This is a genomic window from Spongiibacter sp. C9W, from assembly GCF_057370015.1.
Map to the genome: position 1 here is coordinate 3,093,766 of NZ_CM170672.1, position 228,741 is coordinate 3,322,506.

General features: G+C 56.5%; 211 protein-coding genes and 2 tRNA genes (2 of these 213 cut by a window edge). 132 read left to right on the top strand and 81 right to left on the bottom strand.

The window, feature by feature from the left end; translation table 11 throughout:
• The 7 genes in view from AC2Q8J_RS14685 to AC2Q8J_RS14715 are tightly spaced (at most 45 nt apart) and all read right to left on the bottom strand, a layout consistent with a single transcriptional unit that may run on beyond the window.
• Positions 1–881, bottom strand: the 5' portion of a protein-coding gene (locus tag AC2Q8J_RS14685) for a tRNA nucleotidyltransferase/poly(A) polymerase-related protein (RefSeq protein WP_486451651.1). It extends 226 nt beyond the left edge of the window; the window shows 881 of its 1,107 coding nt (coding positions 1–881); the start codon lies at positions 879–881; the stop codon falls past the left edge of the window.
• Between the two features lie 45 nt (positions 882–926).
• Positions 927–1,742: a symmetrical bis(5'-nucleosyl)-tetraphosphatase gene (locus tag AC2Q8J_RS14690; RefSeq protein WP_424145836.1), complete on the bottom strand. Its 816-nt coding sequence runs from the start codon at positions 1,740–1,742 to the stop codon at positions 927–929.
• Between the two features lie 7 nt (positions 1,743–1,749).
• Positions 1,750–2,127, bottom strand: a complete 378-nt coding sequence (gene apaG, locus AC2Q8J_RS14695) for a Co2+/Mg2+ efflux protein ApaG (RefSeq protein ID WP_027874255.1) — start codon at positions 2,125–2,127, stop codon at positions 1,750–1,752.
• Between the two features lie 11 nt (positions 2,128–2,138).
• Positions 2,139–2,927, bottom strand: coding sequence for a 16S rRNA (adenine(1518)-N(6)/adenine(1519)-N(6))-dimethyltransferase RsmA (gene rsmA, locus AC2Q8J_RS14700; protein WP_286837928.1), 789 nt, complete (start codon positions 2,925–2,927; stop codon positions 2,139–2,141).
• Positions 2,924–3,916 (bottom strand): 4-hydroxythreonine-4-phosphate dehydrogenase PdxA, encoded by a 993-nt coding sequence (pdxA, locus tag AC2Q8J_RS14705; RefSeq protein ID WP_286837926.1) that lies wholly within the window; start codon positions 3,914–3,916, stop codon positions 2,924–2,926. Before pdxA ends, rsmA begins: the two co-directional genes overlap by 4 nt.
• Positions 3,916–5,181 (bottom strand): peptidylprolyl isomerase, encoded by a 1,266-nt coding sequence (locus AC2Q8J_RS14710; RefSeq protein ID WP_204996676.1) that lies wholly within the window; start codon positions 5,179–5,181, stop codon positions 3,916–3,918. The genes pdxA and AC2Q8J_RS14710 overlap by 1 nt, the downstream gene beginning before the upstream one ends.
• A complete protein-coding gene (locus tag AC2Q8J_RS14715) occupies positions 5,174–7,558 on the bottom strand; it encodes an LPS-assembly protein LptD (RefSeq protein WP_486451652.1) in 2,385 nt (794 codons plus the stop codon). The genes AC2Q8J_RS14710 and AC2Q8J_RS14715 overlap by 8 nt, the downstream gene beginning before the upstream one ends.
• Positions 7,559–7,680: 122 nt before the next feature.
• Here AC2Q8J_RS14715 and AC2Q8J_RS14720 point away from each other — a divergent pair, with 122 nt between their 5' ends.
• From AC2Q8J_RS14720 to AC2Q8J_RS14735, 4 genes are read left to right on the top strand one after another with little or no spacing between them, the layout of a single operon-like run.
• Positions 7,681–8,721: an aminoglycoside phosphotransferase family protein gene (locus AC2Q8J_RS14720; protein ID WP_424144561.1), complete on the top strand. Its 1,041-nt coding sequence runs from the start codon at positions 7,681–7,683 to the stop codon at positions 8,719–8,721.
• A 5-nt stretch (positions 8,722–8,726) separates the two neighbouring features.
• Entirely contained in the window at positions 8,727–9,383 is a 657-nt protein-coding gene (gene murU / locus AC2Q8J_RS14725) for an N-acetylmuramate alpha-1-phosphate uridylyltransferase MurU (RefSeq protein ID WP_486452620.1), read from the top strand.
• Between the two features lie 40 nt (positions 9,384–9,423).
• A complete protein-coding gene (gene rpe / locus AC2Q8J_RS14730) occupies positions 9,424–10,092 on the top strand; it encodes a ribulose-phosphate 3-epimerase (protein ID WP_374973783.1) in 669 nt (222 codons plus the stop codon).
• Complete coding sequence (locus tag AC2Q8J_RS14735; protein ID WP_286837916.1) at positions 10,089–10,775, top strand: phosphoglycolate phosphatase; 687 nt, start codon at positions 10,089–10,091, stop codon at positions 10,773–10,775. The genes rpe and AC2Q8J_RS14735 overlap by 4 nt, the downstream gene beginning before the upstream one ends.
• On the opposite strand, the gene AC2Q8J_RS14740 is transcribed toward AC2Q8J_RS14735, so the two are convergent.
• The 5 genes from AC2Q8J_RS14740 to AC2Q8J_RS14760 form a co-directional block, all read right to left on the bottom strand.
• The gene (locus tag AC2Q8J_RS14740; RefSeq protein ID WP_286696128.1) at positions 10,772–11,362 is read right to left on the bottom strand and encodes a DUF488 domain-containing protein; all 591 of its coding nucleotides are present in this window, start codon (positions 11,360–11,362) and stop codon (positions 10,772–10,774) included. The two genes, AC2Q8J_RS14735 and AC2Q8J_RS14740, sit on opposite strands and share 4 nt — an antisense overlap.
• Before the next feature lie 45 nt (positions 11,363–11,407).
• Positions 11,408–12,802, bottom strand: coding sequence for an alkaline phosphatase PhoX (locus tag AC2Q8J_RS14745; RefSeq protein ID WP_486451653.1), 1,395 nt, complete (start codon positions 12,800–12,802; stop codon positions 11,408–11,410).
• Positions 12,803–13,029: 227 nt separating this feature from the next.
• Positions 13,030–13,695, bottom strand: a complete 666-nt coding sequence (locus AC2Q8J_RS14750) for an anthranilate synthase component II (protein WP_486451654.1) — start codon at positions 13,693–13,695, stop codon at positions 13,030–13,032.
• Positions 13,692–15,095: an anthranilate synthase component I family protein gene (locus AC2Q8J_RS14755; protein WP_286696125.1), complete on the bottom strand. Its 1,404-nt coding sequence runs from the start codon at positions 15,093–15,095 to the stop codon at positions 13,692–13,694. The genes AC2Q8J_RS14750 and AC2Q8J_RS14755 overlap by 4 nt, the downstream gene beginning before the upstream one ends.
• 13 nt (positions 15,096–15,108) lie before the next feature.
• Entirely contained in the window at positions 15,109–15,375 is a 267-nt protein-coding gene (locus tag AC2Q8J_RS14760; RefSeq protein ID WP_204996686.1) for a Trp family transcriptional regulator, read from the bottom strand.
• 139 nt (positions 15,376–15,514) lie between these two features.
• On the opposite strand from AC2Q8J_RS14760, the gene AC2Q8J_RS14765 reads away from it, so the two are divergent.
• Genes AC2Q8J_RS14765 through trpC form a run of 3 tightly spaced genes read left to right on the top strand, consistent with a single transcriptional unit; the run spans position 15,515 to position 17,939 of the window.
• Positions 15,515–16,099, top strand: a complete 585-nt coding sequence (locus AC2Q8J_RS14765; protein ID WP_204996687.1) for an anthranilate synthase component II — start codon at positions 15,515–15,517, stop codon at positions 16,097–16,099.
• 8 nt (positions 16,100–16,107) lie between these two features.
• A complete protein-coding gene (gene trpD, locus AC2Q8J_RS14770; protein ID WP_204996814.1) occupies positions 16,108–17,145 on the top strand; it encodes an anthranilate phosphoribosyltransferase in 1,038 nt (345 codons plus the stop codon).
• The gene (trpC, locus tag AC2Q8J_RS14775; protein WP_486451655.1) at positions 17,142–17,939 is read left to right on the top strand and encodes an indole-3-glycerol phosphate synthase TrpC; all 798 of its coding nucleotides are present in this window, start codon (positions 17,142–17,144) and stop codon (positions 17,937–17,939) included. The genes trpD and trpC overlap by 4 nt, the downstream gene beginning before the upstream one ends.
• 33 nt (positions 17,940–17,972) lie before the next feature.
• On the opposite strand, the gene crp is transcribed toward trpC, so the two are convergent.
• Positions 17,973–18,611, bottom strand: a complete 639-nt coding sequence (gene crp, locus AC2Q8J_RS14780) for a cAMP-activated global transcriptional regulator CRP (RefSeq protein ID WP_027874271.1) — start codon at positions 18,609–18,611, stop codon at positions 17,973–17,975.
• A gap of 145 nt (positions 18,612–18,756) precedes the next feature.
• Here crp and AC2Q8J_RS14785 point away from each other — a divergent pair, with 145 nt between their 5' ends.
• Both AC2Q8J_RS14785 and AC2Q8J_RS14790 read left to right on the top strand, forming a co-directional pair.
• Positions 18,757–19,179 (top strand): OsmC family protein, encoded by a 423-nt coding sequence (locus tag AC2Q8J_RS14785; RefSeq protein ID WP_204996815.1) that lies wholly within the window; start codon positions 18,757–18,759, stop codon positions 19,177–19,179.
• Positions 19,180–19,184: 5 nt separating this feature from the next.
• Positions 19,185–19,586: a VOC family protein gene (locus AC2Q8J_RS14790; RefSeq protein WP_239547814.1), complete on the top strand. Its 402-nt coding sequence runs from the start codon at positions 19,185–19,187 to the stop codon at positions 19,584–19,586.
• An 18-nt stretch (positions 19,587–19,604) separates the two neighbouring features.
• Here AC2Q8J_RS14790 and coq7 read toward each other — a convergent pair whose 3' ends face one another.
• The 12 genes from coq7 to AC2Q8J_RS14850 all read right to left on the bottom strand — a co-directional run bounded on the left by coq7 (position 19,605) and on the right by AC2Q8J_RS14850 (position 33,605).
• Positions 19,605–20,240 (bottom strand): 2-polyprenyl-3-methyl-6-methoxy-1,4-benzoquinone monooxygenase, encoded by a 636-nt coding sequence (coq7, locus tag AC2Q8J_RS14795; protein WP_486451656.1) that lies wholly within the window; start codon positions 20,238–20,240, stop codon positions 19,605–19,607.
• Between the two features lie 35 nt (positions 20,241–20,275).
• Complete coding sequence (locus tag AC2Q8J_RS14800) at positions 20,276–23,050, bottom strand: hybrid sensor histidine kinase/response regulator (protein WP_286837902.1); 2,775 nt, start codon at positions 23,048–23,050, stop codon at positions 20,276–20,278.
• A gap of 22 nt (positions 23,051–23,072) precedes the next feature.
• On the bottom strand, positions 23,073–24,350 hold the full coding sequence (gene purD, locus AC2Q8J_RS14805) for a phosphoribosylamine--glycine ligase (RefSeq protein WP_424144555.1): 1,278 nt from the start codon (positions 24,348–24,350) through the stop codon (positions 23,073–23,075).
• 152 nt (positions 24,351–24,502) lie between these two features.
• Complete coding sequence (gene purH / locus AC2Q8J_RS14810; RefSeq protein ID WP_204996692.1) at positions 24,503–26,083, bottom strand: bifunctional phosphoribosylaminoimidazolecarboxamide formyltransferase/IMP cyclohydrolase; 1,581 nt, start codon at positions 26,081–26,083, stop codon at positions 24,503–24,505.
• Positions 26,084–26,116: 33 nt separating this feature from the next.
• Positions 26,117–26,416 (bottom strand): DNA-binding transcriptional regulator Fis, encoded by a 300-nt coding sequence (gene fis / locus AC2Q8J_RS14815; RefSeq protein WP_027874278.1) that lies wholly within the window; start codon positions 26,414–26,416, stop codon positions 26,117–26,119.
• Entirely contained in the window at positions 26,413–27,396 is a 984-nt protein-coding gene (dusB, locus tag AC2Q8J_RS14820; RefSeq protein WP_444804247.1) for a tRNA dihydrouridine synthase DusB, read from the bottom strand. Before dusB ends, fis begins: the two co-directional genes overlap by 4 nt.
• Before the next feature lie 111 nt (positions 27,397–27,507).
• The gene (locus tag AC2Q8J_RS14825) at positions 27,508–28,371 is read right to left on the bottom strand and encodes a zinc-ribbon and DUF3426 domain-containing protein (protein WP_486451657.1); all 864 of its coding nucleotides are present in this window, start codon (positions 28,369–28,371) and stop codon (positions 27,508–27,510) included.
• A 74-nt stretch (positions 28,372–28,445) separates the two neighbouring features.
• Positions 28,446–29,339, bottom strand: coding sequence for a 50S ribosomal protein L11 methyltransferase (gene prmA, locus AC2Q8J_RS14830; protein ID WP_372878577.1), 894 nt, complete (start codon positions 29,337–29,339; stop codon positions 28,446–28,448).
• A gap of 74 nt (positions 29,340–29,413) precedes the next feature.
• Positions 29,414–30,754 (bottom strand): acetyl-CoA carboxylase biotin carboxylase subunit, encoded by a 1,341-nt coding sequence (gene accC / locus AC2Q8J_RS14835; protein WP_027874281.1) that lies wholly within the window; start codon positions 30,752–30,754, stop codon positions 29,414–29,416.
• A gap of 44 nt (positions 30,755–30,798) precedes the next feature.
• A complete protein-coding gene (gene accB, locus AC2Q8J_RS14840; RefSeq protein ID WP_204996695.1) occupies positions 30,799–31,266 on the bottom strand; it encodes an acetyl-CoA carboxylase biotin carboxyl carrier protein in 468 nt (155 codons plus the stop codon).
• A 33-nt stretch (positions 31,267–31,299) separates the two neighbouring features.
• Positions 31,300–31,740, bottom strand: a complete 441-nt coding sequence (gene aroQ / locus AC2Q8J_RS14845; protein WP_027874283.1) for a type II 3-dehydroquinate dehydratase — start codon at positions 31,738–31,740, stop codon at positions 31,300–31,302.
• 173 nt (positions 31,741–31,913) lie between these two features.
• The gene (locus AC2Q8J_RS14850; RefSeq protein ID WP_486451658.1) at positions 31,914–33,605 is read right to left on the bottom strand and encodes a protein-disulfide reductase DsbD family protein; all 1,692 of its coding nucleotides are present in this window, start codon (positions 33,603–33,605) and stop codon (positions 31,914–31,916) included.
• Positions 33,606–33,739: 134 nt separating this feature from the next.
• Here AC2Q8J_RS14850 and AC2Q8J_RS14855 point away from each other — a divergent pair, with 134 nt between their 5' ends.
• The 3 genes from AC2Q8J_RS14855 to AC2Q8J_RS14865 are packed head-to-tail and all read left to right on the top strand — an operon-like array spanning position 33,740 to position 35,832.
• Positions 33,740–34,198, top strand: a complete 459-nt coding sequence (locus tag AC2Q8J_RS14855; RefSeq protein WP_486451659.1) for a copper chaperone PCu(A)C — start codon at positions 33,740–33,742, stop codon at positions 34,196–34,198.
• Positions 34,198–35,235 (top strand): DUF2333 family protein, encoded by a 1,038-nt coding sequence (locus tag AC2Q8J_RS14860; protein WP_204996699.1) that lies wholly within the window; start codon positions 34,198–34,200, stop codon positions 35,233–35,235. Before AC2Q8J_RS14855 ends, AC2Q8J_RS14860 begins: the two co-directional genes overlap by 1 nt.
• A 3-nt stretch (positions 35,236–35,238) precedes the next feature.
• Positions 35,239–35,832, top strand: a complete 594-nt coding sequence (locus AC2Q8J_RS14865; protein WP_204996700.1) for a YajG family lipoprotein — start codon at positions 35,239–35,241, stop codon at positions 35,830–35,832.
• A 44-nt stretch (positions 35,833–35,876) separates the two neighbouring features.
• Here AC2Q8J_RS14865 and AC2Q8J_RS14870 read toward each other — a convergent pair whose 3' ends face one another.
• Positions 35,877–36,878, bottom strand: a complete 1,002-nt coding sequence (locus AC2Q8J_RS14870; RefSeq protein WP_486451660.1) for an adenosine kinase — start codon at positions 36,876–36,878, stop codon at positions 35,877–35,879.
• A 79-nt stretch (positions 36,879–36,957) separates the two neighbouring features.
• On the opposite strand from AC2Q8J_RS14870, the gene mrcB reads away from it, so the two are divergent.
• The gene (mrcB, locus tag AC2Q8J_RS14875) at positions 36,958–39,255 is read left to right on the top strand and encodes a penicillin-binding protein 1B (RefSeq protein ID WP_486451661.1); all 2,298 of its coding nucleotides are present in this window, start codon (positions 36,958–36,960) and stop codon (positions 39,253–39,255) included.
• A 3-nt stretch (positions 39,256–39,258) separates the two neighbouring features.
• Here mrcB and AC2Q8J_RS14880 read toward each other — a convergent pair whose 3' ends face one another.
• Together AC2Q8J_RS14880 and AC2Q8J_RS14885 are read right to left on the bottom strand one after the other, a co-directional pair.
• Positions 39,259–40,713, bottom strand: coding sequence for an ATP-binding cassette domain-containing protein (locus AC2Q8J_RS14880; protein ID WP_486451662.1), 1,455 nt, complete (start codon positions 40,711–40,713; stop codon positions 39,259–39,261).
• Positions 40,714–40,776: 63 nt separating this feature from the next.
• Positions 40,777–41,652 (bottom strand): LOG family protein, encoded by an 876-nt coding sequence (locus AC2Q8J_RS14885; RefSeq protein WP_286696114.1) that lies wholly within the window; start codon positions 41,650–41,652, stop codon positions 40,777–40,779.
• Positions 41,653–41,831: 179 nt separating this feature from the next.
• Between AC2Q8J_RS14885 and AC2Q8J_RS14890 the strand changes: the two genes are divergently transcribed.
• From AC2Q8J_RS14890 to AC2Q8J_RS14900, 3 genes are read left to right on the top strand one after another with little or no spacing between them, the layout of a single operon-like run.
• On the top strand, positions 41,832–43,403 hold the full coding sequence (locus tag AC2Q8J_RS14890; RefSeq protein ID WP_486451663.1) for a cation:proton antiporter domain-containing protein: 1,572 nt from the start codon (positions 41,832–41,834) through the stop codon (positions 43,401–43,403).
• Positions 43,404–43,441: 38 nt separating this feature from the next.
• Positions 43,442–44,755: a DUF2157 domain-containing protein gene (locus AC2Q8J_RS14895; RefSeq protein ID WP_486451664.1), complete on the top strand. Its 1,314-nt coding sequence runs from the start codon at positions 43,442–43,444 to the stop codon at positions 44,753–44,755.
• Positions 44,745–45,692 (top strand): GDYXXLXY domain-containing protein, encoded by a 948-nt coding sequence (locus AC2Q8J_RS14900; RefSeq protein ID WP_486451665.1) that lies wholly within the window; start codon positions 44,745–44,747, stop codon positions 45,690–45,692. Before AC2Q8J_RS14895 ends, AC2Q8J_RS14900 begins: the two co-directional genes overlap by 11 nt.
• A gap of 46 nt (positions 45,693–45,738) precedes the next feature.
• Here AC2Q8J_RS14900 and AC2Q8J_RS14905 read toward each other — a convergent pair whose 3' ends face one another.
• Positions 45,739–46,956 (bottom strand): acyl-CoA desaturase, encoded by a 1,218-nt coding sequence (locus AC2Q8J_RS14905; protein WP_204996708.1) that lies wholly within the window; start codon positions 46,954–46,956, stop codon positions 45,739–45,741.
• 207 nt (positions 46,957–47,163) lie between these two features.
• Between AC2Q8J_RS14905 and AC2Q8J_RS14910 the strand changes: the two genes are divergently transcribed.
• A complete protein-coding gene (locus tag AC2Q8J_RS14910) occupies positions 47,164–48,171 on the top strand; it encodes a 2-dehydropantoate 2-reductase (protein ID WP_486451666.1) in 1,008 nt (335 codons plus the stop codon).
• Between the two features lie 15 nt (positions 48,172–48,186).
• Here the strand turns inward: AC2Q8J_RS14910 and AC2Q8J_RS14915 are convergent, their stop codons facing one another.
• The 5 genes from AC2Q8J_RS14915 to AC2Q8J_RS14935 form a co-directional block, all read right to left on the bottom strand.
• A complete protein-coding gene (locus AC2Q8J_RS14915) occupies positions 48,187–48,927 on the bottom strand; it encodes a hypothetical protein (RefSeq protein WP_486451667.1) in 741 nt (246 codons plus the stop codon).
• 123 nt (positions 48,928–49,050) lie between these two features.
• Positions 49,051–50,352: a cobyrinic acid a,c-diamide synthase CobB gene (locus AC2Q8J_RS14920; protein WP_286837201.1), complete on the bottom strand. Its 1,302-nt coding sequence runs from the start codon at positions 50,350–50,352 to the stop codon at positions 49,051–49,053.
• 93 nt (positions 50,353–50,445) lie between these two features.
• Positions 50,446–50,688 (bottom strand): DUF6868 family protein, encoded by a 243-nt coding sequence (locus tag AC2Q8J_RS14925; protein WP_027874297.1) that lies wholly within the window; start codon positions 50,686–50,688, stop codon positions 50,446–50,448.
• Between the two features lie 15 nt (positions 50,689–50,703).
• Positions 50,704–51,024, bottom strand: a complete 321-nt coding sequence (locus AC2Q8J_RS14930) for an Mpo1-like protein (protein WP_027874298.1) — start codon at positions 51,022–51,024, stop codon at positions 50,704–50,706.
• Between the two features lie 10 nt (positions 51,025–51,034).
• Complete coding sequence (locus AC2Q8J_RS14935) at positions 51,035–51,790, bottom strand: class II aldolase/adducin family protein (protein WP_204996712.1); 756 nt, start codon at positions 51,788–51,790, stop codon at positions 51,035–51,037.
• A gap of 122 nt (positions 51,791–51,912) precedes the next feature.
• Here AC2Q8J_RS14935 and AC2Q8J_RS14940 point away from each other — a divergent pair, with 122 nt between their 5' ends.
• The gene (locus AC2Q8J_RS14940) at positions 51,913–52,608 is read left to right on the top strand and encodes a Crp/Fnr family transcriptional regulator (RefSeq protein ID WP_051171211.1); all 696 of its coding nucleotides are present in this window, start codon (positions 51,913–51,915) and stop codon (positions 52,606–52,608) included.
• 17 nt (positions 52,609–52,625) lie between these two features.
• On the opposite strand, the gene AC2Q8J_RS14945 is transcribed toward AC2Q8J_RS14940, so the two are convergent.
• From AC2Q8J_RS14945 to AC2Q8J_RS14955, 3 genes are all read right to left on the bottom strand, one after another.
• On the bottom strand, positions 52,626–53,345 hold the full coding sequence (locus AC2Q8J_RS14945) for a DUF481 domain-containing protein (RefSeq protein WP_204996713.1): 720 nt from the start codon (positions 53,343–53,345) through the stop codon (positions 52,626–52,628).
• A gap of 120 nt (positions 53,346–53,465) precedes the next feature.
• A complete protein-coding gene (locus AC2Q8J_RS14950; RefSeq protein ID WP_424144540.1) occupies positions 53,466–54,281 on the bottom strand; it encodes a mechanosensitive ion channel family protein in 816 nt (271 codons plus the stop codon).
• A gap of 110 nt (positions 54,282–54,391) precedes the next feature.
• A complete protein-coding gene (locus AC2Q8J_RS14955; protein ID WP_486451668.1) occupies positions 54,392–55,162 on the bottom strand; it encodes a glucose 1-dehydrogenase in 771 nt (256 codons plus the stop codon).
• 187 nt (positions 55,163–55,349) lie between these two features.
• Between AC2Q8J_RS14955 and AC2Q8J_RS14960 the strand changes: the two genes are divergently transcribed.
• The 17 genes from AC2Q8J_RS14960 to AC2Q8J_RS15040 all read left to right on the top strand — a co-directional run bounded on the left by AC2Q8J_RS14960 (position 55,350) and on the right by AC2Q8J_RS15040 (position 73,770).
• Positions 55,350–55,826 (top strand): hypothetical protein, encoded by a 477-nt coding sequence (locus AC2Q8J_RS14960; RefSeq protein WP_204996716.1) that lies wholly within the window; start codon positions 55,350–55,352, stop codon positions 55,824–55,826.
• A gap of 57 nt (positions 55,827–55,883) precedes the next feature.
• Positions 55,884–56,150, top strand: coding sequence for a DUF4404 family protein (locus tag AC2Q8J_RS14965; protein WP_027874305.1), 267 nt, complete (start codon positions 55,884–55,886; stop codon positions 56,148–56,150).
• Positions 56,151–56,377: 227 nt separating this feature from the next.
• Positions 56,378–57,403 carry an NAD(P)H-dependent flavin oxidoreductase gene (locus AC2Q8J_RS14970; protein ID WP_486451669.1) on the top strand — a complete coding sequence of 342 codons (1,026 nt, stop codon included), beginning with the start codon at positions 56,378–56,380 and terminating at the stop codon, positions 57,401–57,403.
• Positions 57,393–57,806, top strand: coding sequence for a DUF1330 domain-containing protein (locus AC2Q8J_RS14975; protein WP_486451670.1), 414 nt, complete (start codon positions 57,393–57,395; stop codon positions 57,804–57,806). Before AC2Q8J_RS14970 ends, AC2Q8J_RS14975 begins: the two co-directional genes overlap by 11 nt.
• Before the next feature lie 39 nt (positions 57,807–57,845).
• Positions 57,846–59,123 carry a spinster family MFS transporter gene (locus AC2Q8J_RS14980; RefSeq protein ID WP_286696101.1) on the top strand — a complete coding sequence of 426 codons (1,278 nt, stop codon included), beginning with the start codon at positions 57,846–57,848 and terminating at the stop codon, positions 59,121–59,123.
• A 67-nt stretch (positions 59,124–59,190) separates the two neighbouring features.
• Complete coding sequence (locus tag AC2Q8J_RS14985; RefSeq protein ID WP_486451671.1) at positions 59,191–60,198, top strand: AraC family transcriptional regulator; 1,008 nt, start codon at positions 59,191–59,193, stop codon at positions 60,196–60,198.
• Positions 60,199–60,303: 105 nt separating this feature from the next.
• The gene (locus tag AC2Q8J_RS14990) at positions 60,304–61,479 is read left to right on the top strand and encodes an acyl-CoA dehydrogenase family protein (RefSeq protein WP_204996721.1); all 1,176 of its coding nucleotides are present in this window, start codon (positions 60,304–60,306) and stop codon (positions 61,477–61,479) included.
• A gap of 9 nt (positions 61,480–61,488) precedes the next feature.
• On the top strand, positions 61,489–62,163 hold the full coding sequence (locus tag AC2Q8J_RS14995; RefSeq protein WP_486451672.1) for a glutathione S-transferase family protein: 675 nt from the start codon (positions 61,489–61,491) through the stop codon (positions 62,161–62,163).
• Between the two features lie 26 nt (positions 62,164–62,189).
• A complete protein-coding gene (locus tag AC2Q8J_RS15000) occupies positions 62,190–63,347 on the top strand; it encodes an acyl-CoA dehydrogenase family protein (RefSeq protein WP_486451673.1) in 1,158 nt (385 codons plus the stop codon).
• 20 nt (positions 63,348–63,367) lie between these two features.
• Positions 63,368–64,981: an acyl-CoA carboxylase subunit beta gene (locus tag AC2Q8J_RS15005; protein WP_486451674.1), complete on the top strand. Its 1,614-nt coding sequence runs from the start codon at positions 63,368–63,370 to the stop codon at positions 64,979–64,981.
• Positions 64,982–64,989: 8 nt separating this feature from the next.
• Positions 64,990–65,817, top strand: coding sequence for an enoyl-CoA hydratase/isomerase family protein (locus tag AC2Q8J_RS15010; protein WP_286837220.1), 828 nt, complete (start codon positions 64,990–64,992; stop codon positions 65,815–65,817).
• A complete protein-coding gene (locus AC2Q8J_RS15015; protein WP_486451675.1) occupies positions 65,814–67,775 on the top strand; it encodes an acetyl/propionyl/methylcrotonyl-CoA carboxylase subunit alpha in 1,962 nt (653 codons plus the stop codon). The genes AC2Q8J_RS15010 and AC2Q8J_RS15015 overlap by 4 nt, the downstream gene beginning before the upstream one ends.
• The gene (locus AC2Q8J_RS15020) at positions 67,772–69,547 is read left to right on the top strand and encodes an acyclic terpene utilization AtuA family protein (RefSeq protein ID WP_486451676.1); all 1,776 of its coding nucleotides are present in this window, start codon (positions 67,772–67,774) and stop codon (positions 69,545–69,547) included. Before AC2Q8J_RS15015 ends, AC2Q8J_RS15020 begins: the two co-directional genes overlap by 4 nt.
• A 71-nt stretch (positions 69,548–69,618) precedes the next feature.
• Positions 69,619–70,449 carry a helix-turn-helix domain-containing protein gene (locus AC2Q8J_RS15025; protein WP_204996728.1) on the top strand — a complete coding sequence of 277 codons (831 nt, stop codon included), beginning with the start codon at positions 69,619–69,621 and terminating at the stop codon, positions 70,447–70,449.
• A 96-nt stretch (positions 70,450–70,545) separates the two neighbouring features.
• Positions 70,546–72,351, top strand: coding sequence for an acyl-CoA dehydrogenase (locus AC2Q8J_RS15030; RefSeq protein WP_486451677.1), 1,806 nt, complete (start codon positions 70,546–70,548; stop codon positions 72,349–72,351).
• Between the two features lie 24 nt (positions 72,352–72,375).
• Positions 72,376–72,837 carry a MaoC family dehydratase gene (locus AC2Q8J_RS15035; RefSeq protein ID WP_424144530.1) on the top strand — a complete coding sequence of 154 codons (462 nt, stop codon included), beginning with the start codon at positions 72,376–72,378 and terminating at the stop codon, positions 72,835–72,837.
• 18 nt (positions 72,838–72,855) lie between these two features.
• The gene (locus AC2Q8J_RS15040) at positions 72,856–73,770 is read left to right on the top strand and encodes an SDR family NAD(P)-dependent oxidoreductase (RefSeq protein WP_424144529.1); all 915 of its coding nucleotides are present in this window, start codon (positions 72,856–72,858) and stop codon (positions 73,768–73,770) included.
• Between the two features lie 107 nt (positions 73,771–73,877).
• Here the strand turns inward: AC2Q8J_RS15040 and AC2Q8J_RS15045 are convergent, their stop codons facing one another.
• The 5 genes from AC2Q8J_RS15045 to AC2Q8J_RS15065 all read right to left on the bottom strand — a co-directional run bounded on the left by AC2Q8J_RS15045 (position 73,878) and on the right by AC2Q8J_RS15065 (position 78,852).
• Positions 73,878–74,438 (bottom strand): BON domain-containing protein, encoded by a 561-nt coding sequence (locus AC2Q8J_RS15045; RefSeq protein WP_288362883.1) that lies wholly within the window; start codon positions 74,436–74,438, stop codon positions 73,878–73,880.
• 88 nt (positions 74,439–74,526) lie between these two features.
• Positions 74,527–74,727: a CsbD family protein gene (locus tag AC2Q8J_RS15050; RefSeq protein ID WP_204996734.1), complete on the bottom strand. Its 201-nt coding sequence runs from the start codon at positions 74,725–74,727 to the stop codon at positions 74,527–74,529.
• Between the two features lie 90 nt (positions 74,728–74,817).
• Positions 74,818–74,994 (bottom strand): DUF1328 domain-containing protein, encoded by a 177-nt coding sequence (locus tag AC2Q8J_RS15055; RefSeq protein ID WP_204996735.1) that lies wholly within the window; start codon positions 74,992–74,994, stop codon positions 74,818–74,820.
• Between the two features lie 332 nt (positions 74,995–75,326).
• Positions 75,327–77,315, bottom strand: a complete 1,989-nt coding sequence (locus AC2Q8J_RS15060; protein WP_204996736.1) for an SDR family oxidoreductase — start codon at positions 77,313–77,315, stop codon at positions 75,327–75,329.
• 118 nt (positions 77,316–77,433) lie between these two features.
• Positions 77,434–78,852 carry a wax ester/triacylglycerol synthase family O-acyltransferase gene (locus tag AC2Q8J_RS15065; RefSeq protein ID WP_486451678.1) on the bottom strand — a complete coding sequence of 473 codons (1,419 nt, stop codon included), beginning with the start codon at positions 78,850–78,852 and terminating at the stop codon, positions 77,434–77,436.
• A gap of 259 nt (positions 78,853–79,111) precedes the next feature.
• Between AC2Q8J_RS15065 and AC2Q8J_RS15070 the strand changes: the two genes are divergently transcribed.
• The 6 genes from AC2Q8J_RS15070 to AC2Q8J_RS15095 all read left to right on the top strand — a co-directional run bounded on the left by AC2Q8J_RS15070 (position 79,112) and on the right by AC2Q8J_RS15095 (position 82,651).
• Positions 79,112–79,951 (top strand): peroxiredoxin family protein, encoded by an 840-nt coding sequence (locus tag AC2Q8J_RS15070; protein WP_486451679.1) that lies wholly within the window; start codon positions 79,112–79,114, stop codon positions 79,949–79,951.
• Positions 79,948–80,625 carry an NUDIX hydrolase gene (locus AC2Q8J_RS15075; RefSeq protein WP_424144524.1) on the top strand — a complete coding sequence of 226 codons (678 nt, stop codon included), beginning with the start codon at positions 79,948–79,950 and terminating at the stop codon, positions 80,623–80,625. Before AC2Q8J_RS15070 ends, AC2Q8J_RS15075 begins: the two co-directional genes overlap by 4 nt.
• A gap of 115 nt (positions 80,626–80,740) precedes the next feature.
• Positions 80,741–81,166, top strand: coding sequence for an EF-hand domain-containing protein (locus AC2Q8J_RS15080; RefSeq protein ID WP_204996818.1), 426 nt, complete (start codon positions 80,741–80,743; stop codon positions 81,164–81,166).
• A gap of 27 nt (positions 81,167–81,193) precedes the next feature.
• A complete protein-coding gene (locus tag AC2Q8J_RS15085) occupies positions 81,194–81,757 on the top strand; it encodes an RNA polymerase sigma factor (protein ID WP_486451680.1) in 564 nt (187 codons plus the stop codon).
• Positions 81,750–82,178, top strand: coding sequence for a hypothetical protein (locus AC2Q8J_RS15090; protein ID WP_286837238.1), 429 nt, complete (start codon positions 81,750–81,752; stop codon positions 82,176–82,178). Before AC2Q8J_RS15085 ends, AC2Q8J_RS15090 begins: the two co-directional genes overlap by 8 nt.
• Complete coding sequence (locus tag AC2Q8J_RS15095) at positions 82,178–82,651, top strand: periplasmic heavy metal sensor (RefSeq protein WP_286696084.1); 474 nt, start codon at positions 82,178–82,180, stop codon at positions 82,649–82,651. The genes AC2Q8J_RS15090 and AC2Q8J_RS15095 overlap by 1 nt, the downstream gene beginning before the upstream one ends.
• On the opposite strand, the gene AC2Q8J_RS15100 is transcribed toward AC2Q8J_RS15095, so the two are convergent.
• Positions 82,645–83,262 carry a transglycosylase SLT domain-containing protein gene (locus tag AC2Q8J_RS15100; protein ID WP_486451681.1) on the bottom strand — a complete coding sequence of 206 codons (618 nt, stop codon included), beginning with the start codon at positions 83,260–83,262 and terminating at the stop codon, positions 82,645–82,647. The two genes, AC2Q8J_RS15095 and AC2Q8J_RS15100, sit on opposite strands and share 7 nt — an antisense overlap.
• Positions 83,231–84,958 (bottom strand): proline--tRNA ligase, encoded by a 1,728-nt coding sequence (locus tag AC2Q8J_RS15105; protein WP_486451682.1) that lies wholly within the window; start codon positions 84,956–84,958, stop codon positions 83,231–83,233. The genes AC2Q8J_RS15100 and AC2Q8J_RS15105 overlap by 32 nt, the downstream gene beginning before the upstream one ends.
• A 98-nt stretch (positions 84,959–85,056) precedes the next feature.
• Here AC2Q8J_RS15105 and AC2Q8J_RS15110 point away from each other — a divergent pair, with 98 nt between their 5' ends.
• From AC2Q8J_RS15110 to AC2Q8J_RS15240, 27 genes are all read left to right on the top strand, one after another.
• Complete coding sequence (locus AC2Q8J_RS15110) at positions 85,057–85,482, top strand: HIT domain-containing protein (protein ID WP_486451683.1); 426 nt, start codon at positions 85,057–85,059, stop codon at positions 85,480–85,482.
• A gap of 8 nt (positions 85,483–85,490) precedes the next feature.
• Positions 85,491–86,690: an L-2-hydroxyglutarate oxidase gene (lhgO, locus tag AC2Q8J_RS15115; RefSeq protein ID WP_486451684.1), complete on the top strand. Its 1,200-nt coding sequence runs from the start codon at positions 85,491–85,493 to the stop codon at positions 86,688–86,690.
• Between the two features lie 208 nt (positions 86,691–86,898).
• A complete protein-coding gene (locus tag AC2Q8J_RS15120; protein WP_027874333.1) occupies positions 86,899–87,294 on the top strand; it encodes an HU family DNA-binding protein in 396 nt (131 codons plus the stop codon).
• 224 nt (positions 87,295–87,518) lie between these two features.
• On the top strand, positions 87,519–87,758 hold the full coding sequence (locus tag AC2Q8J_RS15125; protein ID WP_204996746.1) for an FmdB family zinc ribbon protein: 240 nt from the start codon (positions 87,519–87,521) through the stop codon (positions 87,756–87,758).
• A gap of 56 nt (positions 87,759–87,814) precedes the next feature.
• On the top strand, positions 87,815–89,584 hold the full coding sequence (gene aspS, locus AC2Q8J_RS15130) for an aspartate--tRNA ligase (protein ID WP_486451685.1): 1,770 nt from the start codon (positions 87,815–87,817) through the stop codon (positions 89,582–89,584).
• A gap of 40 nt (positions 89,585–89,624) precedes the next feature.
• Complete coding sequence (locus AC2Q8J_RS15135) at positions 89,625–90,371, top strand: YebC/PmpR family DNA-binding transcriptional regulator (protein WP_486451686.1); 747 nt, start codon at positions 89,625–89,627, stop codon at positions 90,369–90,371.
• 68 nt (positions 90,372–90,439) lie between these two features.
• Complete coding sequence (gene ruvC / locus AC2Q8J_RS15140) at positions 90,440–90,982, top strand: crossover junction endodeoxyribonuclease RuvC (RefSeq protein ID WP_204996749.1); 543 nt, start codon at positions 90,440–90,442, stop codon at positions 90,980–90,982.
• Positions 90,979–91,578, top strand: a complete 600-nt coding sequence (gene ruvA / locus AC2Q8J_RS15145; RefSeq protein WP_204996750.1) for a Holliday junction branch migration protein RuvA — start codon at positions 90,979–90,981, stop codon at positions 91,576–91,578. Before ruvC ends, ruvA begins: the two co-directional genes overlap by 4 nt.
• A 17-nt stretch (positions 91,579–91,595) precedes the next feature.
• Positions 91,596–92,615, top strand: coding sequence for a Holliday junction branch migration DNA helicase RuvB (gene ruvB / locus AC2Q8J_RS15150; RefSeq protein WP_486451687.1), 1,020 nt, complete (start codon positions 91,596–91,598; stop codon positions 92,613–92,615).
• Positions 92,612–93,028, top strand: coding sequence for a tol-pal system-associated acyl-CoA thioesterase (gene ybgC, locus AC2Q8J_RS15155; protein ID WP_286696077.1), 417 nt, complete (start codon positions 92,612–92,614; stop codon positions 93,026–93,028). The genes ruvB and ybgC overlap by 4 nt, the downstream gene beginning before the upstream one ends.
• Positions 93,029–93,056: 28 nt before the next feature.
• Positions 93,057–93,731: a protein TolQ gene (gene tolQ, locus AC2Q8J_RS15160; protein WP_486451688.1), complete on the top strand. Its 675-nt coding sequence runs from the start codon at positions 93,057–93,059 to the stop codon at positions 93,729–93,731.
• Between the two features lie 11 nt (positions 93,732–93,742).
• Positions 93,743–94,183, top strand: coding sequence for a protein TolR (gene tolR / locus AC2Q8J_RS15165; protein ID WP_027874342.1), 441 nt, complete (start codon positions 93,743–93,745; stop codon positions 94,181–94,183).
• Positions 94,184–94,185: 2 nt separating this feature from the next.
• A complete protein-coding gene (locus tag AC2Q8J_RS15170; protein WP_486451689.1) occupies positions 94,186–94,947 on the top strand; it encodes an energy transducer TonB in 762 nt (253 codons plus the stop codon).
• Complete coding sequence (tolB, locus tag AC2Q8J_RS15175; RefSeq protein ID WP_286696075.1) at positions 94,947–96,242, top strand: Tol-Pal system beta propeller repeat protein TolB; 1,296 nt, start codon at positions 94,947–94,949, stop codon at positions 96,240–96,242. The genes AC2Q8J_RS15170 and tolB overlap by 1 nt, the downstream gene beginning before the upstream one ends.
• A gap of 72 nt (positions 96,243–96,314) precedes the next feature.
• Entirely contained in the window at positions 96,315–96,812 is a 498-nt protein-coding gene (pal, locus tag AC2Q8J_RS15180) for a peptidoglycan-associated lipoprotein Pal (RefSeq protein ID WP_027874345.1), read from the top strand.
• Positions 96,813–96,830: 18 nt separating this feature from the next.
• Complete coding sequence (gene ybgF / locus AC2Q8J_RS15185; RefSeq protein ID WP_204996754.1) at positions 96,831–97,625, top strand: tol-pal system protein YbgF; 795 nt, start codon at positions 96,831–96,833, stop codon at positions 97,623–97,625.
• A gap of 152 nt (positions 97,626–97,777) precedes the next feature.
• A complete protein-coding gene (gene queE / locus AC2Q8J_RS15190) occupies positions 97,778–98,425 on the top strand; it encodes a 7-carboxy-7-deazaguanine synthase QueE (RefSeq protein WP_286837254.1) in 648 nt (215 codons plus the stop codon).
• Between the two features lie 15 nt (positions 98,426–98,440).
• A complete protein-coding gene (gene queC, locus AC2Q8J_RS15195; protein ID WP_027874348.1) occupies positions 98,441–99,112 on the top strand; it encodes a 7-cyano-7-deazaguanine synthase QueC in 672 nt (223 codons plus the stop codon).
• Between the two features lie 78 nt (positions 99,113–99,190).
• Positions 99,191–99,265: transfer RNA gene (locus AC2Q8J_RS15200), tRNA-Lys, on the top strand.
• Positions 99,266–99,493: 228 nt separating this feature from the next.
• Positions 99,494–100,369, top strand: a complete 876-nt coding sequence (locus tag AC2Q8J_RS15205; protein WP_486451690.1) for a lysophospholipid acyltransferase family protein — start codon at positions 99,494–99,496, stop codon at positions 100,367–100,369.
• 321 nt (positions 100,370–100,690) lie between these two features.
• Entirely contained in the window at positions 100,691–102,580 is a 1,890-nt protein-coding gene (locus AC2Q8J_RS15210) for a CocE/NonD family hydrolase (protein WP_486451691.1), read from the top strand.
• A 112-nt stretch (positions 102,581–102,692) separates the two neighbouring features.
• Positions 102,693–105,065 carry a TonB-dependent receptor gene (locus AC2Q8J_RS15215; protein ID WP_486451692.1) on the top strand — a complete coding sequence of 791 codons (2,373 nt, stop codon included), beginning with the start codon at positions 102,693–102,695 and terminating at the stop codon, positions 105,063–105,065.
• A gap of 181 nt (positions 105,066–105,246) precedes the next feature.
• Positions 105,247–107,610, top strand: coding sequence for a TonB-dependent receptor (locus AC2Q8J_RS15220; RefSeq protein WP_486451693.1), 2,364 nt, complete (start codon positions 105,247–105,249; stop codon positions 107,608–107,610).
• A gap of 416 nt (positions 107,611–108,026) precedes the next feature.
• Positions 108,027–108,677: a Fe(II)-2OG oxygenase family protein gene (locus AC2Q8J_RS15225; protein WP_486451694.1), complete on the top strand. Its 651-nt coding sequence runs from the start codon at positions 108,027–108,029 to the stop codon at positions 108,675–108,677.
• 3 nt (positions 108,678–108,680) lie between these two features.
• Positions 108,681–109,622, top strand: coding sequence for a hypothetical protein (locus tag AC2Q8J_RS15230; protein WP_486451695.1), 942 nt, complete (start codon positions 108,681–108,683; stop codon positions 109,620–109,622).
• A gap of 100 nt (positions 109,623–109,722) precedes the next feature.
• On the top strand, positions 109,723–110,814 hold the full coding sequence (locus tag AC2Q8J_RS15235) for an SIR2 family protein (protein WP_486451696.1): 1,092 nt from the start codon (positions 109,723–109,725) through the stop codon (positions 110,812–110,814).
• Between the two features lie 78 nt (positions 110,815–110,892).
• Positions 110,893–111,213 (top strand): hypothetical protein, encoded by a 321-nt coding sequence (locus tag AC2Q8J_RS15240; protein WP_486451697.1) that lies wholly within the window; start codon positions 110,893–110,895, stop codon positions 111,211–111,213.
• A gap of 125 nt (positions 111,214–111,338) precedes the next feature.
• Here AC2Q8J_RS15240 and AC2Q8J_RS15245 read toward each other — a convergent pair whose 3' ends face one another.
• Together AC2Q8J_RS15245 and AC2Q8J_RS15250 are read right to left on the bottom strand one after the other, a co-directional pair.
• Positions 111,339–111,653: a CcdB family protein gene (locus tag AC2Q8J_RS15245; protein WP_486451698.1), complete on the bottom strand. Its 315-nt coding sequence runs from the start codon at positions 111,651–111,653 to the stop codon at positions 111,339–111,341.
• Positions 111,653–111,895 carry a type II toxin-antitoxin system CcdA family antitoxin gene (locus AC2Q8J_RS15250; RefSeq protein WP_486451699.1) on the bottom strand — a complete coding sequence of 81 codons (243 nt, stop codon included), beginning with the start codon at positions 111,893–111,895 and terminating at the stop codon, positions 111,653–111,655. Before AC2Q8J_RS15250 ends, AC2Q8J_RS15245 begins: the two co-directional genes overlap by 1 nt.
• Before the next feature lie 188 nt (positions 111,896–112,083).
• Here AC2Q8J_RS15250 and AC2Q8J_RS15255 point away from each other — a divergent pair, with 188 nt between their 5' ends.
• The gene (locus tag AC2Q8J_RS15255) at positions 112,084–112,299 is read left to right on the top strand and encodes a TIGR02450 family Trp-rich protein (RefSeq protein WP_027873463.1); all 216 of its coding nucleotides are present in this window, start codon (positions 112,084–112,086) and stop codon (positions 112,297–112,299) included.
• A gap of 55 nt (positions 112,300–112,354) precedes the next feature.
• Here the strand turns inward: AC2Q8J_RS15255 and AC2Q8J_RS15260 are convergent, their stop codons facing one another.
• Together AC2Q8J_RS15260 and AC2Q8J_RS15265 are read right to left on the bottom strand one after the other, a co-directional pair.
• Complete coding sequence (locus AC2Q8J_RS15260; protein ID WP_486451700.1) at positions 112,355–112,792, bottom strand: PaaI family thioesterase; 438 nt, start codon at positions 112,790–112,792, stop codon at positions 112,355–112,357.
• 206 nt (positions 112,793–112,998) lie between these two features.
• Positions 112,999–114,357: a cytochrome P450 gene (locus AC2Q8J_RS15265; RefSeq protein ID WP_486451701.1), complete on the bottom strand. Its 1,359-nt coding sequence runs from the start codon at positions 114,355–114,357 to the stop codon at positions 112,999–113,001.
• A 288-nt stretch (positions 114,358–114,645) separates the two neighbouring features.
• On the opposite strand from AC2Q8J_RS15265, the gene AC2Q8J_RS15270 reads away from it, so the two are divergent.
• From AC2Q8J_RS15270 to AC2Q8J_RS15295, 6 genes are all read left to right on the top strand, one after another.
• Positions 114,646–115,818 carry an acyl-CoA dehydrogenase family protein gene (locus AC2Q8J_RS15270; RefSeq protein ID WP_372878433.1) on the top strand — a complete coding sequence of 391 codons (1,173 nt, stop codon included), beginning with the start codon at positions 114,646–114,648 and terminating at the stop codon, positions 115,816–115,818.
• Positions 115,819–115,853: 35 nt separating this feature from the next.
• Positions 115,854–116,627, top strand: a complete 774-nt coding sequence (locus tag AC2Q8J_RS15275; protein WP_486451702.1) for a 3-hydroxyacyl-CoA dehydrogenase — start codon at positions 115,854–115,856, stop codon at positions 116,625–116,627.
• Between the two features lie 122 nt (positions 116,628–116,749).
• Positions 116,750–117,928, top strand: a complete 1,179-nt coding sequence (locus AC2Q8J_RS15280; protein WP_486451703.1) for an acyl-CoA dehydrogenase family protein — start codon at positions 116,750–116,752, stop codon at positions 117,926–117,928.
• Between the two features lie 9 nt (positions 117,929–117,937).
• Positions 117,938–119,068, top strand: a complete 1,131-nt coding sequence (locus AC2Q8J_RS15285) for an acyl-CoA dehydrogenase family protein (RefSeq protein ID WP_486451704.1) — start codon at positions 117,938–117,940, stop codon at positions 119,066–119,068.
• Between the two features lie 42 nt (positions 119,069–119,110).
• On the top strand, positions 119,111–120,664 hold the full coding sequence (locus AC2Q8J_RS15290) for a long-chain-fatty-acid--CoA ligase (RefSeq protein WP_486451705.1): 1,554 nt from the start codon (positions 119,111–119,113) through the stop codon (positions 120,662–120,664).
• A gap of 82 nt (positions 120,665–120,746) precedes the next feature.
• Positions 120,747–121,979, top strand: a complete 1,233-nt coding sequence (locus AC2Q8J_RS15295; protein WP_486451706.1) for an iron-containing alcohol dehydrogenase — start codon at positions 120,747–120,749, stop codon at positions 121,977–121,979.
• A gap of 98 nt (positions 121,980–122,077) precedes the next feature.
• On the opposite strand, the gene AC2Q8J_RS15300 is transcribed toward AC2Q8J_RS15295, so the two are convergent.
• Both AC2Q8J_RS15300 and AC2Q8J_RS15305 read right to left on the bottom strand, forming a co-directional pair.
• Positions 122,078–123,610: a hypothetical protein gene (locus AC2Q8J_RS15300; RefSeq protein ID WP_486451707.1), complete on the bottom strand. Its 1,533-nt coding sequence runs from the start codon at positions 123,608–123,610 to the stop codon at positions 122,078–122,080.
• Between the two features lie 108 nt (positions 123,611–123,718).
• Entirely contained in the window at positions 123,719–124,777 is a 1,059-nt protein-coding gene (locus tag AC2Q8J_RS15305; protein WP_486451708.1) for a helix-turn-helix domain-containing protein, read from the bottom strand.
• 205 nt (positions 124,778–124,982) lie between these two features.
• On the opposite strand from AC2Q8J_RS15305, the gene AC2Q8J_RS15310 reads away from it, so the two are divergent.
• Both AC2Q8J_RS15310 and AC2Q8J_RS15315 read left to right on the top strand, forming a co-directional pair.
• Positions 124,983–125,996 (top strand): AraC family transcriptional regulator, encoded by a 1,014-nt coding sequence (locus AC2Q8J_RS15310; protein ID WP_486451709.1) that lies wholly within the window; start codon positions 124,983–124,985, stop codon positions 125,994–125,996.
• A 95-nt stretch (positions 125,997–126,091) separates the two neighbouring features.
• On the top strand, positions 126,092–126,532 hold the full coding sequence (locus tag AC2Q8J_RS15315) for a nuclear transport factor 2 family protein (protein WP_486451710.1): 441 nt from the start codon (positions 126,092–126,094) through the stop codon (positions 126,530–126,532).
• Between the two features lie 29 nt (positions 126,533–126,561).
• Here the strand turns inward: AC2Q8J_RS15315 and AC2Q8J_RS15320 are convergent, their stop codons facing one another.
• The 7 genes from AC2Q8J_RS15320 to metG all read right to left on the bottom strand — a co-directional run bounded on the left by AC2Q8J_RS15320 (position 126,562) and on the right by metG (position 134,752).
• On the bottom strand, positions 126,562–127,275 hold the full coding sequence (locus AC2Q8J_RS15320; RefSeq protein ID WP_204996775.1) for an electron transport complex subunit E: 714 nt from the start codon (positions 127,273–127,275) through the stop codon (positions 126,562–126,564).
• Entirely contained in the window at positions 127,268–127,906 is a 639-nt protein-coding gene (rsxG, locus tag AC2Q8J_RS15325; protein WP_486451711.1) for an electron transport complex subunit RsxG, read from the bottom strand. Before rsxG ends, AC2Q8J_RS15320 begins: the two co-directional genes overlap by 8 nt.
• Complete coding sequence (rsxD, locus tag AC2Q8J_RS15330) at positions 127,906–128,955, bottom strand: electron transport complex subunit RsxD (protein ID WP_204996777.1); 1,050 nt, start codon at positions 128,953–128,955, stop codon at positions 127,906–127,908. Before rsxD ends, rsxG begins: the two co-directional genes overlap by 1 nt.
• 2 nt (positions 128,956–128,957) lie before the next feature.
• On the bottom strand, positions 128,958–131,339 hold the full coding sequence (gene rsxC, locus AC2Q8J_RS15335) for an electron transport complex subunit RsxC (RefSeq protein ID WP_486451712.1): 2,382 nt from the start codon (positions 131,337–131,339) through the stop codon (positions 128,958–128,960).
• A 27-nt stretch (positions 131,340–131,366) separates the two neighbouring features.
• Entirely contained in the window at positions 131,367–131,972 is a 606-nt protein-coding gene (gene rsxB, locus AC2Q8J_RS15340; protein ID WP_486451713.1) for an electron transport complex subunit RsxB, read from the bottom strand.
• A 10-nt stretch (positions 131,973–131,982) separates the two neighbouring features.
• Positions 131,983–132,561: an electron transport complex subunit RsxA gene (gene rsxA / locus AC2Q8J_RS15345; protein WP_027873481.1), complete on the bottom strand. Its 579-nt coding sequence runs from the start codon at positions 132,559–132,561 to the stop codon at positions 131,983–131,985.
• A 145-nt stretch (positions 132,562–132,706) separates the two neighbouring features.
• On the bottom strand, positions 132,707–134,752 hold the full coding sequence (gene metG / locus AC2Q8J_RS15350; protein WP_486451714.1) for a methionine--tRNA ligase: 2,046 nt from the start codon (positions 134,750–134,752) through the stop codon (positions 132,707–132,709).
• Between the two features lie 214 nt (positions 134,753–134,966).
• Here metG and apbC point away from each other — a divergent pair, with 214 nt between their 5' ends.
• Together apbC and dcd are read left to right on the top strand one after the other, a co-directional pair.
• Positions 134,967–136,037, top strand: a complete 1,071-nt coding sequence (gene apbC / locus AC2Q8J_RS15355) for an iron-sulfur cluster carrier protein ApbC (protein ID WP_286837289.1) — start codon at positions 134,967–134,969, stop codon at positions 136,035–136,037.
• 38 nt (positions 136,038–136,075) lie between these two features.
• Positions 136,076–136,642, top strand: a complete 567-nt coding sequence (gene dcd / locus AC2Q8J_RS15360; protein WP_027873484.1) for a dCTP deaminase — start codon at positions 136,076–136,078, stop codon at positions 136,640–136,642.
• A 14-nt stretch (positions 136,643–136,656) separates the two neighbouring features.
• On the opposite strand, the gene AC2Q8J_RS15365 is transcribed toward dcd, so the two are convergent.
• Genes AC2Q8J_RS15365 through purM form a run of 3 tightly spaced genes read right to left on the bottom strand, consistent with a single transcriptional unit; the run spans position 136,657 to position 139,054 of the window.
• Positions 136,657–137,397, bottom strand: coding sequence for a DUF3108 domain-containing protein (locus tag AC2Q8J_RS15365; protein ID WP_204996781.1), 741 nt, complete (start codon positions 137,395–137,397; stop codon positions 136,657–136,659).
• Entirely contained in the window at positions 137,351–138,001 is a 651-nt protein-coding gene (gene purN / locus AC2Q8J_RS15370) for a phosphoribosylglycinamide formyltransferase (protein ID WP_204996820.1), read from the bottom strand. The genes AC2Q8J_RS15365 and purN overlap by 47 nt, the downstream gene beginning before the upstream one ends.
• 3 nt (positions 138,002–138,004) lie before the next feature.
• Positions 138,005–139,054: a phosphoribosylformylglycinamidine cyclo-ligase gene (gene purM / locus AC2Q8J_RS15375; protein ID WP_486451715.1), complete on the bottom strand. Its 1,050-nt coding sequence runs from the start codon at positions 139,052–139,054 to the stop codon at positions 138,005–138,007.
• A gap of 151 nt (positions 139,055–139,205) precedes the next feature.
• Between purM and AC2Q8J_RS15380 the strand changes: the two genes are divergently transcribed.
• The 6 genes from AC2Q8J_RS15380 to AC2Q8J_RS15405 all read left to right on the top strand — a co-directional run bounded on the left by AC2Q8J_RS15380 (position 139,206) and on the right by AC2Q8J_RS15405 (position 147,798).
• Positions 139,206–140,282, top strand: coding sequence for a DUF2066 domain-containing protein (locus AC2Q8J_RS15380; RefSeq protein WP_486451716.1), 1,077 nt, complete (start codon positions 139,206–139,208; stop codon positions 140,280–140,282).
• Positions 140,279–141,376 (top strand): AI-2E family transporter, encoded by a 1,098-nt coding sequence (locus tag AC2Q8J_RS15385; RefSeq protein WP_486451717.1) that lies wholly within the window; start codon positions 140,279–140,281, stop codon positions 141,374–141,376. The genes AC2Q8J_RS15380 and AC2Q8J_RS15385 overlap by 4 nt, the downstream gene beginning before the upstream one ends.
• Positions 141,376–142,071 (top strand): DnaA regulatory inactivator Hda, encoded by a 696-nt coding sequence (gene hda / locus AC2Q8J_RS15390; protein ID WP_486451718.1) that lies wholly within the window; start codon positions 141,376–141,378, stop codon positions 142,069–142,071. The genes AC2Q8J_RS15385 and hda overlap by 1 nt, the downstream gene beginning before the upstream one ends.
• A 221-nt stretch (positions 142,072–142,292) precedes the next feature.
• Positions 142,293–143,408, top strand: a complete 1,116-nt coding sequence (locus tag AC2Q8J_RS15395; RefSeq protein WP_486451719.1) for an OmpA family protein — start codon at positions 142,293–142,295, stop codon at positions 143,406–143,408.
• A gap of 301 nt (positions 143,409–143,709) precedes the next feature.
• Positions 143,710–145,893 (top strand): molybdopterin oxidoreductase family protein, encoded by a 2,184-nt coding sequence (locus AC2Q8J_RS15400; protein ID WP_486451720.1) that lies wholly within the window; start codon positions 143,710–143,712, stop codon positions 145,891–145,893.
• A 51-nt stretch (positions 145,894–145,944) separates the two neighbouring features.
• A complete protein-coding gene (locus tag AC2Q8J_RS15405; protein WP_486451721.1) occupies positions 145,945–147,798 on the top strand; it encodes a DmsC/YnfH family molybdoenzyme membrane anchor subunit in 1,854 nt (617 codons plus the stop codon).
• Positions 147,799–147,806: 8 nt separating this feature from the next.
• On the opposite strand, the gene AC2Q8J_RS15410 is transcribed toward AC2Q8J_RS15405, so the two are convergent.
• The gene (locus AC2Q8J_RS15410; RefSeq protein WP_204996788.1) at positions 147,807–148,487 is read right to left on the bottom strand and encodes a DNA-3-methyladenine glycosylase I; all 681 of its coding nucleotides are present in this window, start codon (positions 148,485–148,487) and stop codon (positions 147,807–147,809) included.
• A 153-nt stretch (positions 148,488–148,640) separates the two neighbouring features.
• On the opposite strand from AC2Q8J_RS15410, the gene AC2Q8J_RS15415 reads away from it, so the two are divergent.
• The 5 genes from AC2Q8J_RS15415 (at position 148,641) to AC2Q8J_RS15435 (ending at position 159,153) form a co-directional block, all read left to right on the top strand.
• The gene (locus AC2Q8J_RS15415; protein WP_486451722.1) at positions 148,641–150,353 is read left to right on the top strand and encodes an FAD-binding protein; all 1,713 of its coding nucleotides are present in this window, start codon (positions 148,641–148,643) and stop codon (positions 150,351–150,353) included.
• Between the two features lie 121 nt (positions 150,354–150,474).
• Positions 150,475–153,051 (top strand): esterase-like activity of phytase family protein, encoded by a 2,577-nt coding sequence (locus AC2Q8J_RS15420; RefSeq protein WP_486451723.1) that lies wholly within the window; start codon positions 150,475–150,477, stop codon positions 153,049–153,051.
• A gap of 173 nt (positions 153,052–153,224) precedes the next feature.
• Positions 153,225–156,704: an indolepyruvate ferredoxin oxidoreductase family protein gene (locus AC2Q8J_RS15425; protein ID WP_486451724.1), complete on the top strand. Its 3,480-nt coding sequence runs from the start codon at positions 153,225–153,227 to the stop codon at positions 156,702–156,704.
• A gap of 13 nt (positions 156,705–156,717) precedes the next feature.
• Positions 156,718–157,791, top strand: a complete 1,074-nt coding sequence (locus tag AC2Q8J_RS15430) for a Glu/Leu/Phe/Val family dehydrogenase (RefSeq protein WP_486451725.1) — start codon at positions 156,718–156,720, stop codon at positions 157,789–157,791.
• Between the two features lie 12 nt (positions 157,792–157,803).
• Positions 157,804–159,153 (top strand): class II 3-deoxy-7-phosphoheptulonate synthase, encoded by a 1,350-nt coding sequence (locus tag AC2Q8J_RS15435; protein ID WP_486451726.1) that lies wholly within the window; start codon positions 157,804–157,806, stop codon positions 159,151–159,153.
• A 28-nt stretch (positions 159,154–159,181) separates the two neighbouring features.
• Here the strand turns inward: AC2Q8J_RS15435 and AC2Q8J_RS15440 are convergent, their stop codons facing one another.
• Positions 159,182–159,658, bottom strand: coding sequence for an Lrp/AsnC family transcriptional regulator (locus tag AC2Q8J_RS15440; protein WP_204996794.1), 477 nt, complete (start codon positions 159,656–159,658; stop codon positions 159,182–159,184).
• 180 nt (positions 159,659–159,838) lie between these two features.
• Here AC2Q8J_RS15440 and AC2Q8J_RS15445 point away from each other — a divergent pair, with 180 nt between their 5' ends.
• The 3 genes from AC2Q8J_RS15445 (at position 159,839) to AC2Q8J_RS15455 (ending at position 163,027) form a co-directional block, all read left to right on the top strand.
• Positions 159,839–160,477 (top strand): DUF2959 domain-containing protein, encoded by a 639-nt coding sequence (locus AC2Q8J_RS15445; RefSeq protein ID WP_204996795.1) that lies wholly within the window; start codon positions 159,839–159,841, stop codon positions 160,475–160,477.
• A gap of 121 nt (positions 160,478–160,598) precedes the next feature.
• The gene (locus AC2Q8J_RS15450; protein WP_204996796.1) at positions 160,599–162,143 is read left to right on the top strand and encodes a flavin-containing monooxygenase; all 1,545 of its coding nucleotides are present in this window, start codon (positions 160,599–160,601) and stop codon (positions 162,141–162,143) included.
• Positions 162,144–162,157: 14 nt separating this feature from the next.
• Positions 162,158–163,027, top strand: coding sequence for an alpha/beta fold hydrolase (locus AC2Q8J_RS15455; protein ID WP_486451727.1), 870 nt, complete (start codon positions 162,158–162,160; stop codon positions 163,025–163,027).
• On the opposite strand, the gene AC2Q8J_RS15460 is transcribed toward AC2Q8J_RS15455, so the two are convergent.
• Complete coding sequence (locus tag AC2Q8J_RS15460; protein WP_204996798.1) at positions 163,024–164,013, bottom strand: AraC family transcriptional regulator; 990 nt, start codon at positions 164,011–164,013, stop codon at positions 163,024–163,026. The two genes, AC2Q8J_RS15455 and AC2Q8J_RS15460, sit on opposite strands and share 4 nt — an antisense overlap.
• A 304-nt stretch (positions 164,014–164,317) precedes the next feature.
• On the opposite strand from AC2Q8J_RS15460, the gene AC2Q8J_RS15465 reads away from it, so the two are divergent.
• A complete protein-coding gene (locus tag AC2Q8J_RS15465; RefSeq protein WP_239547818.1) occupies positions 164,318–166,777 on the top strand; it encodes a TonB-dependent receptor in 2,460 nt (819 codons plus the stop codon).
• 139 nt (positions 166,778–166,916) lie between these two features.
• Here AC2Q8J_RS15465 and AC2Q8J_RS15470 read toward each other — a convergent pair whose 3' ends face one another.
• From AC2Q8J_RS15470 to AC2Q8J_RS15485, 4 genes are all read right to left on the bottom strand, one after another.
• The gene (locus tag AC2Q8J_RS15470; protein ID WP_486451728.1) at positions 166,917–167,597 is read right to left on the bottom strand and encodes a copper resistance protein B; all 681 of its coding nucleotides are present in this window, start codon (positions 167,595–167,597) and stop codon (positions 166,917–166,919) included.
• Positions 167,594–169,429, bottom strand: a complete 1,836-nt coding sequence (locus tag AC2Q8J_RS15475) for a copper resistance system multicopper oxidase (RefSeq protein ID WP_486451729.1) — start codon at positions 169,427–169,429, stop codon at positions 167,594–167,596. Before AC2Q8J_RS15475 ends, AC2Q8J_RS15470 begins: the two co-directional genes overlap by 4 nt.
• Positions 169,430–169,439: 10 nt before the next feature.
• Positions 169,440–169,916 (bottom strand): DUF411 domain-containing protein, encoded by a 477-nt coding sequence (locus tag AC2Q8J_RS15480; protein ID WP_486451730.1) that lies wholly within the window; start codon positions 169,914–169,916, stop codon positions 169,440–169,442.
• A 67-nt stretch (positions 169,917–169,983) separates the two neighbouring features.
• A complete protein-coding gene (locus AC2Q8J_RS15485; protein ID WP_486451731.1) occupies positions 169,984–170,412 on the bottom strand; it encodes a hypothetical protein in 429 nt (142 codons plus the stop codon).
• A 172-nt stretch (positions 170,413–170,584) separates the two neighbouring features.
• On the opposite strand from AC2Q8J_RS15485, the gene AC2Q8J_RS15490 reads away from it, so the two are divergent.
• Both AC2Q8J_RS15490 and AC2Q8J_RS15495 read left to right on the top strand, forming a co-directional pair.
• On the top strand, positions 170,585–171,679 hold the full coding sequence (locus AC2Q8J_RS15490) for an SMP-30/gluconolactonase/LRE family protein (protein WP_486451732.1): 1,095 nt from the start codon (positions 170,585–170,587) through the stop codon (positions 171,677–171,679).
• 105 nt (positions 171,680–171,784) lie between these two features.
• Positions 171,785–171,861 (top strand) — tRNA-Arg (locus AC2Q8J_RS15495).
• A gap of 227 nt (positions 171,862–172,088) precedes the next feature.
• On the opposite strand, the gene AC2Q8J_RS15500 is transcribed toward AC2Q8J_RS15495, so the two are convergent.
• Entirely contained in the window at positions 172,089–172,220 is a 132-nt protein-coding gene (locus AC2Q8J_RS15500) for a hypothetical protein (RefSeq protein ID WP_275587354.1), read from the bottom strand.
• A gap of 157 nt (positions 172,221–172,377) precedes the next feature.
• Here AC2Q8J_RS15500 and AC2Q8J_RS15505 point away from each other — a divergent pair, with 157 nt between their 5' ends.
• The 7 genes from AC2Q8J_RS15505 (at position 172,378) to AC2Q8J_RS15535 (ending at position 181,975) form a co-directional block, all read left to right on the top strand.
• Complete coding sequence (locus AC2Q8J_RS15505) at positions 172,378–172,839, top strand: hypothetical protein (RefSeq protein ID WP_486451733.1); 462 nt, start codon at positions 172,378–172,380, stop codon at positions 172,837–172,839.
• 77 nt (positions 172,840–172,916) lie between these two features.
• A complete protein-coding gene (locus AC2Q8J_RS15510; RefSeq protein ID WP_486451734.1) occupies positions 172,917–173,417 on the top strand; it encodes a hotdog family protein in 501 nt (166 codons plus the stop codon).
• A 363-nt stretch (positions 173,418–173,780) separates the two neighbouring features.
• Positions 173,781–174,797, top strand: coding sequence for a hypothetical protein (locus AC2Q8J_RS15515; RefSeq protein WP_486451735.1), 1,017 nt, complete (start codon positions 173,781–173,783; stop codon positions 174,795–174,797).
• Between the two features lie 337 nt (positions 174,798–175,134).
• The gene (locus AC2Q8J_RS15520; RefSeq protein WP_486451736.1) at positions 175,135–177,021 is read left to right on the top strand and encodes a DUF1302 domain-containing protein; all 1,887 of its coding nucleotides are present in this window, start codon (positions 175,135–175,137) and stop codon (positions 177,019–177,021) included.
• 12 nt (positions 177,022–177,033) lie between these two features.
• Entirely contained in the window at positions 177,034–178,422 is a 1,389-nt protein-coding gene (locus AC2Q8J_RS15525; RefSeq protein ID WP_486451737.1) for a DUF1329 domain-containing protein, read from the top strand.
• 9 nt (positions 178,423–178,431) lie between these two features.
• The gene (locus AC2Q8J_RS15530) at positions 178,432–179,604 is read left to right on the top strand and encodes a WD40/YVTN/BNR-like repeat-containing protein (protein ID WP_486451738.1); all 1,173 of its coding nucleotides are present in this window, start codon (positions 178,432–178,434) and stop codon (positions 179,602–179,604) included.
• Positions 179,597–181,975, top strand: coding sequence for an efflux RND transporter permease subunit (locus AC2Q8J_RS15535; RefSeq protein WP_486451739.1), 2,379 nt, complete (start codon positions 179,597–179,599; stop codon positions 181,973–181,975). The genes AC2Q8J_RS15530 and AC2Q8J_RS15535 overlap by 8 nt, the downstream gene beginning before the upstream one ends.
• A 44-nt stretch (positions 181,976–182,019) precedes the next feature.
• Here the strand turns inward: AC2Q8J_RS15535 and AC2Q8J_RS15540 are convergent, their stop codons facing one another.
• Together AC2Q8J_RS15540 and AC2Q8J_RS15545 are read right to left on the bottom strand one after the other, a co-directional pair.
• Positions 182,020–182,268 (bottom strand): DUF2970 domain-containing protein, encoded by a 249-nt coding sequence (locus tag AC2Q8J_RS15540; protein ID WP_204996035.1) that lies wholly within the window; start codon positions 182,266–182,268, stop codon positions 182,020–182,022.
• Between the two features lie 128 nt (positions 182,269–182,396).
• Positions 182,397–182,978, bottom strand: a complete 582-nt coding sequence (locus tag AC2Q8J_RS15545) for a TetR/AcrR family transcriptional regulator (RefSeq protein WP_204996034.1) — start codon at positions 182,976–182,978, stop codon at positions 182,397–182,399.
• Positions 182,979–183,099: 121 nt separating this feature from the next.
• On the opposite strand from AC2Q8J_RS15545, the gene AC2Q8J_RS15550 reads away from it, so the two are divergent.
• Positions 183,100–184,257, top strand: coding sequence for an alkane 1-monooxygenase (locus tag AC2Q8J_RS15550; protein WP_204996033.1), 1,158 nt, complete (start codon positions 183,100–183,102; stop codon positions 184,255–184,257).
• A gap of 50 nt (positions 184,258–184,307) precedes the next feature.
• Here the strand turns inward: AC2Q8J_RS15550 and AC2Q8J_RS15555 are convergent, their stop codons facing one another.
• Entirely contained in the window at positions 184,308–185,807 is a 1,500-nt protein-coding gene (locus AC2Q8J_RS15555) for a protein adenylyltransferase SelO (RefSeq protein ID WP_486451740.1), read from the bottom strand.
• 221 nt (positions 185,808–186,028) lie between these two features.
• Here AC2Q8J_RS15555 and plsB point away from each other — a divergent pair, with 221 nt between their 5' ends.
• From plsB to olsF, 5 genes are all read left to right on the top strand, one after another.
• Positions 186,029–188,527 carry a glycerol-3-phosphate 1-O-acyltransferase PlsB gene (gene plsB / locus AC2Q8J_RS15560; RefSeq protein ID WP_486451741.1) on the top strand — a complete coding sequence of 833 codons (2,499 nt, stop codon included), beginning with the start codon at positions 186,029–186,031 and terminating at the stop codon, positions 188,525–188,527.
• A gap of 99 nt (positions 188,528–188,626) precedes the next feature.
• Positions 188,627–190,612 (top strand): ATP-binding protein, encoded by a 1,986-nt coding sequence (locus AC2Q8J_RS15565; RefSeq protein WP_486451742.1) that lies wholly within the window; start codon positions 188,627–188,629, stop codon positions 190,610–190,612.
• On the top strand, positions 190,599–191,018 hold the full coding sequence (locus tag AC2Q8J_RS15570; RefSeq protein WP_486451743.1) for a response regulator: 420 nt from the start codon (positions 190,599–190,601) through the stop codon (positions 191,016–191,018). The genes AC2Q8J_RS15565 and AC2Q8J_RS15570 overlap by 14 nt, the downstream gene beginning before the upstream one ends.
• 99 nt (positions 191,019–191,117) lie before the next feature.
• Positions 191,118–191,927: a metallophosphoesterase gene (locus AC2Q8J_RS15575; protein WP_204996029.1), complete on the top strand. Its 810-nt coding sequence runs from the start codon at positions 191,118–191,120 to the stop codon at positions 191,925–191,927.
• Positions 191,928–191,944: 17 nt separating this feature from the next.
• Positions 191,945–193,651 carry a bifunctional ornithine lipid synthase OlsF gene (olsF, locus tag AC2Q8J_RS15580; RefSeq protein WP_486451744.1) on the top strand — a complete coding sequence of 569 codons (1,707 nt, stop codon included), beginning with the start codon at positions 191,945–191,947 and terminating at the stop codon, positions 193,649–193,651.
• A 77-nt stretch (positions 193,652–193,728) separates the two neighbouring features.
• Here olsF and AC2Q8J_RS15585 read toward each other — a convergent pair whose 3' ends face one another.
• The 5 genes from AC2Q8J_RS15585 to AC2Q8J_RS15605 all read right to left on the bottom strand — a co-directional run bounded on the left by AC2Q8J_RS15585 (position 193,729) and on the right by AC2Q8J_RS15605 (position 197,890).
• Complete coding sequence (locus AC2Q8J_RS15585; RefSeq protein ID WP_486451745.1) at positions 193,729–194,478, bottom strand: alpha/beta fold hydrolase; 750 nt, start codon at positions 194,476–194,478, stop codon at positions 193,729–193,731.
• Positions 194,471–195,586, bottom strand: a complete 1,116-nt coding sequence (locus tag AC2Q8J_RS15590; RefSeq protein WP_486451746.1) for a DUF2817 domain-containing protein — start codon at positions 195,584–195,586, stop codon at positions 194,471–194,473. Before AC2Q8J_RS15590 ends, AC2Q8J_RS15585 begins: the two co-directional genes overlap by 8 nt.
• On the bottom strand, positions 195,583–196,638 hold the full coding sequence (locus tag AC2Q8J_RS15595) for an MJ1255/VC2487 family glycosyltransferase (RefSeq protein WP_486451747.1): 1,056 nt from the start codon (positions 196,636–196,638) through the stop codon (positions 195,583–195,585). The genes AC2Q8J_RS15590 and AC2Q8J_RS15595 overlap by 4 nt, the downstream gene beginning before the upstream one ends.
• Positions 196,639–196,669: 31 nt before the next feature.
• Entirely contained in the window at positions 196,670–197,197 is a 528-nt protein-coding gene (locus AC2Q8J_RS15600) for a phosphatase PAP2 family protein (protein ID WP_424143297.1), read from the bottom strand.
• A gap of 78 nt (positions 197,198–197,275) precedes the next feature.
• On the bottom strand, positions 197,276–197,890 hold the full coding sequence (locus AC2Q8J_RS15605; protein ID WP_338061836.1) for a class I SAM-dependent methyltransferase: 615 nt from the start codon (positions 197,888–197,890) through the stop codon (positions 197,276–197,278).
• Positions 197,891–198,017: 127 nt separating this feature from the next.
• Here AC2Q8J_RS15605 and sthA point away from each other — a divergent pair, with 127 nt between their 5' ends.
• From sthA to AC2Q8J_RS15625, 4 genes are all read left to right on the top strand, one after another.
• Positions 198,018–199,409 (top strand): Si-specific NAD(P)(+) transhydrogenase, encoded by a 1,392-nt coding sequence (sthA, locus tag AC2Q8J_RS15610; RefSeq protein WP_486451748.1) that lies wholly within the window; start codon positions 198,018–198,020, stop codon positions 199,407–199,409.
• 158 nt (positions 199,410–199,567) lie between these two features.
• Positions 199,568–199,762, top strand: a complete 195-nt coding sequence (locus tag AC2Q8J_RS15615; protein WP_027873520.1) for a hypothetical protein — start codon at positions 199,568–199,570, stop codon at positions 199,760–199,762.
• Positions 199,763–199,960: 198 nt separating this feature from the next.
• Positions 199,961–200,749 carry a DUF3014 domain-containing protein gene (locus tag AC2Q8J_RS15620; protein ID WP_486451749.1) on the top strand — a complete coding sequence of 263 codons (789 nt, stop codon included), beginning with the start codon at positions 199,961–199,963 and terminating at the stop codon, positions 200,747–200,749.
• Positions 200,750–200,834: 85 nt separating this feature from the next.
• Positions 200,835–201,761 carry an NAD-dependent epimerase/dehydratase family protein gene (locus AC2Q8J_RS15625; RefSeq protein ID WP_486451750.1) on the top strand — a complete coding sequence of 309 codons (927 nt, stop codon included), beginning with the start codon at positions 200,835–200,837 and terminating at the stop codon, positions 201,759–201,761.
• Here the strand turns inward: AC2Q8J_RS15625 and AC2Q8J_RS15630 are convergent.
• On the bottom strand, positions 201,758–202,624 hold the full coding sequence (locus tag AC2Q8J_RS15630; protein ID WP_486451751.1) for a MaoC family dehydratase: 867 nt from the start codon (positions 202,622–202,624) through the stop codon (positions 201,758–201,760). The genes AC2Q8J_RS15625 and AC2Q8J_RS15630 overlap by 4 nt on opposite strands.
• 148 nt (positions 202,625–202,772) lie before the next feature.
• On the opposite strand from AC2Q8J_RS15630, the gene AC2Q8J_RS15635 reads away from it, so the two are divergent.
• Positions 202,773–203,804, top strand: a complete 1,032-nt coding sequence (locus AC2Q8J_RS15635; protein ID WP_204996019.1) for an AraC family transcriptional regulator — start codon at positions 202,773–202,775, stop codon at positions 203,802–203,804.
• A 33-nt stretch (positions 203,805–203,837) separates the two neighbouring features.
• Here AC2Q8J_RS15635 and AC2Q8J_RS15640 read toward each other — a convergent pair whose 3' ends face one another.
• Entirely contained in the window at positions 203,838–205,223 is a 1,386-nt protein-coding gene (locus tag AC2Q8J_RS15640) for a 3-oxoacyl-ACP reductase (protein ID WP_286695946.1), read from the bottom strand.
• 170 nt (positions 205,224–205,393) lie between these two features.
• Here AC2Q8J_RS15640 and AC2Q8J_RS15645 point away from each other — a divergent pair, with 170 nt between their 5' ends.
• Positions 205,394–206,692 (top strand): acetyl-CoA C-acetyltransferase, encoded by a 1,299-nt coding sequence (locus AC2Q8J_RS15645; protein WP_027873525.1) that lies wholly within the window; start codon positions 205,394–205,396, stop codon positions 206,690–206,692.
• A gap of 717 nt (positions 206,693–207,409) precedes the next feature.
• Positions 207,410–207,880, top strand: a complete 471-nt coding sequence (locus AC2Q8J_RS15650; protein WP_286840262.1) for a Dps family protein — start codon at positions 207,410–207,412, stop codon at positions 207,878–207,880.
• 27 nt (positions 207,881–207,907) lie between these two features.
• Here AC2Q8J_RS15650 and AC2Q8J_RS15655 read toward each other — a convergent pair whose 3' ends face one another.
• Positions 207,908–209,050 carry a GGDEF domain-containing protein gene (locus AC2Q8J_RS15655; protein ID WP_286840259.1) on the bottom strand — a complete coding sequence of 381 codons (1,143 nt, stop codon included), beginning with the start codon at positions 209,048–209,050 and terminating at the stop codon, positions 207,908–207,910.
• 238 nt (positions 209,051–209,288) lie between these two features.
• Between AC2Q8J_RS15655 and AC2Q8J_RS15660 the strand changes: the two genes are divergently transcribed.
• The 6 genes from AC2Q8J_RS15660 to AC2Q8J_RS15685 are packed head-to-tail and all read left to right on the top strand — an operon-like array spanning position 209,289 to position 214,946.
• A complete protein-coding gene (locus tag AC2Q8J_RS15660; protein ID WP_486451752.1) occupies positions 209,289–211,451 on the top strand; it encodes an FAD-dependent oxidoreductase in 2,163 nt (720 codons plus the stop codon).
• 4 nt (positions 211,452–211,455) lie between these two features.
• A complete protein-coding gene (locus tag AC2Q8J_RS15665) occupies positions 211,456–212,256 on the top strand; it encodes a DUF547 domain-containing protein (RefSeq protein ID WP_486451753.1) in 801 nt (266 codons plus the stop codon).
• Positions 212,249–212,959, top strand: a complete 711-nt coding sequence (locus AC2Q8J_RS15670; protein ID WP_486451754.1) for a TIGR04283 family arsenosugar biosynthesis glycosyltransferase — start codon at positions 212,249–212,251, stop codon at positions 212,957–212,959. The genes AC2Q8J_RS15665 and AC2Q8J_RS15670 overlap by 8 nt, the downstream gene beginning before the upstream one ends.
• 16 nt (positions 212,960–212,975) lie before the next feature.
• Positions 212,976–213,632: a TIGR04282 family arsenosugar biosynthesis glycosyltransferase gene (locus AC2Q8J_RS15675; protein ID WP_486451755.1), complete on the top strand. Its 657-nt coding sequence runs from the start codon at positions 212,976–212,978 to the stop codon at positions 213,630–213,632.
• Positions 213,625–214,428, top strand: a complete 804-nt coding sequence (locus tag AC2Q8J_RS15680; protein WP_486451756.1) for a sterol desaturase family protein — start codon at positions 213,625–213,627, stop codon at positions 214,426–214,428. Before AC2Q8J_RS15675 ends, AC2Q8J_RS15680 begins: the two co-directional genes overlap by 8 nt.
• Positions 214,425–214,946 (top strand): MOSC domain-containing protein, encoded by a 522-nt coding sequence (locus AC2Q8J_RS15685; protein ID WP_486451757.1) that lies wholly within the window; start codon positions 214,425–214,427, stop codon positions 214,944–214,946. Before AC2Q8J_RS15680 ends, AC2Q8J_RS15685 begins: the two co-directional genes overlap by 4 nt.
• Here AC2Q8J_RS15685 and AC2Q8J_RS15690 read toward each other — a convergent pair.
• Complete coding sequence (locus AC2Q8J_RS15690; RefSeq protein WP_486451758.1) at positions 214,935–215,723, bottom strand: crotonase/enoyl-CoA hydratase family protein; 789 nt, start codon at positions 215,721–215,723, stop codon at positions 214,935–214,937. The two genes, AC2Q8J_RS15685 and AC2Q8J_RS15690, sit on opposite strands and share 12 nt — an antisense overlap.
• Positions 215,724–215,840: 117 nt before the next feature.
• Between AC2Q8J_RS15690 and AC2Q8J_RS15695 the strand changes: the two genes are divergently transcribed.
• From AC2Q8J_RS15695 to nadA, 7 genes are all read left to right on the top strand, one after another.
• Positions 215,841–216,440, top strand: a complete 600-nt coding sequence (locus AC2Q8J_RS15695; RefSeq protein ID WP_154653851.1) for a TetR/AcrR family transcriptional regulator — start codon at positions 215,841–215,843, stop codon at positions 216,438–216,440.
• A 99-nt stretch (positions 216,441–216,539) separates the two neighbouring features.
• On the top strand, positions 216,540–217,679 hold the full coding sequence (locus AC2Q8J_RS15700; protein WP_424143022.1) for a CaiB/BaiF CoA transferase family protein: 1,140 nt from the start codon (positions 216,540–216,542) through the stop codon (positions 217,677–217,679).
• Between the two features lie 168 nt (positions 217,680–217,847).
• Complete coding sequence (edd, locus tag AC2Q8J_RS15705) at positions 217,848–219,686, top strand: phosphogluconate dehydratase (RefSeq protein ID WP_486451759.1); 1,839 nt, start codon at positions 217,848–217,850, stop codon at positions 219,684–219,686.
• Positions 219,679–220,341, top strand: a complete 663-nt coding sequence (locus tag AC2Q8J_RS15710) for a bifunctional 4-hydroxy-2-oxoglutarate aldolase/2-dehydro-3-deoxy-phosphogluconate aldolase (RefSeq protein ID WP_486451760.1) — start codon at positions 219,679–219,681, stop codon at positions 220,339–220,341. The genes edd and AC2Q8J_RS15710 overlap by 8 nt, the downstream gene beginning before the upstream one ends.
• Positions 220,331–221,782 (top strand): glucose-6-phosphate dehydrogenase, encoded by a 1,452-nt coding sequence (gene zwf / locus AC2Q8J_RS15715; protein ID WP_486451761.1) that lies wholly within the window; start codon positions 220,331–220,333, stop codon positions 221,780–221,782. Before AC2Q8J_RS15710 ends, zwf begins: the two co-directional genes overlap by 11 nt.
• Positions 221,775–222,500, top strand: coding sequence for a 6-phosphogluconolactonase (gene pgl / locus AC2Q8J_RS15720; protein ID WP_372878363.1), 726 nt, complete (start codon positions 221,775–221,777; stop codon positions 222,498–222,500). The genes zwf and pgl overlap by 8 nt, the downstream gene beginning before the upstream one ends.
• An 88-nt stretch (positions 222,501–222,588) precedes the next feature.
• Entirely contained in the window at positions 222,589–223,641 is a 1,053-nt protein-coding gene (gene nadA, locus AC2Q8J_RS15725; RefSeq protein ID WP_486451762.1) for a quinolinate synthase NadA, read from the top strand.
• A gap of 353 nt (positions 223,642–223,994) precedes the next feature.
• Here nadA and AC2Q8J_RS15730 read toward each other — a convergent pair whose 3' ends face one another.
• Positions 223,995–225,446 carry a M48 family metalloprotease gene (locus AC2Q8J_RS15730; protein WP_486451763.1) on the bottom strand — a complete coding sequence of 484 codons (1,452 nt, stop codon included), beginning with the start codon at positions 225,444–225,446 and terminating at the stop codon, positions 223,995–223,997.
• Between the two features lie 167 nt (positions 225,447–225,613).
• On the opposite strand from AC2Q8J_RS15730, the gene AC2Q8J_RS15735 reads away from it, so the two are divergent.
• The 3 genes in view from AC2Q8J_RS15735 to AC2Q8J_RS15745 are tightly spaced (at most 53 nt apart) and all read left to right on the top strand, a layout consistent with a single transcriptional unit that may run on beyond the window.
• Positions 225,614–225,844 (top strand): sulfurtransferase TusA family protein, encoded by a 231-nt coding sequence (locus tag AC2Q8J_RS15735; protein ID WP_286695931.1) that lies wholly within the window; start codon positions 225,614–225,616, stop codon positions 225,842–225,844.
• A gap of 53 nt (positions 225,845–225,897) precedes the next feature.
• Positions 225,898–226,989, top strand: coding sequence for an AI-2E family transporter (locus AC2Q8J_RS15740; RefSeq protein ID WP_286695930.1), 1,092 nt, complete (start codon positions 225,898–225,900; stop codon positions 226,987–226,989).
• A gap of 22 nt (positions 226,990–227,011) precedes the next feature.
• A protein-coding gene (locus tag AC2Q8J_RS15745) for an insulinase family protein (protein ID WP_486451764.1) crosses the window boundary here: on the top strand, positions 227,012–228,741 show its 5' portion. The gene runs 1,114 nt beyond the window's last position; 1,730 of the gene's 2,844 nt are visible here — the first part of the coding sequence; its start codon is at positions 227,012–227,014; its stop codon lies beyond the right edge, outside the window.

A 228,741-nucleotide genomic window follows, 5' to 3' on the forward strand; every position in this document is an offset into this window, starting at 1 on the left:
TTCTCCAGTATCGCCAACACACACTCTGCGCTGGGCTGACTGCCCAGTGCCGTAGAGAGTGGCAGCAAGCTCGCGCCGAGCTGTGCCAACTTGCTGGCCGCTTTGCTGGCGTGGAGCTGTTTGCACAATTGAGTACAGGCGGTGGTGTCGAGCTTGCTGCAGCTCAGCGCAAAGCGGACCTCAGGGCCCTGGAGTGAGGCGCCGGCGGATGTGTTCAGTGCATCGAGCAGGTCGCGGTCCAGGCTGGAGGCCCATTGGGGGTACAAGGTAGGTAGTGCCTGGCAGTCCAGTAGCGCGTTAAAGAAGGCGGAGGGTGTGCGTTCACTTAACGCCTTGTTGATCTCTACCAGTATGCGTTCCGGGCTTAAGGCCTGCAGCTCTTGCGGCGTCGACATTTCGCGCATTAGCGCGCGGGTTTCATCGGCTATTGTGAAGCCCAGGTGGGCGTAGCGGGCGGTAAAGCGCGCTACGCGAAAGATACGCAAGGGGTCTTCTTTGAAGGCCGGTGAAACATGGCGAAGCAGGCGACGCTCAATATCCTTGCGGCCATTGTAGGGGTCGATAATGTCGCCGGCAGCGCTTTTGGCGATGGCGTTAATGGTCAGGTCGCGGCGTAGTAAGTCGTCTTCAAGGGAGACTTCCGGGCCGAATTCACACTGAAAGCCATGATAGCCCACGGCGGTTTTGCGCTCTCGGCGCGCCAGCGCATACTCTTCTTTGGTTTCGGGGTGTAGAAACACCGGAAAGTCTTTGCCAACTTGCTCATAACCCTGTTTGAGCAAGGTCTCGGGTGTAGCACCGACCACCAGCCAGTCGCGTTCATGGAAGGGGTAACCCAGCAGTTCGTCGCGGACTGCGCCGCCGACTAAATAGATGTCCATAGAGTGGCATACTCCGCTATTTCTTGGTTGCTGGGAAGTGGGGGCTTAATGGCTGGGGCAGTCGCAGCGGTGATACTCGCCGCTCTCCATATTCAGCAGCGTCATGTGCCGTCCCCAGACGCAACCGCTGTCTAAGGCAATGATGTTAGGGTTGTGGGTGCGGCCTTCCAGCGCGGCCCAGTGGCCGAACAGTTGTATTTCGGTGCGCGCCGGTTGCGGCCATTCAAACCAGGGGCGGTAGGGCGGCGGGATGTCCTGCCTCGCGCCTTTGAATGTCAGTTCCAGCTCACCCTGCTCGCTACAAATTCGCATGCGGGTCAGGTAATTGGTAATGCAGCGCAGTCTGTCATGGCCCTGTAGGTCGTCGTGCCAGAGGGCGGGTGCGTTGCCGTACATGTGGTGGAAAAACCGGGCCGCGTCAGTGGGGTTGCGCAAAGTGCTTTCCAGCTCTGCCGACAGCGCAAGTGCCTGCTGTGTGCTCCATAGCGGCGGTATCCCGGCATGGCTCATGACATAGCGCCCGTCATCGCTGCGCAGCACCAGCGCCTGCTGTTGTAGCCAGTCCATCAGCGTGGCGAGCTCAGGAGCCTTGAGTAAGGCCTCCAGACTGGGGTGACGCCCTTTTTGAGTGAAGCCGCGGGCCAGCGCCAGGCAGTGGAGGTCGTGATTACCCAGGGTGACCTTTACGCTGTCTTGAATGCGGTACAGATAGCGCAGGGTGTCTAGCGAGTCGGGGCCGCGGTTGACCAGATCGCCAACGAGCCAAAGCTCGTCGCGGGCAGGGTTAAAGGCAACTTCATTGAGCAGGCACAGCAGTGGCTGTAGGCATCCCTGCAAGTCTCCAACTGCGTAGCGCGCCACGGGCGACTTAGTGCAGCGCCGAGCGCTGGGCGAGGGAGAAGATGCCGATGGGGGCGATAAAACGCCGGCCAGAGGCGCTGATCATCTCGTAACTGCCCTCCATCGTGCCGACAGCGGTGTCGATAACGGCGCCCGAGGTGTAGCTGAAGGACTCGCCTGGCTCGATGAGTGGTTGTTTGCCGACCACGCCCTCGCCCTGCACTTCCTGAACCTGATTGTCGCCATCGGTGATAATCCAGTGGCGGTTGAGCAGGCGCACGGCCTCGTCGCCGGTATTGTTGATGGTAATGGTATAGGCGAAGGCGTAGCGCGATTCTTCCGGTGCGGATTGGTCGGCGAGAAACTCGCTTTCAACCTGAATGTGTACGGGGTTGCTGTCTGGCATGCGGGTCCTGATTAAGCGGGGTTGCGACTAATATAATTGGCAATGGCGACGAAGTCTGCCAACTGGAGTGTCTCGGGGCGAGCGCCGGGGTTGAGACCCAGCGCTTGCAGTTGCTCGTCATTGAGGGTGTTCTTGAGGTTGTTGCGCAGCGTCTTGCGGCGCATGGTAAAGGCCTCTCTGAGCACCCGCTGCAAGACGTTAACGTCGTCTGCCGGGCAGGGCAGGGTTTTGTGTGGGGTGAGTCGAACAATGGAGGACATCACCTTGGGGCGCGGCGAAAACGACTCGGGGGGCACATCAAACAGGGCCTCTACCTCGCAGTAATACTGCGCCATGATACCGAGCCGTCCGTAGGCCTTGCTGCCCGGCTGCGCGGCCAGGCGGTCAACAACCTCTTTTTGCAGCATGAAGTGCATGTCGGTAATGCGGTGCTGGGCGCTGAGCAGGTGGAAGATCAGCGGTGTTGAAATATTGTAGGGGAGGTTGCCGACCACCCGCAGTGGTTCATCGCCAGCCAGCGCGGCAATATCAAATTTGAGTGCGTCGCCTTCGTGCAGGTGGAAGTTGTCGCGGGTTGCGAACTTCTCTTCCAGAATCGGGATCAAATCCCGGTCCAGCTCAATAACATGCAGTTGGCAGCCGCTGGCGAGCAACTCGGCGGTGATGGCGCCCTGGCCAGGGCCGATCTCCAGTAAGCGCTGATTTTCTCGCGGTGTAACCGCACGCACGATCCCTTGAATAATACCGCGGTCGTGCAGGAAGTTTTGGCCAAAGCGCTTGCGGGCGCGATGAGTGCTCATAGTGTGTTGCTCGCTGCGTGGCCGGCCATATCAATAGCATAGCGCATGGCTGTTGCCATGCTGCCTGGGTCTGCGCGGCCGCTGCCGGCAAGGTCCAGTGCCGTGCCGTGGTCGACAGAGGTACGAATAATGGGCAGGCCCAGGGTGATATTAACGGCTTGGCCGAAACTCTGATATTTCAGTACCGGCAGCCCTTGGTCGTGATACATCGCCAATACCGCATCACACTGTTCCAGGTGGCGCGGTGTGAAGGCCGTGTCGGCGGGAAGCGGGCCAATCAGTTGCCAGCCTTTGGCGCGATAGCTCGCCAATACCGGCTCTATCGTCTCTATTTCTTCTCGTCCCATGTGGCCGCCTTCGCCAGCGTGGGGGTTTAAGCCCAGCACTAATACTCTCGGTTGTTGGCAGCCGAAGCGTTCGCGCAACTCGCGATGAAGAATATCGAGGGTGCGCTCCAGTTCACGGGGGGTGATCGCCGCTGGCACGGCGCTCAGCGGCAGATGGGTTGTCACCAGCGCCACGCGCATTGCGGCGCTGGCCAGCATCATCACCACTTTTTCTACCTGGCAGCGTTCGGCGAGAAACTCTGTGTGGCCGCTGAAGGCGATGCCGGCGTCGTTAATGACCGATTTTTGCACCGGCCCCGTCATCATGGCCTGACACTCGCCGTGCAAACAGGCATCGGTTGCCGCGCGCAGACAGGTTAAAACATAGTCGGCGTTGGCAGTATTCAATACCCCCAGTTGCGCCGGTGCCGCTAACGCAACGGGGGCAATGCTGATGTGTCCCGGCTGATGGGGGCGGGGTGATGCGGCGTCGAAGGGGCTGAGCGAGATGGGCAAGCCCAGCGCCGAGGCGCGCTCAGTGAGCAGCGCTGGGTCGGCGTAGGCCACCAACTCTGCTGGCCACTCTTGCTGAGCAATTTGAATAAGTAGCTCCGGGCCAACCCCTGCAGGCTCGCCCGGCGTGATGGCAATACGCGGCAACATTAGAGCTTGATATCGACGTAAGCTTCAGCGCGGATTTTACGCAGCCAGATATCCAGTTCGTCTTGGTATTTGCGCTCGTGCAAGACATTGCGAGCCATGCGCTTGCGCAGGTCTTGACTGACGTTTTGCTGGCGTCTGTCCACCACTTTAATAATGTGCCAGCCAAAGTCACTTTTCACTGGCGCACTGATATCGCCGATGGCGGTGTCTTCCATGGCTTGCTGAAACTCGGGAACCAATTGCCCCGGTGATGTCCAGCCCAAGTCACCGCCTTCCTGGGCAGAGCCGATGTCTTCGGAGTACTCCTTGGCGAGGTCGCGGAAGGAGTCGCCATTGAGCACGCGCTGGCGCAGCTCTTTCGCCAGACTGAGGGTCTGCGCCTCGCTGCGGATCGCCGATGGTTTTAACAAGATGTGGCTGGCGCGAGTTTGTGCGACGGTCTCGTTAAGGCCACGGCTCTCCAGTAGCTGAATGACGTGGTAGCCGCTGGCACTTTGCAGGGGCTCTGACACGCCGCCGTCGCTCATATTGGGTGCCACGCTGGCAAACAGCGAGGGCAGGTCGGTCTCACGCCGCCAGCCGAGGTCACTGGCGTTGACACTGCCTTGGGCGAGGCTGGTGTAGTCCGCGCCCTTGCGCAGTTTGGCCGCTAGTTGCTGGGCCTGTTGACGTGCGCGCTCGCGATCGGCGTCGCTGGCATCAGACGCTACCGGCACCAATAAGTGTGCCAGGCGATACTCGGGTGAGGTGCGGGCGCGGCCTTCTTCTGAGTTTAAGTAGTTGGTGACTTCCTGGTCGGTAATTTGAATACGCTGGTTAACGTTGCCCATCTGCACGCGTTGCAAAAGCATTTCGCGGCGTATTTGCTCGCGCACATCGCGATACGATGCGCCGCTGTCGAGCAGGGCCTGACGGAACTGCTCAAGCGTCATATTGTTTTTGGCGGCCACGCGGCCAACGGCAGCGGTGAGTTGCTCGTCGTCAATGCGCAGACCGACGCGGTCGGCCATTTGTAACTGGATATTCTCCAGGATCAGCAGGTCGAGAATTTCACGGCGCAGCTGATCTTCCGGTGGCCCTTGCTGGCCGGAGCGGGCAATGTTTTGCTGGACGCTGGTGAGCCGCTCATCCACTTCGCTGGCGAGAATAATATCCTCGTCGACAATAGCGACGATGCGGTCCAGCCACTGGGTTTCGGCGTGGCTAGCCACGCTAAACAGCAGCATGCACAGGGAAGCGAGCAGGGGTGTTTTCAGTTTATTCATTCGATTGGTAACCAAGGATGCTTTCTTTAAGTACGCTGGTAACGGCCGTGCCCAGACCACCCAGCCCTTTGAGCTGAAATTCAACTAAGATGGCAGAATTTGTTTCAGTGTCACTGGTATTAGACCTGCTATTGTCATCGGGTTCCAGTGCCTGCTGATAGACAATCCGCGTCAGCCAGCAGCAGTTTTGATACTCCGCGCCAATCAGGTTCTCGACCGAGCGGTTATCTTCCAAATCATATTGGGTTTTTGCAAACAGCTTCCACTGGTTGTTCAGCGGCATGGCGATTGAGGCGTCTACCTGCCGTACATCATTTTCCAGGCCGCCAAACTGGTTGCCTTCGCGGCGAATGCTGTAGCCGAGGTTGATGACGCTGCCGTCGTCATTGCGTCGATGGTAGCGCAGGTTGCTTTGATTGAGTGTGCCTTGGCGGGCGTCGTAAAGCAGGTCGGCATTGACGCTATGGCGATTGCTCGGCGACCAGCGCAACTGGCTGGCAATGTCGGAGTTGCTGCTTTTGCGCTCGGGGTCGCCGGGTAGCTGAACGCGGCCTTCTTCAAAATAGTAGAGCTGGCCGAGGCTAAAACTGAGAAATTCTCTGCCGAGATTGTTATCGATAAAGCGGCTGCTCACGCCAATCGCCAATTGATCGGCATCGCCAAGGCGGTCGTGGCCGGTAAAGCGGGTATCGCGAAATAGCTGCTGGTAGGTAAAGGTTAACGCGGCGCTGTCAAAGTCCGGCTGATCGCTCTGGTCTTCGTATTCTGCATTGCGGTAGTAAATGCGTGGCTCTAGCGTTTGGGTAAGCGCCTTGTCCGCTAGTTGGAGTTCGCGCTCAAAAAATAAGCCGGCGTCGACACTCAACTGATTAGAGCTGGCGCTGGGGTTGTCGTTGACGCCGATCTTGTCGGCGTCTTCCAGTTCGTAAGCGACGTGGCGGCTTTTCAGCGCCGGCTCGATAAAGCCCCAGCGCCAGCGCATAGGGAGGCTGACCCCAGCCGCACCGTATACGCGCTGGCCGGTAATTTTATTTCCGCCGTCGCTCGCCGCATCTCGGTGATCAAAACGCGAATATTCAAATTCCAGCGAGGGCTCTAACTGGAAGTTTCGCGCCGGTGATTGATAGTTGAGGGTCAGCTGTGGAAGTTTTTGGTAGGGGTCGTCAACGGCGGCGATGGTTTGGTAGCGCTGCACTTCCAAATGCCCGCTCCAATTGTCGCCGAGATAGCCCAGTTCCGCTTTTTGGTTGAGGTGGGTGCTGCGCTTAACGGCGAGGTTAGCGAGACCGAGGTCGTCGAAATAGCTGTCGTCGCTTACCCGCGTGTAATCGACCTTGCTATACCAGCTCTCACCCATAAAGCCCTGCTCGGCAATACCGAGTAGCCAGCGATCATCTTTCTTGGTTTGGTCGTCTGGCAAATAGCTGCCATTGATGGACCACTCGGAGTATTTATTCAGGTAACGAAACTCCCCCTCTAAAGCTTCGCCGCGGGTCTCGATATAGCGCGGTGCCAGGGTGAGGTCATAATTTGGCGCGAGGTTGAGGTAGTAGGGGGTCGAAATATCCAGGCTATTGTTGGAGAAGCCCAGCGTCGGAAACAGAAAGCCGGTGCTGCGGCGGTCGTCAACGGGAAAGTTTAAATACGGGGTGTAGAACACCGGTACATCATAGATGCGCACGGTTGCGCCGCGCGCTACCCCCCGGCCGCTGTCGTAGTCCAGCTCGATGCTTTTGGCGTGCAGTGACCAGGTCTCGTTGTCGGGTGTGCACTGGGTATAGCTGGCCGCTTCCAGTTCAAAGCGGTCGAAGGCGGGACGTGCTATGCGCGCGGCGCTGCCTCGTGCGCCGGTTTGATAGCTGAGAATTTCTGCTTCGAGCAGTTCGCCCAGGCCCTGATTGGTATCTAGCTCGGCACTTTGGCCGCGCAGCATAAAGCCGGGCTGTCGCAGCACTACGCTGTCTCGCAGCATCACGCTGCTGTCGCTGCGTCGGTAGCGAGCATAGCCGGCGTCCAGGCTGAGATTGCCTTTGCGCAGTTGTACGTCGCCGGACATGGTGGCGCGGTCACCCACCGACTCGATGGTATCGGCGGAGACGACTAATGGCGCCTCAGTAGGGCTTAGCTGCGAACCGCTCCAGTCGCGAGCGGGTTCCACAAAGCGACCGGCGCAGCCCGGCGCCATATTGCAGCGCACCGATTCGGGCAGGTATTCCTGAGGTAGCCAGTTCCAGTGCTGGTAGTAGGCGGGCAGCTGGGAGATGTCAGCGTCCAGTTGTTCGCTACTGATCGGCCCACAGCGTTGTTCTGCCGCGCCTTGCGCGAGGCTGGCGGCGCCGTAGCTGCTGATCATCAGCAGTATGAGAGTGCGGAACACGGGCATGCGATACTGGCTTTAATATTTATTGCTGTAGGCCTGAATTGGCGAAGGCGAATAATAAAGCATTCTCTGCTAGGATGCCCGTTTCACAGCGATATTGACGAAAATTCTCGCCCTTGATGACAGCAGATAAGACACAGATAGCTGACGAGCTGAAACGTTGGAGCCTGCAGCAGCTAGGCCTACCCCCTGAAGAGCCCGCGACGCTGTCGGTGGTGTCGGGGGATGCGAGCTTCCGCTGTTACTACCGCCTGAGCTTGCCTGGCGACATGCATTTTATTGCCGTGCACGCGCCGCCAGAGAAAGAAGACAATCCGGCATTTATCGCGGTTCAGCAGCGTATGATGGCCGCCAACTTGCGGGTTCCTGGAATGCTGGGCTGGGATTTGGAGCGCGGTTTTCTCTTGCAGGAAGACTTTGGCGACCAGCTATTGTTGCCGTGCCTGGACTCCATAGATGCTGCCGATCGCTACTATCGCGAGGCCTTTACCTGCCTGCTAAATATGCAGTCGATGCCACTGGCCGACGGCGATCTGCCGGACTACGATCGCGCGCGCCTTCTGGAAGAGATGGCACTGTTTCCCCACTGGTTTGTCGAGCAATTGCTGGGCCACTCGCTGAGCGATGCCGAATGGCAGATGCTGGCGCGCTTGTTTGATCGCCTTGCCGCGCGCGCCGAGGCGCAGCCGCAGGGCTTTGTCCATCGCGACTTTCACAGCCGCAATATTATGCTGTTGAACGATGGCGAGTTAGGGCTGATTGATTTTCAAGATGCGGTGCGCGGTCCACTCACCTATGACGTCATGTCCTTGCTGCGCGACTGCTACGTGCACTGGCCGCCGGCTTCTGTAAAAACCTGGTTGCTGGCGTACCGCCAACAATTGGTGGCGGCGGGGATCGCGGTGCCTGACGAAGACGCCTTTTTGTGGGACGCCGACTGGATGGGCCTGCAACGCCACATCAAGGTGTTGGGCATCTTTGCTCGCCTCAAATTACGGGACGGCAAGTCGGCGTATCTCGATGATCTTCCCCTGGTGATGGCTTACACCCTTAGCGTGGCGGAGCAATACGAGGACTGCCGCGAATTTGTGGCGTGGTTTAGCGACACCCTGTTGCCTCTGGCGCGTCGGCAGTCGTGGTTCCGCGAGGTTAGCTTGTGAAGGCAATGATCCTGGCCGCGGGGCTGGGGGAGCGAATGCGGCCGTTGACGGACCACTGCCCCAAGCCCTTGCTGACCGCCGCCGACAAACCGCTGATCGACTATCACTTAGAGAAACTGGCCGCCGCCGGCTTTGCCGATGTTGTGGTGAATAGTGCCTGGCTGTCTGAACAACTATGCGACTACCTCGGGCGCGGCGAGCGCTACGGTTTGCAGATCAGCCACTCAGTGGAAAGTGAGCCACTGGAGACCGCCGGGGGTATCATTAACGCTTTACCGCTGTTGGGCTCGGAACCTTTCTTGTTGATCAATGGTGACGTGTTCTGTGATGTCGACTTTGGGGATTTTTTGTCATGCCGGCCACAGAGTGCGGAGCTGCTAATGGTAGAGAATCCGCCCCATCATCCCGACGGCGACTTTTCCCTGAGTGCCGATGGCAAACTGAGTGAATCGGGCTCGCCGCGCTATACCTTTGCGGGAATCAGTGTCTGGCAGCCTGCGTGTTTTGCCGGGCTCGCGGCGGGTCGACGGCCGCTAAAGCCGATTATGCAAAATCTTATGTCACAGGGCAGCCTGCGAGGTAGGCTGCATAGAGGGCGCTGGTGGGATATTGGAACGCCGCAACGGCTCGCTGAACTGGATGCCTACCTGCGCTCTGCGTAAACTAGGACACGTTATTTCCCCTATAGCTAATGGAATTTTTATGGCCGATTACTGGATAGCTCCTTCAATTCTCTCTGCTGATTTTGCCCGCCTGGGCGAAGAGGTCGACACGGTACTCGAGGCTGGCGCAGACGTCGTGCATTTCGATGTCATGGATAACCACTACGTCCCCAATCTGACTATCGGCCCGATGGTCTGCAAGGCCCTGCGTAATCACGGTATTAAGGCGCCGATTGATGTGCACCTGATGGTGTCTCCAGTGGATCGCTTGATCGGTGATTTTGCCGAGGCGGGCGCCAGTATTATCACCTTCCATCCGGATGCTTCCACCCATGTTGACCGATCGCTGCAAATGATTCGCGATGCGGGCTGTAAAGCCGGCTTGGTGTTGAACCCAGCGGTAGGCCCAGACGTATTGAAATACGTCATGGATAAGCTCGACATGGTGTTGCTGATGTCGGTGAACCCAGGGTTCGGCGGGCAGAAATTTATTCCCTCTACCCTGGATAAAGTCCGCGAAGTGCGGGCGCTAATCGACGCCAGTGGTCGCGACATTCGCCTTGAGGTAGACGGTGGAATTTCCGCTAAGAATATTGCCGAGATTGCCGCCGCAGGTGCCGATACATTCGTTGCGGGCTCGGCGATCTTTAATGCAGACGACTACACCGCAGTGATCGACAATATGCGCAGCGAGCTGGCCAGCGTATGAAGCTCCAGCAGTTGCTCGGCGAGGCGCCGCTGAAGGCTATTTTATTCGACCTCGATGGCACCTTGGTGGACTCGGTGCCCGATCTCGCTGCCGCAATGGATGCCGCCTTGATTCACTGTGGCTATCCCGGCGCGGGGGAGGAGCGGGTGCGAACATGGGTGGGCAACGGCGCTGCCAAACTGGTCGAACGCGCGCTCGATTGGGCGGAGAGTACTTCCCAGCGCTCGGGGCCGCCAGTGCCGCACGGTGTTTTGTTAGATGCATTTTATCTGGCCTACGCCGAGGACAGCAGCTCCCGCAGTCAGCTGTTTCCGGGCGTGATAGCGGCGCTGGAATACTGGCAGCAAGCCGGTATCAAACTGGCGTGCGTCACGAATAAGCCCGAGCGTTTTACGCACCCAATTCTTGCGGAATTTGGCCTGCAGTCGTTACTGCCGGTGGTGGTGGGGGGCGATACACTTGCCCAGCGAAAACCCGACCCCGCGCCTTTGCTGCATGCCTGTGAGCGGCTGGGCGTCGCCGCGGGCAATACTGTAATGGTGGGCGATTCCTCTAACGATATAGACGCTGCCCACGCCGCTGGCATGCCTGCTGCCTGTGTTAGCTACGGCTATAACCACGGCGCCCCGATTGCCGAGGCCGGAGCCGATCTACTGGTGGATGATTTTGGGTCGCTGCGTTAATTTTGCGGCTTGATATAGGCATAGCGCCGGCACTGAGCCTGCCACGCCAATGATCGGCATTCACACGCTGGGGTGAGCATATCAGCCTGAATGCCGTTGAGTTCTATCAGCCTGTTTTCCAACTCATCCTCGCTCTCCAGTTCGCCGTCGTGGCCAATGTGCAGGGTGTCCACAGTGTGTTGATGGAGAAGGTGGTGGCCAATTAACAGGCTGCGATGGCAGCTTGCCGGGTCTTTTTCTGCACACATCAGTGCAATGCGCATAGGCTTGTTCAGGCCGTTAAATACTCGCTCGATACCGCGCTGGAAAAGCGCCGCTGTTTGCAGGCGGCTGAATTGCACTTGACCGTGCTCGTTGTAGTGCGCGGGGTCTTTTGAGCGAGGCCCCAGCTCCTCGCCCAAATAGACATAGGCAATGCCTGCCTCTCGCAAACGCTTTGCCAGTGGTTCGCGGTGGTAGTCGTGGAAGGCGCGGCTGTAGGGAACAGAGCGAACATCGGCAATGGCATCAATGCGGTGTTGCCGCAGTTGGCGCAAAAATTCCTCTAGCGGTTTTGTTGCGTAGCCAATGGAGTAGAGGGCGTGCATAGCGTGCTCAAAGCCACCAGTTTACACGCCCACTTGGGCTTGGCTCTAGCGGAAGTTTTCGGGAATGGTTAGCTCGTAGGTTGTGCCAAACCACGGTATGCCGAAATTTACCGGGCCGCGCTGATAGCTGAAGTACAGCCGGCTGCCATCGGCGGTAAATGCCGGGCCAGTCAGCTCGCTTTTACCGCCGGGGACCTGCAGCAAGATCTTCGCATTGGCATTGGGGACCATTACCATCAAGCGCATCGCATCGCCATCTTCGGCGACGATAACGTCGCCGGCGGGGCTGACAACCAGGTTGTCGACATCGTCATAGGGGGTTTCGTCAACGGCGGTGAGCTGTTCGTTGTCGAATACGACTTCGATAAGATCGTTGTCGATATCCAAGGCATATACCCGGTTGTCGCCTTTACAGGCAAAGAACACCACCGCCCGCAAAGGGTGGCTACTGCCCGCGACGGTGCGGCCGTCGGTAAAGCTTTGTATCCATATTCCCTCTCCGCCTTTGAAGACGGTTCCCGGTGCACCGGCGCCGGTTGACGCAATGTCGGCGCGAACGTCAGCCTGGGGGCGTTTGGGCGATTGGACTTCCACCCATTTCACCTTGTGCAACCGTCGCGCCTCGCTGAGTGCGTCCTGATAACCGCCATTTTCGAAGCCCTCGATTTCCAGCACTTCCAGCAGGCCGTTATTCAAGTTGAGTCCCTGCCGCCCATTCATCGATGGGGCATCTCCCAAGGCGGTGTAGCGGTAGAGCCGACCATCGCCGGCATCCTCGGTGAGATACACGGTGCGAGTGGGCAGGTCTACGGCCACTGCCTCATGGTTGAAAATTCCCAGCGCTGGCCGAGCCACGGCGCTGTCTGCATCGCCAAAGGGATCGCATTCGTACACCAGGCCATCCCGGACTTCCTCGCAGGACAGCCAGGTTTGCCAGGGGGTCGCGCCGCCTGCGCAGTTGTTGCGGGTATCTTTAAGAATGCGGTAGTTGTCGGTAATGCTGCCGTTGGCATCAAAACGCAGAGCACCCACTCCGCCAGGTGTGGATTCACTGTTGGATACGTAAACCCAGCCGCCGTCGTCGCTTTGGAACACCGCCCCGCCATCGGGGTTGCTGTGCCAGAGCGTGAAGTTGAGTGATGGCGAGAAGCCGGCGCGGGCCACGCGGCGTATGGAGAAGCCTTCGGGAATCAATATGTCGTCAACGTCAGAGGTGAATAAGTCGCCGATATTGGCTAGCGGGCCGGGTGACAGCGGCAGCTCGGTTGCCGGGGGAACGGGCGGTTGTGGTGGCTGGGGTGTGTCGCCGTTATCTGGCGTGGTGTTGCTTGTGCTGCGACTCGAGCCGCCACCACATGCGGCGAGGCCAGCGGCGGCGGCACCGAGAAACATTGCGCGCAGCACGTCGCGGCGGCTCTTGATAAGGGGTGGCTGTGTCACCTGTCTACTCCTTTTACTGGCCCGTCTGCCTGGGGGCAGCAGGCCTTAGGCAAAGATTCACTAGGCCGCGAAAGGTAGAGCAAAACTGTGGCAGTTTAATGACACGGAGGGCGCGTTTGTGTCGCAGATAACGGCGTAGGTACTTTGCAGAAGGCGTGACAGGGTGGGGCTATCGACGGGGCGGCTGAAGGGCCAATACCACCCTGCAGCCGCCGTGCTCGCTTGGGCTAGTGGTCGCCAAACAGAAAATTGCGAATCAGCTCTTTACCGCCCTCGGTCGCAAAGGACTCGGGGTGAAACTGAATGCCATGGATTGGGTGTTCGCGGTGCTGAACCCCCATAATTTCGAACTCACCGCCGCGCCGCACCTGGCTGGGGTCGCTAAAGGCATTGGGCGGGATGTCGCCGACTAGCGCAGTGACTTGCAGGCAATCGGGTAGAGACTCTGCCTCGGCGATCAGCGAGTGGTAGCGCATGACTTCCAGCTGGTCCGGGACATTGGCAAACATGCCTTGGTCATTGTGGTTAATCGGGCTGATTTTGCCATGCATGGGCAGTGGCGCCTTGACCACGTTGCCGCCGAATACATGGACGATGCCCTGCATACCTAAGCAGACGCCGAGTAGCGGAGTGTGCTTGCCGAGCTCGGCGATCACCTGTGAGCACACGCCAAAGTAGTGTTCGTCATCCGGCGAGCCCGGGCCGGGTGAAACGATAATGCGGTCGGCGTCGAGCTGGCGGATCTCGTCCAAACTTAATTCGTCGTTGCGTTTAACGACAATACGAAAGTCGTCGAGCCGCCCGCGGCTCTTTTCGCTGCTCAATATCTCGCCAATATATTGGTAGAGGTTGTAGGTGAAGGAGTCGTAGTTATCAATAATGAGGACTTTCACGATTCGCCTCCTTCGCGGTCATCGACCATAAATTTATCCAGGACCTTTTTGGTGCCGGCGAACTTGCGCCGAATTTCCTCGTATTCATCGTCGGGGTTGGAGTCGTACACATTGCCGCCGCAGGTTTGCACATAGGCCTCTTCGCCATTGGCAAATACCGTTCGGATGGGGATGGCAAAGGTGCAGTCCCCGTTGAATGAAAAGTGCCCGACCGCGCCGCCATAGGGGCCGCGTCCGTCGCCTTCCAGTTCGTTGATGATCCGCATGGCCTCAATTTTGGGGGCGCCGGTTAGCGTTCCCGCCGGGAAGTTGCTGGGCAGGGCCGAGAACATGTCTTCGCCCTCGGCGATAATGCCGACAATTTCGCTGGAAATATGCTGCACGTGGCTGAAGCGCTTAATGTCCATCAGGCTGCGCACCTTCACCGTGCCAAACTGGGCCACACGACCAATATCATTGCGATGCAGGTCGACAATCATATTGTGCTCGGCGATTTCTTTGGGGTCGTTGAGCAGTGCACGGGCCAGTGCGGTATCTTCTTGTGGGTCGGCGCCGCGCCGGGTGGTGCCCGCCAGCGGGAAGGTTTCCATCTCGCCTTGGCGCAATCTAAACAACAACTCGGGACTGGCACCGATCAGTTTTTGCTCGCCGAATTTTACGTAGTACATCTGCGGCGAGGGGTTAATTTCACGCATTTCCTCGTAGATATTGATGGTGTCGCCTTCGAGGCGAAAGCGCTTTTTAAAACCGACTTCCGTCTGGAAAATTTTGCCGTCGATAATGTCCTGCTTCACCTTCATGACGGCGGCGCGGTGATCGTCGCGGCTCATGGTTTCGCCGCAGGAATATATTTTCAAGGGGCCGTTTGCGACATCGTCTTCGGCGAGCAGGGCTTCAACATCATCCAGGCGGCTGTCGTGGTAGTAAAAATAAATGAGTTCCCCGGTCATCTTGTCGAGGATCAAGCCATCTTTAAAGAGCCCAAATCGAAAGGCATCAAACAGCTCACTACTCTGGATGCTAAGGCTGGGCTCGAAGTAATTCATCGCGTCGTAGCCGAGATAGCCGGTGAGGCCGCCGGCGTATTTTCGAGAAATAATGTCCTGCGGGACGATTTCCCGGAGCAGGGAATAGGGATTGTCGCTGGGGTAATCGGCCTTGCTGCCGTCGCGCTCCTCAATAGTGAGCGTGTTGCCGTTGGCGTAGAGCAGCTGCTCGGGGTCGAAGCCGATAATGGAGTGGCGGGCCATATGGCTGTCCTCGCCGAGCGACTCCAGATAGAAGCAGTTGTCGTAGCGCTTCTCGATTTTCTTAAACAGTTTAAAAAAATCGCAGTCGGCGCTAATGGTAATGTAATGCGGCTTGCGGGGCAGGCGCAGTCGAGGGGGTAGTTGGCTCATAGGATGTCGGTGCTTAGCCTCGGGAGTGTCGTTTGCGGGCGCGTGAGCCACGGGTGACGGTGGCAATGCCAACACCCAGTTGCTCGGCGATTTGGCGCTGAGGTATTCCGGCATCGAGCAGCTTGAAAATTTGTAGCCGCTTGCTTACCTCGCTGAACTCCGACGGTGTGAGCAGATCGTTTAAGCGCTGATCTAACTCACTTTCGGATGTTGCGGCAAAGAGGTGTTCTAGCAGTTCCTGCCGATGACGGTCATCTTGTGTCTTGCGCGTCGTATTCATGTACTAGTACACTATCACAAAATGCTGGTGGGTCAAAGCATTCGGCCTAGGTGTTTTAGATAGCGGCCTTGCGTACAATGCCCTGCTCGGTAGGCCCTGCCTATTGCCAATCACGAACTGTTTGAGGTGCGCTGCTGTTGTGGTGTTAATGATCGACAACTACGATTCCTTCACCTACAACTTGGTGCAATATCTCAGCGAGTTGGGAGCTGAGGTGGCAGTGTATCGCAATGATGAGTTGAGCATTGAGCGCCTGGCGGAAATGTCGCCGAGTCATCTGGTGATTTCTCCCGGGCCGTGTACGCCGAATGAGGCGGGCATTTCGATGGCGGCGATCAAACACTTTTCCGGCAGGTGTCCGGTGTTGGGCGTCTGCCTTGGGCACCAGAGCATCGCCCAGGTATTTGGTGCCAAGGTGGTGCGTGCGCGACAAGTCATGCACGGCAAAACTTCTGCGGTTTACCACCGCAGTGAAGGGGTTTTCGCAGGCCTGAACATGCCGTTAGTTGCGACGCGATATCACTCTCTGGTGGTCGAAAAGCACAGCCTGCCCAGTTGTCTGGAGATGACTGCGTGGACCGAGGACGGGCAGGGGAATGTCGACGAAATTATGGGTTTGCGGCACCGCAGTATGGATGTTGAGGGGGTGCAGTTTCACCCGGAGGCCATCCTGAGTGCACAGGGGCGTGAACTTTTGAACAATTTTTTGGAGCGCAAGGCATGAGTGAGAAAATGGACATTAAGGCGGCACTGGCGAGAGTGGTTAAACAGCTTGATTTGACCACAGATGAGATGGCCGATGTGATGCGCGCCGTGATGACCGGGCAGTGCAGCGATGCGCAGATTGGCGCCTTCCTGATGGGCCTGCGAATGAAAAGCGAAAGCCTTGACGAAATAGAAGGTGCTGCGCGGGTGATGCGAGAGCTGGCGACGCCAGTCGATATCGAGGGAGTCGAGCACGCGGTCGATATTGTTGGCACCGGCGGTGACGGCGCCAACTTGTTCAACGTGTCGTCAGCCAGTAGTTTTGTGGTAGCTGCTGCCGGGGCGCATGTGGCTAAGCACGGTAACCGCTCTGTGTCGTCAAACAGTGGCAGTGCCGACCTGCTGGAGAAAGCGGGTATTGTGCTTGATCTGACACCCGAACAGGTCGCGCGCTGCATACGCGAGGTGGGTGTTGGCTTTATGTTTGCCGTAAACCACCACAGTGCGATGCGACACGCCATTGGCCCGCGCAAGGAACTGGCCCAGCGCACGATTTTTAATATTCTTGGCCCACTGACCAACCCGGCAGGGGTTAAGCGCCTGCTGCTGGGTGTGTTTAGTGCCGACTTGTGTCGCCCGCTAGCCGAGGTGATGGGGCGCTTGGGTGCTGAGCACGTAATGGTGGTGCACTCAGGCGACGGCTTGGATGAGATCAGTTTGGCAACATCAACGCAGGTGGCGGAGCTGAAAAACGGTGAGATTCGCGAATACCGTCTACAGCCGGAAGATGCGGGTATTGAAAGCCAGAGCTTGATTGGTCTTGATGTGGACGACAGTGAAGCGTCGTTGGCATTGATCCGCAATGCGCTGGGCAAGCGGGATTCTGCCGCTGCAGAAAAAGCCGCGGATATGATCGCGCTAAATGCGGGGGCGGCGCTGTATGTCGCCGGTGTTACCGGCGATTTGAAGGCGGGGGTGGCCCTCGCTGAAGATGTGATTCACGGCGGTCGTGCGCTGGAAAAAATGCAAGAGCTAGCGGCCTTCACACAGGGTATGACGCAATGACAACACCAACGGTTTTGAACCGTATCATTGATCGAAAATTTGAAGAAGTGGCCGAGCGCAGTGCGCGGCGCCCCATCGCCCAGCTGCAAGCGGAGATAGCCAGTGCATCGCAGCCACGAGGTTTTGTTGCCGCCATGGAGGCTAAGTTAGCGGCGGGTCAATCGGCGGTTATCGCAGAGATCAAAAAAGCGTCGCCCTCCAAAGGCGTGATCCGCGAAGACTTCCATCCCGCGGAGATTGCTCGAAGCTATGAACAAGGCGGCGCTGCCTGTTTGTCGGTGCTGACCGATGCCGATTTTTTTCAAGGTAGCGAGGCATATTTACAGCAGGCGCGTGAGGCTTGTTCGCTGCCGGTGATCCGTAAGGATTTTATTGTCGACCCTTATCAGGTTTACGAAGCGCGGGCGATTGCAGCTGATTGTATTTTGTTAATAGCAGCCGCATTGGACGATGCGCAGCTAGCGCAGCTCAATGCCCTGGCCCACGAGTTGGGAATGGATGTGTTGATCGAGGTACACAACGCCGAGGAGCTTCAGCGTATTTTGCCGCTCGGCAATCGCTTGGTCGGCATCAATAACCGCAACCTACACAATTTTGAGACCAGCTTGGACAACACCTTCTCGCTGCTGGCACAAATTGACGAGAACCGTATTGTGGTTACCGAGAGCGGTATTCACAGCGCTGACGACGTTGCGGCAATGCGCCAGCACAACGTCGATGCCTTTCTCGTTGGCGAGGCCTTTATGCGCGCGGCAGAGCCCGGGGGAAAATTAGCAGAGCTGTTTGCTAAATAGGGTGCTACGGGTCGGGGTGCCGGCAGCCGCTGCTCAGCGGGTGCCGTACACCACCATCGTTTTGCCTTTTACGTGGACCAGACCCTGTTCTTCCAGGGTTTTGAGTACGCGACCAACCATCTCGCGGGAGCAGCCAACAATCCTGCCGATTTCCTGACGGGTAATTTTGATCTGCATACCATCCGGGTGGGTCATAGCGTCTGGCTGTTTGCACAGGTCGAGAAGTGTTCGCGCGACGCGGCCAGTAACATCTAAAAAGGCCAGGTCGCCAACTTTGCGCGTGGTGAGGCGTAAGCGTTTTGCCATTTGCTTGCCGAGGGCCAGCAGGATATCCGGGTATTGGTCCTGGAGTTCGCGAAACTTGCTGTAGCTAATCTCGGCAATCTCACAGTCGGTTCGGCTTTTTACCCAGGCGCTACGAGTCGGCGGGATGTCTTCGTCGAATACGCCCATTTCACCAAAGAAGTCGCCCTTGTTTAAGTAGGCGACAATCATTTCACGGCCGTCGTCGTCTTCGATAATCACCGTCACCGAGCCGTCGATAATATAGTAGAGCGCGTCGCTGTCGTCTCCAGCGTAGATCAGCGTGCTCTTGCTAGGGTGTCGGCGCCGATGGCAGTGCGCGAGAAAGTCGTCGAGATTTGGGATGTCGGGTTTCGGTGCCTGGAACACGGGCCACTCTCTTTTTTAGTTTGGTTATGGGCAAAGCGCTGTTTCATTCGTGTGTATTAGTATGCCGCGCTTTGCCGGCAATGGCGAGCCTGGATGCAGGTGCTGTGATAAGCTTAGCGGATTGACAAATTCTATCGGGGTAATGATGAAAGCAACGGTAAAGTGGGTTGACGGTGCAATGTTTTTAGGTGAATCCGGAAGCGGCCACAGCGTGGTTATGGATGGTCCGGAAGACCACGGCGGCCGTAATATGGGCGTTCGGCCTATGGAAATGTTGCTGTTGGGCATGGGTGGCTGCGCCTCATTCGATGTGATGAGTATGCTGAAGAAGTCACGCCAGCAGGTGAAAGATTGCCGGTGCGAGCTGGTGGCTGAACGTGTTGATGCGGTACCCGCCGTCTTTGAAACAATACGCCTTCACTTTGTTGTTACCGGCACTGCCTTGAAGGAGAGCCACGTGAAGCGCGCGGTTGAACTGTCGGCTGAAAAATACTGTTCGGCGTCCATTATGATGGAAAAGGCCGGCGTGGTGATCGAGCATAGTCACGAGATTATTGAAGCGGAGTAGGATATATGCAGCGCCCCAATCCCCATGCGGGCATGCGCCACTTGGCGTTATTTGTAGAAAAGCTGGAAGAGACCGTACAGTTTTATACTGACCTGCTGGGTATGGCGGTCGAGTGGCAGCCCGACGAGGATAATTACTACCTTTGCTCGGGTTGCGACAACCTGGCCATTCACCGTTATCACGGTGCTGAGCGGCCGGCCGCGGGCCAGCGCTTAGACCACTTGGGTTTTATCGTTAGGGAAGCCGACGATGTCGATGCCTGGCACGAGTTCCTTGTTGCGAATGGCGTTAGCATTAAAGCTGCACCAAGAACCCACCGCGATGGTGCGCGTAGCTTCTATTGCCTCGATCCCGATGGCAATCTTGTACAGATCATTCACCACCCACCTATCGCCAGCGCTGTCTAGTCGCTGGCTGGCACGCCTCTACACGTAGTAAGTCGTTCGGGTCATGACTTTTGAGAGAAGGGTCATGGCCTTCTTAACCGGCTTTGGAAAAACGGCGCCGCCGGCTTCTATCGCTGCGGTGGAGTGGGCCGCTTCGTCCTCCAGCATTTGTTCCAAAATGGCTCGCGATTTTTCATCGTCGTTGGGCAGGGAGTCCAGGTGGCTGCGCAGGTGCTCGCATACCTGATCCTCGGTGGCAGCAACAAACCCCAGGCTGATTTTGTCGCTGATCGCCCCCGCTGTCGCGCCGATGGCAAAGGAGCCGGCATAGAACAGGGGGTTGAGCAGGCTGGTGTGGCTACCCAGCTCCTTCAGGCGTTGCTCACACCACACCAGATGATCAATTTCCTCGTCGGCGGCGTGGCTCATGGCTTGTTTAATATCGGGGCGCTTGGCCGTCAGCGCCTGCCCCTGGTACAAGGCCTGAGCGCACACTTCGCCAGTGTGGTTGATGCGCATGAGGCCCGCTGTGTGCCGGGTGTCCTGATGTTGGCTGTCGCAGCGGCCGCTGGCGGGGTTTTCGCGTTGCGGTGTGGCACTGCCGCGAATCAGGGTTTTCAGGCTGCGGTCTGCACCAATCAGCAGTCGATCCAAGGCGGAAAAGCTTCTGGTCATCGTATCCTCCAATCTCGCCTTATTGTACGGCAAACTCAGTCTTTCTGATGCTGGTAGCCCGTCCAGCGCTGTATCGACTCGGCCAGCTCCCACAGGCGGATCGGTTTCACCAAGTGAAGGTCCATGCCGGCGTTGAGGTAGCTGTCGCGCTGCTCGTCCAGGGCGTTTGCCGTCAGCCCGAAAATCGGTGTGCGCTCGCGCTCCTCTTCCTGTTCAAATTGCCGAATTTGGCGCGCCGCTTCAATGCCGTCCATCACCGGCATTTCCACATCGAGTATAACTAAGTCGTAGTGGTCGCGAATAAAAAAGTTCAGGGCTTGCTGGCCGTTTTCCGCATGTTGAACAGTGATTCCCAGGCTTTTGAGCATGCGCGACAGCACCAGCGCGTTACTGGGGTTGTCCTCGGCGATCAGGCAGCGCAGAGAATGATAATTCAAGGCGTCGCTGCTGTATTGATCTATGTCGTGACCGCGCTCGGCAACACGCGATTCGCCCAGTAGTGCGCTGCGCAGGGCAATATTGCCCAGCGGTTTACTCAGTACCCGTTGCACCCCTGCCGCTTGCAGCTCTTCCCGGCGATACGAAATATTCGCATGGGCAAGTAGCAGCACGCTGGGTTGATGGTCGGCGTTGGCGAATTCTTCTTTTACCCGGCGTGCCAGCAGCAGGCCGTTATCGCTTTGTCGGTGGTCGATCAATACAAAATCGACGGGGGCATTGATCAGGCGTTGGTTGCGCATGATGGCCAGCGCGGCCTGCTCATTGGTGGCGGAGAAGACACCCATCCCCCAGGGCGAGCATTGTTTATTGACCACCTCGCAAAAGGTGCGGTTGCTGTCCACCACCAGAAGGCGTTTATTGTTCAGCAGGTCGGTTGCTTCGGGGCTTGGCAGCTTATTGCTGATCACTCCCAGTTGCAGTGTCATACACAGGGTGTGTACGTCGCGACTGGCGCTGCTACGCAAGCTAATTTGCCCGCCCATGAGGCTGACGAGACGAGCGATAATGGCAAATCGCGTGCTCATTGCGCTGTCTTTTTTATCAACCTTGGGGCGTTGAAGCGCCTGCCGTTCATCGCCGGTGAAATTGCTGCCACGGTGGGACACTTCCACCTGAAGGTGGCCGGGGCGAGGGGAGGCCGGGCTAATTTTTAACAGGATAAAGCCGCCTTCGGCGTGTTCGAAGGCGCTGTTTAGGCTGTGAATAAGCAATTGGCGCAGTCGCGACAGGTCCCCAAGCAGCTGCATTGGCAGGGTGTTTGATAAATCGCTGATCAACTCCAGGTCGCGTTCTGCAGCCATGTTTCGGAAACTGGACAGGGCGTCGCTGACCAATTCAGGCAGTGCGATGAGCTGGCTGTTGAGGTCGATATCGCTGTCGCTAAATCGCGCGGCTTGCCCCGCTTCTTCGAGCAGCTGCAGTAACTCATGGCTGGAGCGTTGCAGGCTGCGCAAATAGTCTTCCTGGCTGGCGGTCAGTTGGGTCTCTTGAAGCAGCTCTGTCACGCCCAGCATTGCGCTGATAGGGGTGCGGATATCGTGAGTGATGCGCGCCAGCACTTCGCTTTTCGCGCGGTTTACCTCATCGACCACGGCGATGCGCTGAGCATCCTCGTGCTGCATACGCCAGCGCTTGCGGCTGCGGGTAATCAGCAGTGTGGCGTGAGCGAGAGCAACGATCACAGCGGCCAGCGAGAGTAAGGCATTCATGTCGTAGATATCGAGAACGCCAAGCAAGTAGCTGAGCTGGGCCAGCAGATAAATGACCAAGGTGAGGCTTTTACCCAGCAAGTAAAACAACAGGAGCCGACTGTAGCTGACAAAGTAGCCATTCAAGCCCGCAAACAGCGTAGACGCGGCGGTGAGTGGCACCAAAATGCTCAACAGAATGCCGCTGTAATGGGCGTCGGTGATAATACTGAAGGGCAGCGCTGCGACGAGCAGGAAAAGGATTCCGCGCAAGATGTTTGGCCAATGGCCTGGGCGCTGCTTGGGGTACACGGGGAATCCTAGCGCAAAGATCACTTCGGTCAGCAAGATGCCGATCGCTGAAATGATCATAATTGGGCTGTCCCAGGGGGGCAGCATACCGCGGGGTTGGCCAAGGTAGCCCCAGGCCATCAGCTGTGAGCCCATCACCAAGACGCCAAATATGCACAGATTGGCAAATAGCGGTTCCCGGTATATCAGGAAGGCAACCAGACAGTAGATGCTGACGGTACTGAGTACGCCAAGCAGAAAGAAATTTCCAATATCGCGTTGGCTGCTTTCTGAAATAAACGCGATATCGCTAAAGAGTTTGGCAGACACTCGGATATCGGCGTGCTTGTCGATGCGCACATAAATATTGGTAGCGCTGCCGGCGGGCAGGTTTAAGCGGTAGATTCGCTGGGGTCGCAGCATATCTTGCGGAGGGAAAACCGTGGCCCGCTCTTCGGCGGGCGTGCCGCTGCGATGGGCGTAGACGGTTACCTCGCCCAAATGCGCCGGGCGCAATTCCAGTATGCGGCGCAGGGTTTCGTTGTGGGTGTTGCGAAAGCGAAACAGCAGCCAGTAGGTTTGGGTGCTGCCATCGAGCATTAAATCGCCATTTTCAAGTGGCCGAAAGCTGCGCTGAAAGGTTGGCTGAAGCAGGTCGTCGATGGACAACTGACCGCTGCGATCTTCGTATATTTCGCCGGATTGACTGATGTCGACCCGCGCCACGGCCGGATCCAGGATGACGGCGGCGTGGCCGATGTGGCTTGTGGCAAGAAACAGTAGCAGGCTGCTGAGCAGCAGCCTCAAATCAAGGCGTATCGCGATGGGCATCCTGCACATAATCAAGTGACCGCTATTCCCGAGCGATGGCGCGATAGGCGATATCACTGCGGAAGAATACACCTTGCCAGTCGATCTGTTTGGCGACGTCGTAGGCCAGTGCCTGGGCTTCGCTTACGCTATTGCCCATGGCGGTAGCGCACAGTACTCGCCCGCCGTTGGTTGTCAGCTTGTCGCCGTCTAATTGCGTGCCGGCGTGGAAGACCTTGGTGCTGGCGGTTTCTGCGGGGATACCGGTAATTTCATCGCCCTTGTTGTAGCTGCCGGGGTAGCCGCCGGCGGCGAGTACAACACCAACCGCAGGGCGTGGGTCCCATTGCGCCTCAGCGTTGGCCAGCGTGCCAGCAAGCGCCGCCTGACACAGAGCGACGAGGTCAGACTGCAAGCGCAGCATAATGGGTTGTGTTTCCGGGTCGCCAAAGCGGCAGTTGTATTCAATAACTTTTGGTTCACCCTCGGGGCTGATCATCAAGCCGGCATACAGAAAGCCCGTGTAGCGGTTGCCTTCTTCTGCCATGCCGCGAACGGTTGGCATAATAACCTGTTCCATAATGCGCTGATGAACGTCTGGCGTTACCACTGGCGCGGGTGAGTAAGCGCCCATGCCACCGGTGTTGGGGCCAGTGTCGCCATCGCCAACACGCTTGTGATCCTGGCTGGTTGCCATCGGCAAAACGTCTTCACCGTCGACCATCACGATGAAGCTGGCTTCTTCGCCGACTAAGAACTCTTCAATCACTACGCGGCAGCCGGCGTCGCCGAATGCATTGCCGGACAGCATGTCGCGCACGGCGTCTTCAGCTTGTTCCAGTGTTTCTGCAACGATAACGCCTTTGCCCGCCGCCAGGCCGTCGGCCTTGACGACAATCGGTGCGCCTTGCTCGCGAAGGTAGGCAAGCGCTGGCTCGAGTTCGGTGAAGTTTCCATAGGCCGCAGTGGGGATGTTGTGTCGGGCAAGGAAGTCCTTGGTAAAGGCTTTGGAGCCTTCCAGTTGTGCCGCGCCCTGGCTGGGGCCAAAGCAGGGCAGGCCGCGTTTGGCGAAGAAATCCACCACGCCGTCTACCAGTGGCGCTTCAGGGCCAACGATGGTCAGCGTGATATCGTTGCTTTCGGCAAAGTTTGCCAGTGCCTCGAAATCGCCTACGCCTATCTCGACATTTTCTATGCCCGTGTCCAGCGCAGTGCCGGCGTTGCCTGGTGCGACATAAACGGTTTCAACATTGGCAGACTGGGCCGCCTTCCAAGCCAGAGCGTGCTCACGGCCACCGGAGCCAATAATCAATACGTTCATTTCAACTGCGTCCTATTTCTACGGCCATCACGGCTGCGTGATTTAGCTAAACGGCCTTGACTCATGTTTGCTTCAAGGCCGAAGAAATTATCTTTTTTCTATCGATTCGGTGCTGGCGTCGCCGGCAGATAGCTGCCGGCGAGGTATCGGCGTTAGTGGCGGAAATGGCGCATGCCAGTGAATACCATTGCCATGTTGTGCTCGTCGGCGGCGGCAATGACTTCTTCGTCACGAATTGAACCGCCCGGCTGAATGATGCAGCTAATGCCAACTTTCGCCGCATTGTCGATGCCATCGCGGAAGGGGAAGAAGGCGTCGGATGCCATCACGGCTCCCTCAACTTGCAGGCCCGCGTGCTCGGCCTTAATAGCGGCGATGCGCGCGGAGTTCACGCGGCTCATCTGCCCGGCGCCGACACCGATCGTCTGGCGATTTTTGGCGTAGACAATCGCGTTCGACTTAACGAATTTGGCGACTTTCCAGGCGAAGATCAAATCGTTGATCTCGTCTTCACTGGGCTGGCGCTTGCTCACTACTTTCAGCTCACCGGCAGTAATCATGCCGAGGTCGCGGTCTTGCACCAGCAGGCCGCCGTTGACGCGTTTATAGTCAAAGGCAGCTTGTGGGCTATCCCACTCTCCGCAGCTCAGCAGGCGCACGTTTTTCTTGGCGGCTACAACGGCGCGCGCATCTTCGCTGACGCTTGGGGCGATAATCACTTCCACAAACTGGCGGTCGCAAATGGCTTGCGCCGTTGCGGCATCGAGCTCGCGGTTGAAGGCGATAATACCGCCAAAGGCCGATTCAGGGTCGGTGGCGAAGGCCAAGTCATAGGCTTCGCCGATCCCGTTGAGCGACACTGAGACACCACAGGGGTTAGCGTGTTTAACAATCACGCAGGCGGGCTTGGTAAAGCTCTTCACACACTCAAGTGCTGCATCGGTGTCGGCAATATTGTTGTATGACAGCTCCTTGCCCTGCAGCTGCGTTGCGGTGGCAATGCAGGCTTCGCTGGGGTGGCGCTCAACATAAAACGCTGAGTCTTGATGGGGGTTTTCGCCGTAGCGCATTTCCTGGGCTTTAACGAATTGGCTGTTAAAGGTACGCGGGAATTTGTCGCTGCCGCCGGGAACGAGTCTGCCGAAGTAATTGGCGATGGCGCCGTCGTACGATGCCGTGTGCTCGTAGGCTTTGATGGCGAGGTCGAAACGGGTGCTGTGCAGGGTTGCACCGTCGTTGGCACGCATTTCCTCGATAATGGCGTCGTAGTCGCCGGCGTTTACCACAATGGCAACGTCGCGGTGGTTCTTGGCCGCTGCGCGAACCATGGTCGGGCCGCCGATATCGATATTCTCGATCGCATCTTCCAGGCTGCAATCTGGCTTGGCAACGGTGGCCTCAAAGGGGTAGAGGTTAACAACTACCATATCGATAGCGTCAATGCCGTGCTCGCTCATGACAGCATCATCGGTGCCGCGGCGGCCGAGAATACCGCCGTGAACTTTCGGGTGGAGGGTTTTCACCCGGCCATCCATCATTTCAGGAAAGCCCGTGTAGTCCGCAACTTCCGTCACGCTAATGCCGTTGTCTTGCAGTAGGCGGTAGGTGCCTCCGGTGGACAGGAGTTCTACCCCCATCTCGGTAAGCTGGCGGCCAAAATCGACGATGCCAGATTTGTCGGATACGCTGATTAGCGCGCGTTTAACGGGGCGTGAAGTCGTCTCGGTAGTCATCCGGGCGGTGTTCCTCTGGGTGCGATGGCGGGTTTATAGCAGGTCGTATTGTTTCAATTTTTTGCGCAGCGTCCCGCGGTTGAGACCGAGCATTTGCGAAGCGCGGGTTTGATTGTTGCGGGTGTACTTCATTACCTCTTCGAGCAGTGGCGCTTCTATCTCAGACAACACCATGTTGTAGACGTCGCTGACATCTTGGCCGTCGAGGTTTGAGAAGTAATTGTTCAGGGCGATAGCGACACTGTCGCGCAGAGTTTTGGCTTGCGAAATATCATCGGCCGGAGCGGTGCTGACTGGGCTGCTCTCGGCAGCGCTTAATGGGCTGAGGTTCATGCTGCTGCATCCTGTAATTTGTCGCTGTGCTGTTCAAAAAAGCTCTGTACAGCATCTAGTTGTGCACTCGCGTCTTCCAGGCGGTTGAAGTGGCGCCTGAAATCCACGTTATTAAAGTCCTGCAAATACCACGCGCAGTGTTTGCGTGCGATGCGCAGGCCCTGATGTTCACCGTAAAAGTGATGTAATGCTTTGATATGCGAGAGCATGACCTCGCGCATTTCCGCAGTTTGAACGGGGGTGTATTCGCCCCCTTCCAATGCTGCATTGATCTCCCGGAACAGCCAGGGTTTACCCTGAACGGCGCGCCCCAGCATGACACCGTCGGCGCCGGTGTGCTGCAGGACCGCGAGTGCCTTTTCAGGGCTGTCGATATCGCCATTGGCCAGTACTGGCATTGATACGGCCTGCTTGATCGCCGCTATCGTGTCGTACTCGGCATTGCCATTAAAGCGGCAGGCGCGCGTACGGCCGTGTACGGCCAGTGCAGCAATGCCGCAGTCTTCTGCCAGGCGAGCTATATCAACGCCGTTGCGTTGCTCGGGCGACCAGCCAGTGCGAATCTTCAACGTTACCGGCACCGAGACGGCGGCGGTGACTTGGCGAAGAATCGCCTCGACAAGTTCGGGTTCACGTAGCAGGGCGGACCCCGCCGCGCGTTTGCAAACTTTCTTTGCCGGGCAACCCATATTGATATCGATAATATGGGCGCCATCGTCTGCACAGCGACGTGCAGCGTCGGCCATCATGGCCGGCTCGGCGCCGGCGATTTGTACCGAGCGCAGAGCATCGTCGTCCTTCGCGAGGCGCAGGTGGCTTTTGCGTGTGTGCCACAAGTCGCTATTGCTAATCAGCATTTCCGATACGGTCAAGCCAGCGCCAAACTGCAGACACAGTTGCCGGAAGGGGAGGTCGGTAATGCCCGCCATCGGCGCCAAAACAGCGCGAGCGGGGAGCTTGTGAGGACCAATCCGGATCATCGCCATGCCCCGTTAAAGGAGAGACCGTGGGAAAACAGGGCCGCTATTCTACTCGCTAGATTTTGCTTTCGGTAGTCTTGCGCTCAGAAAATAACCAGTGTAACGACCCCGCTAAGGTCGACTGAAAAGGCGGAGTTCGTAGTTGACCGCATCGGCCGCCGGGGCGGCGATTTCCAAGGCGATATGCACGGGCTGGCCGCTATCGAGCTGGGACAGGGCGTTTAGCTCGCCGGCCAGGTACTCGCTTGGATAGAACAGGCGGCTGGCTAACTCAATACCGTGAATATTACTGAAACGCAGTTGTAGCAGGGGGAAGTCGCGCGCGCCATCCGCCTTGTTGAGCAGAATGGCATCTACCTTGAGGGCATCGGCAACGTCGGGATGGGGGCGAACAAGAAGCTTTTGGCTAACAATGTCGCGACTTGGCTGTGGCCTCGGTGTAGGTTGATTCGGCACGCAGGTCAGCGACAGCTGCGCGCACTGGGATAACGCAAACGCTTTAATCTCGGGCGGCAGGTTAGGGTGGCTGAGTATGTCGCTCCTCTGCCAGTACGCCCACTGAGCCAGCAGGGCTATCAGCGCCAGGCTATTTACTAGTAGCCAGGGCCAGCGACGTTGCGCTCGTGGCTGATGAAATTCAAAGCCGTGGTCGTTGGTGGACAAGCCTTCTAGCAGCTCGGGGCCGAGCTTTTTATCGCTGCCAGCGGCGCCGGTTTCGTCCGAATCGTTTGAGTCCGGTTCCGGTGAATCCTGTGCGGGTGTTGTGTTGGCCGTCGGCGCCACTAGCGCGTCAAAGGCCTCGCGCTGAGCGGGGGTGAGCTGCTCGGTGGCATTGAACACGTGTTGGCAGACGCCGCAGCGAAGCAGGCCATCGGCGATGGCAAGGTCGGAAAATTGACAGCGAAAGCGGGTGTCGCAGGCTGGGCAACACACGCTGTCGAGCAAGTTGTCGTTTGCGTTATGGGCGTCTGGCATGTCGGTTGTGCCGGGGCTGGGCAGTCCTCACTGCAATTCGTGGAGCAGAGTATAGGGGCTGTCTTCAGTCGATGCTACTTGGCCGACTCGCTGTTGCGCTGGCCGCTGACACGGAGCCATTCTTCCCGCTGCTCGCTAGCCAGGCCGACAAACCAACGTTGGTAGCATTGCTTAATCGTGTCGCCTTGGCTGTCCAGTATGCCCGACAGGCAAATAGGCGCGCCAGGGTCCAGGCAGGCGGCGAGGGTCGGCGCCAACTCCATCAGCGGTCCGGCTAAAATGTTGGCGAGCAACACGTCGCCGTGAAGGCCAGGTGGAACCTCCTCGGGGAGGTAGCAAGCCAGCTTGTCGCTGTCGATATTATTGCGCTTGGCATTTTCGCTGGTGGCCTGCAGCGCTTGTGGATCGGTGTCGACGGCAATCAGTTTCTCTGCACCCAGTAGCAGCGCCGCAATCCCGAGAATACCTGAGCCGCAGCCGTAGTCGATGACGGTCTTGCCGGTCAGGGGTTGGCTGTCTAGCCAGTTTAGGCACAGCCAGGTGGTCGGGTGGGTGCCGGTTCCGAATGCCAGGCCGGGGTCCAGCAGTAGGTTTACTGCCGTTGGGTCAACGGGCTCGCGCCAACTAGGGCAAATCCAAAGCCGCTTGCCGCATTGCAGAGGTTGGTAGCTGTCCATCCACTCGCGAATCCAGTCTCGGTCTTCAAGAATCTCGATGCGATGCTTGGGTAGCTCGCCTACCAGAGCGTTCAATTGTGCGAGGACCGTGACCATGTCTGTGTCGGCCTGGAACATGCCGGTGACGCGGGTGTGCTGCCAGATCGGGGTGTGGCCGATGGGGGGCTCAAAAAGCGGTTGATCGGCATTGTCTTCAAGGGTCACCGATGCGGCGCCGCAGTCCAGAAGGGCATCCTCAAGGGCAGAGGCGGAGTCGGGGTTGGCGTCGAGGCGAATCTGTAGCCAGCTCATGTCAGGTCTCGGTAGCAAAAAATAAAAAAGGGGCCTGTTGGCCCCTTGTCGGTGTCAATGAAAACCGGAGTAAATCAGATTTTCAGTTTCTTTTCGAGATAGTGGATGCTGACGCCGCCCTTGGCAAAGGCATTGTCGCGCACCAAATCGCGGTGCAGTTCGGTGTTGGTGCGAATGCCGTCTACGACCAGCTCGTCCAGCGCGGTGCGCATACGGCTTAACGCCGACTCGCGGTCGTCTCCCCAGGTGATGATCTTGGCGATCATCGAATCGTAGTGGGGAGGCACGGTATAGCCGCTGTAGAGGTGGGAGTCGACGCGCACACCAAGACCGCCGGGTGCGTGGAAGTGCTTGATGTTACCCGGGCAGGGCATAAAGGTTTTTGGATCTTCGGCGTTGATCCTGCACTCGAAAGCATGGCCGCTAACCACGATGTCTTCCTGACGAAGGCTCAGGGGCTCACCGCCGGCGATCTTGAGTTGCTCTTTGATCAGGTCGACGCCGGTGACCATTTCGCTAACCGGGTGCTCAACCTGAATACGGGTGTTCATTTCAATGAAGAAGAACTGGCCGTCTTCGTAGAGAAACTCAAAGGTGCCTGCGCCGCGATAGTTGAGAGTTTTACAAGCCTCAACACAAGACATTGCCACTTCGTTGCGCACGTCATCGGGAATACCCGGGGCGGGAGCTTCTTCCAGCACCTTCTGGTGGCGGCGCTGCAAAGAGCAGTCGCGATCCCCGAGGTGAATGGCATTGCCCTGGCCATCGGCGAGTACCTGAATCTCCACGTGCCGTGGATTCTCTAGGAATTTCTCGATGTATACGGTATCGTCACCAAAGGCCGCCTTGGCTTCAGACTGAGTAACATATACCGCGTTAAGCAGAGCGGCTTCACTGTGCACCACTCGCATGCCGCGTCCACCACCACCGGCAGCCGCTTTGATTATTACCGGATAGCCAATTTTGCGGGCGATGCTCAGGGTGCGGTCATTGTCCTGCGTAATGGGGCCGTCGGAGCCCGGCACCGTGGGCACGCCGGCTTTTTTCATGGCCTGAATGGCCGACACTTTGTCGCCCATCATGCGAATGACGTCGGCAGTCGGGCCGATAAAGGTAAACCCGCTGTTCTCAACCTGTTCGGCAAAGTCAGCATTCTCAGCAAGGAAGCCGTAGCCGGGGTGAATGGCGACGGCGTCGGTGATTTCTGCTGCGCTGATAATGGCAGGAATATTCAAGTAGCTGGCGGGTGAGGGGGCTGGTCCAATGCAAACCGACTCGTCGGCGAGGCGAACGTGCATCAGGTCGCGGTCGGCGATGGAGTGCACGGCCACGGTTTTTATTCCCAGCTCCTTGCAGGCGCGCAAAATGCGCAGCGCGATTTCGCCACGGTTGGCGATAACGACTTTTTTAAGCATGTGCTGTCCTCTGTGCAGTGATCGTGTGTGCGTGAATGGTGTGCTTACACGATGGTGATCAGAGGCTGGTCAAACTCCACGGGTTGCGCGTCGTCCAGCAAAATAGCTTCTACCACACCGGATTTGTCGGCTTCGATTTGGTTCATCATTTTCATTGCTTCGACAATGCAAACGACATCGCCGGCTTTAACGTGCTGACCGACTTCAACAAAAGCGGGAGAGCCCGGTGACGGCGAGCGGTAAAAAGTGCCGACCATGGGCGACTTAATAACGTGGCCGTTAATTTTTGGCTCGGCCTCGGCGGCCGGTGCAGGCGCTGCTGCGGGAGCGGGGGCTGGTGCGGCAGGCGCCGCTGCCGGTACCGCCTGGCTCACGTACTGCGGCGCCGCCATCTGCACGCTACCACTGTTGCGGCTGATGCGTACCGATTCTTCGCCTTCCTTGATTTCCAGCTCGTCGATGTTGGATTCTTCGAGCAGTTCAATCAGCTTTTTTACTTTCCTGATGTCCATAGTCACTCTCTTTTTTTAATGTGTTGCGAAGGGCTAGTCCTGCAGTTGTGACAGTGCGGCCTGCAGTGCCAGCAGGTAACCCTGTGGCCCCAGACCGCAAATCACCCCACGGGCAATATCTGAAAAATAGGAGTGCTGGCGAAAGGGTTCACGGGCGTGAACGTTCGACAGGTGCACTTCGATAAACGGAATGTCGACACCCAACAGTGCGTCGCGCAGGGCCACGCTGCTGTGGGTGAAGGCTGCCGGATTGAAAATAATAAAATTAATGCCTTCGGGCCGGGCCTGGTGAATTCGCTCGATCAGCTCTACTTCGGCATTGCTCTGTAAGCATTGGAGGTGATGGCCCGCGGCGCTGGCAGCGTCTTGCAGCTGCTGATTGATATCCTCGAGGCTGTGGTGGCCGTAGACCTCGGGCTCTCTGGTGCCAAGTAAATTGAGGTTAGGGCCGTGCAGCACGAGTATCGATGCCATGTTTCACCAGGGTTTGCTAGAGAAATTTCGCGTAGTTTGCCGCAATTGAAAATGCGAGTCCAACGAATTTGATGAATTTTTTAAGATGGCCGCAAGTTTCCCGCAAGATTGCGGACAATGGCAGGTTTTTCCCCGAAGTAAGTGTTTTCAGTGCTAACACTGAAAACACGCCTTTAAGGATGCAAAATGGCCATTACTGTGTCTTTGCTGAGAATCTGTGGCAAGACCTTCGGCGGCTGGCTGAGATCGGCGGGGTAGTAGATGTACAGCGGGATGCCATTGCGCTGGAAATCGGCCAACAGCTCGGTAATCACAGGGTCGTAGCGGGTCCAGTCGGCAACCACATAGCTCACGTTGGCGCGCTCGAATGCGTCGCGGATGTCATCGGTATTGAGAACCAACGCCTCATTGGCTGCGCAAGTGATACACCAGTCGGCGGTAACATCGAGGAAAACATTGCGGCCTGATTCACGCAGACTTTGGATTTGGCTGCGGTCAAAACCGGTTTGGCTGCTTGCGGGCGCTGGGCGTTGCAGGCCGCTGTGAAGCAGCAGTGGGATGGCCAGCGCGGTGATGGCTGCCAGCGCTTTCCCGCGTTTACCCAGGGGCCACAGCCAGATGCCAAAGCCCAGCAGTAGCCAGGTAATCAGCGTGGCTGCCATGGCATCGGCGCCGTTCTGACGGCCTACTACCCACGCCAGCCAAATGGCCGTGGCCAGCAAGGGAAAGGCCATGAACTGGCGCAGATGTAACATCCAGTCGCCGGGCTTGGGTAGCAGCTTTAGCCATTGCGGAAAGAGGGTTAATAGCAATACTGGCGCTGCCATACCGGCCCCCAGGCTCGCGAACACCAGCAGCGCGACGCCGGGTGGTTGGCTGGCGGCGTAGCCAATAGCGCTGCCCATAAAGGGCGCGGTACAGGGGCTGGCAACCAGTGTGGCGAGCACGCCGGTGAAGAAGCTGCCGCGATAGCCGGGTTCGCGGCTGATGTCGGCGCCGACATTCATCCATTTGCCGCCCAATTCAAAGAGTCCGAGCAGGTTGAGTGACAGCACAAAAAAGAGGCTGGCGAGCAGCGAAACAAATAGCGGGGACTGCAGTTGAAAGCCCCAGCCAATTGCTTGTCCGGCGTTTTGAAGTGTGATTAATAGTGCGGCGACCAGTAAAAAACTCAGCACCACACCGGCGCTGTAGATGAGGCCGTGACTGGCCGGGCTGCCCTGGTGAGCATTGCTGAAGCTCAGTACCTTTAATCCGAGTACCGGAAATACGCAGGGCATCAGGTTGAGGATCGCGCCGCCAATAGCGGCAAGGATCAGGGTGATCAGCAGGCCGCGGTTCTCGGTAGGTGCAGTGAGGGCGGCGGGCGTAGACGCCGCTGTATCAACTTCAGTGAACACGCCCTGGGCATCGCTGCTGAAGGTTTGACTGCGAGGCGGGTAGCACAGGCCTGCGTCAGCGCAGCCCTGAGAGACCACCGTGAGTTGGAGGTTGGCGGTGTCGGCGACGTCCAGCTGCAGTGTTGTGCCGTAATAGTAGACTTCGGTTTTACCAAAATACGGATCGTCTTTGACCTTGCCTGGTGAAAACTCTACCGTGGCATCGACGGGCTGGCCCTGGCGACTGAGGCTTACGGAAAAACGCTCGCGGTAAAGATAGTAGCCCTCGGCGATTTGCCAATCGATGCGAAGCCCGCCGTCACTGCTAACACTGGCTTTGTAGGCTTGTTCTACCGGTAAAAACTGCGCGCCTTGGGCAAAGCCGTTCGCACTAAAGTCGGTATTGCTGGCGGGGCTGAAGGGGTCGCTGGCGTAGCTAAAGAAGCTGGCACTGACTATACAAAACAGTAATAAAAACCGGTTCATAAATACTATCGCTGCAAAGTGGCGTTATCATAGGGCGCAATACGCGGCGTTGCCTCTCGGCGTAAGCCTCCGACGGCGCCCATGGTAAGTCAGATCGAGGGTGCTGTCTTGCACCGCGAAACCTGGAGAACGTTATGACCCGCAAATGGCTGCTTTTACTCACCGCAATTTTGCCCCTTAGTGCAGCGGCTGTTGAGCTGCGCGATCCGGTGGTGCGCGGCCTGCCACCGGGGCAAAAAAACACCGCGGCGTTTTTTTCGGTTACCAATCCGTCGTCGCAAACGGTGACGCTACGGGCCGGAACCAGTGACGTTGCCGGCCGCGTGGAAATTCACAGCAACTCGCAGCGCAACGGTATGATGGCGATGCGCAAAGAAGACAGTGTGGCGATTGCGCCGGGGCAAACACTGGACTTTGTGCCCGGTGGTTACCATTTAATGTTGATTAATTTGAAGCAGCCGCTGCGCCATGGCGAGCGGGTACATTTCAGTTTACTGATTGATGGCGATGTCGTGCAGGTGGAAGCGCCGGTGCGCAGCGTACTGAACGAGCCTGCATCGGGGCATCACCATCATCATGGAGGAGCGCACTAATGTTAAAACAGCGTTTAAGCGACGGTTATTTTGCTGCCAAGGAGGCGCTGCAGGACTGGCTTGGCAATCGCAATGTCGCGCGTTTGGCCGGTATTGTCGGCCTCGTTTATGTTCTTTTGGTAACCGGTTTCGGTATGTATTGGAGCCTGACGCCGGATCATCCGCCCCTGCAATACGACCGCGACAATGGCAGTCGCGCGGTGGTTGGCACCGCGACCACCTCTGCGTTGATTGACGTTGCTGAAATATTGCTCGACAAGCCCGGCGGTTTCCTCAGCAACGACATTACTCCCCCGGGCGTGCTGATGGACAATATGCCCGCATGGGAATACGGCGTGTTGATGCAAGTGCGCGATCTGAGTCGAGCCATGCGAGAAAGTTACAGCCGTTCGCAGTCCCAGTCTCAGGAAGACCCCGATCTTGCGAAGGCGGAGCCGCGTTTTAATTTTTCCTCGAACAGTTGGGCGGTACCGGCTTCCGAATCGGAGTACCGCCAGGGCATTCGCTACCTTAAGGCCTACCGCAGCCGCCTCAGTGATGTCGATCAGCCCCAGGCACAATTCTATGCGCGCGCCGATAACCTGCGTTACTGGCTTGCCGTGGTTGAGTCGCGCTTGGGCAGCCTCTCACAGCGACTCAGCGCCAGCGTCGGGCGTCCGCGGGTTAACACCGACCTGGCAAATGATCCCAGCGCGCGCCAGTCTACGCCGTCGGCCTCTGAGCAGCGGGTGAAAACGCCGTGGCTGCAGATCGACAATGTGTTCTTTGAATCGCGGGGCAGTGCATGGGCGCTGATTCATTTTTTGAAAGCGGCCGAACAAGACTTTGCCGATGTGCTGGAAAATAAAAATGCGACCGTCAGCTTGCGACAAATTATTCGTGAGCTGGAGGGAACTCAACAATTGTTGTTCAGCCCAATGGTGTTGAATGGCAGTGGTTTCGGCCTATTGGCGAATCACTCTTTGGTAATGGCGTCGTACATTTCTCGCGCCAACGCCGCCATTATTGATTTACGCGATCTGTTAGCTCAAGGATAAGTCATGGTTCTTTCTCGTGCAGTAGTAAACGCATCGACGGTGCTCGCCGTTTTGGTATTGGCCGCGTGTGCGCAAAGTCCGCAAAAAATTACCGTTGCGCCCAGCTTTGAGCAGGCGCCGGAGCAGCAGCTTGCCCAGGGCCAGCCAGTACATGTACGCGTGAGCGATGGACGCAGCAATAAGGTTCTTGGCAGCCGCGGCGGTGCCTACCGGGAGACGGCGTTGATCACCCTGGAAAACAGCCTGTCGCTGGCTGTGCAGCCGGTGTTAAAGGCGCGAATGAAGGCGCTGGGTTTTGAAGTCGATAGCCTGAGTGCCGACACCGTCGACCTGCATATTGTGTTTGAGTCGCTGGTTTACAACCACCCAGAGCAGGAAGGGGTTGGGCACGACATGGATATGTTGGCGGTGGTAAAGGCCGAGGCAACGCGCAGTGACAGCCGTTACGAGGGGCGTTACCGGGTAAAACGCAAGGAGAAGTTTTTCAATGCTCCCAGCGAGCCACACAATGAAGAACTGGTGAACAGCCTGGTGGTTGATGTGCTGGAAAGCATGCTTGCCGACCCGCAGTTGCAGAGTTTTCTGCTTGGCAAATGATTGCCGGGAAACAATAAAAAAGGCGCCGCGAGGCGCCTTTTTTGTTACTGGCCAAGTACTTCTTGGCGCAGCTCAACATGCTTGGGGCCAGGCAGGCGAGGGCCGTAGTCAGACACCACCTCCGCTGCGGCGCGACTGGCAAGTTTACCGGCCGCTTCAGCGCTGTGGCCGTGGCTGATAGCGTAGAGGAAGGCGCCTGCGAACATATCACCGGCGCCGTTGGTATCTACCGCGTTGACCTTGCAGGGCGCGATGGAGTGCAGCTGCTCGCCATCAAAAACCAATGCACCCTTGGCACCCAGGGTGATGGCAAATTGTTTGGCAACCTGCTTGATTGCGCTGACCGCGTCATCCAGTGATTCGCTACCGGCCCACTGCAAGGCCTCGGCTTCGTTGCAGAAAAGCAGGTCGACGCCGTCGCCGAGCATGTCGCTGAGGCCGTCGCGGAAAAACTCCACCATGCCCGGGTCAGAGAAACTCAGCGCGGTTTTAACGCCGTTTTGTTCTGCAATCTGACGGCCGCGAATTGCCGCCGCGCGCCCTGAGTCAGAGGTAACCAGATAGCCTTCCATGTAGTAGTAGGCAGAGTCGGCAAGGGCGGCTTCGTTGAGCTCTTTGACCGAGAGCTCAGCGCTAATGCCCAAGTGGGTATTCATGCTGCGCTCGGCATCCGGGCTGATCAATACCAGGCATTTTCCGGTAATACCGCCATCGCGCTCAGCGTCGAAACCTGAATCAACGCCGGCGTCGCGTATATCGTTTAGGAAGAAGTCGCCGTGACTGTCGGCGGCGACCTTGCAGGAATAGTAGCCCTTGGCACCAAAGTAGGCAGCGGCAACAACCGAGTTGCAGCCCGAGCCACCGCTGGCCTGGCGAGAGTGAACCAGGTGGCCTTCAAGCTTGTCCAACAATTCCTGTTGGCGGGCCTCATCGACCAGTGTCATCAAGCCTTTTTCAACGCCCATTTCAGTGAGTTCACTGTCTTGGACTTGAATTTCCGTGTCGACCAATGCCGCGCCGATGCCGTAAACGTGATATTTTTTCATCTTATTTGCCAATAACTTGCAGTAAAGTGCGCGCTATTATCCGCGCCCACGTGGGATTTGCAATTCAACGAGAGTTTTCATGCCCAAGAAAAATAACCATCGGCGCCGCTTTCGGCTACCTCGCCCCACCAGCTGGCGAGGGCTGTTTGTCAAACTGGCAATCGCCGGACTGGTTCCGCTGCTTGTCTTCTTTGCCTATTGCGACGCCAAGGTGCGCGGCGCCTTCGACCCTCAGCGCTATGACCAGCCGGCAAAGGTATATGCGCGGCCCTTGGTGTTGGCATCCGGCGCGGTGCTTACCAGTTACGAGCTGGAAGAAGAGCTGCGAAATTTAGGTTACCGCCAGCTGCGCCTGGTGAATGAGCCCGGCAGCTATTTGCGTCAAGGCGACATGTTTACGATTTACCTGCGGCCTTTCGATTTTGCCGATGGTCATCGCAAAGCGAAAAAAATCACCGTGGAAATGGCGGCGACCACGGTACGCGTCGTGCGCAACGCGCTGGGCGAGCGTATTGCTGAAGAACAGCTGGACCCAACGGTTATCGGTGGCGTCTATCCCGGGCGTCACGAAGACCGCCTGATGCTGTCTCTGGACGAGGTGCCGGAGATGTTGGTGGAAACCCTGTTACAGGTGGAAGACCGGCATTTCTATTCCCACTTTGGCTTGTCGCCGCGCAGTATTGCCCGCGCCCTGATTGTGAATATTAAAGCCGGGCGCACAGTGCAGGGCGGCAGCACCCTGACGCAGCAGCTGGTGAAAAACACCCTGCTCACCAATGAGCGAAGCCTGTGGCGTAAATTCAAAGAAGCGGCGATGTCATTGCTCACCGAGCTGCACTACAGCAAGGACCGCATCCTTGAAGCCTACATCAATGAGGTCTATCTCGGGCAAGAGGGCAATCGCGCGATTCATGGTTTTGGCCTCGCGGCCAGGCATTATTTTAACCGCCCTCTGCAAGAGCTGGATCTCGCCCAGGTCTCGATGCTGGTAGGGCTGGTGAAAGGCCCTTCCTATTACGACCCCTGGCGTCATCCGCAGCGCGCCACGTCGCGCCGTAACACCGTATTGGCCGAGCTGGCCGAAGAGGGTTGGCTGAACGCCGAGCAACTCGAGGCGTGGAAAAAAGAACCGCTGAGTCTTTCCAAAAGTTCAGCGCTGGCCGGTGTGTATCCCGCCTATGTCGACTTGGTTCGGCGTCAGCTGAGCCGTGACTATGCGCGTCAGGATTTACAGAAAAATGGCCTGCGGATCTTTACGCCCTTCGACCCGCTGTTGCAGCGCCGCGCTGAAGCGGCGACCGCCAAGGCGCTCTCGCAATTGGCTGAACGCAAGAAAGATCTGCAAGTCGCGATGGTGGTGACCGCTGTTGATAGTGGTGATGTGGTGGCAGTGATCGGCGGCCGACAACCTCGCTATGCCGGGTTTAATCGCGCCCTTGATGCACTGCGACCGATAGGCTCGCTAGCGAAGCCGGCGGTCTACTTAACCGCGTTAAACCAACCTGATAAATACACCTTGTTAACCAAGTTACGCGACGAGCCACTGAGTGTTCCCAATGCCGATGGCACGCTGTGGCGACCGTCGAATTACGGTCGCAAAGCGCACGGTATGGTGCCCTTACACAAGGCCTTGTCGCACTCTTACAATCTGGCAACAGCAAACTTGGGCCTGGACCTTGGCTTGAGTGATGTTATGGATATGTTTCAGCGCCTGGGTGTACACCGGCCACTGCTGGAGGTGCCGTCCATGCTGCTGGGCGCGGCTGAGTTGGCTCCGATTGAGGTGGCCGCGATGTATCAAACCATTGCCGCCGATGGACGCTATACACCGTTGCGTACGATCTACGCCGTATCCGACGCCAAGGGCAAACCGCTGGCGCGCTATCCTCAGCAACCCAAGCAGGTGATCGACGCCGCGCCGGTGCACTTGCTGCAATACGCCATGCTGGAAACGGTGCGAGAGGGAACTGGTAAGTCGGTTTACCGGGTTCTTCCCAAAGACTACCGCGTGGCCGGCAAAACCGGCACGAGTAACGACACGCGCGACAGCTGGTTTGCCGGATTTGCCGGTGACTATCTGGCGGTTGTGTGGATGGGGCTGGATAACAATGCGTCAACCGGCCTGACCGGCGCCAGTGGCGCCCTGCGTGTGTGGCGGCAATTTATGGCCGAGGCCAGCACGGAGCAAATGCCCTTCGCTCAGCGTAGCAATATGGAGTACCTATGGGTGGATGCCGAGTCGGGCCTGCGCACGCAATCGTGGTGCGAGAACGCCCGCTATGTGCCGTTCATCAAAGGCAGTGAGCCACGGAAAAGTGGCGGCTGCGCACCCGACGGCGAGAAGATGTGGAATTGGTTTAAGGGTATCTTTGATTGATATTCAGCGTTCGCGAATAACCGCGGTGTAGCCACCCACCTCGGCGGCTTGCAACATCAAGTGTTGATTGATGCAGGCCGGAATCTCCTCTTCCCGGTGGCTGACAAACAAGATGCGAGTCTGGCTGTGCTCGGCGATGTAATCGACGGCGCCAAGCAGGCGGGCTTTTTGTTCTTCGTCTAAGCCGATGCAGGGTTCGTCCAAAATCAAGATGCGGGGCGATTTAACCATTGCCCGGGCCAAAAGAATCATGCGTTGCTGGCCAAAGGAAAGGCGTTCAAAGCGCTGCTCTGCAAAGTCGCTGAGCTCTAGTGCGGCGAGCCACTCGCGCAAGCATTGCTGCTGCGAGGGGCTGGGCTGGTCGTAAAGACCGACAGAGTCGAAGAAGCCGGAAGCGATAACATCGCTGGCCGTTACCCGTTTGAGGGAGTTCAATTGCATGCTGGTATTGAGCAGGCCAAATTGCGCCTTAATATCCCACAGGCTTTCGCCGCTGCCGCGGGTCTTGCCAAACAGGCGAATGTTCTGGCCATAGGCCTTGTCGTTTTCACCGCAGAGCAACCCGAGCAGGGTCGACTTTCCCGCGCCGTTGGGGCCGCTTATCCAGCAGTGGTGGTGGGGCATAAAGCGCCAGTTGATGTCGCTTAGCACCGGCGTACCGCGAAAATTCACATCGACATGTTGCAGCTCGAAAAGCGCTTCATCTTCGGGCCAGGGCGCAACCTCTGCCAGTGGCAGCGCGCGGCTGAAATGTTGGCGCGGTGCAAACCTGCGTCTCGCCTCAGCGGGTGAGCAGTGGCCGGTAATGCTGCCCTGAGACATGATCTGCACCTCGTCGATGCCGTCGGGAATGTCTGTGGCACTTTTGGTGAGCAGCAGTACCGGGGTCGGTGAGGCGACCAGCTCGTCAAGTAACTGGCGAATATCCGCCTGCGCCTGAGCGTCCAGCCCTTCTAGCGGGTTGTCGATAATCAGCGCGGCGGGCTTTGCCAGCAAGGCGCGGGCAAGTAAGGTTTTTCTGCTCTCGCCGGTGGAAATAAAACGTATTCCCCGGTCGAGGATGTGCTCGATGCGCAGGCGTTGGCACAGCTGATCAAAGTTCTCGTCGGCAACCCCGCCCTGCAAAATGGCGTCGCGCACGCGGGTGCCAACATCAAAGGCATCTGCGCGGGTTTCACTATCGTCAAAGCGGCGGTCGTGCTCCATCAGCTGGCGGTGTTGGTCGAAGGAGATATGTGCAATATCCCCTGGCCCTATATGCTCGCCGTAGCTGCATTGGCCGCGGTTGGGGCGCAGCGTATCGGTAATAAGCTGCGCGAGGGTGGTTTTGCCACAGCCATTGCTGCCGAGAATGGCGAGGTGTTTTCCCTTGGGCCAGCACCAGTTGAAGTCATCCAGAATGGGCTCGAGTTGGTGAGCAAAGCGGACGTTGTTGAGGGAAACGAGGTTGTCAGACATGAGCAGCAAGCGACTTTCAGACTACAGACAGCGACTATACCATAGTCGCTGTCCGGCAAGGCGCTAGCAGCTCGGGCATTTTCCGGGGCTGAGGTCGTAAAAATCAATAATGGTTTGCCAGGCTTGGTCGGCGTTGTCGACAACGCTGATCATATTGACGTCGTCGGGGCTGATCACCCCCTCGTCGCGGAGAAACTCCAGGTTAATCGCATGCTGCCAAAACTCGTGTCCCACCAGAATAATGGGTACATCTCTGGACTTGCCGGTTTGTATTAACGTCAGCGCTTCGAACAGCTCGTCGAGGGTGCCGAAGCCGCCGGGGAATACTACCACGGCTTTGGCGCGCATCATAAAGTGCATTTTGCGTATGCCGAAGTAGTGGAAGCGGAAACAAAACTCGGGGCTGATGTAGGCGTTGGGATGCTGTTCGTGGGGAAGGACGATATTCAGCCCTAGCGATCGACCGCCAGCGTCACTGGCGCCGCGATTACTGGCTTCCATAATGCCGGGGCCGCCACCGGTGACGATATGCAGCTGTTCCGCGCTCGGGCAATTCAGCGAATGTTCGGTCACCAGTTTGGCAAAGCGCTGCGCCTGTTCGTAATAGCGGCTGTTGCGTTGGTTGCGCTTGGCGGCGCGAATGGCTGCGGGGTCGCCACTGGCTTCGGCGGCGGCAAGGTTTTGCTTGGCGTCTTCGGGTGAAGGGAAGCGCGCACTGCCAAATACCGCAATGGTGGATTCGATGCCGTGTTGGCGCAGAATCATTTCCGGTTTTTGCAGTTCGAGATGAAAGCGCACGCCGCGCAGCTCTTCACTGAGTAGAAAATCCTGGTCGGTGAACGCGAGCTTATAGGCCGGCGGGTGGTCCGTTTCGCTGTGATCAAGCTCTTCCCGTGCTGAAGGAAAATTGGCATCGTGCAGGCGGTGTTTGTCGGACATATTGCGCTTCCTGTCGTCCTCGTGAGGCGAAATTGCCACACTTTCATATTGAGTATACGTCAGCCGACATAGAATGGACGGTAGGAGCGGAGTGATTTACCACGGTATGATAGTGTCTTGCGACGTATCGCTGCCGCGCACGGGTCGCACCACCGAGTTGTAAACAATGGAACGATGGAATGATTGAGCCCCTACTACTGGCGCTGGCATTTTTGGCTGGTTTGGTTTTTCGCCGGATGGATATGCCGCCGTTGCTGGGCTTTCTGGTTGCGGGCTTTCTCGCCGGGGCATTGGAGCTGGGAGACCCGGATGTCGTAAAGCTGATGGCCGATATCGGGGTGGTGCTGCTGCTGTTCACCATTGGCCTGAAACTGAAATTACGCGAACTATTGGCCCCGCAAATATGGGCGAGCGCCAGTTTGCACGCTCTGCTAGTGGTTCCGTTAACCACCGTGGTGCTGCTCAGCCTGCATTACTTGCTGCCCCATTATTCAGCACTGCCGAGTCAAACGGCATGGATTCTTGCTTTCGCGCTGTCGTTTTCGAGCACGGTCTTTGCAGTAAAGATTTTTGAACAGCGCGGTGAGGGCGCGGCCCTGCATGCGCAGATCGCAGTGGGCATCCTGATCGTTCAGGATCTGATGGCCGTGGCGTTCCTGTTATTTTCTGCCGACCATCCGCCCAGTATTTGGGCGCTTGCGCTGCTGGCATTGCCGCTGTTGCGCCGGCCTCTGCTGAGTTTGTTGAACTGGGCGGGGCACGGTGAGCTGCTGGTGCTCTACGGTTTGTCGATGGCACTGGCAGGGGCGTGGTTGTTTGAGACGCTGCATTTAAAGGCCGGTTTGGGCGCGCTGCTGTTTGGCATACTGCTGGCGAATAGCGACAAGAGTGTTGAGCTGTATAAGAGCCTGGTAAGTCTTAAAGACATTTTCCTCACGGCGTTTTTCCTCAGCATCGGCTATTACGGGCTACCGTCTTGGGACATGGCACTGATCGCGATGCTGCTGGCGGCGCTGGTGATGATCCGCCCATTTCTTTATTTCGGCTTGCTGTTGTTGTTTCGGCTTAGAGCCCGCACGGGCTTGTTGGCCGGCCTGTCGCTGAGTAGCTATAGCGAGTTTGGCCTGATTGTTGCTGCATTAGCGGTACAGGAGAATATGCTGGAGCCGCAGTGGTTGACGATTTTGGCAATGGCGATGGCGCTGTCTCTCTTTATTGCCTCGTCGTTAAACCGTCGCGCCGGTGACCTATACAGCCGCTTTGGCGAATTGTTGCAACGTTATGAGCGCCGCTGCTTGTTGCCGTCTGAGCGTCCGGCTGACTTGGGCGACGCCGATATATTGATTCTAGGCATGGGACGCATCGGCAGCGGCGCCTACGATTATCTGGGACGCCACTATCCGGGGCGGATCGTGGGTGTGGAAGAAAGTGCCGACAAAGCCCAGCAAATGCGTGGTGAGGGCCTGCGCTGTGTCGCGGGAGATGCCAGCGATCGCGACTTTCTGGAGCGATCAGCATTGGCGCGCCGCCAGGTAATTTTAGTGTGTTTGAGCAACCACAGTGAAAATGTTCAGGTTGTGAAAATGCTGCAAAGCCTTGGCTATACCGGGAAAATTGCGGCGATTTCTCGCTTCCCGGATCAGCAGCGGGAGCTGCAAGCGATGGGCTGCATTAGCTTCAATTTGTATGCCGAGGCGGGTTATGGCTTTGCCGAGCGGGTATTGGAAGAGTTAGAGATTGCCACGCGCTAACACGCGGCGGTGAGTGAGCAGGGAGCGAATTTCAACGGATGGACAGTCACAAACCTTGGTTGCGTGCTGAAATTGCGCAGTGGTTGCGCGATGGCCTCATCGACGACCAACAGGCAGCGCAGCTATACGCTCGCTATCCGCTGGCGCCTCAGCAGGCGCCGCGGGCGTGGGGTAAGCTGATCTTTGCAGCAATTGGCGCGGTGGTGTTTGGCTTGGGCGTTATTTTGCTGTTCGCCTATAACTGGGAGGCCATGCATCGCTATACCAAACTGTCTGCGGTTGCCGGCGGCTTTGCCATCAGTCATCTGCTGGCATGGTGGTGGCGCCAAGACCCTCGTTTGGCAGAGGTGTTTCACTTGTTGGGCACCATGCTGTTTGGCGGCGCATTGTGGCTGATCGCTCAGATTTACCACGTCGACGTAAACTACCCTGAGGGCTTTATGCTGTGGTCTGCTGCCGCGGTGGCAATGGCTTGGGTATTGCCCTCTACGGCGCACGGAATACTTGCTTGCCTATTGATTTGTGGCTGGACAGCGATGCAAGTGTTTGCCTTTGAGCGGCCACACCTGCCGGGCACGGCAGCTCTGTTGCTGGGGCTGTTGCCGCTGGCTTGGCGGCAGCGCTCTACACTGTTGTTGCGTGCGGTGTTGGTTTTGCTACCCGTTAGTCTGTTGTTCAATAGTTGGATTTTCGACAGCGATATCGTCCTGTTACACGCGGTATTCATTGCCGCGATCTACTTATGGGCAGAGCGTTTGGCGCCGGTACTTCAATGGCGAGAGAGCGTTCCCGCGCTGCATCAGGCAGGCCTGTTGTTGTGGTGGGCTTGCCTGTTACTGCTGAGCATTCAAGACGTCAGCTGGGCCTTTTCTGTCGGCCATCGCAGCGGCGATGCGCTGTTGGGGCTCGCCCCGGCGCAGTTGATCAGCGCCAGCATGCTACTGGTGATTGTGGTCTTTGCGGGGCTTTGCTTTGGCCGTTCGTCGCTGCGCCCGCGCAGCGGGCCACAATGGCTTGAGTTGGCGTGCCTGGCGTTGCCGCTGCTGGTGCTGTGCGCGAGCTATAGTGTTTACCCAATGCCGGTGGCGGTGCAGTTCTCGGCCAATATCGCCTTGCTGGCATATGCCCTATTGTTTATCTATCGCGGCAGCGAATACCTGATGAAAGGCAGTCTGTCGGCAGGTGGCGCGTTGTTAACGCTATTACTGCTGCTGCGTTTCAACGACCTGTTTCACAGCTTGCTCGCCAGGGCTTCGCTCTTCTTACTGCTCGGCACCCTGCTTATTTTGGCTGGGCTACGATTCTCCCGCCAGCAAGAGCGTCAGAAGTTGGGGGTGAGCCATGCGCGCTAGTTGGTTAGGCATTGCGATTCTCGCGCAATTCGCGCTGTTGGCGTGGCAGACCTATGGCTGGGAAAACCTTTTGCAAAACGGCAAGGGTGTCTTTCTTCGCAGCATGCCGGTCGACCCGCGCGACCCGATGCGCGGCGATTATCTGCGCTTGAATTACGCCGCGAATAATGTACCCAGTCATCTGTATCGCGGGCCTGCGCCCTTGTCTAGCCTGAAGCGCGGCGACAGTGTTTACACGGCCTTGGAATCGGTGGGCGGCGTGGTGGCGGTAACATCGGTAAATAGCGCGCCGCCGTCGTCAGGCCTGTTCATCAAGGGACATCTGACGTGGTCGCCGCAGGGTGAAAGACTCGGTATAGCCTATGGCCTGGGGCAGCTTTATCGTCAGCAAGGCCGCGCTCTGGAAATGGAGCTAATGCAAGGCGGCGAGGAGGGTGTGCCTCGCAGTCTTGATATTGAGCTAGCCGTCGACGACCGCGGCCGAGCACTGATTCGCGGGTATCGCTGGGCCGACTTGGGCATGGCCGTTACGGTGGTTAATGGCGATACGCCAGTGCTAGAGGTACGTATTCGCAACTACGCAGACGACACCGCGTATATCTCAAGTGACGCTCAGCACTGTGCTTTTGATATTGTGTTTAGCGACCCCCAGCCGCAGTCATTAGCGTTTGCCCCCTCACCTTGCGACGCCTTGGAAGCGTCGCCGCGACAGGCAATTGCGGCTGGACAAGAGGCTCTGCTTCGCATTGATTTGTCGGCTGAGCGCTGGACCGTGTTGGGGAATGACGGAGTGGCACGGCCGCTCTGGCACCAGAGGCCGCTGCCGAGTCTGCGCCTGGTATACCAAGCGCGGCATAGCGATGCTGACGTCGGGCAGGCGCAGCTTTGGTCGCAGCCGTTTAACTTGCCGCGCTCATCTGGCTCCGGGCAGGAATAAAAAAAGCGCCCTAAGGCGCTTTTTTACATCAACAGTACTGAGGCGATTATGCCATCTGTGTGTTGAGCATTTGCAGGCGCTTGCGCTGCATTTTCAATGTGTATTCCAACTCTTTAAATCGGCTGCGCAATGTTGCGTGCTCCCAGGCCTCCGCCAGATTGTGCTGAAGCTGTTCCTTGTGCTCAGTGAGGTTTTGCTGCAGCGCTGATTTTTGCGCGGCAAGTGAGGCGCGCTTGGCATCCATCCACTGCTGGCTAACGGTATTCCAATCGGCCAGTGTCTTGCGGAATTGCTGATACTCCTGCTCGAGAAATTCGCGCAGGTGGGGGGCATCGGCAGTGCGGTTAAGCAGGGCCTGCTCGGTGCGCTTGAACTGCATAGTCAGCACGGCGCGCTGAATTTTAAAGTCGGGTACTTTTCTCAGGTCCCAGGTCAGGCCCACCCACGACGCCGACTTGATCAGCCACTTTGTGGGGTCGTACTGCCACCAGCGAATGCCATTGCGGTAATCGTTTTGAAAAATGTGGTGGTAGTTGTGGTAGCCCTCGCCGTAGGTAAAGAGCGCCAGCAGGTCATTGTCGCGGGCGGTGTTTTCATCGGTGTAGGGGCGTCGGCCCCAGTAGTGGGCCAGGGAGTTGATGAAGAAGGTAGTGTGATGGCTAACCACCAAACGCAGTACGCCGGCCAGCAGGATGTGCTCGAGCATATTGCCTGTGATAACGCCCAGCGCCAGTGCTGGCAGGAAGTTCATAATGATCACCAGCGCCAGATAGTTACGATGCTGCCACATGACAATTTTGTCGCGCTGCAAATCGCGGGCATTGGAAAAATCTTCTGCGCTGGCGGGGTAGTCGCGCAGCATCCAGCCGATATGCGAGAACCACAGGCCGCGCTTGGCCGAGTAGGGGTCGTGCTCTACATCGTCAACATGGCGGTGGTGGCGGCGGTGGCCGCTCGCCCAAATAAGAATGCTGTTTTGTGTGGCGGCAGCGCCAAATAGTGCGAAGAACAGCTTCAGGCTCCAGTGGGCTTTGTAAGCGTTGTGCGCCCACAGACGGTGATAGCCAGCGGTAATAGACATGCCGTTCGCGCCCAATACCAATACAAAGCCGATCCAGCCCGCTGCCGTGAAGCCGTGAGTCAGGCCGTACCAGGGCACGCCGATCGCAGCGATCAGGAATGTCACGCTGAATAAAATGGTTTGCAGCCAGAGCAGGGGCGGTTTGCTATCGTTCTGCTGTGTCTGGGAGATTTCTTCAGGCATGCGGTCACCGTTAAACGAAAGTAAAGACAAAATGGCACGGGCGTTTTTTTCAGCGGATCAGTGTACCCAATGCCAGGAAGCAATGACAGTTACAAACAGATGACATTGGGTCATTCTAGGCTATAGTCTGGCGAGAGCCTGGTTGAGTGCCAATACGGGCTTTACTCAATGAATACTGTGGATAATGCAGGCGCGAAGGGAGAGGTTGTGACAGTTACAGTCGGGATTGTTGGAGCGGGCAGTATCGGTTGTTACGTCGGTGGTGCGCTGCAGATGGGCGGCGCAGAGGTTCACCTGTTAGCGCGCCCGCGCATGGTGGATGAGCTGAAGGAGCACGGATTAACGATTAGCGACTTCAGAGGCCAGCATCATCACTGCCCCCCACAGAGCTTGCATGTGCATACCGATGTGGCGGCGATGGCGGGATTGGACTGTTTGATTGTGACGGTGAAGTCGGCGGATACCGATACCGTGGCCGCGCAGCTGGCACCCCACGTGGGCGCCGATACGGTGGTGATTAGCCTGCAAAATGGCATCGATAATGCGCCGCGCTTGTCAGCTGCTCTGCCCCAGTGCTGCGTATTGCCCGGCATGATCGCGTTTAATGTGCTGCAGCGCGGGCAGGGAGTCTTTCACGCGGGAACCGATGGCGCAATTATGGTTGAGCGCAGCGCGCGTATTGGCCATATCGATACGCTGTTTGCCGCCAGTGCCACCCCCTTTGAGTGGCATAGCGATATGCGCTCGGTGCAGTGGTCAAAGCTGTTGCTGAACCTCAATAACCCGATTAATGCGCTGTCGGGCTTGCCACTAAAAGAAGAGTTGTCTCAGCGGCATTACCGGCGCTGTTTGGCGCGCTTGCAGCGCGAGGCGCTGGCCGCAATTCGCCAGGCAGATATTCCTCTGCAACGCCTGACGGCGGTGCCGCCGCGCTGGCTGCCACGCGTTTTGGATACCCCCGATTGGATGTTTACCAAAATTGCCCAGCCGATGCTGGCGATGGACCCGCTGGCTCGCTCGTCGATGTGGGAAGATTTGGAGCGCGGGCGGCGCACAGAAATTGATTGGCTCAACGGTGAGGTTGTGAGGCTGGCGGCGCAGCAGGGCACGCAGGCGTCGGCCAATAGCCGGGTACTCGACTTGGTAAGAAAAGCAGAGCAGGGGGGGCGCCGAGACTACAGTGGTGAGGAATTGTGGGCTTTACTCAGCGATTAAGTTGTCGGCCCACCACTACTGCGCGCTGATTCGAGTTGGTTCGACCGGTGACGTTACGCGGCGTTGACCGCCAGGGTAGCTCACTACCATGCGTCCACTCATAATGCGGTAGGTAAACTGCTCTCGCCATTCGCCGCGGTCATCGGCAAATAGAATCTTGCCATTTTCCGCCTTCCAGCGGTGACTGTCGGCATGGCTGCAAGGGTCTTGGTAGCTGGAGGCGCGTCGGCTATCTATCATTCTCGTCGCCTCACAGGCGGTGCCGTCGGCGCGAAAGTGAATGCTCCACTGCTCCCCCATATAGGGGTTGTCGATGCTGCCGCCGAGCTTCGTGTCACTGCTCCAGGTACCAATAAGCGCGTCGTCCACGGCGGCCAGCTGGTCATTGGCCGACAGGGTATAGCGCTCGCCGTCCAGTGTGAGTGCCACACTGTCCTGGCCGATGCGGGTTAGGCTGAAGGGTTTTTCTTCTGCCATCGCGCTGGCGCGCAGCGGTTTATAGCTGCCGGTAATGACCGTGCCGTTTACGCTGCCCAGCAGGATATAGCGGTTTAGCGCATCGCCCATCTGCAGCTTGGCGCTGATCATCGACGGGAAACTACGCCCCGAATCGATGTGGAGCATCCAGGTTTGTCCGTCGACGTCTGAACTATAGCGCTCCCGAAAGCCCTCCGTGCTCGCCGACGCACACAGCGGCAAGAGCAACAGGCTCAGCAGTCCAAGGTGAGTTAGCACCGTGGGAATTGTCCGTTTCATTTGTCCCCCTAATAATTATTAAACGTCGGGGCAATTCGCATGGCACACTTTATAGCATTTGCGCCACAAAGCCGAGCCCCATTTTGGGGCGGCCATGTGTTGTGCGACCAGAGTGGTGTGCGGTCAGAGCTCGGGCTTACCGGATAACCAGTCACAAATTTTTTGTGGCTCGGAGGAAAAATACCAGTGTACAAAACTGGCGATAGTGCGTTTTTCACGCAAGATCAATTCGCCTTTGCGACCGTCTGAGTAGGCGCTGCGCGGCAGCTCGTCGGCATTGCTGGGCTCGTCGACAATACTGGCGTAATGAAAGCTGTGGCCGCGCAAACGGGTGCCGGGCAGAGACTGATAGCCTAAACCAGCCAACCGTTCATTCACCTTGGCGCGCAGTGGAAATATCCCGCACAGTGGCGCGCAGCGCTCGTCGTGGCTGAGACTCTCGAGCAAATAGAGCATGCCGCCGCACTCGGCCATACAGGGTTTGTCAGCCTCAATGTGCTGGCGAATGGCACTGATCATTGCGTGGTTGTTGGCTAGGGTCTCCAAGTGTAGCTCGGGGTAGCCGCCGGGCAGGTAGAGGGCGTCGCAGTCGGGTAACTGGGTATCTGAGAGGGGCGAAAAATAGTGAACCGTGGCGCCCTCGCGCTGCAAAAAATCCATGTTGGCGTGGTAGATAAAGCTAAATACCGCGTCTTTGGCCACCGCGATGCGCATACCTTGCAGTCGCGGGCCCTCGTGCTGAACCTCCGGTTGAGTCAGGCTGTCTTCTTCAATGCGCAGTTTTCCCCAGGGCAGCGATTGTGCGATCTCCGTCAACTGCTCCGCCATTGCTGCGGCGGCATGTTGAGCAGCGCTGCGATCTTCCGCGCCGATGCCCAGATGGCGCTCGTGGACGGCCAGCGCTTTGTCGCGTTTGATACTGCCGAGCATCGTCAGCGGCGGGCGTACGCTTTCTGCCAGAAGTGAGGCGTGGCGGTCGCTGCCTACTTTGTTGGCGATTACCGCCGCAACGTTTACATCAGGATCGTAATTTGCCAGACCATACATCAGGGCGCCAAAGGTCTGCGCCATGGCGCTGGCATCGGCGACGATACACACCGGAATTCGGTAATCCCGCGCCAAGCGTGCGACGCTGTGTTCACCATCAAACAGCCCCATTACGCCTTCGATAATTATGTCGTCCACTTCATTTTGAGCGCGGCAAAGTTCTGCGGCAATCTCTCTTTCGCCGAGCATCCAGTAGTCCAGCTGGCGCACTTCAAGTCCGGTGGCGGCCTCGATAAATTGCGGGTCCAGGTAGTCTGGCCCCATTTTATAGACGCGGATACGCCGGTTACCGCCGCCAAGTGCTTTGGCTAGCCCTGCGGTGACAAGGGTTTTCCCGTGGCCGCTGCCCGGGGATGCAAGGATAATAATTCTGCTCATTGCGTGTTACTCAACGTTCAGCGCACCAGGCGCTGGAAAATTTAACGCCGCACTGTAGCAGAAATGTGTGAAGGAATGTCGAGTGTGGAAGCGCTAACGCATTAGCATAAGGGCGAGCCAGGGGCTTAGATTAAAAAAGATATAGAACACTTTAAATAGCATTAACCCCTGTGCGTACAGCAGTTGCAAGCGCGCAGCAGGGATGTTCAATACGCGACTTTGCAGGCGCAAAATCGCGGTGGGACATTGCAGTGCCACGGCACTGCTAATCAGTAGTAGGCCGCCATTTATCAAGCAACAGTAGTAGAGGATGGCTTCTAACTGAAGTAGCGTCATGGCGGCCTCCCTTGCTTAAAGCGCCAGCTTGCCGGTTAACAGGTCTTTTGCCATGACCCAGTCGCCAATAAAGCTATACAGCGGGTGCTGAAAGGTGGCCGGTTTGTTTTTTTCAAAGAAGAAATGCCCCACCCAGGCAAAGCCGTAGCCGACAACAGGCAGCAGCCACAGCAAGGCATATTGCGCGGTGCTCACGCTAAATGCCAGCAGTGCCAGTACTAACAGGCTGCCGATCAAGTGCAGGCGTCGGCAAGTGCGATTCTCATGCTCCGCCAAGTAGTAGGGATAGAACTCTGCAAAGCTGCTGAAATGGCGTTTTTCACTGGTGTTTTCCATGCGGTCCTCCTCAGGCGTCATAGCCGGGGTTTTGGCGATTCAAGCGGCGCAGCAATCCCGGCCAAGCCAGGTCGCCGAACAGGCCTTTGGTAACGATGCGCGCGGCTTCTTTAACGCCATCGACAATCTCTGGCTGCACCGGCGTTAGCTCGCGGCTGCCAGCCAGGGCGCGTACCTGGATCATACAAGTTGCTTCGAAGATGTACATGGCTAAAAACGCATCGGCGGGTGTCATGCCCACGGTGAGTAGCCCGTGATTGCGCAGCATTAAAAAGGTGTTGTCGGAGAGGTCCGCGACAAGGCGCGGCTTTTCTTCTTCGTTTAAGGCGATACCCTCGTAGTCGTGGTAGCCCAATGATGCCAGTACCAGGGTTGCTTGCTGGGAAATGGGCAGCACACCTTCAGCTTGGGCAGAGACGGCGACGCCGTTGATGGAGTGGGTATGCATCACGCAGTGGGCGTCGTCGCGGGCGGCGTGAACGGCGCTGTGAATGGTGAAGCCAGCGGGATTGACGGGATAGGGCGACTCCATGACTTTCTCGCCATTCTGGTCGACTTTCACCAACGAGGACGCGGTGACCTCCTCGAACATCATGCCGTAGGGGTTGATCAAAAAGTGGTTGTCGGCACCCGGCACGCGGGCGGAAATATGGGTGAAAACCAGATCGTCCCAACCGAATAATGCGACCAGACGGTAGGCGGCGGCAAGGTCGACACGCAATTGCCACTCTTCGGCGGACACCTGTGATTTAATCTCTGCTGTCATGGTTGAGCTCCTGTTTACTATTATGATTCAGTCTCAGTTTGCCCGACGAGGTGGCATGGCAACTGTCACGAAATTGACAATTGGCCAATTATTCTCATTAGCTTGAGTGTAGTGGAGGAAGGGTGGTCGACAAGCGCGATATTCTGCGGGGTAACCCGATAATGGTCGGCTTGCCTGCGGAGTTGGTGGAAATCCTGCTGTCGCAGTGCAAGATCCGGCGGCTGAAGGATGGCGAGTTTCTGTACGAGCAGGGCGAAGCCGGCGAGGCGATGTACGGCGTTCTGGAAGGGCGAATCCGCCTGAGTAATAGCAGCCCCGATGGCCGAGAATTGCTGGTGATGTTGGCGGAGCGCGGCGATTGGATTGGCGAAGTATCGTTATTTGATGGCGAGCCGCGCAGCCAGGATGCCTATGCCCTGGGCGATACGCAGGTGCTGGTGGTAGCCAGGCATCAGCTCGATACGCTGCTGGACGCCCAGCCGAGGTTGTACCGTTATTTTCTTCTAATGTTGTGCCGAAAATTGCGCCTTGCTCTGTCCTATGTCGAGTCTGCGGCGCTGTACTCTCTGTCGTCCCGGTTGGCGCAGCGACTGTTGGACCTGCAGCAGTACTACGGCAGCGAGGAGGGGGACGATATCAATATGCACCTGCCTCAGGAAGACTTAGCGAAAATGCTGGCGGTGTCTCGTCAGGCGGTGAGCCGAGAATTGAAGCGCCTGGAAAAAGCCGGATTGATTGCCCTGTCTTACGGTAAGCTGCGAGTGCTTGATCGCGAGGGCCTGCGCGCTGAGGCGCAGGCGGAGAGCGCGGGGCAATAATTGCCCCGCAGAGGTTTTTAGAAGCTGTAGACCAGGGTCACTGCCGTTTGCTTGTCCATGTGCACGTTGCTGTTGGGCACGACTTCGTTGTATTCCATGGTGTAGCTGATTTTTAAACCGAAGCCGCCGATAATCTTGGTCTTCAACGCGGTAACGGATTTGCTCACCGTGTTTTTGTCGCCGCTTTCTACTGACAGGCTTTGCTCGAATGTCGCGGTTTCGGACACTTTGGCTTTCAGGTCGGTAGACAGGCGCAAGATGGCTTCTTCCGTTTTACCGTCGCCCTCGGCACTGCCGGTGTCGAATTCGCTAATACGGAAACCCGGGCCGACTTCAGCGTCCCAGACCACGCGGTCATTTTTCAACAGACGGCGACCGTAGCCACCGGCGACAGTGGCTTGATACACGTAGCCGCTAAAGCGATCTTTGTCGACCGACACGTAACCAAAGCTGTAATTGAAGTCACTGATATCGTAAGACAGGCGGTCGGAGATAAAGTACTGCTCTTCCGAACGTACACCTTCTACTTCGCTGTTTTGGGCGTTGGCTTTTACCACATTGGTCCACAGGCCGCTTTTGCGGCTGGCTGTGCCTTTGGCCAGCAGGCTGGTTTCGTTGCTGTTGCCATCGGTTTGATAGTAACCAAACTCAACATCCCCCTCCCATGTTGGCGTTTCATCTGCCTGGGCAGCATTTGCGCAGAGAAGGCTCAATACTATGCTTACGGGAACTCTCATCGATTTTCCTTGTGTCTACCGTGCGGGAATTTAGCGTGTGCATGGTAATCAGACCTGCGTTCAGGTCAACTAAAAAGGGCAGCTAATGCTGCCCTTTCTCTGGTATTCCTACCGTTTGCCTCAGTCTTCCTTGTGAAAGTGAACATCCATTTGCGGGTAGGGAATACCGATACCGGCTTCGTCGAAAGCGAGTTTAATTTTTTCGGTGAGGTCCCAGTATGTTGGCCAGTAGTCCTCGGTTTTTACCCAAGGGCGACAGATCAGGTCAACGGAAGACGCCCCAAGGGCAGCAACCGCGATGCGCGGAGCGGGGTCTTTCAGTATGCGCTCATCGGCGTTGACCAGTCGTTCGAGCGTTTCCTTAGCGAGCTTAATGTCGGCGTCATAGGAAATACCTACCAGCAGATCGACACGGCGACGGGGCTTCACACTGTAGTTGGTGATTGCACCGGACATGACCTGAGAGTTGGGGATTACGATGCGCTTAAAATCACCGGTCACCAAAATCGTCGAAAACAAGCTTATGTCTTCCACAGTGCCAGAGCAGCCACCGGCGTCTACCCAGTCGCCCACCCGGCAGGGGCGGAAAGCGATTAATAACACCCCCGCGGCAAAGTTTGCCAGCGAGCCCTGCAGGGCTAAGCCAACGGCCAAGCCGGCGGCACCCAGAGCGGCGATCACCGATGCGGTTTGTATGCCAGCGTGCGCCAGAGCGGGAATCAGGGCGACAGCAAAGATGATAAAAAATACTAATTTGCTGATGAAGGCATTCAAGGTTGGGTCGAAATTGCGCTTCTCTAATCCGGATCGTGTGAAGCCAGAGAACAGTTTCGCCATCCAGTAGCCGACCAATACAATCGCCAGCGCGCCCGCCGCGCGAATGCCCATATCGATTGCCTCGGGGCCGTACTGTTCCAATAATGCTTGTGGATCCATGAAAACCTCGTTGTGAATAGAATTAAACGCTGATTATAGACACGATGTGCTCCCCGCCATCAAGTGGGGGAAGCCCCTACGTATTCTAGTGAATATTGGATCAGTGGCTGCTAAAAAGGCCAGGTGGTCGATTCCGCGCCACCGTCAACTTCAATGATCTTTCCTGTTACCCAGCGTGCCGCTGGCGACGCCAGGTAAACGGCAGCGGCAGCAATATCCCGAGGCTCGCCCAGGCACTGCATTGGCGTCAGCGCCGACATTTTTTCGCGGGTATTCTCGTCGAGAAATTGTTTCAGCGCGTCGGTCATTATGGTGCCGGGGGAAATGCCGTTTACCCTGATTTTCGGCGCGAAATCGGCAGCCAATAAGCGCGTGAGTTGCGTCAATGCCGCTTTTGCTGTGCCGTAGCTGCTAAAGCCCTTTTGGGCGTAGCGTGCCGAAGCCGACGTGATATTGATGATATTGCCGCGGCTTGTTTCAAGCGCGGGCTGGGCGAGCCGGCAGAGGTTAAATGCACTGGTGACGTTGAAGTCGAAATCACGATTAAAGGTTTTGGCGTCGGTTTTCAGCGGGTCGTTCGGCCAGGCGCCGCCGGCATTGTTCACAACGATATCCAGGCGGCCAAATTCATTAACGGCGGTGTTTACAAGCGCTTGTAATTGCTCTTCCTGCGCAACATCGCATACCTCAGCAAGGGCGTTGCCGCCAGCGGCTTTGCAGCTTGCCACGGTCTTTTCCAAATCCTCCAGTGTGCGCGCAGCGCAAATAACGGTCGCCCCGGCCTGTGCAAAGTGTTCGGCAATGCCGCGGCCAATACCCCGGCCTGCGCCAGTCACAATGGCCACTTGTCCTGAAAGAGAAAATAGTGCGTCGAGAGACATCTGAAGTTCCTATTATTGTTGGCCTTAGCGGCGAAATTTATGCACAGCATTACTGTTCTTCGGTTGATGGGCAATGCGCTGGAAAAACGCGGCAGGCCGCGGTTTGTATTTTTGGACTTGAATTTACAAATGATAATCATTATCGTTTGTGGGTATTGCCAGATTTGCTTTAGTCCAGGAGATAATGATGAGCATACGATTTCTATGTGAGAGCCACCGCCAGCAGTTGCAGCGCAGCGAGGCGGTGGCCAGCCAGCGTTGGGAAGAGTGGATGGAAGCCGGCAGAGAGGCCTACGCGCAGCGAGACTGGGTACCGGCGCTGCGGTATTTGGGGTGCTGTTTTGAGCTGAGTGAATTGATGTTGTCGGGCGAGCGCGAGTTGGCGCTTGAGGACGTCGATCGGCATATGCTGTCGGGCCATTACCTGTCGGAGTGTTTTGCTCGCTGTGGCGATCCCTCGCTGCAGCAACACTGTTTACTTGCGGTCCATCATCGTCTGCTGCAAGCCTTGCGCAACGGTTTAGGGCGGCGTCTACCGCTGTACAAAAATGTTGAGATCTCTCTACAAATGCTTGAACGCTTTTACCGTGAAGGGGGGCGTATGGATGAGCTGGCTCACTGTCAGCGGGAGAGTCGTCGGCTACTGCGCAGCTGTTACCACTAGCTAGGCGTGACGTTCGGCTCTTGCTATGCTGTAAGCCTGAAATACAGGAGTACGGTCATGGACCCAAAACATGTTCACGAGCAGCTTAACCGCCTGCAAAGTGAGATTGATGATTTACCGGTAGAGAGCGGCGAACGGGCTAAATTGCACGCGCTGGTTGAAGATATCGACCGCGAGCTGGGCAGCGGCCCTGAGTTAGTGCTGGAAGACACTGGCTTGCAAGAGCGCCTTGATGAAATGGTGTCGAGCTTTGAGGTTGACCACCCAACGATCTCAGGCTTACTAAAAGATATTATGGTTAAGCTCGCCAGCATTGGCGTGTAAGCGTTTTGCTTAAATTCGGGGTGTGCCAGCTCGCCTGGCAATGCCCCGCTGTTACTTCTTTATTGTGATTAATTAAACGTTATTTGCCCCTGTCACTAGCTCTTCGTCACTATCTCGTCGTCATTGCCTTGCTCCTTGAATTTTCCGGCTTCGTTCCCGCTGGTATTCCTGCGCCCGCTGCGCTAGCTTGATCGATTCTGCTAAAAGCAATAACAAACGAGGTTGATATGTCCCTGCCTGATTCTTTGGCATCCCGCCTGCGCTTGCCCGTTGTGGCGGCGCCGATGTTTCTCGCTTCGGGCCCCGAGCTGGTGATCGAAACCTGTAAGGCCGGGGTTGTGGGCTCATTCCCGGCGCTGAACCAACGCAGCAGCGAAGGCTTCGAGGCTTGGCTTAAAGAAATTCAGTCAGCTCTTGCCGATTTCGAGCGCAGCTCGGGGCGCGAGGCGGCGCCCTTTGCAGTGAATCTAATTGTGCACGGCAGTAATCCGCGGCTGGAGGCTGATTTGGCGCTTTGCGTGAAGTACCAGGTGCCGATTGTCATTACGTCACTGGGGGCCGCCGCGCAAGTGATTGACGCGGTTCACAGCTATGGTGGTCTAGTGTTTCACGATGTGATTAACGCTCGTCATGCTCGAAAAGCGGCGGCAGCTGGTGTCGACGGCTTGATCGCCGTTGCGGCAGGAGCCGGCGGCCACGCGGGCAGTACGAGTCCGTTTGCGCTGGTGGCTGAAATCCGCCAGTTCTTCGATAAAACGCTATTGCTTGCGGGCGCTATGTCGTCGGGCTCGGATATCGCGGCGGCTCAGATGATGGGCGCGGATCTCGCTTATATGGGCACCCGTTTTATTTGCACACAGGAGTGTCAGGTCGACAGTGATTACAAGCAAATGGTGATGGACTGCCGTGCAGAAGATATTGTGTATACGCCGAATATTTCCGGTGTGAACGCGAACTTTATGCGCCCCAGTATCGTCGCAGCCGGGCTGGACCCCGATAACCTGGCCTTCAAAAAAGACATCGACTTCGGGGCTGAGTTGACGGTGGATGGCGACCAGCAGCGTGCAGAAAAAGCCAGCGGAGCGTGGAAGGCCATTTGGTCCGCCGGGCAAGGGGCGGGCAGCATTGATAATTGCCCCGGTGTTGCCCAGCTTGTAGATCGCTTAGCCGAGGAATACCTGCAGGCGCAGCAGCGCGGCAACCAAGCTTTCCAGATATTTGAGACGCAGTGGGGACAGGCCAATGTCAGATAATCGTTACAGTATTGATCCTCGGGCGGCTGAATTAGGTGAGCTGCTGGCGCGAATCCCCAGTGACGAGCCGATTGTTATGCTTAATTTACTGCGTTTTCACGATCGCGCGCAGTATGCCGATGGCAACCGAGGACTTACCGGCCGAGAGGCTTATCAACGCTACAGCGAATTAGTGGTGCCATTTCTCAGCGCCGTTGACGGACAAGCCCAGTGGTTGGCGGCGGCCCATGCGCCGCTCATTGCGCCACCCGGTGAGGACTGGCACAAGGTAATGCTAGTGCGTTATCCCAGCATTGAGCACTTTGTAACGATGCTGCGCAATCCGGACTATCAGGCAATCACCGAGCACCGCACAGCCGCGCTTATGGATTCGCGTCTTATTGCCTGTACAGAAGACAAATAAATACTCATACCAGCCTCAAAAAATAATAAGGATGGCGGCATGAACTCTCAGCACTATCGCAGCGATGGGCGCGCCTATTACGCCCTATTTATTTTAACCATTGTTTATAGCTTCAACTTTATTGATCGCCAGCTGCTGGCGATTTTGCAGGAGTCGATCAAGGCTGAATTACTGCTGAGTGATACCCAGCTGGGGCTGTTAACGGGCTTTGCCTTTGCGCTGTTCTATGTCACCGCAGGCATTCCTATTGCCCGCTGGGCCGATGCGGGAAACCGCAGAAACATTGTCGCCCTGGCGGTGTTTATCTGGAGCTTTATGACGGCCATCAGTGGCTTAGTCCAGAATTACCTGCAGTTGTTACTGGCGCGAATTGGTGTTGGCGTCGGCGAAGCCGGTGGCAGTCCGCCATCGCATTCGATGATTTCGGATATGTTCCCGGCCGAGCGCCGCGCTTCGGCGCTGGGTTTCTATTCCACGGGCGTCAGCATTGGCATCCTGTTCGGTTTTTTAATGGGCGGCTGGCTGAATGAATTTTTTGGCTGGCGGGTAGCATTTTTCGTCGTGGGCGTGCCGGGTGTTCTGCTGGCACTGGTGGTGCGCTACACCCTGCGCGAACCGCGTCGCGGTTTGTCTGAGAATCGCGATGACAACCCCGAACCCGTTGCCGTTAAAGAAGTGGTGGCGCTGCTGTGGTCGCGGCGCAGTTTTCGGCATATGGCCTGGGCGGGTGCCTTGAGCGCCTTTGCCGGTTATTCGGTCGCCAATTGGTCGGCATCTTTCATTATTCGCAGTTACGGCATGAGCACCGGGGAGCTGGGTACGTGGCTGGCGCTCATTATTGGTATTGGTGGTGCGGTCGGGGTTTTCGGTGGCGGTTTGCTGGCCGATAAACTCGCCGCTAAAGACACGCGTTGGTACGTGTTGTTGCCGGCGTTGGCCGGTGTGATTTCACTGCCTTTTGCCGCCGGGGTTTACTTGGTCGACAATGTCTATGCCTCGCTGTTGTTAATGATTATTCCCGCCATACAGTCCAATGTGTTTTTAGGAAATACGCTCGCGGTTAGCCATTCACTTGTAGGCTTGCGTATGCGGGCGATGGCCTCGGCCATCCTGTTTTTTATCTTCAATTTGGTGGGCTTGGGTGCAGGGCCCTGGTCTGTCGGGCTGCTCAGTGACCTATTGGCACCGCAATTTGGCGATGAGTCGCTGCGCTATGCCATGCTGGCACTGGTGCCATTAATGGTGAGTTTATCGGCGCTGCACTTTTATCTGAGCAGCCGCCACCTGAAGCGCGACCTCGCAGCTGCCCCGCCGTGAGTCTGGCTGGTACCGTCATCGTCGGCATTCACGTACACTTTGCGAGCATGTATTTGAAGACGTGGCGATGAATACGATCGACCCCAATTGGACCGTTAACAGCACCAGTATTCGCAGTATTGCCCAGGCGATTGCCGCACTGGGTGGCGAAAGTGAAGCGCTGCTGAGATCGGTCGGTATCCTGCCGGAAGCCCTCAGTGACGCCGAGGCTCGACACCCTGTGTCGGCGATGCATCGCTTGTATGAGCTTGCCGCTCAGCACTGCGGCGAAGATATTGGCCTCTACACCGGCCGTGTGGACTATATCAGCCGTCTGAATATGCAGCTCTACACCTGTGGCGTGTGCGAAACCTTCCGCGACTACTTGAACCTGATGCCCAGCGTGCTGCATTTTGCCGGTGATATCGGCGAGGTTCGCATTCGCCGCGAAGATGAACGCCTGCGTTTGGATTGGTTGCCCCTGTGGGAGGCATCGGCTCGCTGGCGGTATCAAAGTGACTGTTTGCTGACCACCTCTGCAGCTATTGTGCGCTCGCTGTGTGTGCGGCCAATTCCTGTGTTGCGCGCCCACTTTAGTTACCCAAAGCCCGCTAATACCGACTTGCTGGAAAGCATTTTTGGCTGCGACCTGCATTTTTCCCAGCCGCGTAGTTCTCTGTATTTCGATGCGGCGAGCCTCGACTATCGCCTTGTTCAGTTGGACTCGGAATGGAGTATGTCGATCCGGCAATCTACCCAGCATTTATTCGGCGAAGGTGAGCCTGATCCGGTATTGCGCTCGCTGCGCAACACCTTGATAAAAATGCTGCCAGCGGGTGGGGTGACTATCGATAAAACAGCCGCCGCGCAGAATATATCCCGGCGCACTTTGCAGCGGCGACTGGCCGACAGCGGGACCCAGTTTGGTCAAGTGCTGCAAGAGCTGCGCAGTGAATTGGCGTTGCAGTATCTCAGTGATGAGCGCTTGAGTATTACCGACATCGCGCTGCTGCTGGGCTATGCCGACCACGGCAGTTTTTCCAGCGCCTTCAAAGCGTGGTTCGGCAAGTCGCCGCGAGAACATCGCCGTAAATAACGCCTTCTGGCACCAAATATCTCCTAGTCTGGCACCAAATCCTAAGCGCGCCCCAACAGAGCTTATAGACTGAGTAGGCTAATAATGACTAACTCAGGAGTTCGCATGTCACTGGATTTTGACGGCGCCCGTCTACACAACCCCTACCTCAATGCCGAGCACGAAGCATGGCGAGTGCAACTGCGTAAATTTGTCGACGCTGAAATCAGCCCGTTTCTCGACGACTGGGAAGAGGCGGGAAAGATTCCCGATGAATTGTGGGCCAAAGCGGCGGATATCGGTTTGCTCCAGCTCGGCTACCCCGAGGCCTATGGCGGCATTTCCGAGGGTATTGACCAATGGCATATCAATATTGCCAACGAAGAGATCACCCGAGCGGGCAGCGCCGGGGGCTTGATCAGTAATTTGCTGGTGCACGGCATTGGCTTACCACCCGTGACGAACTGCGGCAGTGATGCGCTGAAAGAAATGGTTGCACCGCGCGTGTTAGCCGGTGAAAAGCGAATTTCACTGGGAATTACCGAGCCTTCCGGTGGCTCGGATGTTGCCAACATCCAAACGACGGCCAAGCGCGATGGCGACCACTATATTGTGAATGGCAGTAAAACCTTTATCTCCGGAGTCATGGGAGCGGATTGGGTGAGTACCGCTGTACGTACGGGTGGCGAAGGCGCTGGCGGTGTTTCGATGCTGCTGATTCCCACCGACCTGCCCGGGGTTTCGCGCACCCCCCTGGACCGCAAGCAGGGGTGGTGGTGTGCCGATACCGGCACCATTTATTTTGACGATGTTCGCGTGCCCGCCGAGTATTTGATCGGAGAAGAAGGGCACGGCTTTCTCGTCATCATGAGTAACTTCAATCCAGAGCGACTAAGCCTGATTGTCACCATGGAAGCGGCCGCTCGCGCCTGCCTGGAAGATGCCGTGGAGTGGGCGCGCAATCGCAAGACCTTCGGCAAACGCCTGGCCGACCACCAAGTGATTCGCCACAAGATTGCTGCGATGAAGCAGCGCATCAATGCGACCCAGTGCTACCTCAATTATTTAACCCAAGCCTATATAGAAGGGCGCTGCGACCCGGGTGACCTGGCAATGGCCAAGGTCCAAGCCAGCGAGACCATGGAGTTTTGCGCCCGTGAAGCCAGCCAAATTTTAGGCGGTGCCTGCTACTTGCGCGGCAACCGCGTTGAACGCTTTTACCGTGAAGTGAGAGTGAACGCGATCGGCGGCGGTTCCGAAGAAATCATGCGTGAGCTGGCGTCGCGCCAATACCGTTTGTAAGGAGTTGTTATGAGCAGTGAAAAACCCACGCTGTGGCACTGTTACCCGTCCCGTTCATTGCGGCCATTGTGGGCGATGGAAGAAATGGGTATCGACTACGAGCTGGTAAACCTGGCCTTTCCGCCGCGCATGTTCCAGCGCGAGTACCTTGAGACTAACCCCCTGGGGACGGTGCCTTTTTTCCGAGACGGCGACGTGGAGATGACCGAGTCCTCCGGTATTTGTCTCTATCTCGTTGAACAATACCAGCGCTTTGATTTCGGTCTGCGCGTTAGCGACCCCGGCTATGGCGATTACCTGAACTGGCTGTTTCACAGTGATGCGACCCTGACCTTCCCGCAGACCATTGTCCTGCGGTATTCGCAGCTGGAACCGCCGGAGCGCCGCCTGCCCCAGGCGGTTGAAGACTACAGTAAGTGGTATCTGGCGCGACTAAAGCGCGTGAATAGCCATTTGCTCGACCGTGAATACCTGTGCGACGACCGCTTCACCATTGCCGATATCGCGGTTGGCTACGCGCTGTATTTGGGCAAGGGGCTGGGGCTGGATACGTTCTACGAGCCCCAGGTTAAGGCTTACCTAGAGCGCCTGATGGCGCGCCCGGCGTTTCAACGCGCCGAGCCGATGGGCTCTGGGCCAAACAGTTTCGTCCCCACGCCCTATCCCTTTGAAGGTTGTTTTTAAATAATTTTGCGTAGTTGGAGCGTTTTATGATTTTGACAGAAGAGCATCAAAAGTTGCGCGATACCGTGGCGCAGTTTGTCGACAAAGAGATAAACCCCCATGCCGATGCCTGGGAAGCGGAGGGGATTTTCCCCGCCCATGAATTGTTTAAAAAAATGGGCGACCTGGGCCTGCTGGGCATTTCGAAGCCGGTGGAATACGGCGGCCTCGGTCTGGATTACAGCTACCAAACGGTATTTTCAGAGGAGCTGGGCAGGATTACGACCGGCGGTGTATCGATGGGCATCGGCGTACAAACTGATATGGCAACGCCGGCGCTGGCAAAGTTCGGCAGCGATGAATTGCGTCGCGAATTTCTCACGCCTGCGATAAGCGGGGACGCGGTGTTCTCCATTGCGGTGAGTGAACCCCATGCCGGTTCCGATGTGGCGGCGATTAAAACCACCGCCCGCAAAGACGGCGACGACTACATTATCAATGGCAGCAAAATGTGGATCACCAATTCCACTCAGGCGGATTTCCTCTGTCTGCTGGCCAATACCAGCGAGGGTAAGGCGCACAGCAATAAATCGCTGATAGTCGTGCCGACTAACACGCCGGGCGTGTCCTTTTCGGAGCGCTTGAACAAGCTGGGCATGCGCTCATCCGATACCGCGCAGGTGTTCTTTGACGATGTTCGCGTACCCCAGCGCAATCGCATAGGTGAAGAGGGGCAGGGCTTTATCTACCAGATGTTGCAATTCCAGGAAGAACGCCTGTATGCCGCCGCGGGGCAACTCAAGGCCATGGAAGCCTGCATCAACCAAACCATTGACTATGCCCGCGAGCGCGAAATATTTGGTGAGCCACTGCTGAATAATCAAGTGGTTCACTTTCGCATGGCAGAGTTGCAGTCCGAAGTTGAAGCGCTGCGCGCGCTGACCTATAGCGCGGTAGAGGAATATATCCACGGAAGTGACGTGACCATGAAGGCGTCAATGGCCAAGCTCAAAGCGGGCCGCCTCGCCAGAGAAGTGACCGATGCCTGCTTACAGTATTGGGGCGGCATGGGCTTTATGTGGGACAACCCCATCTCTCGCGCCTACCGCGATACGCGGCTCACCTCCATTGGTGGCGGCGCAGACGAGGTGATGCTGGGCATTATCTGTAAATTGATGGGTACCCATCCGGGCCGCAGAAAGTAGGGGGCTAAAAGGACGAGTTTATGGCGATATTAGAGTCTTACATCGATCGACAGGCCGATGCTTTTCAGCGCAATGCCAGGGTGATGGGTGCGGCCGTTGATGAGTTTCGAGACATCGAACAGCGAGTGATTGCCGCGGCCGAGAAAAAAGTACCGCGTTATCGCGAGCGCGGCCTTATGCCGCCGCGCGAGCGTTTAAGTGCCCTGCTTGATGTGGGTACCCCCTTTCTCGAACTGTCGACCCTCTGCGGCTATATGCAGGAAGAGGATCGCGATGGCAGTGCCGCCGGCGGAAGCTGCATTACCGGTATCGGTTATGTGGCGGGCGTTCGCTGCATGATTATGGTCGATGATTATCTCACTAAGGGCGGCAGCATTACGCCACTGGGCAGTGCCAAGCGTCAGCGGATGATGCGTATCGCGATCGAAAACAAGCTTCCGGTGCTCACCCTGGCGCAAAGTGGCGGCGGTAACCTAAAGCTGCTCGGTGACTTTTTCGGGCCGTCCGGTGCTGGCTTTGCCGTGCAGGCAAAACTGTCGGCGATGGGCATTCCGCAAATTACCGTGGTGCACGGCAGTGCAACCGCTGGAGGTGCCTATCAACCCGGCTTGTCCGACTACGTCATTATGATACGTCGTCAGTCCACCGTATATCTCGCCGGCCCAGCACTGCTTAAAGCGGCAACCGGCGAAGAGGCCAGCGACGAAGAGATTGGCGGCGCGGAGATGCACGCGGAAGTCGCCGGTACCGCGGACTATCTCGCCGAAAACGACGCCGATGGTATTCGCATTGCCCGGGAAGTTGCGGGCAAGCTCGACTGGGACAAGCGTTTGCAGGCCAGTGCGGAAGCGGCCTATGCCGAGCCGCATTTTGATGCCGAGGAACTGCTCGGTATTGTGCCCGAAGACCCCAAAACGCCCTACGACGTGCGGGAAATTATTGCGCGCATTGCCGACGATTCAGACTTCCTGGAATTCAAAAGTGCTTTCGATGTTGGCACGGTCTGCGGTCATATGGCGATTCAAGGTATTGCCTGTGCAGTGATTGGCAATAACGGCCCGATTACTGCCAAGGGGGCGGCGAAGGCCGGGCAATTTATTCAGCTTTGCGAGCAGTCCCAAACACCGATTGTTTTTCTCCATAACACCACCGGCTTTATTGTCGGCACCGAAGCGGAACAGGGCGGGATCATCAAGCATGGCTCGAAATTGATTCAGGCGGTCACCAATGCGTCTGTGCCCAAAATCAGTATTGTTGTCGGCGGCTCCTACGGCGCGGGTAACTACGCGATGTGCGGCCGCGGTATGGAGCCGCGCTTTATGTTCGCATGGCCACGCAGCGTGGTTTCGGTAATGGGGCCGGCCCAGGCGGGCAGCGTGATGCGTCAGGTTGCGGAGGCGAAAATGCGCCGCGCCGGGCAGGTGAGTGAAGAGATGCTCGATGCGCTGGAGAAAGACACCGTGGATACCATGGCGGCGAAGTCGCACGCCCTGGCCAATACCGCACGCATGTGGGATGACGGAATTATCGACCCTCGCGATACACGCAGTGTGCTGGGTTTTGTACTCGATATCTGCCGCGACGCCGATGCCCGTCAGATCACGGCCAACACCTTCGGCATTGGCCGTTTGTAGGAGGCAGCATGTTACCCGAATGTAAAGAATTGCTGCTGTCGCTCGACGGCGGCGTATTGTCAATCACCCTCAACCGGCCCCATAAGCGCAACGCCATGAACAAAAGGCTTGTCGACGAAATGCGCGCAGTATTCGCCGCCATCGCCGACCACCGTAGCGTGCGCGCCGTGGTGTTGCGCGGCGCAGAGGGGAATTTTTGTGCGGGCGGCGATATTGCCGGCATGCACGACGGCGCGGTAGACGAAGCGGGCAAACCCTTGTCCCCGGATAAGGCAGCCTGGCAGTTTAACCGTAGCTTCGGTCACCTTATCACCGAGGTAAATAAGGCTCCCCAGGTCGTTATCACGATCTTGGAGGGCGCGGTGTTAGGCGGCGGCTTTGGTCTGGCCTGTGTCTCGGATATTGCGATTGCCAAAGCCGATGCCAAATTTGCCATGCCGGAAACTGGCCTGGGCATTGTGCCCGCGCAGATTGCGCCTTTTGTGGTGATGCGGGTGGGGCTGACGCAGGCCAGGCGCTTGGCATTAACCGGGCAGCGCATCGACGGCGCTGAAGCGCAGCGCCTCGGCCTGGTGCATTTCTGTGCGGACAGCAACGACGACGTTGACGCGCAGTTAAACAACCAACTCTCTGCGTTGCGGCGCTGTGCACCGGCAGCAACTGCGCTTACCAAGTCGCTACTTCTTGATGTCGGCACTACCGCACTTGAACCGCTTTTAGACCACGCCTCAGATCTTTTTGCCCAATGCCTGAATGGGCCAGAGGGCAAAGAGGGGACGCAGGCATTTATCGAAAAGCGCAAACCCAGCTGGTATTCGGAACGGGGAACAGCATGACCGCATTGCACAAAATACTGATCGCCAACCGCGGCGAAATTGCCGTGAGGGTAATACGCAGCGCTAAACAAATGGGCTATCGCACCGTCGCCGTATTTAGCGATGCCGACGACAATGCCCCCCATGTTCAGCTTGCTGATGAGGCCGTGAATATCGGTCCGGCGGCTGTGTCGGAGTCGTATTTGCGCGTGGACGCCATTATTGACGCCGCGACAAAAACGGCAGCAGATGCGATTCACCCAGGCTACGGTTTTCTCTCAGAAAATGCTGACTTTGCCCGCGCGTGTCAGGCGGCGGGTATCACTTTTATCGGTCCGTCCAGCGACGCGATTGAATTGATGGGCAGCAAACGCTTGTCGAAGTTGGCAATGATAGCCGCTGGCGTGCCCTGTGTGCCTGGGTATGAAGGCGACGATCAGAGCGATGAGCGCTTGGTGGCCGAAGCAGAGCGCATTGGTTTTCCAATTATGGTCAAGGCCTCGGCGGGCGGCGGCGGACGCGGTATGCGGCTGGTTGATCATGCGGCTGATTTGCCGGAGCAACTGCGCAGCGCCCGATCGGAGGCTTTGTCAGCCTTCGGCAGTGACGAGCTGATTCTGGAGAAGGCGGTACAGCAGCCGCGCCATGTCGAGATACAGGTTTTCGCTGACAGCCAGGGCAATGCCATTCATTTAGCCGAGCGCGACTGCTCGGTTCAGCGCCGCCATCAAAAGGTGGTTGAGGAAGCGCCATCGCCCTTTGTCGATGACGCTTTGCGCCAGCGCATGGGCGATGCCGCCGTTGCGGCGGCCAAGGCCTGCAATTACCGCGGTGCGGGTACGGTCGAGTTTTTGGTCGATGCTCAGGGCAGTTTCTATTTTTTAGAAATGAACACGCGCCTGCAGGTTGAGCACCCGGTGACGGAAATGGTTACCGGTGTTGACTTGGTGGAATGGCAGCTGCGTATTGCCAGTGGCGAGCCACTGCCGATGGCGCAATCCCAGCTCCGCCTCAATGGTCACGCGGTTGAAGTGCGCCTGTATGCCGAGGAGCCGCGTCAGCAGTTTATGCCGCAAACCGGCCGCATTGCCCGCTGGCAAGTGCCGCAGGGGCCGGGGCTGCGACTGGATAGTGGGATTAGCGAAGGGCAGCTTATCGGCGCCCGTTATGACCCCATGCTGGCCAAGCTGATTTGCTGGGCGCCGAGCCGTGAAGAGGCACTGCGGCGTTTGGCGTCGATGTTGCAAGATACGGTATTGCTGGGCATCAATAACAACCTGCAGTTTTTGCAGGCGGTGCTGCGCCATCCGAGTTTTATTGCCGGTGATGCCACCACAGCCTTTATCGCCGAGCATGGTGAGCAGTGCACACCTCCGCCTGAGCCTGGCACTGCCAGCCTGGCAAGGGCGGCGGCGGTGCTATATGAATGTAATGCCGCAGCGGCCAAAACAGCGCCTGCCTGGCGGCGCAGCGCCCCGGCAAGCTGCGTTTTCACACTTGCTTGGGAAGGGCAGGAATACCGCATCGAACTGGTTGCGATGGGTAGGCAACGCGAATTCAGTATTGCCGGTCAGCGCCATACCCTGCAGGTGGCAGCTAGCGATGCCCAATCCTGCGTTATTGAAGAGGATGGCGTGCGGCGGCGCATCCACTTTGCGCGCCATGGCAAGCAGCTGTTCCTGGATGACGGCAGCGGCCACTTCATTTTCGACGATACCAGCCACGCTGCCGCCAAAGCGGATGCGGCTGCTGGCAGCGGCTTGCTGAAAGCGTCTATGGACGGCGCCATTGTGGACGTTGTTGTTGCAGAGGGTGAGCGCGTCAGCCGCGGGCAAACCCTGGTCGTGTTGGAGGCGATGAAAATGGAGCACCCGCTAAAGGCAGACATGGACGGCACGGTAGCGGCAATTCACTGCCAAGCGGGCGATCAAGTGAAGTCGCGGCAATTGCTTGTCGAGCTGAATGAGGAGGCGCTATGAGTCGTTCGTCAGTACGTATTGGCTGTGCCTCGGCGTTTTACGGCGACAGCCAGCTTGCGGCGCGGCAGTTGGTAGACAAAGGCGAGCTGGACTACCTGGTTTTCGACTACCTGGCCGAAGTGACCATGGGGATACTTGCCAAAGCCCGAGCCCGGGATGAACGGCTGGGTTTTGCCGTGGACTTTGTCACCGTTGCCATGCGCGATGTGATGGCAGACTGCGCTGCCAAAGGGATTAAGATTATTGCCAATGCCGGCGGCGTAAATGTGCCCGGCTGCATTGCCGCCCTACAGTCCTTAGCCCAGGAGCAGGGCCTACAGCTCAATATTGCCGGTGTGTATGGCGATGACTTACTGTCACGCAGGGAAGAATTTGCCCGCGAGGGCCTGAGCGACATGCAGAGCGGCGCACCGCTGCCCGACAAGCTTGCCAGTATGAATGCTTACCTCGGGGCTCAGCCCATTGCCGAGGCGCTGGCCGCCGGCGCCGATATCGTAGTGACCGGGCGCGTGGTCGACAGTGCGGTAGTAATTGCGCCACTGATGCACGAATTCGGCTGGAGCTGGCAGGACTACGACCGCTTGGCGCAGGCGGCCTTGGCCGGGCACGTACTGGAGTGCGGCGCCCAGTGTACCGGCGGTAACTTTACCGACTGGCATCAAGTGCCGGACTTTTCCACGATGAGCTATCCCATTGCTGAGGTTGCGGCAGAGGGTGATTTCATTGTGACCATTCCACCGGCGACTGGCGGTTTGGTCAACCGCGCCACTGTCGCTGAGCAGATCCTCTATGAAATTGGTGATCCGGCAAACTACCTGTTGCCGGATGTTGCCTGTGATTTTAGTGATGTGCGCTTGGACGAGGTCGGCGAAAACCGGCTTAGGGTGAGCAATGCCAAGGGCCGTGCGCCCGGCGATAGCTACAAGGTCTGCGCAACCTGGGTAGACGGTTATCGCTTGATGGGCAGTGCCTTTATCGGCGGGCTGCGCGCTGCCGAAAAAGCGCGCTGTAGCCTTAACGCTTGGTTGCAACGCTGCCGTGGTGTTTTTAAAGAGCGCGCTTGGGAAGACTTTCGCGATGTTAGCATCGAAGTCATCGGTGCCGAGGACACATATGGTCGTCACGCACGCGATACGGCTAGCAGGGAGGTCATGGCCAAATACGGTTTGCACCACAACAGCCGCGAGGCGCTTACCTTCGCCGCCAACGAGTTCGCCTATCTCGCGACCTCGGCGGCACCGGGCATGAGTGGCTTTGGTGCTGGCCGAGCCAAGCCCGGTCCATTGATTCGCATTCACTCGTCGCTACTCGCCAAAGACCGTGTTCCCGTCACCGTACAAATGGGCGATCAGCGCTTGAGTGAGCGCAGCTACCCAACGCCAGGTTCCAGCCCCGCGGTCGGTAGCCGTTACTCATCACTGGCTGTCAGCGAGGGTGTCGACTGCCGCGTGCCGCTCGAGCAACTGGCCTATGCGCGCAGCGGCGACAAGGGTAATAACGCGAATATCGGTGTGATTGCGCGCCGCGAGTGTTATTTGCCGTACATCGCCCAAGCCCTGTCGGAGAGCGCCGTGGCGGAGTACTTCGAGCATCTGCTAGATGGCGATGTACACCGCTTTGATGTGCCGGGTTTCCACGCCTTTAACTTTTTGTTGCGCGACGCGTTGGGCGGAGGCGGCAGTGCCTCGCTGCGGGTGGATTCGCAGGGCAAAGCGCTGGCGCAAATGCTGCTGTCGATGGACGTGGCAATCCCGCGACACCTGCTTGATTAATGCCCTAAGGGTTTGAGCGCACCCGCTATCGCGCGTAGTATCCTTGAGCATCATTTCTTCAGGGTTGGCGTGTGGTAGAGAGTGCATCGAGCTTTGGGCGGTTTTTAAAATTTTGGCGCGGTGTGCACCGCCTCAGTCAGGAGCAGCTGGCATTTGAGTTGGGCAGTTCACCGCGCCATATCAGCCGCCTTGAAAATGGCAGCAGTCGCCCCAGCGAAACGATGGTTTTGGAGATCGCCAAAGCGCTGAAATTGGGGCGGCGCGACCAAAGTCATTTGCTTATTGCGGCGGGCTTTGCGCCGCGCGACGAGCGTGTCGATTTTAATTCCGCAGAGCTCAAATGGCTGCGCAGCGCCATGACCATGACGCTGCAGGCGCTGGACCCCTATCCCGCTTGTCTGGTGGATAATTCCACTAATATTCTTATGGTGAACCGTAGCTGGCTGGGGTTTTACTCCCGTCTTATGCCCGCTGATGAGTTGCACAATATCAGCAATTTTTACGACTTTATGTTCAGCTCCCAGTCCGCGGAAAATGCCGTGAGCAACTGGGAGGACACACTGTCGGCCATTCTTATGTCGATCCAGCAGTCGGCGCTATTCAGCAATGACCCGACGGTGAAGGCAACCCTGGATCGGCTGCGCAGTTATCCCTCCGTACCGAGTGACTGGCAGCAGCGCGCCGCGTCGGTAGAGCCGATGGCGAGCTTTCGCGTGCAGTTGGCGATAGACGGTGTGATGCAGCGATTTTTTAGTGTGAGCACCACCGTGGGGGCACTGGGGCCAACGGCCTTTGTTTCCGAGCCTCAGTTAACCGTTACCGCGCTTTACCCGGAAGATCGTCAGCTGAATGTGGATGCCTTCGCTGACACCGACCTCAGTCACCCGCTGCTGTTTTACTAGGTGGCGATGGCGCTGCCTGACATCAGATGTCGTGGCTGGCTCTGGGGGTGCTGGGCATACTGCTGTCACAATTCTTTTTCGATATGAGGTACTACCATGCCTGCTCCGCTACTCAACGAACGCGATCTCGATTTTATGCTGTACGAATTTCTGGACAGCGAGAGCATGTGTGCGCGCGAGCGTTATCGAGACCACAATCGCGAAAGTTTTGATGCCGCTATTGCCACTGCCAAGCAGGTTGCGGAAAAGTACTTCCTGCCGATTCGCGGCAAGGTCGACCGCAATGAACCGCGTTTTGAAAATGGTCGTGTGGAAATGCTGCCCGAGATCAAACAGGCGGTCGATGCTGCTACCAAGGCAGGGTTTGTCTCGTCAACGGCTGATTACGAAGTGGGCGGGATGCAACTGCCCCTGCCCGTGGCCACGGTCGCCAATGCGTATCTTACTGCCGCAGGCAGCACGACCTTGGGGTACTTGAGCTTAACCACCGCTAACGCCAGTTTGATTGAAGCACACGGCACCCCGGAGCAGATTGCCAAGTGGGCCGTGCCCCAGCGCAGTGGCCGCTTTGCCGGCACCATGGCGATGACGGAGCCGGGAGCGGGCTCCGGCCTGGCTGACCTGATCACCAGTGCTGAGCGCGCAGAGGACGGCAGTTACCGCATTACCGGAAATAAGATCTATATCTCTGGCGGCGATCACGAGCTTAATGAAAATATTGTGCACTTGGTGTTGGCCAGGGTGAAGGGGGCACCAAAGGGGACCAAAGGCATCTCACTGTTCATTGTGCCTAAGTTTCTGGTTAACGACGATGGCAGCCTGGGTGAGCAGAACGATGTAGCCTTGGCGGGGCTGTTCCATAAAATGGGCGGTCGTGGGCAAACCTCCACATCGCTTAACTTTGGTGAGCGCGGTGGGGCGGTAGGCTATTTGGTTGGTGAGGAAAACCGCGGCCTGAGCTATATGTTCCACATGATGAACGAAGCGCGCATTATGGTCGGCACGGGTGCGGCAACCATCGCGCTAACCGGCTTTCAATACTCACTAAACTATGCCCGCGAGCGCCCGCAGGGGCGCTTGCCATCATGCAAAGACCCGCTGTCGCCGCCGGTTAATATTATTGAACACGCCGACGTACGCCGCATGTTATTGGCCCAGAAGGCCTATGCCGAGGGCGCGTTTGCTCTCTGTTTGTTTGGTGCACAGCTGGCCGACGACCAGCACACCGCGCCAACCGAAGAGCAGCGCAGTCAGGCTAAATTATTGCTCGATTTCTTGATCCCCATGATCAAAACCTGGCCGTCTGAGTACGGCCCTCAGGCCAATAGTTTGGCCATTCAGGTACTCGGTGGCGCGGGCTATATCAATGAACATCCCGTTGAAATGTTTTACCGAGACAATCGCCTGAACCCCATTCACGAGGGAACAACCGGCATTCAGTCCCTCGACTTGCTGGCGCGGAAGGTGCCCATGCAGGGCATGGCTGGCTATCACTACTGTCTGGCGTTAATGCGCGAAACGGTCGCGCAGGCCGGCGCTGTCGCCGGTTTGGAAAAGCAGGCGGAACAGCTGGAAAGTGCGATTAAACGGCTGACTGATACCACCGAAACCCTGTTGGCAGCCATGGCTGACACCAACATAGACAAGGTATTGGCGAACTCGGTTATGTACCTGGAGCTGTTTGGCCATGTGGTTGTGGCCTGGCTGTGGCTGAAGCAGGGGCTTGTTGCTCATCAAGCACTTGCGCAAAGTCAGCACGGTGACGAGCAGAATTTTTATCGTGGCAAGTTACAGGCGATGCGCTACTTCTTTTCGGTGGAGTTGCCGCACACTGAGCGCTGGTCTGCCTTGCTTATGCAAGGTGAAGGCAGTGCCTATGCTATGCGTGATGATTGGTTTTAACAGGCCTAAATAAGGATAAAGAAAATGGCGACAACAGTAGATAGAACGAAGGTGATCGAATACGTCGGCCGGGAGACACCGCCGACCCAGTGGCACACAGTGGATCAAGCGGCCATCAATGAATTTGCCGACTGTACGCTGGACCACCAGTTTATTCATGTTGATCCCGAGCGCGCGAAACAAACGCCCTTCGGTGGTACGGTTGCCCATGGCTTTTTAAGCCTGTCGATGCTGTCGCATTTTGCAGAAGAGTTTATGGTGATGATCGAGGGCGCCCATATGGGCTTGAATTACGGTTTTGATAAGGTTCGTTTTATCGCGCCTGTCGCCGTCGATAGCCGCATTCGCGCCCGCGCCAAGTTTATCGACATCACCGAAACCAAGCCGGGGCAGTTTCGCTTCACCACCCAGGTGACAATAGAGATCGAGGGTCAGGATAAACCCGCTCTCATCGCAGAGTGGTTGACCATGCAATTAGTGGCGTAAACATAAAAGGAAATAAAAATGGATGTGAGATTTGATGGCCAGGTAGCCATTGTAACGGGCGCGGGAAATGGCTTGGGGCGTAGTCACGCTCTGGCATTGGCGGCACGCGGAGCCAAGGTTGTGGTGAATGACCTGGGCGGCGCCCGCGATGGCAGCGGCGCGTCCTCCGAGGCGGCGCGGGAAGTGGTTGCGATCATAGAGGCCAATGGCGGCGAGGCGATGGCCCACGGCGCTAATGTTGCGGTAATGGCAGAAGTTGAGGATATGGTCCGCCAGGCAATGGCCAAGTGGGGGCGCGTCGATATTCTGGTAAATAACGCCGGTATTTTGCGCGACAAAACCTTTGCCAAAATGTCGCTGGACGACTTTCGTCTGGTGATGGATGTGCACCTGATGGGCTCGGTGAATTGCACCAAGGCCGTGTGGGACATTATGCGCGAGCAGGAATATGGCCGCATCGTGATGACCACGTCGTCGTCGGGCATGTACGGTAACTTCGGCCAGAGTAATTACGGCGCCGCCAAGATGGCGGTGCTCGGTTTTATGAATACCCTGGGCCTTGAGGGTGCCAAGAAGAACGTGCGGGTCAATGCGCTGTCACCGACGGCGGCAACGCGCATGACCGAAGACTTGCTACCGAAAGAAGTACTGGATCTACTTACGCCTGAATCGGTAACGGCGGGTGCGCTAGTGCTGTGCCATGAATCTGCACCGAATCGCCATATTCTTTGCGCCGGCGCGGGTGGTTATGCGAGCTCGCGAATCTTTGAGACCGATGGCGTATTCTTGGGTGTTGAACAACAAACGCCTGAGGCGATCCTGGAAAACTGGGATGCCATTACCAGCGAAGCCGCGCAGCGGCCGCTAGAGGCGGGAAGTAAGCAGACTGAGAAATTCCTCGCCAAAGCCATGGCGGCGATGTCGGCGGAATAACCGCTCCTGGCTTTGTGGCATAAGTCTCAGCGAGAGGGGCGGTGCGACACAAACGGGCCGGCGGAGTATCCACCGGCCCGTTGCTATCAGGGGTTTCGATGCCGGACTTAGCTATTGGTCACGTCGAGCTTATCTTCCACTTCGGAAACGTGGTCGAAGCTCTTGGCTATTTCAATGGCTAAGTCGTGTGCGGCCTCGTTTTTCACAGTGCCGCGCAGGGTCACTACACCGCGATGAGTGTCGACATTAATTTTGGTTGCCGCAATATCATCGTTGGCGGCAAACTTCATATTGATGGCCGCGGTGGTGCTCAAGTCATTCCACTTGCGGGCAAAGTCATTGCTGGTTTTCTCCAGCTTGCTGCGATAGCTCCCTTCAACATGTAAGTTGTTTTCAACCGATGTAACGCCGTCTACATTGCTCGCGAGCTGGCCGGCCAGGTCCTTTTCGATATCACTGCTCACAGTGCCTTCGAGAGTAACCTTGCCCTGGTCTACATCCGTGTCGATATCAAAGTTATTGAGCTCGCCATTGAGCATAATTGCGGTTTCGACTTTCCCGTCGAGCCAGGCATCTTTGGTTTTGCCTTGCCAGCTGTCAGCCAGTACGGGAGTGCTTGCCAAAGCGCCCAAGGTGAGGCTGGTGATTAGCGTCTTCTTGATAGTCATAGTTGACCTCCATTTCGGTTCTAATCAAATACGATGCATGCATCGTCACTGGGTGCGAGTCACGTGTAATGGACTCGGTTGTGCCGATTTACGACACTTTTTTCTTTAATTCTTCAAATTGCTGTTTGGCTTCATCGCGGGCCAAACCGTAGCGTTCTTGCAACGCGCCGATAAGGCGTTCACTGCTGCCATCCACGCTCTCTAGTTCGTCGTCGCTTAATTCAGCCCACTTCTCTTTGATGCGACCTTTCAGTTGTTTCCATTTGCCTTCAGCGATATCTCGGTTCATAGCGTTCTCCTTATGTGGTCAAGGTGATGCAGTGAAGAGTTTTGGGCGAATTGCCCGGGGGATTTCTCCCGCTATGTAAGCGTCGCGGCGCTACATCTGGGGAGGTTTGCCGCGCAAGGCGCGTGCAAGAAGGGAGAGAAGCAATAATGCGATAAAGATAAAAAACAGAATTTTAGCGATTCCAGTCGCTGCACCCGCTACACCGCTAAAGCCCAAGGCGCCGGCGATCAGTGCGATAACGAGAAACATCAATGTCCAACCTAGCATACTGCCTCCATGTTGCTTCGTTACTGGATATGACAGCGCTAAGAAAAACAGTTCAATATTTTTTCTTGGTATGCCTTGTTGGGGCTGAGCTTGCCGATGAAAAACTGAAACAGTGGCTTTTTTTGCGATGTGAACATCGTTGTATTAAGTGCGCGAGGACAGCCGCTATTCGCCGCCGCAGGCGCGCTATTTCGCGGCAGGGCATCGCTCTTCATTCCGCGTACATTTGCACCATTTGCAAGGCGTAAAAAAACCGCATGGCCCATGTATTGAGCAATGCGGTTTGGTGGTTTTACGACGCAGAGTTTACGTGCTGCGAATCGCTACCTATTTTAGACGTGGATACCTTTGAGTACCGCTGCCAAGGCGACCTGTTCTGACGAGGCTTCGGTTTTGCCTTCTTCCCCTTCGCCTTTTGCAGCGGCGGAGTCCGGGAAGGTGCGGAAGACGGTATTCATAATAATTTCCGTTGCCTTCGGCATCACCGCGTTGAGTACTTGCATGCTGATGCCCAAGCCGGTCGCTATGCGCTTAGGACGCTTCACGATCGCTTCACAGATCATGTCCGCGGCTTCTTCTGGCGACAGTGTCGGCACAGCATTGTAGATCGAGGTGGGCCCGATCATTGGGGTGCGTACCAGCGGCATATTGATCGTAGTGAAGGCGATATTGCGGTCGGAGAATTCCGCCGCCGCGCTGCGAGACCATGCATCAAGGGCCGATTTTGACGCCGCATAGGCGGAGAAGCGGGGTGAGGTACCAACAATAACGGCAATCGACGAGATGTTAATCACATGCCCCGACTTGCGCTCTAGCATTGAAGGCGCGAGCCCCATCACCAGCCTAATCGCACCAAAATAGTTGAGCTGCATCGTGCGCTCAAAATCGTGGAAGCGATCAAAGGTCAGCTCGAGCGAGCGACGAATTGACCGGCCGGCATTGTTCACCAGCACATCAACATGGCCGTGGTTTTTCAGCAGCGTAGCGACCAGTTCATCGCAGGACTCAAGGTCAGAAACATCGCATGTGTAGGCGTAGCTGGTGCCACCAAGCTCTTCAATTTCCTGCTGGGTTTCCTTGAGTTTTTCAACCGTTCGGGCGACCAATACAACCTCTGCACCGGCTTCAGCCAGTTTGAGCGCGCTGGCTTTACCAATACCTGAGGATGCACCGGTAATCACGATGACCTTGCCCTCAACATTGCCGCGCAGGCTGCGGTCTTTAAATAGGTCAGGGTCGAGGTTACGTTCCCAGTAGTCCCAAATCTTGTAGGCGTAATCTTCCAGCGCGGGTAATTCAATACCGCTGCCACGCAGTGCTTTGACCGTTTCACGGTTATCAAAGCGCGTTGGCATATTCATGAACTGCAAGCCGTCTTCAGGAATTTGATAGTCTGCCAGTATCGCGCTGGTGAGGCGCTTAACCGGCGGCATGTTTTTCACCAAACCGGTTATGGAAGAGGGGATAAAGGCGAACATCCGCGAGTCGATGCGCAGCGCCATTTTCGGTGCATGGGCAGCTTTCGAGAAGATGTTGAGCACTTCGCCCACTTTATGCGCGTCGGGGTTAACGAGGTGGAAGCAGCGTCCGTCGAGCTTGGGTTTGTGGGAAATATGGTCAATAGCATCGGCGACATAGTCCACCGGCACGATGTTCATCTGGCCGCCCTCAATGCCAATAATCGGGCACCATTGGGGGACGCGATAACGCAGCTTCTGAATGAGTTTGAAGAAATAATAGGGGCCGTCGACCTTATCCATCTCGCCAGTCTTGGAGTCGCCCACAACCATTGCCGGGCGGTAGATGCGATAGGGGATTTTGCATTCCTTGCGTACTAAGCCTTCAGAGACATGCTTGGTGCGGAAGTAGGCATGCTTAAGGCCTTCAGCCTCTTCGAACATGTCTTCGCGAAACACGCCGCGATATAGTCCAGCAGCTGCAATAGAGCTGGCGAGATGGAAGCAGCCGGCTTGCATTGCTTCTGCCGCGTCGATAGCGCTTTGGGTGCCTTGGATGTTAGTCACTTCCTGGCTTTCGGCATCGGCTTTTAAATCGTAGATGGCTGCCAGGTGGTAGAAGTGTTTGATTTCACCTTTTAGCTTGGCCATTTCTTTGGCACTGATGCCGAGTTTGTTTTTGGCGAGGTCGCCCCAAACCGGAACCAGACGATCTTTACTGAGGCCGGTTTTTTCCAGCAGGTCGAGATATTTTTGTTTAGAACTGCGGCGAACCAGAACATAAATAGTGCCCTTTCTGCGCGCAAGGCGTTCGATAAGGAATCGACCGATAAAGCCGGTGCCGCCAGTAACGAAGTAACTCATAGTGCCTCTCCAGATGTTTTAAAAATTCTCCACAGCGTTGGGCCTTAAAACGGCCCGCCGCTGTTTTGCTTCCGTCAGTGAAAGCAGGGGGTTTTTCTGGTTGTTTTATTCGGCCGGTTTAGCCAGCCGCCTTGTTATTGTGTTCGAGTAACTGCGGTGATACTGCGTTTTCGAGATCTGCAAATGCCTCGTGTATATAGTCACTCAATACCTCGAGTTTGGGTAGGGCGGAGCTCGCTACCAAACCAAACTGCAAACGTCCATCATAACTATATAGTGTGATATTTAAGTGGCAACCCGGAGGCAGCGCACTGATTGGATACATCTCCTCCAGCCGCGCACCCTTCAGGTAGAGGGGTTTCACTGGCCCGGGCACATTGGACACCAGGGTATTACCCAGTGGTGGCAGCTTATCGTCGATACCTAGCAGTTCAACAAGCTGCGCCAAACTGCCTAGTAATACGGTGTAGGCCATTACCGACGCCGGGGGAACGCCGTCGACCTGATAGCGAACATTGCGCAGGGTAAAGCCAATTTCCCGCAAGCGCTCATAGGGGTCGGTGGTTTTGTTGGCCAGCTCAACCAATACAATGCCGATTTTATTACCCATGCTGTTATCGCCTTGGCGACGCAGATTTACCGGCATTTGAATGGTGATGGGTTCATCGATATCCGACTCGCAATCTTGCAGGTAGCGGTGCAAGGCGCCGTCGATACAGGTTAAGGCAATGTGGTTCAGGGTGGAGCGGGTCAGGCTGCGCAGGTGGTTCACGCGCTCCATGGGCACTGCTGCGGTAGCCACCTGGCGGCCGGGAACAACCTGACCATTAAGGGGGGTGTTGGGGTTGGCCTGGTAGGGCACTGCCACGGCATTTTTAGTCAGCTTCATGGCTTCCAGGGCGAGCTGGACGCTTAGCTTTGACAGGCCCAGCGCGGAGCGCAGGTAGTCGGTTGAGCGGCCGCCCAGCTTGCTCAACACCTTCATGATCGACACGCTGTCGGCGGCATTCTCTAAGCGCTTCTCTGGGATTACCGACCACATCGGCGTGGCTTTGCGCGCGCGTGAAGATTGACTCAGGCTCTTTGCGAGAATGGATGACATGGTCACGCCGTCTGCATAGGCGTGGTGTAGTTTGGTGTAGATGGCAAAGCGTTTATCGTCGATCCCCTGGATAACATGGATTTCCCACATCGGTTGATCGCGTTCCATCTTCGGGCTGTGAAGTTCACCGACCAGCTCGTAGAGTGCGTCGCGAAAATCGTCGCCCTCAAGTTGGTGGTAAAAAATATGGTCGTCGATATTGAAGTCGGGAGCGTCCACCCAACTGGGCGTAGCGAATCGGCTGAATTTGACGACCTGATTAAATGGAGGGCGAATGTCGGCATTGGTGCCAACGTATTCACGCACTGCGGTTTCCACGAAGTCCTTGCCTGCTTTCGCGGGCTTGCGGAACATCATCATGCCACCGACGTGTTTGGGGCTGGCTTCGGTTTCGGTTAAGAAGAAAGCCAAGTCCATTAGAGAGAGTTTTGCCATAGCCGCCAATACTTCCTATTGTTGTCGTAAAACATTTGTACAGGCGAGTTAATACAACTTTATTTAAATCGCTCTGGTGTGGGCTCCAAGATTGAATACCAAAATAGTCTATGCCCTAATGGGCGATCTCGCTATTGCCGTGACTGCTCGAACCTCGTAAAAAAGGGTCAATGCTTACGCCTTACGCTAGCGCAGAATGTCGGCGCTGAACAGGGCGGCTAGTAGGATAATTATTCAATAATGGCCACAAAGACTATTTATGACATCACTTAAAGCGTTGGCCAAGCGCTTCTTTGTACTTCCTTATATTCTGCTCTGTGGGGCTGCATCGCTGCACAGTGCGTGGCAGTTGAGCGGCGGTTTTAGTCTGTCGTGGTTTGGTGCTTGGTTGGCCGTCACCCCGGTTCCGTTGTTCGTGGCACTGTTATACAGCGTAGCCTTTGTTCATGTCGGGCGCTTTATTGTTATCCAGCTAATTGCCGCGTTGCTGGGGGCAATGTTGGTGGTGGTCGAGATGGATATCGTGCCGACTATCTACGGTTTAAGTTTGGGGCTTGGCGGCGTTTTCCTCTACGTTTTCTGGTATTCCTATCTGGATCGGGATGACAATCCCGAGCTGATTGTCGGCCACGCGCTACCCCATTTTGAGCTGCAAAATGAGCGCGGGGAGTGCGTCGGTTCTGAGCAGTTTCAAGGGAGGAAAACCGCCTTTTTATTTTTTCGGGGTAGTTGGTGTCCGCTGTGCCGGAGCCAATTACACGAGTTTATGGGCTATTGCCGCGAGTTCCTGGGGCACGGTATTAGCCTGGTGTTGGTGAGCCCTCAACCCGTTGCCGAGAGTCGCAAACTGGCTGGCGACCTGCCTGCTGGTGTCGAGATGTATAGCGACCCCTCATTGAATGCGGCGAAGGCGCTGCATATTGTCCATGCTGCAGGCATGCCATTTGGCGTGCCCTTGGGTAGTCGCGATACCGTGCTGCCTACCCTGCTGGTGGTTGATGAAAGCGGTGTTATCCGCTACGCCGACCTGCCAGAGAATTTTCGTATCGGCCCGCAGCCAAAGCGTCTGCTGTCGGCCCTGGAGGAACATTGGTTGTGAGCGACAAGGAAGCGATTCGTCTGGCGGCAACAGCGGTGGTGTTGCGGGACACACCCTCTGGTCTTGAAGTGTTATTGCTGCGGCGGCACGAGCAGTTGAAAGTGGGAGGCGGGCACTGGGTGTTTCCCGGTGGCACCGTGGACCCTGATGATGTTGCCGACGCCCAGGGCGATCGCATGCAGGCATTTCGCTTGGCGGCGGTAAGGGAAACCGAAGAAGAAGCGGCGATCAATCTGGCGCCGGAAGCACTGCAACATATCTCTTACTGGACAACGCCCGCACATATGGGGCGGCGCTTCGAGACGGCGTTTTTCCTCGCTGACGGCCAGGGGATGGAGGTAGAAGAGGACGGCGAGGAAATGGATGCCCATCAGTGGGGCGCCGCGGAAGATTTTGTGCAGGCGCATTGCTCCGGTGAGTTGGCCCTGTTACCGCCGACTTTGGTGACCCTGTCGGAATTGTCACAGTGCTCAACCGTCGCGCAGGCAAAGGCGTTTTATGCCGCGCGTGAGGTTCCCGATATTCACCCCAAAGTGACCGACCATCAGGGCGTGGTATGCATGCTCTACGGCGGCGACGCGGGGTATTGCCAGATGGACCCGGACGCGGCAGGTTCTCGCAACCGCTGCTATTTAGACAAGGGAGTTTGGCGCTACGAGTTTTTGGCTTCCTAGGCGAGCTGCACTGCACGACGCAAAAGAATTATTGCCATAGCGAGGGGTTTTGACGCAGCCGGTGTTTAATCAATAACGGCCGTTAAAACCCTTTTTCGTTTATGGAGTCACGACAATGAAAACGTCTAGCAAAATTTTGGCAGTATTGGCGATGGGTGCCGCAATGAGTGCTCAGGCAAAGCCGCCCGGCGGCTGCGAGCGCGGTGGAGAAGGCGGTCATAGCGTTGCTGATATGGTCGCAAAACGCAGTGCCCACTTTATGGCGATGGACCTGAACGGCAACGGCGAAGTTACCCGTGAAGAGATTGCGGAGTACCGCGCGAAAATGCGCGAGCAACGCACAGGGTCTCGGGCCGACCGCTTTGAACGGGCCGATACCGACAAAAACGGTAGCGTGTCTGCGGCAGAGGCGCGTGCAGCGGCTGAGGCCCAGTTAAGCAAGCTCGATAGCAATGGCGACGGTGAGTTGTCCCGCAAGGAAATGCGCAAAGGCTTTAAACACGGAAAACGCCAAGCCGGGCCGTGGGCGGATGATCAGTAATTGAGAGGTGATACCGGCGGTGGTTGATTGGCAACCAAGGCATGGAAGGTGGTGATGGTGTCTCGCGATGCCACGCTGCTTGCGCGAACGGCCGAGGGTGACGCCCAGGCCTTTCAGCAGCTTGTCGACCGCCACAGCAGCGCGGTACTCAATGTGATCTATCGCATTGTGTTGTCGCGCGCAGATGCTGAAGATCTTTGCCAGGAGGTATTTGTGCGCCTGTGGAAGCAGGCGCCAAGCTGGCAGGATGAGGCAAAACTGAGCACCTGGTTGTACCGGGTAGCGAGTAACTTGGCGATTAATCATAGTCAGCGTGTGCAGCAGCGTTTTGTTGTGGACGGCGAGCTTGCCGAACAGCTGGCCGACGAGTCAACGCCGCTGAACGACGAGCCGGGCGATTCGCCGGCATTGGCGGCGGCCTTGTCAGCGTTGCCTGAAGAGCAACGAGCGGCCATTGCCTTTCGCTACTATCGGGGAATGCCAGTGCGGGATATTGCCGACGTGCTCGGCAATAGTCCCAAGGCAGTGGAATCGTTACTGGGGCGTGCGCGAAGGCGACTGCGGCAACTTTTAGGAGAGAACAATGACTAGCTATTTTCGGGCTTTGCAATGTTACGGCGCAAACCTCCGGGAGTGGCCGGCACATTTATGGCCAATTGCCTTGCTGGGTATGTTGAGTCGGCGTGGCCGAGCAGCAAGGCGGAGCGCCCTCGCCGACGACGCAGCGTGGCGGCGACAGTTGCAGAGCGATGGGCTGTCATTAGCGCCCAGCGCTGCTATGCAGCAGCGCTTATCTGCCATTCCCGGTGCACACCGCCAAGTGGCACCTCCCCAGCGCCCCGTATTTTTGCCAGTAAGTATGGCGACGGCGGCGGCCATGGTGTTGGGTATTGCGATAGGGGCGACGGATTTAACATCGTCATCCAGTGTATTTAGCGACGACTACCAAGCCTTTGCGAGCTTGGATATTGCGGGTAGCAACGACGTTGCAGACTGGTTGGAGGGAGAGTGATGACAACGCGTAAAGGCCTGCTAATTGCGCTGGTGAGTTCGCTGGTGATCAACGCTTTGCTGATTGGTTCGTGGGTGGGCCACAGGTTACACGGCGACCCGATCATGCATTCGATGAGCCGACATATTTTGAAGCGCCCACCGGAGACACTGAGCGAACAGGCACGAGAGGTGCTCAAGGCGGAGCGAGGCGCTATGCGCAAGGCCTATCGCAATCTGCGTGAAAAACGCCGTGGCGTGGCGGCGCTGCTGTCTGAGCAGCCGCTGGATACGGTGGCGCTGGCCGCCGCCTTGGCTGAGGTGCGTGAGGCCGATGTTGCCCTGAAGCGACTCAGCCACGAGGTGCTGTTGCAGGTATTGCCGCCAATGCCGCCAGAGGAACGTTTGGCGATGTTGCGCCCTCACAAGCGCAAAGGCGATCGGGCATGCCCGCCGAAGGAGCATAGGACGCCGCCGCAGCCACCGGTTCAGTAAATGCCGCTGTAGTGCAGTTGGCCGTTGTACCAGCGTTTTTTCCAGGCGCGAAACACCCGATCGGGATACCAGTTTTTGCCAAGGCTGCCGTTGTAGCGGGCCAGTGCGCGGCGCATATTGCCTTTTTCCCGCTTCAGATAAAACTGCAGAATTTGGCAGCCGTAGCGCAGGTTGGTGTCCATGTCGGTGAGGTTGTCGCTGGGGCGGCCAATTTCGTTTTTCCAGAAGGGCATCACCTGCATTAAGCCCTGCGCGCCGACACTGGAAATAGCAAAGCGGTTGAAGTGGCTTTCCACTTGAATGAGTGCAAGTACCAGCTCGGGAGGCAGGTCGGCGGCCTTGGCCTCGCGGTGCACGCTGCGCAATAACGCCAAGCGTTGCTCCGGTTCACGGATAATGCTCGCCAGACGGGCCGACATATCAGTCAGCCAGACTTCGGCATCAAAGCGGTCTTGGAAGCTGTCGTCGCGGTGCAGCGCTTCTTTCAAATAAGCGGTTAGCGCCGCGCGCTCTGCCGGATCCTGCGGCTGAGTCCAACCGGTGCCCGCTATCAGTAGCAGGCACCCGGCAAGGGCGAGCTTAGGCCAGGGCAACACGTTGCTGAATAACACGCATCAAGTCGTCGATAGCGATGTCTTCGTTGTCGCTAGCGCGGCGGTGTTTGTATTCCAGCAGGCCTTTGTCCAGCCCGCGGTCGCCAATCACAATGCGGTGAGGAACCCCCATCAACTCCATATCGGCGAACTTCACGCCTGGGCGTTCATTGCGGTCATCGAGTAACACATCATAGCCGGCGGCTTTCAATTGGCTGTAAAGCTGTTCTGCGGTATCGCGCACACGCTCAGACTTCTGCATATTGAGTGGCACCAGGGCAATTTGGTAGGGCGCGATTGCGTCCGGCCAGATAATGCCTTTGTCGTCATTGTTCTGCTCAATAGCTGAGGCGACCACACGGGTTACCCCAATACCGTAGCAGCCCATAATCATTACCTGTTCCTTGCCTTGCTCGTTGAGCACGGTGGCGTTCAGGGCTTCGGAATACTTGGTGCCGAGCTGGAAGATATGGCCGACTTCGATGCCGCGCTTGATCTGCAGCTGACCCTTGCCGTCCGGGCTGGGGTCGCCGCTGACAACGTCGCGCAGATCGGCAATTTCGCCCAGCTCGACATCGCGCTGCCAGTTGACGCCGCGCAGGTGCATACCGTCTTCGTTGGCGCCGCAGATAAAGTCGCTGCAATGCGCCGCGCTGCGATCCACAATGCAGCGCAGGTTCAGGCCCACGGGGCCGATAGAGCCGGGTGCACAATTGAGCGCCGCTTTGATGTCTTTGTCTTCAGCGAGGGTTAGCGGGCTGGCAATGCCGGGTAGTTTCTCTGCTTTGATTTCGTTGAGCTGGTGATCGCCGCGCACTACCAGGGCGATCAAGGCTTGCTTGCCATCTTCATCGGCCTCGCCGTATACCAGCAGCGTTTTTACTGTGCGCTCGGGCGCGCAATCGAAAAAGCGGCAAACGTCCTCGATGCTGCTCACCTCGGGGGTGGCCACTTTTTCCATGGCTTCGCTGGCAGCGGGGCGCTCGCCGGCGGGAGCCACGGCTTCTGCCATTTCGACATTGGCGGCGTAGTCAGAGCTGTCTGAAAAGGCAATGTCATCTTCGCCGGACTCTGCCAGCACGTGGAATTCATGGGAGGCGCTGCCGCCGATTGAGCCGGTATCGGCAATTACCGGACGGAAGTCCAAGCCCAGGCGCGTAAATATCTGCGTGTAGGCGGCGTGCATTGTCTCGTAGGTCGCCTGCAGTGACTCCTGGTCATTATGAAAGGAGTAGGCATCCTTCATAATAAATTCGCGTGAGCGCATAACGCCGAAGCGGGGCCGAATCTCATCGCGGAATTTGGTTTGTATCTGATAGAAATTGGCGGGCAGTTGTTTGTAGCTGCGAATTTCGTTGCGTATCAGGTCAGTAATTACTTCCTCATGGGTGGGGCCGAGGCAAAATTCGCGCTGGTGACGGTCATTAATACGCAGTAGTTCCGCGCCGTACTGTTCCCAGCGACCAGACTCCTCCCAGAGTTCGGCGGGCTGCACCACGGGCATTAGCACCTCTTGCGCGCCTGCATTGTCCATTTCTTCGCGAATAATACGCTCGACCTTGCGCAATACACGCAGGCCCAACGGCAGCCAGGTATAGAGGCCGGTCGCAAGCTTGCGTATCATGCCGGCCCGCAGCATTAGCTGGTGGCTAATAACCTCGGCATCGGCAGGGGTTTCCTTTACAGTGGCAATAAGTGTTTGGCTAGCGCGCATGGTGGGTATCTGGCCTTAAAGCTGCGAATGAAGTCGCCGCATTTTACGATTGATAGCCAGCCCGGTACAGGGTGGGCCGCGTTTAATGGAGAAAGTAGATGTTTGAATTGCACCCACAACTGGCTGCCGACTGCGCTGTCGTCGGCGATTTACCGCTCTGTCGTGTGCTGTTATTGAATGATAGCCAGTATCCGTGGCTGATTCTTGTGCCACGTCAGGCGGGCTTGAGAGAGCTTTTTGAGCTGTCTGCCGAGCAGCGCACTCAGTACTGCCGTGAGTCTGACCTGGCTGCCGCCATTCTCACGTGTCAATTTAATGCCGAGAAATTGAACATTGCCGCCCTCGGCAATATGGTGCCGCAGCTGCACATTCATCATATCGCCCGCTTTACAGACGACCCTTGTTGGCCCAAACCGGTATGGGGGCAGCTGCCGCCGCAGGCGTACAGCGAGGCCGCGCTTGCCCAGCGTCTGGGTGAGCTGCGTCAGGCTTTTGCCGCAGACCCTGAGTTTTCAGCGGCCTAATCGTTGCCATGGCAGCACGCTACGACGTCATAGTGGTCGGCGCAGGCATTGTCGGCGCGGCGAGTGCCTGGCAGATTCTTCGTCAGTGGCCAGCGTGTCGCTTGTTGATCATAGAAAAAGAATCTGCGCCGGCTCAGCATCAGTCCAGTCATAACAGTGGTGTGGTGCACGCCGGCGTCTATTACCCGGCGGGAAGCCTCAAGGCGCGCATGTGCCGAGAGGGATTGCAGCAAACGCGGGATTTTTGTCAGCGTCACGCGCTGCCGTTTCGCCAGTGTGGCAAGTGGATTGTCGCCGCGACGCCCCAGCAAGTGCCGGGCCTTAGAGCGCTCGAAGCGCGGGCCAGGCAAAATGGTCTTGCGCCCACGTGGTTGAGTGAGGGCGAGCTGCGCGAGCGCCAGCCAATGCTCGCCGGCGTGGCGGCGCTGTCGGTGAAGGAGTCGGCCATTGTTGATTACGCCGCTATCTGTCGCCAGTTACTACACGACGTGCAGCGCGCAGGGGCAGAGCTGCGCTGCGCCTTGCCGGTGGATCGTATTGATGAGCGCACATCGGAGATCGTCGTGGGCAGCGGCGAGCAGACGTTTCACGCGCGACAGCTGCTTTGCTGTGCGGGATTAATGTCGGACCGCTTGGCGCGACTGCAGGGCATCGATTGTGATTTTCGCATTATTCCCTTTCGTGGCGAATTCTATCGTTTGGCACCGCGCTGCGACGATTGGGTGCCCCACTTGGTTTATCCGGTGCCCGACCCCACGCTGCCTTTTTTGGGTGTGCACCTAACACCCAGGGTAGGCGGTGGCGTGTTGGCGGGCCCCAATGCGATGCTCGCACTGTCGAGAGAGGGCTATCGCCGCCGGGATATCGATGCTGCCTCACTGCGAGAAATGGCATCGTTTCCGGGGTTTTGGCGCCTGTTGGCTAGTCACCCACGCGCCGGTCTGCGCGAGCTGCATAATGCGTATTCGGCGCGCCATTACCTCAAAGGGCTGCAGCAATACTGTCCGGCGATTGAGTTACATGACCTGCTGCCTGCCCCTGCCGGGGTCAGGGCTCAAGCGGTTAGTCGACGCGGTGAGCTGCTTAATGACTTCCACTTTTTGCAGAGTGCTCGCAGTATTCATGTGGGCAATGCGCCGTCGCCGGCAGCGACGTCGGCCCTGCCAATCGGGGAGCATATCGCCGCCCAGGTGTTGGCTCGTCGATAAATTCCACGCAAAAAATAGGGGTTTTTGTGCGGATGTCGTATTTAAGCCTTGTTTTGCCGAGGCCAATCGACTATTAGTAGTGCGAGGCACGGCCTCGTTGTTGCGTGCAGGCTTCTTTGCGAAGTCCCGGGCAGCGGCGAAGCGGTATCGGCTCAGTGCCAACTTTTACCGAGCAATAATAAACTTTCCCTGAACAGGACTGATCCCTATGGCGACACGTAAAACTGCTCCGAAAAAGGCCGCTGCCAAAGCAAAACCGGCGGCGAAGGCTGCCCCCAAGCGCAAAATGACGGCACTCAGTGAGAAGATGACCAAAACCCAGATTCTCAATGAGATTGCCACCAACACCGAACTTAGCCGCAAGCAAGTGGCCAGCGTGCTGGAAGAGCTCGAAGTGCTGATCGAACGCAGCATTAAAAAGCGCTCGTTGGGCGAATTTACCATTCCAGGCCTGATGAAAATTACCACCGTGAAAAAGCCTGCTACCAAGGCGCGCAAGGGTATCAACCCCTTTACCGGTGAAGAGACCACGTTTAAAGCCAAGCCCGCTAGTGTGGCGGTAAAAGTACGCCCACTGAAAAAGCTCAAGGACTTCGCCTCCTAAGCTCAGGCGTCAAAAGCCGCGCCGATACGTGCGATTCCGTCGTATCGGCGCGGCTTTTTTGTAGGTTTTTAACCCTTCTGCACTGATCGACATATTCCCGCTGTACTGCGTTTATCGCCGGCACTGCTTTGCGTTATAATCCCGCTCCTTTTTCTACCTGTGGTTGTGCCCGACGGTTTTTCCAGAAGGTCACGTTTTCATGATTTGTATTGGAGGGGATTCCAGTGCCCATTTATGAATATCAGTGTCAGGCCTGTCAGCACGAGCTGGAAGCCTTGCAAAAAATGAGTGATCCGGCGCTAGTTGAGTGTCCGCAGTGCCATGCCGACAAGCTGGTCAAGAAAATATCAGCGGCCGGTTTTCGCCTAAAAGGCAGTGGTTGGTATGAAACCGATTTTAAATCCGGTGGAAAGAAGAAAAATCTAGCTGGCGACGGCGGAGCCTCGTCGGGATCAGATAGCTAATTCAGGGGCCGCCAATTGCGGCCCATTTATGACTTTACAGAAGCAGGAAAGAATCAATGCGCAGCCATTTTTGCGGGAGCCTCGGAAGCGAGCACATCGATCAGGACGTCACGATCTGCGGTTGGGTGGATCGTCGCCGCGACCACGGTGGGGTTATCTTTCTGGATATGCGCGACCGTGAGGGCATAGTCCAGGTCGTGTTTGACCCCGATACCGAAGAGCATTTTGCTACCGCAGACCGGGTGCGCAGTGAGTACGTGCTAAAAATTCGCGGCCGTGTACGTGCTCGCGATGCAGCCACCGTTAACCCCAATATGAAAACCGGTGAGATCGAAGTGCTGGGCAAAGAGATCGAGATTCTCAATGAATCCGAGACGCCGCCATTTCAGCTCGACGATCACACCGAAGTTGGCGAAGATGTGCGCCTGCGCTACCGCTACCTTGACCTGCGTCGCCCGCAGATCGCCGATAAATTGCGTTTGCGCGCCAAGGTGACCTCGGTATTGCGTCGTTACATGGACGAGCAGGGCTTCTTGGATATTGAAACGCCCATTCTGACCCGTGCGACTCCCGAGGGTGCGCGCGACTACCTGGTACCCAGCCGTACCCACGGTGGTAAATTCTTCGCGCTGCCTCAATCACCTCAGCTGTTTAAGCAGCTGCTGATGGTGTCCGGCTTCGACCGCTACTACCAGATTGCCAAGTGCTTCCGCGACGAAGACCTGCGCGCCGATCGCCAGCCTGAATTTACCCAGATCGATATCGAAACCTCCTTTATGGACGACAAGCAGATTATGGCTGTCGCCGAAGGCATGATCCGCGATCTGTTTAAGGAAGTGCTGGACCTGGATCTGGGCGACCTCCCGCACATGCCTTACGCCGAGGCAATGAACCGCTACGGCAGCGACAAGCCAGACCTGCGTATCCCACTGGAGCTGGTTGACGTTGGCGATTTGATGGCCGAAGTCGAGTTCAAGGTATTCTCTGGCCCGGCAACCAACCCCAAAGGCCGCGTTGCTGCCCTGAAAGTGCCCGGCGGCAACGATAAGCTGAGCCGTAAGCAAATCGATGAATACACCAAGTTTGTTGGTATCTACGGCGCGAAGGGCTTGGCGTATATCAAGGTCAACGACAAGTCCGACCTGGAAGGCGGCTTGCAGTCACCTATTGTTAAATTCCTCCCCGAGCCAGTGCGCGCGGCAATTTTGGAGCGTGTCGCTGCAGAAAATGGCGACTTGATCTTCTTCGGCGCCGACAGCGCCAAAGTCGTTAACGAAGCCCTGGGCGCATTGCGTTGCAAGTTGGGTGAAGACCTCGATCTCTACACCGCCGAGTGGGCGCCGCTGTGGGTGGTTGACTTCCCCATGTTCGAAGAAGATGACAAGGGCGGTTGGACCAGTCTCCACCACCCGTTCACCGCGCCTTCGTGCAGCCCGCAAGAGCTGGAAAATGCGCCCGGCGACGCCCTGTCTATTGCCTATGACATGGTCCTCAACGGCACCGAACTGGGCGGCGGCTCGGTCCGTATTCACCGCTCAGACATGCAGGAAGCGGTATTCCGCGTACTGGGGATCAGCGACGAAGAAGCCAGCGAAAAATTTGGCTTCCTGCTCGACGCACTGAAATACGGTGCGCCCCCGCACGGTGGTTTGGCCTTCGGTCTGGACCGCTTGGTAATGCTGATGAGCGACGCGAAGTCGATTCGCGACGTGATCGCCTTCCCTAAAACGCAAACAGCGGCCTGTGTGATGACCGACGCGCCCGGCGTGGTAGAAACCCGTCAACTCAGCGAGTTGAGCATTCGTCTGCGTAAAAACGAAGAGTAAGTAACACGGCGGCAGGGTAGGGCCGCCGAGTGAGGGAGCTATGGCGGGTCACAGCAAATGGGCCAATATCAAACACCGCAAAGCGGCGCAGGACGCCAAACGCGGCAAGGTATTTACCAAGCTGATTCGCGAGTTAGTGGTTGCCGCCCGCGCGGGCGGCCCGCAGCCTGAAGACAATCCTCGACTGCGCGCAGCGGTCGACAAGGCGCTTGGCGCCAACATGAAGCGCGACACCATCGACAAAGCCATCGCGCGCGGCGCCGGCAATGCCGAGGGTGATAACTACGAAGAAGTCACCTACGAAGGTTACGGCGTTGGTGGTGTTGCCGTGCTGGTGGAGTGCATGACCGATAACCGCAATCGCACGGTCGCGGATGTGCGCCATGCGTTTAGCAAGCGCGGTGGCAACCTCGGCACCGGCGGCTCGGTCGCCTATTTGTTTAATCGCCTGGGGCAGATTCTCTACCCGCCCGGCGTTAATGAAGAACGGGTGATGGAGGTGGCGCTGGAGGCCGGTGCCGACGACGTGATTGATCATAACGATGGCAGCGTCGAAGTGCTTACCCCTTGGGAAGAGTTTCTGGCGGTAAAAGACGCGATGCAGGCGGCGGGTTTAGAGCATGAGTCGGCCGATGTCATCATGCAGCCTTCCACCTCCGTGACCTTGGACAGAGCCGGCGCTGAGAAGGTAATGGGCTTGGTGGACATGCTCGAAGACCTCGACGATGTGCAAAATGTCTATACCAATGCCGACATCCCCGATGCCGTGCTTGCCGAGCTGGAGTAGGCAAGTGTGATTGTCATTTCGCTGTGTGATCTGTGCATAATAGGCGCAGTTTCGAACAGTGATACGCTATGACAATTATTCTTGGCATCGACCCCGGTTCGCAGAAAACGGGCTTTGGTCTGATCTCGATTGAAGGCCGTCGTCACCGCTATGTCAGCAGTGGTGTCATTCGCTTGCCACAGGGCGCACTGCCCGAGCGTCTTAAAATTATCTACCGCAGCCTGTCGACCATTATCGACGAGTACCGTCCCGATGAAGCCGCGGTGGAAGAGGTGTTTATGTCCAAAAGTGCGGGCTCGGCACTTAAACTGGGACAGGCGCGCGGCGCCGCGGTGGTGGCCTGCGTGTCTGAAGATATCCCAGTTGCCGAATACACCGCGCGACAGATAAAAAAAGCGGTGGTGGGCACTGGCGCTGCGAATAAAGATCAGATCCAGCATATGGTGCAAGTCTTGCTCAAACTGCCGGCAGCGCCTCAGGAAGATGCCGCTGACGCCTTGGCCGCAGCCATTTGCCACGCCCATGCCCGCGAAGGCCTACACAGTATGTCAGAACCCCTTGCCGCGGCGCGCCTGCGTCGCGGTCGACTTAGCGCTAAGGTAAATTCATGATTGCTCGTTTGCGCGGTGTCCTGCTGGAAAAGCAGGCTCCGGAAATTGTGGTGGATATCAACGGCCTCGGTTACGAAGTGCTGGTGCCGATGACCACCCTTTATAACCTGCCGCCGCTGGGCGAAGAGGTGTCGCTCTACACTCAGTTTATTGTCCGCGAGGACGCCCAGTTACTCTTCGGTTTTAGTGACACCCGCTCGCGGCAGTTGTTTCGCGACCTGATAAAAGTGAACGGCGTCGGCCCCAAGCTTGCCTTGACGGTGATGTCGGGCATCGACAGCGACGATTTTGTACGCTGTGTGCAAGAGGGCGACACCGCATCGCTGGTCCGACTGCCCGGCGTGGGCAAGAAGACCGCGGAGCGGCTGATTATGGAAATGAAAGACCGCCTGGAAAGCTGGGCACCGGCTGCGGCGGCCTCGCCCGCGGTGGCTGCACAGCCCTCGGCGTCGGCGGTGTTGGCCGAGGCTGAAGCCGCTCTGGTAGCCTTGGGATACAAACCTCAGGAGGCCAGCAAGGCGATAAGCGCGCTGGATACTGAAGGGCAAACTAGCGAAGCGCTGATTCGCGCCGCATTGAAGAATATGGTCAGCTAATCACGCTGGAAAACACTATGATAGAAGTCGATCGCCTGATTGCCCCCGAGCCCGCCGAAAGTGCCGAGGAGCGCTTTGACCGCGCCATTCGCCCGAAAAGTCTCGAGGACTATATCGGCCAGCAAGCGGTTCGCGAGCAGATGGATATCTTCGTTAATGCCGCGCGCGGCCGCAGCGAGCCTCTTGATCACACTCTTATCTTTGGCCCGCCCGGGCTGGGTAAAACCACCTTGGCCAATATTCTGGCCAATGAAATGGGCGTGTCGCTGCGTACTACCTCAGGCCCGGTGCTGGAAAAGGCCGGCGACCTCGCGGCGTTGATGACCAATCTCGATGAAGGCGATGTGTTGTTCATCGACGAGATCCACCGCCTGAGCCCCCATATAGAAGAAATTCTCTATCCGGCGATGGAGGACTACCAGCTCGATATTATGATCGGTGAAGGCCCCGCGGCGCGATCGATCAAGCTCGATCTGCCGCCCTTTACCCTGGTGGGCGCAACGACTCGTGCGGGACTGCTGACATCACCGCTGCGCGATCGCTTTGGCATTGTTCAGCGCCTGGAGTTTTATGGCGTCAACGACTTGTCGACCATTGTTAGCCGCTCGGCAGCGATTCTCGGCATGACCATCGACGACGACGGCGCCAAAGAGATCGCCATGCGCTCGCGCGGCACACCGCGTATTGCCAATCGCCTGCTGCGGCGTGTTCGTGACTACGCGGAGGTCAAAGCCGATGGCAATGTCAGTGCCGAGGTGGCCGATGCAGCGCTGAATATGCTCAATGTCGACAATCGCGGTTTCGATCATCTGGACCGCCGCTTGCTGCTGGCCATGATCGAAAAATTTGACGGCGGCCCCGTGGGCATTGAAAGCCTGGCTGCGGCGATCAGTGAGGAGCGCGGCACCATCGAGGATGTGCTCGAGCCCTACTTGATACAGCAGGGCTACATCATGCGCACACCGCGTGGTCGCGTGGTCACTAACCATGCTTATCAGCATTTTGGATTGAGCCGGCCAGACGAGGCCGACCAATGAGCGCGGAATTCTCGCTGCCGCTGAGGGTCTACATCGAAGACACCGACGCCGGTGGCATTGTCTACTATGTCAACTATCTGAAGTACATGGAGCGGGCGCGAACCGAATATATGCGCGAGCGCGGCTTTGCGAAAGCCGCCATGGCCGACGATGGTTTGCTCATGGTGGTTCGCGATGTGCAGGCGCGTTACCACGCCTCGGCGAAGCTGGATGATGTGCTGCGCGTCACGGCAGAGATAAAATCTCTGCGCCCGACGGCACTAATGTTTGAACAGCATGTCTATCGCGACCAAGAGTTACTGTGCGAGGCAAGCATACAGATTGCTTGTGTCGACCCGCTAGTCGGGCGGGCAAGGCGATTGCCAAAGACGATTTATCAGGTATTGGCTGCCGAGGCCGAAACCGCTCAGTAACAAAAATTCGATTCAGAGGGGAGCTGCTGTGGAGCAAGACCTGTCCATTATTACGCTGATTAGTCAGGCCAGCCTGTTTGTGCAGGCGATCATGGCTATTTTGGTGCTGGCATCGCTGCTGTCGTGGTATGCAATTGCCCAGCGGGTGATGTATTTCTCCATGGCCGAGCGGGAAATGAAGCGCTTTGAGGCGCAGTTTTGGTCGGGGGGCGATTTGAACACCCTCTATCAAGAAGGCAGCAACAAGCAGGGCTTGGCAGTGGGCATGGAAAGCATCTTCCGCGCCGGCTTCAAAGAGTTCAGCCGCATGGCCCAGCGCAATATCGACTCCGACGCCGTGATGGAAGGCTGTCAGCGGGCGATGCGCGTTGCCATTTCGCGCGAAGAAGAACACATGGAAAAGAGCTTGCCCTTCCTGGCTACGGTCGGCTCCACCAGCCCATACATCGGCCTGCTTGGTACGGTGTGGGGCATTATGGGGTCTTTTCACGGTCTGGCGCAGGTGCAGCAAGCCACACTGGCGACGGTAGCGCCGGGTATTTCTGAGGCGCTAGTGGCAACGGCAATGGGATTGATCGCCGCGATTCCAGCGGTGATGTCCTACAACCGTTTCTCTGCCAAGCTGGATTCGTATATGGGCAAATATGAAACCTTTGCCGAGGAATTCTCCAGCCTGCTGCACCGCCAGGTTCACGTGCGCTAAGGGGCACAGACATGAGTCGTCGCAATAAACGCAAAGCCATGTCGGACATTAACGTCGTCCCCTATATCGACGTAATGCTGGTGCTGTTGATCGTCTTTATGGTGACCGCGCCGATGTTGGTTCAAGGGGTGCAGGTTGACTTACCCGAGGCCTCGACCGAGCCGGTACCACCCACCGATGATGACCCGATCATTGTCTCGGTGGATAAGAACGGCCGCTACTATGTGAGCCTTGGCGACCCGGACAAACAGGGCGAGCCGGTGCCGCTGGCCGAGATCGGTGAAAAGCTCAGTAAAATCCTGCGCAACAAACCCAAAACGCCGGTGATGGTACGCGGCGACAACGCTGTGGAGTATGGCGCGGTGGTGGCGGCTATGGCCGTATTGCAGGGCGCTGGCGCGCCATCGGTAGGTTTGATTACCGAAGAACCGCCGGCGGCGGGGCGCAAGTAAACATGCAGGGCTTCCGTTTAATTCCGGCAATGGTCACACTTTTGCTGCACGGCCTGGTGGCTGCCGTGTTGCTTATTGGCCTGCCCGGTATTAGCGACAGCCAGGAGCTTAAGCCAAAGCCGGTGGTGATTCAGGCGAAGCTGGTTATCGACAAAGTCCCGCCCAGTCGCGCTAAACCCGCGCCGCCAGCCAAGCCCAAGCCCGCGCCTAAACCAAAGCCGGTGGTGAAGCCTAAACCGGAAGTAAAGCCCAAGCCTGCGCCAAAGCCTAAACCCAAGCCGAAGCCTGCTCCCAAGCCCAAGGGGCCAACAGCGGAAGAAATTCGCCAGAAAAAAGCAGCTGAGAAAGCGGCGGAAGAAGCCAAGCAGCGCGCGCTGCAGGAGCAGATTCGCAAACAGCAACAAGAGGAATTGGCGGCGGCGCTGGCGTCTGAGGATGCCGCGTTTGAGGAAGCCGAGCTGGTTAGCAGTTACGAGCAGCTTATCGCCCAGCTGGTGACAAACAACTGGTCGCGCCCGCCCAGCGCCCGCAACGGTATGTCAGTGACGGTTGCCATTCGCACATTGCCAACAGGGGAAATTATTAGCGCCTCAGTAGTCAAAGGCAGCGGCAACGAGGCTTTTGATCAATCTGCCTTACGCGCTGTCAAAGGTCTGGGAGAAATCGCTGAGCTGGGTGAGCTCGCCCAGCAAAATCGCGCTGCCTACGAGCGGAAATTCCGTCATTTCCAATTTAAATTTGAGCCAACTGATTTGAGACGATAATGCGAAAACCGCTAATAATAACGCTGTTCCTACTGCTGTGGACGCTGCCGAGCGTCGCTGACCTCACCATTGAAATTAATGAGGGCAAAGACGACCCCGTGCCCATTGCCGTTGTGCCATTTGGCTGGAAGGCCGGCGTGACCCTGCGCGAGGATGTGGCATCCATTGTTGAACGCGACCTGCACCGCAGCGGTCTGTTCGAGCCATTGAGTCGCGCCGACATGCTCAGTCGCCCCGCCAATGCCAACGAAGTCTACTACCGCGACTGGAAAAGCCTCGGTGTTGACTATGTGGTGGTCGGTGAACTGAGTTTTGGCCGCGACAACAACCTGGTCGCCCGCTACGAGCTGCTTGATGTGAATACCCAGCGCAGCATCCTGCAGGGGGAAGAGTCGCAGAGTTTTGACAAAGTGCGCTTTCTCGCCCACACCATTAGCGACCGCATATACGAAAAGTTAACCAATGTTCGCGGGGCTTTCCGCACTCAGCTGTTATATGTGTCGGCGGTGCGTGAAGGGGACAATCGCTTTCGCTACCGTTTGCTGAAAAGCGATATCGACGGCGTGGGTGAGGAGGTGTTGGCCGACAGCATGGAGCCAATTTTGGCGCCGACATGGTCACCCGATGGCAAGAATATTGCCTATGTTTCATTCAGAACGACGCGTCCTGCGATATATTTACATAATTTGCAGACCGGCCAACGGAAACAATTAACGAATTTCCGCGGTCTCAATGGTGCTCCGGCATTTTCGCCGGACGGAAAACAATTGGCCATGGTGCTATCTAAAGATGGTAGCCCCGATATATACGTGATGGATCTGGCAAGCCAGAGCCTGAAAAAGGTGACCAATCACTTTGCCATCGACACTGAGCCCGCTTGGGCACCGGATGGAAAGTCGATCTATTTTACGTCGGACCGAGGCGGCAAACCGCAAATTTACCGAGTAGAATTGGCATCAGGAAGTGTCGAACGTGTCACCTTTGAAGGTGACTACAATGCCCGCGCCAGAATATTGGGCGACGGCTTGGGACTGGTTATGGTACACAGGGTGCAGGGCAGGTTTCATATTGCCGTGCAGGACTTCAAGCGCAACCGAGTGGAAATACTAACCTCCACCGACTTGGATGAATCGCCCAGTGTCGCTCCCAATGGCAGTATGTTGTTGTATTCTACAACGTACAACGGCAAAGGGGTGTTGGCAGCAGTATCTGTGGATGGCGGTGTGCGTTACCGCTTGCCATCCCGGTTTGGAGATGTGCGTGAGCCGGCGTGGTCGCCTTTTCTGTATGAGTAGTGGCCGGATAAAATCCTGCAGATAAATGGTTTATCTGCAACTGAAAGTAAACTTTGCAAGTGGGGAAATACAATGAAATACCAATCTAAGTTGTTCCTGGGTGTTGCCTTAGCCGGTGCTTTGCTCACAGGTTGTGCGTCAAACGATACTGACAGCAGCGGCCAAACCAGCGATATGAACACCTACTCTGAGCCAACGCAGAGCATGGAATCTGATGTGTCGGCATACGAAGCGCAAGAGCCAGAAGTGGTTCTGGAAAACATCTTCTACTTCGAGTTCGACCAAGCCACGCTGACTGCTGAAGCGCGCCGCAACCTGGATGCACAGATTGCCCGTCTGCAAAAAACCACTGGCCCTATTCGCCTGGAAGGTCACGCTGACGAGCGCGGTACTCGCGAGTACAATATGGCCCTGGGTGAGCGTCGTGCCAACTCCGTTGCCGACTACATGGCAATCAACGGCATTGCTCGCTACCGTATTGAAACCGTAAGCTACGGTGAAGAGCGTCCTATCGCTTTCGGTCAGTCTGAGTCTGCGTACTCTAAAAACCGTCGCGTAGAACTTAAGTAATAGAAATAAGGCAAGCTGATGCAACTGAAAAAAACCGTGATGATCGCCCTGCTGGCGTCTGGCCCTTCGGTATGGGCTCAGGCTCCGGTGGAGGATATCAATGACCCAAACCGGCGCAACAATGCCGGGGCGGGCCTGGAAGCGGGCATCTACCAGCAGCTTCAGCAGCTCCAGCAAGAGATTATGGCGCTGCGTGGAACGGTAGAAGAGCAGGGGCATCAGCTTCGTCAATTGAAGCAACAAAGTCTGGACCGTTATATCGATATGGATCGACGGCTCAGTAGTGTGGCGGGTGGCGCGGCGGCAGCTGCCCCTTCTGCTACTGACGCGCTTCCTCCCGCTGCGGCGCCTGCGACAAGCACTGCACCGGCAGATCAACAAAGCACTGAGGCACCTGCTCCGGCAAGCACCGATAATGGCCTTACCGGCAAACCCTCGGTCGACTATGCACAGGCATACAGCCTGGTGAAGGCGCGCCAATACACCGACGCCATTACCGCCTTCGAAGCCTACGTAAAAGCCTATCCCTCCGAGCGCTACACGCCCAATGCCTGGTATTGGCTGGGAGAGCTCTATGTGGCGATTTCACCACAAAACCTGGAGGCCTCGTCTGCCGCTTTCCAAAAGCTGTTAGCCGACTACCCCGAAAACGGCAAAGTACCCGCCGCTATGTACAAGCTGGCAACGGTCTACTTCCTGCAGGATGACAAAGACAAAGCGCGTGAAATGCTCACCCATGTTATCGACCGCTATGGCAACACCGGTAATTCGGCGGTGATAAAAGCCCGCGAATTCCTGCGCAAGAATTACTAACAGCCAAGAGTTGCTAATAGCCAATAGTGACTCATAAAGAGCCACCGCATTCGCTGCGCGTTGCCCTCGGGCGGCTCAGCTCTTAAAATAGCGCCCTTTGGGTTTACCAGCCCGTCTAACGGCCAGGCCGTTTCACCCGGAGCGGCACAAGCATGAGCGCCAGTCTGCGAATTACCGAAATTTTCTACTCTTTACAGGGCGAGTCCAGAACCATTGGTCTGCCCACCGTCTTTGTGCGCCTAACCGGTTGCCCGCTGCGCTGCACCTACTGCGATACCGAATACGCCTTTCACGGCGGTGAACGTCGCAGCATCGACGACATTCTTGCGCAGGTTGCCAGTTATTCGCCGCGGTATATCTGCGTAACAGGGGGCGAGCCGCTTGCCCAGCCGGAGTGCTTAACCTTATTGCGGGCACTGTGCGATGCCGGTTACGAGGTGTCCCTGGAGACCAGCGGCGCCATGCCCGTTGCCGATGTCGACCCCCGCGTATCGAAAGTCGTGGATCTGAAAACCCCTGCCTCGGGCGAACAACACCGCAATTTGATGGAAAATCTGGACCACCTCGGCGCGAACGATCAGGTGAAGTTCGTTATCTGTGATCGCGACGACTACGACTGGGCGCGTTTCCAGGTCGATCAGCACCGGTTGCCGGAGCGCGTCGGCGAGGTGCTGTTTTCGCCGAGTTTTGAACAGTTGCCCGCGCGTGACCTCGCCGATTGGATCATCGACGACAACTTGCCGGTGCGTTTCCAGCTTCAGCTACACAAACTTCTATGGCAGGACGCCCCCGGACATTAAGTAATAGGCAGAGTAGTGACAAAGAAAGCAATTGTATTGGTATCAGGCGGTCTCGACAGTGCCACCGTGCTCGCTCAGGCCCGCGCCGATGGTTATGAATGCTATGCCCTGGCCTTTGACTACGGCCAGCGCCACCGCGCCGAACTGATTGCCGCCCGCCGCGTTGCCGATGCGCACGGCGCGAAAGAATTTAAGATTATCAAACTGGATCTGAGCAGCATTGGCGGCTCGGCGCTGACCGACGCCAGCATCGATGTGCCCGATGCCGGTGGCGAAGGCATACCTATCACCTACGTGCCTGCGCGCAACACCGTGTTCTTATCCATCGCGTTGGGCTGGGCCGAGGTGATCGGCGCCAACAGCATCCACATTGGTGTGAATGCGGTGGATTATTCCGGCTACCCCGATTGCCGCCCTGCCTTTATTGATGCCTTCGAGCACTTGGCGAATGTCGCCACAAAAGTGGGGGTAGAGGGGCAGGCCATGCATATCGCCACGCCGCTTATCGACCTCAGCAAGGCACAGATCATTGGTTTGGGCACTGACCTGGGCGTGGATTACAGCCTCACCGTATCCTGTTATCAGGCCGATGATGAAGGCTATGCCTGCGGCCGTTGCGACAGTTGTCACCTGCGTCGACAAGGCTTTATCGAGGCCGGTGTCAGCGATCCGACGCGCTATCGTTAATCGGGTAAAAAAAACAATTTTTTTATGCTTATGCTGTTGTTTTTGATCTCAAAATCCGTATTATAAGCGCCTCTTTCGGGGCCGTTAGCTCAGTGGTAGAGCAGTTGGCTTTTAACCAATTGGTCGATGGTTCGAATCCATCACGGCCCACCATCAAATTCCGAAGAAAGCACTGCATTTGCAGTGCTTTTTTTTTGCCGCTTACTTTTCCGACACGAATTTCGCCAAGTGCGTATTTATTGACGAATAAAACGTCGATGTTGCTGCGCTGTCTCGGTATTCTTGGCGCGTTGCGCAACGATACATGGAGTTATTGCGTAAGCGTACGACCCGCCACGAGGGCGGGGCGAACTACAACCGAAAAAGGCATGACATAGCGTTATGAGTATCAACGACAAGGATTATGTGCCCTACGAGGGCGAAGATATGCAGCGCTACATCGAGCGCGTAATGGCGGTTGAACCGCCCACCCACCCCGCGCGGGACTGGGCATATAAACTGCTCAAATACCTGTTTTCCCCGACGTTTCTCGATGCCGACAAACTGCCGGACAAGCCTTGTTTGTTTGTCGCTAACCATTCTATTTACGCGGTCGATGGCCCGATTCTCGGCCTGCCGATGCTGGCAGAGCATGGCCGCTTTTTGCGCGCCTTAAGCGATAAATGGATGTGGAACAGCGTCAATGAGCAGTTCTTGCTGAATCAGGGCGCGGTCATCGGCCACCCAGAGGTGTGCAGTGCGCTGATGGAAGGCGGCCAGGATATTTTGGTATTTCCCGGCGGTGCCCACGAGGCCACCAAACCCGCCGACCAAAAATACACCCTGCAGTGGAAAGAGCGCACCGGCTTTGTGCGCATGGCCGCTAAGCATGGCTATACCATTATTCCCACGGCGGTAGTGGGCCCGGAGGAGTTTTATCGCCACTTAATGGAAGGCCGCGACCTGCCAAACTCGCTGTTGGGTAAATTGCTCACCCGATTTGGCTTGTTAAACGAAAACTCCCGCACCGATCTGATGGGGCCGATTCCGGTTGGCTTGTTCGGTACGCTGTTGCCCAAACCCCAGCGCTGTTTTATTCAGTTTGGTGACCCCGTTGACCTCAGCGAATACAAAGGCAAAGTGCCCAGCAAAGCGCAGCAAATGGCGATTCGCAGCGATGTTGCTGAAACGATTGAAGGCATGATCTCATCGCTGTTTCTCAAGCGCGCGCAGGAGCGCTTCAAAGATAAATTCTGGCGACGAGTGCTCAGCGCTTAATACAAAATATGCCGGCTAAGCCCGGCATTTTTTTTGTCTGCCGATTTCTACGTAACAAATATGCCGTATAGTGTATTTGGCGGTGTGGGACACTGCGTGGCATTGGCAGACAATCCACAGCCAGGGTTTTGGGTCAGTATTGATCAACATAATCATAATAATGCTGGCGAGGCGCCAGGCTTGTCTCGCTGTGTAGCGGCTCGCTTTAGCATGGATACTCAGGCACAGCTCCCGCTCGCAACGAATCAATAACAATAATAAACACGATAAGAATCCGCTCGGCAATTATCGGCCGGTGCGCTCTCAACGCGGAGAATCATCATGATGGGCTTGCGTGACCAAGTAGTGGCCGGGCTATTGATTTGTCTCGGTGCAATGTTAACGGCTTGCGGCGGCTCTTCAAGCAGCGGTCAAACTACCACGGCCAATGACACCGGTTCGGCAGAAACACGAGGGTGGCAGCCCTACGAGCGTCCGCAGGAATTCAGCGCGATGGTGACCCTGCCCCGCGAATTTATCGAAATGCGCGACGGCGTTCGCCTGTCGGCCCATATCACCTTACCGGCCGATGAGGCGGGGAATCCCGTCGAGACACCGCTGCCGGTGATTCTCACGCAGACCGGATACAACAGCAGTACCGGTGGTGTAACGGCTGCCAACCCGTATTTTGTTCAACGCGGCTACGCGCAGGTTTATGTTGACGTGCGCGGCACCGGAAACTCTGAAGGCGTGTGGGAAGCCTGGGGGCCGGTCGAGCAGGCCGACTACCTGGAAGTAATGGACTGGGTGGCCAATCAACCCTGGTCAGATGGCAACGTGGGTACCTGGGGGCCATCGTTTATGGCCATCACGCAATTGCTTACCGCGCAGCACAATCACCCGGCACACAAAGCCCTGTTTGCAATCGTGCCGCCGGGGGATGTCTATCGCGATATCACCTTTGCCGGTGGTCAGATCAACGGTGCCTTTGTGCCCGCATGGCTGGGTCTGGTAACCGGTTTGTCGTTAATTCCCGCGCAGGAAAGTTTCCAGGACCCCGAGCAACTGCTCAGTGTGTTTGCCGAACACACCGCCAACGCGGTGACGGAATTTCAGGCAACAACCTTGATCGGCGGCCTTACCGGCAGTGATGAAACCGCTTACGACAGCGAATTTTGGCGCGTGCGTTCGCCCCTGACTCATATCGACAAAGTGAAAGTGCCCACCTTCGTGGTCGGCGGCTTGCGTGATATTTTTCAGCGCAGCGAACCAATGGCCTACGAAGGGTTAAAGGACAACACCAATGCCAAACTGCTTATTGGTCCCTGGGATCATTTGCAGGGCTCACAGTTAGAGGGGCTGCCGGTCGATGGCATTCCCCACGGCGACGATATTGCGCTGGCCTGGTTCGACCACTACCTGAAGGGCATGAACAACGGGGCAGAAGACATGCCCGCCGTCACCCAATATCTCTATGGCGAAGAGCGCTATGTAACGCTGCCAGACTGGCCACACCCACAGTTGCAAAGTGAGCGCTGGTATTTGCGTGGCGATGGCAGCCTAAGCCAGCAGGGCGCTGCCGCTGATGAGGGGAGCAAGATTGTCTTGCAGCAACCCTTTGCCGGTATCTGCTCAGATAGCACGGCCCAGTGGTCGGCGGGCATTCTCGGTTTGCTTCCCTCTCCCTGCTACGACGACAACCGAATCAATGAGGCCCTGGAAGTCACCTACACCAGTGCGCCGATGGAGGAGGACTATTTTATTAACGGCCCCATTCAGGCCGATTTGTGGATATCCACCACCGCTCTGGATGCCGGCGTAGTGGTGAGGGTGAGCGATGTCTCCCCCGACGGCGTATCGCGGCAACTGACCAGTGGTTTGCTTACGGCGTCGGCGCGGGCGGTGGACCCTAACCAGTCGCGCTATGTTGCCGGCAATATGATTCAGCCCTGGCACCTATATACCGCCGAGAGCCGTCAGCCCCTGGCAATGAACGAGGTGGTGGCCATCAATGTGGAGATATTTTCAACCAGCGCGGTGATTAAACGCGGGCACGCGCTGCGCATCTCCGTCGGTGCCAGTGACTTCCCGCGCGGCATCCCGCCAGTGCTAGACCTTGTCGACCAGCTGGCGGGGGTGATGACCGTATACAGCGATGCCGACCGGCCCTCCAGTGTGGTGCTGCCGGTGATACCTATCGAGGCCTTGCCTATCGTCTCCAGTGGTGAATAGGCGGTGGCTGGCAAATAAATAACTGATAACTAAAAGTCGTAACGCAATTTACGGCCTTACTCATTAAGGCCACTGATCCTCCATACCAAAATAATACAAATAAGGAGTGACTATGGGAGTTCGCAAATGCTGTATCGGTGCGCTGGCGCTGGCCGTATTACCCGCTGCGGCGCTGGCCGAGGACAGCAAATCGCGGCCGCAGTTGGAAGAGGTGATGGTCACCGCTCAGAAGCAGCAGCAAAGCTTGCAGGATGTGCCAATAGCCGTGGCCGCCGTCGATGGCGCTAAAATTCGCGATGCCGGTATTCAGCGTATTGAAGAGCTCACCGCCTATGTGCCCAATTTTAAAATGGCGGTCACCGGGCAGGGCAATGCGGTGTACATTCGCGGTGTGGGCTCGGGTGACAACCGCGGCTTTGAGCAATCGGTGGGCATGTTTATCGACGGCATCTACGCCGGGCGCGGTCAGCAGTTCCAGTCGCCGTTCCTCGATATTGCCTTAGTGGAAGTACTAAAAGGACCGCAGGGCACCTTGTTCGGTAAAAACACTATCGCCGGCGCCGTCAACATCAGTACCGCCAAACCCAGTGATGCCTTCTCCGGCGAATTCAGCGCCCAGCACAACCCGGAAATTGGCGCAGAAGAGGTCACCGCCACCGTTAATGTGCCGCTGGGCGATGCCTTTGCAGTGCGGGCAGCGTATAAGCGTTTAACCGAAGACGGCTACGTGAATAATTTTATTCTCGACCAGGATGAAACCGAGCGCGCCGAAGATGTGCTGCGCCTGGGCCTGCGCTGGCGCGCCAGCGATGATCTCGATATCAACCTCAAACTGGAGCAGTCGGATTTTGGCCAAGTGGGCACCACCCACCAGCTGGTGGATAACACCGGCACCTTTTCACTGTACCAGTCGAATTTCGGCTTGCCCGTCACGCCGCCAGTGTCACTGCCCGTGCCGCTGTACTCGGTAAACCTTGAAGACGAAATTGATCCCCGCGAAGACGGCCGCCTGGACCGCCGCAAGTCAGACCGTCAGTTCGACTGGCAACCCGCAGTTACCCAAAATAACAGTGAATCCGCCGTATTCACGGTGGAATACGCCCTGAGTGAAACCCTCACGCTCACCAGCGTCAGCGGCTATTCCCAGTTTGATTTTCGATTTAACCTCGACGCCGACTTCACCGACCTGCAGTTCATCGGCACCGAAAACACTGAAGACTTCAGCCAGCTCAGCCAGGAGTTTCGTCTGGCGGGGAATATCGGCGACAACATCGACTTTATCGGCGGCGTGTACGCCCACAAGCAGCAGCTTACCAGCACGCTTTGGCTAAACCTGGACTTCCAGGCACTGGGGGTACCCAGTTCCATTTCGCTGCCGGGCACCACCATTTCCCTACCCAGCCAACTCGCCACGTTTAGCGAATACCAGCAAGACACAGACAGCGTGGCGGTATTTGGTCAGGCCACCTGGGCCATTACCGAGTCGCTGAGTGCCACCTTGGGTTTGCGCTGGGGGCAGGATGAGAAGCAGGCCCACAAGTATTTGGATATTGCCGAGTTCCGCAGCAAGGAGCGCACCCCCAATCCCGTTTATGCGGTGCTGGCTGGTGCGCTCAATAACTCGGAAAATCACGACATTAAAAACGCCCGCAAAGTCGACAATATTTCACCGGCCTTCAATCTGCAGTGGTATGCCAATGAAGATGTCATGAGCTATTTCCGCTACGCCAAAGGCTTTAAAGATGGCGGCTTTAACGCCAACGACACCACCGCCAGTCAGGACGCCTTTGCCTACGAGGACGAAGAGGCCGACACCTACGAGCTGGGTATCAAAACCACCTTGCTCGACGGCGCCATGACTGTGAATGCGGCGCTGTTTTATACCGAGTTTATGGAACGCCAGGTCAGTAACTTTACGCTGACCGGCTACGTGGTGGGCAATGCCGCCGAGTCCATTACCCAGGGCTTTGAAGCGGATATGCGCTGGGCGCTTACCGAGCGGCTGCTTGTTGGCGCCTCTGTGGCATGGCTGGACTCGTATTTCACCGCCTTTCCCGACGGCCCCTGTACCGCCGAGCAAACCCGCACGGCGTCGGAGCAGGGCAATAAGGATTGCCGCCAGGACCTCAGCGGCCAGGGCACCGATTACGCGCCGGAATACAGCGGCAGCCTCACCAGTCAGTATCTGCAACCGATTGGCGACAGCATGGAGCTGCGCCTGCAGGTGGATGTGAATTTCAGCGATGAATTCTTCTACACCCAGGACCGCGACGCTGCCGATATGCAGGAGGCCTACTACAAAATAAACAGCCGTTTGTCCTTGGCGCACTTCAATCAGGGCTGGGAGCTGGCCTTGGTCGGCAAAAACCTCACCAACGAAATGACGCGCCCCGCGGGCAACGATGTTCCCCTGTTTGTTGGCGCCCACTTTGCCGCCACCGATCCCCCGCGCAGCCTGGCCCTAGAAGGCCTTGTGCGCTTCTAGCGGGGTAGGCATCGCCTCAGCGCACCTGCAATGGGGCGCTGCGCAATTCCGATGGGGTTTTCTTGATACCGCCAGCGGATAACGGATGTGTCGCGCCGCGACACATCCGGCACCGTTGAACAATCTTCCTTGTGCCTGTTTGCGTCACTATGCTGGCGAATAACACTAATAAGGAATTGCTATGGTAAACCCCAGACGATGGTGCACTACCGCGTTGGCCTTGGCCGTGCTGCCAGCCGCCGGGTTCGCGGCTGAAGGTAAACCTCGCGCCCAGCTCGAAGAAGTGATTGTCACCGCCCAGAAACAACAGCAGAGCCTGCAAGATGTTCCCATTGCCGTTGCCGCGGTAGATGGCGCCAAAATTCGCGATGCCGGCTTGCAGCGTATCGAAGAGCTCACCGCCTACGTACCCAACTTTAAAATGGCAGTTACCGGTCAGGGTAACGCCATCTATATTCGCGGGGTTGGCTCGGGTGACAACCGCGGCTTTGAACAGTCGGTAGGGATGTTTATCGACGGCATCTACGCCGGTCGCGGCCAGCAGTTCCAAGCGCCTTTCCTTGATATTGCACTGGTTGAGGTGCTCAAAGGCCCGCAGGGCACCCTGTTCGGTAAGAACACCATCGCCGGTGCGGTGAACATCAGCACCAGCCGCCCCAACGACGAGTTGGGCGGCGAAATTGCCTACCAATACAACCCCGAGATCGGCGCGCGGGAAGTGACTGCTATTCTGAATACGCCGCTAGGGGGTAACTTCTCAGCCCGCGCTGCCTACAAACGCCTGGAAGAAGACGGCTATGTCGACAACTTTATTCTCGACCGCGACGAAGCCCAGCGCGCCGAAGACTCGCTGCGCCTGGCACTGCGCTGGGACGCCACCGACAAGCTGGATGTAAACCTCAAGCTGGAAAAATCCGACTTCGGCATTCAAGGCACCACCTTCCAGCTCACCGACAACACCGGTACCTTTAATCTGTACCAGTCGAATATTTCACTGCCCATCAACTTGCCGATAAACATTCCACTGCCGCTACTGTCCTTCAACCTCGAAGACGAAATCGACCCGCGCGAAGATGGCAAGTTTGACCGCCGCAAGTCCGACAAGCAGTTCGACTGGCAACCGGCCTTTACCCAGAACAACAGCGAAGCCGCTGTGTTTACGCTGGAGTATGCACTCACTGACACCGTGACCCTAACCAGCATCACCGGTTACTCCCACTTCGACTTCTTCTTTAACCTGGATGCCGACTTTACCGACCTGGAATTTATCGGCACCGAAAACACCGAAGACTTCACCCAAATCAGTCAGGAGTTTCGCATCGCGGGTACTGTGGGTGAGCGCATCGACTACATCGGCGGTATTTACGCCCACACCCAAGACCTGACCAGCACCCTGTGGCTGAACCTGGACTTCGACGCCGTGGGGATTCCCAGCTCGCTATTGGGCCTATCGCTGCCCACCCAGTTAGCGACCTTTACCGAGTTTGAACAAACCACCGACAGCCTCGCGGTATTTGGTCAGGCCACCTGGAATATCACCGACACGCTAAGTGCCACATTGGGCCTGCGCTGGGGTGAAGACCAAAAAGAAGCCACTAAGTACCTGGATGTTGCGCGCTTCCGCTCCAAAGAGCGGGCCATCAACCCGCTCTATGCCGTCATCGCTGGTGCGCTGAATAACTCAGAAAACCACGATATCGAAAACGAGCGCAGTGTGGAAAACGTCTCACCGGCCTTCAACCTGCAGTGGTACGCCACTGAAGATGTGATGAGCTACTTCCGCTACGCCAAAGGCTTTAAAGACGGCGGCTTTAACGCCAGCGACACCACCTCCAGTCAGGACGCCTTCACCTATGAAGACGAAGAAGCCGACACCTTCGAGCTAGGGGTAAAAACCACCTTGTTTGACGGTGCCGCCACCTTCAACGCCGCGGCGTTCTACACCGAGTTTGCCAACCGCCAGGTGAGTAACTTCACCCTCACCGGCTACGTGGTGGGCAACGCTGCGGAGTCGATCACCCAAGGGGTAGAGGCGGACTTCCGCATGGCCCTGAGTGAACGGCTGACCATTGGTGCGTCGGCAGCGTGGCTGGACTCCTACTTCACCTCCTTCGAAGACGGCCCCTGTACCGCCGTGCAAACCGATGCCGCCTTCCGCGCTGGGAACCCCGACTGCCGCCAGGACCTCTCTGGCGAGGGCACCGACTACGCGCCGGAAGTCACCGCAAGCCTTACCGGGCAATATGTTCGGCCTATTGGCGACAGCATGGAAATGCGCTTCCAGTTGGATCTGAACTACACCGAGGAGTACTACACCACCCAGGACCGCGACGAAGCCGACAAGCAAGACGCCTTCTATAAAATCAACAGCCGCCTGTCACTGATGAGTTTCGCCCAGGGCTGGGAGCTGGCCCTGCTGGGTAAAAACCTCACCAACGAAATTACCACCTCACACGGTAACGACGTTCCGCTGTTTGTAGGCGCCCACTTTGCCTCTACTGACGCGCCCCGCAGCGTCGCCGTGGAAGGGGTGCTGCGCTTCTAAACCTCCCGCTTGTAAACCACCTAACAGGCCCTCATTCGAGGGCCTTTTTGTTTCTAGCACTGGCAATAAAGCCCAGCGTTCAAGCCGTTATCTGCTGGCAAAGCACCTATTCACACCGCCTATAGTTTTTTGCCCGCCAAGCCTTTATGCTCGTATTTCCAGCAAGGAATGCGCGTTAATCCTGAGCGATTTACAAAAAAGCGCGGCAAAACAGCCACATAAGGAAATACGGGCAAGAGCTATGACACCCCGCCTTCAAGATAAACGCGCATGCGCGTTATTCCAGTCCCCGATTTTGTGTGAATACGTCGGCTTACTCGTAAATTCAATCGCTTATGTTATTGGGTCGCGGCGTTGTGCTCAGGCAAAACGAGCGTGCGCGATATACGAATGTTAGATTTGTAAGGTATCGACGTATGAGCACACTCTTCAAGAAGCTAGCAGAAAATGGGTATGTCACGTTTGATGGTCAGTCTTTTGGTGATAGTTCGAAGGAGATTGCTACCAACATCGGGACAGTAATCAATGTTCCTGGCGCGAAAACAGTTCAAGAATTGAGGCCAGCCGATAAAGCCTCATTGGAAGCAAGTAGTTATAGCGGAAACTATGGAGTAGAAGAATTTCCTTTTCACAGTGATATGGCACATTGGTTTCGCCCCCCAAGATATCTACTGCTTTGCTGCAGAGTGCCTGCACTGTCCGTAGAAACCCGAGTCGTAAAATCAGAACGGATTTTTGAAGGGGAAAATATTCATGATTTGCGCCGCGCATTATTCCGGCCGAGGCGCAGGCTTATCGGTCGTTTAAGTCCTCTTCGTTTATTTGAAGGTGATTTTTACAGGTGGGATTCCCTTCTTATTCAGCCAATAAATAAATTAGCGTTATCCTTGCGCTCCAGGGTTATAGGTCGTCTCGCTAAGGTTGGCTATGAAGCAGTAGTTTTGGGTAATCGCAGCCAATGCCTTCTAATTGACAATTGGCAAACCTTCCATTCGCGTTCCGCCGTTACCGCTGAAGGAATGAATAGAAGGATTGAAAGGGTCTACTTAGCTGAGGTTAAAGGATAGTCAATGGAGCAAACAAGCCACGAATGGTCAAAAGAATCATTGTTCGCAAAGGCACAACTTTACGCTGAGATAATGTTTGAGCATCAAGACAACAATTGGCAATTTGGGTTGTGGTCGGCCTTTGTTGTTGAAATGCTAGTCCGAGCCGCCGTTGCAAATGTCTCTCCAGTCCTATTGGCCGATAGCAAAGATTGGAATAATTTGCTCCACGCTTTAGATAAGCCGACCAAAAAGCAAAGATTCGTCGCAAAATCAGCATCTATAACTGAGTTGATACAAAGGGTCGAAGACTTGATTGACGGCTTTACAAGGGAACATTCAAACTTCTGCGCAAGCCAAGTAGCGCGTAGAAATAGTGAAGTTCACTCTGGAAATATGCCTTTTGAAAACATAGGCACTTCGTCATGGCTTCCTAGTTTCTTTACGGTTTCTCAGATTTTGACTAACGAAATTGGCGAGTCACTGGAATCGCTTTTCGGAAACGAGGTGGCAGAACAGGCCAAAGAAGAGATATCAGCACTTAAAGACGATACCGCAAACACAGTGAAGGGCACGATTACAGCGCATAAAACTGTGTGGGGAGATAAAACTCCCGAAGAGCAAGAGCAGGCTCGTAAGCAAGCGGATACGGTCTCCCTTCGACATTACGGTCATCGTGTGAATTGCCCAGCGTGTGGTAGTACGGCTTTATTGCAAGGGAAAGCGGCAGGCGAAGCCAAGAAGGAAGTTAGTGATGATGGAATTATCGAAAGACAAGTAATGCGACCAGAAACATTTCAATGTGTCGCGTGCGGCCTAAAGATAAATGGGTACTCAAAATTGAGGGCTGCTGATTTGGGGGATACCTATATCGCCACTTCTCACTACGATGCGATTGAGTATTTTGATGTCGATTTAGATGAACACATTCGAGATATGATGGCCGATGATAACAACGAGTATTAATACTCTAACAATGCCATACACAAGGACATCAAACTCTCCGCTGCGCTCCAAGCTTGCCTCCTGTGATGGCTGGCGTTATACATAAGGAGACTCCCACAACATGGGTGATATAGTTTTTATTCTAGGCGCAGGGGCTTCCAAGGATTGTGGAGCGCCTTTAATGAATGATTTCTTGGATACGGCTTCCAGACTTCTAAGCACTAATGATGTGGCAGGGAAAAATGAAGACTTCGAAAGAGTATTCAAAGCTATATCTTCACTTCAATCGGTTCACTCAAAATCACAAATTGACCTAAACAATATTGAGTCAATATTTACTGCACTAGAAATCGCAAATGTACTTAAAAAGTTGCCTGGGTTTGAGCCTGAAGAGATACCACTGGCGATAGCGTCTTTGAAAGAATTAATCGTCGTAACTCTAGAAAGGACGATAGATTTTCCAACTAGAGGGCGATACATACATGCACCAAGTAGCTACGAGAAATTTGCTGAGTTACTTGGCTATTTGAAACAAGAAGCTCACCCGGTAAAAAAACCAGCAGTAATATCATTTAACTACGATATTGCTCTAGATGTTGCTATGCATAGATGTGGTTTGGGCCCTGTTTATGGCTTTGGGCCGTCCGTTAACGCAAGTCATCCTGTTTCTTTATTAAAGTTACACGGCTCTCTTAATTGGGCAGTGCGAGAAGACAGTGGTGCCGTTCAACCACTTACATTGCAGGAGTACTTTTCTGTGTATAGTTATCAAGGATTCGGTGAAGAAAGAGGAAACTGCAAAATTCCAATTGGTAGCCAACTTCAGGATTACTATACGAAATACACTGATGTAAGAGTGAAGCCAGAGCCAGTCATAGTTCCTCCTGCGTGGAATAAAGCAGACTACCATCAATTACTCTCAACTATTTGGAGTGCTACCGCTAAGGAGCTTGAAGAGGCAGAGTATATATTTATCATCGGGTACTCGCTTCCAGAAACGGATGCTTTTTTCAGGCTTCTATATGGTTTAGGCACTGTCGGTGATACCGTTCTTAAAAAGATTATTGTCTACAATCCTGATGTTTCTGGTGTCACGGAAGCACGGTTCAAACACCTGATGGGGCCAGGTGCGTTAGCAAGGTTTGAGTACAAGCCACTAAAATTTGATCAATCGATTTCTGAAATTAAGGATTTTTTTCCTAAGCGTAAATAATGCATAACAAATCAATCAACTACGCGCCTTCGGCGCCGGACGGTTTTTACGCGCCTGCTTACGGCGTTAGTGATTAAGATGTCGCAAATGTATTACAGGCTATATCAGGCTTTCAGGGCAATATTGACTTTGATGATCTGTTTGTTCCTGCTGCGTTCAGCGGGTGTTGCAAATTGGTCACAGTGGTCAAATCAACTGTTAGAGATTGGTGTGATGCTTTTATTCTTTGGTGCATCAATCATGTTTGGGTTTCTTTCTGGTAAGGCTTTTAGCTACCACGTCGCGTTTGTGCCAGAGGGAGAGCCTGAATCGTTTCAGCGTTCGTTTGCCGCAGCAACTGGTGCTTTAGTTGTAATAGTTGCCATTGGGATTGTTGTGTATGCGTTGTTCAATCACTAACAAGGGCGCGCAGTTAGCCGCTGAAAAGCGCGGCGGGACAGCCAAAACCCCGCACTTTTTGTGCAATCGCTCCGCTCATTGTTGCACAAAAGCGCGCTCCATTTTGTCTGCCCCTGACGCCGGCGTTAAATGCCCGTCAGGAGAAAATCGAGCGCTGAAATAATGTCTGCTCTATTAAGTAGCAACGAGCCCTCTTTTCGAGTGAGAAATGAGGCAGACACCGTCGTAATTTGATGGGTAAGAAGGGCGTATTGTTCGTTCCCAATCTCTACAATTGGGCACAGGTTTTTGGGAAATGTTTTTGCATCCTGTACCGGGGAAATCGGTATAACGACGCGGCTATTGAGATCATCGAGTAGGCCGGTTTGTACATCCACGAAGAAAGGGTAGGTTGCGTGGCTATCAGAATCTGGATTCTCGTACAGGTCAAATTGCTTCATTAGAAGCCCCGATGTTTGTCAGCAAAGAGCCCGCTTTCCGCAAGGCGATTGCAGTTCTCGATGGCCTGTTTGTTGTCTTCGCGCCATTTTCTGCGCTTGCTTGCTCTGACTTCCTCTTCCAGAGCTCGCTCAAGGGTAGCAGAAAGGTTTACCTTTAAGCTCCTTGCTTCGGCAAGTAAGCTACTGTTTATACTAAGGTTTGTCGCCTTTTTAGGGGCCTTCTTATCAAATATCTCGCGCATTACAGAACCTCCTGCATGCATTATGCGTATATATTATGCGCATGGTAGCAGTGAGGTATTTAACAAAGCAAGGCAGGCCGACGCCGGAGAGTGCCGGGAACCTCCGGGGTGCGTATATCTGCTAAGTACCTACAGTCGTACAATCTCGTGGCCTTCGTACTATGAGCCGCAAAGGAGCAAACTTGACCATGAACCCCATCAATCCCAAAAAACTCCTCCACAGCAAGTGGACGGCGGTTCAGCCAGTCAATAAAGAAAAGCACTTTATGGTGACGGAGGTGGAGTTTGATGAAGAGGGCGTGGTGGTGGACTGTGTGATTGAGGCCGTAATGTCCAAGCGCACCGAGTCGATTGACTGGACGGTGTTGAAGAATACGGATAACTGGCGGCAGGGGTGGAAGTAGCGTTTGCTGCTTTTACACCATTTCGTTTCACCGCAGCTTTTTTACCGATTAACCCTTAAGCAGGCAGCTTTCGTAGTGTGGCACTAAAGCTGCACAGTATCTTTCCTGTCTGACTGAGCGTGCCGCGCGTAAAGCCCATGCGGCCGGTTTCCTGAAGTAGCTCAACATCGGCGATGATGTCTTGCCCGAGCTTGCCGCCCTGTAAAAACTGCATACCGAAATCGATGGTGACGACACGCCCCAATGCTACGCAGCGCTCAGTGTAGAGTGGCAGGTAAAACACTTGTTCGGCGCGGGCGGCGAGGTAGCCGCCGTGTATGCCGTGCTGAATATTTTTACTGTTTTCGTCGCAGCCAAAGCGCGCCTGGGCGGTGTTATTGCCGAGTTTACGAAATTCAAATGCGCCGAGGTGGCTGTCGAAGGAGGTGCCCTCTACCATCGGCATGGTTTGCCAGTCTGAGCTTTCGCATTCGGGGAAGTAAGGAGCGGGCATGGTGCTTTTCTCGTGCAGTTATGTTGTGTGGTGGCCTGCTTACTTATCGGCGTACCGTTTAAGCGGGCGCGGCCGTGCTTGGCGCGAAGGCACGCAGGACGTTCGCGCATCGCGATAGCGGTAAATGTTCAGGCATAAGTATTCACTGAAAGTAAAAACGACGGCCCGTGTACGCGAGCCGCCGTTAGATGGTTTTACTAGTCGTTTCAGATGGGCTCGAAGCTCACGGGCAGGCCGTCGGCAGGGAAGATCAACGGTACCCAGCTGCGGGGCATTTCATAGCCGTCTTTCACCTTAATGTTATAGCGGCGCAGCAGGTGGAACAGGAACAGCTTGGTTTGCACTTCGGCAAAGTTCAGCCCCAGGCATTTGTGTGCGCCGCCGCCAAAGGGCACCCATTGGAAGAAGTGCTTTTTGTCTTCGGCGCGTTCTTTGGAAAAGCGCTCGGGGTCGAAGTCGTTGGGGTTGCTCCAATACTCTTCCATGTAATGGGTGAGTAGCGGTGAGATGGCCACTGCGGTGTTTTTGGGCACGTGGTAGCCAAAAATGTCCATGTCTTTCAGGGTGCGGCGCGGAATGGCGGGCACGGGGGGATACATGCGCAGGGCTTCTTTAAACACCAGCTTACTGTCGTCGAGTTTATTCAGGTCGTCGTAGTCGAGCTGGTCTTTGCCGATAGCTGCGTATTCCTCGCGCAGTCGCTGCTGCCACTCGGGGTTCTTGGCCAGTGCATAAACAATGGAGCACAGTGTGCTGGTTGTGGTGTCGTGGGCAGCGAACAGCAGGAAAATAATATGGTCGCGCACCGCTTCGTCGGAGAAATAGTTGCCGTCTTCATCGGTGGCGTGGCAGATCTGCGAGAAAATATCCCGGCCTTCGTGTTTGCGCTTGTCGTCGATATGCGCCATCACAAAGTCTTCTAAATGCTTGCGGCCGGTCAGACCGCGATGCCAAAGCGTGCCGGGGATGGGGAGCTTTAATACCGCCATTGAGGCAAGCATGGTGTCCACGAAGGCGGTATTCACGCCGCTGGCTTCTTCGCCCATTTCCACACCTAGAAACACCTCGGCGGCCACTTCCAGCAGCAGTTGTTTTACGGCGTGTTGAAAGTGGAACTCTTTGCCCTTGGGCCATTCTTCCAGACCGCGCTCCAGGTGCGGGCTCATGGTGTGCAAATAGCCTTCGATAGAAGCCTTTTTAAACGCGCCTTGCAGAATTTTACGGTCGTAGCGGTGGGCCTCGGCGTCTTTCAGCATCAGCCCGTTGGGGAAGAGTCTGTCCAATAACGGGTTCCAGGCCAGCATGCTGGAGAACTGGCCGTCGCTGTTTTTCAGTACCAGTTCGTTCGCTTCCGGGCCGAGCAGGGTCAGGCTGTGTTGGAACAGGGTGTTGCCGCGCGAAATTTTGCCGTATTTGCGGTAGCGCATTTCGGTGAGCGCTTTGTAGTTCTTCAAAAAACTGAAGGTCTGGCCGAACAGGGGCAGGCCGCTGTCACCGGGAATATGCGTCAGCTTGCGATTGGGTTGGCGCGGGTAGTCTTGGTAGTCAACGCTGGTGCTGTTCATGGTGTTCCTCGTTGTGGCTAGCCGCAGTGCGGCACATCTTGGCAGACACAGTAGGGCAGGCGTTTTTTAGGGTCTAGTCGGCAGGCGACGGCGGTGGTCGATGCGCGCCAGTGGGCGGGGGATTCCCGTTTTTTGTAAGAAAATGTCAAGTGGTTGTCACGGTCAATCATTGCCGCTTTGGGGGCGGCGAGGCGATGCTGTGCGTCGACACGCAGTGCCGAGCCTCGGCTCTGGCAGGAAAAACAAACCTCGGCGCCAGCGCGCCGATTGAATAACGAGAGAAGAACCATGCTTCCCAGAGATTTTACAGAAGAGCAGCAAATGTTTCGTTCGGCCTACCGCAAATTCCTGGAACAGGAAGTGGCCCCGAATGTGGATGCTTGGCGCGAGCAGGGCATTGTTGACCGGGAGGTATTTAAAAAGGCCGGTGAGCAGGGCTTTTTAATGGTTTGGCCCGACGAGCAGTACGGCGGCATGGGCGACCGCGACTTCCGTTTTGAGCAGATCATTATTGAAGAAACCGCCAACGTTTACGCCGGTGACTGGGCGAATACCCTACACAGCCGTTTGGTTGGCCCCTATATCGACCGCTTTGGCAGTGAAGAACAAAAGGCGCGCTTTTTGCCGCGCTGCGTCAGTGGTGAATTGATTCTGGCAGTGGCGATGACCGAGCCCGACGCCGGTTCCGACCTTGCTGGTATGCGCGCCGTGGCTAAAGACATGGGCGACCACTGGCTGCTGAGTGGTAACAAAACGTATATCACCAACGGCATTAATTCCGACGTGGTGATCGTAGCGGCCAAGACCGATCCGGAAAACAACCCCCACGCGATGGGCCTGTTTTTGGTGGAGCGTGGCATGGAAGGCTTCGAGCGCGGTCGCAATTTGAAGAAGATGGGTATGAAGGCGCAGGACACTGCCGAACTGTTCTTCAATGAAGTGCGTATTCCCAAAGAGAACGTGCTGGGCGACCCAACCATGGGCTTTATTTACCTGATGGAAGGCCTGGCTGAAGAGCGCTTGATTGGCGCCTGCGGCTTTTTGTCTTCAGCGCAGAAGGCGTTTGAAGTGACGCGTGAATTCTGTGAGCAGCGCAAGGTGTTTGGTAAGCCGCTGTCAAAAATGCAGAACACCCAGTTCAAAATGGCCGAACTGCGCACCGAATTGGATGTGGCTCAGGCCTATGTCGACCAGTGTGTTGCCGTGCATAACCGTGGCCAGTTAACCGCAGAAGATGCCGCCAAAGCCAAGCTATATACCAGTGAGTTGCTGTGCCGCATGGTTGATGAGGGTGTGCAGCTGCACGGTGGTGCGGGTTACATGGACGAGTATCCGATTTCCCGTATGTACTGCGATGCGCGTATTACCCGCATTTTTGCCGGTACCTCAGAAATTATGAAGCTGATTATTGCCCGCGATGTATTCGCCGACAGCTTCGTTCCCTTTGTTGATCGCGCCTAAGCGCGGTTTCACTCATAACGTTTAGGAGTAGAAAGATGGATGTAAACGGAAAAGTTGCCCTGGTCACCGGCGGTGCATCGGGTTTGGGTAAAGCGACGGTAGAGTCGATTGTGGCAGCGGGCGGCAAGGTCGCCATTCTGGACATGAACGAAGCCCTCGGTCAGACCCTGGCTGAACAGCTGGGCAGCGACAAAGCGCTGTTTGTTGCCACCAATGTGGCGGACGAAGCCTCTGTGGAAGCGGCGGTGAAGGCCTGTTTGGAGGCCTTCGACGCGATTCACATCTGCTGCAATTTCGCCGGTATTGGCAACGCCATTAAAACAGTGGGCAAGCAGGGCGCCTTCCCGCTGGACCAGTTTAAGCGTGTGATCGACATTAACCTGGTGGGCTCGTTTAATGTGCTGCGTTTGGCGGCCGAAGCCATGGCCAAGCAAGACCCCATCGACGAATTTGGTGGCCGCGGGGTGATTATCAACACCGCATCGGTTGCTGCCTTCGACGGCCAAATTGGCCAGGCCGCTTACAGCGCCAGTAAGGGCGGTGTTGTTGGCATGACGCTGCCAATTGCCCGCGACCTGGCGAGCTATGGCATTCGTGTAAACACCATTGCACCGGGCTTGATCGACACGCCGCTGTTGGCGTCTTTGCCTGAAGAAGCGCGCCAGTCGTTGGCGCAGTCGGTACTTAACCCCAAGCGCCTCGGCCAGCCCGAGGAAATTGCCAGCTTAGCGATGCACATTATCGAAAACGACTACCTCAATGCTGAAGTGATCCGTATGGATGGCGGCATTCGCATGCAGCCGCGGTAAGTCTGCTTGCCCCGGGTCGGCCGCTGCCAACAAACGGCGCCCGGGGACTAACCCCTTTCTGTACGCTGCTGATAGCCTAGATTCAGGATGCAGCGTGGCCTGCCAATAATAGAGAGAAAGCTATGCACGCGACATTTTCTGCAGAAGAGCTCGCCTTCCAAGAGGAAGTTCGGGCGTTTTTGCGCGACAACTTTAACGACGATATGGCAGCGCGAATTCGCGACCCCAAGACCTTCAAAGCCGCGACCATCGAGTGGCAGAAAAAGCGTTTCGACAAGGGTTGGGTGGCGCCGGGCTGGCCGGTTGAGCACGGCGGCTGTGGTTGGAGCGACACCCAAAAATACATTTTCGATAGCGCCCTGGCTGAAGCTGGCGCGCCGGATGTGCCGCCCTTTGGTTTGAAGATGGTCGGGCCGGTGATTTACACCTTTGGCACCGAGGAACAAAAGCAGCAATTCTTGCCCGGCATTCTCAACGGTGACACCTGGTGGTGTCAGGGCTACTCCGAGCCGGGCGCGGGCAGTGACCTGGCCGGTTTGCAAACTCGCGCCGAACGTGATGGCGACGACTATGTGATTAACGGCACTAAAATCTGGACCACTTACGCCCAGTATGCCGATTGGATGTTTGCGCTGGTACGCACCGACAACAGCGGCAAGCCGCAGCAGGGCATCAGCTTCTTGCTGATTGATATGCGCACGCCAGGCATCACCGTGTCGCCGATTATTGCCATTGACGGTGAGCATCACTTAAACGAAGTCAGCTTTGAAAACGTGCGGGTGCCAGTGGTAAACCGCATCGGTGAAGAGAATCAGGGCTGGACCTATGCCAAGGCGCTGCTCAGCCACGAGCGCACTGCGCTGTCTGGTATCGCTTACTGCAAGCAAGTGCTGAATAACGTGCGCAAGCTGGCGGCCGATGAGAACGACGACGGCCAGTCGCTGCTGAATAACCCCACGTTTCAGGCGCGCATGGCCGATATTGAAATGGAGTTGATGGCGTTGGAATACACCGAGCTGCGCGTGCTGGCCACCGTGGCCAATGGCGGCGCACCGGGCATGGAGTCGTCCTTGCTCAAGCTCAAAGGTACGGAGCTGCAACAGGCTGTGCAGAATTTGTTTTTCGATGTGGCGGGACTGTACGGCAGCGTGCTGCCGGCCGATGCCGATTTGTCATCGCTGGGCCATGACTACGGCGACCAAGCGCGACGGGAGTATATGTACGGTCGGGCCTGCACCATTTACGGCGGCAGTAACGAAGTACAAAAAAATATCATCGCGAAATTTGGGCTGGGGCTGTAGGAGGGCGTTATGGATTTTTCACTCAATGCTGAGCAGCAACTGCTCAAAGACAGTATCGATAAATATATGGCCGAGCGTTACGACGCCGACCAACGCAGGCAGTACCTGGCTGAAGAGACAGGCTTTTCCGGCAAGGTGTGGCAGGACTACGCCGAGCTGGGTTGGCTGACCGTGCCCCTGCCCGAAGCGGAAGGTGGCTTTGGCGGTTCGGTGGTGGATACCTCTGTGCTAATGGAAGCCATGGGTCGCAGCGTTGCCGTTGAGCCTTATCTGGGTTCGATTCTGCTGGGCGCTCAGTTGATTGCGCGCGGCAATAACGTGGCAGTAAAAGGCCGCTACCTGGAAGAAATTATGGCGGGCAGCTGCCACGCCGCGTTTGCCTATCAGGAACGCCGTAGCCGCCACCAGCTCGACGCCATGGACTGCCGCGCTGAGCGCAGTGCTGACGGGTATCGCCTGACCGGCAGTAAAACGCTGGTGCTCAACGGCGCGGCCGCCGATGTGCTGGTTGTGGCCGCGTGGCTGGATGACGCCTACACACTGTTTGCGGTGCCCGCGACAAGCAATGGCGTACAGCGCGATGCCTTCAAATTGATGGACGGCCAGCGCGTCGCAAATATTCAATTCGATGCGGTGGAGCTCACCGGCGACAGCGTGATCTGCGATGGCGATGCCGCCCTGGCAATGGTCGAAACGGTGATTGCCGAAGCGACCATTGCGGTGTCGGCTCAAGCGGTTGGCGCGATGGAAAAGCTGCTGAAAGAAACGGTGGAGTACAGCAATACCCGCAAACAGTTTGGTCAGCCCATCGGCAAATTCCAGGCCCTACAACACCGCATGGTGGATATGTACACGGCCACTGAGCAATGCCGTTCGCTACTGGTGCGTGCGCTGTGTTCGCACAGTGGTGGCGAAGCGCAGGCAGCCAGTGATACGGCGGCGCTGAAAGCCATGGTAGGCAAACACGGCCGCGCAGTCGCCGAGGAAGCGGTGCAGCTTCACGGCGGTATGGGCGTGACCGAAGAGCTGAGCATTGGCGACTACTTAAAGCGACTAATGGTTATCGACACCCTGTTCGGTGACAGTGATTGGCAACGTCGGCGGTTTGCGGCGCTGCGCTACGGGCCGCAGGCTGCGTAGCGGGGCGCGCGCCCTCTGATAAAAACGATAAGGAAGACATCCATGTTTGATAGTTTTGTTGAGTACCTGGCCTTTCAGGCAAAAATGCGCCCCGAAGCGCCCTTCGGCAATGATGCGGACAGCCATTTAAGCTACGCCGACGCCTGGCAGAAAATGGGTCACGTCGCGGCGCGCTTGCAGGCACGCGGCATCACCAAGGGTGACCGAGTGGCCATTCTCAGCAAAAACTCCCTGGACAACTTCCTGGTTTTTCTCGGTTGTGCGCGCGCCGGTGTGGTACCGGTAGGCATTAACTACCGCCTTACCGCCGATGAGGTTGGCTTTATTGCTGAAGACGCCGACGTACGCATGCTGTTTGTCGACGGCGAATTTGCGCCATTGATCGGCTCCTACCTGGCCGGTGTGGAGCAGGTTTCTATTGTGGGTGACGTCGATGGCGCAGTGCCCTTAAACGAGTGGCTGGGCGAACCACTGACGCCGGACGCAGTGACCCTGAACGGCGACGATGTGCTGTTTCAAATGTACACCAGCGGCACCACCGGTTTACCTAAGGGCACTTTGCTGACCCACCGCAATTTGATCTGTAACAGCATTCAAGCGCCGCTGACCACTGGCCGCGCGCCGCGCGCCGGTGACCGCGCCTTAATTATCGCGCCTACCTTCCATGCCCTGGGCTTGGTGGGTGCCTTGATGGCGGTGTATTACGGCTGCGAGTTGGTGTTGCACCGCGACTACGACCCTATTGGCATGATCGAGACCATGGCCAATGAGAACATCACTTATGTTTCTGTGGTGCCGGTGATGCTGCAGTTCTCTTTGGCCTGCATTCCCGATATCGAGAAATACGAATTCCCGAATCTGCGCTGGATTAACTACGGCGCGTCGCCGATTTCGGTGGATCTGTTAAAGCGCTGTTTGGAAGTCTTCGACTGCGAGTTTTATCAGGGCTATGGCCAGACGGAGTCGACCACCGCACTGACCTTCCTCACCAACGACGATCACATGCGTGCTCTGCAGGGCAAGCCTGAATTGCTGCGCTCCTGCGGTCGCGCGGTGTTTGGCACCGAGTTGCGTATTGTCGACGACAAGGGCAATACGCTGCCTACCGGTGAGGTGGGCGAAATTCTCGGCCGTGGCCCACAGGTGATGAAGGGCTATTGGAAGCGCGAAGAGGCCACCGCAAAAACCGTGGTGGACGGCTGGCTGCATACCGGTGACGCCGGGTATCTGGACGAAGACGGTTATCTGTTTATTAAAGACCGTGTGAAAGATTTGATTATTTCCGGGGGCGAAAACATTTATCCCGCCGAAGTTGAAAATGTATTGATGTCTCACCCGAAAATTGCCGATGCAGCGGTGATTGGTGTGCCGGACGAAAAATGGGGCGAGGTTCCCCTGGCCGTGCTGGTGGCAGGCGAAGACGGTGAGATCACCGTCGATGAGATGGTTGAACACTGTCGCAGTTCACTGGCCGGGTTTAAAACGCCGAAGCTGATCGAATATGTGGCGGCGCTGCCACGTAACCCCAGCGGCAAAATACTGAAAAAAGAACTGCGCGCGAGTATCGTGCCTAAGTATCAGGGCGAAACTGCCTGATAAGGCATGATCCACTGGTCGGTAGCCACTACGTATACCGAACTGGCTATTACAGAATCACTGTCCTGCTATGGAGTTAAGGATGAGTAAATTTTTTAGAACCCTGCTGCAGCGCACGTATCTGGCGTTGATCGCCATTCCCTTCAAGTTGATGCCGTCGCTCGCTTACATGGCCTTCAATGGTCAGGGAAGCACGGCGCAGCTGTGTCGACATATCGCCCGCCAAGGCGCGCAGCGCGTGTTAATTGTCAGCGATAAAATTTTGGTGGAGCTGGGCATTGTCGGTAAGGCCGTTGAGGTGTTGAAGGAAGAGGGTGTCGAGTGCGTAATTTATGATGGCATTCTTCCCGACCCCACTTTTGCAATGGTTGATGAAGGCCTGGCACTGCAACAGCAGCACAAATGCGATGCGGTGCTGGCGATTGGTGGCGGCTCGTCAATTGATTGTGCCAAGACCATTGCTTCGGCGGCGACCAATGGCCGCGACGGTCGCAAGTTGGAAGGGTACTTCAAAGTGAAGGCCATGCCGCTGCCCCTGTTTGCATTGCCCACCACCTCGGGCACCGGTTCAGAGGCGACGATTGCTGCGGTGGTTTCCGACCCGGCGAGTCATGAAAAGTGCTTTTTGGCCGACCCGAAAATGCTGCCCAAAGCGGTGGCGTTGGACGCGGATCTGCTGCTGGGCATGCCAGCACCGATTACCGCCGCCACGGGAATGGATGCACTGACTCACGCGGTGGAAACCTACATCAGCCTGTGGGGCACCGAGAGCAGCAATGGCTACGGCTATGCGGCGGTAAAAATGATTTTTGACTACCTGCCACGCGCCTACCGCGACGGCAACGACGCCGAGGCGCGCGAGCAAATGGCGTTAGCGGCCTACTACGCTGGCATGGCAATTAACGATGCTGGGGTGGGTAATGTTCACGCGATCGCCCACCAGTTGGGGCGTCATTACGGCACACCACACGGCCTGGCAAACGCATTGGTGATGCCTGAGGTATTGCGCTTTATGGCCAAGGCATCCGAACAACCGCTAGCTGAGTTGGGGCGCTTGATTGGTGTGGCCGATGCCAGCACTGGCGATGCCCAAGCGGCAGAGAAGTTTATCGATGCGGTGGCGGATTTGAATACGCGCCTGGGTGTGCCCGATGTACTGGATACGCTGCGTGAAGAGGATATTGCTGCCATTGCCGCGGATGCGGTCAAGGAAGGTGCGGGCTATCCGGTGCCGGTACTGATGAGCCGCAAAGAGTGTCAGGCGATTTTGCGTACCCTGTTAAAGCAAACCGGTGATGCGCGCGCGATGGCGTAAGTAGCGCGTGCCACACACTGGTGATAAGCCATAAAAAAACCGGCATTTGCCGGTTTTTTTATGGGCGGGGTTTTCAGCCGCCGCGCGTACGGATTGACTTAGTCGAACTTAAACAGATTGTGTTCCTCGCCGGTGGACACCACGCCGCGCCGTCCGATCATATCCTCATGCATCATTTGTGCGAGCAGGGCGTCGTCTTTCTCGGTGTGGGCGATGAAGCGTCGGCCATTGTCCAGGCTGCCAACGATAATGCCCTGCTGCGGGCCATCGCCGTCGCAGACCACGGTAAAGCTGTCCACAACACCGGGGCCTTCCGGGGCGTCGTCGATGCGGGGGTGGTCTTCACTGTCGATCTGCTGTTGCAGGGGGGCATCGTCGCCGCGCTGCCAGTCTTGGTGAGCAGGGCGCGTGCTGTAAATCCCAATGGCCTGCTTGGTCATATACCAGCCGTTGGCGGTAATCATGCCATTGGCGCCGGGTTGCTGGCGCAGTTGCTCGGCCATGGTGACGACAGCGTGCAGGCTGTAACCGTGGCCGGGGCCGCCGAAGTAGGGCAGGCCGCCGGTGAGGCTCAGTGCCCGCTCACCGAAGGGGTCGATACCCAGCGCATCGCAGGCCAGTTCCACCGCACAGGGGAAGCAGCTGTAAATATCCATCAGGGCGATGTCGTCAATCTCGCAATTGGCGCGCGCCAGTGCCGTTTTACCAGCCAGGGCGACGGCGTTGGAGCGGGAAAGGTCAGCGCGCTCGCCAACAAACCACACATCATTCACTTCGGCGCAACCATTGAGGTAGACCCAGCGGTCTTCGTCAATGCCGAGTTCGCGTGCGGTGCCGACGGTGGTCATAATCACCGCGGCTGCCATGTCGATATTCATCTGGGCGCACAGGTATTTGTTATAGGGCAGCGCGAGGCAGGGGCTGCGCTCGTTAAAGCCGGTGAGTTGCTCGGCGCTGCGTGGCCGTTGGTAGGACCAGGCGTCGGGGTTAGCGGCAGCGGTGTCGCTCAAACCCTGCATGATCTTGCCGATATGCTGCTGGTGTTGTTCAAGGCTGTGGCCGTAGCGGTGGCGCAGCGCATTTTCAAACAGCGCGTACATATGGGTGGGCAACCACAAATTGTGTTTGTGTTCCTGGGCGTGGGCGCCGTCGCGTTCTGCCCAGGGCTGTTCGGTGTCGCCACTGGCGCCTTGCTGCCAGTGGCCGATATCGCCGCCACCGCCGAGCAGGGTGCGAAAGCTCGCGGTCAGTTCGCCGCCGCAGATCGCCACGGCGCGACGCTTGCCACGGTTGAGCTCATCGGCGAAGTGGTTGATCAACATTTGCGGGCCGTTGCCGCCGTCGGGGGCTTTCAGGCACTGGGCATTATCAAAGCCCAAACGCTTGGCTAATTCCGGCCCGGGGAAGCGGTTAAGTAATGCGGCCAGTTCTTCCGAGACTTCCAACAGGCTGGGCTCGGTACACAGGGCGTCAATGGCGCCGCGCAGTGCATCGCCTTTGCCGGTGTTGTCGAGGGCGCCTTGCAGGGCTTCCTGCAGCGCATCGGTAGGAGTGCGCTCGGGGTTGCCGGTGTCGCGGTAGGTCTGCTGGCTGACTCCGACCAGAATCGGGGTGTTGTCGGCTGCAATCATAGGTAAACCTTTTTTCTTCTTAGCGAGTTAAAGTATGGCGGTTGCCAGCTAGCCCGCTATTGTGGGGCCTGTGGGTCTACATCAGTAGGGTTTTCGACGCCAGAGTTGTCAGCCTGCGCCAGGCGGCTCTTCGCGCTGAAAGGCCTGGTGGTGCTGCCGTCGCATCGTCTGCGGGGACTGACCATAGTAATCGCTGAAGGCGCGGTTGAAATTACTCGGGTGTTTATAACCGAGCTGGTAGGCCACCTCCTTCAAACTCATGTGCGTATTAAACAGGTACTCCCGCGCTAATTCCATGCGCACGCTCAGACAAATTTGGCGAAAACTGTGACCGCTCTGTTCCAAATGTCGGCGCAGGCTGCGCGGGCTTAAGCGCAGTAGCTTTGCCGTTTTTGCCAAATTGAATTCGCAGTCTTGGGGGCGCGACATCAACAGGCGTTTAACCTGCGGGGCAATGCCGGCTGTGCGATAGCTCTCGCTGACGATTTGCTGCACGTGGTGAGAGCAGGCGATCAGCGCCTGTTCATTGCCGCTGGGGATAGGTCGGCTCAGCCAGTGCAGGGGCAGGGCGATGGTGTTGCGCGGGGCGTCGAACACCACCTCGCAACCCAGCAATTCGCGGTAGCGCTCGGCGTGGTCAGGTGGACTGCTGGTCAGTTCTACATAGTCGGGCACGGCGGCGCGGCCCTCGGGCAGTATCCCTTGCACATAGCGCCAGGCAGCGACGCTGCACAGCTCCATTAACAGCTGCTCGATGGGCAGGGCGTTGTCGGTAAGTTCAAAGCGAATGAGCGCGTGTTGCTCGCCGCGCTCAAGGTGTACCCGCACTAAAAAGCTCGCTTCGCTGAAGGCGTGACAACTGATATTCGTGGCCTGCTCACAGTTGGCGGCGGTAAGCATGGCATAGCCGAGCAGGCCGAGGTCGCTCAATTGCGCAAGGTCGCCCAGTTCAAGTGCAATGGCAGGCGCGCCATCGTCGCGCAGGGCGTTTAACAACACCATTACATTTACAAGCGTATCGTTGCCGGTGGCCTGCCACCAGGTCTCGCCCAGCTCGCAGCGCCGACCGAGCGCCGCGCAGTCTATGTCGGGATAGTGTTGTTGCAGTAGGCGCCAAAGTACCCGCAGCAAACGGGCACCCAGCTGCTCCATTTCTATTAATTGCACAATGAATAATCGACTATGGCCATAAATGATACAAATTGACGGTCACTAATGATAATACTTTTAGTGGCGGAGGGGGACAAGTCTCGCTGCGAAATTGCTAGTCTGTTACGCAGTTTAGGTCATACCGGCGGCGTGCCGCCCACAACAATAACAGTGACAGATTCGCCCGCAGTGCATTGTCTGGGCGTTTTGTAGGGAGGGTGAAATGCGAACACCAACAGTCTGCAAAGAATATCTCGACAACCTACTAGAGTACCTTGAGGGCCAGGGGCTCAGCAGCCGACAGTTGCAATCGGTACTGCGCTTGAATCCTCTTTCTCACATTAGTGAGCAAGGGCGCGTTCCCCTGCGCTTGTTTGAAATGACCTTGGACGCCGGTGCGAACTTGCTGGGTGACCCCTGCCTTGGCGCGAAAGCGGGCACGCATTGTTCGCGTACGCCCTGGGGAATGGTGAATTATCTGGGGATGAGCGCCTCCAATACCCGCGAGGCGGTGGATGCGATGCAGCGCTTTTCACGCCTGTTGATCGACCACGGCGATATGGTGCTAAGCGAGGTAAATAGCAGCACGGCTTGCCTGAGCTGGCAACAACCGCCCCGGCAGCAGGCGTCACTGCACGTTGTCGAATTTTTCTTTGCCAATTGGTATCGCGTCAACAAGCCGATGCTTGACCGCGGTGCCACGCGCCGAGAAGTTCATTTCGCTCATGGTGCGCAGGGGCGTGAGGCGGAAATGGAAGCCTTGTTTGAAGCGCCGGTGTCCTTCGGTAAAAAATTAAATGCGGTGCACTTCGGTCGTGAACTGCTCGACCAGCCAACGCTTTACCCTCATCCCGGTATTCACAAATCGCTGGAGCAGGCGGCGCTGATTGAGTTGTCGAACCTGCAATTTGAAGACCGTTTGATCAAAGATGTGCGCGACTGCATCGTGAGTCAGCTGGCCGACGGTGTGCCCCGGCTGGAGGATATTTCCGCGCAGCTTGGCATTGCGCCGCGCACCTTACAGCGGCGGTTAAACAACACCGAAACCAGCTATAAAAGCTTGGTGGACGATGCCCGCAAGGAGCGCTCACTGGGGCTGATATCGCGCCGTGAACTCGGCTTATTGGAGATTTCCGCAGAGCTTGGCTTTAGCGACCAAAGTGCTTTCCAAAAAGCGTTTAAGCGCTGGTATGGGCAGGCGCCCGGTCGCTATCGGATGATGCTGCAATCTGCGTAGTACCTGGCGCGAATCGCTGCGCCGTGGTGGGCGGCTTGACCGGCGCAGCGAAATTGCGTGTAGTACTCCCTCGCTAATGCTTGAGTGAGGTCGCCGTGGACGACGCGCGTCAGATTGAAAACTTACTGTATCTCTACGCTGAAAAAATTGATGCCGGCGACTTTGCCGGCGTCGCGGCCTTGTTTCGCGACGCCGATATTGTCGCGCCAGCGCACAACAGCGTGGTGAGTGGCGAGGAGGCCGTGCTGGCGATGTACCAGCAGTCGACGCGCCTCTATGCCGATACCAACACGCCGAAAACCCGCCACCTGATTAGTAATGTGATTATCGAACATTCGCCGGACGCAGTCAGCGCGACGGCGCGTTCCTGCTATACCGTGCTGCAGGCCACCGATGCACTGGCCTTACAGCCTATTATCAGCGGTCGATACCGGGATGAACTGTGCAAGTGGGACGGCGTGTGGGGCTTTGCCCGCCGTGAAATGCATGTGGATTTGGTCGGCGATCTCAGCCAGCACCTGTTATTTGAGCTGTAAGGCGGAGCTAAGCCCGCCTTAGCGTTGGCTTAGCTAATATTGCCGGTGACCCGGACGCGGCGACTGGTCGGCGCGGTGTTTTCCGCTTTGGCGGCCTCGCGCTTTTGAATCTCGCCGTCGATCACGTTTTTCAGGGCGATGATCAGGCCAGTGAAGATGAAAGCGCCGGGGGGCAATATCGCCACCAAGAAGGCCTTGTAGTCGTCAACCAAAACAATCTTCCAGGCCTTTGCGGACTCGCCGAACAACAGCTCCATGTTGGCGAAGATATGGCCCGTGCCAACCACTTCGCGGATAGCGCCGAGCAGAATTAGCACCGCTGAAAAGCCCAGCCCCATAATGAAACCGTCGTACATAGACGGCAGCAGGCGGTTCTTGCTGGCGAAGGCGTCGGCGCGGCCAAGAATCACGCAATTGGTGGTAATCAGCGGCAGGAAGATGCCGAGAATCTGAAACAGCTCATAGGCGAAGGCCTGCATCAACAGTTCTATGCAGGTCACAGCCGCGGCAATAATCATTACAAAGGCCGGCAGTCGCACGGCATCGGAGGTGATGTTGCGAATCAGCGACACACAGGTATTTGACACCGTGAGTACGAAGATGGTGGCGAGCCCCATGCCGATGGCGTTGATCACCGAGCCGGTAACGGCCAGCAGTGGGCACAGGCCCAGCAGCTGCACGATGGCCGGGTTGTTTTTCCATAAGCCATTCAGGGAGATCTCGCGGTAGTTCACATCACTCATCGCCTTTCTCCTGCTTCACTTCGTCTAACAACATGGGTCGCTGCTGCGCATAGAATTCCAGGCTGCGTTTCACGGCAGCGGTAACGGCGCGCGGCGTGATAGTGGCGCCGGTGAACTGGTCGAAGACGCCGCCATCTTTCTTTACTGTCCACTTTTCTGCTTCGGGGTTGAGCAGGCTGCGGCCGATAAAGCCGTCTACCCACTGGCTTTTCTTGTAGTCGATCTGGTCACCCAGCCCCGGTGTTTCGCGGTGGCTTAGTACCCGCACACCGGCTACGCTGCCGTCGCGATTGACGCCGATGATCAGGTCGATATCGCCGGTGTAGCCATCGCGGGCGGTCGCCGGAAGAATCACCGCCACTACCTCACCGTTTTGTTTGGCGCGGTAGGCATTGCGCGGCTCTCGAAGGCCGAGGAGGGCATCGTCGCCAAGCGCAACGGCGTCGTCGAGCATACTATTGTCGTGGCGATCGCGGGGGATAATTTCCAGCAGGGCGCGTTCCTCGGCGGCGCGAATATTGTCCTGCACCAAGCCGCGGGTAGAGAGATAGGTGCCGGCGATTACGCCGGTGGTCACCACGGCGAACAGTCCCAGCAGCAAACCGTTTTTCGTAATGGATTGGCCGAGCATTACGCTTTCTCCTGTGCATTGGGCTTTTTATGCCCGTAAGTGCGCGGCTGAGTGTAGTGGTCGATGAAGGGCGCGGCAAAGTTCATTAACAGCACCGCAAAGGCGACGGCATCAGGGTAATTACCCCATGCGCGAATAATGTAGACCAGCACGCCGATCAACGCGCCGTAGATCACCCGCCCGCGATTGGACACTGCCGAGCTTACCGGGTCGGTGATAATGAAGAACGCACCGAACATGGTGGCGCCGCTGAACAGATTGAACAGTGCGCCGCCGCCGGAGGCAGAGCTGCCGCCGTCATTGAACAACAGAGCCATAATGGCAATCGCCAGCAGCATGCTCAGGGGCGCGTGCCAAGTGAAGACGCGGCGATAGAGCAGATACAGCCCGCCGAGCAAAAAGGCCAGGTTGACCCATTCCCAACCGATGCCCGCTACGGTGCCGAATTGTGGGGTTTGTGCCCAAAGGTCGTCGACCAGTAGCGCGTCGTTTTGTTTGAGGATATCCAGCGGTGTGGCCATGCTCACACCGTCTATGGGGGCACTGCCAATGCCGAGGCTGCGCAACAGTGCGTCGATGGGGCCGAGAAGCTCGGATGCTGGCACGGCGCCGCGCGGTGCCAGCCAGTTAGTCATTTCAACCGGGAAGGAGATCAGCAGCAATACATAAGCTGCCATTGCCGGATTAAACGGGTTGTAGCCCATGCCGCCGTACATGTGCTTGCACAGTAAGATGGCGAAACCGGTGCCCACCAGAATCAGCCATAGGGGCGAGCCGGGTGGCAGAGCGATACCGAGTAAGAACGCGGTGACCAGCGCACTGCAATCGTTTAAATAAAACGCGATGGGGCGTTTGCGCAGCTTCAGGGCCAATGCTTCAAAAGCGAGGGCGCTCAGGCTGGCCCACAACACATTGGTGAGGGTGCCAAAACCAAAAAACCAGGTGAGTGCCACCAAGCCTGGAATGGTCGCCATTAACACCAGACGCATAACGCGGCCGGTGCTCATCGGGCCGTGGGCGTGGGGGGAACTTACTTTCAAAAACGCCATGATCAGTTCTCTTCCTGGCTAAGGGCGTCCAAGGCCTGACGAGCCTCGTCCAGCTTGCCCTGCAATTTGGCCAGGGTGTCGGACAGAATCGCGGCGTTGTCGTCGCCATCAGCCTGGGCTTGGTCGAGTTTTTGCTGGGTTTTGGCAATGCGTTTTTCCAGCGAGCTGACCGCGTTGCGCGCCTTGTCCGCCTCGCTCAACTCGGCATTGGCGTTGCGTGCGGCCAGTGCCCGGGCAATGGCCTGAGCGGCGGGGTCGTCGGCATTGCTTGCCTCGGCGGCCGGTTCAGGTTCGGCGGCGGGAAGCGCGGCTAGTTCAGCGCGCAGCTTGTCCAGCTTCGCCTGAGTTTTTTCTACGGCAGTGGCAAAGGCGGCAGCATTGGCATCGCCCTGGGCCTGCGCATCAGCGTATTTTTGCTGGGCAGCGTCGAGGCGTTTTTCGGTGCTGGCAATTTGCGTCGTCAGGCGCTCGCGGGCGGCATCCGGGCTTTCCGCTTCAGCCCCGCCTGCGCGCTTGGCCTGGGCGCGGGCGATCGCCGCGGCTGCCGGGTCGTCGCTAACACTTTCGGCGGGCGCGGGTGCCTGGCTGGCGCGGTGGGCGTCGAGCTCCTTGCGCAGTGCTTGCAACTTGCCTTCGGTTTTTTCTACGCCGCTGCGGAAGGCCTCAACATTGTCATCATTATTGTCGATGGCCAGCTGTAATTTTTGCTGGGCCGCTGCCAGGCGTTTTTCAGTGCTGGCCAGCTGTTTTTCCAGGCGGGCGGTTTTTTCTTCGGCAGTTTCGCTGACGGCGTCGCCACTTCGCGCGGCTTGGGCGCGGGCAATGGCCGCCTGGGCGGGGTCTTGCGGCGGGTTGTCGGCGCCACCGGACTTTTTCGCCTTACTGCGGGCGATCGCAGCCTGGATAATGTCGTCTTTACTGCCGTCTTTGGTGGCAGATTGTTGCTTGGCCTTAGCGGCCTCCAGGCGCGCCTTGCGCTTGGCTTCTTTCTCGGCGGCCTCGCGTTCGATACGTGCCTGCCGTGCCTCGAAGCGCTCTTTTGAACGCTCGGCCTTTATCTTGTCTTGCTGGGCCTGGCGAATTTCTGCCTTGGAGGCGCGGTAGTACTGCACCAGCGGGATATTGCTGGGGCAGACGTAGGAGCAGGCGCCGCATTCAATGCAGTCGGCGAGGTTGTGTTCCTCGAGTTTGTCGTGCTCTTGCGCGCGTGAGAACCAGTACATTTGCTGAGGCAGCAGCGATACCGGACAGGCTTCGGCGCACATGCCGCAGCGAATACAGGCTTGTGCAGGTGGCGGTGGCGGCAGTTCCTCAACGGTGGGTGCCAGCACGCAGTTGCTGGTTTTGACGATGGGCACCGCGGTATCTTGCAGGGTGTAGCCCATCATCGGTCCACCCATAATCAGGCGAATGCAGCGACTGGCGTCGAAGTGGCTGAGGTCGAGTAGATATTGCACCGGGGTGCCGATCAATACATCGTAGTTACGCGGTGTGCTGCAGGCCTCACCGGTGACAGTGGTTACGCGGGAGATCAGCGGTTCACCGTGGCAAACGGCGCGATAGATGGCGCGAGCGCTGCCGATATTCTGACAGACAATACCGATATCGGCGGGCAGGCCGCCGGAGGGGACTTCCTTGCCGGTGAGAATTTGAATCAGCTGCTTTTCGCCGCCTGACGGGTACTTGGTGGGGAAGCTAACCACTTCAATGCCGGTGCCTTCGGCGGCAGCGCGCATGGCTGCCAGTGCTTCTGGCTTGTTGTCTTCAACGCCGATCAGGGTTTCGTTTGGCTCGACAATATGCCGCAGGATTTCGGCGCCAGCGATAATTTCGGCGGCGCGCTCCTGCATTAAAATATCGTCGGCGGTGATATAGGGCTCACACTCGGTGCCGTTGAGGATCAGTGTTTCGATGGGTTTGTCTTTGCCGCCACTGAGTTTTACCGAGCTTGGAAAACCGGCACCGCCCATCCCGGCAATACCGGCGTTGCGGATGGTGTCGACCAGGGTGTTTTTGTCGAGGCTGCGGTAGTCGCTAATGCCCTGGTGGCTGATCCATTCGTCTTTGCCGTCGCAGTTAATTACCACGCATGGCGCACTCATGCCCGACGGGTGGGGGATAACGCGCGGCTCAATGGCGGCAACTGTGCCAGAGCTGGGCGCGTGCACGGGCGCACTGACAAAGCCCTTGGCCTCGCCGATCATCTGACCTTTTAGTACGCGGTCGCCGACATTAACAATGGGCGCGGCGGGTGCGCCGATGTGCTGAGACAGCGGCACAATCAATTGGGCCGGAATACCGGCGGCGCGGATATTGTCTTGCAGTGATTGTGTTTTATTCTCGGGCGGGTGAATGCCGCCGTGAATGTCCCAAATCTTTCTCATGCTTCGTGACTATCCTCGGGCGTGCGTTCAGGCCGCTTCAATCGGCGAGTTGCCGCGGCGGTCGCTGGCGATTATGTCTTCTGTCGGCAGCGGTTTGTCCCAGTGCCAGGTCTGCAATGTGGTCTCGATGGGCCGCATCTCTATGCAATCCACCGGGCAGGGCTCAACACAAAGGTCGCAGCCGGTGCACTCGCTGGCGATAACGGTGTGCATATGCTTGGCGGCGCCGAGTATGGCGTCGACGGGGCAGGCTTGAATGCACTTGGTACAGCCGATGCATTCGTCCTCGCGAATATAGGCCACCGAGGGTACGGCTTCTTCGGCAGCGTCGAGAGGTTTGGCCTCCACACCCAGCAGGTCGGCAAGCGCGGCGATGGTCGCCTCGCCGCCGGGCGGGCACTTGTTAATGTCGTCGCCGTTGGCAATGGCTTCGGCATAGGGGCGGCAGCCAGGGTAGCCGCATTGGCCACACTGGGTTTGCGGCAGCAACGCTTCTACCTGATCGGCGATGGGGTCGCCTTCGGTCTTAAATTTTACCGAAGCAAAACCCAGTAGTGCGCCGAATACCAGGCCCAGACTGACCAGTGCCAGTAGCGCTGCAGCGAAGGGGTGTTGAGTAACTAGCTCGATCATAAAGGCTCCGCTATACCAGTCCGGCAAAGCCCATAAAGGCGAGAGACATCAGCCCGGCGGTTACCATGCCAACCGCGGCACCTTTGAAGGGCACCGGTACATCGGCAACGGCGATGCGCTCGCGCATGGCGGCAAACAGCACTAACACCATGGAAAAGCCCGCCGCGGCACCGAAGCCGTAGAGTGCGGATTCGACGAAGTTGTGCTCTTTATTAATGTTCAGCAGGGCGACGCCGAGCACCGCGCAGTTGGTGGTGATGAGCGGCAGAAAAACGCCCAGTACTTTGTAGAGCAGGGGGCTGGTTTTGCGCACGACCATTTCGGTGAATTGCACAACCACGGCGATCACCAGGATAAAGGTAATGGTGCGCAGGTATTCCAAACCGAGCGGCTGCAGCAGCCATTCGTAGGTCATCCAGCTGCAGATAGAGGCGAGTGTCAGCACGAAGGTGGTGGCACTCGACATGCCAATAGCGGTTTCCAGCTTGCTGGACACGCCCATAAAGGGGCACAGGCCAAGGAACTGAACCAACACGAAGTTGTTCACTAAAATGGCGCCGAGCAAAAGTATTGTGTAATCCGCTAGCAAAGCGCTTGCCTCTATTGCCGTGGAGCACGGCGGCTACAAATGACCGCCCGCTATTTATTGTGACCGAGATGCTATTTTATTTCGATCAAGTGTTCAATTTAAAATCTTTTAATCCACAATGCATTATCGGCAAAATCGATAATGCTTACTGGACTCTCATTCCGGGTTTGGCGCCCTCGTGGGGTTCCAGCAGCCACAGTTCGTCGCCACCGGGGCCTGCGGCCAGCACCATGCCCTCAGACACACCGAAGCGCATCTTGCGCGGTGCCAGATTGGCCACCATCACCGTGAGTTTGCCGATCAGTTGCTCAGGGCTATAGGCGGCTTTGATCCCCGAGAACACGTGTTTTTGACCGTGTTCGCCGAGATCCAGCGTCAGTTGCAGCAGTTTGTCGGCCCCTTCAACGGCCTGGGCATCGACAATCTTGGCCAGGCGCAGATCTATTTTGGCAAAGTCTGGAAACTCTATCGTGTCCGCAATGGCATCGACATTGATCTGGGCCGCCTTTTTCTCTGGCTTTTTGCTGGCTTTTTGTACGGTCTTCGCTGCCTCGATGGATTGCCGACTGTCGTCGACCATGGCTTGCACCTTGTCGCTGTCGACGCGGGCCATCATGGCTTTGAAGTTTTCAATTTTGTGGTCGAGTAGTGGGGTGAATTCCTCTGACCAGCTCAGTCGAATATTCAGGAATTGCTCAACCTGCTCGGCAAGCTTTGGCAGCACCGGCGCGAGGTAGGTAACCAGTACGCGGAACACGTTGATGCACTGCGAGGCGACCGCCGCCGCTTCTTGCTTGCCGTCTTCCTGTTTTGCCAGCTTCCAGGGCTCACAGGCGTCGAAGTATTCATTGGTCGCGTCGGCCAGTGCCATAATTTCGCGCACGGCTTTGCCGTAATCGCGGCGCTCGAGGTGCGTGGCGATGTCGTCGGCGGCGCCGGTTACCTGTTGCCACAGTTCCGGCTTGTGAAGTTCGCTGCTCAGGCGGCCTTCATTGCCTTTGTGAACGAATTTGGCGCTGCGGCTGGCAATGTTGACCAGCTTGCCGATCAAATCGGCATTCACCCGTTTGGTGAAATCTTCCAGATTCAGGTCGATGTCGTCGACCGCGCCGGAGAGCTTGGCGGCAAAGTAGTAGCGCAGGTACTCGGCGGGCAGGTGTTTGAGATAGGTTTCTGCCTTAATAAAGGTGCCGCGACTTTTGGACATCTTCTTGCCGTTGACGGTAAGGAAGCCGTGGGCATAGATGGCTGTGGGCTGGCGGAAGCCCGCAGAGTCGAGCATGGCTGGCCAGAACAAGCCGTGGAAATTGATGATGTCTTTGCCGATGAAGTGGTACAGCTCGGCCGTTGAGCCTTTTGCCCAGTAGTCATCGAAACTGCGGCCCTCGCGCTCGCACCAGTTGGCGCAGCTGGCCATGTAGCCGATGGGCGCGTCCAGCCACACGTAGAAGTACTTGCCGGGTGCGCCGGGAATTTCAAAACCAAAGTACGGCGCATCGCGGGAAATATCCCAGCTTTGCAAGCCGGCATCGAGCCATTCGCGAAGCTTGTTGGCGATCTGTGGTTGCAGGGCCTCGCTGCTGGTCCAGTCGCGGAGCAGTTGCTCGAAGTCGCCCAGTTTGAAGAAGTAATGGGTGGAGGCTTTCTCGACGGGAGTGGCACCGGAGATGGCCGAACGCGGATTGATCAGCTCGGCGGGGGTATAGGTGGCACCGCAGGCTTCGCAATTGTCGCCGTATTGGTCCTCGGTTTTACACTTCGGGCAGCTGCCTTTGATATAGCGGTCAGCCAAGAAGAGCTGCTTTTCGGGGTCGAATAGTTGGGTGATTTCGCGTTTTTCGATATGCCCATTGGCCTCGAGGCGGCGGTATATTTCTTCCGAATAATGTTGGCACTCGGGGGAGTGGGTACTGTAGTAGTTGTCGAACTCGATCAGGAAGCCGCCGAGGTCGCGCTCGTGCTCAGCCTTGACGCGAGCGATTTGCTCCTCCGGGGTGATGCCGAGTTTTTCCGCCGTCAGCATAATCGCGGTGCCGTGGGCATCATCAGCGCAGAGGTAGGCGCAGTCGTTGCCGCGCAATTTTTGAAAGCGCACCCAGATATCGGTTTGTATCGATTCGAGGAGGTGCCCAAGGTGCAGTGGGCCATTGGCGTAGGGCAGGGCACTGGTAACCAGAATCTTGCGCGACATGCTAATCCTTCATAAAACAATGAGTCAGAGACGTAGCGGCGTATACCGCGGTGTAGACTGTCCGGCGGCGTTGCCGTCGGGGGGCGATACTATAGCGTTTTTACGTTGCCGACGCATCTATGCGGCCGTTGTGAGGGCGCCTGCTGCGGCGTATACTCGCCCGCTTAGCCGCTGTAGTGACGCCTCGCCGAGGCCGCCCATATAGGAGCCTGTTTTGCCATCTGAACACGCCATTCAAGAGTGCTTGTCAGCCGTAACCCTGCCGGGGCTCAGTCAGCCGCTGGCAAGTATTGCCAACATTCGCATGCCTGCCGAGGGTGTTTGCGAGGTGGTGCTGGGCTTTCCGGCGCGCAGCCACCAACAGCAGTACGAGGCATTTTTGCGCGACAGTTTGGCGGCGCAGGGGCTGTCTTGTGAGGTGAGTGTGAGTTGGGAAATCGCCGCTCACCAGGCGTCACAGGGCATTAAAAACATGGAAAATGTCCGCAATATTATTGCGGTGGCATCGGGTAAGGGAGGCGTGGGTAAGTCGACCACGTCGGTGAATCTTGCCCTGGCACTGGCCGCAGAAGGCGCGAGAGTTGGCCTGTTGGATGCCGATATATATGGCCCAAGCGTACAGATGATGCTGGGCGTTGAATCGGGTGTGCGCCCCAAGCAATACGGTACGCAGTATCTGTTGCCCATTGAGGCGCAGGGTATCCAGTCAATGTCGATGGCGTATTTGGTGACCGAGAAAACACCGATGGTATGGCGCGGCCCCATGGCAACCGGTGCGCTGCAGCAGTTGTTATACCAAACCTATTGGCAGGATCTGGATTACCTGATTATCGATATGCCGCCGGGAACCGGTGATATTCAGTTGACGCTGTCACAGAAGGTACCTGTTGCGGGTGCTGTTGTGGTCACGACGCCACAGGACATCGCCTTGCTCGATGCCAAGAAGGGCATTGAGATGTTCGCCAAAGTGTCAGTGCCGGTGCTGGGCGTGGTCGAGAATATGGCGGTGCATGTGTGCAGTCAGTGCGGTCATGCCGAGCATATATTTGGTGAGGGCGGTGGCGAGCATATCGCTCGCGACTACGCTGTGCCGATGCTCGGCGCCTTGCCGTTGTCGATGCAGATTCGCGAACAAGCGGATCGCGGCGCCCCGGTGGTGACGCAGGCGCCTGACAGTGAAGCGGCGCAATTGTATCGCGATATGGCCACGGCCACTGCGGTCGAGTTGGCCCGACGCCAGCGCAGCAGTGCGGCGGCACCACAGATTTCTATTAGCGACGATTAATACTATTTGCTGCCAATGCGGCGGCTCAGGGGAAAGCAATGGCGATTAAATCAGACAAGTGGATTCGTCGAATGGCCGAGTCAGAAGGGATGATCGAGCCCTTCGAGCCGGGGCAGGTGCGCGAGCAGGATGGCAATCGAATCATCAGCTACGGTACTTCCAGCTACGGCTACGATGTGCGCTGTGCCAATGAGTTTAAGGTGTTTACCAATACTTACTCGGCAACGGTTGACCCCAAAGCCTTTGACGACCGCAGTTTCGTAAACATTACGGGCGATTCCTGCATTATTCCGCCCAACTCGTTCGCGCTGGCGCGCACCGTTGAGTATTTTCGGATTCCGCGCAGTGTATTGACGGTGTGTTTGGGTAAGTCCACCTACGCGCGCTGTGGCATCATCGTGAATGTCACGCCACTGGAACCCGAGTGGGAAGGTCACGTGACTTTGGAATTTTCCAACACTACCACGCTGCCGGCGAAGATATACGCCAATGAAGGTGTCGCGCAGATGCTGTTTTTTGAATCTGATGAGGTGTGCGAGGTGAGTTACCGCGACCGGGGCGGCAAGTATCAGGGACAGCGCGGCGTGACGCTGCCAAAAACTTGATAGTGCGTGATTGCTCAGCGCGAGGGCGTGTCGAACTCGGCGCTGAGCAGGTTCATCGAATAAAGCTCGTCGTCTTCGCGCTGTTCTAGTTTCACTATCAAGTAGTTCAATTCTGGCGCCAGCCAGATAAACGTTTCGCTGCTGCTGCCGTCGCGATGCTTGCGCAGCTTCACGGTTTGCAATGTGCCCATTGCCGTCTCAATACGCTCTTCACCGATGCGGCTGATGCCATAGGTTTTGAGCTTGCCCTTTCTTTTTACCACCGTCTGATTCTGCTGTGAATCCAGCTGGCCTTTGATCAACATTTCACGCAACTGCAGTTGGGCGCTCAGTTGGTCGCTGAAGTGAGGCTTGAGGGCTTTCTGCCAGGGCTTTTTGGCCTGCTTGTCGGAAACGGTTTGCTTGGCCCAGTCGAAGGTCAGTTCGAGGTTTTTCTTGCTGCTGACATTGTTTTCGTAGCGGTAAGACAGGGGGCGCAACGTGCCCTTGTGCACTTCCAGTTTGCTTTCTTCGTCGACTTTAAAGAAAAACAATTTCGCGTGCTGGCTGAGCCGCCAGTGGTCGCCGTCGCGCTCCAGAATACGTTCAGCCTTGGTGCTGAGACCGTCGTGGCTGATTTGGTAGTGCGCGCGATAGGGGGTTAGGGCATCGGCGTCGGCGTGGACAAGGCCGGCACCGCAGGCAAGCAGCAGAGCGCTCGCCAGGGCCTTAATGCTCGTTAAAGATAACGCCGTGCTGAGGAAGTTCCTGTTCATCGAGTACCGCCTTTGAAGCCACGAGAGACAATCGCCCTTCGGCAAACCAGCGAGCCGCCAAAGGATAAATTTGATGCTCTTTGGACAAGACCTTGTCGGCAAGAGTTGCAGCATCATCGCCAGCGTTTATCGGTATTTTTGCCTGAATTATTGCCGGGCCGCCATCCAGCTCTTCGGTAACAAAGTGCACCGTGGCGCCGGCTTCGCGGTCACCGGCATCCAGCGCGCGCTGGTGGGTGTTGAGGCCGGGGTACTTCGGCAGCAGTGAGGGGTGAATATTCAGCAGGCGCCCCAGATAGTGGCGCACGAAGCCGCCTGTGAGAATGCGCATAAAACCAGCGAGGATCACGAGGTCGGGCCGGTGTTGGTCGATGGTTTCCTGCAGAGCGGCATCAAACGCCTCGCGGCTGCTGAAGTCGGTGTGTGGCAAGCAGTTAGTGGCTATTCCGGCGCGTTCGGCGCGCTGCAGGCCGCCAGCGTCAGCCTTGTTGCTGATAACGGCGACGACGTCGCCACCGCCCAGCTGCTGCGCTTGGGCGGCATCGATAATGGACTGCAGGTTCGAGCCGCCACCGGAGATCAGAACTACTATACGACAGCCCATCATTTACAGGTCGCTGATAACCACTCGGTCTGCGTTGTCATCGCCGGCCTCAATGCGGCCAATGACCATGGCTGTCTCACCGTGCTGGTGAAGCATGTCGACAATGCTATCGGCTTGCTCTGCTGATACGGCCATGACCATGCCGATACCACAGTTGAAGGTGCGGTACATTTCGCGTGCTTCGACATTGCCTTGCTCTTGCAGCCAGTCGAAGATGGCGGGGCGCTGCCAGCTGTCGCTGTCGATAACTGCGCGGGTGTTGCGCGGCAGTACGCGAGGGATATTTTCCAGTAAGCCACCGCCAGTGATGTGGGCGAGTGCATTAACCTGGAACTGTTTGATGATATTCAGTACCGGCTTCACGTAGATGCGCGTGGGCGCGAGCAGGGTTTCACCCAGTGTGCTGTCGCCAAACTCGCTGTCGAGCGCCTGACCACTGTGGTCGATGATTTTGCGAATCAGCGAGTAGCCGTTGGAGTGAGGGCCAGAGGAACCGATGCCAACCAGTGCATCGCCGATGCGAACAGAGCTGCCGTCAATAATGCCGGACTTCTCCACAACGCCAACACAGAAGCCAGCCAGGTCGTAGTCTTCACCTTCATACATGCCGGGCATTTCTGCGGTTTCACCGCCGACCAGTGCGCAGCCCGATTGTTCGCAACCGGCGCCGATGCCGGTAACGACACTGCTGGCAATATCGACGTTGAGCTTGCCTGTAGCGTAATAATCGAGGAAGAACAGCGGTTCAGCGCCTGTCACTAGCAGGTCGTTGACACACATTGCGACGAGGTCGATACCAATGCTGTCGTGAATGCCTGTGTCCATCGCCAGTTTTAGCTTGGTGCCGACACCGTCTGTGCCCGACACCAGGACGGGTTCTTTATAGCCGGTCGGCAGTTGGCACAGGGCGCCAAAACCACCGAGGCCGCTCATGACTTCTGGGCGACGCGTGCGTTTGGCAACATCTTTGATGCGCTCGACGAGTGCATCTCCGGCGTCAATGTCTACACCGGCATCTTTGTAACTCAGGCTGGGCTTGTTGGTATCAGTCATAGTGCTTGGCTGTCCTCTTTGAGGGCGCTATTCTAGCTTGGTTGGTCGCGCAATTCAGCAGCTAAATCGGGAATTTTGCGCTGCTTCAGGACTTGGTAGGCGCGCCTTGCTAAACTGTGGCGCCAGTTTCAGGTAGAGGGATTTTAATACTGTGATTAATGCGCTAAAGCGGCCGCTGCTATTGTTGTTAGCTGCCTGCCTGTGCTCGGCCGCTGTCGCGGGCCGTGTCGATGACCTCTACAAGGGGCGCGAGGCCGTTGCCGAACAGTCCCCTGCGACTCTCCGCCGCGGTGCGGCCAGTGCGTTGGAGCAAGTCTTTGTGCGTGTGTCCGGCCAGGGCCAGCTGCCACAGTCCTCCGCACTCTCTGAAGCACTGGCTTCCCCCGAACCATTTTTAACTCGCTACAGCTATCGCCGTGAAAGCATCGATGGCGAAGAGCGTCTTTGGCTGGACATGAAGTTCTCTCCTCGGCAGGTCAATGCGGTGCTTCAATCAGCCGGTTTGCCAGTGTGGTCGGCAAATCGTCCCACGGTATTACTGTGGCTGGTGGTCGATACGCCAGAGGGGCGAAGCTTCCTCGGCAGCGGTAGCCACCCGGACCTAGAAGAGGCGCTCCAGGATGCTGTGGCACGCCGTGGCCTGGCATTGCAGTTGCCGCTATTCGACTTGATTGATGCGGGTAATCTGAGTGCGCAGGCTTTGTGGCAAATGCCCGAGGCCCGAGTTCGCGAAGCCTCGCAACGCTATGCGCCGCCTTTCATTCTTATGGGGCGGGCCTCCCAATTGTCCACTGGCCAGTGGTTGGCGAGCTGGGCCTTGCTCGATGAGCAGAGCGGCGAACGCTTTGATACCCAGAGTCAGCAAGACAGTGGCTTTCTGGCGGCAGCGGTCGATCGGGTCGCCGATGTTCAAGCGCGTCGCTACGCGGTCAACAGTGTTGCCGGTGCTGGTGGGCGCACGCTGATCCATGTGAGTGGCCTCACGCGCTTTGACGACTACGCGCAGATGGTGAGTTACCTGGAATCTCTTGCGGTCATAGAGCACGCGAATGCGGCGTGGGCGTTTGGCGAGGAGTTGGTGCTGGAATTGGTGTTGAAAGACGATATGGATAAAGTCGAGCGCTATCTGCAGCTGGATGGCCGCCTGCGCCGCGCCGCTGAGGGCGTAGGCCGCAGCCGGTCGCCACTGGCGACGCAAGGCAACTATATCTGGCAGGGACAGCCATGACAGTGAATGTTCGCTGGTTATGGTGGCTGGGGGGACTTTTACTGCTGGCGTGGTTGCTCAATGCCCTCAGCCCAATATTAATGCCTTTCGCCATTGCCTCAGTGCTGGCGTATATGGGGGATCCGCTCGCCGACCGCTTAGAGGCCAGAGGCGTGGGCAGAACCATGTCGGTGGTGTTGGTCTTCAGCGGCTTGTCGCTGTTTTCGCTGCTGATGTTTTTAATCACCTTGCCGTTGTTGCTGGATCAAATGCAGCTGCTGGTGCAGCGTTTATACGCGCTGGTTGGATGGTTGCAAGAGACGGCACTGCCCGGGTTGCGTGGATTTTTGGATTTGCCTGAGCAGGCCCAGCCAATCGATACGGCTAAAGAAGCGATCAGCAAACACTGGGATGCGGCAGGTGGCATTTTTGTCTATGTGTGGCAAAAAATAAGTGGCTCCAGTGTCGCGGTGATGACGTGGGTGGCGAACATCACGCTCATCCCTGTTGTTACGTTCTATCTGTTGCGCGATTGGGATGTGATGATGACGGCAATTCGCAAGCTGCTGCCGCGTTCCCACGAAGCGCTGTATGTTGATATCGCGCGCCAATGCGACGAGATATTAGGTGCCTTTGCGCGCGGGCAATTTTTGGTGATGTTATCGCTCGGTGCGATATACACCGCCGGTTTGTTTATCCTCGGGCTCGATCTGGCATTGGTGTTGGGCCTGGCGGCAGGCCTGGCCAGTATTGTCCCCTACCTGGGGTTTATCGTGGGCATCGCTGCGTCGGGGTTGGCGGCGTATTTCCAGTTTGACCTGTCCTGGCAATTGCTGGGCGTTGCAGTGGTGTTTGGTATTGGCCAACTGTTAGAAAGTTTGTATTTAACGCCGTCGCTGGTGGGCGACAAGATTGGCCTGCACCCGGTAATGGTGATATTTGCCATATTGGCAGGGGGCCAGTTGTTCGGCTTCCTTGGCATTTTGTTAGCGCTGCCGGTTGCCTCGGTAATGAAGGTGATGGCCGGCTATCTTCACGACGCGTATTTGCGCAGCGAGTGGTATCAAGAAGGTGGAGAAATCCCCCTGGTGCTTGAAGACGAGGACGAGGACTGATGGCGTCAACGCAGTTGCCCCTCGCGCTTAGCCTCGATACGGAAGCGACCTTTGATAATTACTATGTCGCCCCGTCGCAGCAGCTTCCGGTAGCAGTCTTAAAGGGGGTGGCAACGGGACAGGGCGAGAAGCTGGTTTACCTCGCTGGGCGCAGTGGTCGGCGGCACCTGTTGCAGGCCTGTTGCCAGTTGGCCGACGCGCAGGGGCGTTCGGTGCGCTATATCCCCGCCGCAGAATTGCTGGACTATCCCGCTGAAATGGTACTGGAAGATGCCGATTTGGCAGACCTCGTGTGCATTGACGGTTTGTCAGCCATTGCCGGCCGCAGCGACTGGGAAGTGGCGCTGTTTAGTCTTTACAATCGCGCGCTTGGCGGGGGTTGCTCGCTGCTTTTTGCGTCTACCGACGTCCCTGATCAGTTGGCGATTGAGCTGCCTGACCTGGCGTCTCGCCTGCAGAGCTTTAGTGTTTATCGACTCTCTGAACTTAGCGAGGAGGAGCGAATCGCCGCGCTTTGTCACCGTGCTCAAATTATGGGCCTGGATATTAATGAGGCCCTCGCAGAGTTTATCTATCGCCGTTGCCAGCGTGATCTAAAAGCGCTATTTGGCGTACTAAACGACTTAGACCGTCACAGCCTGGCGCGGCAACGGCGACTGACGATCCCGTTTGTAAAAGAAATAATGTCTTGGTGAGTGAACTTTTCACTCAATCCAGACTCTCGATGCGGGCGTGGCGTTGCGAATAGTGGTTGCTTCTTTCTTGCGGAGCTTCTATAACTCTTTGCAACGCCGTCGCGGTAAAATTACTGAAAAGCAGGCGTGCAAGGGCAAACTTGCGTGTTATTCTTGAGCCAAGACCCACCATTAAGGTAGGGCGACGGAAGACCTAAGTGATAATCAGGGGAGCTACAAAAATGCGTAAACAATTAATGGGTGCTGCGATTGCTGCGGTAATTGCCGCACCAGCGATGGCAGATGACCACAGCAACAAGTGGTACTTAAATGCCGGCGTAGGTTATCAAGTTTTCGATTCTGCTTGGGACCTGGATGAGACCGCTGCCGGACTTCTAAGTATTGAAAAACAAATTAGCAAGAATTGGGGTGTCGAGGTCGGCGCGGTATATTCTGAGTCAGATAACAGCTATGACGTAGCAGCTCGCGATGCAGAATATCTCTCTCTCTCAGTAAGTGCCCTGCGCTACTACAATATCGAAAATAACGACCGTCTGACCCCCTACGCGGCTATAGGTTTGGGCGACGCTTACTATAATTTCGAAGCCCAGAATGACCAAGGCATCACTACCGGTAATGTTGGCGGTGGTTTACGCTATGCGCTTTCCGGCCCGTTGTCATTGCGCGCTGATGCCCGTTATTACTATGGCTTTGATACTGAAACAGACGACGGTATCGTCTCTCTGGGCCTAAGCTACGCGTTCGGCGGCGAGTCTAAGCCGGCTCCTGCTCCAGCGCCTGTTCAAAGCAATGACAGCGATGCTGACGGTGTTGAAGATGGTGCTGACCAGTGCCCAGGCACACCAGCAGGTGTTGCTGTTGACGCCAAAGGCTGTGCCTTGGACAAAGACGGTGACGGTGTACCTAACTACCGCGACAAGTGCCCTAACACACCAGCGGGCCGCCAGGTTGATAAATTCGGTTGTAAGTTTGTACTCAAGCACACCGAGTCGATCAAAATGGACGTGAAATTCCCACTGAACTCCGATGCGATTCCTGCTTCGCAAATCAGCGAGCTGAAGAAAGTCGCTGAGTTCATGAAGCGCTTCGGTGGTGTTAAAGCCGTTGTTGAAGGTCACTCTGACAGCACTGGTGCTGCGGCCTACAACAAGCAGCTGTCTCAGCGTCGCGCCGACGCCGTTCGCAGTGCTCTGATTAAAGAGTTCGGCATTGATGCCAGCCGCCTGAGTGCGATTGGTTACGGTGAAGAGCGTCCTATCGCTGACAACAGCACCAAGGCAGGCCGTCAGGCTAACCGCCGCGTTGTTGCAGTAATGGAAGCAGAAGTCGCTAAATAAATCGCGACTGGTGCATACCGGAAGGGGCCCTGAGGGCCCCTTTTTTTTGCCTGAATTTCGACCCCCTCCTGTTAAATACTCCCCAACTTGCCATGCCCCAATTGAGGGCGAAGTTGTTCTGTGTTGCCGAATAGCCCGCCGTATTTACTGGCTTTCAGCCTGATTTAGTTAGTTGGCATAGTTCTTGTTAAGTCCAGAGTAGATGCGGTGATTTGCTTGGCAATTCACCAAGTTGGTGCGCTTTTTTAGCCCCCGCGGGCTCGGTTTAGCACACAAACAGTGCGCAACAATGAGGGATTTCATGATATTCGGTCGCAGAAAACGCAAGCCCATTACGATTGCTGACAAGCAGGTAGTGGACTGGAAGTACGCCGTCTGTGGTTATTGCTCCACGGGGTGCTCAATTGAGGTCGGTTTGAATGCCGACGGGAAGCCGGTGGCGAGTCGCGGCAAGGGCAATGCGCCGGTTAATCAGGGCAAGCTGTGCATAAAGGGTATCTTTGAGCATGAACTGAGTGGCACCGCTGGTCGTGGTACGCAGCCGCTGATGCGCGACCGGATATACGACGCGTTTTCTCCAGTCAGTTGGGATAGCGCGCTCGATCGCACGGCTGAGGAGTTTATGCGAATCCAGCAGAAGTACGGTCGCGATAGCGTGGCGATTGTGTCCACCGGCCAACTGCTGACAGAAGAGTTTTACACCCTGGGAAAATTGGTTCGCGGGGTAATTGGTAGCAACAACTACGATGGCAACACCACACTGTGTATGGCATCGGCAGTGTCCGGTTATAAACGCTCCTTCGGCGCTGATGGGCCGCCCGGCTGCTACGAGGATTTCGAAAATACTCACTGCCTGATGGCCTTTGGTTCAAACCTCCCTGAGCAACACCCCATTATTTATTGGCGATTAAAAGAGGCGTTGGAGAAGCGCAAGTTTCCACTGATTGTTGTCGACCCGCGCGTGACCATGCTGGCGCAATTTGCCGATATCCACTTACCGATAACACCGGGTACTGACCTGGTGCTGCTAAACGCCTTAGCTCACGTCATTTTGAAGGAGGGCTTGCAGGATCAGGCTTATATAGACGCCCACTGCAACGGCTTTGATGAGCTTGCTGCGACAGTAGAAAAATATGACCCCATCACCGCCTCGCGGATATGTGGTATCGACCCAGACACCATCAAGCATGTGGCCCGCATTTACGCAAAGGCACCGTCGGCAATGAGTATCTGGACGATGGGTATTAATCAGAGTACCCACGGCACCGACGGCGTGTGCGGCATTAATAACCTCAACCTGATTACCGGCAATATCGGCGTGCCCGGCGGGACCAGTCTGTCTATTACCGGGCAGTGCAACGCCATGGGCACCCGGGAGTGGTCATCCTGCTCGGGCCTGCCGGGCTATCGTATGCTTGAGAAGCCGGAGCACCGCAAGGAGGTGGCCCAGTTTTGGGGGGTTGATGAATCCTTCTTCCCGGCAAAGCGCGGTTTGCAACAGACCGATATTTTTCCGGCGATAGAGTCGGGCGATATTAAGGCCTTGTGGATCGTTGCCACCAACCCGTTGACCTCCATGCCGAACCAACCGCGAATTAAAAAGGCCTTGGAGAAGCTCGAATTTATGGTGGTGCAGGACGGCTACCGCGACTGCGAAACGGTCGACTATGCCCATGTTTATCTTCCCGCTGCCGTGTGGGGGGAAAAAGAAGGGGTACAAACGAATACTGAGCGGCGGGTAAATTTGGTACGCAAGTTTACCTCGCCGCCGGGGGACGCCAAGCCCGATCATTGGATTTTCTCGCAGCTGGCCAAACGTTTTGAGCGGGGCAGGGAGATCGCCTTTCCCGAGACGACCTCTGAAATCTTTGATGAAATGAAGCAGTTGTCAAAAGGTCGTGGCCGGAATTTGGATATCTCCGGCATGAGCCATGATCTGATTGAGGCGCAGCGCGGCATCCAATGGCCGATGCGCGAGGGTGATGAAACGGGTAGCCCACGGTTGTACAGCGACGGCGTGTTCCCCACTGCAAACGGGCGCGCCAACCTGCTGGCCATGGACTACATCGAGGACAATGAGGTACCGGATGAGCACTATCCTTTCTGGATGAACAGCGGCCGTGTCGTGGAGCATTTCCACACCCGCACTAAAACCGGAAAAATTGGAAACCTCAATAAGTTCAGTCCAACGCCTTACATGGAAATGAATCCAGACTCCGCGCGCGCGGCTGGGGTGAGCCACCAGAGCTATGTGCGTTTGGTGTCGCGCCGCGGCGACGCTGTCGTTATGGTGCAGCTCACGCAGCGGGTTCCCCGCAATATGCTGTTTATCCCTATGCATTATCACGACTGCGTTAACCGGCTGTCGCTGGGATTGCTTGACCCCTATTCCCGCCAGCCAGCCTTCAAGCAGTGTGCCGTGCGCATTGAACATATTGATCAAAAGGAGGCGGCGCGACTCAACGTTGAACGCCGGGCTTTCTAGTTGGCCGTGTTAGCCGTGACATCCCCCATTACACCAAGAAGGGCTTAGTTTATGTGGAAGGTTCGAGACGATGAGCCGCAGTACGCTTTCCTGAAAGAGTCTGGCGCGCCTGAGGTGAATTACTATGAGGCGCCCATTGATCTGATCGCCCGCAGCGGCGGCGCTGTGCCCGCCGGGCGCGAAATGTTTATCAATGAAGAGCCGGGCGTGGGCAGCAACCCGAATCGCAACAAGCAACACGCCTTTCACTTTACCGCCGACAACTGCATTGGCTGCCACGCCTGTGAGGCTGCGTGCAGTGAAAAAAATGATAACCCAGCGCATATCAGCTTTCGGTCAGTGGGCTATGTCGAGGGAGGCAGTTACCCCGATTTCAAGCGCATGAATATCTCAATGGCCTGTAATCACTGCGACGATCCGGTGTGTCTGAAGGGGTGCCCAACGCGCGCCTATACCAAACATGTTGAGTATGGCGCGGTATTGCAAGACCCGGAAACCTGTTTTGGCTGCGGTTATTGCACGTGGGTGTGCCCCTACAATGCGCCGCAGTTAGACCCAATAAAAGGCCAGGTGAGCAAATGCAATATGTGCGTTGATCGCCTGGAAGTAAATTTAAAGCCGGCCTGTGTTTCTGCCTGCCTGGGTAACGCGCTTAATTTTGGTGTCGTGGAAGATCTGCCGGAGAATCGCGAGCAGGCGAAGCTCAGTATTCCCGGTTTTCCCAGCCCGGAAATTACGCATCCGAATATTCGCTTCCAGCAAACTAAACGCATGCCGGATGAGGTCACGCGCACCGATGGTATGGCGGTGAAATATCACAAAGATGAGCAGGGTGAGTACCGCCCGGTCGTGGACCAGAAAAAAGGCGTTGAAAAGCGTTGGGGGCTGGACAAGCTGAGCTCTCGCGAAAACCCCTTGGTGATTTTTACACTGGTTAGTCAGGCGTCCTTGGGGGCCTTTGCTATCAGTACGCTGGGTTCGGCATTCGCCCTTGAGCCGATACTCGCGCTGCGCTCATCGGCGCTGTATGTGCCGTTTGTTGCGCTGATTGTCGCCCTGGCAGGTGTCGGTATGCTGATGTCGGCAACCCACTTGGGCAAGCCGCTGCGCTTTTACCGCGGTTTCAATAATCTTCGCCATTCCCCGGTATGCCGCGAGGGCTTGGGCATGCTGCTATACATGGTGTTTGCCGGCCTGCATTTACTGAGCGTGCTGCCCGATAATGCGGTATTTCAGCGTTGGTTTGGCGATTGGGGGCACTACCCGGTAGCTGCCGCTGTGTTGAGTACACTCGCACTGGTGTCTGGCGCCGTTGGCCTGTATTACATGTATCGCTGCTATCGAATTCCTGCGCGGCCCTTTTGGAATCACTGGCAAACAGGCAGCAGCTTTGTTGGCTCTGCCCTGGCTCTCGGCGGTATTGTTTGTTTGTGGTTTATGTTGCTTAGTGCGCCGGCCAGCGGCGCAGCTGAAAACACCGTCGCTATGCTTGCCCTGGGGGCCGGGCTGATTGTGGTCGCTGCGCTAATCGAGGGGCTGGGTCTGTGGCAACACGCCCGAGCAATGAACGTTGCCAACAACGAGGGCAGCGTTTCCCATTACATTCAAACAACGGTGTTTGCCAAAAGCTATCTGCTGCGCAATACGCTGTTGTTGCTTAGCGCAGTGATTGCCCTGAGTCTTACCCTGACGCAGGGTGGCATCGCCACAGGTTTGATCGCGGCGGCGTTGAGCTTGTGTGTGTTGGCCTATGCGGTAATTGGGCGGGCGCTGTTTTATGTATTGGTTGTACCGACCACGATGCCCGGCGCATTTTTCTGGAAGAACAAAGACTTCGAGGAGCACGCCCGGGACATCGGCTTAGCCAACCTGCCGCAAGTCGGTGTGGTCGCCGACCTGCACTGAGCGAAGGTTCAGCGCGGGCCCAGAGAAAGTGCGAGAATCATACTGATCTCGCACAGTGGTCGGCCGCTCTGGGCCTGCAGCGTATTGAAGGCATCCTGCACCTTGATCAGGTCGCGTTTGGCAGTGATCTGGGTGCGGTCAACAATTCCCTCGGCCATCAAGGCGGTGGCCACGTCGCGGCTCAATACGAACGTATCCTTTCCGACAAAGCGCAGGAAGTATTGGCCGCTATTGCCGCCGAGTCGGCAGCCATGTTTTTTCAGATATGCCCAAAGACCGATGGTGTCATCACTGGGCCAATCGGCGAGGAATTGGCCCACGCCACCATGCTTCTCCTGCAGCTCTAAAACGAAATGGGCGTTTTCCTGTACCGCGCGCACCTTGCTCAGGTTGCGAATAATTCGCGTATCGCTGGCCATCTCCTCTATCTGCTCGGGAGAGCGCATCGCCACCCAGATGGGCAGAAAGCGATTGAAAACCTCCTCAAAGCCAGGCCACTTTTGGCCGACAACGCGCCACACGAAGCCCGCACGAAAAATACAGGCCGCCATTTCAGCGAGGTAGCGGTCGTCCGGTGTGCCGATCAGTTCAGCGGGGCTCTTATGGCTGGGCAATTGCGCTTCTATGGCAGCGATGCTGCCGTGTTGATCAATAGCGCGCGATAAATAACGGTCATAGAGCGTCGACATGTGATTTCTCCGAGTGCGGGCCAGCCTCATGCAGACGGATGATTGGGTGCTGCGGGGCGTGGGGCTACCATGATGGCCGATCATACACTTTAAATACGCCCGATGGACGCAGTTCGACCGCGATAACTGGGCCAGCACGCCGGAATAAGAACTATGACAGAACAAAACTGGGATCACAGCGTCGACGTCTTGGTGGTCGGCAGTGGTAATGGCGCCATGACCGCCGCTCTCAGCTGCTACGAAATGGGTGTTACCGACGTCCTATTGCTTGAAAAATCCGAGCTTGTTGGTGGTACCAGCGCAACGTCGGGTGGCGGTGTTTGGATTCCCAATAATCGCTATGCAAAGGCGGCGGGCGCGCAGGACAGCATTGCGGATGCAAAACAATACTTGCTGAATACCACGCCCGAGGGCGCGGTGCCTGAAGAAATGGTCGATGCCTATCTGGAGAACGGCCCGAAGATGGTCGAGTTTCTGCATCAGCGCAGCGATGTGCGCTACGAAACTCTGGAACACTATCCTGATTACTACACCAATGTCGAAGGCTCGCGCACGGGCCACCGCTCGATGGAGCCGGAGCGTTTTGATTCTTCGCTATTGGGCGACGATGTCAAACGCCTGCGCCCCTCGCATCACATGATGCGCCTGTTTGATCGTATTTATTTCACTCAGGTTGAGGCGGCGTTGCTAACCGTTCAGGGGCCGGGTTGGGTAAAGCTGACGCTCAAACTGATGGCCAGCTATTTCCTGGATTTCGCCTGGCTGCTGCGCGGCCGTAAAACAAGCCGCAAGGTGTGTACCGGGGCTGCGGGAGTGGCGCGCTTGTGGTATTCGCTGAAGAAGCGCGACATTCCGTTGTGGACCGAAAGCCCCATGCTATCGCTGATCGAAGAGAATGGTCGCGTGGTGGGTGCCGAAGTTAGCAAGCAAGGCAAGCGTATGCGCATTCAGGCTCGCAAGGGCGTGGTGCTGGCGGCCGGCGGCTTTGAGAAGAATCAGGCCATGCGCGAAAAATATTTGCCCGCGCCCACCAGTACTCAGTGGAGCGGTGGGGTGGACGGCAACACTGGCGACGCGATCAGCGAGGGTATGCGCCTGGGAGCGGCTACCCGCCTGATGGATGGCGCCTGGTGGTGTACCACGATCTCCGTGCCAGGAGAGCCGGCACCGCGGTTGAGCATTATGGAGAAATCCTTCCCTGGCTCCTGTGTGGTGAATATGAATGGCGAGCGTTTTGCCAATGAGTCGCAAAACTATATGGCCTTCCAGAAAGACCTCTACCAAGTGCACAGCGAAGAGAACCCCTGCTCACCGATGTACCAGGTGTTCGACGCGCGTTTTCGCCGCGACTACATTGTTGGCCCATTAATGACGGCCCAACTCAAACCGGACTGGACGATTCCCAAAAATTGGTTTGACACCAAGTTGGTCGGCAAGGCTGACAGTATTCGCGAGCTGGCCGGGCAGCTGGGCATTAACGCCGACAACCTCGAAAAGACCGTTGAGAAAATGAACGGCTATGCGAAAACCGGCAAAGATCCTGAGTTCCAGCGCGGCGACTCGGCCTATGACCGCTACTATGGCGATCAGCGCTTTGAGCCGAACCCCTGTTTGGGCGCCATTGACGAAGCGCCGTTTTATGCGATTCGTGTCGACGCCGGTGATTTTGGCACACAGGGCGGACTGGCCACGAACCCCAACGCACAAGTGATGAAAGAGGATGGCCAGGCAATCGATGGCCTTTACGCGGTGGGCAACTGCAGCGCAGCGGTGCTGCCAACTTACCCGGGCCCGGGCTCAACATTGGGGCCTGCAATGACCTTCGCCTACCAGGCCGCCAAGCACATCAGCGGTTACCAAGACTAAAATACCCGCGGCGAGGGCAATCCTCGCCGCTGTCTCTTTCCTGCAACAAAACCGTCGTCAAAATGTAGTTCTGCTCTATTAGCCTGCTCCCCAACCTTATTCCGAGTTGGAGAGAACAATAATGCGTTTTACAAAGAATGCGATCGCCAGTGGGGTGCTGATTGCGTCATCGCTGATGTTGGTGGCCTGCGGTGGTGACGACGGCCGAAACGGTGCTCAGGGTCCGCAGGGCGTTGCCGGTAGTGACGGTCAAAATGGTAGCAATGGCAGCGACGGTCAGAATGGCAGCGACGGCATAAACAGCCTAATTAGCCAACACCGGCTGCCCGTGGGCGACCTCCAGTGTTTCGACGGCGGTTTGCGCATTGATTCAGGTTTGGACGATAACGGCGACGGCGTATTAGATACCGCAGAGGTTGATCAGTCGACCACCCTGTGCGATCCAACTCAGCTCAATGACGACAAAAATTTCAATCGCATTGCCACCTACGCCGTTTGTCAGCAGCTGGATGCCAGCTGTGATACCGACACCGAAACGGCGGCAGAGATTGTTGCCGCCAGTGAAGATGGCAATGTGCTGATTTACACCGACAGCCCCAGCGACAGTATTGGTTTTGTCGATATCACCACCCCAGACCAACCCACCGGCCTGGGTTCACTGCCGCTTGGCGGCGAGCCAACCTCGGTGGCGGTGAAGGACGGTTATGCGCTAGTGGGTGTGAATACCTCCGCGGATTTTGTCAACGTATCCGGCAAACTGGCGGTGGTGGATATCGCTAGCCGCAGCATCGTTCAACAGCTTGATCTCGCTGGGCAGCCCGATTCAGTCGCAGTAAGCCCCGACGGTCGCTACGCCGCCGTGGCCATTGAGAATGAGCGCGACGAGGACCTTGGAAATGGCGAGCCTCCTCAATTACCGGCGGGCAGTGTCGATATTGTCGATATTGCCGCCGCTGATCCGGCGTCGTGGGCGGTGCGCAATGTCGCCCTGACCGGTCTTGCCACGCTGTTCCCCGAAGACCCCGAGCCAGAGTATGTGGACATCAACGCTGACAACATCGCGGTGGTTACCCTGCAGGAAAACAACCACTTGGTATTAATCGATCTGACAGATGGCAGCATCGTTAATCATTTTAGTGCTGGCACCGTCGATCTAAACGGCGTTGACACCCAGGAAGAAGAGCCGGCGTTAATCAGTCAGGCCGACTCACTCAGCGCGGTTCCCCGTGAGCCCGATGGGGTGACGTGGTTGTCGAGCCAGTATTTCGCTACGGCCAACGAGGGTGACCTTAATGGCGGTAGCCGCGGGTTCAGCGTTTTCGATAAAGAGGGCGAAGTGCATTTCGACAGTGCTGAGCAGCTCGATCACTGGGTGGCGCGACTGGGGCATTACCCCGACGGGCGTTCCGGCAATAAAGGTAATGAACCAGAGAATGCGGAATTTGCTGTGTTTGGCAGTGAGCGCTATTTGTTCGTGAACTCGGAGCGTTCAAGTGTTGCCTTCGTTTACGATGTGGCGGATCTGCGCAAGCCGGTATTAAAGCAGGTATTGCCCACGGCACTGGGGCCCGAGGGAGCGCTTGCGATCCCCTCGAGAAATTTGCTGGTGGTGGCCAGTGAAGAAGATGCCCGCGATGACAAATTCCGCGCGGCGCTCAATATCTATCGCTACGACTCCGCTGCTGCGCAGTACCCCACTGTGCTGTCCACTGACCGTGAAGATGGCAGCCCGATTCCCTTCTCGGCGATGTCGGCGCTCGCCGCTGACCGCCTCCACGCCACCACGGTATATGCCGTTGAAGACAGCTTCTATCAGCGCAGCCGCATCTTTATCATCGACACCGCCGAGCAACCAGCGCGTTTGAATAAAGAAATGCGCATTCTCGACAGCAACGATGTTCTCGCGTCATTGCCTGCCATCGCGCTCGCGGATAGCGGTGTTGATGACGACCACCCCAGTCGCGTTGGCGTCTTTGATGTCGCAGACCGCGCGGCGCTGGTGAACGATGATAAAACGGTCAACCTCGACCCGGAAGGTTTGGCTCAAGCCAGCGACGGGGGCTTTTGGTTGGTCTCAGAGGGCAGCGGAACCATCGGCGATGACAGCCGGCCGATCAACAGTTTGAATATGCTTATCAAGCTATCGGCTGAGGCGGTGATCGAGCAGGTAATCACCCTGCCTGGCAGCGTTAACGCCACGCAGCAGCGCTTCGGTTTTGAAGGCGTGGCGGAGCAGGGCGGTAAAGTCTACGTGGCTTTCCAGCGCGCCTGGCAAGGTGACACTGAACCGCGCATTGGTGTTTACGATCCGGCCACCAGTACCTGGAACTTCTTCTTCTACCCCCTGGATGCTGCGCTTTCCCAAAACGGTGGTTGGGTTGGTTTGTCTGAGATTACCGCACTGGGTGGCGAGCGCTTTATGGTCATCGAGCGCGATAACCAAGGCGGCCCTGATGCGGCAATTAAGCGCCTTTATGAGTTCGACCTTAGTGGCTTGGTAACCGGCGATACCGTGACCAAAACATTGGTGCGTGACCTGATGGATGACTTGCAGATGCCAGGCGGACTGGTGCCCGAAAAAATTGAGGGGGCCGCCCTGATGGCCAATGGCGACGTGCTGATCATCAATGACAACGACGGCGTCGATGACAACAGTGGCGAAACCCAGCTATTGAACTTGGGCAATATTGTGAAGTAAACAATAACAGGCCCTAATCACTCAGCCCGCGTAAGCGGGCTTTTTTTGCGTCGCTTATTTTTGGGTCTAAATTAGACCGTAATCTGCGTTTAACCTGTCTGAATAACATAAAAAATTCGCGATCCGCTGCCTATTATTAGTCCATGTCAAAACAATAACAGGCAGGTAGCAGCATGGCACTGCGCAAGGTATCGCTGGCAGACAAATACGCATTGGACACGACCCGGGCCTATCTCACCGGGATAGAGGCCTTGGTGCGCTTACCCATTCTTCAGCATCAGCGCGACCAGGAGCGAGGCCTGAATACCGCGGGCTTCATTTCGGGCTATCGTGGTTCGCCACTGGGCACACTGGATCAGACGCTGTGGCAGGCTCAGGATTACCTGGACCGCCACCATATCAAGTTTGTACCGGGCATCAACGAGGACTTAGCGGCAACCGCCGTTTGGGGTAGCCAGCAGCTCGGGTTAAACGGCCATGCGAAGTACGATGGCGTGTTCGGTATGTGGTATGGCAAGGGGCCGGGTGTCGACCGCAGCATGGATGTCATCAAACATGCCAATGCTGCCGGCACCAGCCAATACGGTGGCGTACTCGCGGTGGCGGGGGATGATCACGCAGCCAAGTCGTCTACGCTGCCCCATCAGTCGGAGCATATGTTTATCGGTGCCTCGATTCCGGTACTGGCCCCGGCAAATGTGCAGGAAGTGTTAGATCTCGGCGTCTTTGGTTGGGAGTTGTCGCGTTACTGCGGTAGCTGGGTGGCCTTAAAAGCGATCACCGAGAATATGGATTCGGCGATCTCAGCCGAGATAGATCCCCATCGCATCAATATCGTGTTGCCCGAGGACTTTGTTTTGCCCGCTGATGGTGTCCACCTGCGTTGGCCCGACACTCCCCTGGATCAGGAACGCCGGCTGAATAAATACAAAATTTATGCGGCCCGCGCCTTTGCCCTGGCAAACCATATCAACCGCATTGTAATTGATAGTCCCAAGCCGCGTTTGGGCATTATCACCAGCGGCAAAGCCTACCTCGATGTTATGCAGGCGCTGGAAGACTTGGGTATCGATCACGACAGCGCCGCCGCAATCGGTTTGCGTGTATACAAAGTGGGGATGCCGTGGCCACTGGAGCCAGTGCTTACTCACGAGTTCGCCAGCGGCCTGGAAGAGATTCTGGTCGTCGAGGAGAAGCGCTCAATCATCGAAGACCAACTCACTGGTCAGCTCTACAACTGGGCCGTCGACAAGCGGCCGCGGGTGATCGGTGAATTTGACGAGCACGGCGCAGACCTGCTGCCCAATGTGTCCGAACTCACCCCGGCAATGGTGGCCCGGGCCATTGCGGCGAGAATCCGCCGTTTTTATCAGAGTGAAGACATTGAAAAACGCCTGAGTTTTTACCAGCAGAAGGAGCAGTCGCTGGCGAGCAAGCGCAACAAGATTGATCGCAAACCCCATTACTGCTCAGGCTGCCCTCACAATACCTCTACACAAGTGCCGGAGGGCAGCATTGCCATGGGGGGTATTGGCTGCCACTACATGAGCACGTTTATGGATAGCCGCCCCGCGCAAACGTTTACGCAAATGGGCGGCGAGGGTGTGACATGGATCGGGCAGGCCGCCTTCACCGACACTGAGCATGTTTTCCAGAACCTCGGTGATGGCACGTATTTCCACTCGGGAATTTTAGCGATCCGGCAGGCCATCGCTGCCGGCGTGAATATCACTTATAAACTGCTCTATAACGATGCCGTGGCAATGACCGGCGGCCAGCCGGTAGACGGTCAGCTCAGTGTGGAACAAATTATTTTGCAGCTGCGCGGGGAGGGCGTTGAGCGCATCGCGCTCGTTTCTGATCAACCTGAAAAGCACACCCTTGCCGAGACCGAAGGGCTGAGTATTCACCATCGCGATGAAGTGCTCCCGGTGCAAGAAATGCTGCGCCGGGTAAAAGGTTGCAGCGTATTGATCTACGAGCAAACCTGCGCGGCGGAAAAGCGCCGACGGCGCAAACGTGGGTTGATGGATGACCCCAATCGCCGCGTGGTCATCAACCAGGCGGTATGCGAAGGCTGTGGTGACTGCGCGAAAAAATCCAACTGCCTATCGGTGGTGCCGGTAGAAACGGAGCTGGGTCGTAAGCGCGAGATTGATCAAAGCGCCTGCAACAAAGACTACTCCTGCGTGAAGGGGTTTTGCCCCAGTTTTGTCTCGGTGATCGGCGGCCGTTTAAGGCAGAGCACGGCAACAGCAGAGGATGACTTTGCTGCGCTACCGGAGCCAACAGCGCACAGTCTTGAGCAACCTTGGAATATCGTCGTTACAGGCATTGGCGGTACGGGTGTGCTTACCGTTACCGCGGTATTGGCGATGGCGGCGCATATTGAAGGCAAGGGCTGCGCGACGATGAACCAGACCGGGCTAGCGCAAAAGTTTGGTCCGGTAGTAAGCCATTTGCGCATTGCCCGTCGTCAGGAAGATATCAATGCCGTGCGTATTCCCGCCGGTGACGCCGATCTTTTGTTGGGCTGCGATTTGGTAGTGAGTGCCAGCGACGAGGCGATGGCGAAGGTGAATATAGAGCGCTCGCATGCGGTGATTAATGACAGCGAGGCGCCAACATCGGCCTCGATATTCGACCCCGATGCGGCCTTTCCTGCCCGTGAAATGAAGCAAATTATTGAAGAGGAGGTCGGCGCCGGAAAGGTTCACTTTATTGAATCAACGGTCATGGCCACTCACCTGATGGGCGACGCCGTCGCCAGTAATTTCTTTATGCTCGGCTACGCCTTTCAACGCGGTTTAATACCCGTTTCCAGCGAGGCGGTAGACGCGGCGATAGAGTTGAACGATGTTGCTGTGGAATTTAACCAGCGGGCATTCCGCTGGGGGCGCAGAGCGGCAATCGACGAGTTGGCTGTGCGACGGGCCAGTGGCCTTGCAGCAGAGCACTGGCAACCACTGTCCGGCCTGGACGAGATTGTCGAGCACCGTTACGGCCAGCTGTGTGATTATCAAAACGTGCGCTATGCCCAGCGTTACCGCGACGCAATAACGCAGCTTGCCGATAGTGAGCGCGCGGTGGTGGGTGACCAGGCATTGTCGCTGAGTATCGCGGCGGCCCGCACGCTCTACCATGTCATGGCATATAAAGATGAATACGAGGTTGCCCGCTTATTTACTAACGGGGAATTTATGCGGCAACTGCGCGAGCAGTTCGAAGGGGATTTCACTTTGCAGTTTCATATGGCGCCGCCCCTGCTAAGTCGTGTAGACCCGAATACTGGCGAGCACAAAAAGCGCCGCTTGCCCGGCTGGTGTCTGCCGGCGTTTAAACTACTCGCCGCGGCCAAGGGCCTGCGAGGAAGTCGCTGGGATATTTTTTCCTACACGGCGGAGCGGCGCATGGAGCGAGAATTATGCGAGCAATTTCTCGCAGATCTCGCCGACATCGCCGCGCAGTTAACGTTCGAAAACAGAGGCTACGCGCTAGAGCTGGTAAGCAGCCTGGATAAGGTGCGGGGCTTTGGTCATGTGAAGCAGGCGAACGCTCAACGCTATGCAGCCGCTCGCCGCAGCCTGTTGGCAAAATTTCATGGCGATGCGTTGCCCTTTGTCGAACTGGCTAGCGCCACGAGCCAAACATAAAAAGGTGTCGTTTATGGCAGTGTTTAGCGCCCCCTCTTTTGATCAACACGAGCTTGTCGCGTTCTGCGAAGACCGCTCCACGGGCTTGCGGGCAATTATTGCTGTGCACAGCAGCCAGCTTGGGCCGGCGGTGGGCGGTTTGCGAATGTACCCCTACGCGGACGATGCGGCAGCGCTTGACGATGTGCTGCGGCTGTCGCGTGGCATGACCTATAAGTCTGCGCTTGCCGGACTGCCAGTGGGTGGTGGCAAAGCCGTGATTATTGGTGACCCCTCGTGCGACAAGAATGGGGCGCTACTTAAGGCAATGGCCGGATTTATCGACAGCTTGGGCGGCCGCTATGTTACGGCTGAAGACTCCGGCACCACGGTGGCCGACATGGCGCAAATTGCCAAACACACCTGCTATGTTTCCGGGCTCGACAGCCACGGCGGCGGTGACCCGTCGCCATACACCGCTTACGGTGTTTACTGCGGTTTGCGCGCGGCCCTGCGCCAGCAACGCGGCAGCGATAATCTCGATGGTGTGAGGGTGGCAATTCAGGGAGCGGGGGCCGTTGGCAGCCACCTCGCGAGGCGGTTAATCGAAGACGGTGCAACCGTACTGGTTGCCGATGTGAACCCGACATTACTGACACCCCTGCAGGCACTTGGGGCTGAGGTGGTCGAGCCAGCGAGCATATTGAGTCAGCCAGTGGATGTTTTGGCGCCCTGCGCAATGGGGGCCGTGCTAAATGCGGAAACAGTGCAACAGGTGAGGGCGTCGATCATTGCCGGTGCCGCCAATAACCAGCTGGCAACACCGGCTCAGGCGCAGCAGCTTGCCGATCGCGGTGTCTTATACGTGCCGGACTTTGTTATTAATGCCGGGGGTATTATTGCGGTCTATCATCAGCGCCAGCACGGCGGGGCGCTGTCAGCTGATGCCGAGTCGACACTGTTGCAGCATGTCGAGGGCATTGGCGACAAGCTGGGGCTGATCTTTAAGCGCGCAGCCCAGCAATTGTGCCCGCCCCATGTGGTGGCCGAAGCGATGGCTGAAGAGGTATTGTTGGCACAGGGTAGGCAAGCCGCAACAGAAAACTGAAGGAGGGAATACGTGACAACGTGGAGCCGAGATAGCTGGAGAAATAAAACCGCCTTGCAACAGCCGAGGTATGGCGACGCTGCGGCGCTAAGCGCAGTGGAGCAAAGTCTGGCCGCAATGCCGCCATTGGTTTTTGCCGCTGAGGCCCGCGCCTTACACAGCCAGTTGGCCGAGGTTGCCGAGGGGCGAGCGTTTTTACTTCAGGGCGGCGACTGCGCCGAAAGTTTTGGCGACTTTTCGGCGAACAATATACGCGATACCTTCAAAGTGTTGATGCAGATGGCCATCGTGCTTACCTATGCGGGGCGTTTACCCGTGGTAAAAGTGGGCCGCATGGCGGGGCAGTTTGCCAAACCGCGCTCGGCAGAAACAGAAGAGCGCGATGCCGTGGTGCTTCCCAGTTATCGCGGTGACATCATCAACTCCCCCGAGTTTGATGCAGCGGCCCGTGCGCCGGACCCGCAGCGCATGTTGCAAGCCTATCACCAGTCCACCTCCACGTTGAATTTGCTGCGGGCTTTTGCCACCGGCGGCTTGGCTGATTTGCACCAGGTTAACCAGTGGAACCTCAGTTTCTTGGATGGCAACCCTCTGCGCGAACGCTATCAGGCCTTGGCGCACAGCATTCAAGATGCACTGGCGTTCATGGAGGTGTGTGGCATCAATAGCGACAACACCCCCACGCTACGTGAAACGCAGCTGTATACCTCTCATGAAGCGTTGCTCCTCAACTATGAGGAGGCCCTGACTCGCCAGGACCATTTAACCGGCGATTTCTACGATTGCTCGGCACATATGTTGTGGATCGGTGAGCGCACTCGTCAGCTCGATGGTGCTCATATCGAGTTCTTTCGCGGCCTTAAAAACCCGGTTGGCGTAAAGGTTGGCCCGTCGATGACAGGCAACGAGTTGATCGCCTTAATTGACGCCTTGAACCCAGACAATATTCCCGGTCGTCTAACCCTGATTACCCGCATGGGCGCCGACGTGCTGGCTGAGCGCCTACCGGCGCTGGCGCGACGAGTGCAGCAGGAGGGACGCAGCGTGGTGTGGTCCTGTGACCCCATGCACGGCAATACCGTGAAGGCGGGTAATGGCTACAAAACACGCTCTTTTGATCGCATTCTGGAGGAAATTCGCCACTTCTTTGCCGTGTTGCGCAGCGAACAGCAGCACCCCGGCGGCATTCATTTGGAGATGACTGGCCAGCATGTGACCGAGTGCACTGGCGGGGCGTACCGGCTGTCCGAGTCGGACCTGGACAAGTGTTACCAAACGCAGTGTGATCCGCGTTTAAACGCCGACCAAGTGCTCGAGCTTGCCTTTTGCGTGGCGGATTTCCTGCGCGACGACGGCCGTTAACGCCGAGGGCCAACACACGGCCAGGGGCTCACAGCTGGGTTTCCAGCGGGAGCTCAGTCGTGTTTTTGATTTCGGTTACCGCGATGTGTGAGTGCGTTTCGCCGATCATTGGCAGGCTCAGCAGGCGCTCGCGTACAAAACTTTCGTAGTGGCGAATATCGCGGGTGATAATCTTCAACATATAATCCCACACGCCCGTCATCGTGTAGCATTCGACGACTTCGGGAAAGTCGCTCACCGACGACTCAAATTCTTCAAGTTGCTGCCGCCCGGTAATGCTCAGGTTTACGGTGGTAAAAACCACTAGTTCCATACCCAGTTTTTCGCGGTCGAGGATGGCGACTTTTTTGCGCACGATACCGGCTTGCTCAATCCGGTTGATCCGCCGCCAGCAGGGCGACTGAGACATATTGAGGGTTTCGGCAATCTCGCTGGATGTCTTGCTGGCGTCGCGCTGAAGAATACGCAGGATGGTGATATCTTGTTTGGCGAGTTCTGTTGGCATTCGCGCCCTCCAATGCATAAATAAGACAAGGCTTTATCGCTTTGCGTCTAACTATAGTCGCCGTTGCGGAGTTGTGCGCAATGCGATTTGTGCGCAGCGCGGCGGGGCGCTATGCTTTTGCACAGAACACTACTCTACACAACACAAGGTCTGTTCTCCGCCCACTAACTGGAATGCCCTATGGTCGCTAAGCGCTTATTTCTTGTCATTGCTGCACTGGTTCTTGTTGCCTGTGAATCCACCTACTACAACGCCATGGAAAAGGTGGGGATCCACAAGCGAGACATTTTGGTTGATCGCGTGGAAGAGGCAACGGAATCGCAGCGCGAGGCGCAGGAACAATTCCGCGATGCCTTGGGTGAGTTTCGCTCGGTGGTGAGTTTTGACGGCGGCGACTTAGAAAAACTTTACGATCGTCTCAATGCTAGCTTTGAAGACAGTCGCGCGGCAGCAGACGACATCCGCGACCGTATCGACGCAGTGGAAAGCGTGGCTGAGGCCCTGTTTGAGGAGTGGGAGGACGAGCTCTCGCTTTACAGTAATGCGCGCCTGCGAGATGACAGTGCGGCCAAACTCCGCGACACAAAAAATCGCTACAACCGCCTGCGCAAAAGTCTGCGGCGCTCAGAGAAAAGCTTGGCGCCCGTATTGGATAACCTGCAAGACAATGTGCTGTATTTGAAGCACAACCTCAATGCTTCGGCGATCTCAGCCATCAAGGGTGAATTGGCCACCATCGACCGCGATGTCACCGCATTAATTGCAACCATGGAGGCTGCTATCGCCGAGTCGGAAGGGTTTATCGCGCAATTGCGGTAGTGGCAGCCCGGTCTGTGCCTGTCCGAATAACTAAATGATGTGTCCTTCGCAGACATTGGGTGAAGGACTAGCGGCCCCTAAGCTTGGCGGTAGTTCATAAAAGAAATAACAGGTAACGCCTATGCCATCTGCTGCACCGTCGCTCGCGCCATCGAGCGGTTCCTCTGCAACACGTCACAGTTATGCCATCGTCGGCACCGGATTTGCCGGCCTGGGTATGGCGATAGAGTTGAAAAAAAAGGGACGGGAAGACTTCATCATCCTTGAGCGTGCCGAGGATGTCGGTGGTACCTGGCGAGATAATCACTACCCCGGCGCCGCCTGCGATGTGCCTTCTCATCTGTACTCTTTTTCATTCGAACCCAACTGTGACTGGTCGCGGGTATATCCCACCCAGCCAGAGTTAAAGCGCTACCTGCGCGAGGTGGCGGAAAAGTGGGATTTGCTGCCTCATATTCGGTTTGGCCACCAACTCAACGCTGCCCATTACTGTGAGCACAGCCAGCGCTGGCAGCTGGAGACCACAGGCGGGAATTACAATGTCGGCATGCTGATCAGCGGCAACGGTGGATTGGCCGAGCCGCGCCTGCCGGATATTCCGGGGGTGGAGCGCTTTGCCGGAAAGTGCTTTCACTCAGCCAACTGGGATCACAGCTACGACCTGCGCGGTAAACGCGTGGCGGTGATTGGCACCGGCGCGTCGGCCATCCAATTTGTACCTGAAATTGCCGACCAGCCCGCGCAACTCGATGTTTACCAACGTACACCGAACTGGATTATTCCCCGCAAAGACCGGCCATACAGTGAGTTGGAAAAGGCAGCCTTTCGCTACTTGCCTGGCGTACGCCTGGCGCTGCGCAGCAAGATTTACTGCCACAATGAAACCCGCATCCTGGGAATGGTGCTGCACCCCTCGCTAATGAAACTGTATGAGCGCATGGCACTGCAGCACATACGTAGTCAGGTAAAAAGCCCGGCGCTGCGCGAGCGAGTCACGCCAAGCTACCCGGTGGGTTGTAAGCGTGTGCTGATTTCCAATGACTGGTACCCCGCCCTGCAGCGGCCGAATGTCAGCTTGTTGAGCGATGGCATACAAGAGATTCGCGAGCACAGTATCGTCGATGCCAACGGCACCGAGCGCGAGGTGGACTGTATTATTTTTGGCACGGGCTTCTATGCCACCGAAAACCCCATTGCTCAGATCATTCACGGTCGCGGGGGCCAGTCTCTGGCAGAGGCATGGCGCGATGGTGAAGAAGCGTATTTGGGCACAACGGTTAACGGCTTTCCCAACCTGATGCTAATCGTTGGCCCGAACGTAACCCTGGGGCATAGCTCCATGGTGTACATGATCGAAACGCAAATACAGGCGATCAGCCGGCTGTTGGACGAATGCGAGCAGCGCCATTGTGTGGAAGTTGAAGTGCGTGAGGCGGTGCAGAAGCAGTTTAACCGCGCGCTGCACAAACGGCTTGATACCTCAATATGGGCCACGGGCTGCGACAGCTGGTACAAGCACCGCAGCGGCAAAATCACTCAGCTATGGCCGGATTTCACCTTTCGTTTTCGGGCGATGCACCGGCGTTTTACGCCTGATGACTACCAGTTCAGCCCCGCCAGCGCAGCGCATATGGCAGAAAGCCATGCGTCGCCATCGATCAATTAGCCGGGGAGCATGCGATGTTAAGTGATCACTTGGCGCGTGCAGCGCTGGCTGCTGACCGCTGGCGCTGTGGCCTGCGAGCAAAGTTTTGCATGGTGGGCGAACAGCCTTGGCACTATCTTGAAGGTGGCGTGGGGAAGCGCGAGACGATTGTATTGCTGCATGGCTTTGGCGCCGACAAAGACAACTGGACGCGTTTCGCCGGTCGGCTGCGCGCAAATTACCACGTAATTGCCGTGGACCTGCCGGGCTTTGGTGAAAACCCCTGCCGACAGGGCTTGGACTACAGTATGGCTGCCCAGGCCGAGCGGTTGAGAGGGCTCTTGTCAGCGCTCGGCGTCGGTCGCTGCCACATGGCAGGCAGCTCAATGGGTGGGCACTTAACGGCAGTATATGCCCAGCGCTATCCACAGCAGTTGCGCAGTATTTGCTTGTTTAATAATGGCGGTATTCAAGCGCCTGAACGCTGCGATATGGAGCGTGACCTGGAGAAAGGGGTAAACCCCCTGCTGGTGTCGTCGGAGTCAGACTTTGATCGACTCTTAGCCCTCGTGTGTGAGAAGCAGCCCTTTCTCCCCAGGTTGGTTCGCAACTATATGGCCAGAGCGGCGATGGCGCGCCGAGAATGTATCGCCGCTATTTTCCGTCAGTACCAACAGGAAATATACGGTGGGCTCGATGCTGTACTGCCTGCCTTGTCTTTGCCCGCACTGGTTATCTGGGGGCGTCAGGACAGAGTGCTCGACGTCAGTAGCGTGGAGGTGATGCGACCCATGTTGGCCCACGCGAGCGTTACCATTATGGAACAGACGGGTCACTTGCCGATGCTGGAGCGCCCCGCCGCCAGTGCCAAGTGCTACCAACAGTTTCTCTCCTCACTGGCCTAGCGGCGTTGGTGAGTCTTGCGAAAGGCGCCGGGGGTATTGCCGGTCATACGTTTGAAAGCCTGCGAGAAGCTAGAGGCATCAGCGTAGGATAATCGCTCGGCGATCTGTTCAATACTCAAGGGCGTGCTGCGCAGTAGCTCTTCCGCCAGTGTGAGGCGGATCTCGTCGCTGAGTTGGCGAAATGAACTGCCTTCGGCATCGAGTTTGCGGCGCAGGGTGCGGGAGGTCATGTGCAGGCTGCTTGCCACCGCCTCCATGTCCATCTCCATGGGGCGCTGACGCAACAGCAATTCCCTCACTTTTCCCGAAAGGCCGCGGCGTGCACTGCGGCTGGCGAGCAGCTCGCCACATTGTTTTGCCAGTAGATTCGCGGTGTTTTCATTGCCGACGGTGCGCGGGATATCCAATAAGGAATTGGGAAATTCCAGGGCATTATATTCGGCATTAAATTCAACCGGCCCACCGAAGCTGTCGTGGTAGCGCTCGGCATACGACGGGCGCGGGTGACGGAAGCACACCCTGTCGGGTTGAAAATCACTGCCCAGCAGCTCGCGCATAATTACCGCGGCGGCGGCCATTTCGCGCTCCAGGCAGAACAGGCGAACATCTTCTGGCACATCGCTGTCGTCAAAGATAATGCACGTTTTATCGCCGCGCGTTGCAATGGTAAAGCCTGCAAAAACGAAGGTAAGCTCCTGATAGTTCCGCGCCAGTTCAATGGCTTTTCTCGGAGTGGGGCTGCTGGCGATGGCAAAGCCCCATATGCCGTAGGCAGACAGTTGGTAGCGCTGCCCAGCGGTCAGGCCCAAGCCTTCGATGGGCGGCAGTGCTCCAAGCAGGTTGCGGATAACGGCAAGTTCACTCTGGGCTTCAACCACTGTTTCAGGATTGTTGAGGTGGGTTTGGCTCAGACCGCTATTGTGAAGCAGGGCGTGTATGGGGGCGCCTAGCTCTTCTCCCAACGACACCAGAATTTGCGCGCTCATTACACTGCGGCAGAAGTCCCAGTTTTGCATCACTTAACCCATCTGTTGTTATGTCCGAAATTATAAATTGAGTATCGCTAATCGTTCTCGTTTGTGCAACGGCGTTGCCCCGCAGAGGTGCAGAACCTGGCGCTCAATTTGATAAATATGTCCGAGGATTGGGATAAATGTCCGAAAATATCAATTATTTGTGCTGTAGACTTTCGTCACTGCCGTTGGGCGATGTCCTTAACAAGCATCGCCAATGACGGCATCTGATAATAAGCAATAACCGGCGCACAGCCGGATGAGTAAGGAGTGGTTCATGTCCCGCGATCAGAAGAAAAGGCTCGCCCACCGTGGTTCGGCAGTGGCGATGCGCAGCGCAGTGACCGCCGCGCTGGCGGTATCGTTAACGGCCCACAGCGCACCGGCACTTGAAGAAGTGTTGGTCACGGCGCAAAAACGTTCTCAGAGTGCACAAGATATTCCCGTGGCAGTCACCGGTCTGGGTGGGGATCAGTTGGATAAACTGGGCTTTGAAAACGCCAACGACGTCTCGGCCCAGGTGCCGAATATGCAGGTCAGCGGCCCCTATGGTGACGTTCAGCCGATCTTCTCCATTCGCGGGGTCAGTATGTCTGATTACAGCTCCAATCAGGCGAGCCCGATAGGCGTCTATGTTGATGAGGCCTATCTCGGCCCGGTATACAGCCACGGGGCCAACTTTTTTGATGTTGAGCGCCTGGAGGTTTTGCGCGGCCCGCAGGGCACGCTTTACGGGAAGAACACCACTGGTGGTGCCATCAATATTATTACCCGCACACCTGGCTTTGATGAGCCAGCGAGTGGCTTCCTGAAACTTGGCGCGGGCAGTTATAACGCCACCACCGTTGAGGCCGCTGCCGAGTCTGAGCTGATTCCCGGTGTGTTGGCTGGCCGCTTGGCCGGCAGCATTAAGAAAAATGACGGCTACGTTAACGTGCGTGGCAAAGATGAGAATGCCGCACAAACCGACTTTAAAGGCGCGCGCTTGGCCTTAAACTGGCGCATTAGTGATGCCTGGGACGCGGTACTGAAATACACCACCTCGAATAATGATGCGATCAGCACACCGCCGCGCAATGAACCACGCACCGACCTGCGAGGTACGGGTCTAGAAGGCGACTCCAACGGCTTTATTGACTACACCGGTTATTCACGCCCCAGCCGTGGCCTGGACTTCCATGAGAGTGAGGTGAACAACGCCGGCGCGCTGGTCACTAACACGGACCTGGCCGTGCTTACGGTTAACTACAACGCCGAAAACTACAGCCTGACGTCGGTCAGCTCCTACTTGGATGCCGATTATTATCAAAAGGCCGACACCGACGGCAGCCCCAATGGCCTGCTGGAAATAACCTGGGCCTCTGACTCCATTAGCTACAGCCAGGATTTGCGTTTTACCTCGAATTTTGACGGCATGTTTAACATCATTGCCGGGGTCTTCTATGGTCAGGAAGACCTGTACATGAACAATATCTACGATATTTTCAATCAGATCCCCGATCTGCGGGTGGGCTTGGCGAAGCCAGATACCATTCCCATTTTTCCCTACTTGATCGACTTCGGTAAGCTGGACCAACGTTTGGCGACCGAAAAGAGCAGCGCCGCGGTATACAGCCAAATGCGTTTCGACTTTAGTGCGAACTTTGGCATGGATGTCGGTCTGCGTTACACCCAGGACAAAAACACGCTGAGTTATTTGAATATCTCGCGCCTGGCCAACGACGGCACGCCGCGCGGTAGCTATGTACCCGGCAACACCACCGGTGTTGATAATGCGTGGATCACTCTGCCGCTCACCGTGAGTGATATTCAGAGTCTGTTACAAAACCCATTGGAATTGCTGCAGATCACGCAGACCGGCTATACCCACGGCCCTTACACCCTGGATTCGGCACCCGAGCTGGATACCACTGAGAAAGAGTGGACAGGCAAAGTGGGGCTGGATTACCGACTCAGCGACGAGTTGATGGTCTATGCCAGTGCGAGCCGAGGCTATCGCAGCGGCAGCTTTAACGGCGGTGCTTATTACATCGAGCGACCGCTGGAAACTGCCTATGCGTCGCCAGAATATATCGACGCCTTCGAAGTGGGCTTTAAGGCCGATTTATTTGATAACAGCATGCGCTTGAATGCCGCGGCCTTCCATTATGACTACACCAATCAGCAGTTCATTAACGTGGTGGGCATCTCCAACTTCTTGGAGAATGCCGGTGGTTCCACTATTCAGGGTTTGGAAGCCGAGCTGTGGGCGCGGGTGACGGAGCGTCTTACCCTGCAACTGGGAGCCGGTTATCTAGATACGGAGTACACCGAGCTGACCTTGGCGAATACTGAGACCATCGCCAATCAGGACGATACGGTTGACCTGTCGGGCAATGAGTTGATCTCGGCGCCCAAGTTCAACTTTAGTATTTCGGCCGACTACGATGTGCTCGTCACTCAGCACGGCTACCTTAGCGTCAATGTGAATGCCAACTTCCAGGATGATCAGTGGTACAGCGCCTACAACGACGATTATGGCTACGGTGAAATTCGCCAGGATGCCTACTGGTTATACAACGGTCGCATCAGTTGGTATGCCAATGACGACAGCTACAGTATTTCTGTGTGGGGCAAAAACCTGGCCGATGAGGAATACGATAGCTATGCGATCAACCTGCAGGCTGGCTTTGGTTTCGACCAGTATCTCGCGGGTGAGCCGCGCAGCTACGGTGCAGAGTTAATGGTGCGCTTCTAGGAAGTGATCACAGCGTTTTAAGCCAAGCGCCAGCACGGCTGCGTGCTTCGGCAACCGAATAACCTCTCCAGGTTATGTTGGCCCGCGTAATGCGGGCCTTTTTTATGGGCTATAGGTTTACGGGATAGTCGCTCGCCACTTAGAACCAGGCGCGCACTCCCACCACAAACTGTTCCTGCTGGCGGGGGTTGCCACGGCGTTGCGCAATGTCGGCGGTGTCGCCATACAGCTGCTGCCACACTGCGCCGATATAGGGTGCCCATTCCCGCTCTGGATAGTAGTAGAGCCGCAAGGCGTGCTCCTCCCGGCGCAGGCCGGCCCCATTTTCCGAGTCGCCCTGAGCGGCTGCTTCAAGTGTGATTTCCGGTTCCAGAATCCAACGCTGGGTCAGCCTCAGCTCGTAGCTAAGCTCCAGCTCGGCCGAGAGCTCGGCTTGGTCGTTGATAAACACCGCGGCATCGACTTCAAAGTGGTAGGGGGCAAGGCCCTGTATGCCGATAACCACGCTGTCGTCGCTACCATCCTCACTGAAGCTTCGTTGCAGTCCCCCTTGAAGATCCCAATAGGGCGCGATGGCGCGACTGTACAGAAGCTGAAGTTCCGCGTCCTCTGTGGAGCCGTCGTGCGCTTCGCGTTCAGCCTTTAGCCACAGTTTGTTGAGGTCAGTCCCTAGCCACCCCTGGAGGCTAAACGCCTGCTGACGGTCGCTGCGTTGCTCAACTTCGTCGACCATAAACTTTGCCAGCACGGGGTCGGCTTTGCCCCCGGCCAACGCGGGGCCCGCCAGTAGCGCGGCGCACAGTACATAGTGTTTCTTCATACCTTGCCTCCCACTACGCGAACCTCGCGAAACATACCGGGCATGTGAAACATCAGGTGGCAGTGATAGGCCCAGCGGCCAATGGCATCGGCGCTAACGAGGTAGCTGATACGCGACCCTGGCTGCACAATGACGGTGTGTTTGCGCGGGATGTGGCCACTGTCGCCGGTCTCCAGCTCACTCCACAGGCCGTGCAGGTGAATGGGGTGGGTCATCATGGTGTCGTTGACGACGACAAAGCGCAGGCGCTCGTTGTGGCGCAGAATGATCGGCTCGGCGTCGTCGAACATGACGCCGTTCATCGACCACATGTACCGAGACATATTGCCGGTAAGGTGGATTGCCAGCTCTCGCTCCGGGTCGCGTGGGTCGCGGGTGGGGTAAAGGCCGAACAGGTCACTGTAGCGCAGAACCTTTCTGCCATAGCGCTGGGCGTGCTCGCGCAGGCCAATGCCTGGGTCGGAAAGGCCGTTGGCAGGCATACCTGCGCGCATGTCCACACCTACACCAAATTCAGTGGCGGCATGCTGGATTGTTTGCTTGCTGCCCCGGCCAGCAGGTGCTGGGGTATCTGGCAGCGGCTCAGACATCATCGCGTGATGGCCGTGGTGAGCATGCGCCTCGTGGGAAGGCCGTTTGTGCTGCATCGCTGGCATGGTGTCGCCCGCCATCGAGGTGTGCGCGCTGTTGTCGTGAGCCATCCCCATATCTCGGTGGTCGAGCCTCACAATGTGGTCCATCGCAGGTATTTCGGCCTGCCACTGCTTATTGGGGCTGAGCGTTGCCCGCGCATAGCCGCTGCGATCAATGCTCTGCGCAAACAGTGTGTAAGCACGGTCGGCGCTGGGCTGAATGATCACATCGTAGGTCTCTGCCGGTGCGATGCGAAATTCATCAACACTGACCGGCTGGATATTTTGCCCATCGGCGGCAACCACTGTCATCGTCAAGCCGGGAATACGAACGTCGAACAGGGTCATGGCCGCGGCATTAATCACCCGTAAGCGCAGGCGTTCGCCGGCGGAGAATTGGCCAAGCCAGTTTGCATCTGGGCTGAGCCCATTCACTAAAAATGTGTAGGCGATGCCGTTGATATCCGCAATGTCGCTGTCGCTCATGCGCATACGGTTCCACATGGCGCGGTCGCGCCAAGTGGCGGCAATGCCTTGTCTGCGAATGTCTTGCCACAAATCGACGGCCGTTCGTTCGCGTCGATTATAGTAATGGCTCTGCTTTTTCAGGCGGGCATAGAGCGCCTCGGGGGCTTCGTCACTCCAGTCGGAAAGTACAATGACGTGCTCGCGATCATAGGCGACCGGGTCGTCGTCTGCAGGGTCGATAATAATGGCGCCATAGAGCCCCGTCTGTTCCTGAAACCCAGAGTGGCTGTGGTACCAGTAGGTGCCGCTCTGCTTTACCTGGAATCGGTAATCGTAGTAACCGCCGGGCGGAATACCGGCAAAACTCAGCCCGGGAACGCCGTCCATATCCGTTGGCAAAATCAAGCCATGCCAGTGTATTGAGCTGGTATGGGGCAGGTGATTGTGCACGCGGATATGCACTTCTTCGCCTTCCTTCCAGCGCAGGGTCGGGGCGGGCACGCTGCCATTGACCGCCGTTGCCAGACTGTCGAGTCCCGTGATGTTTACCGGTAGATAGTCGATGTGCAGGTCAAAGCGATTGCCGCGTAATTCTGCGCTAGGGCGTTGTTCCGCCTGCTGATGGGGTGCCTGACTCGCGCAGCCTGCGAGGCCTGTCAGGGCAATAACGCTAGCTGCACCCGTGACAAAGCGCCGGCGCGGGATGTTGGCCGGTGGATATTCACGTTTCATTGTTGTTCTCCTACGGCGCGTTGTGCTGACTAACGCGGGTATACACCTCGTGCTCGCCGCTGCGTTTTAGCAAAATGACATCGTAGTCTTGGTGGCGCGTGCCCATTTCCATGCCGGGGCTGCCGATTGGCATACCGGGCACGGCGAGGCCGTAGGCATCCTCTGGGGGATTTTCAAGAAAGCGTTTTACTACGTCGGCGGGTATATGCCCCTCGAACACATAGTCCTTCACTTGGCCGGTATGGCAGGACTGGAGCCCGCTCGGAACGCCGAGGCTGGCCTTTAGTGTGGCCATGTCGTGACGATTTATCGCGGTGCTGTCAAAGCCGTTTTCATCCATGTGGTCAGCCCACTTTGTGCAGCAGCCGCACTGAGGGGATTTATAAACCGTGAGCTCAGCCTTTGTTGATTGCGCGTGTAAGGGGCTGCCTAAAATGCTTAGGCTAGCTGCTGCAAAGCCCGCCAAAATAGTAGTGCGAAGTGTCATTGGAAACGTCCTATAAAGTCGATAATCACTTGCGGCAAAGTACATTCTGCCGCGCTACAGGGGGTGATTACGCAGAAATAGGCGGACGTAACAGGCGCTCGTTGTAACGTTTTGCTGAAGCAGCGGCGGCGCTGTTGATCATACTGTCGCGTGATGTTGCAACCGCTAATACCAGTTGGCTGAGCAGACTTGGCCCGCAGCTACTATTGGCGCAGTCGCAGTGTTGTTCGCAGCAACGGCTGTGATCGAGTCCAGTATGATCGCCAGAGTGGTGGGCCGACGCTTCTTCGGTGGATTGGCAATGTTGGTGACCTTCGCAATCCATTTGCTGATTGGGGTGAGTGCAGCAGCTGGCATTTGCCAAGTGCTGCATCGCTACTGCCGTAGGGCTTGTCTGGGGTTCACTGGCCAAACTGGAAGCACTACTCTCCAGCGCCAGCAGTGGTTGGCTTAGCACCAATAAAATCCATACGGCAATGTGCAATCGTTGTGTCATGGCCACAGTGTAACAAGCTCTGGTTAGGCAGGGTATTACGCTGCCAGGTGCCGGGGTCGAGAGTGTTCAATATTGTCCACGCTAAAGCCTATTCATTGCTACAGGGTCAAGAAAAAACACTGACCGCGACACAACTGGTTTTTTTACACCGCTTGCGGCAGGGTGGTCTGCGGTGAATAACGATAAGGACAACACGGTGAAAAAAACGTTATTGATAACAGCATTCTTGCTGGCTGGCTGCGTTGAGCGCCCTCAGGTAATTAGTGACTGCCAGGGCGTGGCGGAGCGAGAGGTATTGTGTGGTTGGCAGAAGCCCGAAGATATGGAGCTCATGCCCGACGGCCGCCATTTGGTCGTCAGTCAAATGGCGGCGGGTCACGGCAGCATTGCGGGGTCTTTGGCCCTGCTGGATACCCGGGATGGCAGCAAGCAGGTATGGCCGATGGCTGAGGTGGCGGTTTCTGATGGTTGGGGGGATGCCGATTGTGCCGCGCCTAACCCAAGCGTCTTCGCGCCACACGGCATTCACCTCTCGCGCCACGAGAGCGGCACACTGCAATTGCTGGTGGTTAACCACGGTGGCCGTGAGTCGGTGGAGTTTTTCGAGTTGCGTGACCAAGACGGCGCGATTGAACCCTTTTGGCGCGGCTGCGTTATTCCCCCTGAAGGCAGCTTCTTGAATGATATTGTGGCCTTGCCTGAGGGCGGCTTTATGGCCACTCACATGTATACCCGCGGCGACGCGCCGGTCGGTACACTGGGTTGGCAGGAGATTACCGCTCTGGCGGGCTTTAACCCTGGCCACATCTGGGTGTGGGACGGTGAACAATTTAGCAAACTGCCAGGGTTTAGCGGTGACTACCCCAATGGCATTCAAATCTCGGCAGATGGCGAAACCCTGTTTGTAAACCTTTGGGCGGGTTCAACGCTGCAAAAACTGGATCGCCACACAGGCAAGCTGCTTGCGGAAGTGGACATTAGCCATCCGGACAACAGCCAGTGGGATGGTCGCGGCAAGCTGCTAATCGCCAGCCACAACTTCACGCTGGGGGATTTCATTGTGTGCCCCAGTATTGAAGAGGGCGCCTGTCCCGCGGCATTTGATATTGTGGAGCTCGACCCAGACACTCTGCAAAGCCGAGTTGTGGTCAGTGTGTCCGGGCCGCCTATGGGCGCAGGCACCGTTGCCCAGCGGGTGGACGATGCTGTGTACGTGGGCTCCTTTATTGGCGACCGGATCCTGCGCCTGCCGTATTCCGCGCAATAGCGCGGTTGAGTTGGTTAAAAGTCGTTCAACGCGAGGATTTTTAAGCTTTTTTTCAAAATCCCGTTGACAGCTAAAACCACCTTGAATATAGTACGCCACCTCGACGCGCTCGTAGCTCAGCTGGATAGAGTACCTGGCTACGAACCAGGCGGTCGGAGGTTCGAATCCTCCCGAGCGCGCCACTATTTAAGAACCCGGTATTGCGAAAGCAGCACCGGGTTTTTTATGCTTCCATAAAGGTGTTGTGGCACGACCGTGATAGGTTCTGTGCCACATTTTGAAGACCTCTCGCTCAAGCTCACCTCTCAGTTACTGCGTAGCTCTCAAGTTTTAATGTGAGCCCGTTTCTCGGTCGTTGGGGCTAAGGTCGGCAAATTTAGACGTCTGCAAGACGGTTTCAAAAAGATCCTTAATTCTTGTCCTTGTCAGAACGGTCGAACCAGTGAGCGATTTTGTCGCCGTACCGCCACATCACCACAGGAATTGCGATAGCTGACGCGACTAAAGCGATCGCTGCAATCAGCCCCGTAAACTCTCCCATGTCTACCTCCACATTCAGTGTTCATTTCATTTGACGCTATAGCGGTAGTTGAAAGCAAATCGCTATTTAAGTATCTGAATTAGATAAATAAATACTCCCGTTGTCTTTGTTTTTCTGATTCTCCAGTTCGGAACGAGACGTGATACGAAGTGCTGCGTTGGCGAAAGTGAACGCTTCACCGGTACAGCAAAAAGGCAGGGTCATGGCTAGCCAAAAAGGTGCTTCCGCGCTTTACTATGTCGTAATGACATTAGCCAAGGAAGGTGTTGTTATGAATCTATTACGCTTCATTTTCTCCTTTACCGCCCTGCTTATACTCCATGCCTGTGGTGACCACGGCTATGAAGGGCAATACAGACTTGCTGCAGACCGCGCTGATGGCCTGTTTGGATCCATGGCTTCGGCAATGGGAGTGGAGGAAATTACCATTGGGCATGACTTTGTCGAAGCGAACGGCAGCCGCCAAGAATACGATGATATATTTGTTCGTGACTCGGGCGATCGCGCCTACTTAGTCTTCAAACGGGGAGAGAGTGAAGAGGCTTGGAGAATTAAGGGGAAAGATACCTTGGTTCAGGGAAACCAGCTGATGCGCCTTGAATATACCCGAGTTCATTGAACCCCACTCATGAGGAGTAGATACTCCGCTGGACAGCGGGTATCAAGTCCATCCTAAAACAGTATTGGAGATCACGGATGATTCATACCACCCTGCAGGCCAAGACCGCTACGGCGCCAGATGTTGGCGCTGAGCCTAACTTGATGATACGTGCGTTTTTTTTACTCATTCTTGGAGTGTGTATAGGGGGTGTTGGGAGTGCCTGCGCCGAATCAGAGAGGGGCTGGACGGTAAACTACACCGGTGACCTTAGTGGTACCGTTGGAGGCCGTATTGTCGTTCCTGGCGGGACATCTATGGTTGCCATGGTAGGCGGCGCGAGTATGAGCGAGGATATGAAGTCGATGGGTGCCGCCGCGATCTCCGCCAAGGTGATGACACTTCCGGGCCAGCCTTCATCGCTCAAGCAATTGGACATTACCTTAGCAGACGGTACAAGTTGCCGTTTACAGCCAGATGGCAGCGAGCGGGCGAAGGTGATTAACAGCTCGCGAAAACACTATGAAGCGGAGTTTAGTGGCAATTTGCGGTGTGACGGCGGGAAGAAAATTGCTGTGCAAGCGCGCGTGATGAAGTAGTGCTAACGAACAATTACGGTGTTGCCCCCAGTAGCCTGGCCATAATTAGTCGGCTGACGGCGAACTCTCTGAATGAAGAGTTACCAAGTATGGCGGTGAGACTCCGCCACAGCAGTATAGGTTTTCGTCCTTCGGTTCGAGCAGGTATTTATTTCGCGCATCAAGATCAACAACCACTTCCTCCGGGGTTGGAAAAGTTATTACTAAATGCACCGTCATAAATTTCTCGTCACCGTCGTCGCCGTAGCTTACGCCCTTGATTTAGCTTTTTATCACACACTTTGCATACCCCCCTGAACAAGGGGGTGCAAGCGTTATGCGCTTCTCCTATCGTTGGAAAATAATTTTGACAAGGAGATAGGCATGAAAGAAAGGCTAATTGTCGTCGTCGGTATAGCCGCGTTGATAGTGGGGTGTGCTTCAGTAGGAGGAGGTGGCGGTGGTGATCGCCTCGAAAGTAAGAATGTTGCTACGCTCGGGGCGCGTAAAGATGTCTATGTTGCGCAGTTTGCGGTTTCTTTCGTAACTAAGGACTCAAGCTCGTCGAAGTCTGTAAGCCCCATGATTCGTCAAAGCAGTGGCTCGCAATACGCAAAGAGTACCCTGAAGGCCAATTTAACCGGCGTGCCAGATACCACCTTCCAAAAAATTACCGACGAGGCATATGCTGACTTTGTCGCTGATTTAACTGCAAAGGGTTTCAATGTTAGGCCGGTCAGCGATTTGCAAAAGCTAAAACCTTGGAAAAAATTAAAGCCTCTAGCGGCTCCCTATACGCCTTCGGGGCTGTCTTCTTTTTTGAAGAAATCGTCTCCTGAGCAGGTGACCTTCTCCGCGAATTCACTGAATATATACTCGGTGCCCGATCAAATTAGCCAAGTTAAGCCGATGCCTTATGCCTTTGCTGAATTGGCTGAAGCTGCGGGCGCACCAGTATTTGCCATCAACTACAATGTTCATTTCGCGTACTTTGATAGTGATACTGACTATGAAGTGAATTACTTTAAGGATGTGCCTCTTGGTGGCGGCACAAGCACCACGCTGAGCGCCTCGGTGACCGTAGGGCAAGGTATTCAGGTGACGACGGGTTCTGCCGCGCAGTTCCTTGTTGACTTAGGTGGGACCTTTTCAGATAACGGCTATGTCAGTCTCAAGGACCCCATTGTAGTTGGAGGGGCCTACGGGCGGAACGAAGACACCACTTCTGGCAGTCAAAAAGCCGCCAATGCCTTTAGTTCTGCTGTGGGCCTGTTCACCGGCGGTTCTGCTAAAACAACGGAAATCTCTGTTGTCGCTACCCCTGAGTATTACCGATATGGTGTTCTTAAGGCGATAGATATGGCCAATGACCGCATTGTGAATGGGCTGCTTGCCCAGTAAATAGGTCATACTTTTCCTTTGCGCACAATATCTGCGTTGAGTGTGTCGGTGGTCTGTTCACACTAAAGCGACGATGTCGTTGGTGTGAACAGGTCATAGACCAGCCCTTCTATGTATAAATCCCCCTTCTTCATGCACTTGTCTTTGATAGTAATCTCGCGCTAAGCCGACATTGTTTAGGCATTTGGCGATCCTGTGTCTTAGTGCGCCTGTGTATTCACTTCTGCGGGCGCGATGCCGCATTCCTTGATCTAGGACAAGTGCTGACCTCGTCTTGGGCGTTAGTCTGACTGCAATAAGCAGAGACTTTGCTCTCCAAAAAGCGAGGAGAATAAGCATGGCGAACACTTCAGCAGTTGGTTCCCGTCGTTATCTAGCAGTGTGTATAAGTGCGTTGACCTTGGGTGTTCCCATCCAGAGTCAGGCGTTGACGTTTAACTGGGGGGAGGTTGAAGGCAGTTTCAATTCGACCCTTTCTCTCGGTGCCAGTTGGCGTGCCGAGGACCCGGATGAGGACTATCTTAGTCCGGGTAACACCGACGGTAAGGGGCGCGCGTCGGTGAGTACCACCGATGATGGGAATTTAAATTACGACAAAGGTGATATGTATTCCCTTTTATTCAAGGGGGTGCACGACCTTGAGTTGAGCCTGGACAACATCGGTTTGTTCACGCGTTTCAAATATTGGTATGACTATGCCTTGGCTGAGGGCGAAGTCGCTCACGGCCATGTGCCAAACAATTACCGTGTTGACGGCACTCTGGAAACGGAGGGCTTTGATGACCTGGCCCAAAGCCAGGGTGCTGAGTTTTTGGATTACTACCTATACGGCAACTTTGAGCTTGGCTCCGCCCCCGTAGAACTGCGGGCCGGCAATATGGTGTTGAGCTGGGGGGAAAGCACGTTTATTCAAAACGGCGTGAATATTATTAGTCCCTTCGATGTGACCGCGCTGCACCGCCCTGGCTCTGAGATCAAAGAGGCACTGCTGCCGGTGGGGTTGCTGTACGCCAATATTGGCGTTACCGCGGAATTAAGCATAGAGGCTTTTTATCAATACGAATGGAAGCGAACGGTTCTTGAAGGCTGCGGCACCTACTGGAGTAGTGCGGATGTCTATGGCGGGGGTTGCGACAAGCTGACGTTGTCGACGGCGGCGCCCGACGCTGATCAGGTCGCTGCCGGGGGCTTTATGCCACGCGCTGCCGATGACGAGGCGGGTGATTCCGGGCAGTGGGGTATTGCGGGTCGGTATTTCTTTGACTGGTTGGGCGGTACGGAAATTGGCGCCTATTACGTCAACTATCACAGCCGCACGCCGATATTGAGCGGTATTAATGCGACCAGCTTCAGCCCGCTGACCGGCCAGCCTGAAAATCCGCATTACTTTTTCGAGTTTCCTGAAGATATCGAAGTTTACGCGCTGACCTTCGCAACCAACCTCGGCCTGTGGGCGGTGTCGGGTGAGGTCAGTTACCGGCCTGAGCTTCCCTTGCAGATTAATACCGTAGAAATCAGCCAGACACTGGCGCTGGGTTCGCTTAACGAGTGGTCGCGGATTGCTGATCGTGGTGCTGCCGCTGGTCCCGGCGGCGTGGTGCATGGTTTCGATAATGTTGAATACACCCAGGCGCAGATGACCTTTATCCGCTTCTTTGAGCAGGTAATGGGCGCAGACCGCTTGGCGATCGCCGCCGAAGTAGGTGGGGTGTGGATAGGGGGGATGAACGAGGCGATTAACTATGGTCGTTCGGCAACCTTTGGCATCGGTGACTTTGAGCCAATAAACAGTGGGCTGCCGCTACCGCCGGCCATCCTGAACCTATTACCTCCGCTACCGGGGATTATTCCGGTGAGTTGTGACTCGCACCCTGTGTTGAGCCTGTTAGCGGGTGTCCAGCCGAATTCACAGCCGCAAAACTGCACCGACGATGGATTTGTCGAGGACTTCTCCTGGGGCTACCGAGTGCGAGCGCGTCTGACCTATTCCGATGTTTTCAAGGGTGTGAACCTAACACCAAATATGGCGTGGTCTCACGATGTGAGCGGTTATTCACCACCACCGAACTTTATTGAAGGCCGTCAGGCATTGAGTATTGGCCTAAGTGCCGATTACTTGAGCACCTATCAGGCTGATATCTCATACACCAATTACTTTGGTGCCGATTATAACGATCAGCAGGATAGGGATTTTATCTCGCTGAGTTTTTCCGTTGCATTTTAAGAGGGGGCTACTATGCATAGCTTCAAGCACAGCATTCGCTCGATCACGACCGGCTTGTTCTACACCACCGTCGTTGCGGCCTTGGGGGCGAGCGTCGCCTCTGCCAAGGTTTCTCCTGAGAAAGCCGCGCAGTTAGGCGGTGCCCAGCTGACGCCGATGGGCGCAGAGCTAGCGGCAAATGCCGATGGCAGTATTCCGGCTTGGACGGGCGGCTTAAAAAAATTGCCGGCCGCGTACAAGCCCGGTGAACGTTTGGTTGACCCCTATGCCGGGGAAGCGCCACTGTTTGCGATCACCGCAGCAAATGCCAATCAACACAAGGACAAGCTGTCGCCGGGGCAACTGGCATTGCTCAATCGATATCCCGATAGCTTTAAGATGAATGTCTATCCCAGCCACCGTAGCGCTCGCCTGCCCGATACCGAGTACCAGCGGATTAAAACCGGGGCTACCCAAACCGATATGGTAGAGGGCGGGAATGGCTTGGTGAATTTCTCGGCCAGTGTACCGTTCCCTATTCCGCAAAGTGGCCAGGAGGTTATCTGGAATCATATCACTCGCTACCGCACCCCACTGGGTGTGTCGCGGCGCTATACCCAGATCCCGGTGCAGGCCAGTGGCGGCTTTACGCCAGTGTTATTCGAGGAGTCGGTATTGTTTGCCAACCGCTTCGCGGATAACCCCAATCCCAATCGCCTGTTTGTGTTCTTGCAGCGTATTTTGGCGCCAGCGCGCTTAGAGGGCGATGTATTGCTGGTGCATGAAAATATTGACCAAATTAAGGAGCCGCGTTCCGCCTGGCTCTACAATGCCGGGCAGCGTCGCGTGCGCTTGGCACCGACCATTGCCTATGATGGCCCGGGCACTGCCTCGGACGGTTTGCGCACCTCGGACGACCTCGATATGTTCAATGGCGCCCTGGATCGCTACAACTGGGAATTAAAGGGCAAGCGCGAGTTATATATCCCCTACAACAGCTATCGCCTGAGAGACGGCAAGCTGGCATACAAAGATATTCTCAACAAGGGGCATATGAATCCCGAGCATTTGCGCTATGAGTTGCACCGGGTGTGGGTGGTTGAGGCCACATTGAAAGAGGGCTCCCGACATATTTATGCTCGTCGCACCTTCTTTGTTGACGAGGACACCTGGCAGATCGCCATCGCAGATCATTACGACGGTCGCGGCGAGTTGTGGAAGGTAAAAGAAGGCCATGAAGTGATGCATTATCAAGTGGCCGTGCCCTGGTTGGCGTGCGAGTCGCTGTATGACCTGAACTCCGGTCGCTATTTGGTTACTGGCCTCGATAATGAGGAAGAGGGCTACCAGTACGACTTTAATTACCAAGGTAAATTTAGAGACTTCACACCGGCGGCTTTGCGCCGGGCTGGACGACGTTAAGTCCGGCTTATGACAAACAATAATAAACAAGTTACTGCGCGGCATTGGCCGCGCATCGTCCGCCAGGTTTGTGCTGCCATAGCCTTGATTTCGTCTTGTGTAGTCACTGGCAGCAGCGCTTACGCCAACGACTTTGAGGCACTTCCCGCGTTGACCGTGGCCGAGGCGGGGAAGCGTGTTCTGCTTGATATCACCCGTGCGGGTGGCCGACTGGTCGCGGTGGGTGAGCGCGGCGTTGTTCTGTACTCAGACACCGGCGGCGATACATGGCAGCAAGCCGTTGTGCCGCACAGCAATACGCTGACTTCGGTCACGTTTATCGATGCCCAAAACGGTTGGGCGGCGGGCCATGGTGGCATCATCCTGCACAGCGGTGACGGCGGCCAAACGTGGCACAAGCAGTTCGATGGTAACCAGGCCAACCGGCAGTGGTTGAACTTTATTCAGCAACGTCGCGACTCGCTGGCCGAGACAATCGAGGAGCTGGACGACTCGCAGCAGGCTGAGCGGGACGACCTTGAATATCGTCTGGACGACGCTGAATACGCGCTGGAGGATGCCACGCTCGCGTTGCAGACCGGCCCGGTAGACCCGTTTCTTGATATTTGGTTTGGTGATGCCAAAAACGGCGTTGCCGTTGGCGCATACGGCATGATTTATCGCACCGAAGACGGCGGCGAAAACTGGGTGATCGCTGCGGCGGGAATTGAGAATCCTGACCGCTATCACTATTACGATGTCGATGCCGATCGCAGTGGCCGCCTTTACCTTAGCGGCGAGGCGGGACTGATGTATCGCTCGCTGGATGGTGGTCGCCAATGGCAGCGCCTGGGGCCGTTTTATGATGGCAGTCTATTCGGCGTTGTTACGCGGGGCGATGAGGTAATGGCCTACGGCTTGCGCGGCCATATTTTTAAAAGTACAGATGGCGGCACGCGTTGGCAGTCTCTGCCTGCTGCGCCTTTCAGTTTGTATGGCGGTACGCGTTTGGCCGATGGTACGGTGATTTTGGTCGGCGCTGGAGGCGGTTATCTGCTTGGCCCAGAGGGCGCCCCCTTCGCGTCAAAGCTACACCCCAGTCGCAGCAGCTTCTCGTCGGTAAGCGGCGACGGCAGTGGCCGAGTCGTTGCAGTGGGTATGAATGGCGCCGCGGCGCTTCCCGAAGGAGAGGCCAGTGAGTAGCGAAGAAAGCTTGACCCTAACGGAAGAGGATGGCCGTTTACGCCCGTTTTTGGGGGCGCTGTTACTGCGCGCCAGAGCGCCGCTAATACTGCTATTTGTGATCCTGACGGCATTTTTTGGCTGGCAGTTGCGGGGGTTGCGACCGGATGCCAGCTTCGAAAAAATGATCCCGGTATCTCATCCCTATATTGTTAATTTTCTGGAAAACCGCGAAGACCTGTCCGGGCTCGGTAATGCGGTGCGCATCATCGTTGAGAATAAAAACGGCGATATATTTAGCCGGGAATTTCAACAAACCCTTCAAGAGATCACCGACGAGGTTTTTTATATAAACGGCGTCGATCGCGCCGGCCTTCAGTCTTTGTGGACGCCTAACGTGCGCTGGCTGGAGGTGACCGAAGAGGGCTTTGTCGGCGGCGCAGTTATTCCAGACGATTACGACGGTTCGCCTCAGGCTTTGGAAAAGCTTCGCGCTAACACACTTAAGTCGGGCCAGATCGGTCGCTTGGTGGCCAACAATTTCCGCTCCACTATTATTGTTGCGCCGCTGGTTGAGCGCGACCCGAAGACGGGCGAGCGCCTTGACTACCAGCAACTATCGGCTGACCTTGAAGCGTTGGTGCGCGACAAATATCAGACAGAAGACCTGCGTATCCACATTACCGGTTTTGCCAAACTGGTGGGGGACCTGATCGACGGGGCGTCACTGGTAGGGACCTTCTTCGCGGTTGCCTTTGTGATCACCGCAGTGATGCTGTTTTTGTACAGTCGCTGCCATTGGAGCACGTTTGCCGCGTTGCTGTGTTCAACGGTTGCGGTGGTCTGGCAGCTGGGGCTGTTGCCCATTATGGGCCTCGGCTTAGACCCCTATTCGATGCTGGTGCCGTTTTTGGTCTTTGCGGTGGGCATCAGTCACTCGGTGCAGATCATCAACCGCTTTGCACACCTAAGCCACAGCGCCGTCGACACGCGGGAAGCCGCCAAGCTGACCTTCGTTCGGTTGAGCAAGCCGGGCTTTATTGCCCTGCTTAGCGATGGTGTGGGCTTTCTTACTCTTCGCGTAATTGATATTCCGGTTATTCAAGAGCTGGCACTGATCGCCAGTACCGGCATCGCGGTGCTGGTGTTAACCAACCTGATCTTACTCCCGTTGGTGCTGTCCTACACCGGAATCAGTCAGCGCTGTCACCGCTACCGCGACGACAAACTTAACAGCGAATATCGTCATTGGCACCAGCTGTCGGCGGCGAGTCTACCGCGCAATGCCAAATTGATTGTTGCGGCCTGCACGGTACTTTTCGCTGGTGGCTGGTGGCTGGCACAGCATCAAAAAATCGGCGATCTCGATCCCGGCGCGCCCGAGCTGCGTCCGCACTCTCGTTACAATCTCGATACGGCTTTTCTTACCGATAATTACTCGACCAGTACCGATGTCTTTGTTGTGATGGCGCATACCCCGCCTCAGCAATGTGGCAACTACCAGTCGCTGGCGGCAATAGACCATTTTCAAGCGGTGATGGAAAATGTGCCGGGGGTGCAATCGGCGTTGTCGCTGGTCGATATTTCCAAGCTGGTGATCATGGGCATGAACGAGGGTAACCCTCAGTGGCATGCGTTGAGTCGCAATCAATATATTTTGAATAACTCCCTGAGCCGCGTGCCCAGCAACTTGTTAAATACCGATTGTTCGATGGTGCCGGTGATTCTATTCCTTGAGGATCACAAGGCGGACACCCTTGATCAAGTGATTGCTGCCGCAGAGGGCTTTACCGAGCAGTACAATAGCGAACACATAAGCTTCCGCTTGGCGGCTGGCAATGCCGGTGTTGAGGCGGCAACGAATATTGTGATTCGCACCGCGCAGAACCGTATGCTGATCTGGGTATATGGCGTGGTGATTGTACTGTGCCTGCTCAATTTCCGCTCGCTAAAAATCACTGCCTGCATCATTCTGCCGCTGATGCTGACCTCTTTACTCGGTCAGGCATTGATGGCGATGCTGGGCATCGGCGTCAAGGTGGCAACACTGCCTGTGATCGCGCTTGGGGTGGGAATTGGGGTCGACTACGGCATCTATATTTATACCGCTCTAGCGCATTTCTTGCGCGAGGGCCAGGACCTTCGCAGCGCGTATTTTTCAGCACTGAAAACCAGTGGTACCGCGGTGGCCTTTACGGGCTTAACCCTGGCCGTCGGGGTAGGGACGTGGATCTACTCGCCCATTAAATTCCAGGCCGATATGGGGCTAATGCTAACCTTTATGTTCTTCTGGAATATGGTGGGTGCCTTACTGGTTCTTCCCGCGTTAGCGTGGCTGTTTGGCGCCAAGCCCCATCAGCAAGTCACGAGCGCGGCAGATGGCAAAGCATAGCCGACAGGGCTGGTCTGCACTGGCAGCGCAGACCTGTGTGGCGATTACGAGGTCAGCAGGCTGATCACAATTTGCGAGCTGATAAAGCAGAACAAGAAGAAAATCGCCATCGCCGTCACGCCGGCGAAGATCAGCGGCATGGGATTGGTTTCTGCCAAGTCCATTAAGCGCTTTTGCCCGGAGCGATTTTGCAGGGCGAACATTAGCGAAATGGCCTGCTTGAAAACCTCGAAGAAGCTCAAAGGTTTTTGGTTGTTCTCTGCGGGTTCCGTTTTCTCTTGTGCATTGTCCATGATACGACCTCGGGGATTCTCAGTAGGTGTCGGTCTTCCTTTGAGTTTGCGGCAAACTCATCTTGTCAGAGAGTTTACCTGATTGCCGCGCAAGACTATAGCGACAGTGACGCCCAACGAGCCCGCTATTATGGAAGGAAATAGCTGCGAAACAACTGGTCGACGCCGTCGCCTTCTCCCCAAATAGCATCGGCGCTGCTAGCCAGCGCCACGCGGGTCAACTCGCCCATCACCAGGTGGGCGATAGCGGCGCGCAGTTCGACCTTGGGCTTGCCCGAGGGGTTTCCCGCCATTAATACGGTGGCAAAAATAATATCGATAAACTCGGTCATTTTGCCCGACACCGGGTTGTCGGTGTCACTGCTCATCAGTGCGTGCAGCAGCACACCGGCTACCCCCTGTTCTTCGGCCTCCAGGTCTCTCAGCACACGGATAATGGCCTGCATGGTCTGTGCATAGTCGCCGCCTTTGGCGCCAACTGCCTGAATCAGTCGCTCTCGCGCCTTTCCCAAAATATCGTCGGTAACCGCGGCAATCAGTGCTTGCTTGGAGGGGAAGTGGTGTAGCAGGGAGGGGCGCCGGATGCCGCAGCGCTTGGCGATAGCGTCCAGCGGCGCGGCGATACCCTGGGTGGAGAATTCAATGCGCGCGGCATTGAGAATTTTGCTGCGGGTACTGGGAGCGTTGGGTTGTGTGCGAGGCCGCGCCATGGTGAGTCCATAATCTTCAAAATAGTAGGATTAAGTCTACCAGATGTTGACACGGCATTGTTTCGCCAATAATCTACAAATTAGTAGGTAAATAAATCCAATAAGTAGATTAGGTGGTGAAATGGCTAGTGAGCTTGAGATCAACACGCCGTCGTCCGCAGCAAAGTGGGTCGATGGCAAACGGTATTTGTGGCTATTTGGCATGATCGTGCCGTTATTTCCGCTGATGAGTGGGGGCATGGCAGCACTGACGGGGTCGGAATGGGGGTGGTGGTTTGCGCCCCTGTTTCTGTATACCGTGATCCCCGCGTTGGACTACCTAATTGGTAACGATCCGCACAATCCCCCCGAGGAGGTGGTTGCGGCGTTGTCGCAAGACCGCTACTACCGCTACTGTGTGTACGCGTTCCTCCCCCTGCAATTTGCCACCTTATTTTGGGCAATGTCGGTGTTGGCCGGCGGCGAGCTGGGCTGGGTGGGAATCAGCGGGCTGTTGGTATCGGTCGGCATTGTCAGCGGGGTAGCGTTCAATACTGCCCACGAGCTCGGTCACCAAAATAGCAAGGTTGAAAAGTACCTGGGCATGTTGTCGTTGGCGCCGACCTTTTATGGCCACTTTTGCGTTGAGCACAACCGCGGTCACCACGTGCGGGTGGCAACGCCAGAAGATCCAGCCAGTGCCCGGTATGGGGAAAGCTTTTGGCAGTTTTTGCCGCGCACGATGACAGGCAGTCTCCGCAGTGCCTGGGCGTTGGAGAAGAAGCGACTTGAGCGTCAGGGCAAGCCAGTATGGCATTGGCAGAACCACAATCTTCAGGCCTGGTCGATGAGTGTGGTGCTGTACGCCATTATTGCTGCGGTCTTTGGCTGGGCGGTACTGCCATTTATGGCGGCCCAATCCCTCTATTCCATGACCCTGTTCGAAGTGATCAATTATCTGGAGCACTACGGCTTGTGCCGCAAAAAGCTGTCCTCTGGGCGCTACGAGCGCTGTCAGCCCGAGCATTCGTGGAATAGCAATCACTTGGTGACGAACATTCTGCTGTATCAATTGCAGCGTCATTCTGATCACCACGCCAACCCCACGCGCAGTTATCAGGCCCTGCGTCACTACGAGGATGTTCCCCAGTTACCCAGTGGTTATGCGGGGATGGTGCCGCTGGCGTACTTCCCGCCGCTGTGGCGCTGGGTGATGGACCGCCGTGTGAAGGCGCACTACAACGGCGACTTATCTCAGGCAAACGTAGCGCCGAAGGTTCGGGCAAAACTCGGCCTTTGATTGCCGTTCCGCACGGGCCCGCCTTCGCGGGCCCAATTACTCGGGCAGCACTAGGTTCCGCAAAAGGTTGCCGTTACCCGGTTGCCGTCGGTAGCGGGTGCGGCGAACTCGGCCGCATCGCACTGGTATTCAAAAGGGTCTTGTAATCGCGTTTGCAGGGCAAAGAACACGCTCATATCACCCTCATAGGCCTTCTCTATGGCGCTTTCCACCAAGTGGTTGCGCGGAATAAATACCGGGTTGGCCTTTTGCATGGTGAGGTAGCGCTGCTCGGCTGGTGTGGCGTCGGCATTGAAGCGCTGTTGCCAGCGTTCTAACCAAGGCGCGAAGGCATTCGGCAATTGGAAAAGCCCAGCGATGCTGTCACCACCCCTTTCGCAGTTGGCCATTACCGCTGCGCGGTCGTTCAGGCTGCGGAAACTCAGGGTGAAGTCGCAGTCATGCTCTTCCAGTAGTGCTAGGAAATCGCGGTACAGGGCTTCGTCGTCATCGTTGATATGGGAGAAGCCGAGTTTTTCGGCCATGCGCTGTCGATACGCCTGGAGGAAGGTGTCCGGGAAGGTGTTGAGGGCGTCCTGCGCGCGCTGCACGGCCGGCTTTAGGTCCGACTCGCCCGGCTGCTGCATCAACGTCAGCATGGCTTGGGCAAGTTGCACGAGGTTCCATTGGGCGATGGCTGGCTGATTGCCGTAGGCATATCGCCCCTGTTGGTCGATCGAACTGAACACCGTGCCGGGGTGATACGCCTCCATAAATGCGCACGGGCCGTAGTCAATGGTTTCCGCGCACAGCAACATATTGTCGGTGTTCATCACGCCGTGGATAAACCCCAGGGCCTGCCAGCGCGAGATAAGCGTTGCCTGGGCATTGAGGATCGCGTTAAACAGCGCCTCATAGGGCGATTCGCTCTGCTTGCACTCAGGGTAGTGGCGGTCAATAACGTAATCCATTAGTTGCTGCAGTAGTTCGGGGTCCTGCTGCGCTGCGACAAACTGAACCGTACCCACGCGCAAGTGGCTGCTGGCAACGCGGCATAGAATACCGCCGGGCAGAGGGCCGTGCTCGCGAAAAACCGAGTCGCCGGTAGCCAGCGCGGCCAAGGCCCGCGTGCTCGGTACGCCCAAGCAGTGCATGGCCTCACTGAGCAAGTATTCGCGAATAACCGGCCCCAGTGGTGAGCGGCCGTCGCCACCGCGAGAGTAGGGCGTGCGCCCGGATCCCTTCAATTGAATATCTTTGCGTTGGCCCTGGCGGTCAATGACTTCACCGAGCAGCAATGCGCGGCCGTCGCCAAGTTGCGGATTGTAGTTGCCAAACTGATGACCGGCGTACACGCAGGCAATGGGCTGGCTACCCGCGGCCAGCGCATTGCCGGACAGAACATCAATACCTGCCGGCGAGGCCAGCCACTTACTGTCGATATTCAGCGCTTCGGCCAACCCGGTGTTAATCAGCAGGGCTTGGGGCGCGGACACCGGCTCTGCCTGCTGGCGATGAAACAGGCTGTCCGCCAGAGTTTGGTAGCTGTTGTCGAAGGGGATCGGGCGCATGGTGTTTGGGCTCTCGTCTGACGTTTGGCGGGCAACCATTGTACGTGGCCGCGACGTTCGCTGCCCGCTCGGGTCGCCAATGCATGGATTTCTTTTAGCGAGGCGCGACCTCGGCGCATTAACGCGGTAAAATTACCATTTTTCAAACTCGATTTGATAACCATAGTGACCGAGCACAGTTGCACTGATGCTTGGCGATGCTTTCAGGAAGCCATAGACCCATGCCCTGGTTTACCAAACTGTTTTTTTTGCTGTGCCGATTCGTCTCGGCCCCCGTGTTCGCACTTGTTCGACCGAACATTGTGCAGGTAGACGAGGGGCTGCGCGAGGCCATTGACGGTCGACCGGTGTGCTATGTGCTGCGCCAGCACAGCTGGACTGACCGGTTTTTACTCGAGCGGATTCTTAAAGCTGAGGGGCTGCCACTGCTGCGCGCTACACCGGGTAAACTGCCCGATAGCAGCCGCGCCGCGTGTCTGTATCTGCCGGTGTTACGTGGCGAGCGCGGCAATGACCGCGGTAAGGCGACCATGTCGGCGCTTATCGCGCGCCTCGGTGATGACACCGCCAGTGCCCTGGCCAAGGAAATGCAGATTGTTCCGGTGTCGATGTTTTGGGGGCGCGACCCCGGCAGTGAAACATCATTTCTGAAACTGCTACTCGGCGATGGTGAACGCGGCGGGGCCTTTCGCAAGCTAATGGTGATCATTGCGCAGCGCAAGAATGTGATTTTGCACTTCGCCATGCCCATTAACTTTCAGACACTGGTTGCCCGTACCAAAGAGCCGGCGTCGGCGGCGGAGCTGCTGGCTCGCACCCTGAGTTTCTACTATAGCCGCCGAAAAACGGCTGCACTTGGCCCAAGCCTGCTATCGCGCCCGGCGATTATTCGCCTGGTATTGCGCCGCCCTGAAGTTAAAGCGGCGATGGCCCAGCACCAGCAGGAAAAGCAGCTAACTGATGCGCAGGTGATAAAACAAGCGCGAAAAATGGCAGACGAGGTCGCTGCGAATTTCGACTCTCGAATGCTGCGGGTGCTGGACCTGATTCTGAGCTGGGTATTTCGCAAGATCTTCAGTGGCATCCGCCTGCACCATATTGACCGCCTAAATCGCGCCGCCAACGACCGCCAGCTAATTTACATGCCCAGTCATCGCAGCCATTTGGATTACCTGCTTATTTCTTACGGCCTGTATACCCAGGGTCTGGTGCCGCCCCATATTGCGGCGGGGGTAAACCTTAATTTTTGGCCAGTGGGTGGTTTGCTGCGTCGCGGTGGTGCCTTTTATATCCGCCGCAGTTTTGCCGGCCAGCAGCTATACACAGCGGTTTTTCGCAACTATCTCGATGTTATTCTCGGGCGCGGCTACCCGGTGGAATTCTTCCCCGAAGGCGGCCGCTCGCGAACCGGGCGATTATTGCCGCCGAAGAAAGGCATGTTGCGCATGACGGTGGAGAGCTTTTTGGCGCAACCTGCGCGCAAGGCTGCCCTGGTTCCGGTGTATGTCGGCTATGACAAACTGGTGGAGGGCGCGTCCTATGTGAAGGAATTGCGCGGCGCAGCCAAGCAGAGTGAATCTGCCGGTGGCTTGTTGAAGGCCACGCGAATTTTCAAGTCATCGTATGGCAGCCCTCATGTCTCCTTCGGTGAGCCGATTAGCCTGGATGAGTGTTTGAGCCGGGTTGAGCCGGAGTGGCGCAGTAAGCTGCAGGCCGGTGATAAGAGCTTTATACCCGGTGTTGTCGACCACATCGCCCAGGAGAATATGGAGCGTATCAATGCCGCGGCCGTGATTAATCCGATAGGCTTGGTGGCCATGATCCTGCTGTCCAGTCCGCAGCGTGCGATGGCTGAGGATGAGCTGTTGGCGCAGATCGACCATTTTATCGCGCTGTTGCAGCGTCTGCCCTACAGCGATGATGTGATCCTGCCGGAGGGGAGCGCCCGAGAAATCCTCGATGCGGCGGCGCGCACGGCGGGACTGTCGCGCATAGATCACAGTTGGGGGCCAATTATCACCGCTACCGGCAAAGAGGCGGTGATGCTGACCTACTACCGCAACTCGGTCATGCACGTTTTGGCCACACCGAGTTTGATCGCGCGCTTTTTCCGACACAGTGAGCGCGTGAATGAGGCCGAATTGAAAGAGTCTTGCGCGCAACTTCTGCCCTTCCTCAAGCGCGAGTTATTTTTGCGCGTTGACGAGCAGGAGGGCGAGGCGCTCGTTGAGTCTCATATCGATAATCTCGTTGCGCTTGGCTTGTTAGAGCGCTGTGATGAGGGTGTGTTATCGCGGCCTGAAGTGGGTACAGAAGCCTATGCCGTGCTGACCGGGCTGGGGCGGATTCTGCGGGAAACCTTTGAGCGCTATACCATGACCAGCTTGCTCCTGGTGCACGCCCCAGGTGAGACGCCGTCGCCGCGTAGCGATATTGAGAAGACCATTATCGACATGGCGCAACGCTTGGCAATTGTCAGTGGCCGGGAGGCGCCGGAGTACTTCGATAAAAACCTGTTCAGGGTCTACCTGGATACCCTGATTTCGCAAGAGTTACTGGCGCAGGATGAAGAGGGTGGAGAACCGCGTATTTGGTGCAATCCGCGGCTGGCGGTATTTAGTCAGCGTTGGGTGAGTCTCCTTGGGCCGGATGTACAGCAGAGTATGTTGCAGCTTATTCGGCGCCCCACTATGCCCAGTGCTGCCGAGGGTGGTGAGTAAGGGTTAATACGAAAGTCGCGGCCACGGTGACTAGACTAAGATATACAATCGGCTTCCAGGGAGAGGGGACGTTTCTGCATGCCGGCTTGTAGAGGCTTGATGAAAAAGCAGCGATTCCTAAATCTCGTCAAAGGTAGCTCTATTGCTCGGCGAGTCCTGCTGGTATTGCTTGTCGCGGTTGTGCTCAGCAATGCGGTGGTGATTTTCAGTACCGTTTCCACTCTTGAACAACAGCTGCTAGAGAGGCGACAGCAGCAGTTGGGTGCAGAGGCGGAGCGGTTGAGCTTGCAATTTGACGCCTATATCGGCGAATTGCTTCGCGATGTCGCTTTTCTGCGCCATGCTCCCGCTGTTGCAGGCTTGCTGGAAAGCAGGGCTGTCGACGCAAAATCGGCGGCCTCGGCGCACTGGCGCGATCATCTTCAACAAGCATTTTTGCAAATGTTGGCCGCCAAACCCATGAGCGTGCAGATTCGGCTTATCGACGCCAGCGGCCAAGAAGTGGTGCGCGTGGATCGCTATGGCAGCGATGGGCAGGTCAGAATTGTCGCAGACGCCGACTTGCAGAATAAGGCTCACCGGGATTATGTCCAGGCAGGCCTGGCCTTGCCAGAGGATGTCGTCTGGTTGTCTGACATCGGCTTAAACCGTGAAAACCACCAAATAATGCAACCTCCCCATGCCGTTATTCGTGCGGTGACGCCGGTCTACGATAGCCAGGGGCAGCGCCGTGGCGTGATTGTTGTGAATCACCGCCTGGAAGAAATGTTCTCGCGTATCGGCGAGGCGGCCCAGGACGAGTTAGCCCACTATATTGTTCGGAGCGGCGGCGACTATTTACTTCACCCAGATCGCAGCAAAACCTTCCGCTTTGAATACGGCGAGCGCAGCACCCTTGTCGATGATTTACCTGAGGCGGACCAGTTTCTCGCCGACGCAAATCGTCAAGTTTGGCAAACGCAAACAAATGTAGGCGACCAGCGCCGCCTTTTTGCACTCAAAAAACTGGGTTATCAACTGGGTAGTACGGGGCAGCAGCTAGCCGTTGTTGTGAGCTTGCCCTACCGGGATGCCATGGTCGTTAGTCGCGAGCTGCTAAAGAAACAAAGTGTGTTTGTGGTTACCACCTTGCTGGTGTTTCTTGCATTGGCCACGATCCTCGCGCAGAAAATTGTTGCGCCACTTCAGCATATGCGCACGGTAATTCAGCAAAAAGGCAGGGCGACGCGCGCTGAAGATTTGCCGGTGGATGCCTATGCAGAGGTCGGGGCCCTGGCCCGCGAGTTCAGCGCACTGCTCGACGAACTCACCACCCAGCAGCGCGCTCTTGAAAACGAAGTTGTCCAGCGTAGAGCGGTGCAAACGGAGCTTGAACAGAACCTAGGACGAGTGGCCAGAGCAAATAAAGAGCTGGAACAGTTTGCCTACATTGCGTCTCATGACTTGCAGGAGCCACTGCGTACGATTAAGAGTTTTGTCAGCTTGTTTGAGCAAAAAAATGCAGAAAATTTTGATGAGCAATCACAGCAATTTTTAGCCTTTATCAATCAGTCGGCCTCGCGGATGGAGTTGTTGATTAACGGCCTGCTTGAATACAGCCGATTGGGTCAAGATGCTCCCTGGGAGCCAGTGAATTGCCAGTCGCTGGTCGCTGAAGTCTGTGACGACTTAGCCGCAAAGATTCGCGAGCGCGGTGCTAGCGTCCGCTTCCGGGGCTTGCCGACGATTGTTGGCCATACCGCCAGCTTGCGTATGCTATTTCAGAACCTGATTGGCAACGGCTTGAAGTACGTTAAAGACGATGTGGTTCCTTGTGTTGAGATAAGCGCCCAGGCATGCGAAAACGGCTGGCAATTTTGTGTGAAAGATAACGGCATTGGTATTGACGAGGCCCATCGAGAGCGTGTGTTTCTGATTTTCCAGCGTTTGCACGGGCGGGAAGACTACCCTGGAACGGGGATCGGCTTGGCGCAGTGCAAGAAAATTGTCGAACAGCATGGCGGCAATATCTGGATAGACAGCGCAAGGGATGGTGGTAGTTGCTTCTGTTTTACCCTCTTAGGAGAGCAGCATGGCAAAACTTAAAACGATCTTATTGGTGGATGACTGTCAGGCAACCAATTTCATCCACCGCCTTGTGATCGATAATTACGGCTGCGCTGAGACTGTTGTGGAGTGCCGCGACGGTGCGCAGGCGCTGGATTATCTGCGCAGCGGCGTGGATAAACACCCTCAGCCAGAACTTATTTTGCTCGATATCAATATGCCGGTGATGAACGGTTGGGAATTCCTGGAGGCTTATGGAAACCTCCCTTCTAAGCAGAAGGCCGGCGTGGTCGTTGTGATGCTGACGACGTCGCAGAACCCTGACGATCGCTCGAAAGCTGAAGAGAGAGGCCTGGTATCCGAGTTTACTCTGAAGCCGCTCGATGACGAGAAGCTCGAAGCTGTGCTAAAAAAATACTACCCATCTGCCGTTCGCTCCCACTAGATTGCCTCCCCGTTTGTCATAATTTTGTCGTTAAATTGTCCGAACGCTGTCATTTACGCGCCGTAGCATTGCCACAAATGCATAGCGGGAGCGCGACGCGTGACAGCGCAGACACATTACAAAACCATATGGCTATCTGATATTCACCTGGGCTTCAAAGACTGTCGCGCAGATTACCTGCTCGATTTCTTAAACCGAGTGGACTGTGAAACGATTTACTTGGTTGGTGATGTTGTCGATTTATGGGCCATGAAACGTAGCCTGTACTGGCCTCCCAGCCACTACGAAGTGCTCCGCACGCTGTTCCATAAAGCGAATGCTGGCACACGTGTTGTCTATATACCGGGCAACCACGACGAACCGTTCCGGGACTATGTTGGGAATATTTTCGGTCCCATCGAAATTCGCAAAGAAGCCGTTTACACCACTGTGAAGGGTAAGCGTCTGTTGATGTTTCACGGTGATATTCTCGATGAGCATATGCAACTGCGAAAGTGGGAGAGCCTTATCGGCGACGCCGCCTACGATTTGCTGTTGTTCCTCAACCGCTGGGCCAACTTTTTCCGCCGTCGCTTTGGGCGCCACTATTGGTCGCTTGCCACGTATATCAAACAACGAATCCCCAATGCTCGCCAAGTGATCGATGTCTTCGAGCGTGCCGCTGTTAAGGAAGCGGAGAGGCGCGGTCTGGACGGCGTTATCTGCGGCCACATTCATCAGCCCGCGCTGAAGGAAATTGATGGCCTGCTGTACTGCAATGACGGCGACTGGATTGAGAACTGCACCTTGCTGTCGGAAAGCCATGACGGCGAGATTGAGCTGCTTCAGTGGACCGAAACCCAGCAATCACTCGACAAGATCGGCGAACCGAAAAGCGCAGATGTGCTGCCAATGCGACGCGCCAGTTAAGCCAGAGGTACTGAATAATGATCTCCGTTGATGCCGTTATCAATGAGCGATTTCCGCGTATTGCCAGTGGCAATCCCCATATAAAACGCACGCTCACCACTTTGTTGCGCTACCTGTTTCACGAGGCGGAGTTTAAGCAGTTTGAAAAGGACTACCCGCATCTACAGGGCATGGACTTTGTTGAGCAAGTGCTGCATTACTTCGACTTCGGCTATGCCGTTAGTGCGCTGGATAAGGAGCGTATCCCTGTGTCAGGCAGGGTGGTCATCATATCCAATCACCCCATTGGCAGCCTCGACGGCCTCGCGCTGTTGAAACTGGTATCGGAAGTGCGCGGCGATGTTAAGGTTGTTGCCAATGAATTGCTGTATGCCCTGAAACCGCTGCGCTCAATGTTACTGCCCGTGGATAATATGAGCGGCAAACGCAATCGCAAGGAAAATCTCAAAGCGATTCATGAGCATATTGAAGGCGAGGGAGCTGTGATCATTTTCCCCGCTGGAGAGGTCTCGCGTTTTAGCCCCGCCGGCATTCGCGATGGCCGCTGGCGCAACGGTTTTTTAAAGTTCGCCGAGCGTGCCGAAGCGCCGATTCTGCCGGTGCATATTAGCGCTCGCAACTCGGTATTTTTCTACGCCCTGTCTCTGCTTGCCAAACCGCTTTCTACACTGTGGTTGATCCGTGAAATGTTCAAGCAGAATAACCGCACAGTGAGAGTGAGCATTGGGGCGGCAGTTGAGCCCTCGGTATACCAGCAACTGCCGCTTACTACCCCGGCAAAAGTCCATTTATTTAAAAAGCATTTATACAAACTGGGAAAGCGCAAACGCCGGGGCGAGCCGTGTTTTATGCCTCACGCGCAACCGGTGGCACACCCCGAGGACCGTCAGGAACTGCGCAAGGCGATACGAAGCTGTGAGCGCCTGGGGAGCAGCCGAGACGGCATGGAGATATACCGCTATCAGTACAGTGGTGATTGCACCATCATGCGCGAGATTGGCCGCCTGCGAGAAGTGAGTTTTCGCGCGGTTGGCGAAGGTACTGGGCACCGACGCGATGTCGATAGTTACGATGCTTACTACGATCACATTGTATTGTGGGATGAAGAGCAGCTGGAGTTGGTCGGCGCGTATCGGCTGAAACAGGTTGCCACTTTAACCGACGAGCAAACCCTCTACAGCCAAACCCTGTTTGACTACAACGCGGACGCCGCCAGTGAGATTTTTGCCCGGGGTGTCGAGCTAGGACGCTCCTTCGTTCAGCCGAAGTATTGGGGCCGCAATGCGCTGGATTATCTCTGGCAGGGCGTGGGGCAGTATTTGGCGAAGTACCCCGAGCTGCGCTACCTGTTTGGCCCGGTCAGTTTGAGTGACGAGTTGCCGAAGGCCGCAAAAGATGAACTATTGCATTTTTATCGCAGCCACTTTGCCGATGAGCGGCGGTGGGCGAGCGCCAAGATGCCGTATCGCAGTGAGCTAAACACACCGGTGAGTTACGGCAAGGACTACAAGGAAGAATTTGTGCAGCTCAAGGCATCACTGGCCCAGCAGGGGTGTTCGGTGCCCACCCTCTACAAGCAATATACAGAGCTATGTGAGCCGGGTGGCGTAAGCTTTGCTGATTTTAATGTGGACCCGGATTTTGCCGACTGTATTGATGGCCTGGTACTCGTCGACATAGAGAAAATGAAACCCGCACGCCGCAAGCGCTACTTGGGCTACTGAGCGCGTTAAAAACAGCAAGGTAATGGCGAAGACCGCGCAGGCCAAACAGGCTTGCGCGGTTTTTTTAACTCTGTGGATTATTGCTGCGCGGCAAACTGCTGAATTACCCAGTCCGGGGCATCCAGGGGAAGGTCGTGTCCGGCGTTGGGGTGAACATCCAGCGAACAGTTAAAACGCTCAGCCAGTGCGTTGCTGCAGCGCCACGACACCATGCGATCGCCGTGGCTGGCAAGCAGGTGCAGGCGTTGATGTGGGGCCAGTTTTGCGGGTGCGCGAAAGCGCGAGGCGGCCCAGAGCTGTCGCAGTACATTACTTTTTTGGGCGGGGTGCTGCGCGCGCAATTGTTTGTGCCGATTCAATACCGACGCATCCTCGCTGTGTTGGTTGCTCACCATGCGCAGCGCCCAGCGCTCCTGACTGTCGATCGACGGCGCAAAAACACCGCGTACAAGCAGTGGCAGGGCGCGTGGCTGAATGCGCCACCAGAGCGGGCAATTTGCGCTACTGGAATTGATGAGTATGGCGCGGTGCACACGCTGTGGGTCGTGGGCTAACCAGTCCAGGGCAACCATGCCGCCAAGTGACAGCGCAACAATGCCGATGGCTTCGCCTTCGGGCAGAGTGAGCCGGGATTGCAGGTTCTGGCGGATTTGTCGGATCGACAGCGGCGATACGTCGTTGTGCTCCGTGCCAAAGCCGGGCAGATCCAGGCTATGGCACTGCCAGGCCAGGGTGTTCTGACACTGTTCGATAAACAGTTGCCAGTGGCCGGTCTCTCTGGCCAGGCCTCGCAAAAAGAGCCAGTGCTTTGGCGATGATTCAGTCATTGAGGTGCTGATACCAAAGGGTTTGCGCGATTTGCTGCATCTGCCGGTCTTGTTCGCCGTGGGTCAGCCACTCTGCGCTATTTCGGCAGGCGGCCAGCAGGAAGTCGATCAACAATAAGTGCCCCCGTAAAACGCGTGCATGGCGGTGTGGCACGGTCGGGTTAAATAGACCGGCGAAGCTAAACAGCTGGCGGGGATGTTTTTTCACCCACAGCCAACTGCCCATTTCCAGGGTGAGTGGCAGCAGGCGGCAGCCGCGCTCGCGGCAACGCAGATAAAAGTAGTCCCACATGTCGCCATGGCTGAGGTAGTGCATCGCCTGCGGGCCGAATACGTAGTTGTGGTGGGGAAAGTTGCGCTCCCACAGCAGCTTCAGCGACATATAGCTGCCGATATCATCGATGGGCTGTTTGCGGTAGGCGTGAGGAATCCAAATGTGGTCGCGAAAGCCGAAGCCTGAGTGAAAGTCTATCGCCATCATCATCCGGTCGCCGCCCCGGCTATGCCGGTCGATGATATCGCTCAGTGCCTGAAACTCCGGCTCTACCTGTTTCTCCCAGCGCCCGCGGTACCAAGGCAAATGGCGGGACAGCCTTTGCCCGCCAACAAGAAAAGGAACCCGGTCCTCGGCGTCTATAGGTGCATGGCGGTTGAGATCAACGGCGTTGGCGTTGCAGCGGGCGTCGCGCAGCATACCCGCGGGGTTGACGATAGGTACGGCGATGATGGCGATGTCTTCATCAAATTGCTGCCGCCAGTGAGTGTCCCAGCGGCAGCGTTCCAGTGCTGACTCCAACCAAGCAATCAATACCTGGCTGCCGATACGCTCTACGCCGTGCACACCTCCGGTCAGCAGCAAGCAACTCCTGGCGCGTTGTGGATCCCCCAAGGTTAGCGAGACGATGGGCAGCCGAAAATTATCAACATTAATTACCGCTTCGCAGCGGCTTTTTAGCAGCGGCCCGGCTTGGCGGCAGAGCTGCTCAACCGCCAACAGCTCAGACAGGCGCCGGTGCAGGGGGCCTCGGCAGTCGTCCATCAATTCATGAAAATTGAGCGGGGGCGGCCCGACAAAATGTCTGTCGGATGGCTGGCTGTCGTTACTCAAAGGGACAGGTCGGCGGTCACGGCGTGGTTTTGCTCGTTCTGCCAAAGGGCATCCACGAGAGCCTGGCGATTGTGCCATTGCCCGGAAAGCAACCACTCGCAAATTGCGCCGGCGACGTCGGGGTAGTTTTGCGCGGCACTGGACTGAGGCTGTCGCAGCCAGTTCGCGATGTGCTCACGATCAATATCGGCCATGGTGTCGGCAAGTTTGAGTTGACGCAGTGACGCCGCGTTACCCAGTTGCTCTGACTGGCCGGCAACGGGCTTGGCCAATACCGGAATGCCCATGTGCAAGCATTCGCTAACCAGCTCAAAGCCGGCGTTGCAGATCACGCCTCGGGCACTACACAGGTCCTGCTTAAACCCGTGCAGGTTGGTTTTTCGGTGTGAAACGTTGCCGTGGTCGGCGTCAGAGAGCGTCGGTGCATATTGGATGAAATGTTGATCTTTGAAACTTTGTAGCAACGCGGTGACGCGCTGCTGATCCTCGAAGGGAAGATAAACGAGGGTGTGCGACGCCGGTGCTAAACGTTTCTCGTCGGGGTTAATAATTGGCGGCACAATTGGGCCGCCAAAGTGATGCCAGTGCAGGCCGAGCCCCACTTTAACGGGAGCGAACAGTTTCATGATCAAGCGATTGCGAAAATCTACGCCGTCCTCGGGTACACCGGGGTGGCCAAATGCATATTGGTGGCCGACGCCGATGACGGTTTTACCTTGCAGTCGGCCGGCCCAGGCGGTAACGGGTTCGAAGTCGGTAATCACAAGGTCGTAGTCACTGAGATCGAGCGAGCGTACATCTTTTATAAATTGCAGCGGCCGCGATTCTCGCAGGGTTTGCAGGGTGCTTATCCGGCCATCCCGCGTTGCAAAAGTGAGGCCGTGGCGCAGCTGAAAGTCGCCGAATACGTCCATGTCGAAGTACTGTTCTGGCGAGCGGCCGCTAAATAGATATTGCACATCGACGTTGCGAGCGGCGAAGTGCTTCGCCATCATGCGAGCGCGGGAGATGTGTCCGTTGCCAGTGCCCTGGACCCCATAGAGTAGTTTCATGGTAAAGCGCGTGTCTCTTTGATTGCTAAGATCAACCGATCACCAGACTATGGGCAACGTGCGCGAGGGCAATGCCAAGGCCAGCGCCGGCAAAGGTATCAGTTGGGAAGTGCACGCCCAGTACCACTCGCGAAGCGCCCACGGCCACCGCCCAAAGGAAGAGTACTGATGCGGCGGCGCCAAAGCACAGTACGGCTAAGGTCGCGAGTAGGAAGGCGGCCGCGGTATGCCCAGAGGGAAAGCTAAACTCGTCCGAGGCAATGATGGCGGCATTGAATTGCGGGATTGCCGCGGGAGGCCGCTTGCGGCGACAGGTATTTTTCAACACCCAGTAGAGCGGTAGCCACACCGCGAATCCGGTTGCTACGCTAGCAACAAATATCTCGCTGCTGTGCACGCCCAGTGCATAGAGCGCGAGTGGCAGAAAGAGCTGCGTATAGCCATCGCCACTCTTTGATATGGCAAAGGCGAGCCGGCAGAGTTGCTGTTGGTGGCGAGTGTTAACGCAAGCGAGAAACATCCGCACATCGAACTGATTTATTGTCTGTATCAAGCGCATAGTTTAATCCTCTCGAATCAAACACTACCCCTGACAGCTTTCAGTTACGTGACAGCAATATTGCAGTATTGAGACAGTTCAGGCGTTCTCGATACGCAGCACATAGCCGCGGTGTGGGCGTGACGTATGGGCTTTGACGGGCACGAGCTCGGCATAGAAGTCCTCAATACAGGCCTCCGCTACCGCTAAAAAGGGTGGCCGACCGGGGTCGGCAATGAGAATTCTGCCGCAACCGGCTTCAACAGCGCGGGCGATAAGCTGGTAAACCTCTTCAGCCATATCGTCCCAAAAGCAAATATCGCTGGCGATCAGGGTATCGGCCGCGGCAAGCGCGTCGTCTGGAACGTCGGCAAAGCGCCAGACCTCGGTGTCGATAGTGAGGTCGTTAATGTCGGCCTGCGCCTGAAGATAGGGGAATACCGCTGGGTCAGCATCGCTGGCAGTCACCGCTGAATGAAAGCGTTTGCGGCAATACAGTCCTGCCAGCCCCCAGCCACAGCCGACATCGAGTACGGAGCGATTGGGCGGGAGAGGGTGCTGGCTCAGGTATTCCATCAGTAAGAATGCCGCGCCCCAATTTTTGCTGCCGTGCAAGCGGCTGTTGTTGCCGCGCTTGAGGCGGCGCATTGCTGGCGCGCTCGCCATCATATAGCGCAGGCCATAGTGTTCTCGTTGGTGGGAGCTTGTGGGCACGGCTCGGTCTCTTGGGCTTGGGGACAGACCAAGGTCGAATCCCCTTTCTCTTACGATGGCGGTAGTATACTGCCTGAATAGCTCAAAGTGGTTAACGCCCCGCGCAGCGGCGATAAGGAAGGGTAAATTGGCCAACTATGATTTTGATGTACTGGTAATTGGCAGCGGGCCTGCCGGCGAAAGCGCGGCATTGAACGCGGTCAAACATGGTCAAAGTGCTGCTGTTATCGAGGAGCAGTCACAGGTTGGGGGGGCTTGCACCCACCAGGGAACCATTCCTTCCAAGGCCCTGCGTCATATGGTGCGACAGGCGATACGCTTTAATCGCATGCCCATTTTCCGGGAAATTGGCGACCCGCGAACGCTCACGTATCCGCGTTTACTCAGCCACGCTAACGAGGTGATCGCCCGCCAAGTGGCCATGCGCAGCCGCTTTTACTATCGCAATAATATTCGTGTGATTCCCGGCAGGGCGAGCTTTGTCGATGCGCATACATTGGCTGTGGAAGGTGAAGACGGCAAACAAGAGCACTACAGCGCCGAGAACATTGTGATTGCAACGGGCTCGCGCCCCTACCGGCCCGCGAATATCGACTTCAGTCACCCGCGTGTTTACGACAGTGACAGTATCCTGGCGATGACCAATACGCCCCGTAAAATTATTGTTTACGGCGCTGGTGTGATTGGTTGTGAGTACGCCTCAATCTTCTCTGGTATCGGGATCAAGGTGGAACTGGTCAATACCCGTGACCGCTTGTTGGAATTCCTCGACGACGAAATCTCCGATGCACTGAGTTATCACTTGCGCCACCTCGGCGTGATGATTCGCCACCGAGAGGTCTATAGCGAGGTAGAGGCCAGTGATAAGGAAGTCGTCCTAAAAATGGAAAGTGGCAAGCGCCTTCACGCCGACGCCCTGCTGTGGTGTAACGGACGCAGCGGTAATACCGACCGCCTGGGGCTAGAGACCGTGGGCATCACGCCGGATCATCGCGGCCAGTTAAACGTGGACAAGCACTACCAGACGAATGTCGAGAATATCTACGCCGCCGGCGATGTGATTGGCTGGCCGAGCTTGGCCAGCGCTGCCTACGACCAGGGGCGGGCGGCATCGGCGTCGGCGCGCGGTAAGGAGCAGTGCCGGTTTGTCGACGACGTACCCACAGGGATATACACCCTGCCGGAAATTAGTTCAGTGGGCCTGAATGAGCGCGAGCTCACCGAGCAACGCGTACCCTACGAAGTGGGCCGGGCATTTTTTAAAGACACCGCCCGGGGGCAGATCAGCGGGGAAACCGTTGGCATGCTGAAGCTGCTGTTTAATGTAGAAACCCTGGAGATTCTCGGGATTCACTGTTTCGGTGCCGAAGCGGCGGAAATTATTCATATCGGCCAGGCAATTATGAAACAGAAGAACGGTGGAAACAGCCTGCGTTACTTCCTGGGAACCACCTTTAACTACCCCACTATGGCCGAGGCTTATCGCACCGCGGCGCTGAATGGCCTTAATCGCCTGTAGGCTATGCCTGCTCTGCGCTTGGCTGATATAAACCGAGACCAAAGTAGGGGTAAATTTTCATTGACAGACTGCCGATCTCAGCATAAATAGTCAGCTGAACAACCGTGCTAATTGCCGATGGTTGCTTCCGTATTTAATCGTGCTGGAGTGAGCTTGATATGGCTAGAGAAATGGCAGTGTCAGAGAGTGTTGACGACTTCGATGACAACTTCTTTGACGATGGTGGTGCAAACTACGACGACGGCCCTGATATGGGGGGGCGAGACAACAGTATTCGCCGACGTATTGAAGAGCGGCTCGAACGTAAAAGGCTAATGGAGGAGCTGGAACTGCTAGACGACCTCGACCTGTAGGCCTTCCATTCTTAACTGGCACCCGTCGGCGGTTACGATGGGTGCTGGCGCATTATTTTCCCTCGAATATTCTTCCCCACAGTTGCCGCGCATAGTCCGCGGGGATACCATGGGCAAATGTCACGTTGCAGCGTCATTGGGCTGTCGCTGCGACAACGTTATTTCTTGCACAATCAAAAAACATAACAGGAAGCGTAAATGAACTGGAAATCCCTGTCTGCGATCGTGATCATTGCTGCTGTTGGCGCCTTCGTCTGGTTTGTGGTCGAGCGCTCGGCAAACAGTGAATTCAACGAGCCTGAGACCAGCTCGGAGGATTTCCAGGCCTCTATGCCGCCGAAAACATCTGCGATAAAAGAAACGCTGGCGGTCGAGCAGGAGCAAGACTATCAAGAGCAAGCGGCCAAGGCGCCGGCGCCTCCGCGAGAAATAGATGGCAGTGATGACCAGGTGCGAGACGCGGCAACGGAACTGTCTCCGTCATTGGGGCAGTGGCTGCAACCACAGCATCAAATTCGTAAGTGGGTCGCTTTGGTCGATCAAATGGCGCGTTTTCGCCTGCCAAACAAACACCTGCCGATCAGTTACGACAAAGAGGCCTTTTTGGTCATTAAGACTGAAAAGGGCATGGCAAACGACCCCGGTAACTTCCGCCGCTGGGAACCGCTGGTAAATGCGGTTACCGCCTTAGATCCGAAAAAAGTCGCGATCTACTATAAAAAATGGTCGCCCTTCCTGGAGTCGAGCTACAACGAATTAGGTAATCCGCAGTCCTTTGATAATCAGCTACGTACCACGATTGAGCACTTGCTGATCGTTGAGCCGATTCCCGCCGATGCGGAATTGCGCCGCCCAAAAGTGTTCTATGAATACGCTGACCCGGTTCTGGAAAATGCCGACCCGCTCAGTAAGTGGCTGTGGCGTTTGGGCCCGGATAACATGAAGTCATTGCAAGACTGGTTGCGTCAGCTACAAAGCTACTTGTAAGGCCTGCTTTCAGCCACCCGTTTGGAGGGTGGCTGAAGATCCCTCCCACGCTACACTCGCCTCAAAGATGAATAATGAGGCAGCTATGACCCTTTCTCCTGTTGATATTTCCGGTAGTCGAATCCTTCTTGCTGGCCCCGGTGGCCAAGTGGCCGCGCCCATTGTCGAAGCGCTTGCTGCGCAGTGTGAGCTGACCGCGGTGGCGCGTTTTTCTGACGAGAAGCAGCGTCAGCAGCTCGAGGCAATGGGCGTCAACACTGTCAAAGGAGACCTTGCGGATCACCGCAGTTTGGAGGCCTGCCCCAGTGATGTGGACTACGTGATCAACCTGGCGGTGGTCAAAAGTGGTGACTTTGACTACGACCTGAGAGCAAACGCCGAAGGCATCGGGAATTTGATGGCGCATTGCCGCAGTGCCAAAGCTGTGCTGCATTTCTCATCAACGGCCGTCTATGAATACGCCGGTCAGGAGCCGCGCGAAGAGAGTGCGCCGCTTGGCGATAATCACCGGGCAATGTTCCCGACCTACAGTTTGTCGAAGATTGCTGCTGAGTCGGTCTGTCGCTTCGCCGCTCGCCAATACGGTATTCCAACGACGATTGCCCGCTTGAGTGTCCCCTATGGCAACAATGGTGGTTGGCCGTTTTTCCACCTGCTGATGATGAAAGAGGGGATGGATATTGACGTCCACCCTGAGGCGCCGAACTTCTATAACTTGTTGCACAGCAGTGACTATATTGAGAAATTGCCCTACCTGCTGGCGGCGGCCAGCACAGAGGTGTGCACGGTAAATTTCGGCGGCTCTGAAGCGGTGAGTATTGAGCAGTGGTGTGAATACTTGGGCGAACTCTGTGGCTTGCAGCCGCGCTTCCGAGACAACCCACAAGCCTTTGGTAGCTTGCAAATCGACACCGAAAAAATGCACGCATTAATCGGGCCGACTAAAAAAGACTGGCGCCAGGGGCTGCGAGAAATGGTAGAGCAGCTGGCGCCAGAGTTACTGCTTGCCTAAGCGCTGATCGGTGACAATTCCCCGATCAGGTGTGGCTTGCCGCTAGCGGCGTCACGCAGTTCAAAGACTGTGTTGTCGGGGCCTTTTTCGTAGTGAAGTTCGGCCTTCGATGGAAGAAACACGGGGGTCTTAAATTCCACGCGACAGCGCAGGGCGTCGCCGCCATCGATGAGCTTCGCCATGCACGCGGCCTTACTCCACATGCCGTGTACCACCATTTTCTTAAAGCCCAGCACCTTGGCGCTGAGGTCGTGTAAGTGAATGGGGTTGAAGTCGCCCGAGGCAAGGGCGTAATGACGAGCCGTGCTGTTAGGGATGTGCATGGCCTCTTGGTTAGCATAGCGCCGGGCTTCGCGCGGCTTGCTCTTGGCGGGTTTGGCAATCCCGGTCTTGCGTCGCGACAGGTACTGGCTGCGGTCTTCCCAGACACACTCATCGCCAGCGTAAACGAGACATTCAAATGTAAACTCAACCCCTCTGGCGGTGAGTTCATGGTCACTCAGGCGGCACACCATGCGCAGTGTTTCGCTGCTGTTAATAGCGCGGTGCTGAATGATTTCATTGTTCAGGTGCACACAGCCCATTGCCGCAACGGGAAAGTCGCGCTGTATCATTAGCTGCATTTGCAGCCGGAAGACCATAATATGCAGGAAACTCGCGGGCAGGGTGTTGCCGTTCAGGCTAAAGCCGCAGGATTTGGCATAGCGTTTGAGCTGTCGTTGGCTGTAACGCACTGGCGCCAGCTCAATGCTGCGTTCAGGGAAGTTAAGCGCTTTGCTTTGGCGCTTGGGCAATGCCGCTCTGGCGAGGAGGGGGGCGAGGGCCGGTAGACGTTTGATTTTTAGTTCCTGAGCGACGCTCATGCTACTCTTACTCCTTATTCGGTGCAGCTTCACAGTATAATCAATGCTGAGCAGTAAATTATTTGCTGATGAGGCAGAATTGATTCTGCGCTCCGGCCAATCCCAGCCATGAAGTCAGCGTCTAGAACAGCCATAGATAGCGAGTGTAATGAGCGATTCCACGGAAAAAGGTTTTTCAGAACTGAGTGATTCCAGCTTCCTGATCCAGCTGGCTTACCCGGCCATTCAAGAGCTGGGATTGGATGTTGAGCGGATCGTCAGCGAGTGCAAAATTTCTCCCAAGTTGTTGAAAGATCGCAGCGCGCGTTTCCCCCACGCTGCGCAGGTGCAATTTTGGCGCGTGTTAGAAGAAGTCAGCGGCGACAAAAGCATTGGCTTGCACCTGGCCAACCATGTACCGGTATACCGTGGCCAGGTACTGGAATACCTATTTCTGAGTAGCCCCAGCTTTGGCGATGGTTTGCGCCGGGCGGAAAATTATCAGCGCTTAGTGACCGATGCCATGCAGTTTAAGCTGCATGTGGAAGGCGATGAAGCGCGTGTGGTACTGGATTTTATTGGCGACAGTGAGGCAGAGCTGCGCCACCGCGATGAGTGCTTCGTGCGTTTTATGCAGCGCTACTTTGAAGCGTTGACCGACGGCGCGTTTCAAACCCGGGAGATTAACCTTGGCCACCCGCTGCAGGGGGATGTTGCCGAGTATGAAAAGCACTTCAATTGCCCGGTACATTTCGATGCCAAAGAGCAGAGCTTGGTATTTGCCGCTGATATTCTGGCAACACCATCTAGCCATGCCGAGCCGGATTTGCTGAAACTCCATGAAAAAGTCGCCAGCAAACAGCTTGAACGGCTCTCACGTCAGGACGTTGTGGGCGATGTTAAGCAAGTGATTGCGGAAATGCTTGAGCTGGGTCAGCCCAGCTTGGAAAGTGTGGCAGAACGCCTGGGGATGAATGAGCGAGTGCTACGCTCGCGTTTGACGGAGGCGGGCACCAGTTTTAACCAGGTGTTGGCAGATTATCGCTGCATACTCGCCAAGCGCTTGTTGTCGCGCACCGATGAAAGCATTGCTGACGTGGTGTATCTGACGGGGTTTTCCGAGCCCAGTACCTTTTATCGGGCATTTAAACGCTGGACCGGCCTAACGCCGATAGAGTATCGCCAACAGAAACAACAGTAGGCGGCGCGCAATGCCCCGCCCACTGAAGCCGTCTTAGGCGCCGAACCAGGACTGGCCGCATACACGCAGTGTATTGCCACTCACCCCGCGAGAGAGGGGGTTGGCGAAGAAGGCAATCGCCTCGGCAACGTCTACTGGCAGCCCGCCCTGGGACAGCGAGTTCAGGCGTCGGCCGAACATACGTGTGAATAGCGGAATCGCCGCGGTCATTGCGGTTTCAATAAAGCCGGGGGCAACGGCGTTGACCGTAATATTGTGAGCGCGTAGCTGCTCGTCATTCTTCATGAAGTCAACGTAACCAATGACACCCGCTTTGGATGCGGCGTAGTTGGTTTGCCCGCGCTGACCGCCAATACCGTTCATTGACGACACGCCAACGATGCTGCCGCCATTGCGGATAAGGCCCTGGTCCAGCAGTTCACGCGTAATGCGCTGTGCGGCGGCCAAGTTGATATCCAGCGTCATTTGCCATTGCTGCTCGGTCATATTGGCAATGGTTTTGTCGCGAGTAACACCGGCGTTGTGGACGATAAGATCGATACCACCTGCCTGTTTAGCGGCGCTGGCAATCTTGGCGGGGGCATCTTCAGCGGTGATGTCTGCGATCAGGGGCTGACCACCCAGGCGGGTCATCACTTTCACAAGGTCGTCTTCCATTGGCGCAACATCGACACCGATAACGGTGGCGCCATCGCGCGCCAGCGTGTCGGCAATCGCTTCACCAATGCCGCGAGAAGCGCCGGTCACCAGGGCGGTTTTGCCTGCCAGAGGTTTGTGCCAATCGACATTACCCGACTGCTCGACGGCGTTAACGGCAATGACCTGGCCAGTGACATAGGCCGATTTCGGCGACAAGACAAAGCGCAGGCTGCTGCCGAAGTCTCCCTCGGCGCCGTTGGCAACGGTAATCAGTTGTGCAGTGCTGCCGCGCGCACCCACTTCTTTTGCCAGTGAGCGGCTCAAGCCTTCCAGTGCACGCTGGGTGGCTGCCTGTTCGGCGTTATCGGCGCCCATGTGCGGACGGCCCAGAATAACGATGCGGCCGCCGGGAGCCAGCTTGCGAATGTTGGCATTGAAGAAGCGGTAGGCTGCAACCAGCTCCAGTGAGTCGCGCATGCCGGTCGCATCGAATACCAGTGCGGCGAAGGGGGCATCGCTACCGTTGTCTTGTGTCAGGGCAGTACATTGCAGACGGGCATTGTCGTCGCCAAATACCTCTGCGTCGCTCTCGGCGAGAATTTTTGATACCTGTGCCAGTAAGGCAGCGTTGTCGCCAGCGCCGAGCAGTAGGCGCCCTTTAAAAAAGCTGCGCTGGGAGGGGGTGTAGCGGGCGAGTTCACGAGGAGCGTTGACGCCCAGTGCGCCAAGTACCTTTTTACCTGCGTTGGAATTAATAAAGTTCTCGATACGATCAGACATAAAATGACTCCTGAATGAGGGTGTGCCCTGTGTTATGGGCGGCAATTCTACGCGCAGACCGCCGGTGGTGAATTGACATCGCCGCCGCTGCTGCCGTGTCGCCTCAGCCAATGTGGCCTTGCTGCGGCTTGTTACACTGCGCCACCTGACAAAACACCTGAGGATCTGTCATGGCTCAAACCATCAAGCGCGTCGCTATTATCGGCGGCAACCGCATCCCTTTTTGCCGCTCTAATACCGCTTATTTCGGTGCTAGCAACCAAGACATGCTAACCGCAGCGATTGAGGGCTTGGTTCAGCGCTACCAGCTCCAAGGCCAGCGCCTTGGCGAAGTTGCCGCTGGTGCGGTAATGAAGCACAGCCGTGACTTCAACCTTACTCGCGAATCGGTACTGAGTACTTCTCTCGACCCCGCAACGCCTTGCTTCGATGTACAGCAGGCCTGTGGCACTGGCTTACAAGCGCTGAACTTGGTGGCCAACAAGATTGCCCTCGGGCAGATCGATGCTGCGATCGCCGGTGGTGTGGATACCACCTCTGATGCTCCTATTGGCGTGAGCGAGGGTCTGCGCAAAATTCTGTTGCAAGTGAACAAGGCGCGCAGCCTGGGTGAGCGCGTTAAGCCCTTCCTGCAACTGCGAGGCAAAGATCTGGGTGTACAGATCCCTGTCAACTCAGAGCCGCGTACTGGCATGTCGATGGGTGAGCACACCGAAGTGACTGCGAAAGAGTGGGGCATCCCTCGCCAGGAGCAGGACGAATTGGCATACAACAGCCATAAAAATCTCGCTGCTGCCTATGAGCGCGGCTTGTTTGAGGACTTAATTACGCCTTTCAATGGGGTGGGTCGCGACAATATTTTGCGCGCAGATACTACCATCGAGAAACTGTCGACCCTGAAGCCTGCCTTTGACAAAGAGAGCGGCCAGGGTACGTTGACCGCAGGCAACTCTTCAACACTCACCGATGGCGCATCGGCGGTATTGTTGGCAAGTGAAGAGTGGGCCAAAGAGCAGGGGCTGCCGATCAAGGCCTACCTGAGCTTTGTGGAAACGGCAGCGGTCGACTTCTTTGGCAAAGATGTGGGTAGCGAAAAAGAAGGCCTGTTGCTGGCACCAGCTTATGCTGTTCCGCGTATGCTCGCTCGCGCTGGTTTAACGCTGCAAGACTTCGATTTTTATGAAATTCACGAGGCTTTTGCCGCCCAGGTACTGGCTACACTGAAGGCCTGGGAAGACGAAGAATTCTGCAAACAGCGCTTGGGTCTGGATCGGGCGTTGGGCAGCATTGATCGCAGCAAGCTCAATGTGAATGGTAGCTCTTTGGCTGCTGGCCACCCCTTCGCGGCGACGGGTGGTCGTATTGTCGCGACGCTGGCGAAAATGCTGGAAGAGAAAGGCAGCGGTCGAGGCCTTATTTCGATCTGTGCCGCCGGTGGCCAGGGTGTAACGGCGATTGTCGAACGCTAAGGCATAGCCATTGCGTTACACCAAACGGGGCTTCGGCCCCGTTTTTTTTTGCTCCTGCGGTGCCGCCTTGCTTATGGCCTGGTCCTTGCCCTTGTTTAGGGGAGGGGCGGGCCAACAGTGCTTTGATATGTCTTCGCTGGCGTCCTTACTGGCGTCCTTACAGGCGTCCCTTTCCAAACGACTCACAACTGCCAAACTCATAGCCCACGACAGCCTCGTCGGCGCAGGCGCTGCAGGCATTGCCATAGGTTTTGTGGGTGGGCGCCGCACAGGGCTGAGTAACGCACTGAATTTGGCTGTCGAGGTGGCCGCACACCGGTCGATACTCGCGAGTACATATTTCTGATCGCGGTGACTCGCAGTGGATGAAACCTTCGCGTGATGCGTCGCTTTGTGCGGGTGGGGTGGAACACGCGCCCAGCAGTGTGAGCGATAAAAAAAGTCCGGAGAGTCCAAGGTTCGGGCGCAGCATAAATAAGCTCAGTAAAAAGATAGTGTTGTCATCATAAAGCGGCGGGTGCGTTTTCGGTAGTCGCGATTGTTTTTGGCAATGACCTCCATTGATATAAACGAATATTCCTATCAGGTGTGAATGCGTAAGCTGAGAACTGTCGATACTGACAGCGAAACAATCGGCTGAGGCCGATCTCGCGTAGGAAAAAGACGTCGCCTTGCAGGCGGCGTGATATGGAGTCAAAAACGACAATAGGAGTCATTATGCAAAAGATAGATATCGGTATTAACGAAGCAAATCGACAGCAGATCGCCGACGGCCTGAGTCGCCTGTTGGCAGATTCCTACACCCTTTACCTGCAAACGCACAATTTCCATTGGAACGTTACCGGGCCGCGTTTTCGCGACCTGCATTTGATGTTTGAAGAGCATTACACCGAGCTCGCCACCGCCGTGGACGATATTGCAGAGCGCATTCGCACCCTGGATGTTGCCGCGCCAGGCACCTACAAAGCCTTTGCGTCATTGAGCAAAGTGCAAGAAGTGGATGGCGTGCCGAGCGCCGAGGACATGGTCGACATTCTGACTCGCGGCCATGAGCAAGTGGTAAAAACCTGCCGAGAGGTGCTCAACACGGCCGCTGAGGCCGACGACGAATCGACCGTTGCCTTAGTTGGAGACCGCATGCGCATTCACGAGAAAACCGCGTGGATGTTGCGGGCCTTAAACCGCTAACAGTCCTTGCGCCAGCGACGCGATGCGCTACACCGATTGGGGCGCGGCAACATTGTCGCGCTCGCCGCGCTTCACCCGGTACATGTTTTGGTCTGCGACCTTCAGCAGTTCCTCGTCATTGCTGCCGTGTTGAGGGTAAATGGCGTAGCCGACACTGGCACTTACCTGATAGTCGACGCCGCCGAGTTGTAGCGGCGTGGACAGGTTGTGGATCAGGGCATCTAAACGCTGCTCCACAACTTCTGCGCGCCCTAGCGAGCGCAGCAGCAAGGCAAACTCATCACCACCCAGTCGAGCAACAAAGTCGTCTTCGCGGATTTCCTGACGTAGCCGGTTAGCAAAGGCGATCAAAATCTCATCGCCGAAGTGGTGGCCGTGTTTGTCGTTGGCCTCTTTGAATTTATTCAAGTCGAAGTAGAGAACGCTGAATTGATCGCCCTTGCGCTTGGCTCGGGAAATTTCCCGATTGATGGCATCGATAAAGTGGCGGCGGTTGGCGATTCCGGTCAGGCTGTCATGGTGGGCAAGGTGGAAGTACTTGCTTTGCTCGAAACGGAGTTGCTTGCTCAGTTTTCTGCTGTTCAGCTCGTAGTAAACGGCGATGAAAATGATAAAAGCATGGGTGGTCACCAGGCAGGAAAATTCGGCCAGGCTTTGGTTGGCGTCGATGATGATGTTGCGATAGTTGTGCCCCTGTTGTTCAGCGATGAACATTCCCGAGCCAATTAAACCAACACAAAGGCTCCAGCCAATGCCCGCCTTCGCACCGATGCTAAGGGTCGCGAGGGCGGGAATAATCACCGAGCAGATCACCGCGGGTGAGCCCAAGCCACCGGTAATGCTCGCAACATAGACCAGGCCGCCAGTGAGGGTGGTGATAAATATATGCAATGCCAGGTGGCGTTTTGCGGCAATACGTAGCGTCAGCAGTGCTATGGTGATACCAAACGTAAGACCCAGAGAAAAATAATTGATGAGGCGTTTACCGTCTTGCGTTAGCGGCAGCAGTGTCTGATTTACCGTTAACAAGACAATGAGATAGGCGAAAGTGCCAACCAGAATACTGGCCAGGAAACGGTACAGCGATCGCTCGGTGCTGCCGACTGGCACTCTGGGGGGTATCCAGGGGTCGATCACCCTGAACAAGAGGTTTTGAATATGTGGAATCATGGCTAGCGTCTATTCAACATTATTATTAATTGAGGGTTCCATCTCTCGTTTGCCGCCAGCTGGTACCACATACTCCGTTGAAGGCAGCGGGGGATAATACGCACTTTTTCGATTGTGTGCCATGCGTGCATAGCTCGTTCGATGAGTGTAACGGTAGCGCATTCGGTGCGTCATAACGGTGAGCGCCGAGCGAATGCTTGACGAACGCCAATGAGTGTAAACAGGCCCTAGATGAGTCATGAAAAAGAAAATACTGCTAATACTGTTGTTGCTTGGAGCCGGTGTGCTGTTGCTAAGCAGCGGGCTCGGGGATTATTTGAGCCTGGATGGCCTCAAGCAGGCAAGGTCTCAGGTAGCGGCATTTCAAACGGCTCATCCGGCAGGTTTCTTTGCACTTTTTTTCATCTGTTATGTACTGGTGACGACATTATCTCTGCCTGGCGCGGCGGTGATGACGCTGGCAGGCGGGGCGTTTTTCGGCCTTTTCCAGGGGCTGCTGTTAGTGTCTTTCGCCTCGACGATTGGCGCGACGCTGGCGTTTCTCGTCGCGCGCTACCTGCTTCGCGACAGCCTGAAGCGGCGATTTCCTCAGCGCCTTCAGCGTATTGATGAAGGGGTGAGTAAAGAGGGCGGTTTCTACCTGTTTACCTTGCGTCTGGTGCCGATTTTTCCGTTTTTCCTAATCAACCTGTTGATGGGCTTAACGGCTATGTCGGCGCGGCGCTTTTACTGGGTGAGCCAGTTGGGAATGCTGCCCGGCACCGCGGTCTATGTGAATGCGGGTGTTCAGTTGGGTAGCCTGGAAAGCCTGTCCGGTATTTTATCTCCGGCGCTGTTGCTGTCCTTCACCTTGCTGGGAGTTTTTCCGCTTATTGCCAAGCGTATTATCGCCTTCGTCAAGGCGCGGCGTGTTTACCGCGGGTGGTCGCGACCAACATCCTTTGACCGAAACCTGGTGGTGATTGGTGCCGGTGCAGCCGGGCTGGTGACTTCCTATATCGCGTCGGCGGTCAAGGCGAAGGTCAGCCTGATCGAAGCAAACGAGATGGGCGGGGACTGTCTGAACACCGGTTGTGTGCCGAGTAAGGCGCTTATAAAGTCGGCCAAGGTGGCGGCTACTGCCCGCCGCGCTGAGGAATATGGTTTTGAGGAACACAAACCCGCGTTAAATCTCCCGCGTTTGATCGCCCGCGTACGAGACGTGATTGCAGCCATTGCCCCCCACGACAGTGTGGAGCGCTACACCGAGCTGGGCGTTGATGTGATTCAGGGCTACGCCACGATTGTCGATCCCTGGACGGTGGAAATTCGTGATCGTGACGGCGGCAGCCGGCGGTTAACAACGCGGTCAATTGTCATCGCGGCGGGAGCGTCGCCGACTGTGCCGCCGCTGCCGGGCATGGCCGAGCTCGGTTTTGTTACCAGCGATACGCTGTGGGATCACTTGGAGCGCTGTGAGCGGCTACCCCAGCGAGTGGTCGTGCTTGGCGGCGGGCCTATTGGCTGCGAGCTAAGCCAGTGTTTTGCTCGATTGGGCAGCGCCGTAAGCCAGGTCGAGATGCTGCCGCGGCTGCTGCTGAAAGAGGACGAGGATGTTGCCGATTTTGTTACCGAGCAGCTGCGCCGCGACGGGGTTGATGTGCGGTGTCATACCCGCGCCGTGCGTTGTGAAATGCGCGATGGCGAAAAGTGTTTGATTGTCCAGCACGGCGATGCGGAGGGCGAGTCGGCAGTCGCCTACGACCTGTTGATCTGTGCGGTTGGCCGCAGTGCCAGATTGACCGGGTTTGGTTTGGAAGAATTGGGAATCACCACTGACAGGACGGTGGATACCAATGAGTACTTGCAGACCTTGATGCCCAATATCTATGCCGCGGGTGATGTTGCCGGGCCGTATCAGTTTACCCATGTCGCAGCGCATCAAGCGTGGTATGCCAGCGTTAATGCCCTGTTTGGGCAATTTAAAAAATTCGCCGTAGATTATTCAGTGATACCTTGGGTGACCTATGTCGACCCGGAGGTGGCGCGCGTGGGTTTGAATGAGCAGGAAGCCAAAGCGCAGGGTATCGACTACGAGGTCACGCGCTACGGGTTGGACGATTTAGATCGGGCGATTTGCGACGGCAACGCGCAGGGCTTTATCAAAGTCCTTACCCCAGTGAACAGTGACCGTATTCTGGGCGTGTGCATTGTCGGGAGTCAGGGCGGTGATTTGCTGGCAGAATTTGTGCTGGCGATGAAACACAAGCTTGGCTTGGGGAAAATACTGGCGACGATTCACCCTTACCCCACCTGGGCAGAGGGTAACAAATACCTTGCCGGAGAGTGGCGCAAGGCCCATCAGCCGGAGCGAATACTGCGGCTCTTGGCGCGTTTCTTCCGCTGGCAGAGAGGGGGGTGATCGCGTGGCGAAGTCAGTTTGGTGGCGGACGCTTGGTTTTGTGGTATTGACGATTGTTGCGCAGTTTTCTCGGGCTGACGATCAGCACGCGCTCTGGCAAAGCCTATTATCCAAGCATGTCTATGTGGCTGAGGGGGGCTACGCGACAACGGTCGATTACAGCAGCTTTGCCAAAGACCGTGCCGTGCTTGCGCGTTACATCGAAACGTTATCTGCGGTGTCGCCGGCGGAATTTGATCGCTGGTCAGAAACGCGGCAGTTGGCTTTTTTGATCAATGCCTACAACGCCTGGACAGTGGAGCTGATTTTGCGCCATTACCCTGGCATCGATTCCATTCGAGAGATCGGTGGCTGGTTTCGCTCGCCCTGGAAGCTGTCGTTCTTTGACTTACTTGGCAAGCGTCGCAGTCTCGATGAGCTGGAGCATGAAATGATTCGAGAAAATTATGCCGAGCCTCGCATTCATTTCGCGGTAAATTGCGCCAGCATCGGCTGTCCTGCGCTGGCCAGGGAGCCTTATCGAGGCGATGAACTGGAGCAGCAGCTGGAAGCCGCGACCCAGCGATTTTTATCAGATCGTCAGCGCAATGGCCTAAGCAAGGGGGCGTTGCGGGTGTCGCCAATATTTGATTGGTACGAAGAGGATTTCGCCAAAGGCTGGCGCGACCTACACTCGCTGCCGGATTTTCTTGCCCATTATGGTAACGCGCTCGGATTAAGCAGCGCGCAGCAACGTCAGTTGCGCAGCGGCGCCTTGCGCATTCGCCATACCGATTATAACTGGGCGCTGAATAAGCGTGACTGAGTCCAGCTGCCAAGGTCCGCCGTTGCTGTCGATCATCGTTCCTCTGCTCAATGAGCGGGCGCTATTGCCTGCTGTGCTGCCCACCATTTTGCATTTGAAGCAAAGCCACGGCGCCGTAGAGTGGCTGTTTGTCGATGGCGGCAGTGGCGATGGCTCTGTCGAGTACTTGCAAGCGCAGGGCTTGCGCGTCATTGCCAGTGATGCGGGCCGCGCTCGGCAGATGAATGCCGGGGCCGCGCAGGCGAGTGGAGCATGGTTGTTATTTTTGCATATCGATACGCTACTTAGCACAGAGGCGCTAATGGCGTTGCGCCGTCACTGCGAGCAGCAGCCGCCCGGCTGGGGACGATTTGATGTGCGAATACACGGGCGCTCGTCAATGCTAAAGGTGGTTGCAAGCATGATGAACTGGCGGTCACGCATTACCGGTATCGCCACCGGTGATATGGGCATTTTTGTCCACCGAGAGGTATTTGCGGCGGTGTCGGGTTTTCCGGAACAACCGCTGATGGAGGATATCGAAATCAGTCGACGACTGAAGCGAACAGGCCGACCGCACTGTCTATCCCAGCCGGTAATTACCTCTGGGCGGCGCTGGGATGAAAAGGGCGTGTGGGCGACAATTCTGCTGATGTGGCGACTGCGAATTGCCTACTTTATGGGTCGTTCGGCCGACGATATTGCGCGCCGCTACTACGGTTAGGGCTAAGGAGGGAGGGATGACAGTCACAGCAGTCAAAGTTTTCGCCAAAGCGCCCTTACCCGGTCGTGCCAAAACACGCCTGGCCCCCGCCCTGGGGGAGAAGGCAGCGGCGGAAGTGGCGGAGTCGCTGTTGGCCTGGAATGCGCAGCTATGCTCACAGCTGCCACCGACAATGGCGGTGGAGTACCAATTGAGCCCAGGGCCTGACGCGGCATGCTGGCAAGCGTTTCGCGGTCTGACGGCTTTTTCCAGTGTCGAGCAAGGGGAAGGGGATCTGGGGCAGCGGATGGCGCGGGCGGCGTCGCGTGGCGTTCGCGAGGCAAGCGGGGTGATTTTGATTGGAACAGATTGCCCGTCGCTGACCGCTGCACATTTGCGCTGGGCCGAGTGTGCGCTGCAAAACGTTGACGCTGCGGTGATTCCCGCTACCGATGGCGGCTATGTACTATTGGCCTTGGCCAGAGAATGTGCAGCCGTCTTTGACGGCGTGGCGTGGAGTACGGACAGGGTTCTTGCGCAAACACGTCGTCGTTTGGCTGATGCCGGCTTGCGCTGGCAGGAGCACACGCCGCTGCCCGACCTGGATGACGCGTCGGACATTTCAGCGCAGCCCGCGGCGTTTATTGAATGCTGCCCGCCGCTGCGCAGCTATAGGGAGCGTGTCAGTGGCTGAATGGGAGGGCGCGCTGCGCTTAGGGGTGTTTTCTAGCCTGTTTATCGTGCTGGCGCTGCTGGAAGTGTGGCAGCCCTTTCGCAAGGCCTCTCGCCGCCGCTGGTTGGCGAACCTGGGCTTGTTGGCCATAGGTAGTGTCGCCCTGCGCGTTGTCTTTCCCTTGGCGGCCACCGGGGTTGCCCTCTGGGCGCAACAGCAATCCTGGGGGTTGTTGAATCAGATTGAGTGGCCAGCGCTGCTTGAACTTATCATTGCCGTTGCGGTGCTGGACTGCGCAATATACTGGCAGCATCGCGTGTTTCACCGGCTACCCTGGCTGTGGCGGCTGCACAGCGTTCACCACGCCGACACGGCCTTGGATGTAACAACCGGGCTGCGGTTTCACCCCATCGAGCTGCTGCTTTCCATGGTGATAAAAAGCGTTTTCATTGTGGCGCTTGGCGCACCGGCCTTGGCTGTGCTGATCTTTGAGGTGGTGCTAAATGCCTGCTCTATGTTCAACCACAGTAATATCGCCCTACCCAACACGTTGGAACACAGCCTGCGCCGGGTATTGATAACGCCCACTCTGCACCGCATTCACCATTCTCAGCGCGTTGAGGAAACCAACAGTAATTTCGGTTTTAGCGTGCCCTGGTGGGACTGGTTGTTTGGGAGTTTTCGGGCGCACGCCCGAGAGGGGGATGCGGCGGTGCGCTTGGGCCTGCCCGGCGCGCAGCAGCGGGCGGGGCAGTTGCTCGCGCTGCTTATTCTGCCGTTTCGTCGGGAAAGTAATGGGCCGAGGAGTAACACATGAACGCGCAGGGACGGTTGTTATCTCGATACTTGGCCGACCTTCCGCAGGGGCGCTTGGAGTGGATTGGCGTGCGCCCGGAGCGCAAGGCACCGATGGTCGTGGTGGAACAGTGCCAGGCGCTTGAGGGCATGGGCTTACAGGGCGACCGCCGTTTGCGCGGCCGCGCCGGTTCCGGTCGCCAGGTGTCACTAATCAGCCGAGAATTTATGAGTAGTATCGCAGCGCATTTGGGGAGAGACAGTGTCGACCCGGCCCTGCTGCGCCGCAACTTGGTTGTCTCAGGTATCAATCTCAATGCTCTGCGGTATCAGTATTTTCAAATTGGCGAGGCAATTTTCCAAGCCAATGCCCTTTGCCAGCCCTGCTCGCGGATGGAACAGGCCTTAGGAGACGGCGCCGTAGTGGCCATGCTCGGCTACGGAGGCCTTTGCCTGCGGGTGGTGCGTGGCGGTCGCGTTGCTGTGGGCGATGCACTAGTGCCGCTGCCTGAGTCCGCCTTGCCGAGCTCACTCTCGTGACTGACCGTGGCGACCCGCACCCTGACTAAAAGCCTTTGCGCCGCTCAGTGCTTCACCGGCCGCTAAGCTGGCTTTCCCCAGTGCAAATTCATTTTTCAGCGCGTCAGTTTCGGCCATGCTCCACTGCTCTAAAGCGCTGCGACGGTCGTTACGCATGCATTGCTGGGGAGTTTGAGCGATTTGTTGCGCCAGTGCCTTGGCACTGTCTAACAGCTGATTTTTTGGGACAACCCGATTGGCCAAGCCGAAGGCCAGTGCCTCATTAGCATCGACAGGCCTTCCGGTTAAAATCATGTCCATTGCGCGGCTGTGGCCAATCAGTCGTGGCAGTCTAACGGTGCCCCCGTCAATGAGCGGCACGCCGAACCGTCGGCAGAACACCCCGAATATCGCGTCCTCGGTGGCGACTCTCAGGTCACACCACAGGGCCAGCTCCAGGCCACCCGCCACGCAATAGCCATCAATGGCGGCGATTACGGATTTTTGTAGCTGCATGCGACTGGGGCCCATGGGGCCGTCGCTGTCCTCGTCTAATGGGTTGTACCGCTCAGGGTCCTCACTGGAGAAGGCTTTCAGGTCCGCTCCGGCACAAAAGTGGCTGCCTTCGCCGCTGAGAATTGCCACTTTGCTCTCGGGGTCATTGTCGAAATTGCGCATTGCCAGGGCCAGGGCTCTGGCAGTAGGGCCATCTACCGCATTGCGGTGGGCGGGTCGCCGTATACGGATGTGGCAAATATCTCCATCAGTGTGAGATGAAACGGGCGCGGTAATACTCATATTGGCGGTTTCCTGCATTTTTATTGAAATTTCAGCCAGATATTAGCGCAGCGACTTGTACATTGCGCGATGGCTCGGGTGTAATAACGCCAGCCTATATCAATGGAGTGATTAAAGGTGGCTAGACCTAGAGTAAGAGAAAGGCTGCTGGATGCGGCCTATATGCTGCTGCGCGATGAGGGGGCGGGAGCGCTGACCACGCGCGGGGTTGCTGCAAAAGCGGGTACCACAGAAGCCAGCGTATTCAATAATTTTGGTGATAAAGCCGGGATGTTGCGGGCGCTGATCAACGAACGTCTACCGGAGCTGGTGGAAGCAAAAGACTGTGTTGAGCATGGATCCACCGAAGACCTGCGCCAGTGGCTGGAGTTGGTTTATCACCATGCTGAGCGATTTTATATTACCGGCGCGCCGCTGACGGCCTCGTTTTGGACGGGTAGTCATCGCGATAACAACGGCGGTGCACCCACCGACAATCTTTTCCTTGTCCACTATGCGCTGTGTCGGCGCCTGCAGCGTCTGCAGGAGGATGGACGTATTGCCCGACAGGTTAATGCTCGCGCCATCGCCTACTTGTTGCTTGGCGCGGCGCTGCACAATGCATTAGACACCATTTCTCAGCGCTTTGGCTGTTCGTCCTCTCCCGAGAGAGACGGTGGCGAGGCCGCTACGGCTAAGGCAACTATCGACAGTGTGCACCGTATGCTCGTCGCATGATGTGTTGGCAGGGCAGTGGAAATGGGGCAATAATGGGCGGCTTTAGCCGCCTTTTTATTGGCGGCTCGTCACGTGTTTCACATACTAAGAGGGATAACAATGGGACCGCTTCACGGGCTGCGTATTATCGAGATAGAAGGTTTAGGGCCTGCCCCCTTCGCGGGGATGATGTTTGCCGACATGGGGGCTGAAGTTATCTCGGTTACGCGACGTTCATTGGCTGACGGCGCCCAGCCTCAAAACAGCATTAGCGAGCGGGGCAAAAAATCGATCGCCTTGAATCTGAAAGATCCGCGGGCGGTTGAGGCCTTGCTGAATTTATGTGAAACGGCCGATGCCTTAATTGAAGGCTTCCGCCCCGGTGTCGCCGAGCGCTTGGGTATCGGCCCCGAGGAGTGTATGGCTCGCAACCCCAAGCTGGTCTACGGCCGCATGACGGGCTGGGGACAGACCGGGCCTCTCTCTCAGGCAGCTGGCCACGATATCAATTACATTTCTTTATCCGGCGCCCTGCACGGCATTGGTCGCGCGGGTGACAAACCGGTCCCCCCCTTAAACCTTGTAGGTGACTTTGGTGGCGGCGGCATGTTTTTGGCGTTTGGCGTGGTGTCGGCCATGCTCGAAGCACAGCGCAGCGGTGCTGGCCAAGTGGTGGATGTGTCGATGGTTGAGGGCTCCGCGGCGCTGATGCATATGATGTACAGCTATTTGAATACCGAGGCCTTCAATTGGCAGGACGAGCGCGGCGTGAATGTGCTGGACACCGGGGCGCATTTCTATGAGGTGTATGAAACCCAAGATGGTAAATATCTGTCGGTGGGGCCCATCGAGCCACAGTTCTATCAACTGTTCAAAGAAAAGATCGGCCTGGACGAGGATACCTTTGGCGGTCAGTTTGATGTGGCCCGCTGGCCGGAACTGAAGAAAAAACTGGCGGCGGTGTTCAAGACGCGTACGCGCGATGCCTGGTGTGAACTATTGGAGGGCACAGATGCCTGTGTCGCGCCGGTATTATCGATGCGCGAGGCCCCGCTGCACCCTCACAATAAAGCCAGGGAAAGTTTTGTCGAGGTCGGCGGCCATGTTCAGCCCGGTCCTGCACCGAAGTTTAGCCGCTCCCGCCCTGAGGTCCCCCAGCCAGCGCCGCGCCAAGGGCAGCACACCGACGAAGTACTGGCCGAGGCCGGTTATGATCAGGCGCAATTGGCAGCGTTGCGAGCGGAAGGCGTATTGACCTAAGCACGCCGTAGTCATAGGTATTGCTGCTCTCCTGCAGGCCCGAATATTGGGGCTGGTATGCTTCTCGCATGGCATCTATAGTGAATAGACAGCTGGCTGTTCGGCCCGTATCAACGGGCTTTTGATACGCTGTGCCGGGCGCTTGCCAGCGCCACAGGAGAGGCCGCAATGGTTTCCATACACCCGGAATTGCTGCGCATTACGAATGCGATTGCACACCGCAGTCGCGACTGCCGTGCAGCGTACCTGAGTCGTCAGCGTCGGGCAGGGGGGCAACAGCCCGATCGCCAGCAGCTCAGTTGTGGCAACCTTGCCCACGGTTTTGCCGCCTGCGACAGTACTGACAAAGCGCGCATTCGGCTGATGGAGTCGGCCAATGTCGGTATTGTCACGGCCTACAACGATATGTTGTCGGCTCACCAACCCTTTCGCGATTACCCAGAGCGCATAAAAAACTACGTCCGAGAGCTCGGTTGCACCGCCCAGGTGGCCGGCGGTGTGCCGGCGATGTGTGACGGTGTGACCCAGGGGCAGGCGGGCATGGAACTGAGCTTGTTCAGTCGTGATGTGATTGCCCAGGCAACGGCGGTGGCGCTTTCCCATCAGATGTTCGACGCCGTATTGTGCCTGGGCATTTGCGACAAAATTGTCCCCGGTATGCTTATCGGTGCCTTGCATTTTGGCCATTTGCCGACCCTGTTTATTCCGGCTGGCCCGATGCCCAGCGGTATTCCAAATAGCGAGAAGCAGCGCGTTCGCCAGTTATTTGCCGAGGGCAAAATAGATCGCGAGGCCCTGCTCGACGCTGAGGCTGCGTCTTATCACAGCGCCGGCACCTGCACCTTTTACGGTACTGCCAATAGTAACCAGCTGATACTTGAGGCCCTTGGCTTGCAATTGCCGGGCGGGTCTTTCGTCAACCCGGGGTCGGCGCTTCGCGAAGCGCTTACCGGCGAGGCCGCCCAGCATATCTGCAAAATAAGCCGCGCTGGCCCGCGATGCCGCCCGCTGGCCGAGGTGATTGATGAGCGCTCGATCGTTAATGCCATGGTGGTTTTACTCGCCTCTGGTGGATCGACCAATCACGGCATACATATACCGGCGATAGCGCGAGCTGCCGGCGTGTTAGTGAATTGGGATGACTTGGATGCGCTGTCGCGGCTTGTCCCGCTGTTGGTGCGCGCCTACCCAAACGGTGAGGCGGATATCAATCATTTTCACGCCGCGGGGGGCAGCGGGCTGCTGTTCTCTGAGCTGTTAAACGCCGGTTTATTGCATGGCGATGCCAGAACGATGTGGGCGGAGACGCTGAGCGATTATGTATGTGAGCCCTACCTGGAACAGGGCGAGCTGCGCTGGCGGCAGGCTGCCGAGAAAAGCTTGGACACCGACGTTATTGCGTCGATGAGTTCGCCATTCGATGCCGAGGGCGGGCTCAGGCTGGTAACAGGGAATCTCGGGCGCGCGTTAATCAAAGTGTCAGCGGTACCCTCTTCACGGCGCAAGATTCGCGCGCCCGCGCTGGTTATTCAAAGCCAGGATGACTTGCAAAGCCGCTTTCGTGCCGGGGAATTAGACAAAGACTGTGTGGTCGTGCTGCCTTATCAAGGGCCACGTTCCAATGGTATGCCTGAATTGCACAAACTCACGCCGCTGCTTGGCGTTTTGCAGGACCGCGGTCACCGCGTGGCGTTGCTTACCGACGGCAGGATGTCTGGCGCCTCGGGCAAGGTGCCAGCTGCAATTCACCTTTCGCCCGAAGCGGCAGCCGGTGGAGCGATTGCGAGGCTGCGCGATGGCGATGAGATCGTCATCGATGCCGACGCAGGCGAATTGAATTGCTTGGTCGACGAGCACGAATGGGCCTCGCGTACGCCGCTGGCATCTACGGTGGCGACGGACGGGGTCGGCCGAGAAATGTTTGCCGGGGTACGCCAGCAGGTGACCAGCGCGGAAATGGGAGCCTCGGTGCTATTTACAAGCGAAGAGGGGCGTAGCCATGAGTAACACAATGATGCAGATTGTCAGCCGCGCGCCGATTATTCCGGTATTGAGCGTGGCCCGCCCGGAATACGCAGAGGCGTTGGCTATCGCCTTGCGTGATGGTGGCCTGCCGGTACTGGAAGTGACGCTGCGAACATCGGCGGCGCTGGAAGCGATAGATGTGATTCGACAGCGGGTCGACGGCGTGTGCGTTGGTGCCGGAACGCTGTTGAACGCGCACGATGTAAAGCGGGCGCGCGCGGCGGGGAGTGAGTTTCTTGTTACGCCCGGCGCGACCGAGGCGTTGATGGCTTGCTGTGCCGACAGCGACCTGCCCTATATGCCTGGGGTCGCCACCGCGACGGAGGCGATACGCTGTCTGGAGCAGGGCATAGATCTTGTGAAGTTTTTCCCCGCCGAGGCGATGGGCGGAGCGAAGGTTTTGCAGGCGCTTGCCGGGCCGCTGCCAATGATGCGTTTTTGTCCGACGGGCGGTGTCAGTCTGGACAATATGGCGGACTACCTGGCCCTGCCATCAGTGGCCTGTATGGGAGGGTCGTGGATCGCGCCGCCAGCGCTTCAGGCAGAGGAAAACTGGCCGGCCATTCGCGAGCGAGCGACTGTGGCAGCCAAGCGTGCACAGACCTTGCGGGCGTCGATGGGGGTGAATGGTGAGTAATGATTGCGACTTGCTGATATTCGGTGCCGCTGGCGACCTCTCGGGGCGTAAGCTCTATCCAGCACTTTTTCAGCTGCACTGCGCGGATCTGTTGCCTGTTGATATGCGCATTATCGGTTTAGCTAGGCGCCACCAGGATCGGCAGCAATTTCTGGAGGCAATCAAACATCGTGTGGCCCAGGCCAGTGAGGGCGATCCTGCCACCGAGCAGTGGGCGCGCTTTTGTCAGCGCTTGGACTACTGTTGTATCGACTTCGGCAAGAGCGGGGAATACCAGCAGTTGGCGGCGCTCCTGTCGCCGGGGCGGCGCGCCATATTTTATCTGGCAACGCCACCCAGTTTGTTTGGCCCGATATGCGAGAAGCTCGGCGCCAATGCGCTTATCGACCCGCAAAGCCGTCTGGTACTTGAAAAGCCCGTTGGCCAGGACCTTGCCAGTTGCCAGGCCGTCAATGAGACGGTTGCGCAGTTTTTCAGTGAAGAGAATATCTATCGCATTGATCATTACCTCGGTAAAGAAACGGTGCAGAACCTGTTGGTGCTGCGCTTTGCTAACCGTTTTATCAATGCCCAGTGGGATCAAAGCTGTATCGACCATATCCAGATCACGGTGGCGGAAACCGTCGGCATAGAGGGGCGTTGGTCCTACTACGACGGTGTCGGGCAGCTGCGCGATATGGTGCAAAACCATTTGATGCAATTGCTCTGTCTAGTGGCGATGGAGCCGCCAAATGCCATGACGGCGGAGAGCATCCGCGACGAAAAGGTCAAAATTATGCGCGCATTGCGCCGCATCGATGCCGCCAGCGTCGACGCGCACGCGGTGCGTGGCCAGTATGCTCAGGGCTGGTACCGTGGAGAGGCGGTGCCCGCCTACATGGAGGAAGCCGATAGTGACGGGGCGGAAAGCGATACCGAAACTTTCGTAGCAATTAAAGCGCATATCGATAATTGGCGATGGGCCGGGGTGCCATTTTATCTGCGCACGGGTAAACGGATGCCGGAAAAATTGACGGAGATCGTGATTACCTACAAAAGCCTGCCGCACAATATCTTTTCCACTGGCGAAAATATCCCCAATCGACTGGTGATCCGCCTTCAGCCGAATGAAGGGATTGAAATGCAGATGGTATCCAAGATGCATAGCCTCAAGAATAAAATGGCCCTGGCTCGCCAAAATTTAAACTTGGATTTCCTCGGGTCGTCGGGCATGAACCGTATCCCCGATGCCTACGAGCGGCTGTTTTTGGATGTCATTAATGGCGACCCTTCGCTTTTTGTCGGCCGCGAAGAGGTTGAGGAGGCTTGGCAGTGGTGTGATGCACTGATCCAGGCGTGGCAGAGCCAGGCCATGCCAGTATCGCACTACCATGCTGGGTCGTGGGGGCCGGCTAAGGCCGAGCTGCTGATCGAGAGAGATGGACGGAGCTGGCATGAATGAGCACCTGTTAGAGCGGCGCCTCAATCAAGTAGGGGCACGGCTGTTGAGCTTCAGCTGCCGTGAGTCTCAGGCCGCGGCATTGTGTGACGACCTCAGTCTGGCGCTGGCGGCGGGTATTCGCGTGAGCGGGGCGGCAAGCCTCGTCCTGCCCGGCGGCACCACGCCCGAGCGTCTGCTGGAACTGCTGGCCGATGAGGCTGTGGAGTGGTCGAAAGTGACCGTGACGCTCTCCGATGAGCGCTGGGTCGATAGTGATAACCGCGATAGTAATGAACGGCTATTGCGGGAGCGACTGTTTCGCGGGCCAGCGGCTGCGGCGCACTTCGTACCACTTAAGTCGCCGCACACTGAGTCAGCCGAACAAGACGCTGCCCTTGCGAGCCTAACTTTAGGCGCCATGCCCAGCTTTGATCGCGTCGTATTGGGCATGGGCAGTGACGGACACTGCGCCTCATTGTTTCCCGACAGCCCGCAGCTCGACGCGGCTTTGGATATGGCTTCTGCACTGCCGTGTATGGCGCTGGAAACCGCCGCGAGCCCCTACCCGCGCTTGAGTTTGACACTGCCGCGTTTACTCAATTGCAGCGAGTTGGTGCTGCAAATCTGCGGTGAGGAGAAGCGGCACGTACTGGAGCGGGCACTGTATGCTGATCACGCTGCCCCGGTTGCCGCCCTGTTCGGGCAGAATGTACCGATCAGCGTGTACTGGGCACCTTGATGGTCGGTTAGGCTAAATAGCTTGATCTCTGGCTTAGCCGTTTGTTTTTTTGTTAAAATCTGGCGCTTTTCGTCCTCAGCATGGGGAAATGACATTGGCGGAACAGGCAATAGCACAAGAGTTGGTGCGCGAACATCTGGCCCGGCTCAACGAGCCCTCGACGCGTCCCGCAGCGGAGCGCGATGCTCTGCGGACGCGTATTAAAGCGCTGCTCAAAGCGAGAGACGCGGTGTTGGTCGCTCACTATTACACCGACCCCGAACTGCAGTCGCTGGCAGAAGAAACCGGTGGCTGCGTGTCGGACTCGCTGGAGATGGCGCGTTTCGGTCGCGACCATCCGGCGTCGATGTTGATCGTCGCTGGCGTGAAGTTCATGGGGGAAACGGCGAAAATTCTGTCACCCGAGAAAACGGTATTGATGCCGACTCTGGAGGCGACCTGCTCGCTGGACATTGGCTGCCCGGCAGATGAGTTTTCCGCTTTTTGCGACGCCCACCCCGATCGCACTGTCGTGGTCTACGCCAATACCTCTGCGGCGGTGAAAGCCCGAGCAGACTGGGTCGTCACCTCTAGTATTGCGCTGGACGTTGTGGACTACCTGGACAGCCAGGGAGAGAAAATTCTCTGGGCACCGGATAAACACCTCGGTGACTATGTGCAGCGTGAGACCGGCGCAGATGTGCTGCTCTGGGATGGCGCATGTATTGTCCATGAAGAGTTTAAAGCGCAGGGTATTCTCGACCTGAAACAGGTGTATCCCGATGCGGCGGTATTGGTGCATCCGGAGTCTCCGGCGAGCGTTGTTGCGCTGGCTGACGTGGTCGGTTCAACGACGCAGATCATCAATGCGGCGCGTGACTTGCCCAACCCGCAAATGATCGTGGCGACGGATCAAGGTATTTTCTACAAGCTCCAACAGTTGGTGCCGGACAAGGAGTTTGTGATCGCACCAACGGCTGGCAGCGGCGCTACCTGTCGCAGTTGTGCAAATTGCCCTTGGATGGCGATGAACGCACTGGAAAATCTGGCTGAGGTGCTGGAGAACGGCGGTAATGAAGTATTTGTCGAGCCTTCGCTCGGTGAGAAAGCCATGAAACCGCTGACCCGTATGTTGGACTTTGCCGCTGCAAACAAGCCCTGAGCTCACTGGTCGAAGCTAAGGTTACCCCGTCAAGGGATAAGGCCATCCACACTGTTGCTAACAGGCCGCAATTTGCTGCGGGCTTTTAGGGCCTGTTCACACTAATCCGATTATTACTGTTGTGGCTAAAAAAGCACCAATCTAGGCGCGAAGAGCGTAGTTTGGTTATTCCAAATAAGCGATGAGCAACGACGAGTGGTGCTTTTTTAGCCGCAACCCATAGGGCTGGGGCCATTTTTGCCCCCGGCGTTGTTGCCAGCCACTTGTATAGAGTGACTAAACGGCGCGTCTGGCGCCTAGCTGGAGGCAAAAATGACCTCCAGCAGTGACTATTGGATTAGTGTGAACAGGCCCTAGCGTCCCTGAAATTCTTTGAGCTGTTTCTTCAGCTCGTCAATATCGCGCAGTCGCTCGGTGATTTTCCCCTGAAGTATTTGATTGCTTCCGCTCTGCTTGTGCGCGTAATGTAATTGGCTGGCAGCGCGCTCGAGCTGGGCGGTGAGGATAAAATACTCTGCCCTTGCCAGATGCACGCCGAGAATATTCCCCGCCAGGCCTCTGACTTCCGCCAATCGGTACCAGATTTTTGGATCGTTCTGCCGCCTTGAGCTCAACGCGGTAAGCACGTCGTCGGCTTGGCGAAAGCGCTGTGCTTGCTCCAAGGCATCAGCCAGATGAAAGCTCAGTGGGTAGTTGTCCGGATTGAGCGCCAGTGCGCTGCGCAATAAATCGATGGCGGGGTCGTAGGCTTTCTGCCCAAGCAAGATGTCTGCACGGGCAAGGATATAGGCAATGCGTTGGGGGTCGTCGTCAATCAAGTCGTCGAGCTGGTCGCTGGCTTCCTGCCAGCGCTCCATCTCAGTAAGCGCGAGCACGATGCCGTAGCGGCGCGCTTCGCCATTGGCGCCTTGTTCATCGTTCCATCGCTGCAGCAGGCTCTCCATTTTTTCAGTGTGATGGACGGTTGCCCGCATTTTCATAAGCTGGAAATTTAAGTTGTCGGTGTAGACCTGCCGAGGGTAGTTGCGAGCACGGTTTTTGCTATCGCTAATTCGGTTCTCTGTCAGTGGGTGAGTCAGCAGAAATTCGGGCGGCTTGGCCCGCGCAAAGCGCAAGTTGGCATTCATGTTCTCAAACATTGAGGGAATGCCATTGGGGTCCATATTGGCTCGGGCGAGGGTTTCCATGCCGACGCGGTCGGCCTCTTGCTCGTGCTGGCGGCTAAAACGCAGCTGGTTTTCAAGCGCCGCTGCCTGACTCGCCGCAATGGCGGCAATGCCCGCATCGGAGCCGGTTGTCGCCGCCAGAATGATCCCCGCTAACATGCCTGCCATGCTGGGAATACTCGCTTCGCGGGCCTTGTCGATGGAGCGGCTGAAATGGCGTTGGCTCAAGTGGGCAATCTCGTGGGCGAGTACGCCGGCAAATTGGGCCTCGTTATCACTGAACAGGAAAAGACCGGTATGCACGCCGATAACGCCGCCAGGCACGGCAAAAGCGTTGATGGTGCTATTGTCGACAACAACGGTTTCTAAGTCGCGTTGTTTCAGTTCGCTATTGGCGGCCAGCGTGTAAAGCAAGGACTCAACATAGCTTTGCAGTTGTGGGTCGCCGAGGGTTTTCACTTGTGTGCGGAACATTCTCAACCACATTCTGCCCAGCTGGTATTCCTGCTTAGCCGAATACGGTGAGGCATCGACTTCGCCTAGCTCTGGAAGCTGGCTACTGGTGTCCCTCATCGGCTGGGCCACTGCCGCGCTGCACAGTAGGGTGGCGATAAGGGCGTGTAATAATGTTCGTACCACAATGGTGTCCTTGTTTGGTGCCACCGTACAGGTGGCCGGGTTCGCCGATATAGATCATACAAGTGATAAAGGCTCAGACCTATTAAAGCGCAAAAAGTGCGTCAGTGGCATTCTGTCGCCCCCGGCTGGGGCGCTATACTGCCGGCATTTTCAGAAAGAGGTATGCTATGAGCGAGATACACTGTCGAGTGGATGCGCGTCAGTTGGACTGCCCGCTGCCGCTGCTAAAAGCCAAACAAGCATTGAACCGGATGGCGAGCGGTGAGGTCGTAGAGGTGCTGGCAACTGACGTCGGTTCACAGCGGGATTTTGCCGTGTTCGCTGCCCAGAGCGGCAATACGCTGTTGCTCGATGAAGAGCATCATGGGGAGTTTAGGTACCTACTCCAGAAGAAATAGCCGCTGAGCGCACCGGGCGGATGATCTAGGTTTACGAGAAAAAGGACAACCACATGCTTGGAATGGTTCGCAATTGGTTTAATCGCATCTTTGCCGAAGAAGAAACGGTAGTGTTGCTGATTATTCTTGCCGCGATTCTGTTGTTGATCCTCAGCATCGGCAATGTCCTGATCCCCATTATTGCCAGTGTCGTGCTGGCCTTTATGATGCAGGGCGTGATCGCCCGAATGTCGGCGCTGGGCGCCCGGCGGTGGCTCGCGATTGCCGTCGCGTACGGTATTTTCCTAACGGTGTTTTTTGGTGTGCTTATGCTGCTGTTGCCGTTGGTATGGCAGCAGCTGGTTACGCTGATACAAGAGCTGCCGTCGATGCTGCGAAAGCTGCAGCAGGCGCTGATGGTATTGCCTGAGCGCTCGGAGGTGTTTACCGAGGCGCAAATTCGGGAGTGGATGACGCTGGCAACCACGGAGATTGGTTCGCTGGGGCAGTACTTGGTGTCTTTTTCTCTTGCGCAGCTGCCCAATGTTGTTGGTTTGATGATCAATATAGTGCTGATTCCCATTCTGGTGTTTTTCTTCCTCAAGGATAAACAGCTGATCCTTGAGTGGTTGTCGGGTTTTCTGCCGCGTCGCCGACCTTTACTTCGCGCCGTTTGGTTGGAAATGAACGATCAAGTCGCCAATTACGTACGTGGTAAGGCAATTGAGATCGTGATCGTCGGTGTGGCTTCTTACATTTCGTTCTCGCTGATGTCGCTAAACTATGCCGCGCTGCTGGCGTTGGCAGTGGGCTTGTCGGTAGTAATTCCCTATATCGGTGCGGCCGTGGTGACATTGCCCGTCGTATTAGTGGGGTATTTGCAGTGGGGATGGGGCGGGGAGTTTTTTACCCTGTGTATTGTCTATGGAATCATTCAAGCGCTCGATGGCAACGTGCTGGTGCCGCTGCTGTTTTCCGAAGCGGTGAATATGCACCCCGTGGCGATTATTGTTGCCGTGCTGGTATTCGGCGGAATTTGGGGAATGTGGGGAGTGTTTTTTGCGATCCCACTGGCGACTTTAGTGAAGGCGATTCTGTATTCCTGGCCGCGACCTCACGCCGTGAGTAACGAAGCGGAAGCCCCCAGCGAGCAAGCATCGTTGTAATTGACTCTGTAAGGAAATATTTGTGCGCGTTCTGCAACATGTCACCGTCGCTATTCTACTTATTGTTATTTCTGCCTGCGCGGCACTTACCCGCGACGCCTCGCTGTCTGTTCAGGGCGAAAGCATCATCAAGCCGGATACCGAGCAGCGCAGTTTTCGCTATCTGCGGTTGGATAACGGTCTCAAAGTATTATTGGTGTCTGACCCGGGCGCAGATAAAGCGGGTGCATCGCTGGATGTGAATGTCGGCAGCCGCCAAGACCCTCGTGATTACCAGGGCCTGGCGCATTTCTTGGAGCATATGCTGTTTCTGGGCACGCGTGCCTACCCAAAGGCGGGCGACTACCAGGCTTACATTACGGCAAACGGAGGCAATCACAACGCCTTCACCAGTTTTGAGCACACCAACTATTTCTTCGACGTTAAGGCGGATGCGCTTGAAGGCGCCCTGGACCAGTTTTCCCAGTTCTTTGTCGCACCGCTGTTCAACGCCAATTACGTGCAGCGTGAAGTCAATGCGGTGGACTCTGAATATCGCGCCAGACTGCGCAACGATCGCCGCCGGGAGTTGGCGGTATTTAAAGAGCAGTTAGCGTCGCAGCATCCATTTAGCAAATTTTCAGTAGGCAATTTGCAAACCTTGCAGGCGGATCGCGAGGCGGCGCTGCGAGAGCAATTGCTGGCGTTTTACCAGCGTTATTACTCCGCGAATATCATGAGCCTGACGGTGGTGGGGCGAGAGTCTCTGGCAGAGCTGGAGTCGATGGTGCGCGCGCGGTTTAGTGCGATTGAGAATCGCGAGGTGAATATCGAGCCGATTACTCAGCCACTGTTCGAACCGCAGGCGCTGCCACGCTGGGTGACGATACAGCCAGTGCAAACGGAGCGGCGGCTGTCTATTCAGTTTCCGGTGATTGATGCCAGCCCCCACTGGCGGGATAAGCCGCTGTCGTATATTGCGAACCTGCTCGGTCACGAGGGCAAGGGCAGTCTGTTATCGGCGCTTAAGCGCGCAGGCTGGGCCGATGGCTTGAGCGCCGGTCAGAGCCTGGATATGCAGGGTCAGGCAATGTTTGGTGTCAATATTGCGTTGACCGAAGCCGGCATGGAGCACCTCGATAGTATTGTCCAACAGGTTTTTGCCTATGTGCGGTTGATTGATGAACAGGGTATTCAGGCCTGGCGGTACCGAGAGCAAAGCCAGCTCGCAGCGCAACAATTTCGTTTTCGCAACCGTCGAAATTTGACAGAGGAATTGGTGCAATTTTCCTCGGCGCTTCAGCAGTACCCGCCCGCGGAGGTATTGCGGGAGGCCTATGTAATGACGTCCTTCCGGCCGGAATTGATACGGCAATACCTGCGCAGTATGACCCCGGACAAGGCGTTTATTACGCTTGTTGCGCCGGGTGTCGATACCGACCGCCGCGAGCAGCGTTATGACGTGCCCTGGAGTGCGCGCGACATTGATGCGCAGCAACAACAGCGCTGGCGTGAGGCCGAGCCAGCGGGGCTGCATTTGCCAGCCAGTAACCCCTACATTGCTGATACCTTTACTCTGAAGGACGATGCTGCTGCAAACGACCAGCCAAGGTTGGTGGACAATGCGCCTATCGACGGTGTGTGGTTGTACAACGACGATCAGTTTGATGTGCCCAAAGGCCGCAGTTATCTCTTGCTGGAGACGCCTGCAACGCGAGACTCGTCCTCGGCAGCTGCCGCCACCGAACTGTGGTTGCGCATGGTCAGTGATCA

Excerpts from the sequence above, each read along its gene's own strand:
- apaG (WP_027874255.1), bottom strand. The coding sequence starts at position 2,127 with ATGCCAGACAGCAACCCCGTACACATTCAGGTTGAAAGCGAGTTTCTC.
- rsmA (WP_286837928.1), bottom strand. The coding sequence starts at position 2,927 with ATGAGCACTCATCGCGCCCGCAAGCGCTTTGGCCAAAACTTCCTGCAC.
- pdxA (WP_286837926.1), bottom strand. The coding sequence starts at position 3,916 with ATGTTGCCGCGTATTGCCATCACGCCGGGCGAGCCTGCAGGGGTTGGC.
- AC2Q8J_RS14710 (WP_204996676.1), bottom strand. The coding sequence starts at position 5,181 with ATGAATAAACTGAAAACACCCCTGCTCGCTTCCCTGTGCATGCTGCTG.
- AC2Q8J_RS14720 (WP_424144561.1), top strand. The coding sequence starts at position 7,681 with ATGACAGCAGATAAGACACAGATAGCTGACGAGCTGAAACGTTGGAGC.
- murU (WP_486452620.1), top strand. The coding sequence starts at position 8,727 with ATGATCCTGGCCGCGGGGCTGGGGGAGCGAATGCGGCCGTTGACGGAC.
- rpe (WP_374973783.1), top strand. The coding sequence starts at position 9,424 with ATGGCCGATTACTGGATAGCTCCTTCAATTCTCTCTGCTGATTTTGCC.
- AC2Q8J_RS14735 (WP_286837916.1), top strand. The coding sequence starts at position 10,089 with ATGAAGCTCCAGCAGTTGCTCGGCGAGGCGCCGCTGAAGGCTATTTTA.
- AC2Q8J_RS14740 (WP_286696128.1), bottom strand. The coding sequence starts at position 11,362 with ATGCACGCCCTCTACTCCATTGGCTACGCAACAAAACCGCTAGAGGAA.
- AC2Q8J_RS14755 (WP_286696125.1), bottom strand. The coding sequence starts at position 15,095 with ATGAGCCAACTACCCCCTCGACTGCGCCTGCCCCGCAAGCCGCATTAC.
- AC2Q8J_RS14760 (WP_204996686.1), bottom strand. The coding sequence starts at position 15,375 with ATGAATACGACGCGCAAGACACAAGATGACCGTCATCGGCAGGAACTG.
- trpD (WP_204996814.1), top strand. The coding sequence starts at position 16,108 with ATGGACATTAAGGCGGCACTGGCGAGAGTGGTTAAACAGCTTGATTTG.
- trpC (WP_486451655.1), top strand. The coding sequence starts at position 17,142 with ATGACAACACCAACGGTTTTGAACCGTATCATTGATCGAAAATTTGAA.
- AC2Q8J_RS14785 (WP_204996815.1), top strand. The coding sequence starts at position 18,757 with ATGAAAGCAACGGTAAAGTGGGTTGACGGTGCAATGTTTTTAGGTGAA.
- AC2Q8J_RS14790 (WP_239547814.1), top strand. The coding sequence starts at position 19,185 with ATGCAGCGCCCCAATCCCCATGCGGGCATGCGCCACTTGGCGTTATTT.
- coq7 (WP_486451656.1), bottom strand. The coding sequence starts at position 20,240 with ATGACCAGAAGCTTTTCCGCCTTGGATCGACTGCTGATTGGTGCAGAC.
- AC2Q8J_RS14800 (WP_286837902.1), bottom strand. The coding sequence starts at position 23,050 with ATGCCCATCGCGATACGCCTTGATTTGAGGCTGCTGCTCAGCAGCCTG.
- purD (WP_424144555.1), bottom strand. The coding sequence starts at position 24,350 with ATGAACGTATTGATTATTGGCTCCGGTGGCCGTGAGCACGCTCTGGCT.
- purH (WP_204996692.1), bottom strand. The coding sequence starts at position 26,083 with ATGACTACCGAGACGACTTCACGCCCCGTTAAACGCGCGCTAATCAGC.
- fis (WP_027874278.1), bottom strand. The coding sequence starts at position 26,416 with ATGAACCTCAGCCCATTAAGCGCTGCCGAGAGCAGCCCAGTCAGCACC.
- dusB (WP_444804247.1), bottom strand. The coding sequence starts at position 27,396 with ATGATCCGGATTGGTCCTCACAAGCTCCCCGCTCGCGCTGTTTTGGCG.
- AC2Q8J_RS14825 (WP_486451657.1), bottom strand. The coding sequence starts at position 28,371 with ATGCCAGACGCCCATAACGCAAACGACAACTTGCTCGACAGCGTGTGT.
- prmA (WP_372878577.1), bottom strand. The coding sequence starts at position 29,339 with ATGAGCTGGCTACAGATTCGCCTCGACGCCAACCCCGACTCCGCCTCT.
- accC (WP_027874281.1), bottom strand. The coding sequence starts at position 30,754 with ATGCTTAAAAAAGTCGTTATCGCCAACCGTGGCGAAATCGCGCTGCGC.
- accB (WP_204996695.1), bottom strand. The coding sequence starts at position 31,266 with ATGGACATCAGGAAAGTAAAAAAGCTGATTGAACTGCTCGAAGAATCC.
- aroQ (WP_027874283.1), bottom strand. The coding sequence starts at position 31,740 with ATGGCATCGATACTCGTGCTGCACGGCCCTAACCTCAATTTACTTGGC.
- AC2Q8J_RS14850 (WP_486451658.1), bottom strand. The coding sequence starts at position 33,605 with ATGAACCGGTTTTTATTACTGTTTTGTATAGTCAGTGCCAGCTTCTTT.
- AC2Q8J_RS14855 (WP_486451659.1), top strand. The coding sequence starts at position 33,740 with ATGACCCGCAAATGGCTGCTTTTACTCACCGCAATTTTGCCCCTTAGT.
- AC2Q8J_RS14860 (WP_204996699.1), top strand. The coding sequence starts at position 34,198 with ATGTTAAAACAGCGTTTAAGCGACGGTTATTTTGCTGCCAAGGAGGCG.
- AC2Q8J_RS14865 (WP_204996700.1), top strand. The coding sequence starts at position 35,239 with ATGGTTCTTTCTCGTGCAGTAGTAAACGCATCGACGGTGCTCGCCGTT.
- AC2Q8J_RS14870 (WP_486451660.1), bottom strand. The coding sequence starts at position 36,878 with ATGAAAAAATATCACGTTTACGGCATCGGCGCGGCATTGGTCGACACG.
- mrcB (WP_486451661.1), top strand. The coding sequence starts at position 36,958 with ATGCCCAAGAAAAATAACCATCGGCGCCGCTTTCGGCTACCTCGCCCC.
- AC2Q8J_RS14880 (WP_486451662.1), bottom strand. The coding sequence starts at position 40,713 with ATGTCTGACAACCTCGTTTCCCTCAACAACGTCCGCTTTGCTCACCAA.
- AC2Q8J_RS14885 (WP_286696114.1), bottom strand. The coding sequence starts at position 41,652 with ATGTCCGACAAACACCGCCTGCACGATGCCAATTTTCCTTCAGCACGG.
- AC2Q8J_RS14890 (WP_486451663.1), top strand. The coding sequence starts at position 41,832 with ATGATTGAGCCCCTACTACTGGCGCTGGCATTTTTGGCTGGTTTGGTT.
- AC2Q8J_RS14895 (WP_486451664.1), top strand. The coding sequence starts at position 43,442 with ATGGACAGTCACAAACCTTGGTTGCGTGCTGAAATTGCGCAGTGGTTG.
- AC2Q8J_RS14900 (WP_486451665.1), top strand. The coding sequence starts at position 44,745 with ATGCGCGCTAGTTGGTTAGGCATTGCGATTCTCGCGCAATTCGCGCTG.
- AC2Q8J_RS14905 (WP_204996708.1), bottom strand. The coding sequence starts at position 46,956 with ATGCCTGAAGAAATCTCCCAGACACAGCAGAACGATAGCAAACCGCCC.
- AC2Q8J_RS14915 (WP_486451667.1), bottom strand. The coding sequence starts at position 48,927 with ATGAAACGGACAATTCCCACGGTGCTAACTCACCTTGGACTGCTGAGC.
- AC2Q8J_RS14920 (WP_286837201.1), bottom strand. The coding sequence starts at position 50,352 with ATGAGCAGAATTATTATCCTTGCATCCCCGGGCAGCGGCCACGGGAAA.
- AC2Q8J_RS14925 (WP_027874297.1), bottom strand. The coding sequence starts at position 50,688 with ATGACGCTACTTCAGTTAGAAGCCATCCTCTACTACTGTTGCTTGATA.
- AC2Q8J_RS14930 (WP_027874298.1), bottom strand. The coding sequence starts at position 51,024 with ATGGAAAACACCAGTGAAAAACGCCATTTCAGCAGCTTTGCAGAGTTC.
- AC2Q8J_RS14935 (WP_204996712.1), bottom strand. The coding sequence starts at position 51,790 with ATGACAGCAGAGATTAAATCACAGGTGTCCGCCGAAGAGTGGCAATTG.
- AC2Q8J_RS14945 (WP_204996713.1), bottom strand. The coding sequence starts at position 53,345 with ATGAGAGTTCCCGTAAGCATAGTATTGAGCCTTCTCTGCGCAAATGCT.
- AC2Q8J_RS14950 (WP_424144540.1), bottom strand. The coding sequence starts at position 54,281 with ATGGATCCACAAGCATTATTGGAACAGTACGGCCCCGAGGCAATCGAT.
- AC2Q8J_RS14955 (WP_486451668.1), bottom strand. The coding sequence starts at position 55,162 with ATGTCTCTCGACGCACTATTTTCTCTTTCAGGACAAGTGGCCATTGTG.
- AC2Q8J_RS14960 (WP_204996716.1), top strand. The coding sequence starts at position 55,350 with ATGAGCATACGATTTCTATGTGAGAGCCACCGCCAGCAGTTGCAGCGC.
- AC2Q8J_RS14965 (WP_027874305.1), top strand. The coding sequence starts at position 55,884 with ATGGACCCAAAACATGTTCACGAGCAGCTTAACCGCCTGCAAAGTGAG.
- AC2Q8J_RS14970 (WP_486451669.1), top strand. The coding sequence starts at position 56,378 with ATGTCCCTGCCTGATTCTTTGGCATCCCGCCTGCGCTTGCCCGTTGTG.
- AC2Q8J_RS14975 (WP_486451670.1), top strand. The coding sequence starts at position 57,393 with ATGTCAGATAATCGTTACAGTATTGATCCTCGGGCGGCTGAATTAGGT.
- AC2Q8J_RS14980 (WP_286696101.1), top strand. The coding sequence starts at position 57,846 with ATGAACTCTCAGCACTATCGCAGCGATGGGCGCGCCTATTACGCCCTA.
- AC2Q8J_RS14985 (WP_486451671.1), top strand. The coding sequence starts at position 59,191 with ATGAATACGATCGACCCCAATTGGACCGTTAACAGCACCAGTATTCGC.
- AC2Q8J_RS14990 (WP_204996721.1), top strand. The coding sequence starts at position 60,304 with ATGTCACTGGATTTTGACGGCGCCCGTCTACACAACCCCTACCTCAAT.
- AC2Q8J_RS14995 (WP_486451672.1), top strand. The coding sequence starts at position 61,489 with ATGAGCAGTGAAAAACCCACGCTGTGGCACTGTTACCCGTCCCGTTCA.
- AC2Q8J_RS15000 (WP_486451673.1), top strand. The coding sequence starts at position 62,190 with ATGATTTTGACAGAAGAGCATCAAAAGTTGCGCGATACCGTGGCGCAG.
- AC2Q8J_RS15005 (WP_486451674.1), top strand. The coding sequence starts at position 63,368 with ATGGCGATATTAGAGTCTTACATCGATCGACAGGCCGATGCTTTTCAG.
- AC2Q8J_RS15010 (WP_286837220.1), top strand. The coding sequence starts at position 64,990 with ATGTTACCCGAATGTAAAGAATTGCTGCTGTCGCTCGACGGCGGCGTA.
- AC2Q8J_RS15015 (WP_486451675.1), top strand. The coding sequence starts at position 65,814 with ATGACCGCATTGCACAAAATACTGATCGCCAACCGCGGCGAAATTGCC.
- AC2Q8J_RS15020 (WP_486451676.1), top strand. The coding sequence starts at position 67,772 with ATGAGTCGTTCGTCAGTACGTATTGGCTGTGCCTCGGCGTTTTACGGC.
- AC2Q8J_RS15030 (WP_486451677.1), top strand. The coding sequence starts at position 70,546 with ATGCCTGCTCCGCTACTCAACGAACGCGATCTCGATTTTATGCTGTAC.
- AC2Q8J_RS15035 (WP_424144530.1), top strand. The coding sequence starts at position 72,376 with ATGGCGACAACAGTAGATAGAACGAAGGTGATCGAATACGTCGGCCGG.
- AC2Q8J_RS15040 (WP_424144529.1), top strand. The coding sequence starts at position 72,856 with ATGGATGTGAGATTTGATGGCCAGGTAGCCATTGTAACGGGCGCGGGA.
- AC2Q8J_RS15045 (WP_288362883.1), bottom strand. The coding sequence starts at position 74,438 with ATGACTATCAAGAAGACGCTAATCACCAGCCTCACCTTGGGCGCTTTG.
- AC2Q8J_RS15050 (WP_204996734.1), bottom strand. The coding sequence starts at position 74,727 with ATGAACCGAGATATCGCTGAAGGCAAATGGAAACAACTGAAAGGTCGC.
- AC2Q8J_RS15055 (WP_204996735.1), bottom strand. The coding sequence starts at position 74,994 with ATGCTAGGTTGGACATTGATGTTTCTCGTTATCGCACTGATCGCCGGC.
- AC2Q8J_RS15060 (WP_204996736.1), bottom strand. The coding sequence starts at position 77,315 with ATGAGTTACTTCGTTACTGGCGGCACCGGCTTTATCGGTCGATTCCTT.
- AC2Q8J_RS15065 (WP_486451678.1), bottom strand. The coding sequence starts at position 78,852 with ATGGCAAAACTCTCTCTAATGGACTTGGCTTTCTTCTTAACCGAAACC.
- AC2Q8J_RS15070 (WP_486451679.1), top strand. The coding sequence starts at position 79,112 with ATGACATCACTTAAAGCGTTGGCCAAGCGCTTCTTTGTACTTCCTTAT.
- AC2Q8J_RS15080 (WP_204996818.1), top strand. The coding sequence starts at position 80,741 with ATGAAAACGTCTAGCAAAATTTTGGCAGTATTGGCGATGGGTGCCGCA.
- AC2Q8J_RS15090 (WP_286837238.1), top strand. The coding sequence starts at position 81,750 with ATGACTAGCTATTTTCGGGCTTTGCAATGTTACGGCGCAAACCTCCGG.
- AC2Q8J_RS15095 (WP_286696084.1), top strand. The coding sequence starts at position 82,178 with ATGACAACGCGTAAAGGCCTGCTAATTGCGCTGGTGAGTTCGCTGGTG.
- AC2Q8J_RS15105 (WP_486451682.1), bottom strand. The coding sequence starts at position 84,958 with ATGCGCGCTAGCCAAACACTTATTGCCACTGTAAAGGAAACCCCTGCC.
- AC2Q8J_RS15110 (WP_486451683.1), top strand. The coding sequence starts at position 85,057 with ATGTTTGAATTGCACCCACAACTGGCTGCCGACTGCGCTGTCGTCGGC.
- lhgO (WP_486451684.1), top strand. The coding sequence starts at position 85,491 with ATGGCAGCACGCTACGACGTCATAGTGGTCGGCGCAGGCATTGTCGGC.
- AC2Q8J_RS15120 (WP_027874333.1), top strand. The coding sequence starts at position 86,899 with ATGGCGACACGTAAAACTGCTCCGAAAAAGGCCGCTGCCAAAGCAAAA.
- aspS (WP_486451685.1), top strand. The coding sequence starts at position 87,815 with ATGCGCAGCCATTTTTGCGGGAGCCTCGGAAGCGAGCACATCGATCAG.
- AC2Q8J_RS15135 (WP_486451686.1), top strand. The coding sequence starts at position 89,625 with ATGGCGGGTCACAGCAAATGGGCCAATATCAAACACCGCAAAGCGGCG.
- ruvC (WP_204996749.1), top strand. The coding sequence starts at position 90,440 with ATGACAATTATTCTTGGCATCGACCCCGGTTCGCAGAAAACGGGCTTT.
- ruvA (WP_204996750.1), top strand. The coding sequence starts at position 90,979 with ATGATTGCTCGTTTGCGCGGTGTCCTGCTGGAAAAGCAGGCTCCGGAA.
- ruvB (WP_486451687.1), top strand. The coding sequence starts at position 91,596 with ATGATAGAAGTCGATCGCCTGATTGCCCCCGAGCCCGCCGAAAGTGCC.
- ybgC (WP_286696077.1), top strand. The coding sequence starts at position 92,612 with ATGAGCGCGGAATTCTCGCTGCCGCTGAGGGTCTACATCGAAGACACC.
- tolR (WP_027874342.1), top strand. The coding sequence starts at position 93,743 with ATGAGTCGTCGCAATAAACGCAAAGCCATGTCGGACATTAACGTCGTC.
- AC2Q8J_RS15170 (WP_486451689.1), top strand. The coding sequence starts at position 94,186 with ATGCAGGGCTTCCGTTTAATTCCGGCAATGGTCACACTTTTGCTGCAC.
- tolB (WP_286696075.1), top strand. The coding sequence starts at position 94,947 with ATGCGAAAACCGCTAATAATAACGCTGTTCCTACTGCTGTGGACGCTG.
- pal (WP_027874345.1), top strand. The coding sequence starts at position 96,315 with ATGAAATACCAATCTAAGTTGTTCCTGGGTGTTGCCTTAGCCGGTGCT.
- ybgF (WP_204996754.1), top strand. The coding sequence starts at position 96,831 with ATGCAACTGAAAAAAACCGTGATGATCGCCCTGCTGGCGTCTGGCCCT.
- queE (WP_286837254.1), top strand. The coding sequence starts at position 97,778 with ATGAGCGCCAGTCTGCGAATTACCGAAATTTTCTACTCTTTACAGGGC.
- AC2Q8J_RS15205 (WP_486451690.1), top strand. The coding sequence starts at position 99,494 with ATGAGTATCAACGACAAGGATTATGTGCCCTACGAGGGCGAAGATATG.
- AC2Q8J_RS15210 (WP_486451691.1), top strand. The coding sequence starts at position 100,691 with ATGATGGGCTTGCGTGACCAAGTAGTGGCCGGGCTATTGATTTGTCTC.
- AC2Q8J_RS15215 (WP_486451692.1), top strand. The coding sequence starts at position 102,693 with ATGGGAGTTCGCAAATGCTGTATCGGTGCGCTGGCGCTGGCCGTATTA.
- AC2Q8J_RS15220 (WP_486451693.1), top strand. The coding sequence starts at position 105,247 with ATGGTAAACCCCAGACGATGGTGCACTACCGCGTTGGCCTTGGCCGTG.
- AC2Q8J_RS15225 (WP_486451694.1), top strand. The coding sequence starts at position 108,027 with ATGAGCACACTCTTCAAGAAGCTAGCAGAAAATGGGTATGTCACGTTT.
- AC2Q8J_RS15230 (WP_486451695.1), top strand. The coding sequence starts at position 108,681 with ATGGAGCAAACAAGCCACGAATGGTCAAAAGAATCATTGTTCGCAAAG.
- AC2Q8J_RS15235 (WP_486451696.1), top strand. The coding sequence starts at position 109,723 with ATGGGTGATATAGTTTTTATTCTAGGCGCAGGGGCTTCCAAGGATTGT.
- AC2Q8J_RS15240 (WP_486451697.1), top strand. The coding sequence starts at position 110,893 with ATGTCGCAAATGTATTACAGGCTATATCAGGCTTTCAGGGCAATATTG.
- AC2Q8J_RS15245 (WP_486451698.1), bottom strand. The coding sequence starts at position 111,653 with ATGAAGCAATTTGACCTGTACGAGAATCCAGATTCTGATAGCCACGCA.
- AC2Q8J_RS15250 (WP_486451699.1), bottom strand. The coding sequence starts at position 111,895 with ATGCGCGAGATATTTGATAAGAAGGCCCCTAAAAAGGCGACAAACCTT.
- AC2Q8J_RS15255 (WP_027873463.1), top strand. The coding sequence starts at position 112,084 with ATGAACCCCATCAATCCCAAAAAACTCCTCCACAGCAAGTGGACGGCG.
- AC2Q8J_RS15260 (WP_486451700.1), bottom strand. The coding sequence starts at position 112,792 with ATGCCCGCTCCTTACTTCCCCGAATGCGAAAGCTCAGACTGGCAAACC.
- AC2Q8J_RS15265 (WP_486451701.1), bottom strand. The coding sequence starts at position 114,357 with ATGAACAGCACCAGCGTTGACTACCAAGACTACCCGCGCCAACCCAAT.
- AC2Q8J_RS15270 (WP_372878433.1), top strand. The coding sequence starts at position 114,646 with ATGCTTCCCAGAGATTTTACAGAAGAGCAGCAAATGTTTCGTTCGGCC.
- AC2Q8J_RS15275 (WP_486451702.1), top strand. The coding sequence starts at position 115,854 with ATGGATGTAAACGGAAAAGTTGCCCTGGTCACCGGCGGTGCATCGGGT.
- AC2Q8J_RS15280 (WP_486451703.1), top strand. The coding sequence starts at position 116,750 with ATGCACGCGACATTTTCTGCAGAAGAGCTCGCCTTCCAAGAGGAAGTT.
- AC2Q8J_RS15285 (WP_486451704.1), top strand. The coding sequence starts at position 117,938 with ATGGATTTTTCACTCAATGCTGAGCAGCAACTGCTCAAAGACAGTATC.
- AC2Q8J_RS15290 (WP_486451705.1), top strand. The coding sequence starts at position 119,111 with ATGTTTGATAGTTTTGTTGAGTACCTGGCCTTTCAGGCAAAAATGCGC.
- AC2Q8J_RS15295 (WP_486451706.1), top strand. The coding sequence starts at position 120,747 with ATGAGTAAATTTTTTAGAACCCTGCTGCAGCGCACGTATCTGGCGTTG.
- AC2Q8J_RS15300 (WP_486451707.1), bottom strand. The coding sequence starts at position 123,610 with ATGATTGCAGCCGACAACACCCCGATTCTGGTCGGAGTCAGCCAGCAG.
- AC2Q8J_RS15310 (WP_486451709.1), top strand. The coding sequence starts at position 124,983 with ATGCGAACACCAACAGTCTGCAAAGAATATCTCGACAACCTACTAGAG.
- AC2Q8J_RS15320 (WP_204996775.1), bottom strand. The coding sequence starts at position 127,275 with ATGAGTGATGTGAACTACCGCGAGATCTCCCTGAATGGCTTATGGAAA.
- rsxG (WP_486451711.1), bottom strand. The coding sequence starts at position 127,906 with ATGCTCGGCCAATCCATTACGAAAAACGGTTTGCTGCTGGGACTGTTC.
- rsxD (WP_204996777.1), bottom strand. The coding sequence starts at position 128,955 with ATGGCGTTTTTGAAAGTAAGTTCCCCCCACGCCCACGGCCCGATGAGC.
- rsxC (WP_486451712.1), bottom strand. The coding sequence starts at position 131,339 with ATGAGAAAGATTTGGGACATTCACGGCGGCATTCACCCGCCCGAGAAT.
- rsxB (WP_486451713.1), bottom strand. The coding sequence starts at position 131,972 with ATGATCGAGCTAGTTACTCAACACCCCTTCGCTGCAGCGCTACTGGCA.
- metG (WP_486451714.1), bottom strand. The coding sequence starts at position 134,752 with ATGTCGCGCAAGATTCTGGTTACCAGTGCCCTGCCCTACGCCAATGGC.
- dcd (WP_027873484.1), top strand. The coding sequence starts at position 136,076 with ATGGCGATTAAATCAGACAAGTGGATTCGTCGAATGGCCGAGTCAGAA.
- AC2Q8J_RS15365 (WP_204996781.1), bottom strand. The coding sequence starts at position 137,397 with ATGAACAGGAACTTCCTCAGCACGGCGTTATCTTTAACGAGCATTAAG.
- purN (WP_204996820.1), bottom strand. The coding sequence starts at position 138,001 with ATGGGCTGTCGTATAGTAGTTCTGATCTCCGGTGGCGGCTCGAACCTG.
- purM (WP_486451715.1), bottom strand. The coding sequence starts at position 139,054 with ATGACTGATACCAACAAGCCCAGCCTGAGTTACAAAGATGCCGGTGTA.
- AC2Q8J_RS15385 (WP_486451717.1), top strand. The coding sequence starts at position 140,279 with ATGACAGTGAATGTTCGCTGGTTATGGTGGCTGGGGGGACTTTTACTG.
- hda (WP_486451718.1), top strand. The coding sequence starts at position 141,376 with ATGGCGTCAACGCAGTTGCCCCTCGCGCTTAGCCTCGATACGGAAGCG.
- AC2Q8J_RS15395 (WP_486451719.1), top strand. The coding sequence starts at position 142,293 with ATGCGTAAACAATTAATGGGTGCTGCGATTGCTGCGGTAATTGCCGCA.
- AC2Q8J_RS15400 (WP_486451720.1), top strand. The coding sequence starts at position 143,710 with ATGATATTCGGTCGCAGAAAACGCAAGCCCATTACGATTGCTGACAAG.
- AC2Q8J_RS15405 (WP_486451721.1), top strand. The coding sequence starts at position 145,945 with ATGTGGAAGGTTCGAGACGATGAGCCGCAGTACGCTTTCCTGAAAGAG.
- AC2Q8J_RS15410 (WP_204996788.1), bottom strand. The coding sequence starts at position 148,487 with ATGTCGACGCTCTATGACCGTTATTTATCGCGCGCTATTGATCAACAC.
- AC2Q8J_RS15415 (WP_486451722.1), top strand. The coding sequence starts at position 148,641 with ATGACAGAACAAAACTGGGATCACAGCGTCGACGTCTTGGTGGTCGGC.
- AC2Q8J_RS15420 (WP_486451723.1), top strand. The coding sequence starts at position 150,475 with ATGCGTTTTACAAAGAATGCGATCGCCAGTGGGGTGCTGATTGCGTCA.
- AC2Q8J_RS15425 (WP_486451724.1), top strand. The coding sequence starts at position 153,225 with ATGGCACTGCGCAAGGTATCGCTGGCAGACAAATACGCATTGGACACG.
- AC2Q8J_RS15430 (WP_486451725.1), top strand. The coding sequence starts at position 156,718 with ATGGCAGTGTTTAGCGCCCCCTCTTTTGATCAACACGAGCTTGTCGCG.
- AC2Q8J_RS15440 (WP_204996794.1), bottom strand. The coding sequence starts at position 159,658 with ATGCCAACAGAACTCGCCAAACAAGATATCACCATCCTGCGTATTCTT.
- AC2Q8J_RS15445 (WP_204996795.1), top strand. The coding sequence starts at position 159,839 with ATGGTCGCTAAGCGCTTATTTCTTGTCATTGCTGCACTGGTTCTTGTT.
- AC2Q8J_RS15450 (WP_204996796.1), top strand. The coding sequence starts at position 160,599 with ATGCCATCTGCTGCACCGTCGCTCGCGCCATCGAGCGGTTCCTCTGCA.
- AC2Q8J_RS15455 (WP_486451727.1), top strand. The coding sequence starts at position 162,158 with ATGTTAAGTGATCACTTGGCGCGTGCAGCGCTGGCTGCTGACCGCTGG.
- AC2Q8J_RS15460 (WP_204996798.1), bottom strand. The coding sequence starts at position 164,013 with ATGAGCGCGCAAATTCTGGTGTCGTTGGGAGAAGAGCTAGGCGCCCCC.
- AC2Q8J_RS15465 (WP_239547818.1), top strand. The coding sequence starts at position 164,318 with ATGTCCCGCGATCAGAAGAAAAGGCTCGCCCACCGTGGTTCGGCAGTG.
- AC2Q8J_RS15470 (WP_486451728.1), bottom strand. The coding sequence starts at position 167,597 with ATGAAGAAACACTATGTACTGTGCGCCGCGCTACTGGCGGGCCCCGCG.
- AC2Q8J_RS15475 (WP_486451729.1), bottom strand. The coding sequence starts at position 169,429 with ATGAAACGTGAATATCCACCGGCCAACATCCCGCGCCGGCGCTTTGTC.
- AC2Q8J_RS15480 (WP_486451730.1), bottom strand. The coding sequence starts at position 169,916 with ATGACACTTCGCACTACTATTTTGGCGGGCTTTGCAGCAGCTAGCCTA.
- AC2Q8J_RS15485 (WP_486451731.1), bottom strand. The coding sequence starts at position 170,412 with ATGACACAACGATTGCACATTGCCGTATGGATTTTATTGGTGCTAAGC.
- AC2Q8J_RS15500 (WP_275587354.1), bottom strand. The coding sequence starts at position 172,220 with ATGGGAGAGTTTACGGGGCTGATTGCAGCGATCGCTTTAGTCGCGTCA.
- AC2Q8J_RS15510 (WP_486451734.1), top strand. The coding sequence starts at position 172,917 with ATGATTCATACCACCCTGCAGGCCAAGACCGCTACGGCGCCAGATGTT.
- AC2Q8J_RS15515 (WP_486451735.1), top strand. The coding sequence starts at position 173,781 with ATGAAAGAAAGGCTAATTGTCGTCGTCGGTATAGCCGCGTTGATAGTG.
- AC2Q8J_RS15520 (WP_486451736.1), top strand. The coding sequence starts at position 175,135 with ATGGCGAACACTTCAGCAGTTGGTTCCCGTCGTTATCTAGCAGTGTGT.
- AC2Q8J_RS15525 (WP_486451737.1), top strand. The coding sequence starts at position 177,034 with ATGCATAGCTTCAAGCACAGCATTCGCTCGATCACGACCGGCTTGTTC.
- AC2Q8J_RS15530 (WP_486451738.1), top strand. The coding sequence starts at position 178,432 with ATGACAAACAATAATAAACAAGTTACTGCGCGGCATTGGCCGCGCATC.
- AC2Q8J_RS15540 (WP_204996035.1), bottom strand. The coding sequence starts at position 182,268 with ATGGACAATGCACAAGAGAAAACGGAACCCGCAGAGAACAACCAAAAA.
- AC2Q8J_RS15545 (WP_204996034.1), bottom strand. The coding sequence starts at position 182,978 with ATGGCGCGGCCTCGCACACAACCCAACGCTCCCAGTACCCGCAGCAAA.
- AC2Q8J_RS15550 (WP_204996033.1), top strand. The coding sequence starts at position 183,100 with ATGGCTAGTGAGCTTGAGATCAACACGCCGTCGTCCGCAGCAAAGTGG.
- AC2Q8J_RS15555 (WP_486451740.1), bottom strand. The coding sequence starts at position 185,807 with ATGCGCCCGATCCCCTTCGACAACAGCTACCAAACTCTGGCGGACAGC.
- plsB (WP_486451741.1), top strand. The coding sequence starts at position 186,029 with ATGCCCTGGTTTACCAAACTGTTTTTTTTGCTGTGCCGATTCGTCTCG.
- AC2Q8J_RS15565 (WP_486451742.1), top strand. The coding sequence starts at position 188,627 with ATGAAAAAGCAGCGATTCCTAAATCTCGTCAAAGGTAGCTCTATTGCT.
- AC2Q8J_RS15570 (WP_486451743.1), top strand. The coding sequence starts at position 190,599 with ATGGCAAAACTTAAAACGATCTTATTGGTGGATGACTGTCAGGCAACC.
- olsF (WP_486451744.1), top strand. The coding sequence starts at position 191,945 with ATGATCTCCGTTGATGCCGTTATCAATGAGCGATTTCCGCGTATTGCC.
- AC2Q8J_RS15585 (WP_486451745.1), bottom strand. The coding sequence starts at position 194,478 with ATGACTGAATCATCGCCAAAGCACTGGCTCTTTTTGCGAGGCCTGGCC.
- AC2Q8J_RS15595 (WP_486451747.1), bottom strand. The coding sequence starts at position 196,638 with ATGAAACTACTCTATGGGGTCCAGGGCACTGGCAACGGACACATCTCC.
- AC2Q8J_RS15600 (WP_424143297.1), bottom strand. The coding sequence starts at position 197,197 with ATGCGCTTGATACAGACAATAAATCAGTTCGATGTGCGGATGTTTCTC.
- AC2Q8J_RS15615 (WP_027873520.1), top strand. The coding sequence starts at position 199,568 with ATGGCTAGAGAAATGGCAGTGTCAGAGAGTGTTGACGACTTCGATGAC.
- AC2Q8J_RS15620 (WP_486451749.1), top strand. The coding sequence starts at position 199,961 with ATGAACTGGAAATCCCTGTCTGCGATCGTGATCATTGCTGCTGTTGGC.
- AC2Q8J_RS15625 (WP_486451750.1), top strand. The coding sequence starts at position 200,835 with ATGACCCTTTCTCCTGTTGATATTTCCGGTAGTCGAATCCTTCTTGCT.
- AC2Q8J_RS15630 (WP_486451751.1), bottom strand. The coding sequence starts at position 202,624 with ATGAGCGTCGCTCAGGAACTAAAAATCAAACGTCTACCGGCCCTCGCC.
- AC2Q8J_RS15635 (WP_204996019.1), top strand. The coding sequence starts at position 202,773 with ATGAGCGATTCCACGGAAAAAGGTTTTTCAGAACTGAGTGATTCCAGC.
- AC2Q8J_RS15640 (WP_286695946.1), bottom strand. The coding sequence starts at position 205,223 with ATGTCTGATCGTATCGAGAACTTTATTAATTCCAACGCAGGTAAAAAG.
- AC2Q8J_RS15645 (WP_027873525.1), top strand. The coding sequence starts at position 205,394 with ATGGCTCAAACCATCAAGCGCGTCGCTATTATCGGCGGCAACCGCATC.
- AC2Q8J_RS15650 (WP_286840262.1), top strand. The coding sequence starts at position 207,410 with ATGCAAAAGATAGATATCGGTATTAACGAAGCAAATCGACAGCAGATC.
- AC2Q8J_RS15655 (WP_286840259.1), bottom strand. The coding sequence starts at position 209,050 with ATGATTCCACATATTCAAAACCTCTTGTTCAGGGTGATCGACCCCTGG.
- AC2Q8J_RS15660 (WP_486451752.1), top strand. The coding sequence starts at position 209,289 with ATGAAAAAGAAAATACTGCTAATACTGTTGTTGCTTGGAGCCGGTGTG.
- AC2Q8J_RS15675 (WP_486451755.1), top strand. The coding sequence starts at position 212,976 with ATGACAGTCACAGCAGTCAAAGTTTTCGCCAAAGCGCCCTTACCCGGT.
- AC2Q8J_RS15685 (WP_486451757.1), top strand. The coding sequence starts at position 214,425 with ATGAACGCGCAGGGACGGTTGTTATCTCGATACTTGGCCGACCTTCCG.
- AC2Q8J_RS15690 (WP_486451758.1), bottom strand. The coding sequence starts at position 215,723 with ATGAGTATTACCGCGCCCGTTTCATCTCACACTGATGGAGATATTTGC.
- AC2Q8J_RS15700 (WP_424143022.1), top strand. The coding sequence starts at position 216,540 with ATGGGACCGCTTCACGGGCTGCGTATTATCGAGATAGAAGGTTTAGGG.
- edd (WP_486451759.1), top strand. The coding sequence starts at position 217,848 with ATGGTTTCCATACACCCGGAATTGCTGCGCATTACGAATGCGATTGCA.
- AC2Q8J_RS15710 (WP_486451760.1), top strand. The coding sequence starts at position 219,679 with ATGAGTAACACAATGATGCAGATTGTCAGCCGCGCGCCGATTATTCCG.
- zwf (WP_486451761.1), top strand. The coding sequence starts at position 220,331 with ATGGTGAGTAATGATTGCGACTTGCTGATATTCGGTGCCGCTGGCGAC.
- pgl (WP_372878363.1), top strand. The coding sequence starts at position 221,775 with ATGAATGAGCACCTGTTAGAGCGGCGCCTCAATCAAGTAGGGGCACGG.
- nadA (WP_486451762.1), top strand. The coding sequence starts at position 222,589 with ATGACATTGGCGGAACAGGCAATAGCACAAGAGTTGGTGCGCGAACAT.
- AC2Q8J_RS15735 (WP_286695931.1), top strand. The coding sequence starts at position 225,614 with ATGAGCGAGATACACTGTCGAGTGGATGCGCGTCAGTTGGACTGCCCG.
- AC2Q8J_RS15740 (WP_286695930.1), top strand. The coding sequence starts at position 225,898 with ATGCTTGGAATGGTTCGCAATTGGTTTAATCGCATCTTTGCCGAAGAA.